Origin of the sequence: Pseudanabaena sp. PCC 6802, assembly GCF_000332175.1 — a bacterium.
In the GTDB taxonomy this organism is placed as follows: Bacteria; Cyanobacteriota; Cyanobacteriia; order Pseudanabaenales; family Pseudanabaenaceae; genus PCC-6802.
Genome location: NZ_KB235914.1, coordinates 3200136 through 3430821 on the forward strand (window position 1 = coordinate 3200136; position 230686 = coordinate 3430821).

The window sequence follows — 230686 nt, forward strand, 5'->3', positions numbered from 1 at the left end:
CAGTATCTTCTACAAAAAGTTAAAAATATGCGATCGGCGTTTGTTAACACAAGTGATTTAGATCTCTTAACCATATATTAACCTATTCTTAACCTAAGAACCCTTAATTCATTATTACAGTCCGGATCGTTTGTCAACGGTCAGAATTTCTCGCAGCAATAAAATAAGGGCAGCCTTGAAAATCTGCCCAAAAAACTTCCTGAAAGCCATCAGAGTCAGTTATGGGGGGGAAGGGGCATCCCAACCCCAACCTCCAACTCCCATCACAGCCAATCGCGAGTTTGCACGGCATTTTGCATTTTGGCGATCGCCTCGGTAGTAGAAATTGCGCCGAGATCGCCGTGCTTGCGGCTGCGAATGCTGAGGGTGTTTGACTCCATTTCTTTGGCACCGATAATTGCCATGACGGGAATCTTTTCTAGCTCGGCTTTGCGGATTTGTTTTGCCATGCGATCGCCGCTATTGTCAATTTGCACTCGCAGCCCTGCCTGACGCATCAGATGCTCTACCTCGCGGGCATAGTCAACCTGAGCGTCGGAGATGGGGATCAAGCGTGCTTGAATTGGTGCCAACCATAGGGGAAAATCCCCTGCATAGTTTTCCACGAGGATACCGAAGAAACGCTCCAGGGAGCCAAACAGAGCGCGGTGAATCATAATGGGGCGGTGACGATTGCCATCCTCTCCCACGTATTCCATATCAAAGCGTTCTGGCAAATTAAAATCTACCTGGATCGTAGAACACTGCCAGCGTCGTCCGATCGCATCTTCGATCTTAATATCGATTTTAGGCCCGTAGAACGCGCCACCGCCTTCGTCGATTACATAATTCCAACCCTTGCGATCGAGGGCATCGCGCAGGGCTTGGGTGGCCTTATCCCAGATCTGCTCCGAGCCGACATACTTCTCTGGGCGCGTAGAAAGATTGACCTCATAGTTGTTAAACCCAAACGTGGTGAGAATTAATTCAGCCAGATTCAAGACACCCAGAATTTCTTCAGCAATTTGTGACTCCATGCAGAAAATGTGAGCGTCATCCTGCGTGAAGCCGCGCACGCGCATCAAGCCGTGCATCGTCCCAGACCGCTCGTAGCGATACACCGTACCCAGTTCGCCCCAGCGAATCGGCAATTCTCGATAGGAATGGAGGGCATCTTTATAGATCAGGATATGGAAGGGGCAGTTCATCGGTTTGATTTGATATGCCTGCTCTTCCACTTCCATAGGCTGAAACATGCTTTCGCGGTAGAAGTCGTTATGTCCTGAAGTTTTCCAGAGTTCGAGATTAGCCATGTGAGGCGTGGTTACCAACTCGTAGCCATTGCTGAGATGAGTCTCTTTCCAAAAGCTTTCGATGATATTACGCATGGTGGCTCCGCGTGGGTGCCAGAATACCAGACCGCCACCCGCATCTTCCTGGATGCTGAATAGCTGTAAATCCTTACCTAGTTTGCGATGATCGCGGCGTTTGGCTTCCTCGATCTGCTCCTTATAGGCAGCTAGCTGCTCGGGGGTCTCCCATGCCGTACCGTAGATGCGCTGCAACATGGCATTTTTTTCATCGCCGCGCCAATAGGCTCCGGCGACACTTTCTAGCTCAAACGCATCGGGATTAATTTCGCCCGTTGTTTCCAGGTGCGGCCCCGCACATAAATCCCACCAGGGATTTTCAATCTTGGCAGGATCGCCAATCGTATAGCGCGTAATTATCTGTCCCTCGGGGATGGCATCTAATAGTTCCAGTTTGTAGGGTTCGTTCAGCTTGACGATCTCAGCTTTAATGGCCTCGCGCTCGAACTCCTGGCGCACCAATGGCAAGTTAGCCTTGATGATGCGCTTCATCTCCTTGGTAATAGCTTTGAGATCGGCGGGCGCGAATGGTGCTTTGCGGTCAAAGTCGTAGTAAAAGCCAGTTTCAGTTGATGGGCCAATCGTTACCTTGGTTTCTGGGAATAGTTTTTGTACTGCCATTGCCATCACGTGTGAGGCGGTGTGGCGAATGCGGTGCAGGCGATCCGGATCGGCCTGACGGAGGATATCTCCAGGTTTTGGGGCAACTGCGATCGTAGACATAAAACTCTGTTTGACTTTTTTGACTTGACTTAAACATTCATCTTACGCGGAAGAGCTTGAAACCCCGCGTAACATTTCAGTTAAACCTATATTATAGAAAACCTGGCACTTTGGTACTTGCAAAGCCATAACCTCGTGGCAAGCGAGTGGGTGGCGCGATCGCTCTTGCACCCTTGCCACCCCATCTCCATCTGCTAGGATCTGGACGATGTCTAGGTTAGCAATTGCATGGATCGGGAACTACTGGCGGGGATGTTAGCCAAGAATGCTCAGGGCAAGCAGTTAAATAGCGATCTGCTGTATGAATACGCCAAATACTGTCTGGACAGCACCAAAACTAGTGTAGAAGTACTGGGCACTAAGCTCGCCACCGTCATGGAGATCGGGGCTTTATTATTGTTGGGCTTGCGGATTACTTCTTCGTTCCAAAATTTTGTAGCACCCAAGCCCACCTACCTCTATTTTTCCTACCTGGGCTTAAAGCTCTCTGCTTGTATTGCGATCGCCAGCTAACCAGTCCGATTTCTTAGATCGAGACTTCAGTTCGATTATTCTATAGCGGCTTTCAGGTCGGATGTGAGTAGGGGTTTTGGGGGCGTTGCCCGCAAGAAGGGGAGGCATGGCGGTCTTGGGGGTTCCCCGCTAGAGTCACTGCCGTGTGGAACCCCTTCACCCCGTCAATCAAACCTGCTCTCAATTGAAAAGCGCTACAATTAGTCTACCTCAGCGATTGCTACCCTTTACACTATTCTCCATATTCTGAGCCCGATCGGTTCGCCACGCGATCGCCACTAAAGCAAGCACGACTATGCCAATTAGAAGCCATTGGTCGGGTTCCGGTACTCCAGACACATTGGCAGTTGGTATTCCCGTAGCACTAGAAGGTTGTGGTAGTTGATTGTCTTCAACTGTGCGCTTGAAGCGATCGCTCTCATTCTCAGCTTTCTTCAGCGCTTCTCTTTGCTCGTCGTTTACCAGTACGATCATCGATGAGTAGGGCGTGACGATATTGTAACGCTTCGCCAGAGCATGGATGCGATCGAGTTCCGACACTTGAGTAAGATCCGCGTCCTGGCTGATGTATCTCACCACTTGCCTCGCTGCTAACGGTAGGAAGTTATCTTTAGATGTATTCCGATCGGAATTATCAGATTTGATGTCTAACGCAGATGCATGAGGAGATGACTCCCACGACCAGGCATAGCCATCCGCGACATTCTGGACTGATGAGCCTAAAGCTGCCTGGGTAGCCGTGCGCTCTAGCACTCCTGCGACTGAGGAGGCAACGCCGCCACCACTTTTGGAGATCGCATCAAGAGTAGCATCATCATAGGCAGCAGGTAGACCGCCCAAATGCACCATCCACAAGGGCGCTGTTATCTTTGATACGGAGGCTTTCTCGTCGGTGAGCTCGTAGTTGCCCTGGTCAGTGAGAACGATCGCAGCATCGTAGGTGGTGTTACCTTGTAGTTTACTGAACTGTTGGAGAATCTCTTGGGGACGTAGCAGACCATAGAACATACCTTCAGGCAGCTTAAGGTCTTGGAGATTATCGATTCTTTGCGGTTTCGCCCCGTAAGTCGCAGAGATAAATACATCGAAATCGTTATCTTTCTCTACCTTTGCCTCTAACCACTTAAAATTTTTCCGGATTTCTTCTTGATAAGATGCCATACTGCGAGAACCATCCAGCACGATCGCAAAACGTTTGCCCTTAGGCAGGCGATAGTCCTGTGCGCGCAGTGGTTTGACGGCAACGCGATCGCCATTTGGTAAGATCGCCTGTCTTTGCTGAGGAGCAATCTGGCTGCTGGCAGGTAGTAGCGGCTCGAACCACTTATCCTCAGAGGCGATCGCTTGTCCGTTGAACGTGCGTTTGGTATTCTTATCCCAAAAGACATTGCGGCGCTCGGCAAGCTGCGGCAACGGCCAACCGTTAGCTGGCGATCCGACCTGACCCATCACTTTGTAGGTCATCCACATGTGCATTTCCGACTGTTTCCCCGTGGCATCTCTGTTGAAATTAGGCAAAATTGGGAACACTCTGAGGCGATAGCTTTGCGGGCCTACTTGTTCTAGTAAAGCTGGATCTACACGCCTCTGTACCTCAGTATTGTAGACTTTTTGAGCTGCTCCGCGCGTGGAGACCGTAAAAGGGAAACTGGCAGACTTGCGATCGCGATCGCCCAACCACACTCCTGTGAGTACGGCGCTTTCTGGTAATGAGAATGCATAGAATATCTCTTGCTGTTGGGAAGTTTTGTTGATATAGACTTCGTGCAATTCCACATCTGCCCAGTCGCCGTGTTCTTTAACCGACACTTCCTGCTTGGTTAGCAGTACCTTTTTCTGATTCACGCTCAGCAAGCCTGCCTTGGCCGAAGCTCGATCGAATGTCGCATTCACGGCAAGCTGTATGGCTTTCTGCTCCGCTCTTAAAATGGGGCGATCGAAGAACTGTGCGTAGAGCGCTTCCGCTTCTGCCGAATCCTTCACAGTACCGTTATATACAAATGGCGATATGACAAAATTATGAGCGCTTTGTAACCAATTAACGAACTCAGTCGGGAATCTCAAAAAGGTGTAAAACTCGCCAATAATACTATTTTCTTCGTTAATTATGGGATAGCGATAGCGGGCGAGATAGGCATTGAGCAAACCCTCACGGATAAAGTTGGATTTCTGTAATAGCTCCTGACGCTTGCTCACATCTCCAGTTGGCTGGCTCAGCATTGCAAATACTCGATCCTGCGGTTGCATCTGAACTACTGCCAGTAACCCCAACCAAGCTCCGATTGTTCCCAATGTCACGGCTCTTGCAATTAACTTTCCGCGCGATTCTGCAAATGTGTGGTGGAATCGTCGCCATGCTTGAACGTACGCGATCGCTAATCCCAATGGCATGATGAGAATGGCAATCAGAGCGATCGCTGCTGGCAGCAGTGGCGGGAAGAAAACACTCCAAATTAAGCCTATGCCACCAAGATAAAGCGCGGGTAGAGCATAAAACAGACAGATAACGAGCAGATAGCTACCTAAGAGTAACATGAGGCTGTGTGCGGCCATTTGCATCCAAGCTAGCAACTTATTCCCATTGTTCGTGCGATCTGTTGGTTGCGATAATTCGTAGGTAAACGATGCGACGCAGACAAGTACTGAAAGCAAGATGAACGTAGTAGCGGGTGTCAGTTCGTGCAGCCAGAATAGACGCAGAAGGCATAACAACACGATCGGGGCTTCCACGCCAAAATATAGTTTTGCGAGTGAGAAACTCCCCTCATTTCTATTTTTTAAGCCAGAAACACCTCTGGATATCGTACTAACAGTTGGCGCACCAACTAAACCAATAAATGGTAGAAGTAGATCGAATGGTAGGTTGCCTGACAGTAAATCTGCCCAAAAACTGGCACCGATAAAGGGTAAAACTCCTAAGTAGGCAATCAGTAGAAAACAAATATTCGATACCCAGAAGAAAATCTTAAATAACATCACTAATTACCATGTGCTATTAGTAAAAATCGATAACTGCTCGCCAAACTTGTCCCTACTCTAAAGCCTGCGCGATCGCACCGCGTACGGATGTCGCAAAGGCATTAATTTCAGGCTGCTCTGGACTTCGATTTCGATCGAATAAAATCGAAACCATCACCCAAGACCGACTCTGTCGGCTCATATCGCTCCATATACGAGCGAGGAACTCATCTGTTGTTTGCGATCTCGACTGCAACCAATAGGTTGCCGACATTTTGCCATCCTGCAATGAAAGCCAGCGCACTGGGAAGTCAGGAGCTATCTTCGCTTGGGTCATGCGATCGACTTTGAATCCATTTCCCACAAAACACAACTCCGGAGCGTGATAGCTGCGCCAGGACGAACTGCTGACCAATAACATCGAGCCGGAGAGATTACCAAATTGGAAGCGTTGTTTTTCTGCTTTAGTGGTGGGTTGACTATTAAAAAATCCCAGTTCGGTTTCTGTCAGCGGTAGTGGCTGTAACTGCATTTGGTCGGGCCAGTGGATATTGCCGAGCGCTAAGGGTGGGATATTACTGAAAACGGGACGGGGAAAAAGCGCTAGCCCGATCAGGCAAATAATTAGAACGATATTCTGAGTGCGAGTTTGCTTTTGCAATTTCACTCTTATTTGTCGTAAATCCTCATGCTGGAGGACGGAATCCGATCTAGCAGGATAGTGTGGAACGAGCCTGAGTAGCAGCCACGAGATTCCACATGCTCCCACAAAACCAATCAGACCAACTGGGATGTGTAGAATTTGAGCTAACTGTGGTTGTTGCAGGATGTTATTAGCTACTACCAAAAGCATAACGCGCCCGACATTTGCCGCAATCAGCAACGTCAAACAGGCTGCATAAACAAGCAACCATTTGAATCCAAATTTACGCTTCTCTAACCAGGTAGTCAGAAGTAAAAACAGCGTTCCCGCCCATAAACTTTTAAGTCCGCTACAGGGCAAGTCAACATGAGCAATGCCATTCTCTAAAACAATAATGTCGTGGGATGATGCTGCTGCGATATGCTGTGCTGAAAGCAAGTATTCCACAATATGAGATGTGAGTACCCTTACTGTGAAACCCAAGCCACTGGTAAATTGCAAGCTAAATGGAATTACGCAAGCGATCGCTGCGGCAACTGGTATACCTTGCTGCCAGCGTGCTGGCGAGATGAATAGTCCCAATAAGCCATAGGTACCCAATAGAAATAACAGCACTGAAATCTGCTCGATATCGATAAACCAACTCAAGGCGATCGCCGCGATCGCTGACCCCCACATCAAAGCCAACGGCGCAGCGCGCATCACTGGTAAAGTCGAAATTTCCAGCTTGGTACGCCGCACCACAGTTAAGATAACCAGGCCAATCGCGATGCTCCCAATTAGTAAAAGATTCAGGGCTGATGTACTGATGAGTGCATCAAATAACCATTGCAGAGACGCAGCGTTGGCATATAACCAGGTAGTTATGGTGAAGCCAGCAACTGCCGTATTAATCATATTGAGCGACCGAGCCGAAGTGCCTTCCAACTGTGCACCTAGTCGTGCAGTTGAAGATTTATTGCTCATGGCTTTTAATATTTATGTAAGCGTGACTTTAAGCGATCGCCTCAAATGCTAGCTGTCCTGGATCGTGTCAGTCAGCGATCGCGATCACAGCTATTGAAGGGGGTAAGGGGTTCCACCCCTTACCCCCTTCTCGTTTTCATCTGAAAACCGCTATAGCTCTCCTGGATCGTGTCAGTCAGCGATCGCGATCGCACATAAAAATCAAAAATTATGTGTAAATAAGCTGAACCTGCAACTTTTTTAAGCTAACAGTAGGATACGAACCATGAAGAATGACGATCCTGGTGCAATACATTTGCTAGGATCGTGTGGTTTATGACATCCATTGCATTCTAAACTAATATCAATACGACTTTCGTAAAAACTCTATAGTCAGTAGGTGAGGAATAGAGTTATGGCAGTTCTTGTAGGTACTTCCGCAGGCGATCTATTGGATGGCACTACAGAGGGAGATACTATTATAGGACAAGGAGGTAGCGATCCGCAATTAGCCAATGCTACTGGCTTTTCATTAGCGCTACGGGAACTCGATCCAGATGGAAATGGATTTTATCGAGGTATAGCGTTTTTCAATTGAGAACAGGTTTTATTGACGGGGTGAAGGGGTAGAACCCCTTCTTGGGGGCAACGCCCCCAAACCCCCTACTCTTTCCGATCTGCAAACCGCTATACCTTTATTGTGACCCCCGAAAACAGGATCCTAGGTTTTGTAGCCAACGCCTCTCCTGGCGACCTGCAAGGTCGCTTTATTGATGCTAGTGGATTGATATAGCGATTGCTCAATCCCACCAGAAAAATAGAGCATCGCTTTCTGCTAGACTTTCAGCCAATATCTCAACGGAACCGCAGCCCTGATCGACGATATCTGGGCAAAATTCATACATCTTCTCAGCTAAGCTTTCTGGATCGGCGATCGCTGTCAGAAATCTTCCTGCTAAAGTATCGTGAGCTATACAAGTCAAAATAAACGGTTGCTCGGCTTCGAGATCGCGCAGCCATTCCACCACATCGCTCGGCCCGATGTTATAATTGCACCCATTGGTTTGATGCACTGCAATTACATCATATTTGTCAGTAGTAGGTAGAATACAAAGCTTCTCTGGCCCGTCGCCGCGATAGCAATCTGGTTCGTAGACAAAACAACCGCGTGCGAGAAATTGATTTTGGATTTCTTCGGTTTTGATATTCTGGCGCTGCTTGCTATTGATGTGGATGGAAGACCAACCCGGTACCCCATCGATCGCCACTGGAGTACTGCCGCACATCTCAGCTAAATCTGCCACTGCCTGCTGATAGCCAGGGCTATTGGCAGCTTCTGAGAAGTCAGGTTGCGGCAAATCTGCTCCCCAATCTTCGTCATCATCGATATCTTCGTCATCATCGATGTCTTCTATTTCCTCTGACTTAAGCGAGCTTAAGTCAGTACCTGATGCGCGCAGAAACTCTAGAACCTGCTGGCGATTGTAAAGTTTAGCTATATATGTCGCTGTATCTCCATCTCGATTCCTGACATCTAACCGTGCCCCTCGGTCGAGCAGAGCCTGCAACAGTTGTAAATATCCGTTACGGGCTGCTGCGATTAGAGGCGTATCTTCGCAGTTGGGGAGATTAGGATCGGCACCTGCCTGGAGTAGAGCCTGGACGATTTCTATGATGCTATCTTCCGGCAGCGGCTGATATTCCCAACAGGTACCATCATCGCTATATTCCCTGGAATAATTGCCAGAACTGTAGTCGTTGCGATCGACTGCGACGTGATGGCTCGCTCCGGCTGCTAAGGAAATCGCGGTTTGTCTTCCCTTTGAGATCGCATTTACGTCAACTCCACGCGCGATTAGCATTTGCACTAGGGGTAAACTTCCCGCTGCGGCTGCTTTCATCAGGGTGGTTTCGCGATCGCGATTCATTTGCATGGGATCGGCACCTTGCGCCAGTAAAAACTCCCCAATTTCAACTGCCCCTTTTTGGCAAGCCAGGATCAGAGGGGTATTGCCATAGGTTATCGCGCGATTCACATCAGCCCCCCCGCTCACCAATACTTCAACTGCTTGCAGGTTGTTGTTTTCTACTGCTAAAGCCAGAGCCGTACAGTCTACTGCGTCCTTGTAGTTGGACTCGGCACCCGCTCGCAATAGCTGCCGTACAATCTCATGGTGCCCGGATGCAGCGGCTACCATCAGAGCCGTCCTGCCAAATCTGTAACCCATACTGAGAATAGTATCTGGATCGGAGTGTTCCAATAAGGATCTGAGTCCTTTGTGAGAATTTGCATCGCGATCGCTCAGATCGTTAAGATTAGGGTCGGCTCCGGCTGCCAGTAGGGCGTTCGCAATTTCTAAATGGCCGGCAGATGCTGCCAGCATCAGAACGGTTCGATCTCGGTTTTGACTGCGAGCATCGCGGGCATTGGCATTCGCCCCTTGCGCTAAGCACTCTCGGACGAGTACCAAATTGCCTTGCTCGCTAGCGAGGATGAGTTTCTCATTCACATCAAGTCTTGTTTCTGTAATCCCAAACTGACGCAACACCGCTAGCACTTGGGTATCTTCATTCCGAACTGCCCAATCGTAGGCTGTCATACCCTCTCCATCTTTGCGATGCGGGTCGGCTCCCGCTGCCAATAAACTTGCTACGGCTTCGGCACGACGGCAACGAGAGGCAATAATTAGGGGAAATGTATCTCTAGCATCTTCAGATTTTGTTCTTTCTGTGGTTTGTGGTGTCGATCTAGATTCAATTTGAGCTATTTCATTTTGGATCGCGGTCACGCGATCGCTAGATACTTCTTCATCGTCATCTATATCTTCTAACGATTCCATCAGCTTGCCTAAAGACTCTAAAGCACCAAATGCCGAGCTTAGATTAGATGCAGCCTCTTGCTGCATTTGCAAGCGATTGAGCGCAATATGCGGTACTTTAGTGTTGGGATCTGCACCAGATGCAATTAGAGCTTGAATTGTGGTTGGAGAACCCTGCGCCGCTGCCAATGCGATCGCGGCGGTACCGCCAAAATCTGGCAGCCGATTGGGGTCAGCTCCTGCGGCAATTAGATGAAGCGCAATATCTGAATGTCCGCGCTCGATGGCTTCTAGCAGAGGCGTACTAATACCACTTCCAGCATCCACATCTGCACCTACAGCAATTAGTAATTCGACAATCTCAGTATGGCCGCCCCGCGCCGCCACCTGAATTGGAGTCCCGCTAAATGTAGAGACATTCACATCTGCACCCTTAGCAATCAGCACTCGCACCGTATTGACGTTGCCTCGCTCGATTACCCAAACTAGCGAATGGCGCAATTCTGGATCTTCAGCGCCCGCTTCGATCAAGGCGCACTTGATATCATCAGCACCGCGAGGCACCAGTTGGTACGCACTCTTCTTGCCCCGACGAGCATTAGGATTAGCCCCCGCTGCCAGCAATTCTTTGACCAGGTGCAAATCTTTCTTAGCGATCGCATCGATCAATTGCTCGTCCATAGTATAAATTCCCCTCTACATCAATGGATTTTTTATAGCCATAGACAGATCTGTTAGGACAGGGGGTATGGCTGCGCCCCCACGCAGGGGTTTCACCCCTGCACCCCGTCCTAAGCCTGTTGACTATAGCTATACAGTAACTTTTAATTTGCATTTTAATCTGAGCGATCGCGTTGCTAACTACGAAACAGTCTGGTGTATTGGGTTTCATGTGCCATGCTAGCTAGAGACAGCCCCCAGGTACAGGCTTCCAGGACATCATCGCCAGGCTGGATAACTTGCTGGGCGGTATTGGCAATTTGGGGTTGTAAATCTCTCAGGATTTGCTGCCCCATAGTTTGCCCTAAAGGAATCAGTTTTACCCCAGCACCCACCAGATTGCTGGCCCAACTGTAGAGGTAAGCGATCGCCGCAGTATGACGATCGATCTGCCAGTTAGCAGCCGCGATCGCAAAGGCGATCGCGAAATTGCAGTTACGATTGTTTGCAAAAGAGAAGTCCGAGTCTGGCTGCAAGCTCGGCAGCAAGCGCATCAGGCTCTGTCCCATTTGCCAGCTCTGGTAACGCAATTCCTCTGTTTCGCGGGCAGCGGACAGCCAGTTATTCCAATACCAAAGTGCGTTGAGGTTTTGAGTCGCGATCGCCTCATAAGCCCTTACCAAAACCGCTGCTTCCACCCGAATCGCACCACACGACAGTTCTTGCGCGAGCCAGTGATGCAAGCGATCGGGGCTATTAATTGTGCCGCAATCCACCAGATACTCAAGCCCCTCGGAGTAACTGTAGGCTCCCACAGGTAAAGTTGAGCTTGCTAGTTGTAGCAGTCGCATCAAGGTAATTGCATCAGGCATGGGAATGATGATGGCTGTCTGCGTGCTGAGCTTGGCTGGCATAGGCTCCAGCTTCTGGTTGAAAGGGGGCAATCTCTTCGATGGCGTGCAATCCCATTTGTTGCAGCATATCGACTAGAACGGGATCTGGCTCTAATCTGAGACGATCTAACGCGATTTCGAGTGGGATGTGGCGGTTGCCGAGGTGGTAGGCAGCGCGGAGCAAATCCAGAGGTGTGCGGGCAGTCACGGCGATCGTGGGTTCGGGTTTGGCAATCACCCTCACCAGTTGTTTCGTAGTTTGACTCGTGCCGGCAGATACGTCTTCACCGGCCAAGATGTCACCATGCTGCAACACCGTGCCTCTGGCTAAATTTAGTTTCACGGTAACCCCCTCAGCCGTTGTGAATTGCTTGCGGCTGCGACGACGCTCCTCAGCAGTCAGAGGTAGGGTGAGATTGACCTGGACATGGCGATCGGCAATAAGGCGTTCGGTGAGGGTCAGCATGAGCTTATGCAATAGCGAGACTTGTGTGGTCTATTTAAGAGACTTTTCTCGTGTAATGCAAGATCTTAACTTGTTCCATACAGACAATTTGATTACCCGTGGGTTAACTATCACCTTCACAAATTGCCAAACATAGGCGACGGAAACGATCGCCGCGTTGCTCAAAATTAGCGAATTGATCGAAGCTGGCACAGGCGGGAGATAGTAAAACTGCCGTGGCATTTAGCTCTGCTGCTAGGGCGATCGCTTTGGGTACGGCGGCATCCATCGTCTGCACGTCTTCGTAGTGCGAATATCCAACGCGGTTGAATAGTTCCGCAAATTCCGACGCTGCTTGCCCGATTAATAGAGTAAATACGGCTTTGCGGGCGATCGCCTGGAGCCAGGCTTCGGCATTGCCCTTCTTAGACTCACCGCCCGCGATCAGAATTACCGGCCCTTCTACAGATTTCAGACCGACCTCGGCGGCATCGTAGTTCGTGGCCTTACTGTCGTTGATCAGGTTAATGCCCTGGTAATTGCATATATGTTCGAGGCGGTGGGGAACGCCTTTAAACTGGGCTACCGATCGCTCGATACTTTCCGAGTCAATCCCTGCTAGCTTGCTGGCGGCAACAGCTACCAGTAAGTTTTGCTTGTTATGCTCTCCCAATAACTTGAATTTCGATAATGGCAGGACGGGGGAGCCTGCAAAAATTACCCAATCATCTCGAACGATCGCGCCGCGCTCGACGGCTTCCGGCATGCTACCCGTACAGCTAGTCCAGATGGCATCAGGAAATAGCGATCGCCCATTTTCGGCCAGGAAAGGATCGTCTCCGTTCAAGACAGTTTGCTGCGATCGACGCAAAAGAGAAGCTTTAACATTACAGTACGCTTCGATCGTGTAGTGGCGGTTGAGGTGATCGGGCGTAAATGTCGTCCAAACCCCAATTTGAGGCTGGACGCTAGGAGCCGATTCAATCTGATAGCTGCTAAGCTCGGCAATAATCCAGTCCCATGGAGGACTGCCTGGCTCCGCTAGCTCGCAGATGGCCTTGCCAATATTGCCGCAGGCAGGGGCGTTGTAACCAGCGCCTTGAAAAATTGCCGCAGTGAGTGCAGTGGTTGTGGTCTTGCCATTTGTGCCAGTAATACCTACCCAGGGATATTGACTGAGATAGCGCCATGCTAGTTCGACTTCGCCAATCGTCTCAATTCCCAGATCTCTAGCTTGGAGCAGCATGGGATGATCCCATGGAATACCGGGGCTAACCACGATCGAATCCGTGCGATAACCGTTGCGATCGAAACTGAAATCTTGACCTAGCTCAACCTGAATGTCCTGATTGAGAAGTTGCGTGCGGCGTTGCATAAGTTCGGGGGTAGAACCGCGATCGCCTACTCTGACTTGCCATCCATTTGCCTTTAGTAAACGGGCGGCGGAAAACCCGGATTGTCCCAATCCCAAAACATACGCATCGGGCATGTTAGCTCAAACTTTTTTACTTTAACTGAAATACCTTGCTCGATCGGAGTTGATACTCAACCTGAACCATCAAGCCTTGAATTTGACAATCATTTTACCTTTTTTCGGGTGTTTCGCAATACGTCAGGTGCTTAGCGACGTTGAGCTAGCTTCTCATAGACGCTTTGCACGTTGACATGATGATAGGACATCGCTACTAAAGTGTGATATAGCAAATCTGCCACTTCTGAGGCGATCGCATCTGGATCGTCATCTTTGCAAGCCATTACCACTTCTGCCGCTTCTTCGCCTATTTTCTTCAATATGCGATTGTCCCCACCATCAAACAGCTTACAGGTGTAGGAATCGGGTTTGGGGTTGACCCGACGATCCTCGATTACCGCAAAAAGTTCGGAAAGTGGATCGCTCATAAAAATCTTTTCCTAATAAGAAAAACCTGTAGGGTGATACCAAATCCCGATCTGTTACCCCCTTTTCTCACAGTCTGCGCAGGCAGACTGTGTTTGTATAGCCACACCTTCTAGTCGCCAGGCTATATAGGGCTAATTCGTAAGGATTTGGCATGATTCCCCCGCGATCGCCTCGAAGTTTAGGGCAGGCACGGGGGCGCTGCCCCTACAATTATCGATAAATTTTGTTTGGGGATTAGAGTAATTCCCAAACCCGTCCATCTACTTGATGGAGACTTTACCGCCAGCTTCTTCGATCTGTTTCTTAGCAGCTTCCGCATCAGCTTTGGGCATACCTTCCTTAACGGTTTTCGGTGCAGCTTCGACTAGATCCTTCGCATCCTTCAGACCCAAACCGGTAATTTCGCGCACGATCTTCAGAACGGCAATCTTCTTATCGGCGGGCACTTCGTCTAATATGAGGTCGAAGGAGGTCTTTTCTTCAACTTCTTCAGCAGCAGCGCCGCCACCCGCAGCGGGGGCAGCCATGACAACACCACCCACAGGGGCAGCAGCAGAAACGCCGAAGGTTTCTTCAATTGCCTTAACTAACTCAGCAGCTTCGAGCAGGGTTAAGGTCTTCAGTTGTTCGATGATTTGGTCGGTAGTAGCAGACATATCTTTACTTTTACTCTTGTTTACGTATTGTTTTATTTGCAGTAGCTATACAAAATCCCGATTTATTACCCCCTTTTATTGGAGTCAGCGCAGGCAGACTTTGCTTGCGCAGCGGCGACTTGCAGTCGCCAGGCAATATAGAGGGATAAGTAGCGCGGATTTGGTATCAGGCAGCTTCTTTTTCGTGAATTGCCTTGATTGCTCTGCCCAGAGATTGCGGTACTTCTTTGATACCGACAGCCAGTTTGGTAGCAACGCCATTAATCGCACCCGCGATCTGTGCCAGCAGTACTTCGCGAGATGGCAGATCGGCGATCGCTTTTAGATCCGCTTGAGTTAAAGCGCGACCTTCGAGCACGCCACCGCGCAACTCCGTCTTTTTGGTTTCCTTTTGGAAACCTTGGTAGGCTTTGATCGCACCAGCGATATCTTCCTTAACCAGCAGGCAAGCCGACGATCCCTTCAGGAACTGCTCCATTGGCTGCCACTGCTCGTGAGATGCGATCGCTTTGCGCATCAACGTGTTCTTCGCCACCTTGCATACCGTACCTGTCGGGCGCAGTTGGCGGCGGAGCTTGGTAATTTCCGCCACGCTCAGGGTGGAGTAATCAATTACCATCACCATCTGCGTGTCAGATAGCTGTGCTTCTAACTCTGCTAGTGCGGCTTCTTTATCGGCCAGACTTCTTCCCATGTATTCTCACCTCCTTATATAGGGCAATTTGGTTAGTAAAAAATAAAACCTCGACTTCTCTGCAAGACGAGGCTCTTAATTATGAAGATTGGCATGAGATATTTGAATTTGCATTCAAAACTCAGCAGCCAGGACTCTTAATTTTAGATTTACCTCGGCAGGAAATTAAGTCTTGCTAAATTAGCTCTGACACCTGCTGTCTGCGGTTTTATTTAATTTTGGATTCTTACTTCTATGCAGCTTCTCCAAGCTTCATATCGCGCAAGGCATTAATGTCCACTTCGATCGACGGCCCCATTGTAGCCGAGACATAGAGCGATCGCCAGTACCTGCCCTTAGCGCCGGAAGGACGGTTGCGATCGATTGTCTCTTGCAATGCTTTAAGGTTAGCCAGCAGATCCTGCGCTTCAAAATTGGTCTTGCCAAATAGAATATGCACGATACCCGTGCGATCGGCGCGGAACTCGATTTTACCACCTTTGAACTCCGCGATCGCTGTGGCTAGATCGAACGTCACGGTGCCACCTTTAGGAGATGGCATTAAACCTCTCGGCCCGAGCAATTTACCCAACTTCGCTACCTGAGGCATCACATCTGGAGTCGCAATCAGCAGGTCAAAGTCCAGCATGCCCTTGCTAATTTCGTCGATTAGCTCTTCCGAACCCACAATATCTGCACCTGCTGCCGTTGCCTCGGCAACTTTTTCCCCACGGGCAATCACTGCCACCCGTATAGTTTGCCCCGTGCCTTTGGGCAAAGCCACAGTCGTGCGCAACTGCTGGTCGGCATATTTGGGATCGATCCCGAGCCGAACGTGTGCTTCGGCTGATTCTAGAAACTTGGCTGTTGCAGTTTCCTTCAACAGCTCCAGGGCATCCAATGGCTGATATGCCTCTGGTCTTACCTTGCTTTGCGCGGCTTTAAGGCGCTTTGATATCTTTTTGGTCATTGGTTTTCCTCCGGGGTCATAGCGAAGTGTTGCACCTCTCCCCCAATAAACTTTGAATTACTGAAAATCAGTGTCGATCTTGACGATTCAATCTTTCTACATCCCGGATTGTCATTATCCTGGATTGAGAATTACTCAAGCGGTAATTGTCACGCCCATGTTTTTGGCGGTGCCTTCAATAATGTTCATTGCTGCTTCCACATCATTAGCATTCAGATCGGGCAACTTAATTTGGGCAATTTCACGTAACTGATTGCGGGTGATCGATCCCACTTTCTTGCGATTTGGCTCGCTAGAACCGCGTTCAATTCCAGCAGCTTTCTGAATCAGTACTGACGCAGGAGGCGTTTTCAGTACAAAGGAAAAACTGCGATCTTCAAATACAGAAATTTCTACAGGGACGATCGTACCGACCTGATCGGCAGTGCGAGCGTTGTATTCCTTGCAGAACATCATGATATTCACGCCATGCTGACCGAGGGCAGGCCCAATTGGCGGCGCAGGGGTGGCTTTGCCAGCATTAATCGCTAGCTTAATTATTGCTACGACTTTTTTTGCCATTACATACCTAACTTATCTACGAAAATTAGCGCGATTAACTCAGCTTTTCGATCTGGTTGAATTCCAACTCAACGGGCGTATCCCTACCGAAGATAGAGAGCAAAGCCTTGAGCTTACTACGTTCTGGGCTAACTTCAATTACTTCACCTTCAAAGTCTTTGAATGGCCCGGACAAAACCTTAATCTTGTCTCCAGCCGCCATATCAAATTTGACCACGGGTTCTTGCTCTGCCGTGACGCGAAATATTCGCTCTGCCTCAGCATTGCCAATGGGACGAGGAGTAACGTGACCGCGACCGCGACCATAGTGACGCTTCTGCTCGGTGCCGACAAAGTTGATGACGTGCGGTGTATTTTTCACCACCTGCCATGCATCATCATCCATGTACATGCGGATGAGAACATACCCAGGGAAGACCTTTTCCTGGGCGGTTTGACGGGTGCCATCTTTTTTGAGCTTAATGGTAGGCGTTTGCGGTATTTCTATCTGCAAGAACTTTTCTTGCACGTCAAGCGTTTTGATGCGTTGCTCCAAATTAGCTTTTACGCGTTTTTCACAACCAGAAGCTACCTGCACGACATACCAATGCGCTCCGTCAGTTCCCTCAGACAGACTGAACTCATCTTCTGAGGTACGATCTTCTGCAAACATTATCGAAATACCTGTAACGCGACCCAACCAAATAGACCATCGACCAAGTAGATCAATGTCGCTGCCGCTACGACCATGAGTAAAACAGCCGCCGACTCGCTGATTAGTTGCTGGCGCGAAGGCCAAACAACCTTATCTAACTCAGCCTTAGTATCCTTGAAAAAGTCAGCAAAGCTAGCTTTTTGCTCGGTATCTGAGACTTCTTTAGACTTATCAGCTTTATCTTTTAGATCTTTGACTTCGTTCTTAGTCATGGCCGCAACTCTCGTGCGCTTAATTTGCTTAACTTCAAAGTGGGGAGCGCGCCCTGGAGGACTCGAACCCCCGACATCAGGTTTTGGAGACCTGCGTTCTACCAACTGAACTAAGGACGCACGTTTTCGGCGCGAAAACAGCCGGACTGATGCTAAATTGCGCGGTCAAACCGTTGTTTAACGCGAGTTGCCTTACCAACGCGATCGCGCAAGTAATATAGCTTAGCACGGCGCACGCTGCCACGACGCACAATCTTGATGCTTTCAATTTTAGGGGAATGCACGAGAAAAACTCGCTCTACACCAACTCCTTGAAACACCTTGCGCACGGTAATGGTGGAACTTATGCCACCATTGTGCATGGCAATAACTGTGCCCTCGTAGGGCTGAGTACGCTCTTTACCGCCTTCTTGAATTCGGACACCCACTTTGACAGTATCCCCAACATAAATCTTGGGAATGTCCGATTTGAGGTGCTTGGCTTCAACTGAACGAATAATCGCCTGGGCGTTCATGAGAGTTTCAAAAAATTCACAGTCTTTGATGATAATACAGTTTAACAATTAAGTCTATAGCAATTTGAAATGTTATAGCGCTTTTCAATTGAGAAAGGGTTTGTTTATGGGGTGAAGAGGTGGAATCCCTTCTTGGGGGCAACGCCCCCAAACCCCTTTCGCGTTTTCATCTGAAAACCTCTATAGCTAATAGCTTTTAGCGATCGCAAAGCACGAGTAGGGTGGGCATTGCCCACCCTACTCTAAACATAACTTTATAATTCTTCTAATTCTTCCCAAGCGCGAACCTACACGAAGCCAGCAGCCAGGATTGAATCAGCAGGAGAGCTTATGATATCCATCGTAAGCTGTGCCGAGCTGCTTGGCGAACTACTTGGATCTAACACCGCTAAGAAAGGTCCCCTAAAAAAGGCAACGTCATCCGCTGTGGCATTTGGTAGAGTAATGTCTATTATAAATGTGCCCTGAGAAAAGCCAATGGCACCTTGACTGCCAGGTGGGTTACCAGTGGCTACCACAACTTGCCCATCTTGAACGAGGCGATCGGTTCCAGTGGCTCCTTTAAAACGACCGGTTCCTCCAATGATGGTAGCAACGCCTTCCTCGTGGAAGATCCCGGTAAGGGGATCTGCATATGCGGTAAAGGCACCAGGAAAGCCTCTTTCTAAGAGTAAGTCTCCGGTTTTCTCGAAGCGCGTCGATGCAAAGTGTCCCACCAATGTCAACTCCGCTCCAGGGGTACCATCTGGAAGCGATCCTGTTCTGCCTGTCGGCGTAGTTTGGCTCACACCTTCGCCAGTGATCGGACCCAAGTTACTTTCCCCACGGAAGATCGCATAGTTTGCTGGCGAGATCCCATCGAAGCTAAAGCCACCAGCCGTGAAGAACGTGCTTGATGCGTTGAGCCTGAGTTGTAATTGTAGTTCCATATTTGGACTCTTTTAATTTTTGTAGGTGTACTTAGAGTGTTCTGAATTGCAATAGCTCATTTTGCTCCTAGATACTGATGTCAGCCAAAGTTTGCCAGCGCAGCGCAGGTAATTGTCAAAATGTACGAGAACCCTAGGCAAGTTGATAAAACGCCTGACATTACCCATATCAAACTCACCAATATCAAATCATCATGCTGGTGTTACGGTCTAAAGCCAGACCTCCAAACAAATGGCAAGGAAAAACCAGTTGACATCTGCAAATAAAATGATAAGAAGGCTATTGATTTTCGATATTTCCTAAGAATATCTGTTCGATTTCACAATTAAAGAATTACTTCCAGATTTCTTAATTAAAAATCTCATTCTTTTACGATCGAGAGAAAAATCTCATTAAAAAAAGTAAAAGCATGTGAATAAATTTATAGACACAGGCGAGCTAGTTTGAAATGTACTATTCCACTAGTAAAGGTTTACGTCTCTGAATCCCTTCTCAACAAGATTTTGCAACGCTATAGTTTTTAATAATTTTTGTTGCCGATCTAGGGGGAAAATTTAAGCAAAAATCCCATAGTATGCTACTTATTCGATCGGGATATTTCGTCCGGGTATCTTATTTTCATGCAAGCCTCTTAGTTCGATCTTGGGACTAGCATGATATTGCAATTTATCCCATAATAATTAATTTGATTCTGCATCAAATTTTTATACCCCTGGGTTCTGGCGTTGACTGAAATAAACTCTGCAATTACTTATCTCTATCTCCATGGCTTTGCGTCTGGCACTCAATCTACAAAGGCACAATTTTTACGATCGCGCTTCGCAGAATGTGGCATCACCCTACACGTACCCGATCTGAATCTGAGCGATTTTTCAAGCGTCACCCTGACAAAGCAACTAAATTATTTGCGCGATCGCTTCGCCGACAAACGACTAATTGTAATTGGCTCTAGCTTGGGTGGTTTGTTGGCTGGTCTAATGGCAAGTAAGATGCCTGAAGTCGAACGCTTAGTGTTATTAGCACCTGCTTTCGGCTTTCACGAACGTTTAGTCGCTAATTTAGGCGCGGAGGAGATCGAGCGCTGGCAAGCTAATGGTAGCGCGGATTTCTATCACTATGGACTCAAACAAGTCGTGCCGCTGCATTATGAATTCTTTGCAGACGCGCAAACTCACAGCGAAACACTTTTGCAGCGCGAATTACCAATTTCGATCTTGCATGGCGTTAACGATGAGGTCGTACCAGTTAGCGTCAGTCAGGATTTTGCGGCTTTGCATCCCCATGTCACCCTAGAACTGCTAGATAGCGACCACGGTTTGGTTAATGTCTTGGATACGATCTGGCAAAAGATCGAAGCATTTGCGGTTGAGATTGATTGAAAACCGCTATAACAGATTTCTGGAAGAGACAAAATGAAGTTCTTAGAGCTTAGTTCGGATTTACTCGTATAGCGGGTTTCAGATGAAAACGAGAAGGGGGTTTGGGGGCGTTGCCACCAAGAAGGGGAGGCAGGGCGGTCTTGGGGGTTCCCCGCTAGAGCCACTGCCGTGTGGAACCCCTTCACCCCGTCAATAAAACCTGTTCTCAATTGAAAACCGCTATACCTATGGATTAAAAAATATCTCGTTTAGATTTATTTGACCGATAAACGTGTCATACTCAATAGTGTAGGGGTTGCCTTTTGCACATGAGGTCTATATAACCCTAACAACCCTAAAGCGATCGAGCTTCCGCATTTCAACTCTCAGTGAATTTGAGGGAGGTTGTATGTTTAACAAAATTCTGGCTGCCATAGACGCTTCGGAATGCAGCAAGCAAGTCTTCGAGACGGCTTTATCTTTGGCAAAGCTCAACAATGCCGAGCTGATGCTCTTGCACGTTATATCTCCACTCGATGAGGGTTATCCCACACTGATCTTCCCTGGTGCCGCAGATGTTTACCCTTCTCTTTATGAAGAAGCGATCGAAAGTTACAAGCAGCAGTGGCAGGAATTCGAGCAACAAGGACTCGATATTTTGCGATCGCTAGCCAGTCAAGCCAGAGAGCTAGGTGTAACTGTAGAATTTAGACAGCCCACCGGCGATCCTGGCAAAAATATTTGCAATATCGCTCGCAGTTGGGAAGCAGGGCTGATTGTAGTGGGGCGACGAGGACATAAAGGACTAAGCGAACTTCTACTAGGCAGTGTTAGCAACTACGTGCTTCACCACGCTCCTTGCTCGGTTTTGACCTTGCAGGGGATTGCTGGCACCTCCACGGAATCAGATCGAGCGGATGCTCAGGTAGTAGGTGCCACGCGGTAAGTTCCTTGTTTCCTCAGTCTCTACCACACCTGAATTTTCTCGTTGAGGTGGTAAGGAGGGCGAGCAATCTAGTTGTCTAGCTAGCAAGGGATTCAAATGCCGCGATTAAAGCTTCCTACCACCATCAAGCACCGATACTTTTTTGTCGCGATCGCCAGCATATTGCTTGGACTGTTGTACTGGTCGATCGCTCCGGTATTCAGCAGTAATCAACCAGCTACTGCCCTATTCGAGCAAGTTTGGGAGACAGTAAACAGTCGCTTTTACGATTCCAACTTTAACGGCGTGGATTGGCAGGCTCTGCGGGGACAATATCGATCGCGAGTAGTTGAAGCGCGATCGAAGGAAGCACCCGCGATCGCGATTAACCAGATGCTTTCCGAGTTAAAGACATCGCACACGCGACTCTATACACCTGACGAACCAGCCTACTATCAGGTTTTAGGCATCTTTCAACCCCGCATTCCAGATTTGCGCAAGCAACTGCAACCTTTCTTTCCCAAAGGCAAGATCGAGTACAGCGACATTGGTATATTCACTCACAATTTGGATGGCAAAATCTTTGTCAGAGCCATCCTGGATGGCAGTCCGGCCATGCAAGCAAATCTATTAGTCGGAGATCGATTGCTCAGTGTGGACGGGCAACCTTTCCATCCCACTCAATCGTTCTCAGGCAAAGCGGGTCAGACTGTCAACCTACAGATTCAGCGTTCAGCAGCATCCAATAGTTTGCAAACAATTCAGGTTACACCTCGAATGTTCGATACGACTAAGATGTTCCTGGAGGCACAAAGAGCCAGCACTCAGATTATCAAGCGATCTGGGAAAGCAATTGGATACACTCATATCTGGTCCTATGCTGGAGAGCAATATCAGAGCCAACTAGAAGAAGACCTGATTTACGGTCAGATCAAGGATGCAGATGCCTTAGTATTAGATCTGCGCGAGGGTTGGGGTGGAGCGCCAATTACGGCATTGAATATCTATGGCAGCGATCGCTTAAACCTGACCAGCATTTTACGAGATGGCAAGCGATCGACGATTCACGCGCAATGGCATAAGCCTGTTGTCATGTTGGTCAATGAGAACAGTCGCAGCGCCAAGGAAATTCTGGCGTATGGACTTCAGCAGAATCGACTTGGCACTGTGGTTGGCACCAGAACAGCAGGCGCAGTTGTGGGAGGATTCCCCTTTTTGATGGCGAATGGAGATTTGCTGTATGTAGCAGTAACTGACGTACTGATAAACGGAAACGTGAGACTGGAAGGGAAGGGCGTGCAGCCAGATATTGAGGTTCCGTTTCCTTTACCCTACGCGCAGGGTATCGATCCGCAAAAAGAACGAGCGATCGAGACTGCACTGGCAGCCGCACAAAAGAAAAGCTAGGATATCGCTAGTACATGAAATCTCTGCTTGCGTAAGTCCTATAAATTAAAAGACAATATTCCAGTGATTCTGTCTATTAATTAGCGATCTCTGTGTTGACATTGAAGATCTCATTTTGGAATATAAAACAAGGTTGTTAATAAATTCCAGCTAAAACTAATTCTCTAGGAGACCTCATATGTCTAATATTTCAATTCCAAACCTAATCCCAACTGGCTCCGAATTATTTACTGATGACGAAAGCTTTATGACTGACTTGAACGAGCAAGAATTTAGCAATGTTAGCGGAGGCTTGTTAGAAAGCAACCAGGAACTTACTCCATTCTCCCCAGGTACTCCAGTAGTTTCTATTAGCCCGGTTGTCAAATTTCAAAGCATTGCTAAAGTAGCTTACAGAATTTAATCCGCACAAAAACTCTACAAACTAATCCCAAATATTTAATGCTTCCCTCAAGTGGAAGCATTTTTTAGCTTAGAGGCTGTTTTAAAAGTCAAAATCCTTGCGCTCGATCCCCCCTAGCCCCCCTTGATAAGGGAGATTTAAGGGGATCTCTAAGGTGACAAGGTAGTCATAAAAACTTTTCAAACATCCTCTTAGAACCCATTTAGGAAGTCGCAGTTGCCAGATTTCTTAGCATTTTGCGGATTAAAGCCAAGTAAATAAACGATTCAGACATTTGCTCATAAAATTCATAATCCTTGCTTAGTCTACGACAATTACCTAACCAAGCAAAGGTTCGCTCTACCACCCAACGCTTTGACTCCACTACAAAACCTTTCTGATTGTCTGCCCGTTTGCTAACTTCCCAAAGCCATCCGAAGTTGTCGTTGACCCATTGTGTGATTTCATCACCAGAGAATCCAGCATCAACCAGAATTTTCTCTAATCGTGGTAATGGAGATGTGAGATTCTGTAACAACTGCTTAGCTCCTGCTCTTTCACCGATGTTAGCTGCACACACCAACACCTTTACAACTAAGCCCAAGGTGTCAACCATAGCGAAGCGTTTTCTGCCCTTGATTTGCTTACCGCCATCAAAACCTCGACTGCCCGCACTTTCTGTTGTCTTCACACTCTGGCTATCGATACTCACCAAGCTTGGGGTCGCCTCTTTACTAACCTTTTCCCTAAATTGTTGGCTCAATTTGCGATTAATCTCCTCCAGTAGCCCAGTTCTTTCCCACCTTTGCCAGTAGAAATAGACCGTTGAGTAAGGCGGAAAGTCATGGGGTAGATTCTGCCATGTACAACCATTTTTGAGTATATAGAAAATGGCATTCAGTAACTCTCGCATATTTGTTTTGGGTGGCCTACCCCATTTTGATGGTTTGGGTAGCATGGGTGCGATAATTTCCCATTCTTGGTTGGATAAATCGGTATTATAGGATCGGCGCATCTCTTCAGGTTTATACTAGACTTCATCAGTATTTATACCTGCTTTTGGTGCGCCTTTTACTTCCTAAATGGCTTCTTAGATTTAAAGACAATATTCTAGTGATTCTGTCACATAAGTGGTTGCTGAGATATTGACTTTTAAAACCTCATTTCAGAATATAAGACATACACTAACTTGCGGTTAGGGAGGCGCGGTTAAATAATGTTCCCACCGTAGGACGGGATCTAAATCGGAACTTTGTGTATTGAGCCTCTGAAACAGCGTAAATACGTACTTCGGAACTTAATTTATACAAAAATAAGAGCACTCTCTAGGATGTGTTAGGCGATAGTCGTAGTGCATCGCGGGCATCTTATTTTCAAGCAAGTCCCTTAAATCAATTAAACTAGTTCCTCAAGGAGAAATTCAATGGCTAATCTTGCGATTTCCAATTTATGCTCAAACGGCTCTGACTTGTTTTCTGGTAGCGAGAACTTTATGTCTGAAATATCAGAGAGCGATCTTGCAATGGTATTTGGCGGAAAGTATACACCACCAGTCAAAACACCACCTGAGCCAGTTCCATTTCCAGAACCAATTCCAACGCCGCCAATTGTAATAACTACAAAAGCCTATTAGGGAGAATTCAAATGGCTAATATCTCGATCCCTAATCTATACTCAAATGGTTCTGAATTAAATCCTTTTGGCAGTGGAAACTACATTACTGATGAATGCAGCGCTAGTTTAGGGAAAATTAATGGTGGTCGCGTGCCTACCATACATCCTGCAAAGGTTACGATACCTGATATAAAGCTTGCATTTGAAAAGCTCTATGCCTAAAAAGGACTTACAGGAGTAGTAATACTTGTCTCTGAGAAAGTTACGACTCCTTTTTTATTTGCGAGCGCTATCCATTTCCTTGTTTAAAGATTAATCTCTCATATCCATTACCAATTCAAGGACAATAATCAGGCAAATCGGTCTGATAAATAAACTTAGAAGTATTGACGGCAATATTCTCATATTAGAACATATAAGTTAAAGAAGTAGCCCTTCTTTTTAGCTCAAACACATTAATTTAAGGAGACAGAAAATGTCTAATATCAATATTTCCGATCTCGACGTAAATCAAGATTTTAAGCTATTGGCAGAGTGTAGTCCAGACGAAGCATCTATTATTGAAGGCGGATTTTGGGCAGAGATCTTGGGTGCTGTTGGAGCTACGGCGGGCGCTATTGGTGGCGGAGTTCTTGGGGGAGCAGCGGGTGCCTATTTTGGTTACGATCTTGGTCGGTACCTCGACGAATTTTAAGGGTAACGCTCTTGATAATGATTAAGATACATCAGCTTTAGAGAGGCTGTATCCCTTGAAATAGCGACCTTGCCTTCCTAGCTCGATGAAATAATCTTCTAATGTAGCTGTATTCAACGCGTTTGTGATGAAGTGCAGGGGTGCCTCCCTTGTGTGGGGCCTGCGCCCCACTCACCCCTGTCTTAATAGATATGCATACAGCTATAAGTAGTAGAAGACCCCATCGCAGAAAGATTCAAAGACTATATTCTAGTGATTCAGTCATATATAAAGTCTAACAAGGATAATACAAATGGTTACTATCTCCATCCCTAATCTATATTCAAATAGCTTCAATTTAATACCTGTTGATACTGAAAGTTATATTACTGAGGTTGTCGGTAGCCACTTAGGAAAAATCAATAGTAGTAACATTGGACTCAGAGAAAGTTACAACTTCTTTTTTATTTGCGATCTCTATCTATTTTCTTATTTAAAGATTAATCTCTCATATCCTTTTAACAATTCGAGGACAATAATTTGACAAATTTGTCTGATAAATAAACTTAGAAGTATTGACGGTAATATTCTCATATTAGAACATGAAAGTTAAAGAAGTAAACCTTCTTTTTAGTTCAAACACATTAATTTTAAGGAGACAGAAAATGTCTAATATCAATATTTCCGATTTGGTCGCGAATCAAGATTCTACGCTATTCGTCGAATGCAGTCCGGATGAAGCATCTGCCATTAATGGCGGACTTTGGGAAGCGATTCTTAGGGCTCTTGCTGGTGGCTTTAACGACCCTGCGCCTTAATAGGATGACCTGAGCTTTGTCGAGGTATAAGGTTGTACTAGATAAGTGCAGAATGCACGATCGCTATTTGATGTTTGATGACGATCGTGGTGAGAAAAGACAACATCCTGGCGATTCTGTCACGTAATATTATTGCTGAAATGCTAACTTTTAGAATCTCATCACAAAGTTTTAAGGTAGTGGTATAGAAGTAATGACGAGAACGGGGTTGTAGGGGCTGCGCCCCTACTTGGGGGCAAGCCCCCAAACCCCCAATTTTCAAATATCCTTACTTCTTTAGGACTACCAGTTTTAAATGTAAGCAAATTCATGCTTAGTGCAAACATAATTTCCTTAAGGAGAAATTCGATGTCTAATCTTTTGATTCCTAACTTGTCTTCAAATGGTTCGGATTTGTTTTCTGGTAACGAGAACTTTATGTCTGAAATATCAGAGAGCGATCTCGCAATGGTATTTGGCGGGAAGTTTACTCCGCCAGTCAAAACACCACCTGAGCCAGGTCCATTTCCAGAACCGATTCCAACATCGCCAATTGTTATAACTACTAGAGCCTAATAAGGAAAATTTATATGGCAAATATATCAATTCCCAACCTATCGCCTGCTGGCAGCGATCTATTTGTAGATAGCGAAAGTTATATGAATGATGTCAGCGATCGCGATTTAGGGCACGTTGCTGGCGGTGGATCGGCAATTCCTCCCGATACAATTCCTCCTGTTACTCTTACCACTGGAGACTACAACTCCACAGCAATTATAGAGTGAATCTGACTGAAGCTTCACTGGCATCATACTGATTTTTCATTTGCTGGAGACAGTCCGCATGTGGATAGCGAAACTATACGACTGATGTCAGCGATCGCGATTTAGGACATGTTAGTAGTGGATTCTGGGCACCTTTTAATCTTGCCACTTCTGCTACTTTCTCTTCGGTTACCTGTGCTTATACAATTCTTAGTGACTAGGCTCATTAGATTTTTTATATTCCTGAATAGAGGTTCCAAATGTCAAATATTTTAATTTCCGATCTATCTCGCAACTCCGAGACTAGTTTAGTAGATTTATCTTGCAAAGAGCTTAGTCTGAAAGGAGGGTTTTTCGGAAGGCTATTCAGGGGTATTGGTAGGGGTATTGGGGGAGTTGCAAAGGTTGCTGCTCCTATGGTATAGCCCAGCTTCACTAATATAGTCTCACCTGGCAAACAATATTGTTTGCTCCGTCATTGACTTACATTTACAAAGAGGTTCACAATGGCTAGTATTTCAATTTCTAATCTGCAATCTAGCAGTAGCGCACTATTTGCCAATGAAGAGAATTTTATGTCCGAAATCCCTGAGGACAAGCTCTCTAGTGTTACTGGTGGTTTATCTTTGCAAGATGCAATAGATAATATAATTCGATCTATAGGTGAAGCTCTATCAAATTCTGCGCGCGGAGGCTAAGTTTATGCTTGATATAGCAGTTTTCAGATGAAAACGAGAAGGAGGTTTGGGGGCGTTGCCCCCAAGAAGGGGAAGCAGGGCGGTCTTGGGGGTTTCCCGCTAGAGCCACTGCCGTGTGGAACCCCTTCACCCCGTCAATAAAACCTGTTCTCAATTGAAAAACGCTATATCCTCGCAGCTTCGACAAATTTCAAGTTTAGGAAGATCGATCGGCTCGATTGCTAATATTTACTTTAAGATCTATTCAAGACATAACTACTTGAGTCATGTCCATCAAAAAACCTATTCGAGCTTGATCTACCTGATTAAATGGAATAGAAATGAATTATGTGAGCTACAGGTTCACAATTCAAACTCAAGTAAACTATGGAGATTAATTCTAATGGCTAACATCGCAATTTCCGATCTGAAACTTGCTGGTTTCGATCTATTTTCTGACTCTGAGAGCTATATGAGGGATTTATCTGATACAGAACTCAATGCTCAAGGAGGAATCACACCCGTTCTTGCTGCCTCTTCTGAACCATGTGGAATGGCAGTTGCTTTCGGAGCTGCAGCCTTATACGATTGGCTGTTTGGTTGAAAATTTTGTGGTTCTTTAATTAATTAACTCACCTTACGCGGAAGATTCTGAAACCCTCACCCCTAGCCCCTCTCCCTCAGGGAGAGGGGAATAAAACCAGAGCGGGGGCTACGCCCCTGCGACCCTTATGTATAATAAGGTGCGTACAGGTTAAAGGAGATAAGGATTCCGCGTAACATCAGTAATTAAAGCTTTTCAATCAACAAACAAGTGTCTGGAGTTACGATATCCTTAGTAAGGGAATATCGTAGCTCTTTTTTTGAGTGCCCAGACACTTATATGTAATTGATTGTGGGGTATTTCTCAACCTTGCGAGCAGAATTGGTGCTTTCTCGACATGCAATAGCACTTGTAAGCGATCTTTCAGACTTTATCATCTTGCTTATATCCAATAAATCAGCTCCAATATCTTTGCGAAGATATTCCAATTAAGTATTATACAATTACGGAGTTGAGCATTCTGTTTATTCCGAAGTAAACTTAATCCTAAATGGAGATTTCTCATGTCTAATATTTCTATTTCCGATCTATCAAGGAACTCAGAGTTACATCTAGCAGATTTATCTGATGCCGAACTTAACCTAAGTGGGGGATGGGTTCTTATTGTATTTGCAATTGCTTGTGCCCTGCTTTTAGAGCACGACTAGCTTATTGCACTCTTTGGCAATATTGATAGTTTTAAAACGCTGTTAAGGAGATAAACAATATTGCTTATCTCCTTAGTAATTTATTCTCAAAAGGAGATTTATCATGTCGAATATTGTAGTTGCAAATCTGAACCATGCTGGCTCCGATTTGTTCTCCGATCCAGAAAATTATATGGCTGATGTTACTGACAGCGAATTGGGTCATGTAAGTGGTGGACTCTGGACTCCTTTCATGGTGATTTCAAGTTTTTCTACAGTAACAATCGGACTTCTTCCTTTATAGCAATGGATAAATGGGAGTTGTCAAACTCCCATTTCCTTTTTTGTAATCGCTACTATACTCATCTCTATCTTGTTCCCAAACCTTGGGCGATCGCTGAGTTATTGACTGGACAGTCAATAACTCAGACTAATATTTTACAATTATGTCTTAAATAAGAATTCCAAGGGATTGAATCCGTTTATTCAACCGCTGAGAATAGTAGTAACACTCAAAACTAATAAAAGGAAATTTCTATGTCTAAAATTTCAATTTTAAACCTATCTCCAGTTGGTTCCGATCTATTCTTAGATTACATGACCGATCTTAGCGATCGCGATATAGAACTAATCGATGGTGGATTTTTGACTTCGACTACTATTACTCATACTCTAGTTACTCTTACATTTTCGTCAATAGTGACGCGATAAATCACCCCCACCTGCGATCAAATTGTAGTGGCGTTAGTTGTAGAAAATACTAGTTATGTGCATAGCATTTAAAAGAAAAACTCTCATAGTTAAAGTTTCAATTTCCAACCATTTTTGAATTACAAAGCCATAAGGCTAACGTCCTGAAATGTTGCTAAATGTCAGTGTGACATTATTGTCTTGATTATTTCTCATATAGATTTTGGAACTAATTTACACGAATAATGACATTTTTTAGAATGCAAGTATGGAGATAGCATCATTGCTTGTTTCCATGTCAACTATTACTTAAATGGAGAATTCAAATGGCTAACATAGACATTACTAGCTTGCACTCAACTGGTTTAGATCTATTTTCTGATGACGAGAACTTTATGTGTGAAATATCGGAAAGCTCTTCTGCTATTATCAATGGCGGTTTGGTGCCAGTGCCTATAACTCAGGAATTTCCAACAACAAAATTCTCACCGCTTTGCGTTCCTGTCACTCCTTTTACTCCTGGACTAATAACTCCTACTCCATTACCGACAACGAATGTAGTGCTATAGCTAACAATAGAGAGCAATTGCTATTCTGTAGCAACTTGATGATTAGTTAGTACGAGATGGATGTTCATAGGTTTTTGCGATCGCTATTCTACTTATGGCGATCGCATTCTTCATAGCTAACCGAATTCAGTTGACGGCTTTGCGATCGATAAATCTGACTTTATCTTATAGCGGTTTTCACTTGAGAACAGGTTTTATTTTTGGGGTGAAGGGGTAGAACCCCTTCTTGGGGGCAACGCCCCCAAACCCCCTACTCTTTCCGATCTGAAAAGCGCTATATCTTTATTAGACTAAATCGCAATAAATATGTCTTGAAAGCTTAAATTGAGAACTAGAAATTATTCAATCAATTGATTAGTATCTAATTGTAGACTTAAGCGTTTTTTTGGTTCTGCACAATCTACTTCTTACATGGAGATTACTCATGGCTAATATTTCAATTAGTACCTTGCAACCAACAGGTGACGAAAGTATTGACATGCTTTCAGTTGAGGAGATGGAAGATATTGCTGGTGGCAATATTCTTATCTATGGCGGCCCAATCGTTGTCGGTTTTGCCGTTGGAACTGCAATCCGCATGGGTATCGACAAACTCGTGAGTTGGCTTTTCTAAGCCTAGCTGCGTGCTAGTTCGAGCAGGCATGGAGGATGTTTAGCGTCCCCATGCTAAGCATAACCAGTGTGTATTATTCATAGTCAACAAGGAGATTCCCAATGGCTAATATTTCAATTTCAAATCTGTCTCCGGCTGGTTCCGATCTGTTCTTAGATTGTGAAAGTTATCTGACAGATATTGCAGATAGGGATTTAGATCGCGTCAACGGAGGACTTAATACTACGTGCGCCACTTTGATTTTAACTATTCTTGCCTTCACAACTATAGTTTAGTAGCTCGTTTGCGTCTTTGACCAATTTGCACAGACCGTAAGTCAGGTTCATTTTGGTGGGAGATGTATATAGCGGTTTTCAGATAAAAACGAGAAGGGGGTTTGGGGGCGTTGCCCCCAAGAAGGGGAGGCAGGGCGATCTTGGGGGTTCCCCGCTAGAGCCACTGCTGTGTAGAACCCCTTCACCCCGTCAATAAAACCTGTTCTCAATTGAAAAACGCTATAGCTCCCATTTTTTACGATCGCTATTCTGTATCGATCCCCACTGGTTCCTATCCACTCTTAGATACTGATTAAGCTTTGGACAAAATGTCCACAATTATGTCTTAAAAAGAGGCATTATGAGCTTGAATTTCTTAATTTAAGTGTGGATGATATAGATGAAACCAAATAAATCTCACAAGGAGAATCTCAATGGCTAATATTTCAATTTCAAATCTGTATCCTTCTGAAGCTGATTCCTTACTAGCAGGGATTGATGATAAAGAAGGCGACTTGATTAAGTCTGCTGTCAATCGCGCTCTTGATGCGCGTGGAGGTTTGGCAACTGTAAAATTGCCTATTAAAATAGATCCTTTCCCAATTGGCATTATTGCTCTGCCTCCTGTCGATCTGACTACTCTGGCTTAATTTCTCAAGCGATTGGAAAGCCACTGCTGAATGCTAGTGGCTTTCTGAGATTTATCTCAAAGTTATCCTGCCGATATCAATCATGGAAACTAATAATATTAATAAATCACCACTATGCCCAAGCGCTCGCCCTGAGATGGAAGACAGCGTCGTATTTGGTGTAATTGTAGGAACGAGCGAAGAACCTCGCCTGGCTCATCTGATTAAACCTCAACCAGTAACAGAGGAGCTATTAGCCTTAGCCGAACCCGTAGCACCTACTGAGATCTTTCGGTTTGCAGCTTCTTGTGCTGGTAAGGGTTGCCAGCACTTTGACGGCACTAATTGCCGCCTTGCCACTCGCATTGTCGAGAATATAACAACTGTTACTGAAACATTACCCCCTTGCAGTATTCGTCCCAGTTGTCGCTGGTGGCAGCAAGAAGGCAAAGCAGCCTGCATGCGCTGTCCCCAAATTGTCACCGATACCTACTTCCCATCCGAGCAGTTGCGCCAGGCAGCAGATCCTTCTGTTTACGCTTCCGTTAAAACAACCGGGAGCGATCGCTAGATTTGCCGGGATACAGATAATTTAATGCTTCGCCAAGAGTGTGGTTAACCTATGACATTTTCATTAAGCTCCCAAAATGTATTTGATTACTTAAGAGATCTGGGTCTGTGCGAAGAGTCCGATCGCGAGCAAACTCATATCGAACCCAAAATCGCAAAAAACTTCAATCTCCTGTTGAGTTTTCCCAATCGCCGCAAGCTTCTAGTGAAGCAAGAGCGGGTCAATCCAACAGGTAAAAGAGCGGGAGAATTTTTGCGCGAATGGCGATTTCACAAGTTGCTCGAACAGGTTCCAAGGTTATATCACCTGCGATCGCTGGTATCTGAGTTAGTTCACTTTAACGAACAAGACTCCGTAATTGCATTTAATTATCTGGACAGCTACCGCGACCTATCGGATTTTTATCTCAAGGGTAAATCTTACCCAACTGAGGTTGCAACGGTTACTGGCGTAGTCCTGGCATCGATCCATCGGGCTACTTTCAATTGCCAGGAATACCGAGATTTTATGACTGAATATTGCGGAGATCGCTTCCCGGATCTGCCGTCCTATGCCATGCGATCGCTCGATCGCCTCAGTCCTGAGATTTTCGGACAGGCTCCCGCCGATGCCATTAAATTTTTCGTGCTTTATCAGCGTTACGATAGTCTTAGTAAAGCAATCTCCGAAGCGATCGCTACGGCAAAGTCCTGCTGCGTTATCCACAGCGATCTCAAGCTCAGCAATATCCTGCTCGATCTAGATTGGGATCGGAATTACCATCTAGTTGATATCTCAGGCAATGGCAAACATAGTATAGTTCGAGCGATCGACTGGGAACGCTCTACCTGGGGAGATCCGGCCTGGGACTTGGGCGCTCTGATTGCCAGTTATTTGCAGCTCTGGTTGAGTAGCCTGGTAGTCAGTAAATCGATGTCAATTGAGGAGTCACTGCGGCTGGCTACGATCCCTCTAGAAAAACTTCAGCCTTCTATTGCTGCATTTACAGAAGCTTATCTCAAGCACTTCCCCGAGTTAATCGAGTACCGTCCCGATTTCCTCAAGCGCATCGTGCAATTCGCCGGTCTATCGCTCATCGAACAAATTCAAGCAGCTATTCAGTACCAGAAAACTTTTGGCAATGCGGGTATTTGTACGCTTCAGGTTGCTAAAAGCTTGCTATGTCGCCCCGAACAGTCAATTCCCACTATTTTTGGCGAGGCAGCCTTTAAACTTTCCCATCTCTTTTGCGTTCCTGCTTAGGAGATTCCCATGAGAAAAATATGCTTTTGGCGTAAGGGCAGGTTTAGCCTAAATCTAATCGTTCCAGCCGGAGATTAACCGCAAAACCTACACCTAAGAAAATTTTATCCATTAGAAATCTACTTAATTGCGTTTGTTTTCATACTAGTTAAATTTATGCAGCTTCTCAATCCCCCCCTAGAACGTTTATCCGATCTTTCTCAGGATCGCTTACTAGAGGCACTCAATGATATTGCCTCTAACATTGAGATCGGTGCTGACTTTCGCATTGCCCATCCAAACTATAAACCATTAGAAATTCCGGAAGATACCATACAGCGTTTCCAGTCAGTTCCATTAGAACTGCAACATAAGTACCTAAGCTTGCAACTGCAAAGATTTCTCTATGGAATTTACTATAATGCTTCTATGCGAGTTGCTTTCAGGAAAGATGTCGATAAGGATGACAATACAGTTAATTTATCGCTGCATCAGGATTTGGAGAACAATACCTTTTTAGGTATGGATCTCAAATTCTATCATCAATTGCATGAGAGTAACTGCGGCAAGGGCTATGATGACCCTGGCTGGCAAGTGTTGCGTCAAGAGAAAGATGGAAGCCTGGCTGTCGAAAAAGGAGGGCTGACCCTACATATTAATGACGATCGCTACTTATCCGAAATTAGCGCTCCTTTCAATCCATCTACTTCTGTAGGCGATCGCCTTTCTTTGCGCATGCCGCGTAATTTGGTACAAAATGGCTTCTATATGTCTGTGGGCAATGCAGGTCTAAGCAGTCGCACTGGCGATCGCTCAGGCAATCTTCAAGACACAGCAAGAATCTACTTTCACCTCAGCCCTGAAGGTGCAGTTGCCGTCATGGCAAGTCTCACGCAGAGACTTAATGCGATAAACTTACCTTTCTCATTTAAGGTTCTCTACAATCCCTCAAACTACGATCGCTACGACTCTGGCGTGCTGTACTTTGAGAAAAGCTTTTATCCGCAGGTACGCGAGGCTCTCCAGGCACTCTATGCTGAAACCCAGATATATTTCCGACCAGAAATACCCTTGTTTACCAAGCAACTCGCTCCCGGTCTTGCTGTAGCTGAAGAACCCGATCTCAAATTCACCGAGCAAGAAAGTTTCGGCACAAATCGCTGTCAAATCGTGGCAAACGGCTTGCTCAAGGCATGGCTGGCAGGCAAAAATCTCCCCGAAGATCGTCTGGAGGCAATCTTTGCCAGTTTCTTCACGTTAGGCATCGCGATCGAGCGCCCCTACTTAAATGCTAATTCTGAAGATATCTATAACTGGTAGTACAAATTCTTCAAAATCGAGGTTTGCAAGCCCCCTTTTTAAGGGGGTTGGGGGATCGAATCCAGCATCTTCAGTCTTCGATCCTCTACGTATAGCGGTTTTCAGATCGGAAAGAGTAGGGGGTTTGGGGCAACGCCCCCAAGAAGGGGTTTCACCCCTTCACCCCAAAAATAAAACCCGTTCTCAAATGAAAACCGCTATAAGTCAGTAAATGAGTAATGAATCCTAAGCATCGGAGCGAGCAATACCAAGGTTGATGAGAAGAGAAATCTGCGGTATTATTGTTTCTATAATTTATAGATATTTAAAAGGCAATTTACCCAGTTAATTAAAATGAAGAGGCGATCGCCCATGCAAGGGATTTTAAGAAAACAAGTCAATCGTAAATTCTTAGGAGCTTTTACTTCACTAGTTTTGGGAGCTTTTGCGGTTTCGGGATGTAGTTTTAATATATCAACGGCTGCGCTTGAGAATGCCAAAATGTGTACGGCTGTTGCAGAGGGTAAGCCATGCGAAAGCGATACGACAAAATTTGAGAAGAATACCCCCAAGCTGTTCGTGACCGCTGACCTCAAGTTTGCTCCTGCTGGAACCAAGGTGAAAGCTGCTTGGAAATATCTGGAAGGCGAAGCGGGTAAAGCAACTGATATTGATAGCGTTACCTTTGAAACGAAATCAGATACGACTTTTGTAATTTCTTCTCTGTCTGCCCCCAATAACGGGTGGCTGGCGGGCACCTACGAAGTCGTACTTTCGCTGGATACAAATAACTCGCAACCAATTCGCAAACAGTTTACCGTTGCTGGCGCTAACACAAACAGTTCCAGCAATCCCAACAACAATCCTACTAACTCCAATAACCCTAGCACCTCCAATACTTCTACCAGTTCTAATAGTCCTACTAACTCAAACCCAGCCTCAGTCAATGCTACCTTTGAGAACATCAAAATGTGCGATGCGCCAACAAATGACCAGTGCCCTGGCGATAATCCAAACTTTAAAACTGATACGCCCAAAATATTTGTTACTACTACATTTACTCCTTTAACAGTCGGTAGTAAGTTGAAATTTAGCTGGAGACTACTGGAAGGATCTGTTGGTAAGGAAATTGACATTGACACCGCCACCTTTGAGATTACAGATCCCAAAACCAATGTTGCATTTTCATCCCTGACTATCCCAAATAAAGGATGGCCGACTGGAACCTATGAGGTTGTACTTTCTGTAGACGATAATCCTAACATTCAGCCAGTGCGCAAGCAGTTTGCGATCGCACCCTAAGCTCCTCAAAATCTAAAATCTGGATTGGTACGACTTTCTCGAATTGAGCTGCGTATATCCCGAAGGACATTTAGCTTCGTTATTAGCAATTTCAGGGGCGGCTGGTCTTTCCCGAGTCTCGCGATCACTCTCGCAAACGATCGACCTTGTTTGCGATCCATCAGTCACATAAGCCAGCCCCGTATAGCTCTTTAGCCCATCGCGCTTGGCAACCACAATGGTTTGGACTGCTCTTTTCTCATCAACGATTGTGAGGCCAAAGTCATAGTTTTCGCTATTAGGCTTGCCCCCAATTTCTCTTAATAACCGATCGAGGTCGCCAGTAAAGCGCTCGTTTTGGATAAAATAGCGCTGAGATAATCGATTGAGACTGCCAGTAAAGTGTCTGGCTCGTGCTTGCCTCAGTCTAACCGATTCTTGCCTCGGAGACGTATTGGTATCCAATTCTCTCTGCGAGTCATCGCTGGTTGGTGATGGAGATGGAGATGGAGTCCCATTTGTAGGTGATGGAGATGGGGATGGGGATGGGGTCTCATTTGTAGGTGATGAAGATGGGGATGGGGATGGAGTTCCATTTGTAGGTGATGGAGATGCAGAAGCCACTGGGCTGGGGGATGGCGTGCCGATCGCAAATGGAATAGAGTTACAGCCAGCTAAGGCCAATAAGAACGTAGAGCTAATGCCAATCCCAGCATAGCGCCAACTGAGCAACCGCGAACGCTTGTGTTTACTATTCATGAAGATCGCCTTATCGTAACAACTGTAACTTATACTAAAGACTTTTATCGCAACAGCCAGCGATCGCCATCACAACATTCAGTAACTTCACGGAGTTGCGATCTCTCCAGCGATCTGTCAAACAACTACTGAGCAGGTTTTATAATACGAATTAACTTACCTTGCAAACCTTCCTCAGTAATAATTGCAGCATGAATTCGTTGGGCTAATCCTTCCCAATCGCGATCGTTTGTACAAGCAATGCTAATGAGCCTCATCCATAATTTTGTTATTGGCTAAGATCTCTGCTTCGATTTCATCTGCGAATGCCTTAGCATATGCCCAAGCATTAGCAATATCAGTAGCGGAAAGCGGTGGATAGCTCCTGAGTAAATCGGCTTCGCTATAACCAATACGATAAGCTTCCACCAATCCCCAAACAGTGATACGAGTTCCAGCAATGCAGGCACTACCTCCACATACACCCGGTGTTTTCTCAATTCCTCGACCTTGGAAGAATTTCCCTTGCGACAGAAGTTGAATGACTTGAGCTTTTTCATTGTCTGAGAGCGCCAGTAATTGAGGCTCTAGTTCTTTGAGTGTCATAGCAAAATGAGATGCAAGCTAATTCAGAGGAAAGCGATAGCAAACCAACCTAAAGCTTAAGATCCGCGATCCTTTCCTATACGTTGTATCTTAAGGTTAGCATGGAGTAATTAGCTGTTTATCTATTGACTATAATTACTGCCTTGCCTTTACTCCAAGATCCTGAAAAGCTACAAGCACGCCTGAAAGAAATTCCCCTAGAGCCAGGGGTATACATGATGCGCGATCGCCAGGATCAAATCCTGTATATCGGTAAGTCCAAGAGCCTGCGCGCGCGCGTGCGTTCCTATTTTCGCAGCAGTCAGGACTTGTCGCCGCGTATTGCCATGATGGTGCAGCTAGTCAGCGAAATTGAGTTTATCGTTACCGATACCGAAGCAGAAGCTTTAGCCCTAGAGGACAACCTGATCAAGCAACACCAACCCCACTACAACGTATTGCTCAAAGATGATAAAAAATACCCCTATGTTTGTATCACCTGGTCGGATGCCTATCCCCGCATATTTATTACCCGCCGCCGCGATCTTGGCAATGCCAGAGACAAATACTACGGCCCATATGTCGATACCCATAATCTGAAACAGACATTGGGCATCATCAAGCGCGTGTTTCCTCTGCGTCAGCGCCCCAAACCCCTCTTCAAGGATCGTCCCTGCCTCAACTACGATATTGGCCTGTGTCCTGGCGTATGCCAACAACTGATTAGCTCAGAAGACTATCACGACACTATGCGAAAGGTCGCCATGATCTTTCAGGGACGGACTCGGGAATTGATCGATAACCTCACTGCTAAGATGGAAGCAGCAGCGGCAGATCTGGAATTTGAGAAAGCTGCTCTTATTCGCGATCGGATTAATACACTAAAAAATCTGGGTGCCGACCAAAAAGTATCCCTCCCAGATGATACGATTTCTCGCGATGCGATCGCCCTCGCTAGCGATGACCAACATAGCTGCATTCAGCTATTCCAGATTCGCGCTGGTAGATTAGTGGGACGCTTGGCATTTGTAGCGGATAGCCAGAGCGAGCTGCCAGCCATGATTTTGCAACGCACCCTGGAAGCACATTATCGAAGTTGCGAACCCATTGAGATTCCCAATGAGATTCACACCCAATTAGAATTGCCAGAGGCAGATGTTCTGGGTGCTTGGCTCGGGGAAAGGAGAGGGAAGAAGGTAAGTATCTTTACGCCACAGCGGCAACTGAAGGCAGAATTAATTGAGATGGTGGAGCGTAACGCTCAATACGAATTGGCAAGGGTGCAAAAACAAAGCGATCGCAACATCCAAAGTTTAGAAGGCTTAATGGAGATTCTCGATTTGGACGATCTGCCCCATCGCATCGAAGGTTATGACATCTCGCACATCCAGGGTTCAGATGCCGTAGCGAGCCAGGTGGTATTCATCGATGGTCTGCCCGCCAAGCAACACTATCGCCATTACAAAATTAGGAATCCCGAAGTTACTGCCGGGCATTCGGATGATTTTGCCAGTCTGGCGGAAGTAGTTAGCAGGCGCTTTCGCAAATATGCCAATACCTCAGAGCCAGTGGGCGAACCGACCAATGAAATGCAAGAAAAAAGCGATCGCTTTGACGACGACTTCCCCGATCTAGTTACGATCGATGGTGGGAAAGGACAGCTTTCAGCCGTAATGGGCGCGATCGAGCAAATGGGTTTAGCAGAAGATCTGCGAGTGATTAGTTTAGCAAAAAAGAGGGAGGAGATTTACCTGCCTGGTGCAACCAGAGCGCTGGATGTCGATGCCGATCATCCCGGCGTGCAGTTGCTGCGGCGGCTGCGCGACGAGGCGCACCGCTTTGCCATTACTTTCCATCGCAAAAAGCGAAGTCAAAGGATGCAACGCTCCTATCTCGACCAGATTCCGGGCTTGGGACACCATCGCCAAAAACAACTACTAGCTAAATTCCACTCCGTTGAATATATCCGTCAAGCCAGTGTCGAGCAAATTGCCGACACGCCAGGTATCGGGCCAAAACTGGCACAGCAGATATACACCCATTTTCATCCAAATAAGAGTTAGATGGGCGACCCTAGAGAGTTGCTTGCAGGCGATCGAGCAATCCTTCCACATAATTCAGCGCATTAGCGATCGTAACAGGATTCTCCAAATCGACATCCACATATCGCCGCAATGCCTCTACCTGATTCATACTACCGCCAGCGGCAAGTAATTCCAAATAGCCAGAAACAAAGTCTTTCCCAACTTCACGATATTTTTGATAGCAAGCAAGACTGACGATATTTGAGGCGGTGTATTGATAGCAATAGAAGGGTTTGAAGAAAATATGACCCACTCTCGCCCAGTCGTACTGATGCTCTGGCAACACTTCCACTGCATCACCGCACAGTTCCTGATAAAGCTCCATCCACTTTTCGTTGACAAAGGTGCGATCGAAGCTACCCTCTGCCGATCGCTCGTGAATTGCTAACTCCAATCTGCTAATCGTGCTTTGTCTAAATAGCAAATTCAATTGATCTTCCAACTGCTGAGTAATCAACGCTTTTGCAAGTTGCCGATCGTGAGCAGATGACTTCAGCAAATAGTCGAGCAGAAGTAACTCGTTAAACGTGGAAGCAACCTCGGCACTTACCATCGGCGGGTTGCTGTTGAAATAGGACTGTGCCGATTCGATGCAGGCAAAATGCAAGCCATGTCCCATTTCATGTGCTAGCGTGAACAGCGAATTGTAGTTATTCGTATAAGAAAGTAGCAAATAACTATGCTTACCGTGACTGTAGGAGCAAAAAGCTCCGCCGCGCTTGCCGGGACGCACTTTAGCATCGACCCAACCTTTGATGAAAAATTCTTCCGCTCGTCTAGCGTAGTTGATATCAAACTGCTCCAACGCTGCCAGTAGAGTCTCTACACCTGTTTTGTAGTCAATCTCTAACGGTGCGGCATCGGCGTTAGTTTGCCAAGGTGCGTATAAATCGCAGGTGCGAATCGCTCGCCCCAGCGCGATCGCCTTGAGTTTGTAGTAGCGCTGAAATAGCGCCATGCGCTGATGCATCCCATCCATAATGGCACGAAATACTGGCTCGGACACCTCGTCTACCAGTAATTGCTTTTGGAGTGTGGTGGCATAGCCGCGCATCTGAGATTCGATGCGATGATCCTGGCTGACCGTATTGAGGATAAATCCATAAAGCAGATTATGCGTCTTTAAGACCTGCCGCACGGATAGATAAGCTTTGTGACGGATAGTCGGATCGGGGTGATAGAGCAAAGCCCCGAGGTCGGCTTCAGTGTTGGCAACCTTGCCATCGGGGGTTTCTACTGGCTCGTATTCCTGCGCTCCCATATGCAGCGATCGCAGTTGAATAAATGCCTGCCGTCCAGTCAGGCTATCTTGATTGCGGGTTTGTTCGATTTCTTCCGATAGCTTGTGGGGACGGAACTGAGCGATGCGATCGAGATAGTGCCGATAACCCACCAATTCCGGTGCGGACTGCAATACCTGGAAATCTTCTGCCTCCATGCTTTGCAATTCCAGATCGAAGAATAGCAGTTGATTCTCGATCGCCGTGAGAGCTTCCATAACTTTATCGAGAAATTGCTTTGCCTCCGTGTTGCGCATGTCGGCGGCAAATATTAGAGACGGGAACGAGTAGAGATAGCCGGATGTCTGAGCGATCGCTTCTAACGTCTGCAAGCATTGATGGATCTCAACAGGAGATAATTTATCGACCTTACCTCGGTACAGTTGCCTCATCTGCGCAGCACGATCTTGAAGCTGTTGCAAGTCCTGAGCCAGATTGGGATCGTCAAATCCCTTATATAGATCGCTAAGATCCCACTCTTGAGGCTGCTCGAGGGCGAGGAGTGAAATATCGTTAAGCTCTGGCGTAGCTGTTGAATCAGAAACTAAATTAACCAATGAAGTCTCCCTCAATATTTATATGCTCTTCAATATGCTCTTCAATATGCTAGCGCAGGTTCAAAGGTGTAGGCCGAGATCGTCTCTTTAGGCATAGTTCTTACTGCATAGACCTCAAGAGATGGACTTTTGACAAGACAAATCCCCCTCAAGTCAAATTGCCGCCATGTCAAGCAATTGTTACATTTATTTACATAAACCTTTGCACGCTTATCACACCAAACACGGAGCACGCTAATGAAAACTATGTTTAACTTTGAAGGCAAAAACCTCTATACCCCCATCGCCTTCAGATCGGATTTCAATCAGTTCGCACCTCTCAGCGCTACGCAAGCCTGGTCCATGTTCTTTACTGCCAGCCGCGAAGATACTGCCCTCGGGTTTGATGCCAGAGCCGGTCAATTCTGGAATAATCTTTTGCTAGCTGTTGTAGCATCAGGTATTCTCGGCGTTCTGATTTTTCAAAGCTTCTAGGGGTGCATCTCAAGATGTAATGGGGGGCATGAGCGATCGCGATCGCTCTCCCACAGATTTTTGTCCTGTCGGGCACAGATCTAAAAGATCGCAATTTATACAGTCGGGGTTGCGAGCCTTACAAACAGACCTACCGTGGTAGATGAGACGAATCGACCAGTTTTCCCAATCATTTTGGGGCAGCAAGTTCATCAAGTCTCGCTCTATTTTAACTGGTTCTTCATACTTAGTCATGCCTAGACGCTGAGATAAGCGTTTGACATGAGTATCGACCGTCACCCCTGCATTGATGCCGAAGGCATGAGCCAGAACCACGTTGGCAGTTTTTCTCGCCACACCAGGTAGCTTTAGTAACGACTCCATGGACTGCGGTACTGCACCACCAAAGTCGCTCTCAACTATGCTACAAGCTGCCTGAATGTTCTTTGCCTTGTTACGATAAAAACCAGTGGAACGAATTAACTCCATCAATTCGTCAAGATTGGCAGCAGCGATCGCCTTGGCATCAGGAAAGCGCCGAAATAGTTCCGGTGTAACCAGATTGACGCGATCGTCAGTACATTGTGCAGACAGGATGACAGCTACTAAAAGCTGTACGGGAGTGCTATATGTCAGCGTGCAGGTTGCATGAGGGTACAGTCGTTTTAGCCGTACCAATATTTCTAAAGCTCGGATTTTGTTAGCAGAATGCTTTCTTGCAATACCCACTTGGATTATCCATTACTTAAACTTAACGCGATGTGCAACTAACGTACTCCCTCATCCCCCAGCCCCTTCTCCTGCCTTGGGAGAAGGGGAGCCAGAATCGGCCAAAGTCTCTCTCCCGCTCTGGGAGAGGGATTTTGGGTGAGGGCGATGGGGAAAGTCGCACATCACGTTAAACTTATGTATAGCAATAGCAGAATTGTCTTGAGATCGTGGGTATCTTATTGTCATGCAGGTTCCTTAAAACCTTTATAAATTGTAAATTTTGAATACAGAGCATAAATTTATGAAAGCATGTACAGAATTATGTCTCTCAAATTTTGTAGAATTTCATAAATATCTTTATTACTGAAGCTAAGGTTAGGCAGTATTTGTGACTTCAACTCGATCGAAAAACGCCAGATTGATGATTGCTGTCCTGCCAGATGAAGTATCAGCATTTGAAGCCTATAGGTTGCTACAGAATCATGGCATATCTCCAGAAAATTTAGCATTGGTGGGGAGGGGATTTAGTAGTCCTGAAAGTGTGGGTTTGTTAGAACCTAGAAGAATGGCATGGCGATACGCCAAGCAAGGTATATTTCTATTTACTGGCTTGGGGGTTGCGGCTGGTATAGTCGTGCAATTGTTTCTCAATCTAAGGTTCCCATCGTTAAATTGGTATCAGACACTACTAGCATTATCAGTTGCAACAGGTGCGATGGGCTGCCTAATTGGCGGTACTTTGGGAAGCATGTACGGTCTGTTTTACAAAAGTAGCACCTCGATCGCCTGCCGCAACTGTTTGCGACAAGGCCAATATTTATTACTACTTGAGGGATCTGAGCTATTGACCCGACGCGGTCGAGAAATCTTGAATATGTATACGGTTAAACCCAACAGCTAGGAGCAATTCGTGTGGATTTGGCGTGAGAGTTTACCGAAGAAATGGCCACCCGTCATCCCTTCTCCCAAGACGGGAGAAAGGTTTGCGAGATCGGGGACTTGCATGAAAAAAAGGTAACCGCGATGCGTTACGGCTAACGCCTGACACAGGCTACGGTTGGGAATTAATTATTATTAACCGCAAGCCCCTAAGAGCAATGACTAAGGGTTTGTGTAGGTGAGTAACGTACCAGATTGTCCCAAGATGAAACCGCGATCGCTTCCTAAGAATAAAATCTTGTAAAAATTAGCCCCCACATCTTCTAAATACTTCTCTTTGTGCCAGGTTTCGCCCCTATCTTCGCTATGCAATAGCTTGGAACTACCTGCAGCAATCCAGATATTATCTCGATCCTGGTAGGCTAAATCGAGCAAGCCGTAGCCTTCCGCATCGCGAGGAAACTGGGGCTTTTCCCACTCATCTAGAGTGTCAGGCTTACTAAATTGCAACTGTCCGCCACGGTTGAGCATCCATGTCCGACCATCAGGACCGTAACCCATATTTTGGACGCGCCGAGAACTGTTGCGATTATGCTGCGTCCATGCCGCATCTCCAGGTTGCCAAGTTGAATAAAAGTTACCCTTGGCAGAGATAGCTATATATCGCCCATCTTCATTGCGGTTGAGATGGCGTACTGTTCCCACGGCTTGAGTAACCATGGCTGTCCAGTTTTGCCCCGCATCTTGGGTGCGATAGATTGCCCCAATATCAGTTGCCATCTCCGCTGAGTTAGGCCCCAGAGCTTTGACCAGCATTGGATCGCCTGGTAGCTTTGAGCTAAGACCAATGCGCGACCAGGATTGCCCACCATCAACGGTATGTAATAGCAATGCAGGTTTGCCAGCAATCCAACCTTCATTTTCTGAGAAGCTAACTGAAGTAAATCTATAGTTACCGTCTCCTAGATCGAGATGGCGGGCTTCCCAGTCATTACCCCCATTATTGGTTTCCAGAATAGTGTTCTCAGACCCTACGAGCCACCCATGCTGAAAATCGGAGCCAGTGAAAGCTAAATCTTGGGGCGTTGCTTTTGTGGGGAGTGCAACCTTATGCCATGCCACAGTTTCATCTGCAATTACTGCTTTTACATTCACAAACAAAAGGTTGACGAGTACCAGTAATACTGTCAATAAACACCAGAATTTCTTATTCACCAGACAATCCCTAACAATTTGTTCTTAATATTTACCAAACTATAGCTGCAGAAACATCTATCTGCTAGTACAGGAGGGTACAGGGGCTACGACCCCAAGCAGGGGTTCTACTCCTGCAACCGCCCTAAGCCTATTCGACAGGCTGCGATTAGGCTAATCAAGGGCATAAAAGCTCATAAAGAAAAGGAATCCAACGGCTAGCGCCCCGAAAATAAGCAAATTTTTCTGGCCTGGAGTGAGGACGTTGACACCAAACCCATAGCCCAGGTTTTCCTTAAACCCAGATGGTTTGTTAGCAACCCCAATATCCCTGAATTTATTTTTTTTAGAGTTACAAACAGGGCAGCGCCAATCTTCACGTACTAAATCGAATGCCGTGCCTGGAGCGATCCCGGCCTTCTCTTCTCCAGAGTTGGGATCGTAAACATAGCCACAGACAGCACATTCATGAAGATGCAGTTCTTCTCGATCTGAATCTACTACCTGGTTAGTTTGAGAATTGGTGATTTGTGGTTCCATGCATCTGCTCTCACAAGCGCTACTGTTACAAATTATTGCACTTCGTGAGGATTTCGATCGCTTCTGCGATCGCTAAATCTTAACCACTGCCGAACTGAGGAGCTATGCTGCTTTGGAAAAGGAATTAGACTTGGCAGAGATATCTTGTTTTTTCAGCAAGTCATTGTTGCTATTGGTTACGCTATTTGTAGGACAATGCAATTGCTCGCAGGGCAATGTGTCGGCATGCACTGAACTAGCCATCTTAGCTGTATGGATTTCCAATGCGCTGTGCGTGGGTGCCTTGAAGTAAACAATTTGGCCTGGCATTATTACACGCTCAAAATATGCAGAAATAGGCTCGGAAATACGTATAATCTGCACAGTATTTGTTTCATTGCGGTAACAGCAGGGGATCGAATTTACGTCAAAGGAATTTAACATTGTCATAACCAAGTTGGGTTTTACAGAAGCCCTGTGCAGACATGATCCCAGCCTATCATCTGCGATAAATTGCTTGGTTATTTAAAGCACAAATTTATATTCTTTTAAGCATTTTAATGACTTAATTGCGGTTGACTTCAATAATTGGTTTATTCCTTGAGAACATATACCTAGTTAAGCTAACAAAAGCATCGCGACTGAGGTAGGGATAATCACTAATCCATAGGTTGATTTGAGGTATGTACGCATCGCTGGTAATTTTGCTGATGCGATTGAAGTTGGGATCGTTGGACAGCAGCAGCATGCAGACTGTGTGCCTGGGCTGGATGCGTTTGTATTGTCTTTGCATTGGCACTCGCAAGGTGGTGGCGAATCCGGTGCGATCGCCCAGTTCTACGTTCAAAAAGCTTTCGGTGTTATGAATGACCTCTAGACGACCGCGATCGTCAATGCTCTCCTGCTTGGACAACACTTCTTCTGATAAGTAAACATCCGTTACCTTTGCCTCCCAGAAAGCAACGTAGGCAAATCTACGTAGCTTGCCATTACGCCTCATAGCAGAAGCTACCGGCCCCAGCAGCCAGTAAAGACCGCCCAACCCAGCACAAACAAACATCAGCAACCCGGCAAAACTATTAGGGCTATTTTCTTGGGTGCGGTTGTATAGCAATGAAAACACTACTAACAAAGCCACTGAGATCAATACGCGGCGGAATACATCCTGGCTTGTTCCCCAGTAATATTGATATTGATCGGCAGTGGGGACAGTAGGGATTAACAGATCGAATTTTTGGCGTTTAAGAGGAGTAAGCATAAACTATATCAAGCATATACATCATCCGATACATCGATTCGGACAGTAGGGCGGGCAATGCCCACCTACACATACTACTCTAGACGCTAGGTTCACTTTGAGCATTTTGCAGGGCTAGCAAGGCTGCGCCGTAAGCTGCTTCAGAATGTTGCGCTGTCATTAAAGGTACTTGCAGGTAGCGAGATCTAATCCGTTCCCACGTTCGATTTGATGCTCCTCCACCGATACTGCAAACTGAATATACGGGAGATGCTCCCAAAGATTGCAACAATCGGTAGCCTTCCGCCTCAATTCTGGCAATACTTTCCAGCAACCCATGCAGAAATTCTACGGGATTGTCTGGTCGAGGTTGGAGTCTGGGTAATTTTTGGGGATCGCTAACAGGAAACCTTTCCCCTGGCTTAGACAGAGGGTAGTAGTCCAATTGGCTGGGCCAGTCGGGATTAATCTGTTCGCTAAGCTGGACTAATTCCCGATCGCTGAAAAATTGACTCAAGGCATTACCCCCCGTGTTGGAGGCACCACCTACTAACCACCGATCGCCAAGGCGATGGCTGTAAATACCATAGCGAGCATCTTCGACGCGATCCTGACTGAGTACCTTCAAGACTAGTGTCGATCCTAGCGAGGTTACAGCTTGCCCAGGGCTGGCATCAGTACCGACACTTGCCAGAAATGCCGCAGTGCTATCGGTCGTTCCCGCACAGATCGAGCAACTGGGTGATAGACCAAATTTTGCTGCCAACTCTGGCTTGATGGGTGCGATCGGCACGCCTGGTGTTAGGACTCGCGGTAATTGAATGGAACTCTGCCAACTTGTCAGCCAGTCGGGATAGCGCAGTTCCAGGATGTCATAACCCAGCTTGAGTGCATTGTGGTAATCGCTCACGCCTAGTTTTCCATGCAGCAGAAACCCTATGCGATCGGCTTGATGTTGCAAATACAGGCTGACGTTGTTACCTAGGCGCTTGAGATGCTGTTCGTACCACCAAACTAGCTTTGCCAAACTAGATGTGGCACCAATTACAATATGCCCCTCTGGGACAAAACTACTTAGTTTTGCCAGTACGGCAGAACCGCGCCCATCATGATAGAGCAGTGGCTGGCTAACGGGTTGACCAAAAGAGTCGCAGATTAAAATAGTGGCTGATGTGGCAGCGATCGCGATCGCGTTGATGGAAAAGCGCAGTTCTGGGGGAATTCGATCGATCAAATCGAATAGGGTAGACTGCCAAGTCTCTACGCTTTCAATGTTGTAAGACCGTTTAGCCACAGCATGTACTTGCGCCCTGGAGTCAATGAGGATCGCCCTCGCACCTGAGGTGCCAAAATCTAGGCCGAGATACAAGTTCATTGACTTTGACTAAGAGGCAGATGTTTTTCTAGACAAGCCTGCAATGTTTTGGGATCGAATAAAATTGGCAGGAAGTGAATGCTTTTGACTTCCTTGAAATAAAACAATACAGGGAACGAAGGCGAAAAAATGCGCCAAGTTTGCCAATCTTGATAGGGAAATCGGCGAATTAGCGTGTCAGAACGATAAATGTCCAGAGCAGTAGCTGTAAAAAACAGACGCAACGTTACGGTCTGAAATAGGAGAAATAGACCAAATATAGCGATCGCGATACCCAACCATACTTGTACCAATAAAAGTGGTATTGCCAACAGCACGAGCGTTACTGGTATAGCAAAACTAGGCTCTAGTTTTGTTGCTTCAGGGTTTGATGTCTCCGAGAATGCAGGATTAGCAGTGTTCATATTATCAAGTCTAGTCGATATCTCCTATTAGTTATTATGTCTATCATCGATCGCGCTGCAATTCCAGCCAAAGTGCTACCATAGCTTTGAAGCCTCCTTGTTTGCGATCGACAAAAACATTGAGAAATCAGCGGAAAGTAAGTGTACACACAGCCTAGGTAACCTTATTATGAATATACCTCCAGGTAGTACTGAGTTAACTCCTCCGATGCAAGATACAAAAACTTGGCAACACCTGAAGCAAGTAATTGCAAATAGTTCTGGCTTCGAGCGGTGGCAGAAATCACGTAAACTGGTTAACGATCTCAAAGGTGATGAACCCCTTAATGACCTGATTTTGCGTTACCTGCGCGAGACTTTAGAGACGCTAGCTTATTAAGAATTAGCGACTCGGTTGTCAGGGATCGGCGGTTGGCTTGTCGTAGAAAGATCTTAACAATTACAACAGGCTTGCCGTATGGTCTTTTATTAAAGAAATATGTCAACAAATCATGACAGTTAACTTTGAATCTTTGCAAGAACTGCTCCAATCTGAAGATTTTGGCGATCGCCTGCGTGCTTTAAATGAAGGGCGCGGTCTGGATTTGGCAGAAAGGTTTGAGCTTGTCTGTATGGCAGTAAGCGATCCCAAGGCGCGGATTCGCTACGATGCTACTAGCCAGCTTGCTAGCGTGGGAAAGCACGATCCATCGGCGGCATTCGCGCTTTTATCCGACCGACTCCTCCACGATTCTGAAACAGATGTAAGGGCGGCGGCGGCGGACTCAATCGGCGCGCTAAAGCTGACAGAAGCATTCGATCTTCTGGTGGAGGTGTATCGCTCCACAAACGAATGGTTGTTGCAGTTCAGTATTATTGTGGCTTTAGGTGAATTGGGCGATCGACGCGGCTTCGAGATTTTGGCAGAAGCACTTAACCATGAAACAGAGCTGGTTAAAATCGCCGCACTTGGCGCTTTGGGCGATCTGGGCGATCCAAGAGGTTTAGGGCTAATTTTGCCCCTGGTTAACAACCCCGACTGGGAAATTAGATACCGCCTTGCGCAGGCGTTGCATCAAATCGGCGGACCAGAAGCCCGTGCAGCTTTGATCCAGCTCAGTCACGATCCGGTCGATCGAGTCGCAGAAACCGCCAGAACTTTATTGGCAGAAGCTGGCGACTAGAAGTCGCGGCTATACAAACAAAGCCTGCCTGCGCAGACTGCGAGAAAAGGGAGTAACAGATCGGGATTTGATATAGCCGTAGACAGATCTGTTAGGACAGGGGGTGTGGGGGCTGCGCCCCCACGCAGGGGTTCCCCCCCTGCACCCCGTCCTAAGCCTATTGGCTATGAGCTATATCAGACTAGCAGCTTGGGCAAGCGCAGGCACGAAGGAAAGTTACGGCTGTGGTGCACTTGTTGTACGGCTTCCACATAGTTGCTGACTAATGCTGAACGTGGCGGCTGTTGAGTATTGGGATGGCGTTCGACTAGAGGGAAAGCCGCACTCGCGATCGCGACACCCAAACGATGCCCTATCAAAAAGCAATGGCAGGTAGGACGTAGAGCGATCGCATAATCTAAAACCAGATCTGCTTCTATATTGATTGGTTCGTGCCAAGCATGACGATATTTGGCACGTAACACTCCCATCGATATTAGCATCTGTTGTCCATCGGGATAGATGTCCATTAGTTTAATTATCCAATCTGTATCAGGTGCTGTAGTGGCGGCATAGAGTAGAAATTCTGGCGTACCGCAAATGTCTAATTCCTCCACAAGGACATCGCTTTGATAAAGTAAAACATCCCAACGCTGGTGTACCAGGCGCTGATCGTACGGGCCGTAGGGAGTGCTGGGATTGGGAATGCGAGGATCGTAAACGTACAGATCGGGTGGGAAATCTGTAGGAGGTGCGCTATTTTTTAATTGATGATTTGGATGTAGATAGAAGTCTAATTGCTCGTTTGTAGTGTCTTCGATCTCCTTAGCGATGCGATCGCTCTGCGACCCAGGCCAATTGGGTAGATCGCTCCACTGGTTCTTACCCATTAAAAATACCCGCACGGGTGCCCGATCGACGATACCGTTATCAATACCTTTGAGCCAATAGTCAAACCAGTCTACCTGTAGAGCGTCAATTTGAGATACGGCAGTCTCGCCAAAATCAATTTCTCCTACCTGTCGCAACCAGGGCATATGCTGCCACGGCCCGACTACAAGCTTTTGCAGTTGCTTTGTATGCTGTTGCGCGTGGATGTAAGTATCGATCGTTCCTGCGATAAATAAATCTGCCCACCCCGCTATATGCAAAGCAGGTAAGTCGTAGCGCTCGAATCGACTGAGGGGGTTCAACTCCTGCCAGTAAGAGCTATCGGCGCGATCGCTGCGAATCCAATCAAAAAAGAATTGCCCCAAAGGTTCTTGTTTTAGTACGTCGATGCTTTCTAAGGGAGCTGTCTCTAGTAATTCCACCAGTCGTTTCTGGGCATTGAACAGATTCGTCGCCTGCGGCTCCAATTTCAAGAATTGCGCTCGGTTTTGCGTTAGCTGTAACGCCCAACCCAGGACAAAATCCAGACAGAGCGCGCCACCAAAATAGAACCAACCATGATAAAAATCTGCCGATGCCATAGCGGGGCAAATCGTAACCAGACCAGGTGGCTGCATTACTGCCGCCTGAAACTGCGTCACGCCCTGATAGGAGAATCCATACATGCCCACTTTGCCATTTGTGCCTGCGAGCTGCTGAGCGCACCAGCGTACCGTGTCATAGCCATCTTCGTATTCGTGGCGAAATGGATAGAATTCTCCCGCCGATGTCCCGCATCCCCTCACGTCCTGAATTACCACGATGTATCCCTGCATGGCATACCAACTGGGGTGCGCGTAGGTAACTGTCGATGCGATCGCTCGACCGTAGGGTAAGCGCATCAACAAAACGGGCAGAGGTGTATCTACACCCTTAGGACGATAGATATCTGCTGTCAAATTTATGCCATCTCGCATGGGAATGGGCACTTGACGTTCGATATTAACCTTGGCATGGAAAGCTCTAGGAACGTTAGGCATATGGGGTCATCGCGATCGCATTCTTACTCTTGGGCTAAGGCGATCAGGCGATCGCATAGCTCTGGGAATCCAATTCCTGTAGCCTCCCAGAGCTTGGGATACATGCTCGTAGCGGTAAAACCTGGAAAGGTATTGATTTCATTAATCAGAACCGTGGCCGTGGATTCGATATAAAAGAAGTCCACGCGAGCAAGCCCCGCACCCGCAATTGCTTGGAATGCCCTAACTGCCATATCCTGCACCGCTTGAGCGACTTCTGGGGGCAATACCGCTGGAATAATCAGATCCGCCATGCCTGGCGTGTATTTTGTTTCATAGTCGTAGAAGTCGCTCTTGAACGTAATTTCACCTATTACTGAAGCTTGCGGTCGATCGTTACCCAGCACCGCACACTCAATTTCTCTAGCATTCACCCCTTGCTCGATAATTACGCGAGCATCGTAGCTAATGGCAGAAGCGATCGCATTGATGAGCTGAGCGCGATCGCGTACCTTAGAAATACCCACTGACGATCCCAAATTTGACGGCTTCACAAAGCAAGGGTAGCCCAGTTCCAGTTCGATATGCTCGCACCAAATCTCCGGTTGCCGCTGCCAACTGGCGCGGCTGAGTGCCACGTACTTTACCTGCGCTAAGCCCGCTTGAGCAAATACGGACTTCATCATAATCTTGTCCATACCCACGGCTGATGCCAGAACTCCATTACCCACATAGGGCTTTTGCATCAGTTGTAGTAAACCCTGCACCGTGCCATCTTCACCATTCGGCCCGTGCAGCACGGGAAACCACAGATCGATCGCGTTGACTTCAACCGGCAACTGGAAATTAGCGCTCTCCGCAGATGCAGCGGGAGCCATTCCCGATTCTAAAACTACACTGGAATCCTGAGGCGATCGCCAGGTACCATCTTTTTGAATATAAAAAGGCCGTACGTCGTAGCTGGGGTTTTGTGCCAGAGCCGTAGCGATCGCTTTAGCTGAAACAATTGATACCTCGTGCTCTCCGGAGCGACCGCCAAACAGCAGCCCTACGTGCAATTTTGAATTATTCATGTTGAATGCTTGAGTTTTAGCCGTGATTTGAACCTTGAAGACTAACTCCTAGAGCGATTGTTTCGCTAGTCCCCATTAAGTGGTTCATTGTAGCGCTCAAACACTGCTGCACAAGCCACAATCAATCAAAAAATTTTTGCGTGAGGACTGTATCTACGTCTATGTCAAAAAAGCATGTTTCTGGAAATTCGGTCTTTGAATATTCATCCCGTACTTCAGCGATCGCGTCCTGCCAAGCTTCAGGAAATACTTCAACAAAATAATTACGCAGACTGGGTGAGTGTTTCAGTAGTAGCTTTAGCTCTTTCCTTTGCTCGCGGATCGTCCTGTCCCAGCCGTTGTAGTCATAGGGGCTATCCACATATTTACGTTTCAGGATATGAGCCAGGAGGGTTTGCAATCGGCTTTGCAGTTCTCTTCTCTGGCGATTAGACATGCTTTCAAGTTCCTCAACTAAATTAATAAAATCAATTTCGCTGAGTAGTCCGGCGCGCAAGTATGCAACTTGCGTTTGCAGCCACAGATCGTAGTCCTGCTCGTATAAAGTCGGTTTAAGTATGCTTTGCATATTTACTATTATGCTATCTCTGCAGACGTTATACCAATTCCCTAAAATAAATTTACAGATTGACGGAGGGGCGAACGGCCGTTCGCCCGTACATAGGTTCATGTGTAGTTCAATTTTGAAGAATTGGTATTACTTTTCTCGCTATAGCGGTTTTCAGATCAGAAAGAGTAGGGGGTTTGGGGGCGTTGCCCCCAAGAAGGGGTGGAACCCCTTCACCCCAAAAATAAAACCCGTTCTCAAGTGAAAACCGCTATAAGTTAAATATAAAAGCTTTCCTGGTTAACTATTTATTTATATAAGTGTAGTTTTCAAAAAAGGTCGGAGCAATGCAATTAGATTATTTACAAACCGCTAAGGATTATCTGACATCTGGTAATACTGAACTAGCGATCGCCAACTTGACTAAGGCTTTAGCAGTAGATCCTGACTTGGCAGAAGCGCATTATCAGTTGGGGGTTATCCAAGCGCAGCAAAACAAATTAGATAATGCTATTCTCTGTTTTCGCAGAGCGATCGCTCTGGAGCCGCAATATACAGATGCGCTTTACAACCTGGGGAATGCTTTAGCTCAAAGCGGACAGCATGCAGAGGCGATCGCTACTTACAAACAAGTAATTGAATTGCAGCCAGACCATATCAATGCTTATCTCAACTTGGGAGTGGTACACTTCCAAAATCAGAACTTTGCATCAGCGACATCGTGCTGTCAAAAGGCATTAGAAATCGATCCCAAGAATATTCGAGCTTACCACTCTCTGGCGACTATTTTTACCAACCAGGGAATGCTAGAGAAAAGTATCGAGTCCTATCAGCAAGCGATCGCTTTAATTGCCGCCACCAATTCCGAATCGGGAAAGAAAACGCAAAGCGATTTAGAATTAGAAACTAATCTATATGTGGGTTTGGGAAATAGTTGCTATTTGCAAAAACATCTAGAGCAATCCTTACAAGCATATCAACAGGCATTAGCTCTTTATTCTAATTTACCCGGTCTTACCGATAGAATTAGGGAAATAGAATGGACTCTAGAAATTAGATCTAAAATTTCGGAAGCAAAGAAAACCGTCCTGCACGTCGGCTGTGGCCCATATTCTACAACTGGCTTGCATCTAGCTTTTCAAAGCCCCGAATGGCAGGAGATCCGCTTCGATATAGACCCCGGCGTGCAACCCGATATAGTCGGCACTTTAACTGATATGACAGCAGTGGGTAGCAACGCAGTCAATGCCATCTGGTCATCCCACAATATCGAACATCTTTATCCCCACGAAGTCCCGATCGCCCTCAAAGAGTGCTATCGCGTCCTCAAACCAGGAGGACTAGCATTAATTACCTTACCCGATCTTCAGAAGGTAGCTGAATTTATAGCTGAAGGGAAACTAGAAACTCCTCTTTACAATAGTCCTTCAGGCGGAATCTCAGCGCTTGATATCATTTATGGCCTTGGAGTGGCGATCGCCAATGGAAATTATTACATGGCACACCGGACGGGATTTACTGCTGAAACCCTTAGGAATAAGCTAGTTGATGCCGGATTTATCGATGCGATCGTTTGTCGAGAAGGTCTTAATCTATGGGCTAAAGCCTATAAACCTAATACTGCTCGGCTAGGAGTTAGTGATGGACTGCGAGAGGAGCAATTCCACTGGTGAGTTGCTCTGATTGTGCAAAACTAAGGTCGTGCTTTGATTTGGCTCAAAGCCAATGTGCTCGTAAAATGCTTGCTGGTGCGTAGTCATCAGATATACGCGCTCTACGTTGCACACCTGTGGGTGTGCCAGCACCGTCTGCACTAGTTTGCGCCCCAAACCCGTACCGCGATAGTCGGGATGAATGACCACATCCCAAATCGTAGCGCGGTAAACAGTGTCGCTGGTGGCTCTGGCGTGACCGATCAGTTTTTCTCCATCCCATACCGTAACGACGGGATTGGAATTGGCGATCGCTGCTGCCAATCCCTCTAGCGATCGCTCCTGCGCCCAGAACGCCCCCAGCTTGAATAATTCCTGTAAATGAACTAGATCGACTCGGTCAGAGCGATCGCAAAACTGAATGTGGCGATTATCCATATATCTTAGCTACTAGAAGATAACTACGATCTGAAGATCTGAGGATCTGACTAATTACAGAACAAGCGAGAGAAGAGCTTACTTCTCTCGCTAGATACTAAGTATAAACACGGTTTATATTAACTAGCTATAGCCTCAAAGTATGAATTTATCGAAGCGATCGTCTAGTTTTTGTATCGAAAAGAACGAAAACCTAAAGTTGACAGGATTTTGGGGATTTCTCTTAAAGAAGGCACGGGGGTGCTACCTTATTTTTCAACCGCAGGTTGCCAGGGTGTAGGTAGATGTACTTTTTGAGCTAGGCCTAACGACTCTAGGGCACTGATGATACCCCAAGTTAGATCGATTTCCCACCACTTCAAGCCAGAACGTGCCGACTTGGGGAAAGCATGGTGGTTGTTGTGCCAGCCTTCACCATAGGTGAGCAGAGCTGCCCACCACAGGTTGGTAGAATGGTCTTCGCTTTCCGCAAAATTACGGTAGCCCCACTTATGGCAGGCAGAGTTAATCAGCCAGGTGCTGTGCCAGAGAAACACCGCACGCACAAACACGCCATAAATTAGAAAAGACATGCCCAGCCCCTGGGTAGAACCAATGGCATATAGCAAAATTGCTAGGGGAACTTGAAATGCGAGGAAGTTACGGTCTACAAATCTGTAATATGGATCGGCGGCGATGTCCGGCGCATAGCTTTTGTAATTTTCAAACTTAAAGTGTTCTGGTTTGGAATACATAATCCACATCATATGACTCCACCAAAAACCCTTTTCAGCGGAGTAGGGGTCTTTAGTCAAGTCTTCTGTAAAGCCATGATGCTGACGATGCCCACCTACCCAAAATATTGGTCCACCTTGCATAGCTAGCGAACCAATTGTTGTAATAATGTATTCTAGCCACCTTGGTACTTGAAAACTACGATGGCTGAGCATGCGGTGGTAACCAAGGCAAATGCCAACACTACCTAGCAGCCAGTGCAAAAATAACATTATGCCAAGAGCTTGCCAGGAAAAATACCAGGGAGCCGCCAAAGCGACTAGGTGAATAGCACCAAAAAAAAGGACATTTGTCCAGTTGAGTTGAGGAGCGTGTTGAGAGCTGATAGAGGTCATGTAATAACCGTGTTGGGTTGGATGTTTGTGCAAGTGTTACTTGCATAACAAATAGACTACCCCTAGTATGTGGAATAATGCAAGTATCACTTGCAAAATTTTTCTGCTCATGCCATTGTCACGCACACCATCTCGCACACCCACCCGGCAACGTATAGTCAGTACTGCCTTAGAGCTGTTTGCGCGGCATGGCATTACTGAAACTACAACTAGACAGATTGCCGATCGCGCGCAGATTAACGAAGTGACCCTATTTCGTCACTTTGGCAACAAGCACGGGCTGTTACTGGCGGTATTACAGGAATGTTTGCAGAAGTACTTATTACTAACTCAGGTTGGGGAGTCTCTGATGATACCTGAAGTTTCAAATCAAAGAGATTTAGCGAGGCTCTTGCACTATTACATGCAGAGTTCTTTGCAGGCGCTAGAGAGCGTACCAGAACTGATGCGATCGCTTGTGGGTGAAGCCGGACAATATCCGGTTGAGAGCCGACAAGCCTTAGCCCAGGGCATAGCGCAGGTGAATCAATCGATCTCTAATACCCTACGCGAAGCGATCGCCCACGCCCATGTCGATCTGCCCTTACCGCCCTTAAAATTGGCAACGCTAGTAAATACTTGCATTTTGGGCTATGCCGTCATTTGTCTGACCACTGACGCGCAGGCAGTTTGGCCGAGCCAGGAAGAGTTTATTTCTTCATTGATCGACACGATCGCTTGGCATAGCAACGATAGCGAGCATAGCGGGCATAGCAGCTTTAATGAGCCAACCGAGCGTACCGCGTATACAGAGCCTGTTGCCGATTTGCCGACGGACACGGTGCACGAGATCGTCCAGCAGGCAAAGCGCATTGGAGCGTTAGATTATGCGATCGCCTATACCCTATTTGGGGCTGGTCTGTTACCTGAAGAAATAATCAGTCTGCGCCGCGATGACTACTGGGTTGATGGCAAAGCGGGAATTTTGCGCGTCGGCACTAACAGCCCCCACCAGCGCACTGTCCCGATCAATCAGAAAATTCTGGGACAGCGCTATGGCTCGGCTAGCAATAACCCCCTCACGAATTACCTGAAAACGCGCAAAGACGATCGCATCAATATGTTTCTCAGTAGCGATCTGCAACCTCTGGATCTCAAGCAATTAGAGCGTTCCTGGCTCCAGTGGACGCAATGGCGACGCAAGCTCGATGGCAGTCCCGTGGACTTGTACCAGGCCAGGCAGACTTGGGGCGTGGAGATGCTGGTACGGGGCATGGATGTAGAGAACTTCAGCATTATCAGCGGCATGAAGCCTGCTGAAATTCAACACTATCAACGCCGCGTCAAGGAAAAAGCAGCAATCAGTCAGGCGATCGCGCTCGACAGCTAAATTTCAAGACTTAGGCGCGTTTCTTTTCATAATATTGCTGGTGATATTCCTCTGCTAGCCAGTAGTCGGAAGCTGGCGCGATCGCCGTTACAATATCCCTGTCATATTTCCCGGAAGCTTGTAGTCGATCCTTGGACTCTTGGGCAATTTTTGCCTGTAGCAGTTTCAGTCATGTAGATCTTTTTAACCCTAACTCTTCAGGCTTTCTAGTAACTTTCTTGCTTCAGCTAAACCCTGAGCATTGCTGGTGCGATTGTAAAGCTTTTCAGCTTGCTCGGCGTTTTTGACTGCTTCGTCTTTGCGTTGTTGCTTAGCAAGGGCTTTAGCCAATTCTAGATGGGCATCCGCATCGTTGGGATCTATATCTATAATCTTGCGGAACTCTACGATCGCCTCCACGATCGAATATTGCTGTGAATATAACCTGGCGATCGCCCAGAGGGGAGCAGTGGACTTGCGATTTGAGGAAGCAGCGCGGCGATAGGCAGACAGCGCGCCCGTGAGATCGCCCTGCTTTTGTAGTACTCGACCGATTTCCAGATTAGCTTCGGGATGGCGGGGGTTAATCTGAAGGACGCGCTTATACTTAGCAACTGCCTCCTCAGGCTGGTTTTGATCGGCAAGAACTGAGCCGAGTGCAAACCAAATGTCGGCATTAAGGGGCGCGACCTTATCTGCTTGCATGTAAAGTTCGGTAGCGGCTTTAAAGTTACCCTGACGCTTTAATACATAGCCCAGATTCAAGTACGCTTTGACATCTCGGGGCGACATTTGCAAGACTTGTTGATAGGTCTTAGTAGCTTCAGACAGATCGTTTTGTTGCGTCTGGACATAGCCAATACTTTGTAGCACTTCCGGGTTCTTAGGCTCTAAAGCCGCAGCGTAACGATAAGCGGTAAGTGCCGCTGGGAAATTACCTGATTGAGTATAGGCGTACCCCAATGCTACATATGCCCTAACATTGCGGTTGTCCAGTTGCGTGGCAGTTTGCAGAAAATTAATCGCATCAGCATAATTTTTCTGCTGTGTCAGTAAAAAGCCAATACTAGTTTGAATGCGCGAGTTTTTGGGATCGAGTGCTGCCGCTTGTCGATATGCTTCGATCGCACCAGGAATATCGTTTTTCTGCCAAAGATCTCGCCCCCGTTTCAGTAACTCCGAAATATTAGCCCTGGATGGGTTGGTTTGGGCGATCGCGCTGAAGTTGGGAGCGATCGGGCAAATAGCGATCGGAACTAAAACAAATGCAGAAACAGCAAGTAAACTCAGGTTACGCATATATTTCGGATAGAAGGGCAGCCCTCATTTAAAGAGTTAAAATTTATAGTCAAAGCAACTGACTTCTTTAATTATGTCTTAATTTTCGATCGTGACAGACTCTTCTATATCCTGGATGCTACGTTTCGATCGGATCCATTTGATTTATATTTGACCCAATACGACTCAGTCTCCAAAAACATGAATATTCGCATTGGTAATGGCTACGATATCCACCGTCTGGTAAGCGATCGCCAGTTAATTTTGGGCGGCATTCATATTCCCTCAGATAAAGGGCTGCTGGGGCATAGCGATGCGGATGTCCTCACTCACGCGATTATGGATGCCATGCTGGGAGCATTGTCATTGGGAGATATCGGTCATTACTTTCCACCGAGCGATCCGCAGTGGGCGGGTGCGGATAGTATCGTATTATTGCAGCAAGTCGATCGACTAATTCAGGATCGAGGGTGGCAGATCGGTAATATCGATAGCGTAGTAGTCGCTGAAGCTCCTAAACTAAAGCCTTACATCAAGCCAATGCGCGATCGCCTTGCAGAAGCACTGGGGTTGACACCCGAGCAAATAGGGGTGAAGGCGACAACGAATGAAGGGCTGGATGCCGTGGGTCAAAAAGAGGCGATCGCCGCCCATGCAGTCGTGTTACTAGTTGGAAACCAGGTAGGAATGTAGGGAGTTCAACATGAGGAAACAGGCAAGATTCAAATCTAACCCCTTTCAAAGTGCTAGGTTTAGATTTAAAGTATTATTTTTGCTGGTATTCTCAGCAATCTGCTCGATTTTGCTCATAGGATGCGATGTTGCTTCAAAGGCTCAGAGCGATCGCCTGGTAGACTTCATCATTTCCGATCCCAAAACCTTTAACCCCGTTCTGGTTAGCGATGCCACCAGCGCCGAAGTACTGGGGCCAGTGTTTAATGGCCTGCTAACTACCAATGGCATTACCGGCGAGCTGGAACCCGACCTAGCCGAAAAGTTGCCAGAGGTATCAGATGACGGTTTGCGGGTTGTCTTTACATTGCGCTCTGGCTTGAAATGGTCAGATGGGCATCCACAGACAGTGGACGATGTCATATTCACATTCAGAGATGTCATTTTTAATGAGAAAATCCCTACGGGTAGTCGCGATGTTTTACGGATTGGAGAAAAGCAATTACTGCCAAAGATTGAGAAGCTAGACGATCGACGGATTGCCTTCACATTACCAGATTCATTTGCTCCATTTCTACGCACGGCGGGCAGTGTTTCCATTTTACCGAAACATATTCTGGCAAAAAACATAAATGAGACTGATAATAAGGGCAACCCTGATTTCCTGACCACCTGGACTTTAGATACACCGCTCGATCGCATTATTGGTAGCGGCCCTTATTTACTCTCCGACTATCGTCCGGGGGAGAGATTTATCTATCGCCCCAATCCCAACTATTGGAAGCATCCCCAGCCATATATTGATAAATTCGTACTCCAGATCGTCGATTCTACAGATACGGCACTCCTGCGCTTTCGCTCTCGGGAGCTGGATATATTTTCTTTCGGCGCGCGGGTTAAGGACTTCCAACTTCTGAAGGCAGCAGAGTCTAGAGATAAGTTCAGAATCTATAATGGCGGGCCTTCTACGGGTCAGCTATTCATGACATTCAATTTAAACAAGGGGCGCGATCCGAAAAATAACGAGCCCTTTGTTAAGCCAGAAAAATCGCGTTGGTTTAATGATGTCAATTTTAGACGCGCCGTTGCCTATGCGATTAATCGCGATGCAATGGTTACTAATCTTTACATCGGCTTAGGCGAACTTCAGAATTCTCCCATTTCCGTACCCAGCCCCTATTGGCGCTCGACTAAAGATGGATTGAAGTCCTACGACTACAATCCGCAAAAGGCAAGAGAAATTCTGACAGCCGCAGGCTATCGCTACGATGCGAATAATCGCTTGCAGGATGCACAGGGCAATCCCGTGCGCTTTACTTTACTTACTAACGCTGGCAGTAACCCAGTCAGAGGTGCTGTGGGAGCGCAAATCAAAAACGATCTAGATAAGATTGGGATTACCGTTGATTTTGTCGGAATCGATTTTAATATTCTGGTTGACAAACTGGATAATTCACGACAATGGGATGCGATCGTCTTGGGCTTTACGGGCGGAATAGAACCTAATAGTTCGTTTAACTTATGGGCAACACAGGGAGACTCGCACTTATTTAACCAGGGGCCAAAGTCAGGTCAACCTGCTATTCCTGGTTGGGAAGTAGCGGACTGGGAGAAGAAAATCGAAAGTCTCATGATTCAAGGGGCAAAAACAGTAGACGATCGCAAGCGCAAAGAAATTTACGCAGAATACCAGCAGTTAGTGCAGGAGCAATTGCCGCTGATTCATCTGGTCATACCGCTTTCTCTGACAGCCGTGCGCGATCGCGTTCAGAACGTCAAATACTCCGCCTTGGGCGGCGCGTTGTGGAATTTAGACGAGCTAAAACTGTCAGCACAATAGCTAGGGGCGATCGCAGGGACTACACCTCTTTACTAAAGAGTTCGTTTACCAACTGCTCGATTGAGTAGATCGTAGCAGGATCGTTCGCAATTTCATCTTCATCTGCCAAGTCGGGAATACTAGTTTCTACTGCTTCTTCTACTGTTCCTGTCTCCTCCACATCAGGCATCTCACTGGACAAATCGCCCAGGGAGTAAGCAGAGATGTCGAGATCGCTACTACCTGCCTTAGAGCCACTTAATTCCACCCGGTCGAGTTGACTCAGGGCTTTTTCAACCGAATCGCCCACATCGGGTATCTCATCGGCCAGATCGTCTAGGGAGTAAGCAGAAATATCGTCGTTGCTATGAGCGGGTTTAGACCCATTTAATTCCATGCGATCGAGTCGATTCAGAGCTTTTTCGACCGAATCGCCTACATCAGGCATCTCATCGGCCAGATCGTCCAGGGAGTAAGCAGAAATATCGTCGTTGCTATAAATGGGATTAGATCCGTTTAATTCCATCCGATCGAGTTGACTCAGGGCTTTTTCAATTGGATCTCCTGGCTCTTCTTGAGGAGCGCGGCGATCGGGTAGTTCTATAATCGTAAAGAGCGAGTCATCTTCGCCGGGATTGATTTTAGGCACAACCCGATCTGATTCGACCTCAACTACTGAATCAGCGATCGTATCCTCTTCATCTTCTTCATCTTCTACGATGTCCCGTTTGTCGGGTACTGCGATCGCCATATCCTCTACTTCCACTTCGATCGCAGGATCGGTAACAGTATCCTCTTCTCTATCTCGTTCTTCAGATACTGCAATCCCAACACCCTCGTCTTCTATGGTCTCATCACCTATATCCTCAGAACCCTCTGATGCGCTAGCTATTGGCTGAGATTCTATAGCTTTATCTGGATTTGTAGTTTCTGATGCAGGTTCTGGAGTAATACCTATATCATCTGGCTCGGATATATCAGAACTCGATGTTTCAGCTTGCAAAGCATCAAGAGTTGGCTGCCATTGAGACTTTGGCGATTCGGTTTTGGCGATTAACTGCCCCTGGGCAATTACGTAAGAAACCGTGGCGCGGCGGCGAAGCGCATCAAAGCGATCGCTAGCATCCAGCACGATCAGATTGGCAGGCTTGCCTACTTCTATGCCATAGGCATCATGTACGTTCAGCGTTTTAGCACCATGCCAGGTAATCATGTCGTAACAGGCATTAATTTCTGTCATCCCCGTCATTTGGCTAACATGCACTACCATTGATGCTACATCCAGCATGTTGCCCGTACCCAGCGAATACCAGCAGTCTTGAATGCAATCGTGACCCAGGCTGACATTGATCCCCGCCTGCCATAGCTCCTTGACGCGCGTAAGACCTCGTCGTTTGGGATAGGTATCGGTGCGCCCTTGCAGCGTAATGTTAATCAGAGGATTGGCGACAAAATTAATCTGCGATCGCGCCACCAGTCCTAACAACTTCTGGGCATAGGCACTGTTATAAGAGCCAAATGCCGTGGTATGGCTGGCCGTCACCTTTGCTCCCATCCCACTACGCTGCGCGTAGGCAGCCACCACCTCTAAAAATCGCGATTGGTCGTCGTCGATTTCATCGCAATGAATATCGATGAGGCGATCGTACTGCTCGGCCAGCTCAAAAATGCGCTGCACGGATTTTAGTCCGTCTTCTCTGGTAAATTCGTAGTGGGGAATCCCGCCCACCACATCTGCACCTAACTTAAGTGCTTTTTCCAACAGCGCCTCATTGCCATCGCTCCCGTAGATGCCATCCTGAGGGAAAGCCACTACTTGCAATGTCATCCAGTCTTTGACTTCTTCCTTTACTTCTAATAGGGCTTGCAATGCCGTGAGGTTAGGTTCGCTCACATCAACGTGAGTGCGGGCAAATAATACTCCCTGCGTCGCCTGTTGCTGTAGCGTAGCGATTGCCCTGGTTTTGATATCCTCTCGGTCGAGGCTTTGTTTGCGATCGCGCCAGATATCAATGCCCTCAAATAACGTCCCGCTCTGGTTCCAGCGCGGCTGACCTGCAGTTAGAACGGAATCTAAGTGAATATGAGACTCTACAAAAGGAGGGCTGACCAACTTTTGTTTGAGATCTAACTCAAACTTAGCGGCTGTGGAAATATAGGGTGCAATCTCCACAATTTTGCCAGATGAAATGGCAATATCAACTACATCAGGCTCTGCCTGAGGATCGGGGCGTAGCAAGCGACAATTGAGCAACAAGATATCGTACACGGATTTCATCCTCAACTATGAGTACAATTATGAGTGCAATGCGAGTGCAAGCTAATGCAATCCAATACACAGTACCAAGGTCTTTATAGTAATAATGCCCATTTTAGGCTTGCCATAAAACATGTATCCCCCAAATATCCCGAAAAGATCGTGCAGCAGTTAGTAGCCTTTCGTTTGGGGGCAATGCCCCCACCCCCCCTTCTCGTTTTCATCTGAAAACCGCTATAAATTGGTATAAATTACTGAGACTATCCAAGAAAAAGAGATACCTATTTAGGTATCTCTTCTATGGTTATGAGGAGGAGTGGACTACACCAAGTGGTCTAAGTTTGATATAGCCAAGACTTAATGCTGAGATAATGATTAGACACCCACAGCCACGCGCTTCTTAGGATTGGAAAGCTCGCCCTTAGCATAGCGGGTTGCAAATGTGTCGAGATCCATGACCTTGATCTTGCTTGCATTGCCAGCCGTACCAAATTGGTTATAGCGATCGGCGCAAACTTTCTGCATGTACTTGATCGAGGGCTTGAGGAAGTGACGTGGGTCGAACTCAGCCGGAGCCTTGGACAATGCTTCGCGGACGGCAGCCGTGATTGCCAGACGGCAGTCGGTGTCGATGTTGACCTTACGCACGCCGCTCTTGATGCCCTTTTGAATTTCTTCTACGGGTACGCCATAGGTTTCAGGAATTTGACCGCCAAACTGGTTGATCAGTTCCAACAAATCTTCGGGTACAGAAGAGGAACCGTGCATGACCAGGTGGGTGTTGGGCAGACGACGATGGATTTCAGCAATGCGATCCATCGCTAGAATTTCGCCGGTGGGCTTGCGGGTAAACTTGTAAGCGCCGTGACTGGTACCGATCGCAACCGCTAGAGCGTCAACCCCAGTTTGTTCGACAAAGTCAACTGCTTCATCGGGATCGGTCAAAAGTTGATCGTGGGAAAGAGTGCCTTCAAAACCGTGGCCGTCTTCCTTGTCACCTTTACCGGTTTCGAGAGAGCCGAGGCAACCCAGTTCGCCTTCGACGCTAACGCCGACGGCGTGGGCTACTTCTACAACCTTACGAGTAACCTCAACGTTGTATTCGTAGCTAGAAGGGGTTTTGGCATCTTCTTCCAAGGAACCGTCCATCATGACGCTGGTAAAGCCATGACGAATTGCGGAGTAGCATGTTGAGGGGCCATTGCCATGATCCTGGTGCATGGCGATGGGGATATCAGGATAGGTTTCTACTGCGGCTAAGATCAGGTGCTTCAAGAACAATTCCCCAGCATATTTGCGGGCACCGCGAGAAGCTTGCAAAATTACAGGGCTATTTGTTTCCGCTGCTGCCTGCATAATCGCCTGGATTTGCTCCATGTTGTTGACGTTATATGCGGGAATACCATAATCATTCTCAGCGGCGTGATCTAACAATAACCGCATAGGTACGAGTGCCATACAAAACTTCTCCTGTCTTAAACGTGTAGTTCGCGTGATTTGGCTAAGAATAATCTTAAATCATTTTTAACAATTGTCGCATACTGCATGTTTATCTGGTAGGAATTTTTTCCTACCCCAACCCCTAACCCTCGGTAAGGGTTTAGCATTTGTCATGAATTCTTGTGTTTGATGCCAAGACTGTCGCACAAATGCTAAACCCCTGCGGTATCTCCAACCCCCACCCTCCATAACCTAACTCCCACCCCCCATGAAAAACACACAAGGCTTCTGGTACGGTTTACTGTCATTAGTAATTTGTAATTGGTTGGGATCTGGTTCCGTGCAGGCGCAGACTTCTTGCCGACTCAGTAACGAGGAAATTATTAACAAGGCTAATTTACTCCAGGCTGCGACAAGGGGCGATCGCGCCGCGCAGGTATATTACAGTCAACTGGTAAAGGCACACGCGCAGCGCCTGCAACAATGCCGCCAGCAAAATTGGCCGAGGACGCAGGCGGTGTGGCTGCGACTTTATCCCTGCGATCTCAAAGCGGGACAACTGGAACAGGTACTCGATAATATTGCCAATTTTGGTTACAACCGCATTTACCTGAGTACGTTCTACGATGGCCGCGTCCTGTTGCCTCCCAAAGATAACCCCACGGTTTGGCCGTCGGTAGTTAGTAAAGACAATCGCGATCTGCTGGCACAGGCGATCGCCAGGTCTCGCAGTCGAGGCATAGAAGTATACGCCTGGCTATTTTCCATGAATTTTGGCCCCGGCTACGCGAAGCATGCGGATCGCAGTAGCGAGATCGCCCGTAATGGCTACGGCGAGACAAATTTGCAAGATCCCACCATATTGCCAGATGAGGCAAAGGTGGCACATATATACGTCGATCCCTATAGCGAGCGAGCAAGAGCCGATCTGAGCTTGCTGGTGCGGCAGGTGGCGCAAAGGCGACCCAGCGGCATTGCGTTCGACTACATTCGCTATCCACACCGCAGCGAAGGGATCGTTAGCGATGTGCGGGATTTGATGATTTACGGACAGGCTTCGGCGCGCGCTCTACTGAACAGGGCAATTAGCCCGCGAGGGCAGGAACTAATCTATCAATACATGCAAAAAGGTCAGGTGAAGGCACAGAAAACCGACGGAGATATACTTCTGTGGTATTTGCCGCACGAGTCGCGATCGCAGCAGCAAGAAATAAAGCTGGACGGCAATCTCAACAATCTCAATCGCGAGCTTTGGCGGTTATCCATGACACATGCTCGTCGAGGTGTTGTGGAGTTTCTCGATCGCGTCACTATGCCCGCCAGACAGTTAGGTATCAGGACTGGGGCTGTATTTTTCCCTAGAGCGAATTTTGTCTCCGATCGTGGCGCAGATGCCAGATTGCAGCCCTGGTCTCAGTTTAAAAACGTATCGGAATGGGCACCTATGAACTATGCCATCTGCGGCAGAGCAGATTGCCTTGTCGATGAGTTGGGCTTAGTCATGCAGCAAGCTAATGGCAGTCAAACGATTTGTCCGGTAATTGCAGGTTATTGGGGGAGGGGAAATGGCGATCGCCTATCGTTAGAGGCACAGATGGATGCTTTGCGCAAAGCCTATCCGCAGATAAATTGTCTTAGTCATTTTGCCTACGCCTGGTTCGATCTGGATTCCGATCGACAGCGGCGATCGTGCCGACTGGAATAGATGTTCGGACAGTCCAAATTTTTTGACATGATATAGCTATAGCCAATAGGCTTAGGACGGGGTGCAGGGGTAGAACCCCTGCGTGGGGGCGCAGCCCCACACCCCCTGTCCTAACAGATCTGTCTACGGCTATAGCTGGCGTAATTTTAGGGCATTTGGGTATTTAGGCTGACAGTTGCGCCCATATGCTCTACAATGGGCAATCGGAGAGATGGCAGAGTGGTCGAATGCGCTCGACTTGAAATCGAGTGTTGTGAAAGCAACCGGGGGTTCGAATCCCCCTCTCTCCGTAGAGTTGCTATAGCAGTTTTCACTTGAGAACGGGTTTTATTGACGGGGTGAAGGGGTTCCACACGGCAGTGGCTCTAGCGGGGAACCCCCAAGACCGCCCTGCCTCCCCTTCTTGGGGGCAACGCCCCCAAACCCCCTGCTCTTCCCGATCTGAAAACCGCTATATCATTGCAATTCTTAGAGATGGTGCCAGGGTTTCACCTTGAGACCAGCTTCGCTCTGGTCGTAAGCCTCTAATTCAATTTTGACTGGCTTCACGTGCCAAATCTCATCGCAATACTCGCGAATCGTGCGATCGGATGAGAATTTACCCATGCGCGCTACGTTCAAAATCGATTTTTTTATCCAACCGTTGCGATCGCGATAAGCTTCGCTCACCTTATCCTGACAGTCAACGTAGGCTTGGTAATCAGCAAATAGCATGTAGTCATCTATGTGCATCAGAGAATCCACCAGGGGCTTAAACAAATCGGTATTGCCACCAGAGAAGTAGCCCATCGCAATGCGATCGATGACATGGCGCAACTCGGCATTGCTGTCATAGTATTTGCGAGGGTTGTAGCCCTTGGCTTTAATGTCGTAAACATCTCCTGCGGTCAAACCAAACAGGAAGAAATTCTCCTCACCAACTTCCTCGCGAATTTCGATATTGGCTCCATCCAGCGTACCAATTGTCAAAGCCCCATTCATCGCGAACTTCATATTGCCCGTGCCGGATGCTTCTTTACCCGCTGTGGAAATTTGTTCCGATAGATCGGCGGCAGGATAGATGCGCTGTCCGAGGGAGGCGTTGAAATTAGAAAGGAACACGACTTTCAAACGACCGTGCACGTCAGGATCTCTATTCACTACACTAGCAACTGAGTTGATCAGCTTGATAATGAGCTTCGCCATATAATAGCCCGGAGCGGCCTTGCCACCAAAAATGAACGTGCGCGGTTGAATATCTAATTGGGGATTCTTTTTGAGTCGATTGTACAGAGTAATTACATATAGAATTGCTAAATGCTGGCGCTTGTATTCGTGTATGCGCTTGACCTGAATATCAAAGAGAGAATCTGGATTTACCTCAACAAACTCGTGTTTCTCGATGTATTCTGCGAGTTTCTGCTTATTGTGTAACTTGATTTGCTGCCAGCGATCGCGAAATGATTCATCATCAACAAAGGCTTCTAATTGCCGCAGAGCTTCTAAATGGGTCAACCATCTCTTATTGCCAAGCGTCTCGTCAATTAAACCGGATAGTTTGGGATTGCACAATAACACCCAGCGGCGGGGGGTTACACCGTTGGTTTTGTTCTTAAACTTTTCCGGCCACAACTTATAAAAATCTTTCAGAACATCCTGTTTCAGTAAGTCCGTATGCAGTGCTGCAACGCCATTTACCACATGACTGCCAACACATGCAAGATGAGCCATACGTACTTGCTTGTTCTCGCCTTCTTCGATTAATGACAGGCGCGATAGTAACTCATCATCATCGGGATACCAGGTTTTGACATCGCTCAGGAAGCGATGGTTGATTTCATAGATGATTTCCATATTGCGAGGCAAGAGGCTGCCAAACAAGCTAACCGGCCACTTTTCTAGAGCTTCCGGCATCAGCGTATGGTTGGTGTAGGCAAATGTATTCTGCGTAATATGCCATGCTTTTTCCCAATCCAAGTGATGTTCGTCCATCAGGAGTCGCATCAGTTCGGAAATACTAACAGCAGGGTGAGTGTCGTTGAGTTGGATTGCGGCACTCTCATGCAGGTTATCCAAACTCTTATTCAGGTTTAAGTGCCTTCTGATAATGTCCTGGAGAGAGCAGGAAACGAAGAAGAACTGTTGTTCTAGTCTGAGCTGCCTGCCCTGCGGCGTGTTGTCATTGGGATAGAGTACCTTTGAGATAGTTTCAGAGCGCATTTTACTGGCAACTGCACCATCATAGTCGCCAGCATTGAAAGCTTGAAAGTTAAAGTCCTCGCCTGCTTCAGCTTTCCAAAGACGAAGCGTATTTACCGTATTGGTGTCGTAACCAGGGACAGGGGTATCGAAGGGAATGCCGATCACCGTCTGTTCTGGAATCCAACGTACGCGGTAATGTCCCTTATCGTCGGTAAATAGTTCTGTGTGGCCGCCAAACTTGACTTCCACCGTGCCATCGGGACGCTCGATTTCCCAAGGATTGCCATAGCGCAGCCACTTATCTGGAATTTCCACCTGCCAGCCATCCTGCACCCCCTGGTGGAAGATCCCGAATTCGTAGCGAATGCCATAACCCATAGCTGGCATTTCCAACGTGGCGAGCGAGTCCAAAAAGCAGGCTGCCAGTCTACCCAAGCCACCATTGCCCAATCCCGGATCTGGTTCTTGCTCTAACAGTTCGTCCAGGTCGAGACCCGACTGCTTGACGGCTTCGCGCACCTTCTCGTATATCTCCATGTTGATCAGGCTGTTGCCCAGATGCCTGCCCATCAGAAACTCGGCAGATAGGTAGTAAACCACCTTCACATTTTGTTCGAGATAGGTTTTGACTGTTTTAAGCCATCTTTGCAGGAGGCGATCGCGCAAGGTATAAGCCAGCGCCATGTAATAGTCATTGGATGTGGCGATCTCGTCATATTTGCCCTGGATGTAAAACAGGTTATCGGCGAAAGCGCGTCTCAACGTATCCACGCTCAAACCCGTGCGATCGTCCTCTACAACGTTACTACAAACTATGCCTTGCTCCAGTTGCTCCAGTTGCTCTAGTTGCTCAATTTGAGACATGTGTTTCTCCTTCTAAATTTTAGATCGTCGCTATGGATAGATCGTCTTGCAGGCGATAAACACCTCAGGTGATGACGGTTGGTTGCTCTCTGCCTGTTAGAGTGCGAATCTGGGCTATTTCGTCGGCGATCGCGATCAGAGGCGCAAGGGCAACCTGCGGATCGCTTTGCTGTTTGGCAGGATCGCTTTCATAACTTTCCAAGTAGACCCTCAATGTTGCCCCCTGCGTGCCCGTGCCAGAGAGTCGAAACACAATGCGCGACCCATCGCTAAAGCCAATGCGAATGCCTTGATTCTGGCTGATGCTACGATCGATTGGATCTTGGTAACTAAAGTCATCGGCATAATCTACCTGGTAATTATCAAACTGCTTACCTTTTAGATTGGGTAAAGCTGCCAATAGGTTAGACATCAACGTGTTGGCCTTATTAGTATCTACACCCTCATAGTCATGGCGGGAGTAATAATTGCGACCATATTGCTGCCAATGTTCGCGCGCGATCTGCTCGACGGACTGTTGCCGCACGGCCAGAATATTCAGCCAGAACAGCACCGCCCACAAACCATCCTTTTCGCGGACGTGGTTGGAGCCGGTTCCGAAACTTTCCTCCCCACAAAGAGTAACCTTACCCGCATCCAAAAGATTGCCGAAGAATTTCCAGCCAGTTGGTGTTTCGTAGCAGTCTATGCCAATTTTTGCCGCCACGCGATCTGCGGCCTGGCTGGTCGGCATCGATCGCGCCACTCCCGCAATGCCCTGGCTGTAGCCAGGTACGAGCTTGGCATTGGCAGCCAGGATGGCCAGACTGTCGCTAGGTGTAACGAAAAAGCGCTTGCCTAAAATCATGTTGCGATCGCCATCTCCATCCGATGCTGCGCCAAAGTCAGGCGCATTGTCGCCAAACGCGATCTCAACGAGATCGTGGGCATACACCAGGTTAGGGTCGGGATGCCCGCCACCAAAGTCTTCGAGTGGTTTGCCGTTAACAACCGTACCGATGGGCGCACCCAGGCGTTGCTCGAAAATGGCATGGGCGTAAGGCCCCGTGACAGCGTGCATGGAGTCAACGCACATGCGAAAATTGCCGCTCGTCAACAGTTGGCGAATGCGATCGAAGTCAAACAGCGACTCCATAAGTTCGGCGTAATCTGAGACGGAGTCAATGATTTCCACCTGCGTAGAGCCTATTTGCACTGTACCCAGGCGATCGAGGTCGAGGTCAGCCGACTCTAAAATCTTGTAGCTCTCAATAACCTTGGTACGGGCATAAATGGCATCTGTCACCTTTTCTGGGGCGGGGCCGCCATTGCCGATGTTGTACTTAATGCCAAAGTCCCCATCTGGCCCGCCTGGATTATGACTGGCGGACAAGACAATGCCACCGAATGCTTGGTATTTACGAATGACGCAGGAAACAGCCGGAGTGGATAAAATACCGTTTTGACCTACCAGTACTCTGCCAAACCCATTAGCAGCCGCCATTTTGAGGATGATTTGAATGGCCTGACGGTTATAGTAGCGACCGTCACCACCCACAACTAAGGTCTGACCTTGGTAGCCATCCAGGCTATCAAAGATTGACTGTACGAAGTTTTCCAGATAGTTACGCTTTTGAAAAACCGATACTTGCTTCCTTAAGCCAGAAGTCCCAGGCTTTTGATCGGTAAACGGTTGAGTAGAAACGGTATGTATATTCATGAACAAAGGGTAACTAAGTACTAATTAAGTATTGAGAACAGTGGAATAGTTCCTAGGTTATTTTATGTGCTTATGCGCAGCAGAAATATTTTCATTCTGCGCTTCAGTATGGGTAAAACCATTGCTTGGGGATGCAACCCCAAAAACACATACTTTTTCTGATTTTGAAAACCGCGATAGTACTTAATATACTTATAGATGAGTTCATGTAATTTAGCATTCATCAGAATCTAGTATGCCTGAGATATGTTAGTAATAAAGGTTTCTTTAGCTTTGTTAAATAATCTCCAAAATACTGTTTGACTAAATTGGGTAGGCTCCCAGCTTTGCCAGGGAGACGCTCAAAAGTTTGACTGGGTGCAATTGAGAACGGGTTTTATTGATGGGGTGAAGGGGTTCCACACGGCAGTGGCTCTAGCGGGGAACCCCAAGACCGCCCTGCCTCCCCTTCTTGGGGGCAACGCCCCCAAACCCCTTTCTCGTTTGCATCTGAAAACCGCTATATATAAATGATTGCGATGTGGATAAGCACGAATTTCCGGAATCAGTTTCTGTGTAAGAGAAAGACTATGGGAAGAAATCCTTATGAAAGCATCTGCTATTATGGTTGCACGAACCTAGCGATCGCTTCCGCTTTTGATAAATGGGGCGATTGACAATCGTCTTTGACAGATGGTGGGTTCGTCTTAATCTGTGCTTAGTGGTGCAGAAAACTTTTCCGAGAATCAGGAAGAGAAAACGGTAACACGAGAGAATTAGAACGAGTAATCGATAACCCCGCTACAGCAAAGAGGAGTAGCGAAAAGATTGTCCGCACTATCTATGCGGCAATCTTCGATCTCTCGGGCTTCCTTAGGGCATTTTCTACAATTTCAGCAACGTTTTGCCACGTAATATCCGATCGCTCTAAAATTTGTTGCAGCTCTACTAAAGCCACTTCTTGCTCTCGATCGAACTTGTTGAGAGTTAGCGGTAAGTTTGTCAGGGCAGGTGACAGTCCCACCTTGAGAATTGCTTCGCGTACTTGAGCTGTAATTTCTTGGGATAGCTCGGATTGAGCGCGTTGTGAGAGAAGTTGGTAACCGCGATCGCTGGTGGCATATAGTGGAGGGAGGCGGTTGAGTGCGTATGCAGCAACTTCTGCCATATCCAGTTGCTCTACTATAGATGGCGGTACGTTGCGCAGTAAGTGCCGAGCGACCAGGACGACCAGATTTTCCAGAACGTTACTATAGCCTAGTTGGGCTTTTAACGTGTAGGACTCCAATTCGCGATAATCCATAACCAGGCGATCTGAATATTGAGTGCGATCGACTGTATCCAATCTCAGCGCCTGACATCGGCGATCGCGCTGCCTGGAACGCTGTAAGTAGGATTTAACATCCAAGATGGTATGACGCTGCACCGGACTTAAGACAGGATTTCGATCGCCTTTTAACATAAGGTTTTCCAAGGAGGTATCTCCTGTCCTTTTGTAAAGAGCATCCACAACTGCATTAGGAACATCTCGCCATAACAGACATTCTTTACCCAGCATCTTACTCAGCTTAACTAAAACTCTTGCCCCACTATTCATCTCGGACTCCGGTAAGGGCGTATTGTCGTGTAGGGGATCGCCAAATTGCACGGCTCTAACGGCACGACATACAGTGTCAAAGATCTTGTCCCCAAATTTGCTGCGAGCGTAGTTACGTTGCAAAAACCACCCATATTGCGTTGTGACATATAAAGGGGGGAGTCGGTTCAGGGCAAAAGCTACAATCTCCGGCAATTTGACCCGTTGTTGCTCGTCAGCCCACAAATAACTTACCTGTTCTCGTGCTGATTTCACAACCAATTCTTCCATGACATTAATGAAAGCTGACATTGCCTCAACACCTCCATCGAAATCTGGTAATCTAAGCTTATGCCGTTGCTACTGGCTAATGCGGTGGAAAAAAGTGGGGGTCAGAGTGGGAAAAAGTGGGTAATTTGAAACCAGATTGCTGCTCTGCACGCAACGCGCACCAAGTATACTAGCTTGCTGGAGCACGGGTATTCACGAACATGACAATTGATGAGGCTCTGGTAATTCTAGACAGGTTGCTGCCACATAAACCGCTCGGGCAGGTTTATGAGTTAGTATTCCGCGAATCATGGGAGGGAAAAACTTACAGTCAGATTGCTGACGCAACAAGCTATGACTACGACTACATCAAAGAGATCGGAGCCTGGCTATGGCAGTCACTTTCAGAGGTTCTCAATGAGAGAGTTACTAAAAAAAACGTACGTTCAATGTTCAGGCGCTATCGAGATGCTGATCCTGGAGATGAAGATTACAGTCATAGCAAAGCTCTTCGCCATAATGATGCATGGATAGACTGGACTGAAGCACCAGACGTTTCGCTATTTTATGGTCGCGTCGATGAATTGGTTACCCTTGAAAAATGGATAGTCCAGGATCGCTGTCGCATAATATCGATTTTGGGTATGGGCGGTATAGGTAAGACATCTCTAGCTATAACACTAGCTGAGGAGATCCAATCGTATTTTGAGTGTGTCATCTACAGATCCCTGCGTAATGCTCCACCACTGGATGAGATGCTGCAAGATTTGGTACTCTTGTTGTCGCGATCGCCCAAAGAAATTTTGCCAGAAACCATGGAGGGAAAGATTTCACTCTTGCTGGAATGCCTGCAAAATAAACATTGCCTGATCGTGCTGGATGGTGTGGAAGCCATTTTGTGCAGCGGCAAATTTGCTGGTATTTATTCCCAAGGTCATGAAGCGTACGGTGAATTGCTAAAACAGATAGGTGAATATCAGCATCAGAGTTGTCTGATTTTGACCAGTCGGGAGCAATTAAGGGAAATCGTTATGCTAGAAGGTCAGCGCGTTAAATCTTTGTACCTGAAGGGACTGAGAGTAGAAGAATCAAAGGATATTTTTAAGGAGAAAGGCGAGTTTCGAGGTTCAGAGTCTGAATGGGAATTATTAGTTCAGCGCTATGGAGGCAATCCCCTGATTCTAAAAATCGCAGCTTCATCTGTCCAGGAGCTCTTTGCAAGTAATATCTCTCAGTTTATTGCGACCCTAGGGCAAAATCGATGGCTGTTTGGGGATATTCGAACGATGCTGGATCGGCTGTTCGAGCGCCTGTCTGCGGCAGAAAAACGTCTTATGTATTGGTTAGTAGTTGTGCGGGAGATTCCATCTCTATCAAATCTCTCGTCCGATATGTTACCGACTAAATCCTTACAAGAGTTTCTAACGATTGTGGATTCGTTGCAGCGTCGATCGCTGATTGAAAAGACAGCGACTGGCTTTGCCCAGCAACCCTTAATTAACGAATATGTGAAAGAGAAACTGATAGAGATGATTTATACAGGCTCTTGGTAGGCAAAACGTTCCATAAAGTAACACAGGCAGTCCTGCCGGATAATGTCGGTTCGCAGCGTTAGCATTGATGGCATCACTGGTACTTTCGTGCGGATCTCGCCGTTCTGGAAGTTAAAAAAGCGATTGGCTACATTGCGATCTTCTAAATCCCAGGCTTCGAGCCACAGGCGATCGCCAGGTTCAGGATTAGATTTAGTCCGCGCAAATTTTGTCCCGATCGCCAGTTCGCGAAAATTCAGCCGATCCAGATGCGGATCGAAACAAATATCGGTGTTCTCGCTGCCAAAGCTAAAGCTCGCATCTTTGGGAACCTTCACGATCGCCACGGTATGAAAAATATGCAAGCGATCGAGCGACAGTTCGCCAAAGTTTTGGAGGCGCAGGCACGTCTCTAAATAAGACATGACATGGTCAGTACCCGCCACTTGCCCTGGCTGTCCGCATTCCAAGGTGACCGACGGGCATAGATCGGCAAAAGCACTAGCCTGCACGGATTTGGGACTGGTGAAGTACACCACAATTGGAGCAAATAACTGTGCTAAATAGAGAAATCTTCGATCTAACCTGGTGACGCAACCGTAGTGGGGGTTGAAACCAGTGTTGTTATGGATGTCGATACTGGCAAATACTCCACGCGATCGCATCAGAGCGATTACCTGCTGCGCCATCTGTTGTTCTGGACTGCCTCCCCCCGACCAGATGCGATTGTAGTCGGGCTGCTCGTCAAGATGCCGTTTGCGATCGCGTGCTGCTGCTACGTTACCGATTAACAGCGATACAGAGCGCGGTAGAGAGCGATCGCGATACTGTCGCAACACAGTTTGCACGGCCAGCCATCCCGTATTTTCATTGCCATGCAGGAGTACCGATATAAATAAAGGTGGTTCCTGCTGCCCCTTCAGGTGAATTAAGGTTGGCCCATCCAGCACCTGATATAGTTCGGTGGCTTCTAGCTCCAGGAGTTTGGCAGGGAAAGCATCAAGTACAGTCAACATAAAGCGATCCTATCGCGATCGCGAAGCGATTTTATCCAGTCTATTGGGGATTTTATCCAGTTTATTGAGACTGTTTGATGGTAAAGGTACCCTTTGGCTCAAAAGTGACGCGAAATGTAGCTGTAGGTTGGGGCTTGGTGGAACTGCCGCCGGTGGTGGGGGCAGTGGGGACAACCAGCAGTTTTTTGAGCGGTAATTCTTTCTCTAGATCTTCCTCTGGTGCGGGTAAGAAGGGGTTTGTACGCTTGTAGCCCACTATTTCACCTTTAGCATTGACCGCCACCCGATAGGATACTGGCTTTGTAAACGATGGCGATGCAATCCAGGCGCGGTCGATCTGCTTTTTGAGATCGGCTTGCAACTCTTTAATTAGATCGGCATCCTTAATTTCAGGCGGCTTGGGACTTGCTTTGGGCTGAACCTGTGTAGTTTGAGATTGTGGCTGCGGCTGCGGTTGTGGTTTTGGAACCGGTACGAAGAACATGGCTGAAGCGGCGATCGCAAAGCCAGCTATTCCCATTGCCGCAGGCACAAGCCGCTCTTTTACTCTAGACTGGATGACAAGTTCACTTGTATCGGTTACCAGTTGCAGATCTGTTAGGGTCTGCGGATCTAGACACAACCGATCGATACCCTCCATCAGATCGAATAGCTGCACCACATTGAGCGAAATTTCCACGGGCTGCAAATCCAGATTGCGATCGGGATTATTACTCTCGTCGCGATTTGGATCGACGGACAGTCGATGTATGTGAGGGCCGATCGGCTCCAGGCGCACTGGCAATACTTCAGTAACCACGGGGTCGCCAATGGATAAATCCTGGACGTATTGACCCACGGATTTAACGAGAGCATCTAAAAGCTCGCGCCCCCCAGTAATAATTTTGGATGTGTGCTGAAATCTACATTCAAAGTTAGTCAAAATAGACAGGACACCGCTGCTGCCGAGACCGATACCCTCAATTAAGAGGGTGCAGTTAGGTAAGTTGTAAGTGCGTTGAATGGTCATGCGATCGCCCCGTCAAGTAAACCATGCCACAATCTAACCTTCCCCGCCTCACCACTACTAAATAGAAGCTGATTGAGCAATTGTAATGACAATTGTTTCAGTTCCTCATCGCTCAAGGCTATGGGTAATCTCATACGGCTTTTATAGAGCGATCGAAATTGCTCCAGATATACCTCAACAAAGAGTCGGTTTTGCTGCAATCCCAGGGCATCGATTTTATTTTCATCGATCTGTTCGCAGGTAGACACGAGCAAGCGTAAATGGGGGTTTATCTGACCTGCTATATGACAAATCAGGGTCACTAGCGCTTTTGCCTCTTCCCATTCTAAAGACGCACGTTGATAGTTTCGTCTTAAAGGGTTGGTGTTGCGCAGCCGCCAGAAACTAACGCGATTGGGAATGGTTTCCTCTAAATTTAATTCCGGAACCAGATAAAGCATGACATCTGTCACTTGCAAGTCGATCGCCTCTAGTGCTAGCACGAGATTATCTAAATCCATGCGAATGCTACGAGGACAACCCCTTGATGCCAAATTATCAGGGATAGGTAGCTCCAGGTTGGTTCGATCGCTTTGAGAAATATTCAACTGCATAACCAGCAGTATAACTTAGACAAAATTAGCTTACCCAGCATCTAGAAAAAACTAAGCTTGACGTGAATAGTACTCAATCACGAGTAGTTCGTTAATTTGTAAAGCAATCCACTCGCGCTCGATAATGCCATTGACTTTACCGGTCAGCTTAGCCTTATCAAATTCCAGGTGACTTGGGGTATTAGCCAACCCAGGAAACTCCAGATTAGTTTCTACCAATTTGCGCGATGCATCGCGATCCTTAACGCCAACTACATCGCCAGGGCGACAACCATAACTGGGGATAGAGACTACTTTGCCATTAATTGTAATATGTCCGTGATTGACCAACTGTCTGGCGGCTGGGATGGTAGGAGCCATACCCAAACGAAAAACAGTATTGTCAAGACGCATCTCTAACAATTGCAACAGTACTAAGCCAGTTGAGCCCTTCACTCGTCTTGCTCTGCGCACGTAGCGGAGTAGTTGGGTTTCAGTCAAACCATAGTTAAACCGCAGTTTTTGCTTTTCTTCTAAACGCACTGCGTATTCTGACTTTTTCTTGCGCTCCTGACCGTGCTGTCCGGGTGGATAGGCATGTTTAGGTTGCTTGCGACTAAGACCGGGCAATTCTCCTAATCGTCTAACTATTCTGAGGCGTGGCCCCCGATATCGAGACATGACTCCTTCCTTAAGGTGCTAAATTTCCAGACCTACTAGTATATTATTTATCTGCAAAACTTGCTATCAAAATTTGAGGAATAGGTGATATTGTTTTGCTATGTTAAATTTTCAACTTATTAGTAGATCGTAGTAGGGGCTTGCTTGACACAGTCAGTTAACTTACCAAAGATCGATGACTTCCTGCAAGAGCTAGCCACAATCCAGCAGCAGGGGTCTAAGCGAGTTGCCATTTTGGGCTCTCGTCACGTGCCAATTACACACCAGCATCTGATCGAGCTTATGAGCTACGCTCTGGTGCTATCCGGCAATCGGATTATTACATCCGGTGCGACAGGCACTAACTTCGCCATAATTCGCGGTGCGCTGCGTGCCGATCCTAACCTTTTGACCGTAATCTTGCCCCAGAGCTTGAGCAGACAACCGCCAGAGTCTCGCGATCAGTTGGAAAATGTGATGCACTTAGTCGAGCACGGTGAGTGGGATCAAATGACGCTAGCTGAGGCCAGCACTTTGTGCAATCAGGAAATTATAGCTAAGTGTCAGCAGCTCATTTGTTTTGCTTTTCACGATAGCCATACTTTACTGAGAACCTGCGAGCATGCAGAAGAGCAACGTAAAGTCGTGACGTTATTCTACTTTGATTAGAGCTCGTACTGTAAGGTGGGCATTGTCCACCCTAGCTAGAAATTTGACCAGACATCTAAACCGAATCATGAGCAAAACTGTTAGCGGCACCGTATTTGTGGTTGACGATAATATCGATACCGACCAGATTATTCCTGCCGAATACTTAACCCTGGTACCGTCGAAGCCAGATGAATACGAAAAGCTGGGCAGCTATGCCATGATCGGCTTGCCCGATCGCTACGGTAAGTTTGTTGCTGAAGGCGAGATGAAAACTAAGTATCCAATTATTATCGCTGGAGAAAATTTTGGTTGTGGTTCCTCCCGCGAACACGCCCCGATCTCTCTAGGTGCATCTGGGGTCAAAGCCGTAGTCGCCCAATCCTACGCCCGCATTTTCTTCCGCAACAGTACCGCCACTGGCGAGCTATATCCCTGGGAGTCGGAAGAGAGACTTTGCGATCGCTTCAAAACAGGCCACGAAGTCACAATTGACTTCGTGCAAAACCAAATTACCAATCACACTTTGGGCGAGACATTTACCCTAAAATCTTTAGGCGAGGTAGGCCCCGTAATCGATGCGGGCGGCCTATTCGCCTATGCCCGTTTAACAGGTATGATTCCAACCAGATAAATCTCGCATTTAAGGTTTCTTAGTCTGAGACTGTAGCTGCTGCAACTGCTTTATTTGCTGGGGGGTGAGAATGGCGATCATCTCCTGATTGGATTTTTTGACGATTTCCAGAATTTTGATTTGCTGTTCCTTGGTAAGCTTCAGTGCTTGCAGTGCAGGCTTCAGCTTCTGTTCGTCTTTGATCGCAGCCGTAAATTTGGCGCGTTGATCCGCAGGAATTACCGCAGCGATTTGCTCGTTGCGCTTGGTGCGAATAGCTTGCATTTTTGCCTGCTGCTCTTTTGTAAGCTGAATTTTTGGTGGTAAGGTTGCAGGCTCTTCGGTCGTTGGTTTAGCGGGGGCTGCAGTAGCTGGAGTCTTAGCAGGAGTTGTTGCTGCGGGGGTTGGCGATGGCGTGGGGGTTTTAGCCAAAGCCACGGGAGCGATCGCCCCAAGAGCTACGGTAGCAGCAAGAAGGCCGAGATATAAGGGTTTAGCAGTCATAGTTGTATCATCTCCATTTAGGTAACGATCTCGATCCTATGACGTGTCTTTAACTCGGCTTGTTTCTAATCGTATTTTCTTAAGCTTGGGTTAATCTTGCACCCAGGTTATGCCCATTGTCTATTCTACCGTTACGCTTTTTGCCAGATTGCGCGGTTGATCGACATCTAAGCCGCGATGGGCTGCGATATGGTAAGCCAGGAGTTGCAGGGGAATCACGGTCAGCAAGGGAGACAAAATTTCATCTACTACTGGGATAGGTAAAAGATGATCGAAAATCTCCACCGCCGCAGGATCGTCGAGGGGTGCTACGCCAATCAACTGTGCTTCCCTGGCTCTAGCTTCCTGGGCATTAGATAGAACCTTCTCATAGACGCTGCCAGGAGTAGCGATCGCCACTACAGGTACATCCGCATCCAATAGAGCGATCGGACCGTGTTTCATTTCACCTGCTGGATAACCTTCCGCGTGAATATAGCTGATTTCCTTTAGTTTCAAAGAACCTTCCAAGGCAATGGGGAAGTTAATCCCGCGTCCAAGATAGATAAAGTCCTGGGTATGAGTGAAACTATGGGCAAGCTGTTCGATATAACGTTCTTGACCTTCCAAAATTACTTCAATTTGAGAGGGAAGTTGGCGCAGACCATCGATAATGCGATCGGCTTGCTCCTGCGATAGAGTTTGACGGCGCAGACCTAAATCTAATGCCAGAAAATAGAACATCAATACCTGCGCCACGAAGGTTTTAGTGGCAGCCACACCGATCTCAATTCCAGCCTGAGTATCGAGAATGCGATCGGCAATGCGACTGATCGAGCTTTCCGGGCGATTGGTAATGCCAAGACAGCGATCGCCCCGCGATTTTGCCAGTTCCAGAGCAGCTAGGGTATCGGCAGTCTCGCCGGACTGCGTCACGCCGATCGTCAGAGTATTAGGCATTAAGGGTGGTGGGGCATAGCGGTATTCAGAGGCATATTGCACGGCAGTAGGTATGCCCACGAGTTGCTCCAGCAGGTATTTGCCCACTAGCGAGGCGTGCCAACTCGTGCCGCAAGCCAAAATCTGGATATTGGTAAGATTCTCTAATACAGCATCGTCAATGCCCAGGTTAACCTGGTTATCGTCGCTGACAAATTTAGCTAAACCCATGCGCACTACGCCAGGCTGTTCGTAGATTTCCTTGAGCATGAAGTGTCTGAATCCCTGCTTTTCAACCAGCACGGGGTTCCAGTTCAGGGTTTGGGGGCTGCGGCGCTGGCGATCGCCATGGAAGCTATAGATTTCTACGGCATCGCGGGTAAGGCGGGCAATTTCGCCATTTTCCAATAACAATACCTTGCGGGTGTAAGCTACCAAAGCAGGCGTATCGGAAGCACAGAAATTTTCACCTTCGCCCACACCAATTACTAATGGTGCTTGCTGGCGCACTACGATTAGCTCGTTGGGAAAGTCCACATGCATGATCGCGAGGGCAAAAGCGCCCTCTAATTTGTTCACTGCCCGTCGTACTGCTTCGAGGAAAAAAGTAGAGGGAGGAGCTGGAGCGTGAGGATTATCTACGCTGCCAGCAGTTGGTTTGTAGCCAAGGTCGCTCAGACACTGGGCAATCAAGTGCGGAATTACTTCTGTATCGGTTTCGCTGACAAATTTATGTCCTTGGAGCTTTAGCTCCTCGCGCAGGGCATGGAAATTTTCAACAATGCCATTTTGGACGACGGCCAGGGCTTCGATGGTATCAGTATGAGGATGGGCATTATGTTCTTCTGGCTTGCCGTGGGTGGCCCAACGCGTGTGCCCGATACCAATATGGGCGATCTCGCCTCGATCTCGCACCGCTGACAGTTTTTCCTCCAGGTTAACTAGCTTACCTTTGGCACGGACGCGCTCCAGTCGCCTGGCTCCCTTGGGAATAGTTGCCACGCCAGCAGAATCATAACCGCGATATTCGAGCTTGCGCAAACCATCCACCAGTACTTCACTGGAGTTGCGATCACCGATATAGCCAACAATGCCACACATAAAGTCCGTCCACCAAGTTTACGCCTTAGATTATAGCTACGATCTAAAAATATGCTGTGCTACTAATAGGTAATTAAAGATCTCAATTAGCATAATCTGCCTTGTCAGCAATGGTCAGCATGTTAAACCCACCGCCAATGAATATAACTTTCTTGCCGCTAACCAGCCCCTTACCTTGACCATTCTCAAACGTAAACGTTCGACCTACACGCACGATTTGATCGATGTAGGCTTTGAAATTTGAAGGCACGCTGAAGTTATACATCGGCACACTGAATAGACATCGATCGGCAGCTAAAAACTCATCCACTAATTCATCAGATAATTTGAGATGCGATCGCAGTTCTGGGCTAAGTGCTTCTGGTGGCGTAAAGTCAGCTTCAATTATTAAGTTCGTAATTTTACTGAAATCGCCAGTATTTCGGGCGAGCAAAATTAAATTGTTGGAAATGGCGATCGCCGCAATTCTCAAGTCCATTGTAGCCACACGAACCTTCTGACTTCGCATCTCATCAAACATTGCGATCGCTGTAGCATCAAATGGTAAAACTGGAGCTTTTTCAAAACCGTTAAGAGTTTCTAACAACAGTGTATATCCACGAGCCATATCAGTATTGTTCTGGGCGCGATTGATGAAGCTGTGAGCGCCAATTACTTGCTCATGAAAACTAATAACGGGTGCGATCGGAATTTTGTGTATCGAGCCTCTGAAACAGCTTAAATACGTACTTCAGGACTCAATTTACACAAAAATCAGAGCACTCTCCTAATAACCGATAAAGCAAAGTCTGCGATCGGATGTTGCGACATCCGCAAAGTTAATCGACTAAACTCTAAACTGGAACGGCGCTGTAGAAAACTGATATGGTCGGTATCAAGCAAATATTTCACGATTATTTGCCAACGTCATCAATCGGTTTGTCAGACTGTCGAAACTCGCGTCCATATTCTAGAGCTTCTAGAAAAGCTGAGTCATCAGAGATCGAACCTATGAGTTTTTCGAGCCAATTGTCGGAGCTAGGCTTACTGTCTAATTTATGCTGGAGGTCAAAAACCACTTGTTCAAGAGTTATCAAGCGTCGTTCAAGAGTTTCTATGTCTAGCATGGCTGCTCCTAGATTGAAAGTTATAATTTAGTTGCGTAGTGCAAGGGCTTACTCTAGTCTAACTAAAAAATTGTAACTGTGTTCAAATTAGTGTCAATACAAACAGAAACAAGGTGCATTACATTTCATTAATGCACCTGAAAGATTGGCTAATAGTGTTGGAGTAATATAGCTATCTGCATTCAATTACTGTGAAGCGATTAGCACCTTCATTGGAGAAGAAATTAGCTTGCAATTCCCCATCCGTATATCTCTCTATCCATTTCCAATTTATTGTTCGATTTCCCCACCCAAAATCCTGACTTTGCCACTGAGATGCACTTGAATAACGTCTCCAACGACAGAATTGATTAGCAACCTCATTTTGGGCAGGTTTATTACAGCCATCCTGAAACCTGAAGGAGTTAAGACAAGCATCAATGTACTTCCCTTCAATCTGTGGATTTAAAAAAGTCTCTTTTAGAGGTGCTGCGATAGTAGTGGATGAATTGAGAAAAATTAGAGATACAAAGACTGTAGAAGCTGCAAAAACCTTTGAAGATATTTTCATTGCCATGACGCATAACTATAATTTGCGGTCTAACGGCTTGGGCTTCAGCGGTGGCAAGGGTTTTTGAGTCATTACCAGAGTGTTGAGGCCATCCGCTGCAAGCCCTGGTGTACGCCCAGCATGGGCGTGAACTAATGGGGTGAAAGTCCCCTGTAGGAGAACCAGCGTCCAAATGATCAATTTACAGATCCGAGTGACGACCACTACTAGCTTAAGGCAAGAGTGCTTTCGCGAGGAAGTGTTTGAAGGAAGCCGGATAGCAAACCGACGAGCCGACGAACAGAAATGTCATAGAAGGCTGAGACCCCTGGGTGAGTTGGCACAACACAACAAAACCTCTGGTTCAAGGGGCACAGTAAATGACACGGTTGCGGCGGGACAGTTCACGTTCTTATCTGGGGAGGTCTGTAAGGTTGCGGTTCTAAGAGTAAAGGGAGTCTGAATGAGGTAAGAGCCGGAAACGGTTAGGAAGCCACAGAACCCTAAAGCAAAAAGGACAGCCCACTAAGAGGGAACTCTTGGTGTCAAGCCTTGCAGAAGTCAGCAGAAGTCATAGTAGTCCAATCCAGGACGAAGGACAGAACATAATTGCCATAAGGAGGAGCAATGAACAACTCAGACGCATCGATGAACCCGACCGGGGGAGATGACGGATGGCGTGCTGACATAAAGCCAGCCTTAGACAACCTGATGGCGCGAATATTAGAGCGCAACAATGTGCAACAGGCATGGGGAAGGGTGAAATCGAACCAAGGAGCAGCCGGAATCGACGGTATGACTATAGGAGATTTCCTCGACTATGCAAGGGAGCATTGGACAGAGATTCGCGCTTCCCTGAAGGATGGTACGTATCAACCGCAGCCAGTGCGACAGGTAGTAATACCAAAGCCAAGAGGCGGCGAGAGAAAGCTAGGAATACCTTGTGTCATAGACCGGGTAATCCAGCAAGCCATTCTACAAGTGTTATCGCCAATGTTTGAGCCAGGATTTTCGGACTCAAGCTATGGCAGTCGACCCAAGCGATCTGCCCACGGAGCAATTCGGCAGGTAAAGTCCGCCATCAAAGCAGGGTATCAAGTTGCGGTAGACATTGATTTGGAGAAATTCTTTGACAATGTAGACCACGACATGCTGATGTCCCGCATTGCTCGGAAAGTAACCGATAAGGTACTTCTGGGTTTAATCGGACGGTATCTGCGAGCGGGAGTTATGGTCGGTCACACTTTCGCGGCAACGGATTGGGGCACTCCACAAGGGTCGCCACTGTCACCGTTGCTCGCCAACATCTTGTTGGATGACCTCGACAAAGAGTTAGAGGCAAGAGGACATCGCTTTGCTCGCTATATGGATGACTTGGTAATTCTGGTCAAAAGTAGACGGGCAGGGCAGAGGGTGTTGGCTAATATCAGCCGATACCTGAGCCAAAAGCTGAAGCTCAAAGTAAATCGGCAGAAAAGTCGTGTGGTCAGGACTGACAAATTAGAATTTCTGGGATTTACGTTCCGAGGAATTCGGATTTGGTGGTCAGACCAAGCCTATCGGGATTTCATACATCGACTGCGGGGCTTAACGTCACGTAGTTGGGGTGTTTCAATGGAGTACCGCATGGAACGATTGAACCGATACTTACGGGGCTGGATGAACTACTACGGCATTTCCCAGCATTACAGTCCAATTGAGCAGTTGGATGGTTGGTTGCGGCGACGGATTCGCATGTGTTACGGTCAACAGTGGCGCAGACCTCGCACTCGTATTCGCCATTTGCTTGCTCTCGGAACCAGTAAGCGACAGGCGATTTTGACCGGCATTAGTCGCAAAGGCTATTGGCGGTTGTCAAAGACTCTGGCAACCCATACGGGAATGACGAATCAGTGGTTACAGCAACAGGGTTGGCTTTCAGTGCGAGAACTTTGGATGAAAGTCCAGGGTTATGCCTGATTTTCTTGAGGTTTGTTTGCGCGGCGATTATGAACCGCCCGGTGCGGACCCGCATGCCGGGTGGTGTGGGAGGGAAGGGCTAAACACCCTTCTCGACCCGATTATACGGGTGTCTCACCCAGCCCCTCCCTTCTCATTCAACCACCCTTGGTCGGACTTCAAATTCAGACTGTGAGCGAGAAAAACAAGCATCAAACTCAAAAAGGAAATTAGCCTGTCTTAATATTAAAGGTGCATTGGGGGCTTGAGTCCAGGCAAATGCCAGATTAACCCTCGGAAATGGGGTGATTTGAGCCTCAACAACGACTGCACGAGCTTCAAAACGCGCTAAATTCCCAGCCAAGATAACCGAAAGATTTTCACTCTCCCAGAGGAAGCCCAGTTGTAGACCCAATTCGTAGGGCAAAACATTAACACTTGCGCCCGTATCTAGTAAACCTTCGGCGTTTAAGGATCGCCCGTTGAGACTCAGCGTTATAGGCACATATGGCATTCGGTCAACCATGCCAGGACTGGTGTCAATAATTTTGTAGGGAAATTTTTGGCCGTTAAGCATTCTGTTCTTTTTGCTTTGTCGCCAGAAGACTCATCAAAGTGTTAGCAGCTTCTGAGCACCCATATGGAGACCATATGGGGTATTCTTGACCCTCGACAAAAAAGTTTACATCTTCTTCTTTCACAAGCTCTGTTGCCAGAAATTGCATCAACCGCAGCTTATCAATTTTTGAAAGCTCCTGGATTTGAGACTTGAGTTCAGTCAAAGGCATTGATAAAGCTCCATTGCTGAGACTAGAAAGGGTGAAGATGCAGGGCTGTCGCCTAAAGACAAAGATTAGCACCCACTTATTCTACCAAAAAGCTCTAGCTCACGCTAACCTCAGGATGGTGAAAAACTGATTTTGTCTCAAAAAAAGAATTTAACCTTTGTATTTTACCTTCAATTTCATATTGCCTGAACTACCAGCTATCAGTTCAATGGGAAAACCCTCGACATTCGCTCCTAAGCTCAGCCCTGCTTTTTCAGACATAGTAATCTCAAGTTCATCCACGTCATTTTCTTTGGCGACTCGGATAATTTCAGTAGCTGCTTTTGTCTGCAACTCAATCTCCTTGGTCACTGCACCAGAAGTCAGAGACTGCACTGCATCTACTAAAAAATTACCAGCTTTCCAATAGAACCATAAAGGAGCTAAAACCCATCCATACTCCCACCCATACTTATCAATCAAATCAAATGCTTGTTTTCGACCTTCTGGTGTAGTAACGGCAAATTTTGCAATATTGCTCACTTTGTCCTATCCCCTTACTTTGACCATTCTTGTGAAGCCTTCAGTCAAACTAAATCGGTACTTTTAAGTGTTTTTCTTTCATAGGTCTAACTATATATTAAGCCGCACCTAGCGGTATAGTACTCATACATCTTAGGCTTTTTACCGCAAAATTGCAGTTTAGTACGCATATTTTAATGTTTTGTTGCATATCTACAACTTAGCGTACGCATTCTGTATCTTTTAGCGCAGATGTGAAGTTTAGCACGCAGAAATTACATGCTTTACCGCGCTTTTGCGGTTTAGTACGCTCATTTTGTATCTTTTACTTCAGATGTGAAGTTTAGTACGCAGAAATTACATGCTTTACCGCGCTTTTGCGGTTTAGTACGCTCATTTTGTATCTTTATACTGCAGATGTGCGGTTTAACATTCTGAATCTGGGCACAATAAGTCATATCCTATGCAAGAAAATTCTTCTACTGTATTTGCCATGACAGAAGTGCAGCCGCCTCGCTTACTTGACCAGGTGCGTCAAGTTATTCGCCTCAAACATATGAGCATAAAAACCGAAGATTCCTACGTCTACTACATTCGAGACTTTATCCTCTATCACAACAAGAAGCATCCTAGAGACATGGGAGCACCTGAAATCCGGGCATACCTTTCGCATTTGGCGATCGCAAAAAATGCGGCAGCTTCAACCCAAAATGTCGCACGCAATGCACTAGACCTCTTGCAGATTAGGTTGAGGTTGAGTTGCCAAAGAACCCCAAGATAGGAAAATATCAGGACATAGCAATAACGAAAAAGCGTCCTGATGATGAACTATATAATAGCGCAAACCCTACCTGCTGCACACTTTAAGCGTCGATTTGGTATCGAGACTAATACGTTCAAAGCAATTGTGAAAGTGCTTAAACCAGAGTGGCGAGCAACGCCAACACCTGGAGCCAAGCCTAAACTCGGACTAGAAGACCGCATATTGGTTGCCTTCGAGTATTGGCGGGAATATCGCACCTACTTTCACATCGCCACTAGTTGGGGCATCAGCGAGTCTACAGTTTGTCGAATAGTGCATTGGGTAGAGGAGACTTTAATCCGCTCACGTCGCTTTCGACTACCTGGGAAGCGCCAGTTGGTGCGGGGCTTTGGGATACCTACAGTCGCGACGTTGATGTGACTGAAACTCGCATTGAGCGTCCTAAGCGGCACCAACGTGCCTTTTATAGCGGCAAACAGAAAGGGCACACGCTCAAATGTCAACTCATAATTGACGCTCTTACTGGGCAGATTATCTGTACGTTTTTCGGCAAGGGGCGACGGCATGATTTCAAGCTGTTCAAAGCTTCTGGCATCCATTTCCATCCTCAAACCGAGAGTTTGCAGGACAAGGGTTATCAAGGCATCCAGAAACTGCATCTCTACTGCCGCTTACCCCACAAGAAACCGAAAGGTGGTCAGCTTACGCCTGAGCAGAAAGCGTTCAACCGCCAACTTGCGCGCCAACGGGTTGGCATTGAGCATGTTAATCGCCGCTTGAAGATCTTCCGCATCTTATCTGGACGCTATCGCAATCGTCGTCACCGCTTTGGTTTGCGTTGCAATCTAATTGCTGGTCTCTACAATTTTGAACGCTCTCAAGGCTCCTCAGTTGGCTAATTTGCAAGAGGTCTACTGTTTGCATTATCTCAATGGGATTTGTCAAGCGTCCGCCAAACCTTCCAGTTGTTTTCGCCTGCACGATTGCATCAACATCAAAATTAGATTTCACGATCGTCCTCGAAAAGCTTGAATAAAATTATGCCTGCGACAAAGCCGCTGATGTGGGCGAGGTAGGCTACCCCCGGTTGACCTGGGTTGGACATCGCCGCATAAACTGTTTGCCCCACTAACCAGATGCCCAGGAAAAATAACGCTGGTATCCTGATCGTGGTCAGGATGATGAAGATCGGCACCAGGGTCACAATCTCGGCGCGGGGAAAGCGGACGATATAGGCACCCATCACACCTGCGATCGCACCGCTAGCCCCAATTAACGGGATGCCAGAGCTAGGTGAAAACATGGATTGGGTGATGGCAGCGATCGCGCCGCAAATCAGGTAAAAAATTAAAAATTTCACGCTACCCAAACGATCCTCAACGTTATTGCCAAAAATCCACAAAAACCACATATTGCCAATCAAGTGCAACCAACTACCGTGTAGAAACTGCGAGCTTAGTAAAGTAATGACCTCGCGGTTTGTAAAGGCAAAAAATTCGCGGGGAATAACTGCCCAAGCGCGCAAAAATTGAACGAGTTGGGGGTTGCTCAAACTAATTTGATGCAGAAAAACCAGAACGTTAACGGCAATCAGCGCATAGACAACCAGAGCCTGCCGCCGCGTAGGGTTGTCATCATAAAGAGGGATCATAAAGGGGGATCGTTAGTGCATTAGTTACTGTAGTTACTGTGGATTAGGTACTATGGGAGTAGAGCAAATTTTTGTTTAATATTTGTTTGATAACTTATTATTTAATACTCCCTGATTTCTACGGTAGCCATGTTAAACCTTCAGTCTTTGATCGGCGATCCCAATAAGCGCAAGCTGGATAAGTTTCGTCCCGATTTAGCTTTGATCAATTCCCTAGAAGCAGACATTAAAGCTTTAAGCGATGAAGAACTACGTGGTAAAACTAATGAATTTAAGCAGCGTCTGGTGCAAGGTGAAAGCCTGGACGATATTTTACCCGAAGCATTTGCCGTAGTCAGAGAGGCGGCTACGCGGGTATTGGGGCTGCGCCACTACGACGTGCAAATGTTGGGCGGCATGACCCTGCATAAGGGCGAAATCGCGGAAATGAAAACTGGGGAAGGTAAGACCCTGGTTGCCACGCTACCCAGTTATCTTAACGCGCTGACAGGCAAAGGCGTGCACATCGTCACAGTTAACGACTACCTGGCGCGGCGCGACGCGGAATGGATGGGGCAGGTACACCGCTTTCTCGGCTTAAGCGTCGGGCTAATTCAGCAAGCCATGGAACCCATGGAACGGCAGCGCAACTATGCCTGCGATATTACCTACGCCACTAACAGCGAATTGGGCTTCGACTACCTGCGCGATAACATGGCAACCACAATGGAAGATGTGGTGCAGCGCCCGTTTAACTTTTGCGTCATTGACGAGGTTGACTCCGTCCTGATCGACGAAGCGCGAACGCCTTTAATTATTTCCGGTCAGGTCGAGCGCCCCACGGAAAAATATATGGGTGCGGCGGAGATCGCCAAACAGCTAGAGAAAGAAACGCACTACGAAGTTGACGAAAAACAACGCAACGTCATTCTCAACGATGATGGCTTTGAAGCAGCCGAAAAGCTGCTCGGCGTTCAAGATTTATTCGATCGCGACAATCCCTGGGCGCACTATGTCTTTAATGCAATTAAGGCAAAAGAACTCTTCCTCAAAGACGTGAACTATATCGTGCGCGGCGATGAAGTAATCATCGTCGATGAGTTTACGGGGCGGGTGATGCCCGGTCGTCGTTGGAGCGACGGTTTGCACCAGGCGATCGAGGCAAAAGAGGGAGTTCCAATTGAGAATGAGACCCAAACCCTGGCTTCGATTACTTACCAAAACTTCTTCCTGCTCTATCCTAAACTTGGCGGCATGACCGGAACGGCCAAGACCGAAGAAGCGGAATTCGGCAAGATTTACAATCTGGAAGTCACGACCATGCCCACCAACCGCAAGAGCGGTCGGGTTGACCTGTCAGACGTAGTTTACAAAACCGAGGATGGTAAATGGCGTTCGGTGGCGCTGGAATGCCAGGAAATGCACGAACTCGGTCGCCCCGTTCTGGTGGGCACGACCAGCGTGGAAAAGTCCGAGCTGCTGTCGCGGTTATTGACCGAACTGAAGATTCCCCACAACCTGCTCAACGCTAAGCCAGAGAACGTGGAACGCGAATCGGAGATCGTGGCGCAAGCCGGACGGAAGGGGGCAGTGACGATCGCCACGAATATGGCAGGTCGGGGTACGGATATTATCCTGGGTGGTAATGCTGACTATATGGCACGCCTGAAGGTGCGGGAATTCTTTATGCCGCAAATCGTGCGACCGGATGACGATGAGGACATGGGGGCAGGACAACTGCTATTCCCCAATCGTCCCACTGCCGGTCAGGGGTTTGACCCTAACGGGGCGGGCGGCAAGAAGCGCAAGACATGGAAAGCCTCCGATAGCCTTTTCCCCTGTCAAATTTCCAATGATGCCAAGGCATTGCTCAAAGAGGCGGTTGACTATGCCGTCAAGACCTTAGGCGCGCAGAGCCTCACCGAACTGGAAGCCGATGATATGCTGGCAGTTGCAGTGGAAAAAGCACCCACCGACGATGTGGTAATTCAAAAGCTCCGTGCGGCAGCTACGCAAATCAAGCACGAGTATGAAAGCCTCACCAGCAAAGAACACGAAGAAGTTGTCTCCCTGGGTGGATTGCATGTCATCGGCACCGAGCGTCACGAGTCCCGCCGCATCGATAACCAGTTGCGCGGTCGCTGCGGTCGTCAGGGCGACCCCGGTTCCACCCGTTTCTTCCTCAGTCTGGAGGACAACCTGATGCGCATTTTCGCTGGCGATCGCGTTGCCGCCCTAATGGATGCCTTTAAGGTGGAAGAGGATATGCCCATTAGCTCCGGCTTGTTAACCAGAAGCCTGGAGGGGGCGCAGAAAAAAGTAGAAACCTATTACTACGACATCCGCAAGCAGGTATTTGAATACGATGAGGTGATGAACAATCAGCGGCGCGCCATCTATGCCGAGCGGTTTAGGGTGCTGGAGGGGCAGGATCTGCGTGATCGCGTGATCGAATACGCGGAGCGCACGATGGACGATATCGTCAATGCCTACGTCAATCCAGATTTGCCACCGGAAGAGTGGGATTTGACCAGCATGGTGAATAAGGTAAAAGAGTTCGTAAATCTTCTTCAGGATTTAGAGCCAGCACACCTGGACGACATGTTTATGCCAGAGATGCAGGCATTCCTGCGCGAAGAAGTGCGCCGTGCCTACGAAATCAAGGAAGCTCAAGTCGATAGCCTCTCACCTGGATTGATGCGTCAGGCCGAGCGCTTTTTCATCCTCCAACAAATAGATACTCTCTGGCGCGAACACCTGCAAGCCATGGAGAGCTTGCGCGAATCGGTAGGCTTGCGCGGCTACGGCCAGAAAGATCCGTTGATCGAATACAAGAGCGAAGGCTACGAGTTATTCCTGGGCATGATGACCGATATTCGTCGCAATGTCGTCTATTCTCTGTTCGAGTTCAATCCGCAACCACAACCGCAAACTACGCAGATAGAAGCTGAGTTTGTTTAGTTAGCAGGTGCAGGGATTTGGGGGTTGGATGGTTGTAAATCTTCATCTCAATTCCCAATTCCTATATGCAGGTAAACACATGAGATAAACACATCAGATAAACACGTCAGGTAAAATCATTCAGGAGGTGAGATTGTGGCTATTGCTCAGACTGTTCCACCTGGTTCGATCCTGGATCGGGCAAAATTTTTCCTTACTTTAGATGAGTATCGATCGCTTGAGGAAACCTCTGAGGAGCGACACGAGTACCGTAATGGGGAGATATTTGCAATGTCTGGAGGTTCGGAAGCGCATAGCGCGATCGCTAGCAATCTATTAATTTATCTGGGGTTCCTGTTGAGGGAAACGGATTTTCGTTTGTATAACAGCGATCTGCGGATCTGGATTCCTGAATTTCAGTGCGGGACGTATGCGGATTTGACGATCTGTAATGGGAAACCAGAATTTAACGGCGATCGCACCGACGAAATTCTCAATCCTATATTGATTGCTGAAGTTCTCTCCCCGTCTACAGAAGCCTACGATCGCGGTAAAAAATTTAGGAAATACCGTTCGTTACCTAGCTTTTGTGAATACCTGCTCATTAGTCAAACTGAACCCTACGTCGAGCAATATTACAATCGCGATCGCGATAAAGATCGGCATTGGCAGTTACAAATCTACGAACACCTGGAGCAGTCAATCTCTTTACACAGCCTCAACATAGAAATTTCCACAACTGAAATTTACCGTCGTATTAGTTTTCAGGAATAATTATGTCGGCATGGATAAAGGAGTTCCTGCATCAGATATTGTCTTAGGTTTTCATTCTCCGTTCAAACGTCAATTTAGTGGATGTGCGATCGCATAACTGGTTAAAAATCTGGAGTTATCAAGCGAGGGACGATAGTGCCTGAAACGGGAAGTGACGATCGCCAAACATATAAGCAAGTCTGCTTGCAGGCAACGGCGTATTTTTCTAGCGGTCGGTTAGCGGAAGCAACGACTGCCTGTCGCCTCGCAATCGATATCGATCCCAATTCACCGGAGGCATATGCGATTCAGGGTGATATTTGCCAAGCTCAGCAGCAGTTTGACGAGGCGATCGCGGCATACTCGCAAGCATTACAATTCCAGCCGAATGACGATTTAGTTGCTAAAGTTTCTAGCAATCTAGGCGATGCTCTCTATAACGTTAATCGTCGCTTAGAAGCTCTGTCTCAATATGAGAAAGCGATCGTCCTGCAACCCGATGCGGTGAGAGCTAATTGGATGTTGGGATGTATTGCCGAGGAGCAAGGCTGGATCGAGATTGCACTCCAGTATTACCGCAAGGCAATGACGCTCGATCCGGCATTTTTTACACCGCAGTCCCACGTCAGCGTGGGGAAGCTTCTGCAAGAGCGAAATTTCTATACTGAGGCAGCTAATTTCTTTAACACCGCATTGCGGCTGCAACCGGACTATGCCGACGCTTACCATGCTATGGGCAATTTGCTGTTAGCGCAGGGTGATGTGGAAGCAGCATCTCAACTCTACGATCGAGCGGAGATGGTGGAAATTGACCTGATTACAGCGAAGCAATATAACGATTTGGGCGTGGCTTGCATTAATCAAAATAAACTCGATCTGGCGATCGCGCATTTTCAAAAAGCGATTCAAATTAAACCCGACTACGCCGATGCCCACTGCAATCTCGGTAACACTTTCCTACAGCAGCACAACCTGCGCGATGCAATTATCTGCTACCAAGAAGCCCTCAACATCGATCCCAATTTCGAGGAGGTTTACTATAACCTGGGCACCAGTCTGGCGGAACTGAATCGATTGGATGAGGCGATCGCGTTTCTCCATGCTGCGATTACCGTCAATCCCAACTTTGCCGATGCCCATTACAACCTTGCCAGCGCCCTGGTTAAAATGAATGAGAGGGATTTAGCACTGATGGCTTATCAGCGTGCGATCGACCTACGCCCTGACTTAGTTCAAACCCATTCCAATTTAGGTTTCGATTTATGATTTGTGACAGCAATCTCTCCATAATTGCCAGGGGGTAGGGGCAGGCACGGGGGCACTGCCCCTACAAGACTGTACGTTCTCTTGCGAAAATCTCATACCAATTTAAACAGTAAGCAAGACAGATCGAACGGGGGCAAGGGGTTTCACCCCTTCGTAGGGGCAACGCCCCTACACCCCCATCTGTAACCCAAACAATTTAAATTGGTATCATTATGCGCGAATTACTGTAATCGATCGCCCGGTTGGGGTTGCGTGCGTTTCTGTTTTCAAACGACGCGATGGAGAAATGCCATCAATACCAAATGAGGAGCGATTTCGGGGTAGGAGGCGCTCTTGAGCAACGCTTCGCCGTGCTGGAGCCAAAAGGACAGAAACGCATCGAGTAACGCATCGGTATTCAGTTCGCCCCGCTCGTTCAGCCAGGTGGGACTGATGATGGGCAAGCTGTCGGGAGCATCTCAGTTTTGCAAGGCAAGGTTAAGAGAGCCATTAAGGTAAGCAGAACGGTGTTTGAGGACTTGTGGCACATTATCACGGTTCCATTGAGCGCCAGAGATTTTGATGCGTCTAGCGATTTGCTTAACAGCAGATTCCACTGCGCCAGAACCAATAGAGCAAATCTGCTCGGTTTGGAAATACCAATAATCAGGAATACGATGGCGATGCTTGTGCAGATAAGCAATAAAATTGATGCTCTGAGGACTAGCTAAGTGATTGAGCTCAGCAATAGCTGCAGTCACATTACCCCGCCACAAAAAAGCTTCGACCCCAGTCAAAAGTTGAGCTGTAGCCTCAATTTTATGCAGGTTTTCCACCAAATGGAACCAGTCCAAGATTTCATAGCGACTATCAGGTATAGAGATCTGGGCAATAATATTCCAAATCCCATCATGTCCATCCCCAATACAGGTAACCATATCTGCTAAAGGCTGTCGATTTACCCAGTCTGTTAAGGCAATGTTATCTTGAAATGTGGCAAATATGGCTTGTCCATGCAAGTTCACAGCTTTATAGTCCTTCCACTCACTTGGCTGTCCAAGTGGCGTGCGCAGTCTGATTCTGCCTCCATCGACACTTAATTCCTCGACCGACTCTTCTACCTCTAGGGGGCTAAATTCATGGCGATGCACCAGGCGCTGTTGTGTACTGCGCGATATTTGCACTCCCATCAACATGGCTAAGTCTTTGGCGGCTTGTTCGTAGGATACATTCGCACTCAAGATCAGGCTACATCTTTCCACATACGGGCTCACCTGGCTATAGGGGGCTACTTTGAGCTTCTGCGCTTGCTTTTGCGTGAGGTGGAGCTGTCCGATGCTGCTTTGCACTCGCCTGCGGCGTCCTGCTTCTGTGCCCGTAACTGTGCGGATAAAAACTCCCTATTTCTGGGCTGACATGTTCGAGGATTTGCTGCCGCACAGCGATTTCGATCCCTTCCAAGCTGGTTAGTTGTTCCGATGGTGTATTCTGATAAAGGATGGCGGCAATAGCTTGAACGTGCGCTTGCATTTCTTTTTCCTGCTCTGGAGTCATGGTTGCTCTCCTTGGGGTTGGTTTCTCGTATTCCTATCTTCTGATTTCTTCCCCCTTTTGGCTACCCATCTATATTAAGCATTATTACTCAGCGCAAAGTTGAGATGCTCCCAAGCTGTCTTGCGATCCCAGCGCCAGGACGCGAGGTAAGACTTCCCGATAAATCGGATTGGCGATCGCTAAGCCTCCGGCTGGATCGCGTACGAGCAATCCCAGATCGACCAGATACTGGCGATCGTCGTTGGGAGTATTGGGTAACTCTTGTCCCGCTAAAATCGGCTCCATAATCGCTTTGACGCGATTTTCGCGCAGTCGTTCCGCCAGACTATCGAGGTGTGTATCCTGACGTTGAATGAGAATCTCTTTTGCCTGGAGAATGTGCTCCGTTGTAATTGGGATGGATACGTCGGTTACTAACTCTTCCACTGCCTCTTTTGCCAGGGCATTTACCAACCAGGGTTGTCCCTGCGTCAGTTCAAATGCTAGAGCCATTGCTTCCGGTGTAAAGTTCTGTCCCGTATCCAGCGTGTGTTGTGCGTAGAGTTCGATGACTTCCTCCGCGTTGAAGTTGCGCATGGTGAGCGATCGCACTTTGATATTAAACGGACTGGAAGTGTTGAGGCGGCGGGACGCATCCTGCAAGGAATCGCTGCCACCGGAGGCGACTTTATAATCGCGCACGTCTCGCAAGCCGATGAGACCGACCGATTGCGGAAAAGCGCGAGGACGATTGGGATAGCCATCGCGCAGTTGACGGAGGATAGAAATGAGAGCTTCATCAAATTGCCTGTTCGGCACCTCCGATATCGTGGCTGAAGGGAGCGCCCACCTCAACTGAAAGCATAACAGCCGTATATTGACCGCTATCTGTAAGTTGCTTCGCTAAAGACAGCATAGCTGTGGTTTTGCCAACCTGTCGCGGGGCATGAATGATAAAGTAGGTTTCCTGGGCAATCAGTCGCTCCAGGTCAGGGACGCGACGGGTTGCAGATAACATGTAGTGGATATCCTCGCGGCAAGAGCCAGCGGTATTGAACCAGCGGGGCATAAGTTAAACTTTAGCAATGGCTAACCTTAGTTTACCTTCTCGTCACTAAAAACCTGGGTGAAGTAGTATCTGCCATAATTGGGAAATATAGGTCATAAGTCAACCAGTAGAAGCTAACACTAACCCTTCCAATCTCGCAGCTAAAATATGCTAGAGGCAAATCAAGTATTACACGATCGCTATCAGGTTCAGAAACAACTGGGCCGGAATGCTGGCAGGCAAACCTGGTTAGCCTTAGATCTAGAAAGCCAGGAAACGGTAATACTTAAACTGCTAGCGTTTGGGGAGGAAGTGCAATGGCAGGATCTGAAGCTATTCGAGCGCGAAGCTCAGGTCTTGCAGCAACTCAAGCACCCGCGCATTCCCAAGTACCGCGATTATTTTTCGATTGACGATCGCACCCTCTGGTTTGGCCTGGTGCAGGAATATATTCCTGGCTCGTCGCTTAAGGAATTGCTAGATCGGGGCAAAAAATTTAGCGACAGCGAGATTGTCGCGATCGCCACGCAAGTTTTGCAAATTCTCACTTATCTCCACGAGCTAAGCCCTCCCGTTCTGCATCGAGATATTAAACCCAGTAATTTGATTTTGGATCGTAACCAGCAAACCTATTTGGTGGACTTTGGCGCGGTACAGGATAAAGCAGCAGTGGAGGGCAAAACCATGACCATAGTTGGCACCTACGGTTATGCCCCCATCGAGCAGTTTGGTGGCAAATCCGTTGCAGCGTCGGATCTCTACGCGCTCGGCGCGACGCTTATCCATTTACTCGTGGGAGTTTCGCCAGCGGAATTACCACAAGACAACATCCGTATAGAATTCGAGCATCTCACCAGCGCTCCGCCAAGATTGGTGAAATGGATAGCGAAAATGACAGAGCCATCTGCAAAACAGAGGTTTAGCTCGGCGAGGGAAGCGATTGCTGCCTTCGAGTCCGGCGATATCCTGCAACGCAAAGCGGACAAAACACAAGAGAATACATCTCAGTCACGTCGTCAAGACCTAAAAGCACTCTTGCCAAACATAACCTCTATCAAGTTGGAAAAGTCAAAAGCCAAACTTGCTATCACTATACCAGGACGATTTGCCAAAATCGAACCCACTAAATGGCGAAAGTTCCCATTGACTTTAGCAATCCAACTTTCCAGTTCGAGGATTTCGTGGCTGGGCTTGGGCGTACTCATCTGTGTATTACTGATAGCTTCCCCTGTTTTATTCCACATCACCTTTATATTGCTCAGTACTGGGATTTTTGGACTTATCCCTTTAGTAATTGTATCTCTCATTCTAGTTAACTTGTTTCAGCCTTATGGATGTACTCATGTCGAGTTTAATCGGCGACAATTCGTGATTCAAAAAATTTTATTTAATTTTATCTTTTTTGAAATTCAAGGTAAAACCTCTGATATTGATTATGCGATCTGCTATGCTATCGCAGATGATACAGATAGCATCTCTTCCAATGCTACGATCGCCATTCAGACTCAGGATAAGAAATACTTGATTAAGAACCATTCTCATTCCTCTAGGGATTGGCAAATCAGCGAACGAGAGACAGTATGGCTCGCTCAAGAAATACAAGACTGGTTAAGAATGGAAGAGGAATAATTCATTCGGGAGGGACAGTTGTTGAGGAATAGGATAACACGAAGATGGGTTTCTATAGGTATAGGGGAGGTGGTTTTGTGTTTGATTTTACTGGCGATCGCGCCGATATTTCTTAATTCCAATTTACCAATAATTGGCTTTGCGATCTGGTTTGCGATTCCGCTGATGTTCGGCAGCTCAATTATCTATATCATCCGTAAAATAGTTGATACAATAAAAACACGGGATAAGTTTATCGGGGTGTTTCCAGAGTATTCTTACCTGAAAATTACAGATTTTTTGGGCATTTCATCTCGGGAGATGAGTCAACGACTAGAAGCATACATGGCAATTCAGGACGAAAGCGATCGCGATATTCTCAACATTACACCTCTAGATTTATTGCATCAACCTCAAAGAAAATGAAATCAAGATTTGGACAGTTTATTCTTTTGGCAGCGATCGTAGGTACGAGTACTGCCTGTGGCGTAGTGCCTGGTACCAGCGTCAAAACCGTAGAGCCTGGTTACGCTGGACTAAAAATTCAATTATACGGCGGAGAAAAAGGAATTGAGAACGCGCAACTCGTTTCCGGTCGAGTTTGGTATAACGGCTACACCGAAGAAGTAGTGATCTTCCCCACTTTCGTCAATACCTACCAATTCACCAAAGATCCAACCGAGGGTTCCCCCAATGATGAAGCCATAGTGTTTTCCGTAGGCGGCAGCCCCGTCTCGGCAGATGTGGGAATCTCCTTTGGATTTACCTCCGAGCAATTGCCTGGAACTACAAAAACCAAGTTACACCAATTCTACGAGACCTATCGTAAGACTCCAGAGCAATTCCGCGCCAACGAACTGAGGAACGGATTGAGAAAATGTTTTGGAGAAGTATCTGAAAATCTGAAGCTAACGCCTGCCATGCTGCCAGTTAGCCAACAAAAACTAGTTACGAGCGTAGTTGATTGCACGCAGAAGCGATTTCCCATTATTGCAGTTCAAGATATCTCGTTGCTATCTCCCCTCCGCCTGCCACCAGACATCCAAAAGAGTATCGACGAACAATTTGCCGCTCAACAAGCCGCTCAAACTGCAGAGTCGAATCGCCGTAAGGTAGAGGCTGAAGCAGCAGCAAACGTAGCAAAGGCGAAAGGGGAAGCGCAGGTCACAATCGAACAGGCAAAAGCAGAAGCAGAAGCGAATCGCCTGCGGGCAGGTTCGATTACGCCTCAACTATTGGAATTAGAACGATTGCGAGTCGATCGCGCCCGAGTCGAAAAGTGGAACGGTCAGCAAGCCCCCACCATCCAGTCTCCTAACGTGCAGATTAGCGGTAGCAGCGTCCAAACCCCTGGCAGATAGTTTCAATCATAATCTTTGCGAAAAAAAACTCAGCTTTGCAAGGCTAAGTTTAGGTGAGGCCGATCGAGCTAAAGGCATTAGTAAGCAACTATTTGTCAGTAGAAATGATATGCAGATCGATGTGTTTGCGGCGGATTAGCTCCATCAAACGTTGGGTGAAAGAGCCTTTGATTAACTTTTGCCAGAAAGATTGCTGAGTTTCACCAATCACAATTTGGGTAATGCGATATTGCTCGGCGACCGCAGCGATCGCTTCTGCAACATTGGTGTTACTCACGCGTAGAAATTTCCCTGCAAATTCATGGCAGAGTTTCTCGCATGTTTCAACATGCAGCGATTCTGCTTTACTGAGGAAGCGATTGGGATTATCGACAAAGATGACGTAAAAAGGAGCGTTCATATAGCTTGCAATGCGAGCGCCTCTGCGCAGCAATTGGATGGCATTGGGGTAGGTAGAGACGCAGACTAACACTCGTTCGTGCACGCTACAGGCTTGCTCTCTTAAGGTAAGTTCATTGGCTTCTTCTTCGACCGTATCGGCAACTTCGCGTAACGCTAGTTCTCGTAGGGCGATGAGATTGCGACGTTTAAAGAAATTTTCTAAGGATTGCTGGATTTTGGTAGGGGCGTAAATCTTACCGTCGAGCAGGCGCTGCTCCAGGGTTTCTGGCGTGACATCAACAACTACCACCTGATCGGCATCTTCCAAGATACGATCGGGAATGCGCTCTCGCACTACCACGCCAGTAATGCGAGCGACGAGATCGTTCAAGCTTTCAATGTGCTGAATATTAATAGTCGAGTAGACATCGAGACCAGTCTCTAAGAGAACCTCTACATCCTGATAGCGTTTCTCGCGTACGGAGCCAGGAACGTTGGTATGCGCCAGTTCATCAACCAACACTAGTTGCGGCGATCGCGCCAGAACTGCGTCGGTGTCCATTTCTGTTAAGGTTAATCCAGCTTGGGCGATCGTCTTCCGGGGAATGACTTCTATCCCAGTGGCTTTGTCTGCAGTTTCCTTGCGTCCGTGGGTTTCCAGCAGTCCTACAACTACATCAATACCCTCTGCTTTAAGCTGATGGGCTTCTTCCAGCATCTTATATGTCTTACCGACACCAGGAGCCATGCCGATAAAGATTTTGTGCTTACCTCGCCGAGCTGAGCGGATATAGGTACTATCTGGAGAACAATCTGATGAGTGATGCATATGGAGTAAGGCTTCGTGATAATCGGCAGCACAAACATGTCTGAGAAATTTGAGGTTATTTCTTCAATCCATCTAACGCTAAATTGAGCTTCAACACGTTCGTGCCCGGTTCGCCAAAGATACCTAGGAAACGACCGTCGGTGTTTTGTGCGATGAGAGTTTCAAGCTGACCTGGTTGTAGTCCCCGTGCCTTCGCTACGCGATCGATTTGCGCTCTCGCCGCTTCTGGGGAGATGTGAGGATCGAGACTGGAGCCGGATGTATAGATTAGATCGGCTGTTGGCTTTACACCTGCTTTTTGCAATCTGGGGATATCGCCTTCGATCGCTTTCTGCGGATTGGGATCGGACTTTCCTTTGATGCGATCTATTAGATCTGGATTGCTTGGAGCCAAATTGCTTGCACCCGAAACTCCTGTTTTGAGAATCCCAGCATCATCTTTTTGGGGATCGGCTGTGCTGTAGTTCGTCGTGCTGGGACGGCTGTTAAAATATCTATCGCTAGTAAAAGGTTGCCCGATTAACGCCGAGCCGACGGTTTTCCCTTGGGCATCGGTTAGGATGCTACCATTTGCCTGAAATGGGAAGGCAATTTGCCCAAACGCAAGCATTGCCAGGGGATAGATTAAGGCAGTTATTATCCAAAGTACCAGGGTAGTACGTACGGCTCTCCCGATCTCGCGTGTAAAACTCATTAGAATTTCTCCGGTACGAACATGACAAAGAATAAATAGATAGACAACGCCAGCGTTGCTAATCCCAGCACCCCGATCGCCCAGGCTTGGGTGCGAGATAGTTCGTTGTTGTTAGCTGAATAGACGACAGGTGCGACAACAAGATTAAAACAGAGAGTCATAAATAAATACAATGGCAGCTTTCGTCTGCGCCATACCGACCGGATCTGAGTTGCACCTTCAAAAATTCGGATCGAATTTCGGGACGATGAATTTAATTGGTTTGAATGATGGCTTTTCATATAACTTAGAATCGTGGATTAAATAGAACCGATAATTGGGGTGCAGGGGCAGTGCCCCTGCTTGGGGGTGTAGCCCCCAAACCCACTTAATTTAATTCGTAATCCTTAGGACAATGGCAAAATCAAATCGATCGCTTTAATTGCAATAAACGGTGCGATAATCCCGCCTAATCCATAGATCGACATGTTTCGCTGTAACAGTCGATCGGCGGCGAGGGGACGGAATTGTACGCCTTTGAGCGCCAACGGAATCAACGCAGGAATGATTAGAGCGTTGTAGATTAGTGCCGCAACGATTGCCGATTCAGCACTCTTCAATCCCATAATGTTGAGCGCCCCAATCCCTGCTGTTGCAAAGATGGTGGGAATAATGGCGAAATATTTGGCGATGTCATTGGCGATCGAGAAAGTCGTCAGCGCGCCGCGAGTGATTAGAAGTTGTTTGCCGATCGTGACTAGATCGATCAGCTTTGTGGGATCGGAATCGAGATCGACCATGTTGGCTGCTTCTTTCGCCGCCTGGGTGCCAGAGTTCATCGCTAAACCCACGTTGGCTTGCGCCAGGGCAGGTGCATCATTGGTGCCATCTCCAGTCATCGCAACCAGCTTCCCTTCCGACTGTTCCTGTCGAATTACATCGATCTTGTCTTCGGGAGTTGCTTCCGCAATGAACTCATCTACGCCTGCTTCTTTGGCAATCACGGAGGCGGTAATGCGATTGTCTCCAGTAAGCATAATGGTTTTTACCCCCATACGGCGCAATTGATCGAAGCGTTCTCGCAGTCCCGGTTTCACGATGTCTTTGAGATAGATCGCGCCATACATATCGCTGCCCTGGCAAACTGCCAGGGGCGTTCCACCCATGTGAGATATGCGCTCGTAGGCTTCATCAAGGGCTTCTGGTACATAACCACCACGAGAGCGGACAAAGCCTTTGATGGCATCGACAGCACCTTTGCGATATTCTCGTCCATCTAGATCGGTACCGCTCATGCGCGTGCGGGCGGAGAACTCAATCCCTTCTGCAACTTTGCCATCGATATCGACAGTTGCCCCCAACTCCTGAGCTAACTTGACGATCGACCGACCTTCCGGCGTTTCATCAAATACGCTAGCAGCGAGGCAAATATTGGCGATTTCCTGCAACGAATGTCCGTTCACTGGAATAAATTCACTCGCCAGGCGATTCCCTAATGTAATCGTTCCAGTTTTATCTAGCACCAGGGTATTTACGTCCCCGCAGGCTTCCACAGCGCGGCCAGAGGTGGCGATGACGTTGAATTGCGCTACTCGATCCATACCGGCAATCCCGATCGCGCTTAACAATCCCCCGATCGTCGTTGGAATCAACGCCACGAGCAGCGAAATTAAGATTGCCACGCTCGCACCAGAGCGAAAAGTATTGGCAGTAGTCGTACCTACCGTTATTTCGAGGAAATTTGCGACATAATTCGCGATCGGCGGTACGGTTGCCACCACAATCAGAAACACTTGGGTCAAAACTGCCAGCAAAACTGTCAAAGCAATTTCGTTGGGTGTTTTCTTGCGGGAAGCTCCTTCAACGAGGGCAATCATGCGATCGATAAAACCCTGCCCCGGATCTTGAGTAATTCTCAGCAGCAACTGGTCGGAAATGATGCGGGTGCCGCCCGTCACCGAACTCATGATGTCCGTCCCTGGTTGTTTGAGCACCGGAGCCGATTCACCCGTAATCGCGGACTCGTCCACTGATGCAATCCCTTCAATCACTTCGCCATCCGCCGGAATCATGTCGCCTGCAACCACGCGAACGATATCCCCGCGACGCAGAGCAGTCGAACTGACTGATTCGGTTTTGCCATCGGGTAAAACCTTTTGCGCAGTGGTATCGGAGCGCGTCGATCGCAGCGAGTCAGCCTGTGCTTTACCGCGTCCTTCCGCTACGGCTTCCGCAAAATTGGCGAAAACCACCGTGAAAAACAAGATGAAGGTAATGATGCCGTTCAGCAACCGCTGCTGGTTCATGTCAGCTCGAACAGTACCGAACAGATTGGGATCGAAGGTAACTAGTAGAGTCACGATCGTGCTCGCCCAAACCACGAACATCACCGGGTTTCTCACAGCAATGCGAGGATCGAGCTTAACGAACGCCTCTTTTATCGCTCTTTGATATAGCCCGCTCAGCTTTACTTTAGGCGTGTGCTTGCGACTATCGCGAGGGCCGTGGGGTCGCCGAATCGAACGAGTCGAAGTAGAATCGGATTGCATAACGTTTGGAATGATGAACTGAAGTATAAGTGTGAGTTTTTTCAATCAGTTGTTTTTTCGATCTAGTGTTGCAAATCATAAATTTTGCAAGATGGGGGAATGGGGGCAAAGCCCCCAGAAGGGGTTCCACCCCTCCACCCCCTCCAAAACTTTTGTTTTGGTGTACTAGTAAATAAAATCCCCGTAGGGGGCAGGTTTTGCAGTTTATCTTCGGTTAAAACCATTAGGCTTGGGCTAAACCTGCCCCTACACCTGGGTATATTGTTTCGTAGAAATCTCCTTATAGCGTTTTTCACTTGAGAACGGGTTTTATTGACGGGGTGAAGGGGTTCCACCCCTTCTTGGGGGCAGCGCCCCCAAACCCCCTTCTCGTTTTTATCTGAAAACCGCTATAAGTATCCTTACTTTTTTAGGACTACCGATGTTGTTAGCCACCTCTAGCAATTTGGAAAGCTTCGGCGATCGGTCCAAGTGCTAGTACTGGGAAGAAGGTGAGCGCCCCGAGGATGAGAATGATGCCTGCCGTCACGCCTGTAAACAATCCCGTATCGGTTCTGAGAGTCCCAACTGTCAAAGGCACGGGCTGCTTGCGCGACATGCTATCGGCGAGGAGCAGCAATGCCACGATCGGGATATAACGACCCGCTAGCAGACTAAATGACGTACTTAAGTTCCACCACAGGGCAGCAGGCGCAGGTTGACTGTCTGATAATCCTTCAAACCCAGAACCATTGTTGGCAGCGGCAGAAGCATATTCGTACAGCACTTGCGTCAGGCCGTGAAAGCCGGGATTGGTGATGCCGTTAAAAAGACCCTGGGCGGCATCTGCCCCCGCACTCGGGAAAGATAGCGCGATCGCTCCCGGCAGCAAAATCGCGATCGGATGCACCATCAAAATCAGAAAACTTGCCAGTACTACTTCCCGCTTCTCGATCTTGCGTCCTAAAAACTCCGGCGTGCGTCCCACCATTAATCCCGTAACAAACACCGCCAGAATCAGATAAGCAAACAGGTAAGCCGTGCCTGTGCCCTGCCCACCCCAGACGATTTGCAGCAGCATGTTTGAGAGGGTGACAAAGCCACCACCGGGCATAAAGGAATCGTGCATGCTATTGACGGCTCCAGTCATAGTGCCCGTTGTCATGACCGAAAATAGTGCCGACTGCGCCCAACCAAAGCGAACTTCCTTACCTTCTAGATTGGGAGCCAGACTGCCTAACAGGGCATTGACAGCGGGATTCCCGTTGTACTCGCCGATCGCACCAACGGCAACAAACACCACAAAAATTACCATCACCAACCCGTACACCAACCAGGCTTGCTTTTTGTGATTGGCAATTACCCCATAGGTGTAGATGAATGACGCAGGAATTGCCACCATACCGACAATTTGTAGCAGGTTGGTAAAGCCATTGGGGTTCTCAAACGGGTGAGCGGAGTTAATCGCAAAGAATCCACCGCCATTTTCCCCCAGTTCCTTCATCACCTCGAAGTGAGCCACAGGGCCGCGAGCGATCGCCTGACTAATAGCTGGATTTTCTAACGTGGGAACGATCGCTGGGCCTGCTAGGGTTTCTGGCACCCCAGCAGCGATGAAAACAATCGTACCAACGATCGCGATCGGTAAATGAATCCGCGTAATCGTCCGAATCAGATCTACGTAAAAGTTGCCCAGCGGTCTGCCGGTCAGTCCCCGAATAAAGGCAACCCCAACTGCCATTCCGGTGGCAGCCGAGACAAAAAACATGTAGCCCAATCCAGCAAACTGAGCAAAATAACCGTAGGTCGTTTCGCCGGAGTAGTGTTGTTGATTGGTGTTGGTAATAAACGAAATAATCGTATGCAGGTTTGTGTCCCAGGTGGGCGAACTCAGCCCCGTGGGATTAAAGGGCAACCACCCCTGCCCAAACAGAATCGAGGCCAGCAGCAGCGCCATTGCCGCATTACTAAACAGCACGGCTCTAGCATATTGCCAACCCGTCATATTCTCTTGGGCTTGGCATCCGCTCAGGCGATAAATCTGCGACTCGATCAGATTCAAAATTGGATCGAGCAGCGATCGCTGCCCCAGATAGATGCGCGCCATGTATCCACCCAGAAAGGGAGTAATCGCTACTACAATCAGCAGCATCAAGGCAATCTGAAACCATCCTTGCAACATAAGTCTTTGTTCTTCTCCAACAGAATAATTGATGATTCAACCAGAGATTTTCCCGCTGAAACCGGATGGGCAATGAAGCAAATTCCTCATCAACTATCATGAACGATTTTGTAGAATTGACAAGGTATAACTTTGCCTCGTTCTTAGCATATACCTGTGATATAAAAGCGTTTAGATCGGCGTTTATCTGAAAACTGCTATACCCACGATGAAACCTGGTTCTTTATATCGAAACGCTCGCGCTCAATCCAGTCGATTGAAATGGTTTTGGATCGTTGTGGGATTATTTTCTATCGTTTTCATTCTGGAGTTCTCCACACCACCTGCATTTATTTTTGGTTATCTTTATATTGCGCCTATTTTGCTAGCAAGTACTCAGTTGGGCCAAAATTCAACCATCATAGCAACTATAATCTCGATCGCCCTCACCTTACTGAACCTCTGGATACCCGATAGTACTGATATCCATCCATCAACTATTGCCAATCGCATTATCGTTGTCATAGCATTACTGGTCACCGCTTTTTTGAGCGATCGCAATCGCTATTACCAGGAAGCAATTACGCAACAGCAATCGCAAATCCAGGCGAAGGAAAACCTAATGTGGTTGCGAGAAGACTTCACTTCTACACTTACTCACGATCTAAAAACTCCACTTTTAGGTGCAATTGAAACTCTCAAAGCGCTCCAGCAAGAAAGTTTCGGTGCGGTTTCCTCCGCTCAGCGATCGGTATTTGCCACGATGATCCGCAGCCATCAAACCAGTCTACGCCTACTTGAAACGCTACTGGATGTCTATCGCAATGATACCGAGGGCTTAACCTTACACCTCAGCTCGCTGGATCTCACTGCTCTGGCAGAGGAAACCGCAAGTACATTGCTCGATCTAGCTACGAGCCGTCGGGTGTATCTATCGTTTTGTTATGGAGAATCTGACTTTCGGCGATCGCTCTGGGTCAACGGCGATGCCTTACAACTGCAACGGGTGTTAACAAACTTACTGGTGAATGCAATTAATCACTCCCGTCGCGGCGATCGCGTGGAAATCGTACTGGAATCGCAAGCCTCTTATCAAGTCGTAAAAATCCTGGATACTGGTTCCGGCATTCAACCAGATGAATTTGCGCATCTATTTGAGCGATTTTATCAGGGGCACAGCGATCGGCAAGCCAAAGGCACTGGCTTAGGACTTTACCTGTCTCGACAGATCGTTGCCGCCCACGGCGGTATAATTTGGGCAGAGAACCGTTCGCCCATCGGTGCTTTATTCGGATTTAAACTTCCAGCCATCTCACCTCATCCCACCCCCCATGACTCCACAACCCCTGCGAATTCTTCTGGTTGAAGACGACGAACTATTCCGTCTGGGATTGCGGGTGCGCTTGCAGCAGCAGCCAGAGCTGGAAATTGTAGCAGAAGCCGAGGACGGCGAAACCGCGATCGAACTGGCGGGAACCCACGCTTTCGACGTTATTTTGTTAGATGTGGGGTTGCCAGGTATGGGTGGCATTGAAACCTGCTATCAGATCAAGCAACGCTATCCCAATCTTCCCATTCTCATTTTGACTTCCCATTCCCAAACCGCTCTCATTACTCGTTTGGTTGCGGCTGGTGCCCAAGGTTATTGCCTTAAGGGAATTGCAGCCGAAACCTTGATTCTAGCATTGCGATCGGTTGCATCTGGGGCATCCTGGTGGGATGCTACGGCAACTGAAACCATTCGCACTGGCCTAGAGCGCTCTACTTTACCCACCACTACAGACATACCTTCCAACGAGACTCATGGACTAACCCAACGGGAACAGGAAGTGCTAGCGTTGATTGCCGTTGGCAAAAGCAATCCAGAAATTGCTAAAGTTCTATACATTACACCTGGCACGGTACGGGTGCACGTGCATTCGATTTTGCATAAACTAGGGGTACGCGATCGCTCCCAAGCAGCGATCGTGGCACAACAGAATCAATTAATTTTCGAGTCAACTTCTGAAGATAGAACAAATAGAGAGATCTAAGGATTGGTTAATTCTTCGCGCACAGGTACGTGCCGAGTACACCATCGTCTATATGCTTACTTCTAACGGTAAAACCCGATCGCGCCAGCAGACCATCCATTACCCAATCATAGGTGGAATACTCCTCCCTGAAGTGTCCTTCGGCATCCTCGCGCAGAAAGTCTCCACCTGCTGCTGCTTGCTTCTGTACGAACGCACTGATGTTCGCTAGCGCATCATTCGCATCCATAATTACGTCGTGGATGTAAAGCTGTCCGCCAGGCTGCAACATATAATTCATTCGCTGTAGCGCGATCCCCTTCCAAAAATCCGGTAGGTGATGGAACGCAAAGGTTGTCACGATCGCATCCACGGGGCGATCGCCATGCTCGTAGGTGAGAAATCCTGCGTGGTGGAATTCGATGTTCGATACACCTGCCTGCCCTGCCCTGGTGCTGGCGAGCGCCAGCATAGCCTGCGAAACATCAACGGCATACACCTTGCTACAGCGCCGAGCGGCTTGAATGGCAAATACACCAGTACCAGATCCAAAATCTATCAGCGTGTCAGTAGAGCCGATTTTGAGTACGTCCAGGACGCGATCGCTTTCAGCTTCAATATCGCGAAAATCCGCGTGACTCGAATCGTAGACATCAACTTCAGCTTTGCTGCCGTAGTCCCTCCCAACTTGCTTAAATTCATCGTATTGCCAAGAAATGTGATTCCGCATCTTCAGTAAAATTTGTTTGCAAACCTGGTTTACGACCATAGGGATATGGTGTTACTTCCACGTCCCTTGCCTAAATTGAGGCATCTACGGCTATATTATATGGAAGCTATCTAGGAAAAACCATCTATTAAACTCATACTCTGCATAGAGTAAGGAACTTCACTATGGTCAACCTCTGGTCGTCTGCCGAACATGCACTGCGCTATCTGAGCATGGCCGATGCCATTCCCCATCGCACTGAGGGCGAAGGTGTACTGTTGGAGCACGTTCCTAAAACGGTGGAGCGGATTCTGGACTTAGGCACTGGTAGCGGTCGATTGCTGTCATTGCTGAAAATCGATCGCCCTCACGCTCAAAGTATTGCGCTGGATTTTTCCCCCACGATGTTAGAAGCAGCAAGAACCCAGTTTGCTGGTGATGATTCCGTGCGCGTAGCTGCTCATAACCTGGACGATCCTCTACCTAGCATGGGCAGATTCGATGCTGTGGTCTCTAGTTTTGCCATTCACCATCTCACCCACGCACGCAAGCGATCGCTCTACAGTGAAATTTTTGACGTGCTCGAACCCGGTGGCATCTTTTGCAATCTAGAACATGTGGCTTCACCCAATGCCAAAGTACACGCGCGGTTTCGAGCAGCGATCGGCATCAGCGAACAGCCTGAAGATCCATCCAACCAGTTGCTGGATGTGGAAACACAGTTGCAATGGTTGCGAGAAATTGGCTTTGAGGATGTGGATTGTTACTGGAAATGGCTGGAATTAGCTTTGCTAATCGGGGTCAAGTAGGAATCTTTAGATGATGCGGATTGTTACTGGAAATGGCTAGAATTAGCCTTACCGATCGGATTTAAGCAGAAATATGCCAACATTTAGCAAAATTGTAGAATTAGAAACCACTGCAGGAATAAGCATCCATAATCTTACTTCCCAAATTGAGGAGTTTGTGGCATCGACCCAAATTAGCAACGGTCAAGCGATCGTGTTTTCGCGTCACACCACGACCGCATTGGCGATCAACGAGTACGAATCGCGACTGTTAGACGATATCAAGGTGTATCTCAACAAACTGGCTCCACCTGGCGATCGCTACTTGCATAACGATTTACACCTGCGGATAGTGCCACCCGACGAACCAATGAACGCCCATTCCCATCTAATGGCAATGACGCTCAGTACGAGCGAGGTAATTCCGATTGTTGGCGCGAAACTTGCCTTGGGAACGTGGCAGTCCGTTTTATTTTTCGATCTAGACGGCCCCCGACGGAGAACCGTTTTGCTACAAATATCGGGCGATTAAAACCGATTAGGGATCCGCAATTAAATAACCTACCACGATCGGGAATGCGCCTCTGTAGGGGCGAACGGCCGTTCGCCCCTACGATTGGTATCCTATCAAACTGCAACTCCCTTATAGCTGTGTTGGCATTAGAACAGGTCGCAGGCGATGCGGAAGCTGATGTTGAAATACCTCAGATCCGCTGCATATCTGGCACGTTGAGACGAGCGGCAGTAGCCAGGGTTAAAGTCCCAGGAACCACCGCGCAACAAGCGCAGGCGGGCATCGCCACCAAAGTCCCAAGCTCTCCCATCAATGGGAGCACCTTGATAATTGTCGTGCCAACAATCCGCGCACCACTCCCAAACATTGCCATGCATGTCATATAGCCCAAAGTTGTTAGCAACCTCAAAACTACCAACAGGCGTTGTGCCCTCTCGATATATACCTTGCGGGCCGTTAGCGTAGATGTGGTTGGCATCGTAATTGGCTAAATCAGCTCTGATCGTTTCCCCGAAATGAAATGGTGTTTGCGTACCCGCTCGGCAGGCATATTCCCATTCCGCCTCTGTCGGCAAACGATACGGCCTACCCGTGCTTTTTGCCAGTCTGGCGCAAAACTCCACCGCATCATACCAGGACACGCACTCAATCGGATGGTTGTTGGTTTTAGGGGTAGCTGGTTGGGGGTTTAGCGATCGCTCTACCTGGGGAAGCTCTGCTACCGCCCGCCATTGCATTTGGGTAACCGTCACCCTTGACAGATAAAATGCCTTGAGCGTGACCTGATGTAAAGGCGATTCTGCTTCTTCCCGTTTTTCTTCCTTGGGATGAGATCCCATCATAAAAGTACCAGCAGGGATGGCAATCATATCCAGCTTAATACCATCACCAAGGTCTTCCTGGTAATAATTTGCTGTTTTTGTCTGATTGTCGATTTGCTGCCCCTGGGCATCAATGACGATCGCTTGAAAGCTCAACTCTTTTGTCTCAAATTTTGGTGTAGAGAAACTGGAGACGGTAGCAAAAGATTGCAGTTCCTGGCTTGACGTACTGCCCGATTCGGATCTTGCTTGCACTCGCTTCAGATCGAAATATGCCCGATCTAACTCTGACTGCAAGAGGGCATGATCTTGTTGCAATATGTAAAGCTGATTCTGGGTTTCAGCTAGCTGGGCCTTCAACTTAGCAATCTCAGCTTGAAACTGCACTCCCTCCTGTACCTGAGCGAGCAGTTGTGCGATCTGAGCTTGAGCATCGGCATGAGATTGGGTCAGTTGTAAAAGCTGCTCCCTTAGCTGCGATTGCTCCTGATGCGATCGCTCTAGCTGTGTTTTTAAATCTGGATTTTCTTGATTTAGGCGTTCCATGAACTCTTAGGGCATATCAACTTTAGATTGCATGGAGATCTCTCCTGGGTAGTCTACTTTACGAACGATACACGTCCATATGCTCAATACAGCATGAAGACACCACATTTTAGCACGGGCACTATCCATTAGACATCAGCATAGGCATCGCGGTTACATTGACACGTACAACAGTTATACCTCAACCCAAACTGAGACGGAGCCACCCTTACAATCAAACTCTCCCCAACCCCATTCATTTGTATACACGGGTTCTTGGATATGTTCGGTCAGGTCTACAAACTTAGCATCCGGTTTTCCAACCTCCATCCATTTGATCCCGTCCGAGCTATTACTCATCAGTACTGCCATAGCTTTAGGATGTTCTGCATCTCCTAGTCTAGTCCAACCAATTGTATTGGCACGATCGAAATAGTCGTACTGGGCACCGTAGCCATAGTGACGGCGGGCGTAAAGAAACTTATCAATTAGCCAGCGATGCGATGGCATCATGATTTTGTAACGGTTTCCATCTCTCCCGCTGTCTTCATATTCTGCCCCATAGTAGTCAGCATAGAACACGCAGGGATAGCCCTCGCGGCGAAGCAAAATGATGGCATAGGCAAGGGGTTTGAACCACGGCTCGACCACAGACTCTAGTGCTTGTAAAGGCTGCGAGTCGTGGTTTTCCACAAATGTCACGGCATAATAGGGGTTCTGCTGCATTAGCGTGCCATCAAAGATGCGTCGCATATCGTAGTTAGGGCCAGACTTACTGGCGTAATGGAAGTTGTAGTGTAACGGTACGTCAAACACTGCCATTCTGCCACCGACAGCACCGATGTACCATTGCAGGGTATTAATGTCGGGCATCCAGTACTCTCCCACCACAAACAAGTCCTTCCCAGCGTGGCGTTCCATTTCATCTAACCATTGTGGAAAAAACCAGGCAGAAATATGCTTAACCGCATCAAGCCGAAATCCATCAATGCTGATAGTGTCGAGATACCACTTACCCCAACGGATAATCTCATCGCGTACTTCTTGGCTTTGGAAATCGAGATCGCAACCCATGAGATACGAGAAATTGCCTTTCTCCAGTGCCACGTAGTCATCAAACTGTTTGCCTTCGAGGAGATAGATCGTGCCGCGATCGCTGCTGTTATACTCGCTATAGTCCACGGCATCAAAGTGCCACCAGTGCCATTCAAAATTAGAGTACTTTCCCTGCCGACCGGGAAATTTGAAGTGCGTATAGGTTTTGATTTCTTGCAGCCCACCTTTAGGAGTGAGGCGGTTGTCCTGGCTGTAGGGAGTTGCTTTGGGGGTTTCGGGCAAATCGCCACCCATTTTATGATTGAGTACCGCATCGGCATAGACCTGGAGACCAGCCGCATGGAGTGCTTTAGTGGCATCAATTAACTGAGCGCGCGTCCCGTATTTAGTACGGATCGTGCCGTGTTGGTTAAATTCACCTAGATCGTAGAGGTCGTAGACTCCGTAGCCCACATCAAATTTACCGCTTATACCCTTATAAGCGGGCGGCAACCACATGGCAGTGAACCCAGTATTAGCCAATTCGCTGGCTCTATTTCCCACCTCATTCCACAGGCTGCCATCATCGGGGATATACCAGTGAAAATACTGCATCATCGTACCATTAAGGTCTGCCATGCTCGCTCCTGTTCGATCTTGCGATTGCAAATAGCAAATATTCTACAATCTTATCGGCACTTGGGCAAAAGCTTCACGATCGTCATTCAAACCGTAAGGTGGGCAATGCCCACCCTACTACTACGGCAGCTACTGGTAATTATTTATCATCCATTGGCTTCAAAAATGGTGAGTTGATCCTTATCGCGGCGAGATTTTGATTTAGAAGAATTACGATCGCCTGCATTTCTAAGACCCGTAGCAATATGGCTGTTGCGATCGATCTGGACTAATAATTCCTTGGCTCGTTGAATTACAATCGGTGGTAGTCCGGCCAAACGCCCCACTTCAATCCCATAGGAGCGATCCGCGCCACCGGGCTGGACTTGATGTAAGAAAATAATCTCATCTTCTAGTTCCTTAACCGTAACTTGATAGTTAGCGACATTGGGAAGCAGGCTCGCAAGCTCGTTTAACTCGTGATAGTGGGTGGCAAATATACTGCGGGCTTTAATCGCAGTTGCGATATACTCCGCTACCGACCACGCGATCGCCATACCGTCAAATGTGGAAGTACCGCGCCCGATCTCATCCAACAACACTAGCGATGTCTCTTTGGCATGGTTGAGAATATTCGCCGTCTCGTTCATCTCTACCATAAATGTCGATTGTCCCGTAGCTAGATCGTCAACCGCACCAACGCGGGTAAAGATGCGATCGCACAAACCCAGAGCAGCCGATTGAGCAGGCACGAAACTACCCACCTGCGCCATCAATTGAATTAATCCCACCTGACGTAGAAAAATACTCTTGCCACTCATGTTCGGCCCCGTGAGAATTATCAGGTCGGGATGCAGCGATCGCTCAGACGCGCGATCGCCTGATTTATCCCCCGCTTTACTGCCTAAATGCGTGGAATTCGGCACAAAAAATCCGGCTGGTAGGGATTGCTCGACTACGGGATGGCGACCGTTGACAATTTCGATGGCGCGATCGTTTTGAATCGTAGGTTTGCAGTAGTTATACTTGACCGCAACTTCGGCGAAGCTAGCCAGGACATCCGCCGCCGCTAATGCTTGGGCGATGGCGCGCATGCTGGTGATGTGTTTGGCCGCCGCCGCGCGCAGTTCCACAAATAGCTCGTATTCCAATTGATTTAGCTCTGCCTTGGCGTTGAGAATGCGAGCTTCGCGTTCCTTTAACTCTGGCGTGATGTAGCGTTCTTCATTCGTGAGCGTCTGCTTGCGAATGTAGTTGTCAGGTGCTTGCTCGCTCTTACCTCGAGAGATACTGATATAATAACCGAAAGCTTTGTTAAACCCAACTTTCAGCGTGTTAATACCCGTGCGCTCTCGTTCGGTTTTCTCCAGGGCTGAAAGCCATTCCACATCGTCGATTGCCTGTTGTTTTAGTTCGTCTAGTTGGGGATTGATGCCGGAGCGAATTAGATTACCATCGGTGAGATAGATGGGCGGTTCCTCTACCAATGTGGAACAAAGTAAATCGGCGATTTGCTCTAGTTCTGGGGATACGGTTTGGAGTGCTGTCAAGTGAGGGGTTCGAGCTTCTGCGACCACATCTGCGACTGTCGAGAGTTTGCCGAGCGATGCCGCCAGCGCCACTAAATCCCTGGCATTAGCCGTACCCGCTCCCACACGACTGCACAATCTTTCGATGTCATAGATTTGGCTCAAACTGCTCCGTAAATTCTTGCGCAGGCTGTGATTTCTGGTCAGTTCCTCTACGGTATCGGCGCGATCGGCGATCGCCTGGATATCCTTGAGCGGCTGTAGCAACCAGCGGCGCAAAGCCCGACTGCCCATAGATGTGGCGGTTTGGTCTAATGCCCAGATTAACGATCCGGTAAGGGTGCCATCGCGTACGGTTTGCACGATCTCTAAATTGCGGCGCGTTTGATAATCGAGCAAAAGATAATCGCTAACCGTGTAGGTTGAGAGATTTTGCAAAGGAGCCTGAGTGTTCTTTTGCGTAGCGGAGAGATATTCCAATAAACCGCCTGCTGCTCTTACTGCTAGAGGTAAGCGATCGCAGCCAAAGCCTTCTAGCGATCGCACTCGAAACGTTTCTAAGAGACGCTGTTTGGCTTCGGTGAGAATAAATGGGGTCTGCGATCGCATCGTATAGCAAAAATGTTCCGGCAACTCCGGTGGAAGCGCTGGCACTCCACCACCTAAGGGATTGGGTGTATCGATAGGGATGAGAACTTCAGCGGGTTGCAATCGCAATAGTTCCTGTACTAGCTGCTCCGTACTATTTAGTTGCGTTGCCAAAAATTCACCTGTGGAAATGTCGGCATAGGCGATGCCCCAATTCTCTGAAGCCGAGACGATCGCTACTAGGAAGTTATTTTTCTTGGCCGTCAGCATCCCTTCTTCGATCGCGGTGCCGGGCGTAATCACTCGCGTCACTTCGCGTCGAACTAATCCCTGCGCTTCGGCAACGGTTTCCACCTGGTCGCAGATAGCAATGGAAAAGCCTTTTTCCACTAACTGGCTGGCATAACGCTCCAGGGCGTGATAGGGAATGCCTGCCATCGGAATGCGTCCCGCCTCTTTGCCGCCATCTCTGCCCGTCAGCACCAGTTCCAACACGCGCGACACAGTATGGGCATCTTCAAAAAATGTTTCGTAAAAGTCGCCCAAGCGGTACAGCAGTAAAGCCTGTGGGTACTGCTCCTTGACATCCAGGTAATGCTGCATCATGGGCGTTAAGGTCGAGCGATCGACCTGGGCTGAAAGTGGTATGGCGGATTCAGTCATTACTGGAGAATACTTAGGAGGTAAGAGTTTGATAAAGCTCCAGTTTACCAGGTCATTTCTTAATTAAAGAAACGAGAAGCAAGCTAGCTCAACATCAGAATTCAGTTATGTTAGGATCGAGCGCACGAGAAAAACTTTATGCGTCAACTCAAATACTTGGTTGCTTGTACCGTCGATCGCTTTATTGCTGGTCGTGATGATTCTTTCGACTTCTTTTTGATGGAAGGCGAACATATGACTGACATAATTCAGGAATTTCCTGAGACCATGCCAGCGCACCTACACGATCTCCTGGGAATTGCTGCCAATAATGAAAATAAGCATTTTGATACGGTCTTGATGGGGCGCAGAACCTATGAAATCGGTCAAAAGATAGGAATTACCAACCCCTATCCCCAGATGCAACAATACTTAATCTCTCGCAGTCTACAGGCAAGCCCAGATCCCAATATTAATTTAGTTTCTACCGATCCTGTCACCCTAGTCCGAGAATTGAAGCAGCAGCCTGGTAAGGATATCTGGCTGTGTGGCGGTGGCAATTTAGCAACAACACTTTTCCCAGCGATCGATGCGATGATTCTAAAAGTACATCCAGTCCTGCTGGGTACGGGTATCCCACTGTTGTCTGGTGCGATTAAACCAACCCCACTGGAAATCACCAGCAGCAAAATCTACAATAATGGTTGCATGTTATTGCATTACCGCTTGAAACATTGAAACAATGCAATGAACTTTTTAGGGCGTATTTTTGGTGTTTTTTGCACCCATCGATCGAATTCTTGGTAGAACGGCAGCAACTTCAGGGATGGAAATCTATGCGTTATCGTAGACTCAGCTACTCCTATACCGGCATTTTTACTGGAATGGGTTCCCCCTCGCCCACCGCTCCTTGGGGGAGCCGCATGCATGCAAGTTTTGCTCACCCGCAGTGGCACCCCCCTGCCGACCTGCACGAAACCCCCACAGCGTTAATTGTCAAAGTAGAAATTGCTGGTTTAGCAGATGAAGATTTTGAGATTTGTCTCTATGAAAATGCCCTGACGATCGAAGGGGAGAGAGCGTGGGAAATGCCCGAGGGAGATCGGCAATATCATGCGGTGAACATTCAATACGGATCGTTTCGTCTAGACGTACCCCTCAAACATAAGATCGATTGCGATCGCGTTCAGGCTCGCTACGATCGCGGTTTTCTCTACGTCATGCTACCGAAAATGGAGGTGGAGTCGTGACTCACGCAGGTTCGAGCAATGCTGGAAATAATAACGAGTATATTCCCGAGATTCCCGACGCGCTTCCGGTTTTACCGCTAATCGATACCGTGGTCGTACCCATGGCAGTAGCTCCCATTGTGGTGGGACACCAGCGCTCGATCGATCTAGTAGATGAGGTAATGCGTACCAATCGCCTGTTGGCATTAGTGGCTCAGCGCGATCCGGAAGCACATCCAGCGGGGCCAGACGATATCTACCGCGTCGGTACCGCCGCCATTATCCACCGACTCCTGCGGTTGCCAGATGGAACCTTACAACTGGTCGTGCAGGGATTAGAACGAATTCGGATTCTAGATTTTTTGCAGATAGAACCGTTTCTGGTGGCGAGAATTGACAGAGCGCCCGAACGCACGGTGGTAAATATGGAAATAGAAGCCCTGCGCCGTACCCTGGGCGACCTGTTTCGCAAACTCGTGCCTTTAACAAACGATATTCCCGACGAACTGGCATCTGCTGGCGACAATATCAGCGACCCGCGCATGTTTGCCTATCTGGTGACAGCGATGATGCCGATGGAAACTACAGTGCGGCAGGAAGTGTTGGAATTGGATGACACCGCAGATAAACTAAAACGGTTGATTAACTTGATGCAGCAGGAGCTAGCTGTCCGGGAGTTGCAACAGCAAATTGCTTCTGATGCCCGGGAAAAAATTTCCAAAACTCAACGGGAATATATTTTAAGAGAACAATTAAAGTCGATTCAGCAAGAACTGGGCGAGGAGGATACCGAGCAAGCCGAAATTCAAGAGTTGCGCCAACAGATGGAAGCAGCCAATCTACCTGCAGAAGCGCACAAAGAAGCCTTCCGAGAATTATCGCGACTGGAGCGCTTGCCCGCAATATCGCCGGAGTATGGTACGATCCGCACCTATCTCGACTGGATGGTGAGCCTACCCTGGAATGCCACGACTGGCAGCGCGATCGACCTCGTTTGTGCGGGTCAAATCCTCGATGAAGATCATTATGACTTGGAACGGATCAAAGACCGGATTTTAGAATACTTAGCGGTCAAAAAACTGAAAGCAGATCGTCAGGCTCAGTCAGGTTTACAGTCTCAATCTCAGCGGGAGACTGAGAATACCGATCGCAAAGAAACTGATAGCATGACTGAGAGCATTTTTGATGACAGCCGTCGAGAACCAATCCTGTGTTTTGTGGGACCGCCCGGTGTCGGCAAAACCTCTCTCGGACAGTCCATTGCCCGCGCCATGGGGCGCAAGTTCGTGCGTATCAGTCTGGGTGGCATTCACGACGAAGCCGAAATTCGCGGCCATCGCCGTACCTATATTGGAGCTTTACCCGGTCGCCTGATTCACGCCTTGCGACGAGCAGAAACTGCCGATCCCGTGTTTATGTTTGATGAGGTAGATAAGCTAGGCAGAGGCTTTCAAGGCGATCCGGCGGCTGCACTCTTAGAAGTTCTCGATCCAGCTCAGAATCATGCCTTTGTGGATACTTATCTCAGCGTTCCCTTTGACTTGTCCAGGGTGCTGTTTATCTGCACGGCAAACACAATTGAAACTATTCCATCACCGTTACTCGATCGCATGGAGATTTTGAGCCTTTCTGGTTACACGGAAATGGAAAAGCTGCACATTGCCCGTCGCTATCTGCTGCCCAAACAATTGCGCGCTAACGGTTTGCAGCTGCACGAACTCAAGATTCCCGATGCCGACTTGCAACGTATTATTCGCGAGTATACCCGTGAAGCGGGAGTACGCAATTTGGAACGGGAAATCGGTACTGTGATTCGCAAAGTGGCTCGCAAAATAGTCGAAGGTGCGACAACCCCAATTACGATTGAGGCGGAACAGATTCCAGATTACTTGCGACGACCCCGGTTTGAGAATGAAGTGGTGGAACGGATCGATCGCCCTGGCATTGCCACCGGCCTGGCATGGACTCCCGCAGGTGGAGACGTATTGTTTGTCGAAGCTGCAATGATGGGCGGACAGGAGGAACGGTTAGTACTGACAGGGATGTTGGGGGATGTGATGCGCGAATCGGCGCAGGCGGCTCTATCCTACGTGCATTCCAATGCGGAGAAACTCGGTATCGACCCCAAAACCTTTGTGGGTAAAGTGGTACACGTCCACGTACCTGCAGGGGCAACTCCTAAAGATGGGCCTTCGGCGGGGGTGACGATGGTAGCAGCGATCGCCTCCCTTGCCTCTGGCCGCTTGGTAAGGAACGATGTGGCTATGACTGGCGAAATTACGCTGCGCGGGAAAGTGCTACCTGTAGGCGGTATTCGTGAAAAAATGCTGGCTGCCTATCGAGCAGGAGTAAAAACGGTGATTTTGCCGCAGCGCAACCAACCAGATCTGGAGGACGTGCCCGATGAAGTGCAACGCGACCTGAAGTTTGTGTTTGCAACTGCTGCTGAGGAGGTGTTGGCGGCTGCCCTGGCACCTGTATGAGGTGGCGGCATCCTGCAAGAGTGGCGCGCAACTCTCGTGGCACGGCAGTAGCGCGATATCCTCACCCCAATTCTCCAGCTATAGCGGTTTTCAATTGAGAACGGGTTTTATTTTTGGGGTGAAGGGGTTCCACACGGCAGTGGCTCTAGCGGGAAACCCCCAAGACCGCCCTGCCTCCCCTTCTTGGGGGCAACGCCCCCAACCCCCCTACTCCTTCCGATCTGAAAACCGCTATATAACTATTTATTTTTGTTGCACCCTGATTTAGTGCAGGCGAGTTTTGGGTAAAGATAGTGTAAGGATATAGCCGTAGACAGATCGGTTATTACAGGGGGTGTGGGCGCAGCGCCCACACGCAGGGGTGGAAACCCTGCACCCCGTCCTAAGCCTATTGGCTATAGCTATAAAGTAAAAAATAAGGAAAAGGCGGGAGCATCCCGGTTTTGCAATTACCCCTCCACCTCCGGTACCTCCCCTTGCCAAGGGGAGGATGGGTGGGGTTATGAACCTGCAAACTTGAGATGCACCCGAAAAGGCGGTTGTTTGACTGCATAAATTAGTTGCGTCAGGGGGATAGTAAAGGATGAGGATATTAGGAATGGAAGCACCAAACAGGAGCAACCCTAAAGTTCAAGATCGAGATTTTCTACAGATTGTCCTGGCTGAGTCTAACTCAACCATTAGCGAGCCAATTGTAGCTGAATTAGGCAAAGACCAACATCGGATCGTCAGATGCGCCAACCTTCAAGAGACAAATCGGGCAATGGACAGTCACGTGCCCGATCTGTTAATTATTGGCAATTTAGAAGATTCGAGTTGTTTAGAGGTATTTCGCGAGTGCGCGCAAAAATTTCAAAATTTGCCGATAATCTTGCTGTGTCATACGCTTGAGGTCAACCAATTTTTCAAGGATTGGGTAGTTGCCAAAGGCGGCTGCGATGTCATGAGCGGTTCCCCTACAAAACTGCATCTACTCAGGCAAGGGTTGCAAAATTTGATGGGTCGAGACCAGTCTGTCGAACCAGCTCAAGCTGCTCCTGCGCCTGCAAAAATTCAAGAACCTGCTCCACCACCTGCACCTGCATCTAAGCCTGCATCGAATCTGCCCAGCCCGCCGCCGCCACTACCAAAACCACCACAAGCGATCGCGCAAAATGCCAAACCTGCACCAAAAGAGCCGGTAAAAGCTGCCCCAATTCCCACCTCAAGCCCTGGTAAGAGTTCGCGCTTCCAACAAACCTTAACTTATCAACAAACTCTTGCCGCCCTGAATGAAATTTCGGAAATAAGTCTCAAGTACTTCGGAGGTCTGGTGATTGGTAATTATTGGAAAAAAGCCCATAAAAGCTTAACAGCAGAACATCTCTGGCTGGAATGCTGGTCGGTCGATCATACTGGGGTAATTTCCTTTGTCAGCCAGGATATCCCGCAAGAAAACCTGACTGAGAGGCAATTCGAGAGTTTACTGCTTTGGGTCAAAGGCTTTCTTAAGGAATGCGATCGCATCATTGCCGATTACATAGAGCTTTTGCGGCAGAGCAACCCATCCGAACAGGTCAAACAGATTATTACCAATCTCTAAACACTCATAAGCATAAATTATCATGTAAATGCTACTGCCTTGTAAATATTTGGGTAGTATTACATTCAAGAGTTGTATTTGATTTTTAATATTAACTTTTGTAATTACCTTACAAGTGCTTGCTGCGATCGGCAATTTCAAATTAATTTAAACCATCAAACAGGGGAGATATTAATAAATTATGACCAAATCTAATCGTACGGAAGAAAAGTCACACACTGTTTCCTCTGCTGATGCCCGACATAATGCTGCCACATTGAGAATAGTCCTGGCCGAATCCAACCCTGCAATCCATCAGAGACTACTAAAAACTATTGAAGGGATTGGCAAGTGGATTGTCTATCCTTGTTCGGAATATACAGAGCTAGTCCAGACCCTCTCATCCGGTGCTGCCGATCTGCTGATTTTAGGTAATGTCGATAATGGTAGTTGCTTTGAAATCTTCCAACTCTGTAATAAGGAATGGGATAAGTTACCCGTAATTTTAGTATCCCATGAAGTCGTTATCCCTGAGTTCTACCGTCACGCGCTAGCAGAGAGCAAGGGCTTGGGTGGTGTTGTTAGTAGCGATCCCATCAATCATAACGAACTGGTGCGCGTAATTCAGAATGTCACCGGAGTGATTCGCGCCCAGAAACAGGCACAGTCTTTGAATTTCCCCTCGGTTAAAGATGTGGATACTTTTGTCCCGTTACAAATTGACAGCCAATTAACAACAGCAGCCACAGGCGAACAATTACTGAACGTATTACTCAGCAATAAAGTTAACGTTCTCAAAGCCTGCGGTGGCAACGGGCGTTGTGCCACCTGTCATGTCTTTGTGAAAGAGGGGATGGATGCTTTATCGCCTCCTACACAGCAAGAACGTTTGACATTGAGTTTAATGCGGATCGAGCAATCTAATGCCCGTCTAGCTTGTCAATGTAAAGTTTTGGATCGCGGCGTTGTTCTAGAAGTTCCCAAGGGGAAATATGTAAATTCAGAAGCAGAATTAGAGTCACTGGTTGGCAAGAAAGCACAGCAATCTCTCGTGCACCCATTCACAGGGGAAGTGTTGGTGCAGGAAGGAAAACTCATTCTGCGCACTGCTTTGGAAAAAATGCAAGAACTAAACCGCGAGTTCGAGAAAGAAATGGGAGTTCTATTATCCTTGCACGAAGGTATTTAAAATTATGAAAACCACGAAAGAGATCGTAACTTTTCAGACTCCTCCAGTTCCCATGCCCTCTGTCTGGAGAGTCTGTCACTACAGCCGATACACCTTCTTCAACTTCGATATGCAGCAAGGTGAGATCTGGGACTATCATCAGCAACGCAATATTCTAGCAGGAGAAGAATTCATCGTTTCTCTGCTCAAAGGCTTAGAGCATGAAGTTGGTGAGTCCGCTGGCTGGCTGCTATACACGATCGGTCTGAACTGGGGCAAGCAAGATGCGATCGCATTTGAAGAATGGTTGGAGGGGTACTATAAACTCACTCTGCAAACTGCTAATCTCGCCTTTGCCATGGAGACATGGTGGTGGCCCCTAACCGCCCAAGGTTGGGGAACGTGGAAGTTAGACCTGCAATCACTCAAAGATGGCTTCATTTTTGTCGATCTGTTTGACTCAGCCGTGGCTAAAACGTTAGGTAATATCGGTAAGCCTGTATGTCACCTTTATGCTGGCCTGTTAGCAGGATTCTTTAGCGTAGTCTTTAATAAGAACCTGAGCAGCACTGAAGTGCAATGTTACTCTATGGGTAATGATTTCTGTCGTTTTCTCATTGGTTCAGAAAAACGCATTCGAGCCACCGAGTTTTGGATTTCTTCCGGCGCAACAGCAGCGGATATTGAGAACCGCTTCCTCGCAGAAGAAATTCCCGCTGAAGTCGAACTACTAGTCAAAGAAGGTTAGACATGAAAAGCGATCGCGGCTCGACCAAAAAAATAAAAACCGATTTCCTCAGCCTGTTTCTGAGTTGGCTAAGAGGAATTGGGAGCAAACTGAGGCGCATGGTGAGGCGCTTGCTTTACCCAAATCGGGGTAGACGCGCCCAGATGGTGGCACATACGCCTGACATTAAAATTGCTCCATTAATGGGAGCAGAGAAGATTCATCAAATGGAATCTTTAACTGTTGGGAGTTTGATGACAAAAGTAGAGTGGCAGGCTCCCCAAAAGATTAGCGCTGAAATACCTCTAGAAACTCTAGAAGCAACACCTACCCGTAAAAGTATCCCTGGATTTGACGAGTCGGAATCTCTAACGGTGGGTAATGCACGCGCAAGCTTGCAGCTAACTACACCTCGCCCTGTTACGGAGGAAATGCCTGAGCCTGACTCAAAAGTGGCAGTTTCTTCAATCCAGGCGGTATATCCTTCCGATCGCATGCCTCCAATTATGGGAACAGAACAATTCCCTCGCCGACGCTCTTTAACAGTTGGCAATCTACTGGAGACCGTCCAGTGGAAGACTCTCCAGTCACCTTCTCAAACCTCTACTATCGAAGACAAGATTAATTGGGATTAGAAGTCTAGATTGTAGCGCCAGCTTAGACCAACTGGAGATACAAGTTTTACAGATATCGCAAATTTAAGGAGAATAATTCATGATTACTTTATTAGAAAATGTCCTCGAGCGAGCGGATGGTAATTACGTAAGTCCTGAGGATCTTCAGCTTTTGGATAAGGCACTTTCTTCTTGGAAGGCTCGTAAAGCGGCATATAATGCCTTGCAAGAGAAGGAACCTGACATTATTAGCGCTGCTGTGACAATGATGAAAAATGGCGATCGCTTCGAATCGAAACCAATGGATAGTCTGGGGGTAGATCGCTGCCAAAGAGATATGACTTTGGGATTGCGTTGCTGCGCTCTTGCCATGCTGTTACAAGATGAAGAAATGCTGAAAGATAGAGTACTGTACTGGCAACAAAATATTTTCCGTGCCATGCAACTGAACTATCAGGGCTACAAGTTTCTTTGGCAAGCAGTCAAATCTCAACTCCCCGGCGAGCAGGCGGCATTCTTTAGCCCCTACATGAAGCTTGCCCATGAAATGATGGCCGCCGAGTAAATATTAACTGACAAGGAGAAAATCGATGGAATTATCCTCCCCACAGAAGGAGTCAATTCCTTCTAGTTACTTTAACCCAAGAGCTTATGTCAAGTCCAACCCCGCCACAGGCTTGTTAGCTAGCCGCCAGGGCAAGCGCTTGATCGCTTTACCGGAATTACTAATTAGTAGCATTCACGACACCTTGCACGAAGAAGCTGGAGAAGCAGCTCCCATCGCTTTCTATACATTTGGCTTCAGTTGGGGCAAGTCTTTCTACGAGAGAATGCGCAAAGAATTGGAAGTCTATAACGGCTGCTCCATTGACGAGATGAATGCTCCTGAATTTTTTGCGACTTTGCAACAGCTCTGGGGCGTGCATGGCTTAGGTCAAATTACCGTGGATTTCTCTTTTGCTAAACAGGGGCTTTTGCTGGTGACAATTGAGAACTCAGGTATATCCAAAGCGGAGGCGCGCTCTGTATCTAAATCCTTCAGCATAGAAGCGGGATTTCTTGGAGGTTGGTTTTCAGCCCAAACTCAGCGCGGTTTGGGTGCTTGCGCCACCGACTGGGATGTAGAGCTTCGCCGAACGCAGTATTTAGTTGGAGCAAAATCGCAAATCGAACAAATTGAGTCGAAGTTTATTAGTCAAGGCAAGAGAACGCAAGCGATTATGGAAAATATTTAAGTCCTAGGATCGATCCCAGTAACCGTAAAGGGGTCAGGCACGGGGGCACTGCCCCTACGGTTATCGGTATCGATCGATCCGTTTGTGCGTGGGAATTATAGCTGTAGACAGATCTGTTAGGACAGGGGGTGTGGGGGCTGCGCCCCACGCAGGGGTCCACCCCTGCACCCCGTCCTAAGCCTATTGGCTATAGCTATAGCTAGTACACCAAAACCAAAGTTTTGGAGGGGGTGGAGGGGGTGAAACCCCCTTCTGGGGGCAAAGCCCCCCATTCCCCCATGTTGCAAAATTTATGATTTGCGACACTAGGCATCGTTTAATGCCGCAATGCCGGGGAGGACTTTGCCTTCCAGCAGTTCAAGGCTAGCGCCACCACCAGTAGAGATATGGCTCATCTGTTCGGCCACGCCTACTTTTTCTACTGCTGCTACGGAATCGCCGCCACCGATGATCGTGATCGCACCTTTGCCAGTTAGACCGGCTAGGGTATGGGCGATCGCTTCGGTACCGACAGCAAACTTATCAAACTCAAATACACCCATCGGGCCGTTCCAAATGACGGTTTGGCAGTCCGCTAAAGCATCTTGAAATACTTTGACGGAGTCAGGGCCGATATCCAGACCCATCCAGCCATCGGGAATACCGTTGATGCTGACGGTTTGCGAGTTAGCATCGGGCTTGAAGTCATCGGCGACAACCACATCTGTGGGCAAGAGGAACTGCACGCCGCGCTCTTTTGCCATTGCTTCTAGCGATCGCGCTAGATCTAACTTATCTTCCTCAACCAAAGATTTACCTACTGCTAAGCCACGGGCTTTGTAGAAGGTGAAGATCATGCCACCGCCGAGGAGCAACTTATCGACCTTGCCGAGCAATGCTTCGATCACACCAATTTTGCTCGATACTTTAGAACCACCCACGATCGCTGCTAAGGGGCGCTTTGGCGAGTCAATCGCACCGCTGAGGTACTGCAATTCTTTGTCCAGCAGGAATCCAGCTACAGAAGGACTGAGGTACTTCGTCACGCCTTCGGTAGAGGCATGGGCGCGGTGAGCAGTCCCAAAAGCATCATTGACATACATATCTGCCACCAAAGCAAGCTTCCGTGCAAATTCTGGGTCGTTTTTCTCTTCTTCAGGGTAGAAGCGGACGTTTTCCAGCAATGCTACGCCGCCATTACCCAAGTTGCTAACTTTAGCTGCTACATCATCGCCAATGCAGTCATCGCACTTGACCACAGGTTGCCCTAATAACTCGGCCAAGCGAGTAGCGATCGGGTCAAGTCGGAGGCTCTCGGTAACACCTTTTGGTCTACCCAAGTGACTAGTTAGAATTACTTTAGCACCAGCATTAGTCAAATGCTGAATGGTTGGTAGTGCTGCCCGAATACGGGTATCATCCGTAATTGCACCCGTTGCATCTTGAGGGACATTAAAGTCAACCCTAACCAAAACTTTCTTGCCCGCGAGGTCAGAAGAAGTTAAATTTGCTAAAGTTTGCTTAGGCACTGGAAAAATCCTCCAATTTTTACTTGTGTTTGTTAATGTCGTTCTAGATCTTACCTAAGAGTAGATGTTTAATACGATCTTGTTTCCTGTCAATCGAAGTCGCGAAGCCCGTCAAGCCGCTGACGTGGCGATCGAGATGGTAAAAAAATATCAGGCGCGATTGGTTGTCCTGTCTGTAGTTGAACCTGCTGAGGGTGAAGATGCGAACGCAGCATCCGCTGAAGCTACAGAACTATTGAATAAAGTCAAAGCTACCCTGCAAGAAGTAGGGATTGCCGCAGAACTGAAACTTGCGCAGGGTAAGCCTGCGTTTGCCATCTGCGATGTTGCCGATGAAGTTGGAGCAGACCTCATCATCATTGGTTCTCGGGGCATGAGCCTGACAGACGAACACCCCGAGGGCAGCGTTAGCCAGAAGGTAATTAACCTTTCCCCTTGCCCAGTTCTGGTCGTACCCTGATTATGCGGATGAAAGGACTCGAACCTTCACGTCAAAGACACTAGAACCTAAATCTAGCGCGTCTACCAATTCCGCCACATCCGCGAACCGAATATCCATCATACTGCAAACTGGGAATGGCAGTGATGGCAATCTATAAAAAATTTAGGTTGTTGTAAAAAATTCACTGACGTAAGGGCAGGTTTTGTACAAGCACTATTGGTAAAAGTCAATAACTTCTATCCAAACCTGCCCCTGCCCGTACATAGAGCATATAAGTGAAAATTTACAGGTAGAAATTTCTTCGCTGACCGCTGCTAGCTAACTTTCACACATTATTTCAGATTGCTATATGACAATTTGCCAGTGTTAAAATTTCATCAGAGACTGTCTGGAACCTAATTGCAAGCGGTCTACCATCCCCTTTGTGCAACTACCAAAAGCTCCAAAATCAAAGGCGCAAAAAATCGACCGATCGCAGGTCTATCCTTGCCCGTGCCCAAAACGCGCTAAACTCAAACCAATTACGCTGACTGATGCCTTTGGCTGCGATCGCTGCTCTTTAATTTTTGCGATCGAAGATGATAGCTACAGCTTAGTACGCCTAGGAGGTATAGATCCCTATCGCCGTGCTTGGTATTGGAATGGCATGCGCTGGCAGCCCGTACGCCATGTCAACTTCAATTACGCCAGAGAACTTTTACCGATACAGCTAGTTATGGTGCTATCGGTTGTATTAATGTTTTTATTATTAGTAGCTATTAGCCAAACTCAAGATAGAAGAATTCTGCTTGCGATCGTAGTTACTATTCCAATTATTCTAGTAGTCTACTGGTTATTACTGTTGCGCCGTCGGGAACCTTAGTTGAAGATCGAGTTATGAATACAGTAAGCCCAGTACCTGAAGATTTAACGGGTTTTGTCTATCAATCCCATGCAGCTTCCATGTACCTTGCCTCCGTCAAATTCGAGCAGAGGAATCAAATCCTGCAAGAAATCGCAGAAGTTTTCAAGCAGCAGCGCAATCAGGTATTAGAGGCGAATACGCTCGATCTTGAGGCCAGTCGAGAAATGGCCGTACCTGATATTCTGCTGGAGTGGCTGAAACTAACACCGGAACGCCTCCAAAACGCAATTGACTGTATTAAGCAACTAGCATTATTGCCCGATCCTCTATCTGCAGGTATTTCCAACCCCGATGGCTTCAGGCGCGTGCCGCTAGGCGCAATGGCATTTGTTTATGAGGCATTTCCCCAACTGGGACTGGTGGCAGCCGGTATGTGTTTAAAGGCGGGGAACAGCCTGATCCTCAAGGGGGGAAACGAAAGTATTAACACCAATACCGCGATCGCAAATATCATCCAGGATGTACTGCATAGTTTCGACCTACACGATGCCACGCTGGCGATCGCTCCTAAGGGCAGTGCCATCAAAGATTTACTGACCCAGGAAAAGTATTTACGATTGGCAATTCCCTACGGTCGTCCTAGCTTTGTCCAGCAGGTGTGCAAACAATCAACTGTGGCAGTAATGCCTTCGGTAATGGGTAACTGTTATGCCTATATCTCCCCCACCAGCAGCCTGGATTATGCTTACCAGATCGTCAAATCCAGTCGCAGTAGCGAGCCTGACCCTGTCAATGCCATTGAAAAAGTCATAGTACATCGCGACTGGCTCGATCGCGGTCTGGTGGACTGGATTATTCGCCTGCAAGAACAGGGACTGGCAGTGCGGGGCTGCGACACCATTGTGGCGCACTGTCGCCCGCATATAGATCGCCTGCACAGCGAAGTGGCCGCAGAGACCCAGTGGGGACAAGCTTATCTTGACGACATTATTGCAATTCGGGTAGTGGATCGCCTCGCTGAGGCGATCGCCTGGATAAACCAGTACAGTAGCGGTCATGCCGATGCCATCCTCACGGACTCGCTCCAGGAAAGCCACCAATTTGCCAACGAAGCCAATAGCAGTACCATATACATCAATACCCCAAATCAATTTAAGCGTCTTGGTAGCCTGGATGCCAATGGCAATAAACGAGTACTGCTGGGGATGTCTAGTCTGAAGACGCGCGGTTCATCTCGCCATCCGGGCGCGATCGATTTGTACGCTCTTACTACTACTAAACGAGTTATAACGGGTTAACTATGAAACTTCTCCACACAATGCTCCGGGTTGGCGATTTAGAGCGCTCGATCGCTTTTTACTGCGATATTTTGGGAATGAAGTTGTTGCGCCGCAAGGACTATCCCGATGGCAAATTTACCCTGGCATTTGTCGGCTACGGCGATGAAGCCAGCAATGCTGTCATCGAACTAACCCATAACTGGGATACGCCATCCTACGATTTGGGTAATGGCTTTGGTCACGTGGCTTTGGGAGTTGAAAATATCTATACTGCCTGCGATGCGATCAGATCGTTGGGTGGTAAGGTGACGCGCGAACCGGGGCCGATGAAACATGGTTCTACCGAAATTGCTTTTGTTGAAGATCCCGATGGCTACAAGATCGAACTGATCCAACTCAAAGGCAGGGCTGATTAGTTGCTTGTTAATTGCACTGGTTTTGTTGCAAGATTGTGGGGTTGGCAAAAACAGGTACTTGCAAGCTTTTAATGAAAGTATTAATCGATCTCGACACAACGCAGGCGCACCAGCGCCTCACTATTGATACTACTGGATCGGCAAAATCGGGGTTAAGGGGTAGCATATCGATACCAGGGGATAAGTCTATTTCCCATCGGGCTTTAATGCTGGGTTCCCTGGCGGAAGGTGAAACGCGAATTCGGGGCTTGTTGTTGGGGGAAGATCCGCGCAGCACTGCCGCCTGTTTTCGGGCGATGGGAGCAACCATATCCGATCTCAACTCCGATCTGGTTTGCGTGCAGGGGATTGGCTTAGGCAACTTAATGGAGCCACAGGATATTCTCGATGCTGGGAACTCCGGTACGACCATGCGGCTGATGCTGGGCGTTCTGGCCAGCCATGCCGGACGTTTTTTTGTCGTGACTGGCGATCGCTCGTTGCGATCGCGCCCCATGTCCCGCGTAGTCAACCCACTGCGTCAAATGGGTGCCAGTATTTGGGGGAGGGAAAGCGGAGCCAAAGCACCGCTCGCCATCTCAGGGCAAAACCTGTTACCAATGCGCTACAACTCACCTGTTGCTTCCGCACAGGTGAAGTCTTGTCTGCTGCTAGCAGGCTTAATGACTAATGGCGAGACAATCGTGACGGAGCCGGAGCGATCGCGCGATCACAGCGAACGGATGCTGGCAGCCTTTGGTGCCGATCTGACCGTTGATGTCAGTACGAATACAGTGTCGCTAAAAGGACCTGCCCGCTTGATCGCTCAAGAGATTACCGTACCGGGTGATATCAGTTCCGCCGCATTTTGGTTAGTAGCTGGTTCGATCGTGCCGGACTCAGATTTGCTAATTCAGAATGTTGGCGTTAACCCCACGCGTACGGGCATTCTGGAGGCACTGGCAGCAATGGGAGCCGATATCACGCTGGAAAATGCCCGTGAAGTAACTGGCGAACCCGTAGCCGATCTGCGGGTTCGATCGACCAAACTCAAGGCTTGCAAAATTGGCGGTGGGGTCATCCCGCGCCTGATTGACGAAATTCCCATCCTGGCAGTTGCGGCTGCCTTTGCCGAAGGCACTACCATCATCGAAGATGCCGCCGAACTACGCATTAAAGAAAGCGATCGCATTGCAGCGATGGCAAAAGAACTCTCTAAGTTAGGCGTAAATATCAGCGAGCTACCCGACGGTCTAGAAATTAAAGGAGGCAACCCGTTAGTGGGAGATGCCGTGGACAGTTACGACGATCACCGCGTTGCCATGAGCTTAGCGATCGCGGCGCTGATGGCAGATGGCAAAACCGTCATCGATCGTGCCGAATCTGCGGCGATCTCCTATCCATCATTCGTTCCTACTCTGCGACAGGTTTGCGTTTAGTCAAAATCCCGCTGCGACTCCTTTTTCTTTTTGAGGATGCGAGTGACGATAAAAGCGATCGCCGCCACGATTAGAATTACTAAAACGATCTTGGAAACAGGCCCGAGATAGTCATCCACCAAGGTATAGTTTTTGCCCAGCAAAAAGCCAGCTCCCGTTAAGAAAGTCGTCCAAATGGCAGTGCCAATTGTGGAATAAATGACAAATGGTGTCAGTGGCATCCGCGCAATACCTGCGGGAATGGAAATTAGGGTGCGCACTACTGGCACGAGGCGACCAAACAGTACGCCACGAGTACCGTACTTCTCAAACCAATGTTTAGAACTGTTAACATCTTTACCCGAAATGCCGATCCACTTACCGTAACGATCCATCAACCGTCCTAAACGCTCCGCCCCTAACAGCGATCCTGCAAAATACCAAGGAAAAGCACCCAGTACCGTACCAATTACACCTACGATGATCGACGGTACTAGCTGGAGTTGCGTATTAGGTAAGGAAGCCGTGTAGCCTGCCAAGGGCATGATCAGTTCGGAAGGAATAGGGGGGAATAGATTTTCTAGAAACATGAGCAGTCCAATTCCCAAATACCCCAGGGAATTCATGGTGTTAACGATCCATTCATTCATCCGCCTAAATTCCTAATAGTTAAGAACAAAGTACTAGCTACTAAATCATGGTATCGCTATTCGGCAAGAACGCAAATTGAGATCTCTAGAAAGAAGGCAGCGATAAGTCCCTAAGTTCAACGCCGACAGTAGAGTACTACGACTGTGAGGTCGTCGGGAAGGGAAATGCAATCGGGAGCAAGGCCAATCAGGCGGTTGAGAATATCTGCAGCACCATCGACTCCTTTTAAAGGCTCTACCAATGCATTCACATCTTTTGCCAAGGGTGGAAAAACCTCAAGCAAGCCGTCGCTGTAGAGGAGCAGGGCATCGCCGCGATGCAATTGCGTACTGCCACCTTGATAGTTTTGATCGGGAAGGATGCCGATGGGCATGCCTCCCTTATCTAAGTGTTCGAGCCTACCATCGGCACGCCGGATCAGGACGTGACCGTGCCCGGCATCTACATAGTTAAGCTGGCGTTCTGCCAGATCTAGCTGCCCCTGAAAGAGGGTCACAAAGCTCTCTGCCCGCACCAAGTCTGGTTCCAATGTACTATCTATTTTGCGGATTTTCTGCGGTGGTAAACTTTGGGAATCGATCGCATGTAAAGTTGCTCTCACGGTTGTCATTAAAAGTGCCGCAGGCATACCTTTACCCATCACATCTCCCAATGTGAAGTTAAATAGATCGGGTGAGGATAACTGCCAATCGTAGAAATCCCCGCCCACTTCTTTAGCAGGAATGCAGCGAGCAGCTAACTCAAATCCTGGTAAGGGGGGAATCGTCTTAGGCAACAGATCCGCCTGCACCTGACCGGCACGAGCCAGTTCTGCTTGCAAGGCTTTGTTGGTTTTTTGGAGTTCGTTTGTGCGTTCCTCAACTTTCTGTTCTAGCGATCGCGAATAATCTTCCAACTGGGCGCGGGACTGTTGAATCTCCGCACTCATCCGATCGAATGCCTTTGCCAGTACGGATATTTCCTTAATATTGCTGGCTGGGATCTCTTGCCCAAATTCCCCTTCTGCCATCTTATGGCTCGCCCGTTCCAATTGCTGCAGGGGGCGAGCGATCCAGCGGGCAATGAGAAAGCCACACAATATAGCGATCGCCAACGCCAGCAAACAAAGGCCAAGTGTAGTGAGATTATTAGCATAAATTTGCCCTAAGAAGTCTGACTCCGGCACCACTACAATAATCAGCCAGTTCAAACCATACTCATCTTTCCAATTCCTAATCTGAACGAACTGTCGCTCGCCTGAAAGTAGAAATTCCAGCTCCTGCTCCCTCCCTAAATTGTCAAACGAGCCAAATTTCTCAAGCAGATGTTGTGCGGTTGCCTGGAGCAGCGGATCGTTACTCTCAGTAGCGTGCAAGCGTTTCACCTCAGATCCCGTCACAATAAACGGTTGCGCGTCGGTTGAACTAGCTACAATTTTCCCGGAACGCTCGACGATCATCGTTTTACCTGATTGTCCCACTTTGAGACTTTGGAGGAATTGACCAACTTGACTGAGAATATAGTCCACGCCAATCACGCCAATTAGCTGTCGCTGTCGATCGTAAAGAGGGTAGCTATGGGAAACAGATAATACTTGTCGGTTTTGCCATTGATAGATGGGAGTCCAGGTTGGCTTACCTGCCTTAACAGCGCTGATATACCAGCCTTCCTGCCTGACATCCTGTTCGTCTCGCTCTACACTATGCAAGCCCTGACGATTCCCTTTCCCATCAGTTGTATAGGTGTAGATGCGATCTATCCCCTGGCTCTCCAAAATCTCCGAGATTCGCAATTCCCCATTGTCAAGTCTCTCCACACCAATAAATTCGCGTTTTTCATTAGCGAAGTTAATATATCCCACATCAAACAAACGCATCTGCTGCCAAAAGTATTTACCCAACTTGGTAAAATCTTTAAGGTCGAATATGCCTATATCGATCGCGTTGGCATTGGCACGATTGATCTTGGGTGGCAGAGCCAGGTAGCGATCGAGCTGGGTATCGATGCGCTCCACAATTTCATGACGCAATTGATTGGCAACATTGTTAACGGCTTCTTGCCCGTTACGCCATGACAACCACCCGGTCAGACCGACTGCAGCACATATTTGCACCACAAAAGGCACCATCAAGACTGACTTGAGCGATATCTGGTGAACTCGATCTGACTTTATTTGCTGCTTTTGTGCCATTGCCAAAGAGCGATCTATAAGCCTATCTATAAATACGGTGACATGTTTATATACGTTGACTATACAGTAGCTAAGACGGAGGACATTGCCCACTCTGCGTACTAGACGGATACAAGCATAGCAGCCATGAAAACATCAAACTAAATTTGACGCAATTTAGTTAATTTTGCTATGATGATGTGCTGTTGATTTAATCATGTAAGACTGCAACCACACTAACTATTTATGCCCACTATCCAGCAGCTCATTCGTAGTGAGCGACAAAAGGCAACTCAGAAAACAAAGTCCCCAGCCCTCAAAAGCTGCCCGCAACGTCGGGGCGTATGTACGCGCGTGTACACCACAACGCCAAAGAAGCCAAACTCTGCACTGCGCAAGGTCGCACGCGTACGCTTGACTTCTGGATTTGAAGTTACAGCCTACATTCCTGGTATTGGGCATAACCTCCAAGAACATTCAGTAGTAATGATTCGGGGCGGTCGGGTAAAAGACTTGCCCGGTGTTAGGTATCACATCATTCGCGGTACGCTTGACACTGCTGGGGTAAAAGACCGCAAGCAAGGTCGCTCTAAGTACGGAGCCAAGCGTCCCAAGCCCGGACAAGCTGCTGCACCTGCTGGCAAGAAAAAGTAATTCTCTGCTTATTGTTTGTTATTAGCTTGCTAATAGGATTGCTACTGAATTCACCTACTTTTAGTAGCGTATTATGAACAAATCTTTCTCACAGCGAATACGTACACACAAGTAACCTCAATCTCTTAAATTTTAAGTATCCTAAAATGTCACGTCGTACCAAAGCCGCTAAGCGCGTTACTCCACCTGACGCTGTATATAACAACCGCTTAGTTAATATGTTGATTAAGCGTCTGATGAAATGCGGCAAGCTCTCCCTTGCCTCTCGGATTGTATATGAAGCCATGGAAACAGTCGCCGAGCGTACTGGCAGTCCCGCAATTGAGATTTTCGATCGGGCGATCCGCAATGCTACTCCCCTGGTGGAAGTGAAAGCCAGACGGGTGGGTGGTGCTACCTATCAAGTACCGATGGAAGTGCGCAGCGATCGCGGCGTTGCTTTGGCGTTACGCTGGCTAGTGCAGTATTCCCGTTCTCGTCCCGGACGTAGTATGGCAAGCAAACTGGCTAACGAGTTGATGGATGCCGCTAACGAAACAGGCGGTACCGTACGCAAGCGCGAGGAGACTCACAGAATGGCGGAAGCTAACAAGGCATTCGCACATTACCGTTACTAACAGATCTAGTCTTAAGAACGGGACGCACTATTACATGAGATCTATGGATTCTTGGTAAGTTCTTAAGACTGTGGTTTATGAGTGTGTCTGAGAAAAGCTATAATTCTTAATACAAATTTCAAGTTCCTGGCATTTACGAGGAAAAACAGTCGTGGCACGAACCATAGCCTTAGATAAAGTACGCAATATTGGGATTGCAGCGCACATTGACGCTGGCAAAACCACAGCGACCGAGCGTATCTTGTTTTATTCTGGTGTAGTGCACAAAATTGGTGAGGTGCACGAGGGTACAGCAGTAACAGACTGGATGGAGCAAGAGCGCGAGCGCGGTATTACCATCACTGCGGCTGCCATCAGTACCAGTTGGAAAGATCATAAGATTAATATTATCGATACTCCCGGACACGTAGATTTCACCATTGAGGTGGAACGTTCTATGAGAGTATTGGACGGAGTTGTGGCGGTATTCTGCTCTGTCGGTGGCGTGCAACCTCAATCAGAAACGGTTTGGCGGCAGGCCGACCGTTACAAAGTGCCTCGCATCGTCTTCGTGAATAAGATGGATCGCACCGGTGCTAACTTCTTTAAGGTGTACGGTCAAATCCGCGATCGCCTGCGTGCCAATGCCGTGCCGATCCAAATTCCCATCGGCAGCGAAGATAAACTCAGAGGCATTGTGGATCTCGTTAAAATGCGGGCCTTCATTTATACGAACGATCTGGGCACGGATATTCAGGAAACTGATATCCCTGAAGATGTCTTGGAAGAGGCAAACGAGTACCGTGCCAAGTTGGTCGAATCAGTCGCCGAAACTGACGATGTCTTAACTGAAAAGTATTTAGAAGGTGAAGACCTCACCGAAGAAGAGATCAGGAATGGACTGCGGACTGGTACCATCAACGGCACCATCGTTCCCATAACCTGTGGCTCTGCCTTTAAGAATAAGGGCGTGCAGCTCTTATTAGATGCCGTAATTGATTATTTGCCATCCCCAATTGATGTACCGTCAATTCAGGGTCTACTTCCCGATGGCAGTACGGATGCAAGACCAGCCAATGATGAAGCACCCATGTCGGCGCTTGCTTTTAAAATCATGGCCGATCCCTATGGTCGTCTCACTTTTATTCGCGTCTACTCCGGCGTACTCAAGAAAGGCTCCTACGTGCTTAACTCTACTAAAGATAAGAAGGAACGCATTTCCCGCCTGATTATCCTCAAAGCCGACGATCGCATTGAGGTAGACGAGATGAGGGCGGGCGACTTAGGTGCCGTGCTGGGCATGAAGGATACCTTTACTGGTGACACCCTTTGTGATGATGCCGCACCAATCGTGCTGGAGTCGCTGTTTATTCCAGAACCCGTAATCTCGGTAGCGGTAGAACCCAAGACCAAACAAGACATGGAGAAGCTCTCTAAAGCCTTGCAGTCTTTGTCGGAAGAAGATCCCACATTCCGCGTCATGGTCGATCCAGAGACCAACCAGACCGTGATTTCCGGCATGGGCGAACTGCACCTAGAGATTCTGGTCGATCGGATGTTACGCGAATTTAAAGTGGAAGCTAATGTGGGTGCGCCTCAAGTCGCATACCGCGAGACTATCCGCAAACCGGTTCGCGCCGAAGGGAAATTTGTGCGCCAGAGCGGCGGTAAAGGTCAATACGGTCACGTCGTGATCGAGTTGGAACCTGCCGAACCCGGTACCGGTTTTGAGTTTGCTTCTAAGATTGTGGGTGGTTCCGTACCCAAGGAATACATCAATCCTGCCGAGCAGGGTATGAAAGAAGCTTGCGAGTCTGGGATCGTAGCGGGATATCCCGTGATCGACCTGCGCGCAACCTTGGTTGACGGTTCGTACCATGATGTTGACTCTTCAGAAATGGCTTTCAAAATTGCTGGCTCCATGGCAATTAAGGAAGCTGTAATGAAAGCCAGCCCGGTTCTGCTTGAACCTATGATGAAGGTTGAAGTAGAGGTACCGGAAGACTTCCTCGGTTCTGTAATTGGGGATCTCAATTCTCGACGCGGTCAGATCGAGGGCCAGAGCACTGAACAGGGCATTGCCAAAATTGCATCGAAGGTTCCTTTAGCTCAGATGTTTGGTTATGCTACTGACATTCGCTCCAAGACCCAGGGTAGAGGCATATTCTCCATGGAGTTTAGCCACTACGAAGAGGTGCCACGTAATGTGGCTGAAACCATCATTGCCAAAAGCAAGAGTAAAGATTGAAGGAATTAATCAGGATAAGGAATATAAGTTAAATGGCACGCGCAAAGTTTGAACGGAATAAACCCCACGTCAATATTGGTACTATCGGTCACGTCGATCATGGTAAGACCACTCTGACTGCTGCAATTACAATGACCCTGGCTGCGATCGGGCAAGCTGCGGCCAAAAAATATGCTGACATCGATGCAGCACCTGAAGAGAAAGCACGTGGTATTACGATCAACACGGCACACGTGGAGTACCAAACAGATAACCGCCACTACGCACACGTTGACTGCCCCGGGCACGCTGACTACGTGAAAAACATGATCACTGGTGCGGCACAAATGGATGGTGCTATCCTGTTGGTTTCTGCTGCTGATGGTCCCGAGCCACAAACGCGCGAGCACATTCTCTTAGCTCGTCAGGTGGGCGTTCCTAACCTTGTTGTATTCCTCAACAAAGAGGATCAAATGGAAGGCGAAGAAGAACTGGTCGAACTAGTGGAATTAGAAGTTCGCGAGCTACTATCTTCCTATGATTTTGATGGCGACAATATCCCCATCGTCAGAGGTTCGGCTCTCAAGGCTGTAGAAGCCCTGACCGCGAATCCCAAAATTCAAAAAGGCGACAATCCCTGGGTAGATAAGGTCTATGCGCTGATGGAAGCAGTGGATAGCTATATCCCCACTCCCGAACGTGCGGTTGACAAGCCATTCTTGATGGCAGTGGAAGACGTATTCTCGATCACGGGTCGCGGTACTGTTGCCACTGGGCGGATCGAACGCGGTAAGGTCAAAATCGGCGATTCGATCGAAATGGTCGGTATTCGCGATACTCGCACTACCACCGTTACCGGTTTAGAAATGTTCCAGAAGTCTCTGGAAGAGGGGTTGGCTGGCGATAACGTAGGCGTACTGATGCGCGGTGTCCAAAAGAACGATGTCGAGCGCGGCATGGTGCTGGCAAAGCCCGGTTCGATCACGCCTCACACTCAGTTCGAGTCACAGGTCTACATTTTGACCGAGAAAGAAGGCGGTCGTAAGACTCCATTCTTTGCTGGTTATCGCCCTCAGTTCTACGTGCGTACTACGGACGTGACTGGCACGATCGTCGCATTCACAGCTGATGACGGTAGCAATGCTGAAATGGTTATGCCTGGCGATCGCGTCAAGATGACCGTAGAACTAATCCACCCGATCGCGATCGAGCAGGAAATGCGTTTTGCTATTCGCGAAGGCGGTCGCACGGTCGGTTCTGGTGTTGTCACCAAAATCGTCAAATAGACTAACATTCTCGAAACAGAGCTGGTGGCTAGGGGCTAGGATCGAACAGATCTATGCTCCTGGCCAATTCTAGTCCCTAGCCCATTAGCCCATTAAATTTATTTCTCAGAAATGGCAACTTTACAACAACAAAAGATTCGGATTCGCCTCAAAGCTTTCGATCACAAGCTTTTAGATACCTCCTGCGAGAAGATTGTGGAAACGGCAAATCGCACTAATGCTGCGGCGATCGGCCCCATCCCATTGCCTACTCGTCGTCGCGTTTATTGCCTGTTGCGCTCGCCACACGTCGATAAAGACTCCCGCGAGCATTTTGAAACCCGCACGCACAGTCGCATTATCGACATCTATCAACCATCTGCCAAGACTATCGATGCGCTGATGAAGCTCGATCTAGCCGCAGGCGTAGATATTGAAGTTAAGCTATAGTAATCGCGCGATCGCACTTAATTCAAAACAATCTCAAGCATAGCTATTTGCTATGCTTTTTGCTAGGGCAATAAACCAACTCGATAATCTCCTGGGCGAATGCAATAGTATTCTTGTTATAGCCATAGACAGATCTGTCTATGGCTATATATTTCCACAGAATCTCAAATTTCATACAGGCGATCTTTCAGAAGAGCAGCAAGCAGAAGATCGCAAGCAGTTAGAATTTATTGATTTCCTGCGATCGCGCTGTAAGACTGTAGAAGTTTATTTTGCAGAAAAATATGATGCCCCTAGAGAATTGAATGAAAAATTTGAGTCATTTCCACTAATTTTAGCAGAAACAGAAGACGGTGAATGGATTGGCATTACCCCAGAAGTCGATAACGAAGTCTGCCTGTACAGACTCCAAGAAAAGGGGGTTAACAAACCAGGATTTGGCATTACAAATATACCAGTTCCATAACTGTCACAGGAGTGCAATGCCCTTACTCCTGAGCTGATTATAATCGCTATATAGATCGAGATGTATAGCTATAGCCAACAGGCTTAGGACGGGGTGCAGGGGTGGAACCCCTGCGTGGGGGCTGCGCCCCCACCTGTCCTAACAGATCTGTCTATGGCTATAAAAAGGTCAGTAATAAAGCTACTCAAGGAGAAATCATTATGCTCTTCGGTAAAAGCAAACAATTAAATATCGATTTCCTCAGCACTCTCAAAGGAGCGGTTACACTGCTGCGCGATCCCAGTCAGACCGAATCTGTTTATGATGTCGAAGATGGATTGCGTTACTCGAAAGCAACGCAATTAGCAGTCGATTACGTGAAATCCAAACCTGGAGTTGCTGAGCTAATCGCAGAGCGATACACACCACCTAAAGTAGATATTGAAGCTCTATCAAAGCTCCCACAAGATTCCCTCGGTTATGCCTATGCTGCGTATATTAAAGAATCTGGCTTCGATCCAAATTTCTATCGTCAGATTGAAGTGGAAGATGATATTAGCTACGTGCTGCTGAGAATGCGTCAAACCCACGATCTTTGGCATATTGTGGCAGGATTTACCACTGATGTTCCTGGCGAATTGGGCTTGAAATCATTTGAGCTGGCTCAAACGCGACGCACGATGGCAGTAGTACTGCTGGCAGGCGGCATTCTAAGCACGTTGTTTAAAGCGCCAGAAAGCCTGGAGTATTTACTAGATCGTATTGCTGCTGGATATCGCATGGGTGCTAAGGCAAAGCCATTCCTCGCTCAAAAATGGGAAGATGATTGGGAAAAACCTCTAGAGGCATGGCGAACTGAGCTAGGTGTCGAGGCGATGCCAGCTTATGTTGCTTAAACCGATTGCTGGAGTTGCTTCCGAGTTGCGTGGCAAGTCATCTGTAATGGTTGCGATACCACATTGGTCGTCGTTCTATCCAGGTTTTAAAGCTCGTACAGTTGATAATCGCTTGTATGGTGTTGCGATCGCGGTAAACTTAAGTTGTACGATCCTGGGTTCATGCGGATCTATTGCAGTGCTTTAGAAACAATTGTGTTTTAAGGAAGAGGCAAAAAGTTTATGGCAAGAGTCTTTACTGGTAGGGTTGTAATTCCAGGTAACAAAATCGACGAATACTTTGCTGCGCTCCAGACAGCTGAAGCGGCAAGAGCACCTTTCAAACAATCACTAGAACAGCTCAATCAAGAGTTTGCAGATTTTCTAGGTGCTAAGTACGTGGCAAAAACGGTGAGAAAGCATACTGGTATTGTGGATATGTTTATTGAATTTATCTGCCGCTATACCGATGTCGAAAAAATTGACGATATTACAAAGGGAATGGTCAACAGCCAGTTTAGAAGCTGGTATAAGCGCAAGGTATGGGACTCAGCGACAGAGAGCGATCTGCGGGTTGCACTCAAAAAGTTCTTTCAGTTTCTGGCTGCGGAGAAGGGTATTGTCAATCAGAAGGCGTTGGATGCCCTGAAATAGATTATTCTATGCGTATTATTTCTCTGTTTGAGAATCGCACTGCCGTATTGGCAACGATGCATCAAAAAGAAAAAGCGATCGCGCCGCTGTTGGCAAGCGAATTTGGCATGAAAGTAGTTGTTCCCCCTGATTTCAACACGGATCGCTTTGGTACCTTTACCAGAGAGATCGAAAGACCGGGGACTCAAATAGAAGCTGCCAGACTTAAGGCTCGGGAAGCTTTAAATCTAACGGGTGAAACGATCGCGATCGCCAGCGAAGGCAGTTTTTATCCCCATCCCGCCATGCCCCTCATTGCTTGCAATCGCGAAATAGTTTTACTGCGCGATCGCGCTAACGACCTGGAAATTATTGGAGAGGAAATTTCTACGGACACTAACTACCACCACCACCAGGTTGGTACCATTGCCGAAGCGATCGACTTCGCGCAAAAGATTGGTTTTCCCGAACATGGCCTGGTTGTGATGAGCGGCCAAAATGCCACTGCAAAAGATGAGATCGTTAAAGGGATTACAAGCGAGGAAAAGCTAACTCAAGCGATAGAATCCGCTCTCCAGACATCGACGACCAAAACAATTCACCTGGAAACCGATATGAGGGCGATGTACAATCCCACCCGCATGAAAGCGATTGCTCGGGCAACTCTCAATCTCATTGCTAAACTCCATAGCCTTTGTCCGCAATGTTCGACTCCTGGCTTCGATATTGTCAAACGGTTGCCGGGATTGCCTTGCAGTTGGTGCTCCCTGCCCACTTCTCTAATTCGATGTGAAATTTATCAATGCCAAAAATGCCAATACACACAAGAAACTCGATTCCCTAACGGTATAAAAACCGCCGATCCTTCTCATTGTTCCTATTGCAATCCCTAGGATAAAGTACACCTGTAGCGATGCTAATCATTATACGAACGGGGTGCAGGGGTAGAACTCCTGCGTGGGGCGCAGCCCCACAACCCCTTTTTCACAAATCATTTGTGATTGCTATAGCACACCTAATCAATACACCCACAGGAAACATTGCTATGTCAGGCACTAGATCGAAATTTAACACCAACCTTTTAGACCACTCTGCCGCCGTTAGCCTGTGGCAAGTGTGGCAAAAAACTGCCCAAGCCTGTCCCGATACCCTGGCGCTCCACGATCCCCATGCCAAACCCGAAGTGAAGCTGAGCTATCGCGAAGTTGTAGACCAAATAGCAATGTTTGGGGCAGGGCTGCGCTCGATTGGAATTCAATTCGGCGATAAGGTATCGTTAATTGCCGATAACTCGCCGCGCTGGCTGATTGCCGACCAGGGCATCCTGGCGATCGGTGCTGCCAATGCGACGCGCAGCTCGCAGGCAGAGCGTACCGAATTGCTCTACATCATCGAGCATAGCGATAGTATCGCGTTGGTGGTTGAAGATATCGTCACGCTCAAAAAGCTCCAGCCTGACGTGCAGAGTTTGCCTTTGAAAACAATTATTTTGCTCTCGGATGAAACTCCGCCAGAGGGAGCTTACAATTTCAAACAAATTCTGGAGCGAGGTAGCGATTCCCATGGGGATGCGTACCGCCGCGATCTCGGCAACCCTCCCATCGACCGCAATACCTTAGCAACTTTGATCTACACCTCTGGCACCACTGGCAAGCCCAAAGGCGTGATGCTGACGCACGGCAATCTCCTCACGCAAGTCGAAGGCGGCAAGGACATGGTGCAACCGTTCCCAGGCGAAGTTGCCCTATCAATTTTGCCAACCTGGCACTCCTACGAACGGGCTGGCGAGTACTACCTTCTGTCGCAAGGCATGACGCAGATCTACACCAACCTGCGATCGATCAAAGCCGACTTAGTGAAATACAAGCCCCATTTCATGCTGGCAGTTCCTCGCCTATGGGAGAGCGTCTACGAAGGCATTTCCAAGAAATTTGCGGCTGAGTCGCCGTTCAAGCAGGCACTAATTAAATTTTTGCTGGCTGGGAGCCAGAACTACATCAAAGCTCGTCGCATCAAGAACGATCTCAGCCTTGAGGCGGGATCGAAACTGGTAGCGACCTTAAGGGCGGCGGTTCTATCACCTGTATATTGGCTTGCCCAAAAAATTCTGTTCGAGAAAATTCGAGAGGCGGTCGGTGGCAGGGTAAAGTACCTCACCAGTGGTGGTGGTTCTCTCCAGCCTCATATCGATCTGTTCTACGAAATGGCAGGTATAGAAATCATCAACGGCTACGGTCTGACGGAAACATCGCCCATGTTGACGGCGCGCCGACCCCATAGGAATCTACGCGGCACGGCGGGCGTGCCTTTGCGAAATACAGAGATCCAGATCGTCGATCTCGATAGTCGCATTCCTCTAGAGCAGGGCAAAATTGGTCTGGTGATGGCGCGGGGACCGCAAATTATGCAGGGGTACTACAAAAATCCCGAAGCTACTGCTAAGGCGATCGATCCGGACGGCTGGTTCGACACTGGCGATCTGGGCTGGCTGACCGCTAATAACGATCTGATCCTGACCGGACGCGCCAAGGACACCATTGTTTTAACTAATGGTGAAAATATCGAACCCCAAGCGATCGAAGATGCCTGTACGCGCAGCCCGTACATCGATCAAATTGTACTTGTCGGTCAGGATCGCAAGCAGTTAGGAGCCTTAATCGTGGCAAACCTTACCCCCCTCGAAGCTGCAAACATCATTCCACCTGGCGCTCAACTACGGGACGTGCTGGAAATTCTCGCAAGCGACAAGGTGCAGGCAATCTATCGCGAGGAGCTAAATCGGGAAGTCAAAAGCCGCCCCGGCTACACGATTAACGATCGCATCGGCCCCTTTGCCTTTTTACCAGAGCCAATTACGATCGAAAATGGTTTAATGACACAAACCTTTAAAATTCGTCGTAATGTGGTAACCGATCGGAGAGTGTTCAGATTTTTGTGTAAATTGAGTCCTGAAGTACGTATTTACGCTGTTTCAGAGGCTCGATACACAAAATTCCGATCGCACCCACCGATCGCTACCGAGATATTATTGACAAGATGTTTATCTAAAAGTTACCTAGACAATATGGGTTCTATAGATTTTGCTAATCAGCTTCTCGTTAAGCGAGCAGTGAATGTCAAAGTAATCGTGACACCTCGCTGGAAAGACGAAATGCAACAGCAACTTCAGTTCCAGATTTCTCAGGCTGATGGGCAAGTTCAGCAACTAGATATGCAGGGTCAGCGTGCAATCTCGGAAATCGAACGGCAAAGTATTAAGCCACCTGGGCCTGATGTTGCGCGCGAAATTGAGTCAATTCGCTTGGAAGTCAACAGACGCAAGTCAGAAGTGTTAGAGCAGAAAAACCAATTATTGCAGCAACTCAATCAGGTGCAGGTATTGGAACTGGAGCAAGAGGTTAACCAGGGGCAGTTAGACAGCTTCTTTCCTGTTGGTAAAGGTGACAACTTGATCGCCCTGATGCAAGTTGAAGTAGTACTGCGCGATGGTGTCATCGAAGACATCCGGGCGGGGTTCCCAGCAGAAGCAAATTAGACGTTGGGGCTAAAGCGATTTCCAGCAAAAAAATAGCGATCGCCTGTAGGGTGGACATTGTCCACCCTACAAAGTTTTAGCACTGTTGCTACAGCAAACTAATATAGTTATAGCGGTTTTCAGATTGGAGGTGAGCAGGGGGTTTGGGGGCGTTACCACCAAGAAGGGGTTCCACCCCTTCATCTCGTCATTGAAAAACGCTATAACAGATCTGTCTACAGCTATAAATACAATGCGTACAATGCGTAATTTGAGCATTCTGAACTGGAATCATGAAAACAATAATCCCTCATCAAATTGAATGCGCTAGATTACCCATTTCATCTAGCCGCGATCGAGGTTGGGAGACTATCCTGGTTCAGCAATTTCAAAATCCGGCGGGTGAGGGCAACTTTTTACATCACGACGAACACACGCTTTCTTTTTCTCTCTCTCCCCGTCCGGTTCGCATGCAACAAACGCAGGCAGGTAAAACTTTCTCTGGACTGTTCGGGAAAGGTCACATTTCAATTACGCCTGCCCAGGTACCGTTTTTTGCTCGGTGGGATAGCGACGATCGCTATTTGCAGATTCGGATTGCATCTCAATTTATCCAGAATGTTGCCAGAGAAACTATTGACAGTAGCCCCGATCGCTTAGAGCTATTGACAGAATTTCGGGTTCGCGACCCCCAGATCGAAGCGATCGCTATGATGCTCCTCTCTGAACTCCAACAGGAAAATCCAGGCAGCAGACTCTACATCGAATCCTTGGCAAATGTATTGGCCGTACACCTGATCAGACAATATACGGCTGTCAAACCGCATATACCACTCTACGAGGGGGGGCTACCGCAGCGCGAACTCATGCAGGTTTTAGACTACATCCACGCTCATCTAGATCGAGATATTAAACTATCAGATTTAGCAGCACTGCTCGAAATGAGTCAATTTCATTTCAGTCGTTCATTTAAGCAGGCGATCGGCACCACTCCCTACCAATACCTGCTCCAGCAGCGTATAGAACGAGCTAAACAGTTATTAAAGCAATCCGATCGCTCGATCGTGGATATTGCCCTTTCGTGTGGCTTTAACAGTCACAGCCACCTGAGCCAACAGTTTCGCCAGGTTACAGGCATGACTCCCAAGACCTATAGAGCGGAGTAGCGATCGCTAAGTCCTCAATCGTTACACTGCTCCGGCGCTAAAAATATTCGCGATCGCCAGTAAGGGCAGCACTACGATGCCTGCCCTAAACCAACAGGAGCGATTCCTTTTAGGTGGCGTAATAGAAACGCTCGTGGACTACCTTGCCATCTCTCCAGCGTTGCACGGATACCTGATCGTGGGTTACCTTACCCCATTCCGCATGGGTGTAATCGACAAACCATTCTGAAATAATCACATCTTCACCATAAGCTACCGCTTTCACTTCCGCTGTCCGAAATTCAACTAGCTTAGAAAAGAAATCCAGTTCTCTTTGACGATTGGCATCCTTTCCTACCGTCGCGGGCGTTTCATTTTCTTGCATCACCACATCATCCGCATAGTATTTCTCAAAAGCTTCCATCGCTTTTCCTTGTAGCACTAAGTTTTTGATGTCTTCAAAATTAGCTCTTAGATCTGTTGCCGTAATCATAGTTATTACCTTTTTGTCTTTGATTTTGCTTACAAGATTTATGATGTTATATTCTCCTAGTTTTGAGAAGATGGCAAAATGGAATATGACTTATTCTTGCTAGGAATTAATCCCGATGCTAGATCTGATTGCGTGCATGAAAAGTTTTGTGCGGACTGTGGAGCTTGGCAGTTTCTCGGCTGTTGCCAAGGAGATAAATACAACTCAGCCCACAATTAGCAAACAGATTGCTGCACTAGAAGAGCATTTGGACGTGCAGTTACTGGTGCGATCGACGCGCAAAGTAAATTTGACTGACGAAGGGATGCGCTTTTACGAACATTGCCAGCATGTGCTGGAAGTGCTATCTGAGGCAGAGTCGAGCGTGGGAAAACGCCAGAATCCATCTGGGCTGTTACGGGTCAATTGTTCGGTGGCGTTGGGACGGCAGGAGCTATTTCCCAGGCTAAAGCGATTTCTCGATCGCTATCCCGATATTACACTCGACCTGACGATGTCCGATCGCTTTGTCGATTTAGTTGAAGAGAGTATAGATGTGGCGATCAGAATGGGTAAATTTCAGGATCGCAATTTGATTTCGCAACTAATTGGAACATCCCGCTTTGTTACCGTCGCCTCCGTAGAATATTTGGAGAAATTTGGGGAGCCACAAGTGCCAGCCGATTTACTGCATCACAACTGCATTATTTATACTCATCAGTCTACGGGCAATGAGTGGCAGTTTCGCGGCACGACGGTAACCGTGAGTGGAAATCTACGCGTGAATAATACGATGGCACATTGCGAAGCTGTTTTGGCAGGAATTGGGATCGGGACATCACCCATGTGGGCGTATAGTAAGGAAATTCAAAATCGCTCTGTCAAAGTCATTTTGGTAGATTACGAACCGGAACCTCTTGCGATTCAAGCTGTCTACCGTCGAGGGCGTTTTCAATCTGCGAAGGTGAAATGTTTTATTGACTTTCTCATGGATGAGCTTAAATCAGGTCTATTGCAATAATTAATCGCGCCTCCCTAGACTTGTACGATACTTAAGATACAAAGCAAACAATGACATTATAGCGGTTTTCACTTGAGAACGGGTTTTATTGACGGGGTGAAGGGGTTCCACACGGCAGTGGCTCTAGCGGGGAACCCCCAAGACCGCCCTGCCTCCCCTTCTTGGGGGCAACGCCACCAAACCCCCTTCTCGTTTTTATCTGAAAACCACTATATAGTAATATATACTCATGAACAGATCGATGATAATGTGAGAAGTAACGGCTTCAAGCATTTCTTTAGAACCTAAGCAGTTATCAATAAAGGGTAAATACTCATGACTGCGACGTTAATTCAAAGTCCCGATCGCATCTTACTCCATGATATAAGCTGGCAAACGTATCAGCTCCTGCTTCATGACTTTGCCCAGCAACCTGCCATGCGCCTGACCTACGATCGCGGCGAACTAGAAATTAAAATGCCATTAGATCCCCATGAAACCTACAAAAAACTATTAGGGCGTTTAGTCGAAGCACTCACCGAAGAGTTGGGCATTGAAATTCGTAGTTTGGGTTCGAGAACCTGCGATCGCGAAGATCTTGCCAGAGGTTTAGAACCGGATCAGTGCTACTACATTCAAAATGAATCGGCTGTTTGGGATAAAGAACAAATTGACTTAACGATAGATCCACCACCGGATTTAGCAATTGAAATTGATATTAGCAGTAGTTCGATCGATCGCATGGATATTTATGCGAACCTGGGCATCCCTGAAATTTGGCGTTATGACGGGCGATCGCTGGTTATCTATAATCTGAGGGATAAGCAATATCAAGTTTGCGATCGCAGTGTCGCCTTGCCTTTATTAACAGTGTCCGGACTTGAGAGATTTCTGGAGTTAAAGAAAACGACCAAAGAAAATGCCCTAATTCGGCTGTTTCGTAGTTGGATTCGAGAAAACATGACAAATTTGTAGTTTGCAGCTAGAAATCCTACATGAAACCATGAAGATAGTCGTTGTTTTTTGATTTTATTTGTCGGGTTTGGCATCCTGAAGCGCCTGTTTCCCTTGCGGCGACAAAAGCTCATGCGCAAAAACTGGCTGACCGACTTAGCGCACTTTTTCACCAACCACTTGCTCGTAAATATCGGTTCATGAATAATGCAGGTTAAGGTGTGACGAAGATCTCCTTGACGATCCGTTTGCGATCGCAATCATAACTACTACCAGCATTTACATTGGTCTCATGCAGTAAAAGGTAATTCAATCAATTAACAATTTATCCGTTCGACATCGGTCACGGGAATTGGTTCAATGCGATCGCGATTCAGATATCGCGACACTAAATATTTAATCGATCACAGAGCGATCGATTCTGAATCTCGCTCTCAAATTTATAGCCGTAGACAGATCTGTTAGGACAGGGGGTGTGGGGGCTGCACCCCCACGCAGGGGTGGAACCCCTGCACCCCGTCCTAAGCCCTATTGGCTATAGCTATAGCAATGCTCTTCATGTATCGCGGCGCGCTCTATAGCCAGATACAGATCGCTGGGCACGCGATCTCCCTGCGACAAAAAATTGAATTTCATGGCTCCAAACCTATGAGAGCCAAAAATCGCAACTTACTGAAACTAAGGAGAAAATGCAATGGCAGTTATCAATGGCACCTCAGGCAACGATAATTTATTCGGTACTACGGGAACAGATTCCATCTTTGGCAACAACGGCAACGACGTAATCAATCCTCTGACTGGTGTGGGGGATTATATTGATGGCGGAGCAGGAAACGATACGCTCGTAATCGACTACTCCAACCTGATTACAGATTCCAGTTTTTCCTTCGATCGCGTAGAGAATGTAGTCTTATCAAGCGGTGGTGGAAACGATAGTTATACCTTCAACAATACAGTGGACAACCTGTTTGGTGGCGATGGTAACGATACTTTGGACTCAGGCACTTTGGACGATCGACTCTTTGGCGGCAATGGTGACGATCGACTCTTTGGTGGCGCTGGCAATGATGTCCTCGACGGCGGCAATAACAACGATTACATGATCGGCGGCACGGGGAACAACACTCTCTTTGGCGGTGCTGGCAATGATGTCCTCGCTACTGACAATGGCAACGATTATATGGATGGTGGCGACGGCGATGACACCTTAAATGGCTACGATGGAAACGATTTTCTGGTGGGTGGGTTTGGCAACGACGACCTCATGGGGCGTGGAGGCAGCGACACCCGATTTGGTGGTGCGGGAGCCGATCGGTTCTTGTTTTTCGCGGATGAAATTGGGACAAGTACCCAATTTTCATTTGAGTTTGACTTCATTAGAGATGCTAACTTTGTTGGAGAGGGCGATAAGATTGTTGTTAACTTTGGCGGACTAGCTTCCATCAATCAATTTTCCTATACGGAGGATGTCAATGGAATCGGGACACTTGGATTTGATGCTAATCTCTTTGATAATGTAGGTCCCGTCGGCTTTGCATCGATAAACGCTGGGAGTGGCTTTAATCTTAATCGAGACCTCATCCTCGTCTAAAGGTGCAGTTGCTGGGTACATCTCAAGTTTGCAGGTTCATAATCCCACCCATCGTCCCCTTGGCAAGGGGAAGTGCCGGAGGCGGAGGGGTAATTGCAAAACTGGGATGCTTCCCAGTTGCCGCGTTTGTGGGGTGCACAGACGTTTGCCCCTATATCATGCAAATTCGCATCAATTATCTCTAACACCAAATTCCCTAAAGTAATACCAATTTAAATTGTTGTGGTTACAGATGGGGAGTGGGGGCAACGCCCCCATGAAGGGGTTCCACATTGCTTCGATCGCTTCTGCTTCCAGAACATCCCGAAATGGTAGTCCTGTACTCTGCTCAAATTTTTGTTTGAGCATTTCCATGCGCTTGAAATTATAATTAGTCATAGATTTTGGGGTCTTCAAGCTTTCGATTCATCTATAGCCGTAGACAGATCTGTTAAGACAGGGGGTGTGGGGGCTGCGCCCCCACGCAGGGGTTCCACCCCTGCACCCCGTCCTAAGCCTATTGGCTATAGCTATATATCAAGCCTTGAAGACTTTTTTCATCTATGTCCTCTGCTTATTTCAGCGCCATTCCACCATAAGTGCATCTACTGTTGAGTTAGAGCCATCAGATGCACTGAATTATATAGGACTTCTTAGTGCTGCTGGCATTTCTGACAAAGGTAATCGATTGAGATTTAGCTCCCCAGTTGCCGGATTGATAATTCCAGCTTGTTTCAAGCGATATTCGACATGTTGCAAAACACCTTTAGTGACGATGCACCGAATAACACCTCTTTCATCTAACTCATTATATTCTTTACTGCCTTCGGCCACTGGATAACCAGTGCAACTGCCAAAAAACGGGCAGGTCGAACAAGTAGCTGCCATTCGTTCTTCTGCGGCAGCGATAACTTCATGATGAGATGCTCCTTTAATTAAACTTTCCAAGGAAGTAGTAAATATATTGCCGTGACTCAGCCCAGAATAAGCATCTGTATAGCTGTAAACTTCGCCATTAGTATTTACTAGAAAAACTGATTCCCACTCGTGTTTGTCGTAGAAAAATGGTTTAGAATTGGGACTATAGTAATGAAGAATTTGCTCTATGTGCTCGACGATTGGTATCATCATTACTGTTCTCTCGCTTTCTAGCCACAAGTCAACTAGCGTACAGAAAGCATTGAGAATCTCATGATGGCTAATTTCAAACCCATCATGTTGCCCATCAAACGAGCCTTTAAACAGGGGTAATATCCGACAAGATAGGTTCATTTTTTCATAAAACTTATAAATCTCCCGCAGATGAGGAAGATTTAATTTTGTAAGAACGGTGATGCAGCCAAAGCGAATATTTTCTTCGTGCAAGCGATCCATATTTGCTAATACCGTAGGTAGGGAATCAACACCTGTTTGATTGACGCGCAAGCCGCCAAACAAATCTACAGAAACACCCACACTATCGAAGCCATCTCGCAATAGTCTCACTCGTTCTTTATTTAATACTGTCAGATTGGTCTGTACCGCATTAGAAATTGAATCTGAAAGTTCGCCGAAGATCTTTTTCTGTAGATCGAATGTTTTCCAATAAAAGTCTGGGGAGTTTAATAAAGGTTCCCCACCGTGCCAAACAAAATCAATTTGAGTGGGGCAGTCAAGTCGACGATAATAATCGTAAATATGACGATACATTTGCTCTAATTGTTCTAGATCGATCGCTGCTTTATTTCCTAACTCTGAATATTCATAACAATAGCGGCAGCGTAAGTTACAGAATTTAGAGGTTTTAACGACAAATTGCACCAACCTTTTCTGGGATTTCACGGTTTTCTCCTAGTGAGTTCGCTTAATAATTATTTGAATGGATTGGCAAAAGATGGGGATATTCTGAAGAGAAACTGGGAAACAGCAGTCTCTCTTCAGAAAGGTAGTGTATATCTACACCTCTCTAGGTTCAAAAATTGATTAAACCAGAGTATCTCCACTCAGTAAAGAGTTAAAGGTATCTACTGCTGAAGGGTGTGAGGCTTCGATTCCATTAGTTTCTGTCGTGGGAATCATCTTGGGTGGAACCTCTTTGAAGGTATCCCTATGAATATTCCTCTTCGCTACCAAGAGATCCTCACGAACAAGCAGATTCAATTTCTCAACTGTATTAGAGGCAAAGTTCACAGAAGATTTAACTTCATGAAAGCTAGGGCTGGCAGATGGAACTGCTCCTGCATGACCTGGAATTAGCACAGTTGGAACTGCACTAGCTAACAGTAGAAAAAGATGAGATAGTTTAGGTTTCATGGTTGTATTCCTTTGATTACTAATTGTGTAAGCGTTTGTTTGCTTTTATCCTAGATAGGAATGGAAGCCAGTGATTGACTGCTTCCATTCTTATCTGTTGTAATTAGTACGCAACTGTGGGATGAATGGATCGAGACATTGAGAAAAATACTTCAAAAATTTGTCCGAATCATCAAGGTGAAATTAAGGAACTATTGCTAAGGCAACAATAAAGCGTACATTTTTTAGGTAGCGATCCTCAAAACAGCCATATCCCCTGTAATATAGCGGTTTTCATATGAAAACGAGAAGGGGGTTTGGGGGCGTTGCCCCCAAGAAGGGGAGGCAGGGCGGTCTTGGGGGTTCCCCGCTAGAGCCACTGCCGTGTGAAACCCCTTCACCCCGTCAATAAAACCTGTTCTCAATTGAAAAACGCTATATCTCAGTTTGCCAGGGCAATAATTGGATCGCTAGTTTCAAAAAGTAGATACAAAAAACTCTAACTAAGCGATTTAAGGTAGAATTCGAGCAGGTGCAGGACTATCCATGGAAAAACGTGCTCATTTAGAGCACGAGAGATATGAAAACTAGAACTGAGGTAATAGGACTATTTGATTTTTTGAAGATTGCCTACACAAAAAGTGCGTCAGCAGATAGAAGAGTTGTGGGATCTAATGATGTATCGACAAAAACTGCCACCAGATCGTTAGTAGAGCTATCGAACAATGCTGTATCTGAAGCTGACCCACCAAAGTTATTACCAAATGCCACTGTATAGTTAGTGGAATTGCCAAACAACCGAATTTTATCTCCATCAGCCTCAGAGAAGTTTTCAATTAAGGCAAAGCTACCAGCAGCACTATAGAAGATACCGGTGCGATCGCCCAAGACGAAATGATCTATAGCACCATTACCGCCTGTTAGCGTATCGTTTTCGGCACCTCCTCCAAACCCGTTATAGATAACACCGCCAACAGAAATAGTAGGGCGCTGTAGTAGGTCGTCTCCCGTTCCACCTAAGAGGGTATCAATCGCACCAGGATCGATAGAAGAACCGCCGGTTAAAGTGTCGTTACCCACACCACCGTTGAGATTGTTGCTGCCCTCAACATCTATTAGTAAATCTCTGCCGCTTTCGCCCTGGAGAAAATCATTGCCAAATCCGCCTGTTAGAGTATCCCTATTATCTCCGCCGCTTAGAGTATCATTATCCACTCCACCATCAATCAAATCATTGCCATCACCTCCTAGAAGCGAATCGTTGCCACTGCCACCTTCAATGGTGTCGCGACCTTCGCCTCCCTCCATAATGTCGTCCCCCGAATTATCTAGACCACCTGGGAGGTTATCGTTGCCATTAGTACCGAGTAAATGAGCCATTTTATTTCTCCTTATGATGTTACATTGAGTAAAAGTCGATTTGTTCTCCCAGATGAATGGAAGCCACTAATTAGTTCGCATCCATTCCCATCTGTTATCATTAGTACGTAACTGTAGGATGGATGGATCGAGGCTTGGATGCAAAATTCAAAATTCTATTAGAATCTCGGAAATATTGAGTCCCAAAATCTACCCAGATATTCGGGTAGATTTTGGGTTTAAGTCGATCCTATGCAGGTGGTAAAACTATCAGGCGTTCGCGATTTTGTAGTGAAGGGTTACTTCAATCCTGCCATCTTTACAATTCACGTCGTGGGTGCCAACACCCCAGCCGTCTGACGCTGTATGCTGCTTAGAACCTAATTTCATCCCTGTTGACTGCGATGTTTTTACGTGTTAGGAGAGCATTTCTGGAAATTGCTAATGAGTTCTTATAGATAGAACCCCACTGAGGATATCTCAAGTGGAGTTAAAGATGTATTGGGTGCTCAAACATGCCAACTTTCCTTCGCGATCGCGAAACAATACTAAAGGTTCGTCTTTATATTGCTTTATGTTGCAATTAGTGCGCGATCGCAGGCTAGTTGGATCGAGTTTCAAGAGATAGATGCAAAAAACTCTACCTAAGAGATGTTAGGTAGAGTTAAAGCAGGTGCAGTACTATCGATATCTACTAGCGCCAGTAGTACACTAGCCTGTATTCGTAGAGGCCAGTGTATGGGTTATAGATATACCTGTAGGTATAGAGCCTTTGCGGTACGTAGTACCTGTAGTAGGGACGATAGTAGGGGCGATAGTATCTATGCGCAACGTACTGTTGCGGGTTGGTTAAGGACTGATTAGCCTTGATGCTCGTGTTGTCAATAGCGATCGCAGAATTAACGGTGCTGTCTGGGGTGTTGACTTTAGCTGAGGCGTTCGTTGGACTGATGATGATACTGGTCAGGAGTGCCAAGGGTAATGCGGCAAGCCAACCAATTTTGTGAGGAACATTTCTTCTAGTAGACATTGACTTTTCTCCTTGCAATTTTCTGGATTAACAATTGCGAGATTCGGAGGCATTCAAGAGATAGCTAGGTAACGAGGAACTGAAGCGATCGCTCCTTCCGTATTACCTGATGTTACTAGTACGTAAAATATACCCAAATGGATCTAGAGCGCCCCAATAAAAACTATTCAGTAATTTTTGCGAACCAGAAAGCAGTTACGCCCGTCATCCATGCGATCGTAGCCGAAATAGTCAGACACCGATTTGGTAATAATTAGCCCCCTTCCCCCCGTCGGGATATTGTCAATATCCCAAGGATCGTACTTTTGTTGAGCCAGCTTTTCTAACTCGGCCTTGAGATCGAAAGGTTGGCCAAAATCCCAGATCCGCAATTCTAACGCGCCTTCTAACAGCGTAACTTCAATATCGATTGGGGTGTCCTCTGGCAGCTTTTCATGGGCATGGCAGATGACGTTGGTAAATCCCTCAGTCAGGATCAAGTTGCACTGCAACCATGCCTTATGTGGTATGCAGTCAAATTGAGTAAACCACTTCTGGACATCGTTTAATTGGTATATGCTCGACTTTACTCTGAGGCTGTACGTTTTCGGTAGTGAGGGTCTTTCCGTCATATCGCCCTTAGATATCCGTTATTGTTGTCGATTGTACCAGCGCATCAAAACACCTGCCAACCGATCTGGATCGTGGCGCACTTTCCCATCGGGCATCTCTTGCATGACATTTGCCAATAAAATCGGACAGTTAAGCTCTACCAAACCATCGCGATCTAACTCTGTAAAGGTTGCCCCCGATTTTGCATAATTTTGGAGCGCACGATCGGATGGTTTATACTTCTGGACTAAAACAACATCAAATAACCGCCCTCCAGCTACCCGATCTAAAGTCCGCACGTAATCGGCAACCGTGTACCCATCAGTTTCACCTGGTTGACTCATGATATTACAGACATAGATGCATGGAGCCTGACTGTCAGCGATCGCCTCTAAAATCCCCGGTACCAATAGATTAGGGCAGATGCTGGTATACAAACTACCAGGCCCGATAATGATACAGTCAGCTTCGGCAATATCTGCAACCGCCTGCGGTAGAGCAATGGGGTTATCGGGAGTGCAACCAATACGTGCAATCTTACCGTTTGCCTCAGGAATATTAGATTCTCCTTCTATACGACGTCCATCCTGTAGCTCTGCCCACAGCGATACATGATCTAGGGTGGCAGGCAAGACTCGACCGCGTACGGCTAAAACCTTAGAACTGGCGGCGATCGCCCGATCTAGATCGCCAGTGATGTCGTTCATAGCGGTAATAAATAAATTACCAAAGCTGTGACCGCTCAGTCCCTCCCCCGTAGTAAAGCGATATTGAAATAACTCAGTCAGTAGTTTTTCCTCATCAGCCAGTGCGGCTAGACAGTTACGAATATCCCCCGGCGGTAAAACACCATATTCTCGGCGCAATCGCCCCGAGGAACCACCATCATCCGCAACCGTAACGATCGCTGTGATATTAGAGCTATAGTTCTTGAGGCCGCGTAGGAGATTTGATAAGCCAGTTCCACCGCCTAAAGTTACTAATTTGGGACCTCGCTTGAGTTTGCGGTGGTCGATCAGGACGTCAACCAGTTCCTTATCGTTGTCTGGCATGAGGACTTGCGTAATCGAGCCTAAAGCCCGTTTATGTCCCAGCCAGAGCAGTACAAAGCCGAGCAAGATTGCAATTGGCCCGCTGATATGTCGCGGTACTCGCGACGCAAACAAATCGATTAACGAACCCACCAGTCTTGTAAAGTAAAAAACAGGGGTTAACCGCACTGAAATCGCCAATCCCAAAACAATTAAAGTTATTCCTAAAACGCTAATAAATAACCAGCGCTTCACAACTAGTCCGGGTAGCAGCCACTTGACCCAGCTAGCTGTTTTAATCCTTCTTATGCGCGTACGTGGTTTCGTCCGAGATGCCATTAGTTCCCCGAAATATGCACCATAATCTCACGGGTACGACCGCGATCGCGATGTTCCCACACGTAGATACCTTGCCATATTCCTAAGACTAATCTGCCTCTTGCAATGGGGATATTTTCAGATGTCTTAGTTAAAGCGGCACGGATATGTGCGGGCATGTCATCCGATCCTTCGGCGGTATGGCGATAGTTTAGCCCATATTCTGGAACGAGTTTAGTAAAAAAAGTTTCCAGGTCTGTCAAAACATCTGGATCGGCGTTCTCTTGAATAATTAAGCTAGCTGAGGAATGCATCACAAACACCGTGCATAACCCCGTTTGTACGCGGGATCGCGCTACGATCGCTTCCACCTCATTTGTAATATTATGCAGAGATTTTCCCCTGGTACCGATTCGCAGTAATTCTTGATTGTGTAAGAGCATAAGCCTAGAAACCGATACACTCCTCGGCACTAAATGGTGCTAATTACGGCACTGATTATTGATAATGCTACCACTGGTGCTGTGGTTGCTGCCAGAATGCGATCGCCCAGCGCCACTGGCTTGAAATCATGGTCTATGGCTAACTCTTCCTCGTCTTTTGTCCAACCTCCTTCTGGCCCTGTCACCACCCAAATCACATCGCTTAATTGTTTTTGATGGCAAATTTCTAACATAGAATTCAGTAAATGCGATCTATCTCCGTGGGTAACACAGATAAATTTACGCACCCGATCGCCAGGATGAGGCTGGATTGACCAATCAGCAAAAGCTTGCGGCTCGACGATCTCTGGTACGTAGGTGCGCAGGGATTGTTCTGAGGCTTCCTGGGCGATGCGCTGCCATCGTTCTAGTTTTTGTACGCCCATGCTGGTGCCTGACTTGACGACGGTGCGATCGCTCCATAGCGGCACGATGCGGCTTATACCTAACTCGGTGCAGGTACGAATGACTGCTTCCATCCCGTTACCCTTGGGCATAGCGATCGCCAGCGTTACTGGTATGGGCAATTCGGTATGGGCAATGATTTCTTCAGCGATCGCTGCTGTTTTTAGATCCGCCAGCAATTCTGCCCGCCACCATTGTCCTTTGCCGTTAAGGGCAATAAACTCCGCGCCGGGTTTGAGGCGTAAAACATGTGCCAGATAGTGCTGTTGGGCGGGAGTAAGCTCAATTTGGGCAGATGGCACTAAGAGCCGCGTACTTTGCTGGGGCTGGAGTACCAGGCGTTGTAAATGGGAATGCTGTGGTTTCATACCAATATATAGCGTCCTATCTGGATACCGCATATAACTCTATAATTTAGGGGTCGCAAGGGTATAGCCCCCACTTTGGTGTTTCCCTTTGGGTAAGGGGTAAGGGGGGCAAAACTTATGCATAAGGCGAGTTGTGAAGATTTGGTAGTAGAACCGCTAAATTTTTGTAGCAACAAATGCTTGCGATCTGATAAGATACTATTCCCAGGCATGGAGAGGTGGCTGAGTGGTTGAAAGCGGCAGATTGCTAATCTGTTGTACGGCAGGTAACTCCGTACCGAGGGTTCAAATCCCTCCCTCTCCGTTGAAACAGGTCGCGATCGACTCGAAACAAGCTATTCTACCCAGCCTACACCGTAGTTTTGACTCAGATGGGACGCAACCATGAGTACCAAGCAAGCTAAAGATGAAGCTCAAAATATTGATGTGTCAAAGCTAACTGCTGAAGACGTGGCTAAGTTAGCAGCGCGTTTAGAAAATGACGACTACGCGAATGCGTTTGCCAGCCTCCAGGATTGGCATCTGCTCCGCACCCTTGCTTTTACCAACCCCGACCTAGTCGAACCTTATCGCCACCTGCTGGATATTGAAGCCTACGATGAGTGCTAGTCCCGATCTCCTATTGCCTGGCGACTGGAAGTCGCGGCTGTACAAACAAAGTCTGCACAGGCAGACTTAGAGAAAAGGGGTTAACAGATCGGGATTTGGCATCAGGCGATCGACATCGCAGATCGGTTTGATTAGGAGGGGGGGTACCGTATCCACCCCCCTCAAAGCTTTTGTTTTGGTCTACTAGGCAAAGAGAAACTGTGCCTTGTTAGTCGCTGCCACGTTGAGATCGATATTGGCTGCTGTCAAGCCTGTAGTTCTTACCATCGTGACCAGTAGATCGCCCGCGCCAAACCCTGTATTGTTAGCAATACCATCACCCATGTGCAGTTCGGTATTGCCTCCATTCACAACAAGATCGATGAATGGAATCCCTTCAAAGGACATGAAATCTCCATTCGCACCTATGGAAAAGTTGTTGATAATATCTATACCATCGCCATTGGTATAGAGGAAGGTGTCGCTACCGAGATCGAGGTTGATGGTATCGTTGCCAACTCCACCGATCAGAGTGTCTCTGCCAGCTCCACCGATGATGGTATCGCTACCAATTCCGCCGACGAGAGTTTCATTACCCACTCCACCGACAAGAGTGACGCTGCCCCCACCAATGATGGTGTCGGTGCCGCCACCGATGATGGTATCGTTGCCGCCACCGATGATGGTATCGTTGCCGCCACCGATGATGGTGTCGTTGCCGCCACCGCCCGGGAGAGTGGGACTGGGAGGTTTGGGAGGGCTAGGAGGGTTGGGAGCGTCTGACGCGTCAGCCCACCAGGCTAACCCATAATTTTGAGCGCCGACGGGAGCGTCTTTTTGATGCACTACGATCTTGTATTTCTTGTTTTCTTCTGGGATTTTGAAGAAAATATGCTCGACACTTTCCGCTGAGCTAATGGAAGAATCAATAGCCTTATCAAGATCGTTTTCCTTTTCAGGAAGCAAGTATAAATCTAGATTGGTCAGACCGTCTTGTTTGAACTCATCACCTGCATCGTAGGCACCATTTTTATTGAGATCGGTCTTTAAGCTCACTTTCCGATCCCAAGCAAGCGTTATGGAAACGTAGCCGTCTTTCTTCAGTGGTTTGTCGAAGATATAGGTTCTAGTGCTGTCTTTTGCCTGCGTGGTTCCGTAGTCCCATCCAATAGCAGAAACTGTAGCCTCCCCTTTAGCCTCCGGCCCATTATAGCCAGATTCGCCAGGCTCAAATTGGGTTAGCGCGCGTTTGGCATTAAGTTGTCCGGTTCCTGTGACGCTGTCTAGGGGAACCGCTTTTTTGACAAAAGCGATAGAATCAAGCCAGTTTGAACCACCCGGTCGAATAATGGTCTTTTCCATTCCGAGAATGCCTTCCACCTTATCGGCTGAATTCATCAGAACGCTTTTCATCACTTCATGATGTCGTGCATTAGCATTCCAAAGAGGTTTCTTGGCAGCAATTTGTTTATCACCGAACTCCTGAAGCAAGGCAACGGTTCCAGTGACATGGGGAGTTGCAATACTAGTGCCTGAAGCACCTACAAACTGACCGTCCAGAGAAGGTACTACAATTTTCTCACCAGGTGCAACGAGATCGATTACGTCACGAAGTCCTGCTGAAGAGAAGACGTTATCGGTGCTTACTTGACTGAATTTCCCATCTTTGACATGGGTGAACCCAACGGTGACTCCGTTAAACTCGTCAACTGGAAGTTTATTGCTGAAATTACCTTTTTCGTCTTTTTCGTCAGCCGCTACCACATAGAGAATGTCGTACTTGCTTGCTGACCAATCAAAGAATTGAGTATAAGTGGAACTGCCGTCAAATTTATCTGTAGGAGAGAGTTGGGAACCATAACTGAGGTTGATCGCACGAATGTCATTTTGCTGAGCAATATTTTGCACTGTAATGAGATCCTTAGAGAAATTGCCTCCTACGATGCCTCCGGAGTAGAGTTCGGCATCTGGTGCCACCCCTGCGCCATTCATTCTCATTCTATTCTCTTTTGCAATCATAACTCCAGCTACCAGGATGGCATGACCAGTACCAACCTCTAAAGCTCTATCTGCTGTGGCTGCATTATCTTGAAAAAAGACTTTTTTAGGTTGAACGTCGGGATGAACCAAGTCAGGTATGCCATTCATATTCCCATCATTCTTGTCGAAACCTGGCAGCCCAGGCCGTCTTACCTCAATTTGCCCGATCGCTATCCCTTTACCAGTCAAACCCAACCCTCGTGAATTTATCCCATATACTCCATTGGAATCGTTGAGGGTGTAAAAAGCAGCACCATCAACAAGTTTGGGAGGAGCAGGGAGTGGAGGAGCAGGGGCAGCAGTAGGTGAAGGAGCAGGTGCGGACGCAGGAAAGAGAGTCAGATTACTTGTAGGTGGCGAGGGGAGATTGTTGTTGGAGTTAAGCAGTAGCTCCTCTTCAGGCGGATCTATTATCGTAGCTGCATCGCCTGCTCTAGTGAGAGGATCGAGACCATCAACTGTATCGCCCATGTCATTTACCTCTTCGATTGTGTTTGAGGAGGCTCTCGCCCCAGTGGGAGTAGTGGGAATAGGTAGGTACCACTGTAACTAAAGCCTCGGTGGAAAATCTTCAAACACATCATCCCCCGATCGCCGATCGCTTTCCAGTCCAAAACATGCTCGCTTTTTGCTCATTTTGGGCCAAAACATGCTCACTTTTTATTCATTTTTTGCTCGCTTTTTCTAGAGTAGGTGCTCTCAACCTCGATCTTCAGATCGTTTAATCGCTTTTCTGTTCTCGATCCGCAAATGCCCGTTTGCTTTGTTGGGATGCTATCGGCCTTACCTCCAGTTTCTTGCGCAATTACGAAAGCATCTCGCTCGTCAGGCTTTGAAGATATAGCGTGAAGCGAACGAGCGAGATATCTGATTCAGTTGCTCTTCTTAGCGATTGAGCAAACTCATGCTCGCAGTTGGATAGCGATCGCCGCTGGTAAATCCCTTTGGCGCAACCGCTTCGATCTGCTGTAGTTCATCATCTGTGAGCGCGATATCAGTTGCTGCGACGTTCTCTTCCAGATTTTTCTGCCGGCGAGTACCGGGGATAGGAACGATGTCGTCTCCTTGAGCCAGTACCCACGCTAGAGCGAGTTGACTGGGAGTGACGTTTTTCGCAGTGGCGATCGCTTTTACTTTTTCCACTACTTGCAGGTTTTTAGCGAAATTTTCGCCTTGAAAGCGGGGAGAATGACGGCGAAAATCATTTTCGGCCAGATCGTCAGGGTTGGTAATCGTTCCAGATAAGAAGCCACGTCCGAGCGGGCTGTAGGCCACAAATCCAATTCCCAATTCCCTTACCGTTGCTAAAATCTCATCTTCAGGGTCGCGACTCCACAGAGAATATTCCGTTTGCAGTGCCGTAATTGGATGTACGGTATGAGCGCGTCGAATCGTGGCAGGGCCAGCTTCCGACATGCCTAAATATCGCACCTTGCCCTGCTTGACCAACTCTGCCATCGCGCCAATCGTATCTTCAATGGGAACGGTGGGATCGACGCGATGCTGGTAGTAGAGATCGATTACATCTACACCTAGACGTTGGAGCGAGGCATCGCAAGCTTGTCTGACGTATTCCGGTTTACCATTTACGCCGATAAAGCTACCATCTTCTCCTCGCATATTGGCAAACTTGGTGGCGATAATGACTCGATCGCGGCGATCGCGGATTGCCTGACCTACTAACTGTTCGTTTGTGAATGGCCCGTACATATCGGCGGTATCGAGCATTGTCACGCCCAAGTCCAGGGCGCGGTGAATTGTCGCGATGGACTCGCGATCGTTGCTGGCTCCGTAAAACTCAGACATGCCCATGCAACCTAAACCTATTTCTGAAACCGTCAGTCCTTGATTTCCTAGCTTACGCATCTTCATGCTGTTCCTCCTGTGGCATTTTTTGTACCGTAGATTGCCTGACAATCTGGTTGTAATCTAACTTGTTCGTGCTCGACTGCATTCACCCAAATGCCCGATCTTATAGCTATAGCCAACAGGCTTAGGACGGGGTGCAGGGGTGGAACCCCTGCGTGGGGGCGCAGACCCCACACCCCCCTGTCCTAACAGATCTGTTTATGGCTATAAATATTTCCGGTTAATCGTATCGGTAGTGATATTGAAATAAAGATCGAAGTGGGGCTGCAACTGCCCAGCCAGGAATTGCAGGCAAAAAACGTAGAACTGGTCAATAGTTACAAATACATGGCGATCGCTTCGCGAAATTCGCTCTTTTGTTTCACGCCACGGATTTCGCCTAGCATGTCTTTATTTTTGAAAAATTGAACGGTCGGCGTGCCGATAACACCAGCCGATTCCGCAATTTCGGGGTCGGCTTCGATATCTATATCGACTACATACATTTGTCCGACAAACTCGTCGGTGACCTTTTTGAGGATGGGTTTGAGCGCGTGACAGGGGCCGCAGTGAGGTGACGTATATTTCACCATGATGAGTTTGTCGGTTTCGTGGTAAAGCTGACGCAGAGCGATACTGCCCTCATGATAGGTATCGGTCATAGAAGTCTCAGGCGCGAGTTCAAATTCAGCAACATTACTCTCAGTGCTTGTGGTGTTATCTGCCACGTCCGATTTAGGTACTGGTACCTGGTGAAACTCCTGACTCAAGCCCTTGGCAGATAGCCATCTTTCTGCTTCTAGAGCCGACATGCAACCCGTTCCCGCTGCTGTAACCGCTTGACGATACTCGTGGTCTTGCACGTCGCCACAGGCATATACGCCCTCAATATTGGTAGCGGTGGATTTGCCGCGCGTGATGATGTAGCCTGTATCGTCCAACTCCAGTTGCCCTTTAAATAAATCCGTGTTGGGCTTGTGACCGATCGCGTAAAACAACCCGCCGACGGGCAGATCGCGTTCGCTACCATCGGTTGTATTTTGCAGCTTGATGCCCTGCACGACCCCATTGCCATAAACATCGACCGGAATGGTGTTCCAATGCACTTCAATATCGGGGTGATTTAATATCCGATCCTGCATGACTTTACTGGCTCTCATGCGATCGCGGCGCACGAGCAGATGTACCTTAGAACCATATTTAGTCAAAAAGATGGCCTCCTCAGCCGCCGTATCGCCGCCGCCGACAACTGCTAATTCCACGCCGCGAAACATGGGAATTGCCCCATCGCAGATCGCACAGGCCGAAATGCCTTTATTCCAAAATTGCGGCTCGCTGGGTAAGTGCAAGCGCTGGGCAGTGGCTCCAGTGGCAACGATAATGCTGTGGGTTTCCACTTCGCGGTGCGCGGAGCGAACTTTAAACGGTCGCGAACTCAAATCCACAAAGGTGACATCTTCGGTCACCAACTCTGCTCCGCATCGCTCGGCTTGCTGTTTCATGGCACTCATCAAGGCTGGGCCGACAATGCCAACGGGAAAACCTGGGAAATTTTCTACATCGGTTGTAGTCATGAGTTGCCCGCCAGGAACACCACCAGCTTGCAAGCCTTCAAATACTAGAGGTTTGAGATTGGCACGCCCAGCATAAATCGCCGCCGTATATCCCGCCGGACCAGAGCCGATAATTACAACGTTTTCTACCATGATTTACACCTAAACCGTACTCGTTATGACTTTATTTAATACTTTAGCGCAAACAGCCTTTATTAGTTTGCATCCATGCTAATTTTCCGTCTTTGGGCAGAGTCTTTCAATCAGCGTTATATAACCTATCCCCAACTATAAAATTGATTAGCTATAATAAATGACAAAATCCAGAGAAAAATCAAGTTAGTCACACATCTTTAAGCTCAAATCACTCATAACCTATGGATATCAAGCTCATCAATATTGGTTTCGGGAACATTGTCGCTGCCAGCCGGGTTGTAGCGATCGTCAGCCCTGAGTCTGCACCAATTAAGCGTATCATTAGTGATGCCCGCGAGCGCGCTCAGTTGGTTGATGCCACCTACGGTCGGCGTACTCGGGCTGTAATTATCATGGACTCAAGCCATGTGATCCTGTCGGCAATTCAACCCGAAACCGTAGCCAATCGCTTTGTAATTACTAAAGATGGAGCCACTGATTAGCGCAACTAACAGGGTTAATACCCCGGAGCGAGACTCATCGAGCCACAAGCAAAATGGTAAGTTAGTTGTAGTCACGGGGCCAAGTGGAGTTGGGAAAGGCACTCTGCTCAAAATTCTGGCAGAGCGTCGCCCCAATCGATTTGTTTTCTCCATATCGGCTACTACTCGTCAGCCTCGGACAGGGGAAGTCCACGGCAAGGATTATTTCTTCTTAAGTCGTCAAGAGTTCGAGCAAAAGCGTCTTGAGGATGCCTTTTTAGAATGGGCGGAGTATGCTGGCAACCTCTACGGCACGCCCCGGCAAGCGGTTGAAGAATGGGTCAAAGCTGGCGAGGTAGTATTGCTGGAAATTGAGCTAGTAGGGGCAAGAAAGGTAGCACGAGCATTTCCAGATGCCCAGAAAATCTTTATTGCTCCTCCTTCGATCGCAGTTTTAGAGCAAAGAATTCGCGATCGCGGTACCGATGATGCAGCGGCGATCGCCAAACGTCTCGAACGCGCTCAAACAGAGATCGCTGCCGCGCCGGAATTCGATTTGACAATTGTCAACGACGATCTGGAGACCGCGATCGCGCAGCTAGAACAAGCTATTTGGCAATGAGAGATGTCTCGATCGAGGATTGGGTATTACTCTAAGGTCGCGATCGCGCCTCGATCGACCAGGATCTTCTGGGTTTGCAGATCTCTAACTGTAGCCAGCAAAGCTCTCTGCTCGTTTACTTCAAATGCCACTTCAATGCGATCCATACCAATTTTGCCGGGAGGATCGAGGTGGGCGATGCATACCTGTGCGTTTTGCTTAGCAATCACATGACGCGGATCGATCAACGATCTGAAATCCGATCTCTGCTGCAATCGACTGCTAGTCATGCGGCCTTTCGAGTCATAACTAACTTCGGCTTGCGATATTTCTGCCACTTCACCGATATCAAGCCCGATCTCTTTTTGTCCGTCCAGTGCCACCTGTAATATTAGTAAGTCTTCTCTGTGACAAGGATAGCGCGTACCTTTGTCGAATAATGGGAAGTAGGAATAGGAGCGAGTATGCGGTTCCCATAGACGGATGGCATAGCCATGCCTGAGATAATCATCGACTGTAACTTCCTGGCCTAATACTAAAGCTCCATGCGCTACAGCTTCAAAGGGTTTATCCAGCCTCACTCGCTGTCGCCCGAAATAGGAAACGATCGCCTGCTGCACGGCAGGGATCTGACAGCTACCGCCTACTAGCAATACCTGCTCGATCTCGCTTTTACTTACACCTTTAGAAATTGCGATCGCCAGAACTTCATCCAATGTAGAGCGTAATTGTTCGAGCAATTGCCTTGCTTCTAATATCTCTGATAGCTCTGCGCGATCGAGTTTTATTTCGTGGGATATAAAGTTCTCATCATCAAACCAGGATTCTTTGGCCTCTTGAGCGCTGGATAGTTTTATCTTCAGTTTCTCTGCCACTTCCAAAAGATTGAGCCATCCGATCTCTCCCACCTCAGTTCTTGACGAACTAATCTGTTCCAAGTAATGCTCTACAATCCAGGTGTCGATGTCCACTCCGCCGACATAGGCATCGGACTTAGCAATTACCTGAGCTTTGACAACTTTCTGCACGTTATGGGTGGGAGTTGTACGCACGAGACTCAGATCTAGCGTACCGCCGCCAAAATCGATGACCAACACAATCGAGCCTGGAATCTGTACGGCATAGCCTAAAGCTGCTGCCGTTGATTCATCAACCAACTGTACTTTGGGGACTCCCAATTCCTCGGCAAAATCCCTCAACCAATCTAAGTAGGAATCAAATGCACCAACGGGTACGGTGATGATGGCGCATTCAGGTTGCGATTCGCCTAAGTGCTGGCAGACATTCTGCCAAATTGACTTGAGAAAGATTTCTGATACCAACCTGGCATCATAGCCTTTGCGATCGATTACGCGCGACGGCGGTCTGTATTCAGCCATCAAATCTCGTTTAAAGGCTTGGAACAGACGTTGCGGCTGCGAGACCCCCAGGCGCTGCGATCGCACTTGTTCGCCCAATACAAACCCATCATCGCGAATGTATACCAAACTGGGTACGACATAGACTGACCCGGACTCCCCTGCAAACGCGCGCGATAAATTGCCGAACCGCAGCGTTCTAGGTGCTTTGGTTACTGGATCTTGGGTGCAAACTACAGTATTGCTAGTGCCAAAGTCGATCGCCACAACAGTCATAGCTAAGCACCCGTAACTTTAGGCAATGTCCGGCTCACTTTTGCAGGTACGAGAATGAGATCGCCCTGAGTCTTATACCCCACAAACCGCACGTATACCATTTCACCAGGAGCTATATCGTCGCGATCGCTCTGATGTAGCTGCGGATCGAAGGCTACTTGCTGCCATGCCTCGCCAATCGATCCGTATTCCCAGTTCTGCATCAAATTATCCAACGGTGTAAATAAAGCAACCAGATTCTTCGCTGGTAAATCCGGTTTGGCTTGAGCCATTTGTCGCACACTTGGGTACTGAGTCAACAAAGATTGCAACGCTTGAAAAGTTGTTTCGCGGTGTTCTGCCAGCAAGCGATCGCTTTGTTGTTGCATTTGCTCGCGCAGGTTTAAGCATTCCTGTTTGAGCGCGGCGACTTCCTGAGATCGATCCTGCAAATCATTCGAGCGATCGCTTCTAGGGGATTCCTGGCTAGATTCCCAACCTGTGGGCTGAGAATAGCGCAGAGCGATCGCAATGCCAGCTACTACTAGCAAATTGACAAGCACCAGCACTAAGAAATTAGGATTATCAAACATAAGCGTTCGTTGAGGCATTGTTTGTCGCATTTGTGGGGTATGTGTTGAAATGCTCTGGATTGGTTGCCATAGGCTTACCATCTTCGCTCGGATACAGCAAATCCTCGGCGATCGCTTGAATGGGGTTGTACATAACTTGCCTGGTTAGCTTGTTTGACTAGATCGCATTGCATATAGCAATCACAAATGTTTGCGAAAAAGGAGGTGTGCGGGCTGCGCCCCCACACAGGGGTTTTCCCCCTGCACCCCGTTCGTAAATGATTTAGGGTCGCTATATAAACCTGCATAAGCTATCTTAACCTTGATGCTATCTTCAAGGCTTAGACCAGCTTTGCAACAATTGCTTGCAGGGAGCAAAAAAGCTTTTAACGGAGAGGGAGGGATTCGAACCCTCGTTAAAGTTACCCCTAAACAGCATTTCCAGTGCTGCGCCTTCAACCACTCGGCCACCTCTCCAGAATCGTGATGATTCTTGGGCAACTAATCATAGCAGAGCATGGGTGGCATGTCCAAGCATTTCTCGTGCTAATTTGACTTCATCGAGAAATTTTGCTTTGGCGTTATGACAGTTGACTAACCTGGGTAACATGAACAGCATCGGAATTAAGTTGTTTTACTGACCAACTTATAGCCATATACAGAATCTGTTAGCACAGGGGGTATGGGGGCTGCGCCCCCATCAGGGGTTCTACCCCTGCACCCCGTCCTCAGCCTATTGGCTATCGCTATAACTTAAGGCCAGCAAAACCTTCTCTAGTTTTTCACAATCTCGATCTAGCATGGCAAATAAGTTTAAAGAACATACCTGATGCCTTAGCCAGGCGATCGGGCATTTGCTGAAACAGGTTTAGCCTATTGGGGTGAGGAAACTCGTTTCAGGTTTAGTCCATTGGGGTGAAGCAACTTGCTTCTGTAGTGAGGTAACTTGCTTCAGCATCTCAGTATATTTGGATGCATTTATTTGGAACCGAGGCGGACATAATACTTAACACAACTTTAAGATCTGCTATGACTACACTCACTTTAATTGACCAACAAGCCGCTCTCAATGTGTTTAAGAGTGGGTCGGTGCTGGTAATTAGACCTGACAGTACCAAACTAGATCGAGATCTATCAGAAGAGTTGCTACGCAGAGTGGAAGGCTATTTTGCCGCTAACCAGCTAATGAATCAAGCGCAAGATGTTCCTGTCCTGCTAGATCTGCAAAATGTGGAGTTTTTAGATAGTCAAGGTCTCAGTACTTTACTATCTGTACTTAAGACTGCCTCAGCTCATCAAAGTAAGCTGTTTCTGTGCTCGTTGCAGGAATCCGTTAGCCTTTTATTTGAAATTACTAAGATGGATCGAGTATTCACGATCTTTGAGGATCTAGCGGCTTGTCGTAAATCCACGGACAACGAGTTGGATATTAGTCCGAGCGATCGCCAGCTTATACCAGCAGCTTGATATTTGTGCCAATTAATCCCCAATCCGCATCGCTTGCCCCTATGTTGCCTGGCGACAAAAGTTGCAGCCACCCGAGACGATACTGTTAGATAATTTCAAATGCTAGACCGTGAATGCTCATGAGGTCGTAAGTAACGCGATCGCTGATATTTGTATCGCTCAGTTCCAGGTTATAGAAATCGACGAATTCGTGCTCAAAATATGGCCCCGCGTGCCATGTACCGCAGTTCAGTTTGATGAAACAATTGCCAGGAATCCTAAAGGCATTAATAGTTTTTGGATCGACTTGCAGGACTCCTCCTGCGGAAGGAGGAGCCACAGCAATTAACCAATCTTTGCCATCCAGAGCGCCCAGGCATTGCGTGCATTTAGCATGACGAGCAAGGCGATGAAACTTTCTCCCCTTCTCGAGCAGGCGCATGATATAAAACCTGGGAATGCCATCCTGTAGATGTAATTGCGCATCGCGATCGCTGTAGGGCACGTCATCTTCGCAGGCATAGATCACCTGCCCAAAGGGGTAAAAGTTCTCTTCGTTAATTGCTTGTGCTTTCAGTTGTCGCAATGCGAACTCAGGCATGGCTTGCAAGTTTTAACTAAGTAATCACAAGGTGATTGGCAACTTCACTCGGAGTTTGTCCTACGACTACACCCAAAAAGTTGCCAGAATCTAGTGCAATCACTGTATCATTCGCTGATACTAACCTGCCTGTGCCATCGATCGCAAAATTAAACTCTGCCCCTGAAAATAGGTTAACCAGCTCGCCCGGTAAAGTATTAGAAATGTTGACCGTGTCTCCAGTATTGCTGCCGTCAAAACGAGTATCGTTCACATCCAGCAAAACATGAGCCTGGCTGGGGTCGAATGTAGCTGTAGCGGCGCTGATTACGAATATGTCTCTACCAGAATCACCTTGCATGAAAGTCTTGCCAAAGCCAGCATAGAGGATATCATCACCACTGCCACCACTAAGGAAACCACCATCGGAGCTAGCGATTAGCGTGTCATTACCCGCCTCGCCCGTAATGATATCAAAGCCGCGATCGCCGTAAATCACGTCGTTCCCAGCCGTGCCAATAAGGCGATCGTTGCTCCCGGAGCCAACTAGAGCGCCATCATTGTAGACATCGAAAGGTACTAAGCCATCATAGCCATAGATATCGTAGGGATATAAGCGATCGTAGCCAAACACGCTGAACAAACCTATGCCAGCATAACCCAGGATATCTAAGGGATTTGGGTCATAGCTCGGGACATCAAAGGGATATAAGGGATCGTTGCCGAAGATATCAAAGGGAATTGAACTATCAAACGCGTTCGAGTCACCAGGTAAAAAGCTATCAAATAGATCGAAGACAAATCCCATGTTGTCAGAGCTAAAATCGTTATTGTTGCCAGACGTATTACCAGGGCCGTCAGGTTCGCTAAACGGATCGAAAAATATGTCATCCATAGTTAGACTCCCCTTTGCAGGAAATAAGAACCGGGACTTACGCGCCTATTACTCACCCTATGCAGAAGTCCCTTGTTAAGCACTGCAATTACTCAACCTCTCACCTCCCCTATTTCCCTACCCTAACTCTGGGCAGGTAAAGCCTAGCAAAAGGGGAGAACCTTTGCAGCCATCTTTGAAGCCATCTTGAAAAGTGGTTTTGAGAACTCTGTTGCGTAAGTGCCGCGTACATTTTGAGGTCAAGCCTCTTACCTTAATTATAACTAGAGCTAGAAAGTACCGTTTGCGATCGCGCCGCTTCGACAAATCCCTTAACAATGGTCGGAAGATCGCCCCAATGTAAATGCACGTAGGAAGCCCAAAAGTTATGCCCGCGCCACCCCTCTGTACCCAAATCGCGATCGGCATAGTCTCTTAACCGATGCAGTGGGCAATCGGAAGCAACGGTCTGATGAGAGCGATGGAACTCGTGCCCCCAAATCGGTCGATCGGGGGGTTGGGGGTTGGGGGTTGGCGATGGACGCAGGGGTTTAGCATTTGTCATGAATTCTTGCGTTTGATGTGAAGACGATCGGGCAAATGCTAAACCCTCACCGGGGGGTAGGGGTAGGCAGCGACGATAGCCAAGCGTGAGTTTGTCAGTCATGACAGTCCGCGTTGGCAGCGCGCCTACCATAGCAAATTCATTACCGTTAAAATCGGCGATCGCCTGACTGAGATACATCAACCCGCCGCATTCAGCGTATATGGGCATGTGATGGTTATAGGAATGGGCGATTGCCGCGATCGCGCGTTTATTCTCTGCTAACTGCGCGGCGAACATCTCTGGAAAACCACCACCAAAATACAAGCCCTGAATGCGATCGGGTAACTTTTCATCCTCCAATGGACTCCAATATACCAACTCCGCCCCCGCGCGTTCTAGAAGCTCCAAATTATCGGCATAGTAAAAGTTGAAAGCGCGATCGCGTGCTACGGCAATTCTAACTGGCGTATCTAAGCATAATGGCGTAGATGTCTGTTTCAAGTTTGTCGAACTCACTTTAATTAAAGGCATGAGTCGCTCCCAGTCAAAGCAGCGCTGCCCCAATTCGGTTAGTCGATCGACTATGTCGCGAAAGTTTGCCACTTCTTCGGTAGGAACTAGACCCAAGTGGCGATCGCTCAGCTTAATGCCATCCTCGCGAGTTAAAATTCCTAAAACCGGTATACCCAAAGGCGCGATCGCTTCCAGTAAAATCTCGCGGTGGCGATCGCTACCCACGCGATTGAGAATTACTCCAGCTAATTTTACGTCTGCATCGAAATGATGGTAGCCATAGACGATCGCGGCTAGCGATCGCGACATCCGGCTGCAATCAACTACCAGGATTGCAGAAACAGATTTGCCTAATAGTCTGACTATATGAGCAGTGCTGCCAAACCCATCGCTACCAGCACCGTCAAATAAACCCATCACGCCCTCAATGACAGCACCTTCTGCTTTCGCACTATGCCTAGCAAAGCACGATCGGACATATTCAGCCGAAGTCAAAACCGGATCGAGATTGTGGCAAGGGCGACCCGTTACCGCAGCGTGAAACATGGGGTCAATATAATCTGGCCCCACCTTAAAAGACTGCACGGACACGCCCCAGCGCCGCAATCCTGCCAGGATCGCCAGCGTTACTGTAGTTTTACCAGCACCACTATGGGTACCGGCAATAGCGATCGGCATGGTGTGGGGAGATTGGGATTTTTATCTTGCTGCTACGTCAAATACGATATAGCGGTTGGGTAGAAAAGCCATGGGATTGGTGGCATGTTTACCATCGGGCTGCACTTCAAAATGCAGGTGCGGCCCCGTACTGCGCCCCGTACTGCCAACTTCTGCAATCAGTTGCCCTTGTCTGACCCTCTGTCCCTTCCTGACTAGAATTCGGTTGGTATGAGCGTAAAGCGTACGCCCACCATCATTGTGAGTGATCTCAACCAGGTTGCCATAGCCGCCATCATCCCATTCCGCATAACTTACAATACCGTCGTCAGCAGCTAGGATGGGTGCACCAGTAGGAGCCCCAATATCAATACCTTTATGCATGCGTCTTTGCCCCGTGATCGGGTGAATGCGCCAACCAAAGGCAGCGGTAATGATGCCATTTGTCGGCCATACCATTGGTGCGGGCGTATTTAGTGACGATTTCGACACGGATTGCGGCAACTGTACCGACCAGTGACTGGTCGAACTCATGGCTTTCAGTTGCAGTTGCTCGCTGTCGTCTATAGTCAAGCTTGGTGCAAATTCAACCACTAAGCGCGTTGTGTTTTCATCCACCTTCCCCACTCTGACTGCCTGAACGGCCTTCCCAATCGTGCGACGCACTGTGGCCCCCTTATATTCAGCCCCTGGTAAATCGATCACTAAACGGGTGGGGTTTTCGATCAACTTACCCCTAGGGTAAATATTTTTTGTAGTAGCAAACTCAATACGGTTGCGGGTGGTGTCAAAGACAAAGGTTTCTAACCGATTTGCTAAAGCTGCTGGTGTCAGCACCATAGAACCTACAAAGCAGGATAGCAGCCACCATTTCTTAGGTTTGGGACTTTGTACCGAGCTATTAAACATTGGCTTGTGCGTGTGAAGGAAACAATAAACAATAGAGAGCAGAAGTACCTCGACCAGCGCTAAACTGTTTTTGGCAACCTAAAAAGAGAACTGGCAAAGTTTACATTAATTCGCATCACAAATCTATGTTGTATAAAAAATTTATATAAGTAGCGGTTGATGCAATCTGGTAGTCAACGAAACACATTCCATGAAATTGATTCTATACATTAAACCAGACTGTCACCTTTGCGAGGGTTTGCTAGAAAAATTGCAACAGGTTCAAGCCGTGCAATTCGATCTAGAGATTCGCGATATAACTAGTAACCTCAACTGGTTTGAACAGTACCAATATGAAATACCCGTTTTGTGTCTGTGGGATGAAAAACTCGATCGCACCTATGAACTACCCCGTCTGTCACCGCGATCGCCAGTCGCCAAACTGGAAGAACTACTAAAGCAATATGAGTAACATGATCAAAAGTTTGGCAAGGCAGAGCAAAGCGTTTTGGATAATAGCGGGACTCATTCAAATTGCCTTGTTGGGTATCATCGATTACCTTACGGGTTATGAAATATCGCTATCCCTGTTTTATTTAGTCCCCCTAGCAGCGATCGCCTGGTTTATCGGCAGTCGCAGTGGCATATGGGCGGCGGCTGTTAGTACGCTGGTATGGCTAATCGGAGACATTAGCGCGGGGCAAGTCTATTCCCACCCCCTCATTTATGCCTGGAATGCTGTAATGAGGCTGGGGTTATTTGTCTGTCCGATTTTGCTCCTATCCGCTCTCAAAAAATCGCTTTTACACAGGCAAGCACTCACCCGTATTGACCAGAGTACGGGTGCGGTCAATTCCCATGCTTTCTGGGAAGTAGCCCAGATCGAAATCGAGCGTTCTTCTAGATACAAACGACCTTTAACCTTTGCTTATCTTGAGTTAGACAATCTCAAACTTGGCCTGCGCCGCGATCGCGACGAAGCTGATGCCATGCTGCGATCGATTGTCAGTATCTGTAAGAAATCTTTGAGGAAAACTGATACAGTGGCAAGACTTGGCAGCGAAGGTTTCGCCTTATTGTTACCAGAGACACCCCAAGAGGGTGCTGAAGTTGCTATATCAACCCTACAAATGGCAATTTTTGCGGAAATGAACCAAAATAACTGGCCGATCGCATTAAACATCGGCGTATTAAATTGCAAATCCGTACCGCAAACAGTTGATGAAGCGATCGAGATTACCGATAGCCTGATTGATTCAGCCAAACAGGGCGGCAAGAATGTCATCTGCTACGCCACCTATATTGGTTAACATACTTCCCGACGCTGACTACCATCGCATGGACGGGTTAAGCATTTGCCAGACAATCTTTGCCTCAAAAGTAAGCATTCCGCACAAATGCTTAACCCCTTCGATATCCCCTATATCAAACCACAAACATGAATCTAGGCACACTTCTCCAAACAGCAAACTGTCAGTATCAAAACCACGATCGCGATTTACAAACGGTGCAGGGCATCACCACCGACTCGCGGGCTTGCAAGCCAGGCGATCTATTTATTGGAATGCCGGGCAGCCAGGTGGACGGCAGTCAGTTTGCTTCTGATGCTCTGGATAAGGGCGCGATCGCCGCGATCGTTGCGGATACGGTTACCCTGGATAAAGATGGGCTAATTCGCGTTAGCGATGTGGTAACTACCTGTGCTGAGGTAGCGGCGGCTTTCTATGGCTTCCCTGCTCGGCAAATGAAACTGGTGGGGGTAACGGGGACCAACGGCAAAACCACCACTACGCATCTGATCGAGTTTTTATTACAACCACATTACCCCACCGCCTTATTTGGTACGCTCTACTCCCGTTGGCAGGGATATACCCAAACGGCTGCATATACAACGCCTTTTGCTCCTTTTTTGCAAGCGCAACTCAAGCAAGCTTTAGATGACGGCTGCCAAGCGAGCATCATGGAGGTAAGTTCCCACGCCTTGGATCAGAAAAGGGTATGGGGGTGCCCATTTGAAGTAGCTGTATTTACTAACCTGACCCAGGATCACCTGGACTATCATCGCAATCTGGATGACTACTTCCAAGCTAAGGCCCTCTTGTTTAACCGCGACTATCTTCAAGGTCGGGCTGTAATTAATCTGGATGACCCATACGGTCAAAAGCTAGCTGCCTTAACTAAGAGATCGGAGGTTTGGACGTATAGCCTGGAAAATCAACAGGCAGATTTTTATACCGAAAACCTGACCTACAGCCCCAATGGTGTCCAGGGGACATTACATACTCCTGCTGGTGCAATGGCGTTTAATTTATCCTTAGTCGGTAGCTTTAATGTTTACAACGCGATCGCAGCGATCGCTGCCTGCCTGCATCTGGGTATTAGTTTGGAAGACATCGGTGCCAGATTGCCCGCATTTACCAACGTACCGGGCAGGGTAGAACGGGTACAGGTCAGCCCCGCACAGGACATTACCGTAGTAGTAGACTATGCCCATACGCCCGATAGCTTGGAGAATATTCTCAAAGCAATGCGACCGTTTACGCAGCGCGAATTGGTATGTGTCTTTGGCTGCGGTGGAGATCGAGATCGCACCAAGCGCCCTCTGATGGGCGAAATTGCGACGCGACTGGCCGACCGCATTTACGTCACATCAGACAACCCGCGTACCGAGGAGCCAAACCAGATTTTGCAGGATATTCTGGCGGGTATACCTACCAGCACGAATGGTGCTTTGCCGGTCACGGTGGAAGTAGATCGACGGCTTAGCATTCAAATGGCGATCGCCAACGCCCAACCGGGCGACACGATCGCGATCGCGGGCAAAGGACATGAGGACTATCAAATCTTGGGCAAGGAAAAAATTCACTTTGACGATCGCGAAGAAGCACAGGTTGCACTCAAGCAAAGATTAGGGATTTAGCGATCGGCGATCGGCTAGCCCCCCTACAACAAGCTGACTGCTGACTGCTGACCGCTGACTGCCATAAGTAGCTGCATCGTTTTTGCAAATATGGCTTAAAATGTCCCCGTTTTAACGTTAAATAAACTAAGGAATAATTATGGGCTTTGCGGATTATTCTATTGCGGAGATTGCTGAAGACTATAAAATCTCAGTTGAAATGGTCTGTCAACTTTGCGATCGACTTGGCATTCGCTACCAAGATATTCAAACAAAGCTTGCTCTAGAAGATGCTAAAGCCGTTATCCTAGCAGCCCAAACCACAGAAAAGAAGTCATCATAAGTTTATTTTCAAAATACTTTGCCTACTATGAGAAAACCTTACAAATTACTTTTGTTAGCGATCGCCACGATCTTCCTGGCTTGGCAGTTTATAACAACAAGTGTCCTGGCTGCGGAGTCAACTGCTGAGATGCGCACAGTGCAACTCAATGACAAGGAAAAAATCATTTTGTCAACTAAAGATATTGCAGCCGGTAAGAAGCTATTTCAAAATGCTTGTGCCACCTGCCATGTTGGTGGAGCCACGTTCACCAACCCCAACGTCGGGCTCGATCCAGAAAGCCTAGCTTTGGCAACTCCCCCCCGTAATACCGTAGAAGGGTTAGTAGATTTCATGAAGAACCCCACCACCTTTGATGGAGTGGAGGAAATCTACGAGACTCACCCCAGTTTGAGAAGCAATGACATTTTCCCCACTATGCGCGGTTTGACCGATAAAGAACTCAAGCAAATTGCTGGTTATATTCTTTACCAACCTAAAGTCAGAGGCATTGGCTGGGGTGGTGGTAAGATCTACTATTAAGAGAAAATTAAGAGACTATTGAGAGATCGAGCAATCTCAGATCGGATCGCATCGCTCAAGCAAAATTCTAAACTCAAACAGCAGAACATGAAAAAGCAATCAATTTTTGGGCGTTTAAGCCTCCTGTTTATTAGTTTCACGATCGCATTGAGCAGCCTTGTTTTTCATGCTGCTCCTGCATTAGCAGAAACCCACACCGTCCTGATGGGATCTAAAAGCGGACAGCTTGTATTTGAGCCGTCTACGCTCACAATCAAAGCAGGTGACACAGTTAAATGGGTGAATAATAAAGGTTTCCCCCATAACGTAGTGATTGATGGGCAAGACGCTCTATCCCACAAGAAACTGATTCAAAAACCAAAGGAATCGGTAGAAACTACTTTCAGCGAAGCAGGTGAGTACAGCTACTATTGCGCTCCTCACCGTGGTGCTGGCATGGTTGGCAAGATTACCGTTCAGTAAAGTTAACCGACATTTACGTGGATAGACTGTGGGGTGGGCAATGCCCACCCCACAGTTGTTTGAAAGCTTTTTACCTGGATTCGATCGCTACAAGGCTCCTGCTGCTGTCGTATCTAGAACGCAACCAGAGAGATGGGTAGTAATATTCATCGTTTGCAGGCAGGGAGGGAGATCGCCACCGTTGTGATAGTCGATTACACTCACGCCGCCATTGCCTTGCTTAAATGACCAAAAACTATCCGGTTCCAGGTTGAAAATCTGACAGAGAATTGCTTTGTTAACCGCGTCATGGGCAACTACAAGCGCGGTTTCGCCGGGTGGCGTGGCCTCGACAATATATTGCCATACCTGTGCTACCCTCTGCCAAACCTGCTGCAGATTTTCACCCTCAGGCATTTGCACGGAGCCGGGCGTTTTCTGCCACCTGAGTAATTCACCAGGAAACTCCGTCTCGATTTCATGCTCGAACTTGCCCTCCCATAAACCATGGGATATTTCCTTTAAGTCGTCAAGCAGATCGAGCGCTACTTCAGGATGGTAGCTCAAGATCTTTTCAGCGGTCTCCTTAGGACGCAGCATGGGGCTGCTAAATGCTCGATGAATGGGTACGGATTGTAAAAACTCCGCCGCACATCTGGCTTGATCCTGCCCCTGCGAGTTGAGGGGAACGTCGATTTGTCCTTGAAAGCGCGTTTGACGATTCCACTCTGTTTCTCCGTGACGCACTAACAGGATGCGGGGGCCGACATGTCCTTTACGGCTGCTGGGTAAAGCACTACCTGTTAAGGTCGATAGGTGACTGATAAGGTTAAGAGACTCTAGTTGAACGTTAAAACCTAATTCGCGATCGCTGCTCTGCGTAAAGTTTAGAACGCTAATCCCACAGTTAGATTTTTGTAAATGATGGTAGTGTGATGGGTGTAAGCCCATCGCGGTGGCAATTAAGGCTCGATTAATACCGCTATGACCCACTAGCAGGATGGTTTCACCCTGATGTCGTGGTAAGATTTCACGCCATAGGGTTTGTGCCTGTGCAAACAGATCGCGAACCGGGTAGAGATCGCCCATGCTCAATTCATGAGGAGCATCGCGCCACTTATAATAGGCATCGGGAAATTGCGCCTTCACCTGTTCAAAAGTAAGACCTTCCCACTCAGGCAGGTTAATTTCGTATAAACCCTCGTGTAACTGCAGTGGAGGTGGATTCGTAGAGGCGGCTAAGATAATTTCTGCCGTTTGTCGGGCACGGATTAAGGGGCTGCCATAGGCTGCCGCGAATGAGAGATCGGCTAGGGCTGAACCAGCGGCTGCTGCCTGCGCTTGACCTTTGGTAGTCAGGATTGACTGCTGTTCGGGTTGGTCGAGGTTGCCACGCCCCTGAACCAAGCCAGCCGTATTAAAGTTACTTTCGCCGTGGCGCACTAAGACTATGCGAGTAATCAGGACTATACCCTCTCTTTATGCTAGACACCTTAAAGAAATTTAACATTTTTGTATTGCGCTATAATACTGTGTTAGGCTACCAATAGCCAAGTAAAAGCTAAAGATGTTGCTTGCTTGCGCCTCTTGCAGCGTTAATATTTCAGTCTAAGAATTTAGATTAATTATCTGAATCTTGATTTCATTGCCTGTATTTAGTGACTAGAGAACATCCCAGATTTGTCATTATCCCCACACCTTCAGTGCTTCCCCCTAGCAAGGGGAGGATGAGTGGGTTTAGTGTAGTACAAATGTAGGATGCAGCCCGTAGCTATATTCATAGATGTACTATCCAAATATAGTTATCCTCTTTTAAACTCTTTTGCCAAGCTATCAGGTCATTTTATCAAGCCCGATCTAGGCTCGTCAGACACAAATATGCGTGCTGTTAGTAAATTACTCATCTTACGCGGAAGATCCTGAAACTCTCACACCTAAACCCTATACCTCAGGTAGACGGGAACAGAACCGAAGCGGTGGCTGTACCCCTGCAACCCTTGAATATGAGGGGTTATATACAGGTTAGGCGAGACAAGGATCTCCCGTAGCATCAGTAAATTAAATATTCAGCCTTAGGTATGAAACCTCTCATAAGAGATACCGGGCTCGATCGTATACAGCACGGCATTCTTAGACTTAACCGACTGACCCAAAAATTTTTGAGGAAATTGAATGCCCAAGCAAATTATTATTGCTGAGCAGCATAGAATTGCTGCTGTATTTAGCGAAGATCAAATAGAAGAAATCATTGTTGCCACTGGCACCCATCAGGTTGGGGATATCTATATGGGTGTAGTGGAAAATATCTTAACCAGTATTGATGCTGCATTCGTCAATATTGGGGAAGGCGAACGTAATGGGTTTATTCACATCACCGATTTAGGGCCTTTGCGGCTCCGGCGCTCTGGTGGCACGATTAACGATCTCCTGGTACCGCAACAAAGGGTGCTGGTGCAGGTGATGAAAGAGCCAACGGGCAATAAAGGCCCTCGGCTGACGGGTAATATTTCTATGCCCGGTCGCTATGTCGTCCTCATGCCATTTGGACGGGGTGTCAACCTTTCGCGGCGGATCCGCAGCGAGAGCGAACGCAGTCGCTTGCGGGCATTGGCAATCTTGATCAAGCCCTCTGGCATGGGCTTGCTAGTGCGTACCGAAGCTGAGGATATGTCCGAAGATTCGATCGTCGAGGATTTAGATAATCTGCTCAAACAATGGGAATTTGTGCAGCAGGAATCTAGCAATACACGTTACCCAACTTTGCTAGATCGCGATCGCGACTTTATTCAGCGCGTACTGCGCGACGTTTACACCAGCGATGTGAACCGTATCGTTACGGACACCAGTGATGGGATGCGGCGGGTCAAGCAACATCTACTCAACTGGGGCGAAGGCAAAATTCCCACGGGTGTATTTATCGACCACCACCGCGAACGCTCCAATATTCTGGAATACTTCCGAGTTAGTGCTGCGATCCGCGAGGCTCTAAGACCGCGCGTAGATCTGCCCAGTGGCGGCTACATTATCATCCAGCCCACCGAAGCCCTCACCGTAATTGATGTTAATTCAGGCTCGTTTACGCGATCGCAGACTTCGCGCGAAACCGTACTGTGGACGAACTGCGAGGCCGCCACGGAAGTAGCGCGGCAAATGCGCCTGCGCAATATTGCTGGCGTGATCGTAGTTGACTTTATCGATATGGATTCGCGGCGCGATCAGCTACAACTCCTCGATCACTTTGATAAGGCACTGCGCGCCGATAAGTCGAGACCGCAAATCGCCCAGCTTACCGAATTAGGCCTAGTGGAGTTAACTCGTAAGCGTCAAGGACAAAGCATCTATGAATTATTTGGTCGTCCTTGTCCCACCTGTGGAGGGCTGGGACATTTGGTACATCTGCCCGGAGAGAGCGATCTGCAACCAGCAGAAGTAAGCGCTCGACAATGGGAAAGTCGATTTGCGTTTAAACCTGAAATCGACATTGACGATCGCAACTACAGTCTTAGTGGTGGCACGGAACCAAACTTAGCCAATCATCCCAGCTATCAGGAGCGCAGCAATAGCTCTCGCAAACGCAGACGCAACCTGCCACCTGGCAGAGAACCCAGCAGAGAGGCTGGGAGGGAGTCCATTCGAGAGGCCGGTAGAGACTCAGGTAGAGAACGAGAGAGTAGGGAAAGAGATAGAGACGATCGCGATCGGGAAAGATCGGTTGGTACATCGCTGGAGGGGCGAGGTTCTCGCCACGAGCTACGGGATGCCAGTGCCCGTGTCATGCCATCTCCTAAGCTAGCTAGTGGAACTGCCACAGCTACAGCCGCAGATGTAGACGTGCCGACCGAACCTGCGCCAGCGATCGAACGTAGCGGTAAGCGGGAAGTGCCTCGGCCTAAGTTGGAACCACCCGAGATCGTAACTGTGGAGATGACTTTAGAAGAGCAAGAAGTTTACGCGCAAATGGGTATTTCTCCTTTAGTCTTTATAGGCAAAGAAGTTAAAGACCCGCGCAACACGATTGTCTCTGTGGTACTGCCCGGAGAATCTCCCAAAACTTTACCTACTTTGCCTGTAGCAATTCCAGCTAATAGCACGGAACCCGCCATTGAGGAAGTTGACTCAGAAATAATTTCAGGTAGGTTTGACTCACAGCCCGATTTTCCCGATCTATCCGAAGCCCAAGTAGTGGAAGTACCTGCGATCTCGACAGAATCAATTCCTGATGCCAATGAATCTAAACTAGAACTAATCGAAGAACCCGTTCACAAATCACCGGAAGCTTCCCGCCGCCGCCGCCGGACTTCTTCTGTTTCTTAGGGTAGATGACTTGCAAAAATCGGGTTGTAGTAGTTGGCTGCGGCGTTATAGGGGCGACGATCGCCTACGAATTAAGCCGTTTATCTCTGCCGGTACAGGTAATTGAGGCGCGATCGCAGCCTGGCATGGGTGCGACAGGTGCAGCTTTAGGCGTGCTAATGGCAGCTTGCGCCCAGAAACCGGATGGCGATCTGGTCGCGTTGCGACTGGCAAGTTTGAGGCGTTACGATCGCCTGATCGCCGCTCTAATTACAGAGACTGGCTGGGATATCCCCTACAATCGGGCTGGGATCCTGTCCATCTATGCTGACCCCGATGCCCAGGCAAAATGGTCGCCGACCATTCTGGCTCGACAGGCACAGGGTTTTAGTTTAAAGTGGCTCGATCGCTCGGCACTGCGATCTCAGTATCCTCTGCTCGCTGCCGAGGGCGGCACGTATAGCGAGAGCGATCGCGCCCTTAATCCCGCTAAATTAGTGCAGGCGCTGGTACAAGCCGCGCAGCAAAATGGCGCAAAGTTTATTTTTAGTTCCCCGGTAGAAAGGTTGAGCGATCTGCCGGATGCCGATTGGATCGTAATTACAGCGGGCTTAGGCTCCGATCGGTTGCTGGATAGTCTGAATCTGGGCAACGATGAGCCTTTATTAATGCCCGTGGGCGGTCAAGCGATCGAGATCTATTTACCTGGCCTGGATGTAGCTCAAGTAATCCATGCCGTCGATCTCAACGGCAGCGACATTAATATTGTCCCGCTTGGGCAAGACCGCTATTGGGTAGGGGCAACGGTGGAATTCGACCCTCAAGATCTCCCAAGAGAGGCAAACGTGGCAAAATTACTGGCAACCGCCAGCCAGTTTTGCCCGCTGATGCAACAGGCAAAGGTTTTGCAAACTTGGGCTGGCGATCGCCCTCGCCCCAGAAAGGCGCGATCGCCGATTCTTGGCTTTGTCCCAGGTCATCCAAATGTGCTGGTTGCGATCGGACACTATCGTAATGGCATTCTCATGGCTCCGATTTCAGCGCAGATTATTTGCGATCTAATCGTGGGTGGGGATAGCGATCTACCCTGGCGTGGTTGCGCGGTTGTTTAACGCAGCAATGGTATAGACGGCTATTACTACCGATAAAATCCGCATACAAGCAAAATCCCTGTGATAATCTAGCAGTAACCAGGTTCACCAATTGTTAATCTATGAATCAAACATACAGATCTGGGCATCAGGCCGTACAAGCAGGCTATTACGGCGATATGGGCTATCGTACCTATCCACCCGACTTGCAGTCCTTGTTGCTTAAGGAACGCATCGTCTATATTGGTATGCCCCTAGTCGCAGCCGTAACGGAGCTAATTGTCGCCGAGCTGCTGTATCTCCAGTACGACGATCCCGAAAAGCCTATATACATATACATCAACTCTACAGGTACGTCGCGAGAAGATGGTGAGCCGGTAGGTTATGAAACTGAAGCCTTCGCAATTTGCGACACCATGCGCTACATCAAACCGCCGATCCACACGATCTGCATCGGTAACGCGGTAGGTGCCGCAGCGGTATTGCTTTCATCTGGGACAAAAGGGTGTCGCGCCAGCCTGCCCAATGCCACGATCGTGTTGCGGCAGCCCAAGAGCTACGCGCGCGGACAGGCAACGGATATCCAGATTCAGGCGAAGGAAGTAGTTGCCAACCGCGATACCATGCTACAGATCCTCTCGCGCAACACGGGGCAACCGACTGAAAAACTGGTAAAGGATATGGATCGGCTCTTCTACATGACCCCCCAGGATGCCAAGGAATATGGATTAATCGACAGAGTCCTGGAAAGCCGCAAGGATTTGCCCAAAGCCATTCCAGCAGGAGTTGGGGGTTAGGGGTTAGGGAACGCCCCCATCACCCACTCCCCCATCACTCACCCCCCATCACCCAACACAAAGGAGAAAACTATGCCAATTGGAGTACCAAGAGTTCCCTACAGAATGCCAGGATCGCAGTTCACCGACTGGATCAGCATCTACGATCGCCTCTATCGCGAGCGCATTATCTTTTTAGGCAGAGAAGTTGACGATGAAATTGCCAATCAAATTGTGGCGGTGATGCTCTATCTCGACTCCGAAGATCCAGACAAAGATATTCGCCTTTATATCAACTCACCTGGTGGCTCTGTCACGGCGGGGATGGCTATCTTCGATACAATGCAACATATCAAATCGGATGTCGCCACGATTTGCGTCGGTCTTGCCGCCTCAATGGGTTCGTTTCTGTTGATGGCGGGCACGAAAGGCAAGCGCTTTGCCCTACCGCACTCGCGCATTATGATCCACCAGCCTATGGGCGGTACCAGAGGACAGGCGACGGACATCGCGATCGAGGCGAAGGAGATTGCACGGGTGAAGCACATGCTCAACCAGGAGTATGCCAACCGCACGGGGCAGCCTCTAGAGAAGATCGAGCGCGATATGGATCGCGACTATTTCATGTCGGCGGAAGAAGCGATGCAATACGGTTTAATCGATCGCGTCATCGAAGAGCGCCCGGATTAAATTTTCTGGGGCGTAGGTTGGTAGGGACAGACATATAACTTTTATGTTTGTCCCTTTGCTTTTATAATGCCCACCCTATTAGGTTTGATATATAGCCGTAGACAGATCTGTTAGGACAGGGGGTGTGGGGGCTACGCCCCCAACCCCGTCCTAAGCCTATTTTTCCAACCTGACAGCCCGACCGCTGCTATCCGTGCGATACGTCCAGGTTTGATTACCATGACTCATCACAACTTGCCAACCCGGCACCAGTGCCATCGTGCAAAACTCATCCGGTTTTGCCAAACCCAAACACCCATCTTGCCAAGTCTGGGGACTCGAATCCTTTACCTTAAACAAACCAGGCGCGATCTTCGTCTTCTTCGCCAGATCCTGACGCACTGCGTTCGCCACTTGGGCGGGCAAGACTTTCTTAGGTGGTGGTGGCTGCGCGATCGCCGTACCGATTTGCGCTGGCATAACCAACCCCAACCACAACAAACTCGTACATAACAATCCAGGCAAAAGCTTAGAGATTTGATGTGACATAAGAGATTTCTCGTGGGGCTGATTGATGCAGGCATGGGGCTTAGGGCAGACATGGAAACACTGACCCTAACTCTACATTAGGGCAGACACGAAGGCACTGCCCCTACTAACTACTTTGAATCAAATAACCGCAACGGTGTTCCCCGTCCACCATCCAATGTGTGCGCTCTACCTTGCAACCCTCCAACGCCGCTGCAAACATCTCCAGCTCGTGCCCGCAGACACTCGGGAAAGTCTCGGCAATCTGCGCAATCGCGCAGTGATATTCCGTCAAAATATAACCGGATATATTGCCGCGATCGTCCTCCACTGGATACCACTCGGCAACGTAGCCCTCAGATTTGCGGATCTCTGCTAGATTTGCCACCCGCTCCTGCAAAGAACCCTTCCCAATGCGATCGCGATATTCCAGTGCCTTCCGCTGCCACTGCAACTGCAACACCTGTGCCACCTGCTCGCGCCCCATCGCCTCGCTCATCGTACTCAGCAGCGTCACCGCAAACTCGTTATAGTTAGCCGGAAAGCGATCGCGACCCTCAGAACTAAGTTTGTAAATATGCTGCGGTCGCCCCATGCTGGAGCTGCTAATTCCCTCGCCAGCCTTATGCTCGAGTTCGTGCTCGATCAGCCCCTCCGCTTCTAGATCCTTGAGATGGCGGCGGATGGCTTGCGGACTAATGCTAAAGCGATCGGCTAAATCCTGCGCCGTTGCATACTCGTGCTTGAGCAGGTATTGCAGAATGTCTTGCTTGGTGGAAGCCTGCTCGGTACTCTTCATGGGATCTAAATTAATGGGATCGACGGGAGCGACAAAACTAGTTGCAAATTAACTGCAAATTAGTCCAAAATTTATTTCGATCGCTTTGACAACTTACATGTTGTTAATGTAACCTAAAATGGTATTAAGAAACAAGTAGGTTGTTTTAGTAGGAACCGTTGAATTACTTCAATGGTACAGCATAAAAACGATCGAAATAGTAGGTCGAGATACCAAGCTTTAATTTATTAGAGAGAACATTAGGAGCCTAGTAACACATGACTGCAACCGTTCAGGCGCTAGTCAACCAGCCATACAAGTATGGGTTTGTAACTCAAATCGAGTCGGAAACCATACCCAAGGGGCTAAACGAAGATGTCATCAGGACGATCTCCGCCAAGAAGAACGAGCCTGCATTCATGCTGGAGTTTCGGCTTAAGGCATACCGTCAGTGGTTGAAAATGACCGAGCCAGAATGGGCGCATGTCTCCTACCCAAAAATTAACTACCAGGACATCACCTACTATTCCGCACCCAAGCAAGCCAAGCAAAAGCTGGAAAGCATTGACGATGTCGATCCAGAACTGCTGGCTACATTCGAGAAACTCGGCATTCCCCTATCAGAGCAAAAGCGCCTGTCTAACGTCGCAGTCGATGCAGTATTCGATAGCGTTTCCATTGCCACTACGTTTAAAAAAGATTTGGCTAAGGTCGGCGTAATTTTCTGCTCGATTTCGGAAGCCGTACACGAATATCCCGAATTGATCGAAAAATACCTCGGTAGCGTAGTACCGATCGCCGATAACTACTTTGCCGCCCTCAACTCAGCCGTATTCAGCGACGGCTCTTTCTGCTACATTCCCAAGGGCGTGCGCTGCCCTATGGATTTATCTACTTATTTTCGGATTAATAATGGCGATTCCGGCCAGTTCGAGCGCACGCTGATTATTGCCGAAGAAGGCAGTTATGTCAGCTATTTAGAAGGTTGCACGGCTCCCATGTTCGATACCAACCAACTACACGCCGCTGTAGTGGAACTAGTGGCTCTGGACAATGCCGAAATTAAGTACTCGACCGTACAAAATTGGTACGCTGGCGACAAAGATGGTAAAGGTGGCATTTATAACTTCGTTACCAAGCGCGGTTTATGTCAGGGTGTCAACTCCAAAATCTCCTGGACGCAAGTGGAAACTGGCTCCGCGATTACATGGAAATATCCGAGCTGCGTACTGGTTGGCGATAATTCCGTGGGCGAGTTTTATTCCGTAGCGCTTACTAATAACAAGCAACAGGCTGATACTGGCACCAAAATGGTACATATTGGCAAAAACACGCGCAGCAAAATCGTATCCAAGGGTATTTCCGCTGGGAATTCCCAAAACAGCTATCGCGGCTTAGTCAAAGTTGGGCCCAATGCTACGGGAGCGCGCAACTATTCCCAATGCGACTCCATGCTGATTGGCAGTAACTCGCAGGCGAATACATTCCCCTATATCCAGGTTCAAAATAACACCGCCAAAGTGGAGCACGAAGCCTCTACTTCAAAAATTGGCGAGGAACAGCTATTCTATTTCCAGCAACGCGGCATCTCCGTCGAAGACGCGATCTCGATGATGATTAGTGGTTTCTGTCGCGATGTATTTAATGCCTTGCCAATGGAATTTGCGGTAGAAGCCGATAAGCTCCTGGCACTGAAACTAGAAGGCAGTGTAGGCTAGCCTGGATTATTCACCAACCTGCGATCCCAAATCCTGTTTACTGACCTTACGTGTGAAGATCTTGGAACCCTCGTTCCAAACTTCTCTTCCTGAGGTCTGCGGTGTGCGTACAAGTCCGCCTGGAATGGGTTTGAGGATATTAGGCTAGTGAAAACGCTATAGCGATTGGCGGTCGGCGATCGGCGAAGAAATTTTGCAATTCAGATAGGAGTGTTATATAAACCGCAATCTACTGCGGCCATTGTTTTTATCTATCGATCTATTTGCGATCGATGGTTTGCTGTTGTGAGATCCTAGAAATCAATTAAAAATATTATTAATGGAGTCTTTAATAAAATGCCACAGAATCAGAAGCCAACAGTTGTAATTACAGGTGCTTCATCAGGGGTTGGCTTACAAGCTGCAAGAGCGCTAGCGCAGAGAGGATGGTATGTGGTAATGGCATGTCGGGATATGACAAAGGCAGAAAACGCCGCGCAGTCTGTCGGAATGTCATTAGGTACCTATGCAGTCATGCATCTCGATCTGGCTAGCCTGGACAGCGTGCGCGACTTTGTCAGTAAGTTTAGAGCTAACGGGAGATCGCTCGATGCTTTAGTCTGTAACGCTGCTGTCTATTTTCCCTTACTCAAAGAACCGCAGCGCAGCGTAGATGGTTACGAGCTGAGCGTTGCCACCAATCACCTCGGACATTTCCTACTGTGCAATCTGATGTTAGAGGATATGAAGAAGTCATCCCTTAAAGAGCCGCGCATGGTGATCCTGGGAACGGTAACGGCTAATCCGAAGGAATTGGGAGGAAAGATTCCCATCCCCGCACCACCCGATCTAGGCGATCTGAGCGGTATGGAGGCAGGGTTTAAAGAGCCAGTTACGATGATTGATGGCAAGCAGTTCAAATCGGGCAAAGCCTATAAGGATAGCAAGCTATGCAACGTGTTAACCATGCTCGAACTGCATCGGCGTTACCATGATTCGACTGGCATTACCTTCAGTTCTCTATATCCCGGCTGTGTTGCCACCACCGCCCTCTTCCGCAATCACTTTCCCTTATTCCGAACCATCTTCCCAATTTTCCAAAAGAACATTACCGGAGGATTTGTTTCTGAGGAAGTGGCAGGCGATCGCGTTGCCGACCTGGTAACCGAGCCGGAATTCAGCAAATCCGGTGCTTATTGGAGTTGGGGTAATCGTCAGAAGGAAGGTCGTCAGGCTTTCGAGCAAGAACTTTCTGACGAAGCCACTGATGTCAGCAAAGCGAAAAAGTTATGGGATCTAAGCGCTAGCCTGGTTGGGTTAGCCTAAGCTTCTCAAAACATAGGCGATCTGTAGGGGCAGGTTTAGCAAGAAATCTTCAATCTTTACTTACAGCGATCGAACAAAACCTGCCCCTAAGGCGATTTTTACCCGCAGGGATCGAACAAAACCTGTCTCTACGCCAATGGATTTTTGCCAAAAGAATGAATTTTGTGCAAGAATTAAGACTTTAAAGCCAGTTGTTTGGTAAGAGGGCTATGCTGGATTTGCTGAAAGTGGCGGGACAAATGCAAGGAATGTCAGCGCAACTGGCACGCGAGGCAAAAGCGATCGCTCTTAAGCTAGATTTAGCTCAGTCTCTATTTGAAGATGCCACTAGCAATCTAGAATTGCGACAACAGCAACTACAGGCATGGCGCGATCGCCTCGCGTTTAACTGTGCCGAACCGATGGAGTCCCTCGATACGAGGCACTCCATTACACCGTTCTCAGCACCGCATACGATTGTGGCAACCGATGGCTCCCAAATAGCACCAAGTCGCCACGAGATTGCCTACTGTTACCTGATTAACGTGGGTAGAGTGGCGCTCCACTATGGTTCCAGTATCTATCCGGTGCTCGACAACTTACCGGAGGTGTATTACAAACCCGAAGATCTCTATGGGGCAAGGCAATGGGGTATCCAAACTGAAGAGTGGATGACGCTCAAGCGCACTGTTGCTGAAGCGATCGCCCTCGCCGAGCTAGCCTGCGGACAAAAAGAGCGTTCGCCCATCTTCGGCCCCGTACTCGCACTCAGTGATGGTTCGCTCATCCATTGGTCCCTAGAGATGCTGCCACCGGAAGCCAGGGCAAAGATTCTGCCAGATATCCTGGCAGCGTGGGAGCGCTTGCGTCGCGATCGCATCCCTTTAGCTGGCTATATCAGCGCTCCGCGCAGCACTGAAGCGACCAACTTTTTGCGACTCCAGGCCTGTCCTTTCCCTCAGCCCGACTGCCATACCCACTGTAAGAGCGATGCCGAGCGAAACCTCGATCGCGCTCCCTGTAGCGTATTGCAGCCTCTCCGCGATGCTACGCTCTGGCAGCGTTTTCTCCAACCAGGTGAAGCCAGTCCGTTGTGGCGCAGCAGCGCTCGCATCCTGCAAGAATATGGCGACCATACTGTCTATTTCTGCTATCTCCATGTGGGAACGGAAATTGCCAGGGTAGAGATGCCGGAATGGACGGCTTTGGATGCCGAATTGAGATTGCAGGTACTCAGTCTGGTACTGGCCCAGATTCAAAAGGGATACGGCTATCCTGTCGCTCTCTCTGAAGCACACAATCAAGCGGTCGTGACGGGTAGCGATCGCCATCGCTTTTTTGCGATTCTGGAACGATCTCTGATCGATTCAGGTCTCAAAAACATCACGACTTCCTTCAAAGAAACCCGCAAGCGCAACAGCATTGCTTAAGCAACATTATCAACAGAAATTGGGGCAGGCACGGAGGCACCGCCCCGACAAAATTGGGATGCCCCAACCTCCAATCCCCACCTACCCAGCCATGCTCATAACCAGGTTAACAAGCGTACGCACGGGGTAGCCAGTACCGCCAGCGTTGATGTAGCCATTTTCTTTCTCCGTCCACACGGGGCCAGCAATATCGAGGTGCGCCCAGGCAGGGGTTTTATCCACAAATTTCTTGAGGAAGAGTGCCGCTGTAATCGAGCCGCCAGCGCGGGAGCCAGTGTTTTTGAAGTCAGCCACTACCGACTTCATTTGCTCGAAGTAGGGTTCTTCCAGTGGCATGCGCCAGAATTTCTCTCCAGCTTTCTGAGAAGCAGATTCGATTTGAGCGGCTAGTTCGTCACTATTAGACCAGAGTCCGGCAATGCTATCGCCCAATGCTACGACGCAGGCTCCAGTCAAAGTGGCAAGATCCACGATCGCGTCCACTCCGAGCTTATCGGCATAGACCAGTGCATCGGCGAGCGTCAGCCGTCCTTCTGCGTCGGTATTGTTGACTTCGATGGTTTTGCCATTGGAAGCGGTGAGAATGTCGCCGGGGTGGATTGCCTTGCCGCTGATCATATTTTCGCAGGCAGCGATGATGAAGTGAACTTCAATATCGTGGGGGCGAAGTTGGGCGATCGCCTGCGCTGCCCCAAGTGTAGCAGCAGCGCCACCCATATCCGTCTTCATCATTTCGATGCTGCTGCCAACGCCAGCTTTGATATTGAGGCCGCCAGAATCAAAGGTGATGCCTTTTCCAATAATTGCCAACTTGCGCTTGGGCGAGCCGTTGCCCTCTGTAGCCGATTTAGTTGGTGAGGAATAGGTGAGATGGATAAATTTAGGAGGCAGATCGGAGGCTTGAGATACACCCAAAAATGCACCCATACCCAGCGCGTCGCATTCCTCTTTTTCCAGAATTTTGACGCTCATGCAATCTTTGTATTCTGCCGCGATCGCGCTTGCAATTTCCGCCAGGGTAATTGGAGTGACGACGTTAGCTGGAGCTGAAACTAGCTCGCGTGCTGCGATCGCGCCACTGCATATTTTTTGGGCTGTCTCTAGGCCAGTTTGAGCGGCAGGCAAACTAAAACCAAGTAGATCGACTTGCTCTAATTTAGTTTCAGGTTTAGGTTCTTTACCTTCAGCTTTATCCTCCGATTTAGATTTAAAGCGCTTATCTTGATGAGCAGCCAGGAGAATTCCTTCCGCCAGGGCTTGAGCCGTCAGCGCTTCGTCCTGGTTGTATAAAGGTACGGATATGGCTAAACTCTGGCACTTAGACTGGGTTGCCCATTTGGCCGCTTGGGCGGCGGCTTTGCGCCAGGTATCTTCTGTTGCCTTGGCTGGCTCGCCTAAGCCCATCAAAAGTACCTTGCGAATTGTGGCGTTAGCCCCTACCCTACCACCGATCGTCGATCCGGCTTCTGCTTTAAATGCGGCCTCAGACACGAGTTCCTGTAGAGTTCCTGCTAGCTTATTGGCATCTAGTTCGAGCAAAGCGGTACTCAGTACGCTTGAAGTTTCTGTACTTTCCCCATCGGTTCGATCTTTTTGAAACAGGGCGATCGCTAAACCATCACCCGACCAGTCACCGACACTACTAGCTAACAAGTTGATATTCACAATTACGCAGCTTTGAGAATTTACCAAACCAGTATATATCACTACGAAGTCGTCTGAGGACGGGAGGTAGCATGCCGCACGTTGCATTAATGGTATAAAATTGGGGTAGAGGTAGCTCAGATGCTCGAGTAATACGAGCAGTTCTCCGATCCCAATGTTGGGGAGGAAGAGTAGGTTTATGGTAAAAAAAGTTGACAAGCAACCTGATGAATGGCAGGTTATCTCTGAAGAAAGTCTAGAAGCGATGGAATCAGCCAGATCTTCTTTGTGGCAAGGCTTGACAGATCGCGATACGGGATTGGGAAGAACGCCGCATAAGTTGCAAGATTTGGCGGATCGCGAGCGATCTCCTACAGCAGGTGATATCGATGCGGATCGCTACCTGTCCAAGGTGGTGGGTGAAGAAGCTGTTGGCGGCACGACACCTACACCCGACCAGAATGTGGTGGAAGAGTTAGCCGCTTCGGTTGGTATTGAAATCCCTGATAAATACACTTTGCATACTACTGCCATGCTGGAAGAGCGCGACTGCCATCGCTGGGAGCTGGAAGTCGAGTCTTCTGAGGATTACGACGAGCGCCTGGATTGATGTTTTCCTCTCGTTAAACAAGACCGAATCGAACTGATTTAAAGTTTGACGGTTTTGTTGACTACCAACTTCAAAGGCGTACCTTGGGGAATGTAATAAAACTGGGAACGGCGCATAACATTCTCGATCGCTTCTTTATTGCGATCTTTTACCTGTTCCGGCGAAGGTTGCGAAGCCGATGGGGTGGTCTCAGTATTATTGGGATTGTCGCTGTCTAAGGGATTGACGTTATTCGATTCCTTCGCAGAATTGGTAGTTTCCTTGCTGGAATTTGTTGGCTCCTCATCTCCATACTTTTGTCCTATCAGAGATGAGCCGTTGGTATCTAGGAATTTGATAGCTCCGGCGGGCAGATCGTACTCTTTGCCATCAATGAGAACGTTAACTGCCTCCAACTCCGCCTCACCCTTGGATGATAAAGTACGTACAATGGTTACCAACGTTGTATTGGCTGGTAACACTAACTTCCCACTTGGATTTTTGAGCGGTTCGTCGAGCCTAACAACGAATCTAGGACTGCTACTAGCGTTGCGATCGCCAGAGAAAACAGCAGCATTGACAAGAGTTGCTCTAGTACTCGCACCCGAGGTTAGAGTTTTGCCTAAGGTGTCTTTGGGTAGGTCTATGACAGTTTCCTGGCTAGATCGGGTGGAAGGTGCGGGTTTTTTGCCTTTGGCGATCGCGGGTCGATTTGGGGTATTTGTGGCATCGGTGGAGTCGGGAGGAGGTACTAAGGCATCTGGAATAGCGTCCGGCGGAATCGAAAAAGATATCGGCGGCAGTTGGGAAGGGGAAATTGTTTGTAATGGCTGCCCAGCTAAAGGAGGGGGGGCAGAGAGGCTGGTGGCTGGAGAAAATGCCGTATCGCTAGTCCAGGATTTCCCTAGCGTCATGCCGGGGAGGCTATTTTTAGAAATCTTCACGTCCTGTGCTTCTGGCACCCCAGACACATAGCCAAAGCTGACTAGTGAAATAATTTGATTTACTAGCGAACGAGGTCTGTTTGGATTTGACTGGTTGGGAGTAACCGTGGGGGCAACTAAATTTGTGGATGTTGGTCGGTTAGTTTGGGGCTGAGCTAGACGCAAAATTGCGAGGGCAATAAAAAATGTGCCTGCAAAGGAAACACCAAACAATAAAATTGCCGTAGCGATCGCGTTCGAGAAAATTCGAGCAGGCAGAAGCGTAAATTTAGATTTTGGAGATCTGGTCGCGCTATTTGCAGAGCTATTTGCAGATTTGGCGATCTCGTTCGCAGACGCAGTTCTTTCCGATGTTAACGTCCGATCTGCATTCTTTTCATTTACACCCTTATCCGTGGAAGAACTCAGTAAAGCCCCATTTTTATCAGTTAAAGTCTGGTCTTTCATCGCTCCACATCCCTATCTCAATAAGCCCTATCGGGCAAAAACCTTGCTAGTTTTCGAGTCTAACACAGATCGGATTTGAGCAAAATTACTTACTCGCTTGTCAAGACCTATAGCAATCCGCCATTATTTCTGTAATATAGCCATAGATAGATCTGTTAGGACAGGGGGTGTGGGGGCTGCGCCCCCACGCAGGGGTGAAACCCCTGCCCCCCGTCCTAAGCCTGTTGGCTATAGCTATACTTGAAGTCCGACTGCGCGGACTTTGTTTGTGTAGCCGCGACTTCCAGTTGCCAGGCAATATTAGGGGTAATCAATGCGGATTTGGTATAAGTTAGCGATCTCCGATCGCAATAAGTGCCCCTAGGATTTGGGGTGGGGGCAGGCCGAAATTCTACAGATCGAACCCGATCGCTCTATGTAGGTCGAAAGAGACTACCGTTTTGCGTACAAACTAGTAAATGTAAAGCAGAATACTGGGAACAACAGAAGACGTACCTTCCGGCAAAGCGATCCCCGTTCCCAGATTGGCGATCGCAATGCCAGCAAAATCCGTCCCAGCACCATCGCGATCGTAGATTAGCTGACCGGAAGAACTGCTGTAGTAAAACAATGGTTGCACGTCGTCCGGCTGCGGGCCGTCAAAGTCCACTGCCGCCGAGTTGCCTACTTTGAGTTGGCCGTTTTTAGCTTCGTTAGGGGCGATCGCATCGCCAGCAACGATCGTCCCTGGTTGCAAGAACCCCATCCGCGCTGCCGCATTTGGGTTAGTGAGGGGATCGATACCCAGGTTAAATGCTTGGGAATTAATCAGGATTACGTCTGGCCCCGTGCGTGCTGTGAGGGGATCGGTAAGGGGAGCGCCATAGGGTGGCTCCAGACGAACGTAATTAATGCGGGCAGGCGTACCAGAAAGATCTAGTAGCGATTCAAAGGCATAATAATCGACTCCCTCGCCACCATCAATTACATCTTCACCGGGGCCAACTACAATTACATCTGTCCCCAGGCCACCCAATACAGTGTCGTTGCCAGGACCGCCAACCAGCAAGTCATTACCAGCCCCGCCCACAATCGAGTCATCATTCACCGTAGCCGGGGCATTCGCTGGCTGTAAAAGATTTAGTGCTGCCTTGGGTAGCAGAGAGTCTGGGATGCTACCCGTCGCATTCAAGTTAACGCTAGACGCATCGCTCCGTGCCGCCCCAGGCACGATAATTGGAGCGATCGCAGCGAGACGATCGGTTAAAACGTTAACCTGTGCCGGGGAAATAAAGCCGCCAGTAACCAGGTTATTACCATTACCAATAACCGCGTTACCGGCCACTCGCTCTACCGTATAGCTAAAATTGCTCAGATCGCTTTGAACGATGCCCCTGGTCGTCTCGTTAATTAGTTGCCCGTTAACCTCTACTTGACCTTGCGTTAAGAGTTGGTAGGCCGTGGCATTTGGCAGGGTAATGGTTTGAATAGGGGTCGTAGCATTAGGGGCAAAGATTTCTACAATCGAACCGTTGCCGAGATCCCGAATTACTACACGGGTACCATTACTGATATTCCTCAGCTTCAGCGTGTCGCCCGAGCCGCCAAATGCCTCAAAGTCCGTAATTAGATCGCTGCCACCATAGCCACCATTGGGACCGTTAGGAGCTTGGAACACAAAACTGTCATCGCCGCGATCGCCTGAGAGCGTGTCATTACCGACACCAGCAATAAAAATCTCGTCAATGTCAGCAGCGATCGCGCCAAATAAAGCACTACCCTCAGGAGTTGCGTAAAAAACAATAGCCATAAAAACCTCCAAACAGTCGCAAGATTGAAATTCATCTGCCAGAAGTGACTGAAATCCCGCGAATATGGAGCCAATATTTCACCTATTCGTGCAATAAAGGATTATTTCGGAAATTTAAGCCGTCTTTTTCTGAAAGTAAAATTTCATAAAACTGAACGACTATATCGAATACCCGCTGCGATCGCAACAATAACAATTTCTTGCTTAAGTAACCGCTAGCCTGGTTGAGGTTAAACCTTGAGATTTGCTTAAAAACGGTTAAGGCTAAAATATCTGCCAAAAGGCGATCGCAGAAGTAACGCAAGCCATCGATCTCAGTTTTGTGCTGTACGAGCTACTTCTACAATAAGTAGCAGTATCGATGTCCCGAGTGAGCAAAACCACTCATCAAGCAAAATACCAATTTGAAGACGCGGCAGATGGTGCAGGGCGATGGGGCTATGCCTCTAAGTGGTCTGTATTCCCACAACCGCATCTGCAATCTCGACTATAGGACTTGCACGTTGAATGCTGAAATTCAAGATCCCCCCTAGCCCCCCCTTTTTAAGGGGGGAATCCCAAAGCCCTCTTAAAAAGGGGGGTGGGGGATCTGTATTTGCGCAAGTTCTAGACTAGTGTTGCAAATCATAAATTTTGCAACATGGGGGAATGGGGGCAGAGCCCCCAGAAGGGGATTTCACCCCCTCCACCCCCTCCAAAACTTTTGTTTTGGTGTACTAGTTTAAATTGGCATAAAAATCACTGAAATCAATAGAGGCTGACTAAGCGTGAGGGATAATGAATAACATCGACTTTACATTTTCAGACACAATTGCTGGCTACGTTACTACCTTTGATTCGGATAAGGGCATCTTTGGTCTGAAGACCTCAGATGGGAGGGAATACCAAATCAAGCTGACAGTAACCACCTATGCCGAGCTAACGCGCAACCTGGGGGAACCATATCAAGACTGTACCGGACAAATACCATCTATGTTGGTGCCTGGGCGCTATATGTATGCCTACGGTACCTACTATCCAGAGCAATCTATCTACAAGTTTGAAGCCAAGCGCATCATTTTTAACGGGCGTACCGAAAAAGAATATCGCTTTGAAAAACAAAACTGGTGGATCAATCAAATTCGCGAGTTAGGTGAGTTTTACCTGCGCGCCCAATTTGAAGATAAGCCGATTGATTACCGCAACTATCGCACTACGCTCGCAATTACAGGTGAGAAAAAAGGCGATCACCGCCAGGAAACCGATACCATCTCTCGTTTGGTGTACGGTTTTGCCACCGCATACATGATGACTGGAGAGGAGAGATTCCTAGAAGCAGCAGAGAAGGGTACGGAGTATCTTCGCGATCACATGCGATTTTACGATCCCGACGAGAATTTGATCTATTGGTATCACGGTATCGATGTCTCGGGCAATCGCGAGACTAAAGTATTCGCCTCGGAATTTGGTGACGATTACATGGGCATCCCCGCCTACGAGCAGATTTACGCACTGGCTGGTCCCACGCAAACCTATCGCGTCACTGGCGATCCCCGCATTCTCGATGATGCGCAGAAAACAATCGATCTATTTGATAAATATTTCCTGGATAAAGAAAAAGGTGGATATTTCTCCCACCTCGATCCCATCACCCTCGATCCTCGCAGTTCCTCCTTGCCAGAACGCAATAGAGGCAAAAAGAACTGGAACTCCGTTGGCGATCACGCACCTGCCTATTTAATTAATCTTTATCTGGCAACGGGTGAGCCTAAATACGCCGATTTCCTGGAATATACGTTCGACACGATCGCTAAGTATTTCCCCGACTACGAAAACAGCCCGTTTGTCCAGGAGAAGTTTTTTGAAGACTGGAGCAAGGATCAAACCTGGGGTTGGCAGCAAAACCGCGCCGTAGTCGGACATAACCTCAAGATCTCCTGGAACTTGATGCGGATGCAGAGCCTCAAGCCCAAGGATACCTACGTGAATCTGGCGGAAAGAATTGCAGAGGTCATGCCTGCGGCTGGGAGCGATCTGCAACGGGGCGGTTGGTACGATGTGGTCGAGCGCACTCTCGGCGAAGGCGAAGAACACTATCGCTTTGTCTGGCACGATCGCAAAGCCTGGTGGCAGCAGGAACAAGCAATTCTCGCCTATCTCATCCTCACGGGTTGCCTGCAAAAAGAAGAATATCACCGTCTAGCTAGAGAATCGGCTGCTTTCTACAATGCCTTCTTCCTCGATCACGATGACGGTGCTGTCTATTTCAACGTGCTTGCCAACGGCATTCCCTATCTGATGGGCACGGAGCGGCTCAAGGGCAGCCACTCCATGAGCGGCTATCACTCCTTCGAGTTGTGCTACTTGGCTGCGGTTTACACCAACCTGCTGATTACCAAGCAGCCCATGGACTTCTACTTCAATCCCATACCAGGTGGGTTCAAAGACAATATCCTGAGAGTATCGCCAGATATTCTGCCACCGGGTAGCATTCGCATTGCTTCCTGCACGATTAATGGCGAGCACTACTCTGATTTTGATGCCGCTGGTCTGACCGTGAAGCTGCCCGAATCAAAAGAACGCTTGAAGGTCAAGGTACATATCGTACCTGCTTAGGGATTCTGCGCATTAGCAGTAGGGGCAGGTTTTGCAAAGGAGTTATTGATGTAAATCAACACCTGCTCGCAAAACCTGCCCCTACAACGACAGATTGTTACTGGTAGCTTTACAAAGCCTACCTCGACACAATGAACCTTTGCAGGAACAATAATTGCCACAACAGCCAACTTTTAAGGAGCAGCCATGGAAATAGAAATTAAAACAACCGACCAGGTTACGGTTATAGAACTAGCTGGCGATATCGATGCGAGTACCGCTCCCACAGTCCAGGAGAAAGTTCTCCCGATCGCGGATTCTAGTCGCAAGATTTTGCTGGATATGTTTAAGGTGCCTTACATGTCCAGCGCCGGGTTAAGAATGCTACTGTCCCTGTATCGACAGGTATCGGCCAAAGATGGAAAGCTGGTACTGGTGGGGCTTTCCGAAGAAATTAGAGATACGATGTCGATCACTGGTTTTCTCGATTTCTTTGTCACGCGAGATTCAGTCGATGCCGGTTTAGAAGCCCTCAATCAGTAGGGAGGAGAATAAGACAGTAATGACATTATCTCGGATTGACATTCATCCCACCCACACTTCGCCAGATGGCAAGTTTAAACTGAGGCGGGGGCGACCGTTTCCCTTTGGTGCCACGCTAGAACCTGGTGGAGTGAACTTCTCCATTTTCTCTAGTTATGCCACATCCTGCACTCTAGTCCTGTTTCAAAAACACGCGATCGCGCCACTGGTAGAGATTCCCTTCCCTGACGAATTCAGAATCGGGAACGTCTACACTATGGTTGTATTCGATTTAGATTATGAGAACATCGAATACGGTTTTCGCATGGATGGGCCGAATAACTTCCATGAAGGACAATGGTTCGATAAGAATAAAATTCTCATGGATCCCTATGCCAAAATTATCGGCGGACGGGATGTCTGGGGCGAAACGCCCAACTGGAACAATCCCTATCAACATCGCGCCCGCATTGCGTTTGATGACTTCGACTGGGAGCACGATCGCCCCCTCGAAATCCCACCGGAGGATCAAATCATCTATGAGATGCACGTCCGCAGCTTTACGCGCCACCCCTCTTCTGGGGTTAAGCATAAGGGTACGTTTGCTGGCATTCGCGAGAAAATCCCCTATCTCAAAGAACTGGGCGTTACCTCCGTCGAGCTAATGCCAATTTATGAGTTCGATGAATTTGAGAACAGCCGCCCCAGTCCCGTAAACGGGGAGTTGCTAGTCAACTATTGGGGCTACAGCACGGTGGGATTCTTTGCTCCTAAAGCAGGCTACGCTGCCACGGGCAAATTGGGGATGCAGGTCGATGAATTAAAAGCTCTGATTAAAGATCTGCATAAAAACGGACTGGAAGTGATTTTAGATGTGGTATTCAACCACACTGCCGAAGGTAATGAGAATGGTCCCACCATTTCTTTTCGCGGCATTGATAACAAAACCTATTACATGCTGACTCCAGAGGGCTACTACTACAACTTTAGCGGTTGCGGTAATACGCTCAATTGTAACAATCCGATCGTGCGCAATATCGTACTCGATTGCCTGCGCTACTGGGCGGCGGAATATCACATCGATGGCTTCCGGTTCGACCTTGCCTCCATCCTCGGTCGCGATCCCTGGGGAGCGCCCCTAGCAAACCCCCCCTTGCTAGAAACGCTTGCCTTCGATCCGATCTTGGCGAAATGCAAGCTGATTGCAGAAGCATGGGATGCGGGCGGTCTGTATCAGGTTGGCTCTTTCCCTGCCTTTGGTCGTTGGGCGGAATGGAATGGCAAATACCGCGATGGCGTGCGCAAGTTTCTCAAGGGCGACTCCGGGCGCGTAGGAGACATGGCGCAGCGCATTCAAGGTTCGCCAGATCTATATGCTTGGGAAGGTCGCGCTCCTGCTACTTCGATTAATTTCATCACGGCTCATGATGGCTTTACGTTGATGGATATGGTTTCCTACAACTCCAAGCACAATGAGGCGAATGGCGAAAATAACAACGATGGCAGTAACGATAACGACAGTTGGAACTGCGGCTGGGAGGGCATTACCGACGACTGGAATATCAACGCGCTGCGCCATCGCCAGATCAAAAATGCCGTGGCAATTTTGATGGTGAGCCAGGGGGTTCCCATGATTCTCATGGGCGACGAAATGGGACGGACGCAATTGGGTAATAACAACACCTATTGCCACGACAACGACCTCAACTGGTTGGATTGGGAACTGTTAGAAGCCAATCTGGATATCTTCCGTTTCTTTAAAAACTGTATCGCTTTCCGCAAAGCTCATCCCATTTTGAGAAACCAATCCCATTTCCGCAACCAGGACTATGTTGGTAGCGGCTATGCTGACATTACCTGGCACGGCACTGAGGCATGGAATGCGGACTGGTCTGACTCCAGCCGCACTCTGGCGTTTATGCTTTGCGGCAAACATGCTAGGGGAGGCACCGTCACGGATAATTACATCTACGTTGCCATGAACATGCATTGGGAAGCTAATTGGTTCGAGCTTCCTGGCTTGCCGTCCGGCATGAAGTGGCACGTATTTGCCAATACGGGCGTGCCATCACCGGATGATTGTTGGCCCCCAGGATCGGAGCCAGTGCTATCCAATCAGTACGGCCTTCTACTTGGCGATCGCTCGGTAGTAATTCTAGTTGGTAAGTAGGGTATTTTTAGAATAAACTCCCGACTAAACTTAAGACAAACAAACTTCTAGCTAACACATTCAAAAAGGAAAACTATGGCTTTTAGCGCAGACCTGGAAATGACTGATGGCATTGCCAAGATTACCTTAGCAGGCGAACTCGATGCCAGCACTGCAAACACGTTCAAAGAACAAATTGACAAGGCGCATACCCCAGATTTGAAGCACCTCGTTCTATTTATGTCGGATCTGGAATACATGGCTAGCGCTGGTTTAAGGGTTTTGATCTATGCCAAGCAGCAAATGGATCGGGGTGTGGATATCTACGTGATCAGTCCTCAGGAAACCGTCCTGGATACCCTGCAAAAGACGGGCTACGATCAGAGCGTGATTATTCAGGATCGTTATCCCTAAGTGAAGGTTGGGGGTTGGGGGCTGGCGGTTAGCTAGTATTTCTAACCCAATATAGCGGTTTTCAGATCGGAGGTGAGTAGGGGGGGAGCAATGCCCCCAAGAAGGGAAGGTAGGGCGGTCTTGGGGGTTCCCCGCTAGAGCCACTGCCGCGTTCCACCCCTTCACCCCGTTCGATCTGGCGTGTTTACTGTTCAAATTGGTATTAGAGTTTGCGCAGTCAGACTTTGTTTGTGCCGTCGCAACTTCTGGTCGCCAGACAATTGATAGGAATAGTTTGGTGTGGTTTTGGTGTTAGAGGGCATACGTTGCTGTTGGAGCGACTAACCGATTCGATCGCAGGTCTTAGGGGCGCAGACCCCGCTCTGATTCTATTCTCCTCTGCCTCAGGGAGAGGGGTGATGGGTGGGGGTTTATAAAATCGATCGCGCTGGGTAAATTAATAAAATAGATTTAGTACTTGAGATGGAACCGATGGAACCATTAGTTGTCGAGGGGAAGCTAGACTCGTTGGGGGCGATCGCGCAGTATGTAATGAAATCAGCCACCGATGCTGGTTTAGATAAAAAGGCTGCCTACCGCCTGCGTTTAGCTGTAGATGAAATTGCCACCAACATTATCGTTCACGGTTATGACGAAGCAGGTCTAGAAGGAAATGTTTGCGTTCGGGCTACAATTGATAAGCATAGTTTAACTATTCGCTTGGAAGATAATGCTATTCCTTACAATCCCCATGTTAAAAAAGGCCCCGAAGACCTAGATCAGCCCATTGAAAACCGTCAAATTGGGGGGTTAGGAATCTACCTAGCCTTAGAAGGCGTAGATGAATTTTCCTATGAATATGCGGGCGATCGCAACTGCAATACCTTTGTCATGCATCGACCTGATTCCAATCCCGTAGCTTAAACTAAATCTTCCGCAATATTTCTGGGGCAGTCATAGCTAATGATTTCATTTAACCTGAGCAAGCTGGTTGGCAAAAAAGAGACGGCAAGGATTATTAATGACATAATCCAGTCTATGGGGGTTTCTGTTGGCATCTACAACACTGAAGGGAAGCTCTTACTCGGCGATCCTGAAGAAAATGATGGGGATGAGTCGCAACGATTGCCGATTAAGCTTAGTGATGAGATTGTGGGTTGGGTCAGTGGAGGAGAGCAAGCAAGAGGTGTCGCTACTCTTCTCACATTTATGTCTGCTAAAGAAATCGAGCGCAAACAACTTGCCGAAGAGATCCTGAGCAAATACAAAGAAATTAATCTCTTTTATCAGCTTTCCGAAAAGATTACCGCTTCCTTAGAACTGCCAGTAGTGTGCAATTTGATTATCGAAGAAGCTCGCAAGCTAATTTCCACCACCAGCGGTTCTGTCATGCTGCTCAATAAAGAGACGGGCATGTTGGAGATTGTCTCGGCCTTCGGACAAGCCACGCACACGAATGTATCGCTCAAACCAGGGGAAGGCATTGCTGGTAATGTCTTTGCATCTGGGCGCGGTGAAATTATCAATAACGTGGCTGCCGACCCTCGCTTTGTCGCCGGAGCCAATCCGGTCAGCTCGCTAATTTGCGCGCCGCTCAAAACTAGAAATAACGCGATCGGCGTGGTTAACTTCAGCCAGAGCGAGCCAATCGACTATACGGCTGAAGATTTGCAGTTGCTGGCAACCCTGGCATCACAAGCCGCCCAAGCGATTGAAAATGCCGTCCTGCATGAAAGTCAGTTAAAAGATGCGGTGGCGCGCAATGAAATTGAGAAGGGACAGAAAATGCAAAAAGATTTTCTCCCCAGTCAAATTCTGCAGCCATCGGGATGGGAGTTAGCGGCACTATTTAAACCAGCACGGCAGGTGGCAGGCGACTTTTACGATACGTTCATGCTGCCCAGCGGAGGTGTGGGTCTGGTAATTGCTGACGTTTGCGATAAAGGTGTAGGCTCGGCGCTTTTTATGGCGCTGTTTCGCAGTCTGATTCGGGTTTTTTCAGCGGAGACCGATCTCGTGGGCAGCGTGGCGATCGCGCCAGCCCAAACCGATAAATTTGGTATCGAGTCGTTAACCATTAACCTCGATCACGTCAACGCCCTGAGAGCCGTGCGCTTGACCAATGACTACGTAGCAGAAAACCATAGCAACCTGAACATGTTTGCCACGCTCTTTTTCGGCGTGTTAGATCCCATAACGGGTATTCTCACTTATGTTAACGGCGGACACGAGCCGTTGGCTATTTTGAATGCCTCGGGCATCAGAGCCAGACTCAAACCCACGGGGCCAGCGGTAGGGATGCTACCTAACATGAAATTTCGCGTCCAACAGATTTGCTTGCAGCCTGGAGATATCTTAATGGGTTATACAGATGGCGTAACAGAAGCCAAAAGTCCTGAGAGCAAGTTCTTTACAGAACACAAATTAATTGAATTACTAGCCGATCCGCCGGACTCAGCTCAAGCTTTACTTGAGCGCATCGAGCTCCACCTGGTAAAACATATAGATACTGCCGATCAGTTTGACGACATTACCATGCTAGCCGTGCGACGCGCTCCCAAGTGAATGTGAATCGGAATTTGGGAGCGTTGCCTTGGGGGGAATACTCCTGAAGCAATACGATTTTGAGTGTCAGAACCCTGGTTGACCGACAAATCTCTGTAAGGGCGGGTTTAGTAAGCAATCAAACGCTTTCAATACAAAGCTTTTCAACAAAACCCGCCCCGACGATAATCTGGGCTTTTCAGGACTTTTGTCAGTCAATGAGGTCAGAACCTGAGGTTTAAAATTTCTGCTAACTTTGGGCGTAGAGCCTCTAATGACTTCGACCAACCGACCAGAATGATTTGGTGGTGGGTTAGCGTCTCAGCATCGATCGCTTCGGGTTCAAATGAGATGGGATTGCCTGCTAGATCGCAACACACAAGCCCTGCTGCTCTGGCGATCGCCAACGGCCCCACCGTATCCCAGAGCTTTACGCGCCGATTGAGATAGATATAAACAGCAGCATTACCGCATACCACTTCCATCACTTTGAGGCCAAAGCTGCCCAGAGAGTAGAATTCTGCTTCTGGTATTACATCTAAAATGGCATCGCCGTAGCGCTCCTCATCTTTCTCGCTCAAAATTACCTTAAATTCGCCTAGAGCAGGAGGCTTGATCTCGATCTGGATGGGCATACTACCGCGATCGCTGGCAAAGATACTGGCGATCGCCGTGCCGCCGTAAAAGAGCAAATCGCTCTCTGGTGCGTAAATCCAGCCCATAGTCGGTCGTCCATTTTCCAATAGACCCAGCATCACGGCATAATGCTCGCGATTGCTGACAAAGTCACTAGTACCATCAATCGGATCGATAAACCAATAACGGGGTAATGCCTGGAGCCATAATCCCACAGAGTTAGGATTCTCTTCACTGATGACACCATCATGGGGAAACCAGGTTTGCAATTGCTCCACCATCATGGCATCTAAAGCGCGATCGACATTAGTAACATAATCGCCGGGGCCTTTTTCAACGACTTGAAAGCCTTTTTGGCGGAGCTGTTTGCCTTTTTGCCCCGTTTGACGGATAAATTGCGAAATCTCGGTAACATTCATGCAGGATTGCCTTTGAGGTCGCTTTTAGATTTACGTTTGGAAAGTAATCGAAAGTACAAAGACTGCAAAAATTCGTGAATTGGGAAAAAGACATAGGTGAAAGGATTCACAGTGACGATAATATCGCGAAAATCTCTTTGTGCCAATGCCACAATCGCTGATGCCACCCAATCTGCAGACATGACCCCAATGGGATTCAGATTGCTCTTGAACGGCCCCAAAATCAGTTTGCGAATTATGCAGGGAGAGTCCAGGCGACGCAAAGTAATCAGGTCTCCTAGGGTGCGCTTCGACAACTCGTAGAGAGGGCTGAACGCTGGATTAACTTCAGCTTCTGACGTATTAATCCATAACTCTTTAATCTCCTTATGGCTTGATTCCGTCACCGTATCGAGGAAGAGATTCATCAAACGCCAAGCAGAAAAGGTATTCACTTCAAACGATCGCTCGACCGATGACGGATCGCGATCGCCATAGACATTCACGCCATGATTGATAATCAAAATATTAACCTTTTGCAAGCGATCGCGTAATTCTTCCTCTGCGCCTAATTGCCATTGGATCGCTTCTATCTTTGCACCTGAACTGGGATCGGATGCATCGGCAAGAAACTGAGGCGAGGTGGTCAGCGCCACCACATGCGCTCCTTTAGCAGCTAGAAGTGTCAGTAAAGAGCGTCCGAGCGAGCCGGATGCCCCTGTTACTGCTACTACTTTATCTTTGAGCGATAAACTCGCACCCATGATTTTGTTCGCTAGCGTAAATGTTCTGCAATCGTACGATTCTCCGCGATCGAAGTAATGCCTACGATGCACGATCCATTCGGTAATGTATTTGACCCGTCAAATACAGTTGCATTACTAAGTATTGCAGATATATCGGGCACTACCATAGTTTGCTATTAACTGCTCGTCTAGCATTTTACCCGAACCCCGACCGAGTATAGCGTTTTTCAATTGAGAACAGGTTTTATTGATGGGGTGAAGGGGTGGAACACGGCAGTGGCTCTAGCGGGGAACCCCCAAGACCGCCCTGCCTCCCCTTCTTGGGGGCAACGCCCCCAAACCCCCTTCTCGTTTTCATCTGCAAACCGCTATATCTGTATAAATTAGCTTAAACAACTCGCTCGTTACCGCCATCTACGGGCACTTGTGCTGCTGTAGTGCAGGCAAATAGAGAGCCACACATTTCCGCTGCCAATTCGGCAACGCGATCGCTGGTCACCTCCACTTTTAGCAAGTTATTTGTTTTGTATGCCTCTACAGATAGTCCGTAGTGGCTGGCTCGGTTCCTTAGAACCTCATCAGTCCAGATGCCGGTGTCGAAAACTGCGTTGGGATGGAGCGAGTTGATCCGAATGCGATCGCTACCCCATTCCAGGGCTGCCACCCGCATCAGTTGAGTTAATGCCGCTTTAGAGGCAGAATAGGCAGCCGCCCCAGGCCCCGGAGCAGGAACGTTCTTAGAGCCGATAATGACAACCCGCCCACCATTGGGAGCGAGTTTGAGAAATGGATGGCACTCGCGCAGCAAAATCAAATTGGCATCGAGGTTCACGCGCATGACCTTTTGCCAGGTGGATGTATTCAGACTATCGATGCGACAGCCAGATGGGAAAATCCCAGCATTCAAAACCAGCATATCCAGGCCACCAAAAGCTTGCACGGCTTGTTCTAAAGTTGCCACGATCGCATCTTCATCTGCAATATCGCAAGCAATGCCACGGAAATCGGGGCGATCGTGCAGGGTTTGAATCGCGGGGTTGATATCCAATCCCACCACTGCCGCACCGCGCTGGAGGAACGATGCCACGCAGGCTTTACCAATCCCCGATGCTGCTCCTGTAATCAGCACTACCTCCCCCGTAAATTCAGGATGACTCCCACCTTTCTTTAGTTTCGCTTGTTCTAATTCCCAATACTCCACTGCAAAGATATCGCTAGCAGGAAGTGCCTGATAGCCACCCAATTCAGTCGAGCGTTGGATAATCTCCATCGTATGTTGATAGATATCCGCTACGATCTTCGCATCTTTGGCCGTGCGAGAGATCGCGCACATGCCCAACTCGCGATCGAGCAGGACGCGCGGTGCGGGATCGAGCATGGTGACTGATGCCTTGCCAGTCGCTGCATGTTCGGCAAAATACTCTTTGTAGGCGGCAGCGTAGGCATTGACATCGCGGCCTATTAGAGGTAGGCGTTTGGTACGAATAACGTGGTCGGGCGTGGCAGGGCCTTGCTGAGAGATCTGCTCCAGGTCATCGCGCTGCACGAAATCTAAGCTGGCTCGATCGCCGTGACGAGTCAAAATTACGGGAAATCCAGCCACCTGGGATACGTCATAGCGCAACTGGGCAAGGGTATGGCGTAAATTTGTTTGGGTGGGCACGTCTGGCGATCGCTCGATCTGCCAGGCTCTCCGTTCCTGCAAATATTGCTCGGCGCGATCTACGAGAGAAATCATCCGTTCGTAGGATTCTCGTGCGGTTTGTCCAAAAGAGAAGATGCCATGATTCATGAGTACCATGCCGATCGTGCGATCGCTCTTCTCCGAGGCAAATTTCTGAGCGCAGAGGCGGGCTAGATCGAAGCCAGGCATCACGTAGGGAATAACTACCACGTCATCGCCATAGATGTCGCGAATGCGCTGCAAACCCTCGGCAGTGTTAGTTACGGCAATTACAGCGTCGGCGTGGGTATGGTCTACATATTTATAGGGCAGGATAGCATGTAGAATTGCTTCCACCGAGGGAACGGGCGCGTTGGCACGGGTCACTTGCGTTTTGAGTTCGTTTACCATCTGCGCATCGGAGAGAGCAGATAGCTGCGCTAGCTTAAGTAAATGCGGCATGCGAACAGGAGCAAAGCCAGGCTCGGCAATGGTTTCCAAATCCCATCCACTTCCCTTGACATAGAGAATGTCTTCTGTTTCACCAACTAAATTTTGCTCGCGCATCTTGACGGAGGTGTTGCCACCGCCATGTAAAACCAAAGATGGATCGCGACCTAGCAACTGAGATGTATAAATCCGCAGTCCTAAATCTCCTGGAAATTTCTCTGCATCGCGATCGCTCCACAAACTCTTCACGGTTATACCTACCCACCAGATCCTATATACCATCTCGCATTCTACACGATTCCTCCCAGCTATAAAGCCCACTCCAACACGAAGCCGATGCGGGTGTCGCTACGTGCAGGCGATCGCCGCCACTGAATGTTACTGCCCAAGCGCCAGTGACGAGAGATAGCATAACTGGCAAAAACTGAAGTAGTGCTGGTTTCGTTCTTACCCCCGGGATCTGTAAAGGTATGTGAGAGCTTCAGATCGGCACTGCGCGGCGATAATACTACGATACCCTGTAGTCCCAGATCGAGACCGGATGTAGTTGGTTGTCCGAATAGATTGAGCTGTCGGTATCCCACCTGCGGCGCAAAATTGTAATACGATCCGAGCGGCATCATGTAATAACGGATATTGGCATCCCAACTGCTTTCCCTGCCGCTGAACTCCTGCTGGTAGCTCCCACTAATAGCAAGGGGCGTTGTACCGATAAAAGCATCTTCAAGCCCGACCTCTATGCCGAGGTCATGGTTCCGAGCTGTGATGCCCAGTCGTAGTTTAGTATTAAAGCTAGGCGTGTTGTAAATGTCATATAACACATCCGGTGGGTCAGCCAGCCAACGCCGCAATACCGGACTGCTTTCAATTAATTCGCGATCCAGATTAAGATCTTGGGATGCTAGTGGCACTGAAATTGGTTCGGCTCCGGCAGCACCGGAAAAGCTCAAGTATATTAAAAAATAGGCTGAGCAGACTTGGGCTAACTGCCTGGCATATCTATATGCGGACGGATAGGAAAAATTAACCATTTATAGGAACTGCCAGGTACAAGGGTTATTCTAAGGGATTACAAGTAAAAATGAGGCATCGGATTTTCGCGATCGCAAGTGGCATATCAATAATTGGGGTGACTGCTGTCGATCTTTTAGTAGTACCAATAGTGCCGATTGCCTCGGCACTGGAGCAATCGGGTGGCGAGCAGGGCATACAAGCTCGTAGACTACAAGCCCCGCCCTATAACCTGACGGGCAAAAATATCTTTATCGGCCAAGTCGAACTCAGTCGCCCCAGTAAGTTTGGTGTTGATAAGTCAGTAAATCGTCTCGTACGGCTCGATCGCGTCTTTGTCAAGCCATTTAGCGTATTTTTTCGCGACAATCGGGCTACTCCTAACCGCAATACAGACAATCACTCGCACCAGGTGGCAGCGGTGATGATCGGCACTAATAAGCGCCATCGCGGGATTGCCCCCAACGCCAACCTGTTATCTACTGCCTATTCGATGCGACGACGGGACGGTCAGCCGGAGGCGGCGATCGCAGCCCAGCATATCGCCAGGCAAAACAATGGTGATGTCCGAGCCATCAACTTCAGCTTTGGAGAACCCCTGGACGAAGATCCCCGCCCTCAGGCAAAGCTAGATGGCAACGCCCTCTTGACGCTCTGTATCGATTGGTTGGCGACACAGTACAATACCCTACCTGTAATTGCCGGCAACCAGGGTAAAGGCGGCATTCCCATCCCCACGGATCAGTACAACGGCATCACCGTGGGATTCACCCGCAGCGTACAGGGCGAGTATCGGCAATTAGATCGAGGTAACTTTATCGACGAACCGTATATCGATCGCAATGGGAATGGCAGATACGATCTGGGCGAATATTTTACCGATTTAAATAAGGACAAACGCTGGACTGAGGGTGTTGAAAGTCCGGTCAATGGCAGGCGATCGCTATCCCTGCTAGCACCCGGCAACGACATCATGCTTCCCGATCTCAGAAGTAAATTTACGTCTGTCAGCGGCAGTAGTTTTGCTGCTCCTCATGTGGTGGGGACGATCGCCCTTTTGCAAGAGTATGCCGATCGACAAATTGCCAGGGGTAAATGGCAGCTAGACGCTCGCCGCCACGAGGTCACCAAAGCCGTATTGCTTAACTCAGCCGACAAAATCGCCGATCGCGGTGACGGTAAGGCTCTGGGGATGAGTAAAACCATCTTAGATGCCCAGGGAAATACATGGCTGGATTCTGAAGCTTATAAAGACAGACAGATCCCGCTCAGTTTGCGCCTCGGTACCGGACAACTTAATGCATTTCGGGCTTTACAACAACTTCAGGCCGGACAACAATCACCTGGCAATGTCAATGCTTTGGGATGGGATTTCAATTTTGTCAATCAGGGGCAATATCGGGAATACGTTTTGACAGAATCACTACAGGCGGATAGCTTTGTCGCATTAACTCTAACCTGGGATCGCCTCGTCGTGCTGAACGATAAAAATAACAATCGCAAATTCGATCTAGGTGAGAGTTTCCGCGATCGCGGCGTTAATAATCTCGATCTCTATCTCATGCGATCGCAAGATAACGATATTGCTAATAGTGTATGGTCTTCGGTCAGTAAAATCGACAATACCGAGCATATTTTTATCAAAGTCCCTACGGCTGGAAAATACAAGCTGCGCGTCGTCTTCAATTCTCCCACCGCCAATGAATCTCTTCAGCGCTACGCGATCGCCTGGTGGACTGCCCCAGCAAAGTGAGTGAGACTTCTCCCACCCATGCAGATTGGCAACAAACATTTTTCCTGAAATAATCTAAGGTACAGCAACGCTGCATCACTCACAAAGTCCGAGGCATTGAACGCTATTTAAGCTATGCTCAGTTACCTCAAGTAAATCCCAATGGACAAATCGCTCCAACTCGATGAAGCCAAGCGGCTACGTCGCTTTCAAATCGTAGCTGAGGCGTACCAGATTTACGAAGCTGACAGTTATGAAGGCAGCCCAGCAACGGTTACAGCAGTTCATCGTCAATTGGGAACTGCTCGAACCCAAAGCAGTACAAGTCTTTCAACGCGATTTAGCACTGACGTTTACCTTCTATCAATTCGATCGCACTTTGCATCGTCATATTCGCACAACTAATCATCTGGAGCGCTTATTCCGCGAGTTTCGCACCAAATCTGATGAAATTGGCGCTTTCCCTCGCGAAACCAGTTGCTTGACTGTCTTCTTCTTGGTGATTCAGCGCGATCGTGCTAAACATGACCGTAAATCTGTGGCGAAAAATTCATGCCACTAACCATAACGCTACATAGTATTATGAGGTGGGCATTGCCCACCTTACAAATTATAGTTGCAGTTAGTTGGGGAGGATTTCTATGACGACTACACCTCAGGCTTCATCTGTCAGTACAGCTCCCGCTACATCTATCCCACCGCAGTTTCCTCTATCCATCCTGTCGGTTAGTCGCGAGGAATTCTACGGTCAGGACGACGAACACCAACCCTTACAATTGCAGATTGATGGGACGCTGCCAAACGATCTCCAGGGTCACGTGTTTATTATCAGTCCCGTCGGTTCGATCGACTCGAAAGGGATTCCTGATACGCCAATAGTTCTACCCGCCGCCGACGGTTGGACTCCTCTCTACAATGGCGATGGCATGATCTACCGTCTCGACTTCGATCGCTCAGCGCAGGGGAAGGTATCGTTATGCTCGCGGCTAGCAAAACCACCGTGCTACTATGCCGATGTTGCCACCAATAACGATCCCAGATTTGCCCCGCTCAAGTTTAGTAATATGGGTATTGCTCGGCAATCTAGCAAGCTTGGTTCTCGCAATCAACTCAATACAGCTTTTTTGCCCATGCAGTTTGGTGCGGAGGAGCACGGGCGGATGCTGGTTACCTGGGATCCCGGTCGTCCCTACGAGATCGATCCCAAAACGCTAGCAACAGTTACGCCTATGGGAAGTAATGCAGAATGGAAGCCAGTCAATCCTTTTTTAACGGAGGCTGTTCCAGGCCCATTCCCACTAGTGGTTACCTCGGCTCATCCCTGCTTTGACTCCCATGCCGATCGGGTATTTACGGTTAATGTAGGGAAGTCATTATCTACACTCCTATCCGTCGAGGAATTTATCGCCCAGAGTGAAGAGTGGGTCAAACGCATCGATGGCTGGTTGAAGCAAATTCCTTTTTTAAGAGAGATTGCTCGACTAATCTTTGCTTTCTTGAGAGTATTCATAGGATTTCTCAGGGATATATGGCACTTCCTCCAGAAATTTTTCCCAAGCATCAAAAATAATAACTTTGTCGATCTGCTGCGTTGGGATGGTGCGGGGGCTATGGAAAGATGGAAAGTCGTCCTGCCCGACGGCAGGCCAGTCAAAATTGCAGAAACCGCACATCAAATAGGAGTAACCCGTAACTATGTAGTGTTGATGGATACTGCTTTTAAACTGTCACCAGAGCAACTTCTTCCGCCTCCTGCATACAAAAAGGGAAAAGAGGCAGAAATTCTATTGCGTGACTTATTCGATTATCCCCAGACTGCAGAAACGAAGCTATACATCGTCTCTCGCAGCGACCTGCAACCTGGCAAACTTACCGTCACAGCTAGGCAGTTAGTCATCCCTCGCGAGACAGCTCACTTTCTCGTCGATTATGAAGATGCTGATGGTATAGTCGTGCATCTGATGCATGTATGTGCCTGCGATGCTTCGGAATGGCTGAATCATAGCGATCGCACTGTAAGCCAACCCAATACCTCAGGCGATAACCCGCGCGCTGGGATAGTTGTCAGCCCTATGGATATTAACTGGGTGGGGCGCTATACGATCGACGGTGCCACTGGTAGCCTGACCGGCCAAATGCTCAGACGGCAGGATGCCTATACGTGGGGACCATCGATCTATGCCTACCGTAATATGCCATCGGGGCAGATCGATAATCTCTATTGGAACTGTTGGGGTTCTTGGAATCAATTGCTGACACAGCATGTTTTCTCTTTATATAAAGACTATAAATACCGCACGATTCCAGCTAGCGATATTCCCGCGATCGCATTGCAAGGTAAAGCATCTAACCTGTTCAGAGTAGAAACCAGCACCTTGAATATTGTCGATACCTACACTTTCCCAACAAACTACTTTGGTAGTTCGCCGCAATTTGTGCCGCGCCCAGGGAATGAGAACGATTCTACACATGGATATATTACCTGTACCGTGCTTTACGACGAGCCGCACAGCGATCCGCCAGTGAAGAGCGAGATTTGGATTTTTGATGCGGCTAATCTCAAGCAGGGTGCTATCTGTAAATTAAGCCACCCTCAGCTTAAGTTGGGCTTTACCGTGCATACTACATGGGTGGCAAAGGTGGAGGAGCGCAATGCTGCCTATAATATCCCCGTCCGTCACGACTATGAGGAGATTCTGAAGAAGCAGCCAGAGGCAGATAGGGAGCTAATTCAGGAATTGTTCGAGCAATATATTTACCCAAATTTTTCGTAGGGGATGGCGCAGATGGGTCGAATGCACGCGGAATCGCTCGGGATCGTATTGGCGATCGCGCTACTACCATCTCCAGCGGTAGCTCAGATAATTCCAGATCGAACTCTAAGGCAAAATTCAGTTGTGACTCCGAATGGAAATCTGATTACTGTAACCGGAGGTAGTGAAGTAGGGAAGAATCTATTTCATAGCTTTCAACAGTTCTCGCTCAATGCTGGCAATACTGCCTTTTTTAATAATTCCACGAATGTAGAAAATATTATTACGCGCATCACGGGTAGTTCGATCTCCAATATTGATGGACTAATTCGAGCAAATGGTAGTGCTAATCTATTTCTGATCAATCCCAATGGGATTGTATTCGGCCCTAATGCCAGCCTGAATATTGGCGGTTCGTTTTTTGCTAGTACGGCTGAGGCGATCGCTTTCAATAATGGCGATCGCTTCAGTGCGGTGAATCCTCAACCTGCGCCTTTACTAACAGTAAGCGCGCCTGTGGGTCTGGTGTTTGGCAGCAATCCAGGTAATATTGTCAACCGCTCTCAAACCACTATTCCGACGACTAACCCAGATCCTACCGCTCCTCCTTTTGTCAAGGTGGGATTGCAAGTACAGCCGCAGAAAACCATTGGTTTAATCGGTGGAGATATCCTTATCGATAATGGCAGCATCACGGCACCGCAAGGTAGAATCGAGTTGGGCAGCGTTAAGGGTAAAGGTACGGCGAGCATTTTGCCCGATGATTCCGGCTTTAGTTTGGGATATACTAACATTCCCAACTTTGGCAATATCGAGTTATCCAATCTAGCCAAACTCAATACCAGCGGCCTGACTGGTGGTGCGATTAGTTTGCAGAGTCATAATTTGAATATCACCAGTGGCTCGCGAATTGAATCTACTACCTTTGGTGAAGGTACGGGCAAGCCGATATTCGTGAATGCTGCTAATTCCGTTAATATCTCTCAAGGCGATCTATTTGTTGTCGAAGGAGAATCCGTCTTATCGCCACCAACTCGCCTCAGCGGTATCATCACTAACACGGTAGGAACCGGCAAAGGCGGCGATATTCGCGTTCTAACTTCCAAATTACTCTTAAAAGATGGGGGTAGATTGGGGATTGCAACAGCCGGAAGCGGTCAGAGCGGCAACCTATTCGTCAAAGCATCGGACTCCATAGAAATTACGGGAGTGGCAAATCTCACGGGTGGGACTCCGGTGGTTCCACCTTTCTTAAGCTTAGGTGCCGCTGCCAGATTGCCGGCTAATTTCTTTGCCGAGATTTTTACGCTCAGCGGCATCTTGCTACAGGGTCTTAGTACTGGCTCCTCTGGCCAGATTGTAGTAGAGACAAACAATCTCACAATTAAAGATGGGGGGCTTGTCTCAGCATCGGTTTTCATTGGCTCGGGCAGAGGAGGTAACGTAGATGTTCGCGTAGCAGAATCGACCAATATAAGCGGAATCTCACCGCGTTTGGCATCACCCAGCGGCATATTCACGACATCGTTTGGAGTTGGTAGTGCTGGCGATCTGAGCTTGCAAACTAAGCAATTGCGAGTTAGAGATGGGGGAGCAGTAGCAGCATCTTCAGCAACTGTGGGCGATGCTGGGAATCTTCGAGTTACTGCTACCGACATCATCGAATTGAGCGGTCGAGTTGGTAATTTCCCCAGTGGTATTTTTGCGCAGTCGGTAGGGGTAGGGAATGCTGGCAATCTGCGCATATCGGCAGATCGCTTGATTGTCAAAGATCGTGCGGTTATTACGGTAGCGGCTGAGGCAACTGGGTCAGCAGGCAACCTGGAGATTTTAGCTCGTACGCTTAGGGTGGAAAATGGTGGAGAAATCACGGCTGCCAGTAGAACTACGACTGGTGGTAACATTCGCTTTGAAGTTGGGGATTTGGTACTTCGCAATAGCAGTGTCGTTTCTGCCACTGCTGCCAATTTGGGCAATGGTGGAAACCTGGACATTAATGCCGATACGATCGCGCTTTTAGATCGCAGTCGCATCACTGCTAGCGCGTTTCAAGGTCAGGGTGGCAATATTCAGATCGACACTCAAGGTCTTTTCCGCACCGCGAATAGTTCGATTTCAGCCACTTCACAGCTAGGCATTAATGGTGTAGTGGAGATTAGAACGCCCGAAATTGACCTGCAAAATTCCCTCGCGCCGATCGCAATTTCCTTTACCGATCCCAATAGCTTAATTACAAATAGTTGCTTGGCACGCCGCAACGCCGAGCGTGGGAGCTTTGTAATTACGGGTCAGGGGGGCTTGCCGCGATCGCCCTACGATGACAAAGTCGCGAGTCAATATCAAGTGAGCGAGCTACAAGGTCAGGACGCAACCTCGAATTCTGCTAACTCGAATATAGATCGAGATCGGGTTGAATCGGAACGCGATCGCTCTGCATCGCCAACTACAACTAAACCTGCATATCCCATTCAAGAAGCACAGGGTTTAGTCGTCGCAAATGGGAGAGTATTATTGGCAACTTCAATGCCACAAAACAGTCCTAATATTGAGGGCTTAATATGCTATTAAACTAAAATTTAGACAATGCGAGCGTGAGGGCGAGGTGAACTTGCAAAATCAATTTCTGAAAAAGATCGTGCCGACTTACCTTTTAGCGTTATTTATAGGTATTCCCTCTACGCTGGAAACTAATGCTGCCATTTCTAAGCCTCGCCCTAAGGTAAACCGTCCACCTGTTAAGGTAATCCCAATTCAACGCGCCAGGAAAATTAGCCGTGCTACTAGCGATCGGGTATTGGTTAAGCTGGATCCTAAAAACACTGCTGCTCTGGAGGCTTTGCCCAACGACGACCTGCTGGCCAGCGATCGCCCTAAACTCCTGGCCGCGATCGATCGCAGCCTCGCATATATCAACACGCCTGCGGCGGCAAAGAGCTATCCCGTGGCTGGAATTAGTCGCGAACGGGTCGAACGCAGCCTGATCCGGTTCCGACAGTTGGTAAAAACTGTTCCTGATGCCAAAGCTCTCAAAGCTGCCGTCATCCGCGAATTTGACTTTTATAAATCCGTAGGAGTAGATCGCCAGGGTACCGTTCACTTTACCGGCTATTACGAAGCAGTTTACGAAGCGAGTCGCACTCGCACCGAGAAATTCAAATATCCCCTCTACGCTTTGCCTAATGAATTTTATGCATGGCCGAAGCCACATCCTACTAGAAAACAATTTGAAACGGGGAATAGATTAAAGGGGCTGGAAATTGCCTGGTTGAGCGATCGCTTCCAAGCATTTCTGGTGCACGTACAGGGTTCAGCGCGCCTGATTCTACCGGATAAATCCATCATGACTGTAGGCTTTGCCGCTAAAACCGATCGCCCTTACTCATCTGTGGGAAGGCACCTGGTGAACGATGGCAAGATGAAGTTGGAGGAAGTGACGCTGCAATCTCTGATGGCATACTTCGACAAATATCCCAATCAACTGGAAGGATATCTCCAACGCAATGAGAGCTTCGTTTTCTTTCGGGAAACCCAAGGATCGCCTGCTACAGGTAGTATTGGCGTACCCGTCACGGCTGAGCGCTCGATCGCCACTGATAAATCGATCATGCCGCCAGGGGCGATCGCATTGATTCACACATCCATTCCCATGCCTAAGGGAAAATCAGGCAAACTTGAGTTTCAGCCCATCGGTCGCTTTGTACTGGATCAGGACACTGGCGGGGCGATTAGGGGTGCGGGTAGAGTTGATGTGTTTATGGGTACGGGCAATGTTGCCAAAAATCGAGCAGGTTTGATGAATAACGATGGAGCGCTATATTACCTGGTGATTAAGTAATACCAAATCCGCATTAATTACCCCTTAAAATTTGCTGGCGACTGGAAGTCGCGGCTATACAGACAAAGTCCGCCTGCGCGGACTCCAAGAAAAGGGGGGTAACAAACCAGAATTTGTTGTATAGCCGTAGACAGATCTGTCTACGGCTATATTTGCTATATCGCAGTATAAATCATCCAGGAGAAGTTTAGTATTTTTGTAAATTGTTTGAATAGGGTGATTTCAAGGTTCATACCTTTGGTGACGATATCGATCGCCCGAATAGCAGTCTCTTAGAAGTATTCAAACACAAAGCAGCTTCTTGTTGCTGTTGTGCGGCGAGTAATTGCTTTGATAGTCTGCTACTGGCTTCTTGGGTCCATGCATTGCGGATTAACTGCGCATTGGATGTTTTGCAATCAAGCGGATAAGGAGAATTTGGCACAAACGAGGCAGAACTCTTATCTTTAGACTTAACCAGGTTGACGAGCCAGGGGAGGAAGTCTAAGATTTCCTCCGGCAATAGAGTTAGCTCAAAGTACCAACTCCGATTGAGTCCCTGACAGCCTTTTCCCCGCTTGGTCATCCCAACATAAGCACCTTTGTTAATAGCAATGCGCAGAATTAAGGGACGTTTAGGCACTAATTCATCTGGTGCTGTATACGCAAAAACGTGAACGTAATTCAGTTTCTGTTGGTTATCTAACCAAGAGGCTACTGGAGGATTGCTCGAATATGAGTTCGTAATCGAAATATTCACTGGAACCTTCATGGCATCAGCAAAGAGAGAGTAGAACTCAGTCCTTAGTTGAGAAAGTATGCGTATTGCATCTGGAGTCATGCGATCGCTCCATTAAAGTAGACATGACTTAGGGTTGCATTTGTCAGGCTTAGCCTGTTTGAGTTTATTTTTACGAGGAACACGGCACGTCTCCAAAATTAAAGAGTGTAGAGAGTTAGTTTCGGAGAAACGCCTGTAAAACGAATTACACAACCAAAATAATTCCTATTGTGGATTCTACCACAGTTTCCAAGCCTGTAGGGGAATTGAGCCAAAATGAACCCAGCAGCATCAAGCAATTATGCCCGATCTCCGCTCTCCTTAACTGACCAGGGGCGATTGGTATTCATAACTACAGAGCAGAATTCTGTAATTTAGGGTTGCCTAAAGACTCACACTAATGCGAATAGTGCCATTAGTGGATGCGGTCGGGAGCCAGTTAAGTAGCGATCGATAGATTTCTATCATAGTCCAATGAAACGCAACGCACCAATTCTTTGAGGATTTCGATCGATCTGAAAATAAAAAGCAGGAGGACTATGGTTGTTAAATCCGCATCTTAACTATACGTGATGTATAAAGTGAAGCACGACTTACGATCGCTCTTGATATTTCCTTTTCAGACAAAAGTAAAGATTATTTTTAGAGACTTTTTAAGCACCCAACCGATAAGCTTAAACAGAGTTATATAGCGGTTTTCAGATCGCAAAGAGTAGGGGATTTGGGGGCGTTGCCCCCAAGAAGGGGTGGAACCCCTTCACCCCAAAAATAAAACCCGTTCTCAAATGAAAACCGCTATAGCATAAACCCTTATCTGCCAAGCTTAATCATGAGTCAGAGCATTCAGCAATTAATCGAACCGCACGTTCAAGATCTTGGTGGCTTCTATGCCCGTCGCTTGCTGCCCTCGGATGTGCGAACCCTGGTGGGGCCGTTTATCTTTTTCGACCATCTCGGCCCCGCTGTATTTCCCCCAGGTAAAGGCGTTGACGTGCGACCGCATCCCCATATCAATCTGGCAACCGTTACTTACTTGTTTGAAGGCGTGCTCCTGCACCGCGATAGTTTGGGCTACGTGCAGGAAATTCATCCTGGGGCAGTAAACTGGATGACCGCAGGGCGCGGTATCGTGCATTCCGAACGTACCCCTCCTGCCGTTCGCGATCGCGAAGCAACCCTGCATGGCATTCAAACCTGGGTGGCACTGCCGGACGAACATGCAGAAACCGAACCCTGGTTCCGCCACTACCCCGCTGCCGATCTGCCCAGATGGGAGCAGGACGGCGTTTTGTTTACGTTAATTGCTGGGCAAGCCTACGATCGCTCATCTCCCGTACAGACGTTTTCACCCATTATTTACCTTGATATCCAGATGAAGTCCGGATCGCGCTTCACATTGCCCGATGATTACAGCGAGCAATCCGTCTACAGCGTCACCGAAGGGCTAAAAATCGATGGCGAGCCGCTGGCACAACATCGGTTAGCAGTATTGAAGACAGGGGCAGCAGTTGAAATTGAGTGCGATCGCGACGCTCGTTGCATTATTGCTGGCGGCGAACCAGTTGGGGAGCGGCATAAATGGTGGAATTTTATTTACAATAAGCCAGAGCGACTCGAACAAGCCAAGCAGGATTGGCGCGACGGGAAATTAGGGCAGGTACCTGGAGAAACCGAGTTTATTCCTCTGCCAGAAAGTTGAGATTTGAGCAAATAAGACGATATTCGCGAAAAATACCAATATTTGCAGTTAATGTAGGGGTATTGCCTTCGTGCCTGCCCCCAATCGGGCATTCGGGTATTTTTGCAGAAGATGTAGAGGCAGCGCCTTCGTGCCTGCCCTCGATCGAGTGGGCGATTGCGGAGGGATGGCTGGCTGTAAGAATTATTTGCAGGTGGCAAGCCAAAGAATTAAGATGGTAACCTGCCTGGAAGTTTTGGGCATTATCCGCGCACGGTTCTCCGGTTTTAAAGATCGTAATGGCTGCCAAAAAGACTAATCATTCTAAGAATTCACTGACTTTTCTACTAGAAGTTGGGACGGAAGAGTTACCAGCTAGCTTTGTTTCTAGTGCCATAGAACAGTGGCGATCGCGCATTCCCCTCAGTCTCGGAGATCGTCACCTCACGCCCACACAGGTGAAAATTTACGGTACGCCGCGCCGCCTTGCTGTTGTCATCGAAGGCTTGCCTGCCCAGCAAAGCGATCGCGAAGTTGAGAGCAAAGGCCCCGCCGTTGCCGCCGCGTTTGTCAATGGTGATGTCAAAGGAGAATTAACTAAAGCAGCACTCGGATTTGCTAAATCTAAGGGTGTAGAACCCAGCGCTCTGTTCGTGCAGGAAACGGATAAAGGTGCTTTTGTGTTTGCCAAGCAGCAAATTACGGGACAGCCCACCGCCGAAATTTTGGCAGAGATTGCACCGGAGTGGATAACCGGACTCGAAGGCAAAAGATTGATGCGCTGGGGTACGGGCGACCTGAAATTCCCGCGTCCGATTCGCTGGTTAGTAGCTTTGCTGGATGACAAAATCCTGCCGCTGAGTTTAGAGAATCTGCACAGCGATCGCATTACTCAAGGGCATCGCGTACTGCATCCCCAACCCGTCATTATCGATACTGCTGCCAATTACGTTTCAGCCCTGCAAGCCGCACATGTGATGGTGGATACTGAGGCGCGCCAGGCAACGATCTGCAATCAAATTAATGGCGTAGCGGAATTGATGCGATCGCAGCCGGAAATCCCTTCAGACCTATTGGCAGAAGTAACGCAACTCGTGGAGTGGCCGACCGCATTAGTAGGTGAATTCGAGCGGGAATTTTTAGAATTACCCGTAGAAGTAATCAAAACGGAAATGGTCAGCCACCAGCGCTACTTCCCCATGCATGCATCGGTTAATTCTGAGTCTGAAGACAGCGCGGGAAATGTGCCTGGGCAATTGCTCCCCTACTTTATTACTATTTCCAACGGCGATCCCGATAAGTCAAAATTGATTGCGGCTGGGAATGGGCGCGTGATCCGCGCCCGCTTGGCTGACGGTAAGTTTTTCTACGAAGCCGATCGCGCTCGATCGCTAGAGAGTTATCTACCTGAATTGGAGAAGGTCACATTCCAAGCACAACTTGGCTCGGTAAGCGCTAAGGTAGATAGGATTCGACAGGCGGCTCGGGCTGTAGTTGAGGCCATCCCAAATCTCAAAATTACCAAGGCAGATAGCAAGCATATAGATCGCGCCGCGCAATTGTGCAAAGCCGATCTGGTAACGCAGATGGTGAAAGAATTTCCCGAATTGCAGGGAGTAATGGGGCGATACTATGCCCAATCCAGTGGAGAAGATGCCGAAGTTGCCACAGCAATCCTGGAGCATTACTTACCCAAGGGAGCAGGTGATGCTTTACCGCAGACGCTCGCGGGTCAGATTGTGGCGATCGCCGATCGCATCGACACTCTATTTGGCATTTTCGGCCTGGGTATTATTCCCACTGGCTCCTCCGATCCCTTCGCGCTCAGACGGGCAGCGACAGGCATCGTGCAGATTGCTTGGAATGGGAACTACGCGCTGGATATCCCACAATTACTCGCATCAATGGCATCCATCTATCAAGCGCAAATAGAGCTGCCCCAACCGGGCGAGCAAATTCTATCCAATCTCTACAAGTGGTTCGAGCAGCGCGCGCGCACTCTATTACAAGAGCGCGATGGTATCGACTACGACCTGGTTGATGCGGTATTTGGGATGGAAGATGATGACTATGCCGTCGATGCTCTCCACAATCTCAGCCGCACTCGCGATCGCGCCCTATTCCTCCAACAAGCTCGTCAAGGTGGCAGTATGGCAGATGTATATGAAGTCGTCAATCGTGCTTCTCGCCTTGCCACGCAGGGAAGCTTAGGTAAAGATGTGACTGAGATTCAGAGTGTAGTGGATGCCTCCACGCTAGCAGCACCTGCGGAACGAGATTTATATCAAGCGATCGCGGCTTTGCCGGACGATCCTAGTTTTGAGCAGCTATGGCAATCGTTAGAAGCGATCGCCCCAGTGCTGGCGAAGTTTTTCGATGATGTGCTGGTGATGGATGAAGACCTCCAGGTCAGGCAAAATCGCCTGCATATGTTAGGCATAATTCGCAACTACAGTCGCATTCTGGCTGACTTCAGCGCCATTCGGCCTGCTTGATACCGCTATATTAAAGTTTAGCAATCTTAGATATCGCTTGAGGTAATGTAACTGTGAAGATTGTACCTGTACCAGGAGAACTCTCAACTTTTATTTGACCGCGATGATTGTCGGCGATCGCTTTGGCAATTGCTAATCCCAAGCCGGAGCCGCCCGTAGATTGCGGTTGATGGCGGTAGAAGCGATCGAAGATATGGGGGAGAGCCGATTCTGGTATGCCCACACCCGTGTCGCGTACCTGTACTTGAATTTGATTTTGTGGAGTTACGATCTGATAGGAAATACTGACTTTGCCCCCATTTGGCGTGTAGGCGATCGCATTCCCGATCAGATTGGTAAACAGACGCATAAGCCGATCGCTGTTGCCTAAGACTGAGAGATTGATATCGCGATAGGATAACTCCAACTCGATCTGCTTTGCCTGGGCAATTATCTGCTGCTCCTCGACCACCTGGTGCAAAACCCGATAGAGATTGCATGGTTCCATTGGTGAGTTGACGATACCGCTGTCCTGGCGCGCTAGAAATAAGAGATCGTCCAGTAGTTTGCCCAATCTTCGTGTCAGACGCTCGATAATCTCTAATTGTTGATATTGCACCGCCGGATCGAGATCGGCTAAAGCCACTTGGGCATTGGTCTGAATCACTGCGATCGGATTTCGCAACTCATGCGAAGCATCCGCCGTAAATTGCTTTAACCGCTGATAGGAATCGCGTACGGGTTCCATGGCAATGCCAGACAACCACCAACCGCACAACGCCACCACCACCACCATAATCGTCGTGCCAACCGTCAAGTCGAGAAATAACTGCTGAATTGGCTTCGTTACCTCAAACCAGGGGTGACTGATGCGGAGAAACCCCAACAACTCCTTGCTGGAGGCGATCGGCTCCGTAATCTGGCGTAGCGGATCGGTGGGCGTGAGATACACCGTGCGATAGGTGGGCTGCATCGTCTCTAAACTTTGCTTTGGCAGCGGCACGATAGGGAGATTGGGCATGGTCGTCCAGAGCAAATCTCCCCTAGGGCTGAACCATTCAATTTCGATGCGATCGTCTTCCAGATCGGCGGCGCTGTCGCTAAAACTATCTTTAAAGTTAGGCGAACTATCTTTCAGCAGCGATCGCTCCAGTACCTCAGCCACATGGGTAATCGTGTCGTCAATCCGGTCAATTAAAGTTAAGCGCACGTAACCGTAGAAACCACTGGCAAATAATAGGAGTAAAACAGCAGTCACCATGGTGTACCACAGGGCGAGGCGACGGCGAGTTGTTTGGAACATGCCAGAACTTGCAAGAGGATTTGCCAAAGAATTTGCTAATTTATATAAAAAGGTGTATTATCAGTCGCTGTTAAAAGTTCTATTATCAGTTTAGCTATTCTGTAGTGATATTGAAGTAAGGATCGAAGTGGGGTTGTAGGGGCTGCGCCCCTGCTTGGGGACAAGCCCCCAAACCCTTAGCCTTTAAATATCCTTATTTCTTCAGGACTACCAGCTATTCTATATAAATAGTTACAGATAAGTTACAGTCAGAGATGGCTCAATTTCGGATCGATTATAGATAAGCAACACCGAATCTCTATCAAAGTAAAACTGCAAATACGCATACTCAGCTTAGCGGCAGAGATAATTACCGCGCAGGCTGCTACTAAATAAACTAATCTTACAACTTAGGTAAAATATGATTACGACACAGGTTGCTCACCCTATGGTGAAGTTTCAAAATCAAGTGCGATCGCTGGTGGAATCAAAACTGGTTAAGCCCACCGATAGCCTCTGGCAAATTGCACTAATCTTTGGGGATGATTGGAAGCATTGGAAACAGGAACTTCTGGAGTTCGACTTTACCATGCAAGACCCGATTTCCTATCTACTAGCAGTAGAAAATTGGGAAGAAGACTAATTCAAAGTATACCAATAATTGTAGGGGCTGTGCCCCCGTGCCTGCCCGAAAATCTGGGGCGATCGCGGAGAGATTACGAGAGTTTTCTTTAAATAATCCCTAGAGCGACAAGCTGCGCTTGCGCTTTGTGGAGAGATTCCTGCCATTCTCTCTCAGGCAAGCTATCTGCTACAATACCCGCGCCTACCTGCCCCCAGATGAGATCGCCGCACTTTAATAAGGTGCGAATCAGAATATTCAGATCCATTCCGCGCCTATCGATATAGCCGCAGGAGCCGTAGAACAAACTGCGGCGATGCGGTTCTAAGGCTTCAATAATCTCCATACAGCGTACCTTGGGACAGCCGGTAATCGTTCCCCCAGGGAATACAGCTTGGATTAGATCGATCGCATCGCGATCGCTTCGCAGTTGGCCGATGACATTACTGACAATATGCATGACATGGCTGTAGCGTTCGATCTCCAATAGCTCGTCTACCTGCACGCTACCCCAGGTACACACTCGCCCTAGATCGTTGCGCTCCAGATCTACCAGCATGATGTGCTCTGCCCGTTCCTTGGGACAGGCCAGCAACTCCTCTGCCTGCAACCGATCGCTGCGGGCATCTTTGCCTCGCGATCGCGTGCCAGCGATCGGGCGAGTCTGCACGCGATCGCCCTGTAGTTGCACGAGTCTCTCCGGCGAGGCGCTAATTACTTCGCCCCAAGGCGTGCGCCAATAACTGGCGAAGGGCGATGGATTGATGCGTTGCAAGCGTTTGTAAATCTCCCAACCATCACTAGAGCATTTCGCCCCAAATCGCAGTGATAGGTTTGCTTGAAAGATATCACCCGCATAAATATGTTTCTGAGCTTGGCGGACGATGTTGGTGTAGATGTCAACATCCGGCGTGAAAGTTAAATCTTGATGATTATGACTGGTGAGATCGAGAATGCACTCTCGGTCGGAGTTTTGCTGCTTATTTCTCGATTCCAGATCTAATTCTCGCGATAGCCGATCGCTGAGATTCTGCAACTGCAGGCGATCGCTCGCTGCTAGCCAGGCTAAATTTTCCTGACTGTCGATGACGACAAAGCATTCCGGTTCGTACCAAAAAGCAACCGGAAAGGGCAAAACATCAGATTTGAGATAGGGCAGTTTTTCGATTTCCCATGCCAGATCGTAGCCTAACCAACCTAAATAGCCGCCTGTAAATGGTAAGTCTTGCCATTCTGCCTCAGATGCTGAAGCTTTGTCGGTGGGATCGCAAGAGGATGTCAAACTCGACTGCAATGCTCGCAAACAAGGCAATATTTCACCAACCGGCGGCAACCACATTTGACGAGGACTACCTGCGGCAATCGCATAGCGAGAAAGCCTTGATAAAGCATGGGCGGGACTTTCCAGTAGAACCGCGAGCGGCAAATCGGCAAAAAGGGCTTCCCACACCTGCGCTCCCGTAGTTCCCTCTGGGAGCGATCGCGACTGCCAGTGGTACGAATTAATAATCACGCCGATTACAAAAATTCACCTGCCCGATTCGGGCACTTTAGCTAATTTCGCGAATAATAGGGTTGCCATCTTTGAACTCGCCGACCAGGATTAGATCGGCTACGCCCACAAATAGACCATTTTCCAGTACGCCAGGAATATTATTCAGGGTTTTCTCCAACTCAGCCGCATTGGGAATATCGCTAAAAGTCACGTCCAGTACCATGTTGCCCTGATCGGTAATTACGGGACCGTCCTTTTTGACTCCCATGCGTAACTCGGGTTTCCCACCTAACTGCTCGATCGCTTTACTTACAGGCGCGATCGCCATCGGTAACACTTCTACTGGCACTGCGAACGTGGAACCAAGTTTATCGACTAATTTCGACTCATCTACGACAACAATAAAAAGCTCGGCGAGGGAATCCACTACTTTCTCGCGGGTATGGGCAGCCCCCCCACCCTTGATCAAGTTCTTAGCAGGATCGACCTCATCCGCTCCATCAATTGCCACATCAATCCGATCCACGTCGTCAAGGGAGCGGATCGGCACGCCATACTTTTTCCCCAATACCGATGCTTGAAATGAGGTAGGGATGCCCACAATATCCTTCAGATCTCCCGATGCAATTCTGGCTCCTAGCTCGGCGATCGCAAATGCTGTTGTCGAACCCGTACCTAAGCCGACAACCATGCCTGACTTCACTCGTTTAGCAGCGGCAATTCCTACTTCTTGCTTGAGTTGTTTAATGGCATCGGGGGATGTAGTCATGAATATTCCTAGGGTTTCTTAAAAATGCACCATCGATCCTAGCGCAGGTTGGGACGCTTTCTTAATTTATCTTCACAATTTAGAATATTTCTGTAACATGCAGGGAATTTAACACTATGTCTAACGCAACGTCTAACTTAGCTGAGTTTCTACAGCCAATTGCTGATGGTTTTAGTAAATTGGGCGTACCAGCGCCAGTCGTGCATTGGGGGCACCCATTTTTCATGGCGATCGTGATTTTTGTGATGGGTAGTTTTGTTGGTCTGGCTGGTTGGCGCGGTCGCACGGCTACCGATCCCGAGGTAGCAAATAAAAATAAAGCCGAACACCGCAAAATAGCCTCTTTGATGACAGTATTTTTGGCAACAGGATATACAGGCGGCTTACTATCTCTAGTCATGCAAAAGGAACCACTGCTGGAAAGCCCCCACTTTCTGACTGGCTCCGCAGTACTGACTTTATTAGCAATCAACGGTGCGATTTCACTAACAGGATTTGGCGGCAACAAGCCCGCCCTTCGCACAGCCCATGCTTATCTTGGCAGTGCCATTTTAGTGTTATTAGTCGTCCATGCTGCCCTGGGTCTTAAATTAGGCTTGTCAATTTAATTCGGGCCAAGACTTGCAGAACTGTATTGACAAAAACATATTTAGTCTGCAAAATGAAGATCGCTCAAAAAATGAGCGATTGGGACTGTAGTTCAATTGGTTAGAGCACCGCCCTGTCACGGCGGAAGTTGCGGGTTCGAGCCCCGTCAGTCCCGTTAAACATCAAACAAGTATCGTCCAGACAAAGAGCTACTATCGCGGCAAAAATACCTGTCAGTGGTAGAAATTTTCGACCAGTACCTAGCTAAAAAGACGAAACATATCGATCGGCGTACCTTGGAGAAATACCAGACCGTGCGATCGCACTTGCTTAACTTCTTTGTATCTAGGAATGTCTAAAAGTAATGGGTTCAATGAAATTTAGATGGCAAAATCTGTTAGCCCAAATAGGAATTGCTCAGGGAAAAATCGTGTCCCCTTGCAGCGAGGCAGAGATTTTAGAAGTTGAAACATCTCTAGAAATTTTGCTGCCTTCTGAATTCAAGGCTTTTAGTTAAGTCTTTGGAGGAGGAACCCTCGGGGATGTTTATTTTGAACGTCTCGACTCTTCTTGTTTAGCAAATGTAGATTGGAATGGAGCAAAATCCTTTCGACTCAGTACTGTCAGTACAAGTGTTTTTCACCGCTTGTGAGTCTACGATTATCAGGGTCGTCCATTTCGGCTTTTTTCTACCTGTGCTCTGACCTGGCTATGCAAGGCCGCCATGATTTGGTCTAACACCTAGATTTTTTACAGCCACAAATCCTTCACCCGAGTAGGGTGAATTTACTACTTTAGGCTGTACTCGTTTCTGTTAATATTTGTAAAAGTTAATAATGTTTGTTTAATATAATATAAAGTCCTATGAGCTTACTGATCGTTGGTGCGACAGGTACACTTGGTCGCCAAATTACTCGTCACGCGCTAGATCGGGAGCTTAAGGTCAAATGCTTAGTACGCAACTCTCAAAAAGCGGGCTTTCTGAAGGAGTGGGGCGCAGATCTAATTGTCGGAAACCTTACCAAACCGGACACCATTGAGAAAGCTATGGAAGGTGTCACGCAGGTAATCGATGCTGCGACCACCAGAGCAACCGACGCACTCAGAATTAAGGAAGTGGACTGGACTGGTAAAGTGTCTCTGATTCAGGCGGCAGAAAAAGCTAACGTGGAAAAATTTGTCTTTTTCTCGATTCTGAATGCAGAGAAATATCCCAACGTCCCTTTAATGGATATTAAACACTGTACGGAGAAGTTCCTAGCCCAAACCAAACTCAATTACACTATCCTCAGACCCTGTGGGTTTATGCAAGGTCTGATCGGTCAATATGCTATCCCCATTCTGGAAAACCAAACTGTTTGGATCACGGGCGAAACATCCCCGATCGCTTACATGAATACCCAGGATATTGCCAAATTTGCGATCGCAGCGCTAGCGCTCGAACCAGCCAAACGCCAAACCTATGCGATCGCCGGGCCTAAGACCTGGTCGCCCAGCGAGATCGTACGTCTGTGCGAGCGCCTATCAGGACGTACTGCTCGTACGGCCAATATGCCAATTGGCCTGCTCAGGTTTGTCCGCAATGTCACAAGCGCCTTTGAATGGGGTTGGAGCATATCAGAGCGCATGGCATTTAGCGAAGTTCTGGCTAGCGGCATACCTTTAGCGGCAGATATGGATGAGACCTGTCAAATTTTTGGTATCGACACAGCCGAGCTAACTACGCTTGAGTCATACCTACAAGAATACTTCGCCCGCATTCTGCGCAAGCTCAAAGAACTTGACTACAAAGAAACAAAAGTGAAAGCGCCCTTCTAAAGGTATGGGGGTTGGGAAAGAGAGTTTATAGCGACCCAAAACAAGATAGTATTGATCCTGGCATTTTGTGCCCATAACCCTTATATGTCTGACGTATAACTATGATTCACGAGATATTCATGCCTGCCCTAAGCTCTACAATGACGGAGGGCAAGATTACATCCTGGCTGAAGTCGCCTGGCGACAAGCTGGAGAAAGGCGACATTGTCGTGGTTGTAGAATCCGACAAGGCGGATATGGATGTGGAAACCTTCTATGAGGGTTATTTAGCTAAAATTGTCGTCCCCGCTGGCGAAGTGGCGGCGGTTGGTAGCGCGATCGCCTACGTGGCTGAAACTGAGGCGGAAATTGCTGAAGCGGAGCAGAAAGCTTCCAGCACTAATGGTTCTAGTGCCGCTACCGTCTCTACACCAGCGGTAGCACCCGTGGCGGCGGCTGTAGGAGCAATACCCGATGTAATTACCACCCCCCCCGCACCTATTAGAACTAGCGATCGCATAATTGCTTCGCCCCGCGCTAAGCGTCTAGCTAAAGATCGTCGCATCGATCTCGGCACCATTAGAGGTACGGGGCCCAATGGTCGCATTACAGCAGCGGATATTGAGAGCTTGCTCAAGCCATCTGCTCCCTCTATTACCCAACCTGCAATCGCGGCTCAACCTGCTGGCAGCTATACCCCCCCTGCGGCGATCGCGTCACCTGGTTATGCACCCGTTCAACCTGGTACGGTACAGCCTTTGACCACGCTCCAAAGTGCCGTGGTACGCAATATGAATGCGAGTTTGAGCGTCCCCACTTACCATGTGGGCTATACGATTACTACAACAGAACTCGATCGGCTCTACAAGCAAATTAAGTCCAAGGGTGTTACCATGACTGCTTTGCTGGCAAAAGCTGTAGCAGTAACGCTGAAAAAGCATCCACTCCTCAATTCAGCTTTTACAGAACAGGGGATTGCCCACAAGGGCGATATTAATGTAGCTGTAGCTGTGGCAATGGATGATGGTGGTTTAATTACACCAGTCTTGCCTCGCGCCGACCAGATGGATATCTATAGCTTGTCGCGCCATTGGAAGAACCTCGTAGAACGGGCGCGAGCCAAGCAACTGCAACCGGAGGAATATTCGACTGGCACGTTTACGATTTCTAATCTAGGCATGTTTGGTGTCGATCGCTTTGATGCGATTCTCCCACCCGGTACGGGCGCGATTCTGGCGATCGGAGCATCGATTCCGACTGTAGTAGCGACATCTGACGGTGCGATCGCCGTACGCAATCAAATGCAAGTAAATATCACCTGCGATCATCGCGTCATCTATGGCGCTCATGCAGCACAATTCCTCCAGGATCTAGCCAAACTGATCGAAACTAACGCTCAGTCCTTAGCGCTTTAGTGAAAGTCAGTTTATGAGAGGTATAAGGGAAATTTTCAGAAGTGGCAAGTGATAGAACCTAAGTAGCAATTAAACTAATCACTTGCCAAAAACTTCGTCTTCTTTGCCAATCCACCATTCTCCTAGGTTGACTGAATCTTGATGGAGTTCTCGAACAGATTGGAAGTATTCTTCAGGAGAAAGATAATCCCGATTCTCTTTAAGCATTTGGAGGCGCAACAGCACCAAAAGCCAAGGCTTGGAAATGCCATCAGTTGCTTCAATATATCTCGCTAAATCCCGACTATTCATAGGTAATGACTCAATATTAACCTTCTTACCAATTTTGGGATCTCCTATACTAGACCCTCCAAGGTGGCTCCAACAACTCGATAATCGGAATCATACCGCAAGTCCAGTAAAGCAGCTTTCGCCCGAGGCTCGTCAAAGGAGCTCAAGACTCTGGCTACTTGTGCCCGGATTTCTCCATCGTCGGCATTAGCAAGGGATAGCAAAACAGCTAGAGCCTCTGACTCTTGAGGTGTTCCCTGGAGTTGTCCTAAATTAGCGATCGCAGCTAACTTGACCTCCCGGTTATTTCCCTCGACACCCCAACGACAGAGCTTTAGAAGCCCGTCGGGGTACTCATTCCCCTCCACAGAAGCCAGAATGCTCTGTCGCACCAGCCAGTTAGAATCTCGTTCAAATAATTTCAGCAAATGAGGGATAGCTGACTCCCCGTATTTGGCAAGAGAATTAGCAGCCTCAGCTCGGACATTAGAATCAGTGTCGTATTCGAGCAAGTCCAGTAACGCCTCAAAAGCTTCCTCCGTCTGCTTCCGCCCCAGACCTATTGCTACAAAGGAGCGAATGATAAATTCTTTGTCACTCATCCGCCGCCTGAGTAAAGGGACGACCACTTCAGGGGCGTAGTGCCTCAATTCGGTAATTGCCCTCATGCGCTCTTGAGGATTTGGGCTGTCGAGGTAGGCTTCAATTTGGCGTAGTTCCATAGTCTCCTCAGGAATATTCAACAAAATTTACATTTATTTTACATTTCTTTACATTAAAGAGCAAGGGGACAACTGAGTTCGATCGGGAATACCAGCCGCTAAAATCATTATTTTACAGGGTTTTGCTGAAGACGGACTTTATTTATTGCCAGAAGCCGAGTGCTAGCCTTGACTGTGGGCTGTTAAAATCTTCGCTCATATGGGGTAATAGGTGGAGCTATTTAACGGGCTTGCCTGGAATCTTTGCAGTGGCAAGATAAAAATTTTTCATGTATACGATTTTCACCTGCTTGCCGATATGAGCGTTTACTTTAAAGGAACTTAGATACGGAAAGTGCGCTCCATACATTTCTCTCAATTGCAAAAGTCAAGCTTTTCAAGATTTTTAACGTTTTCTAAAGTTTCTGTCAAATAGGCTACAAAATGTTAGAAATTAGAAGTGGAGCTGGAAATAGGAGATGTAGTCTTATGAGTACCGCCGACGAAACCAGAGAATTGTTAACTCAAGAACGCTTGGGAGCAGAACGATCGCAGCAAAACATGCTGGAACGAACTGCCGAAGCACTGGCACACGGCTCTGGCAAGCTTACGGAAGCAGCGAGAGAGGAAATCGCCCAAGCGCGTCTAGAAGCAGAGCGATCGCAAGAAATCATCCTCGAACGGGTAACTGAAGCTCTAGAACAGTCAGAAGGCCCAGTAAACGAAGCAGGAAGGGAGTTACTGACTCAAGAAAGGTTAAAAGCCGAGCAGAGGCAGCAAACTGTTCTCCAGCGCGCTACTGAAACCTGAATATCGAATGCAGGAGGGTAAGGGAACTTGCTGAGAGGCATCCTCACCCTCCCGATTTTACGGATTTATTCCCTTGCTGAAATTTCAACGAGAAATTTCTCGGCTGTGGGATTTGCAAAATTAAGCAAAATTTTATCTCGATCTTATATCCTCGATCTATGCTAGGAACAGGAGTGAAGAATCGAGAGCATCTTGAGTTTGCACTGCCATAACCTTACCGATACTACCATTGTTAAAGGGAGGCGCGTAGGTCTGACTGTTATAAAAAATCAGCATAAAATACATAAAACTTATGTCTTCCAAAAAAATAAATCGCACTAACTGGTTTGAGATATTCGGCTACGGCCTGGCGATCGCGATCGGTATAGGCTGGGGCTTGAGTGGAATTATCAATTTACCAAAGCCTCAAGAACAAGTAGCCCCACAGAATACCAAGTCTGATTATTAATGCGATCGCCCTTTAATCAGATCGATCTAAGCGAACCAACTAGAAAAGTTGCGA

General features: G+C 48.0%; 218 protein-coding genes, 6 tRNA genes, 6 pseudogenes and 1 other annotated feature (1 of these 231 running past the window's edge). Of the genes and pseudogenes, 122 read left to right on the forward strand and 108 right to left on the reverse strand.

What is annotated here, in order from left to right; translation table 11 throughout:
• Window positions 1-263: 263 nt before the first annotated feature.
• Window positions 264-2072, reverse strand: a complete 1809-nt coding sequence (gene thrS / locus PSE6802_RS0120530; protein WP_019501919.1) for a threonine--tRNA ligase — start codon at window positions 2070-2072, stop codon at window positions 264-266.
• A gap of 228 nt (window positions 2073-2300) precedes the next feature.
• On the opposite strand from thrS, the gene PSE6802_RS0120535 reads away from it, so the two are divergent.
• The gene (locus PSE6802_RS0120535) at window positions 2301-2585 is read left to right on the forward strand and encodes a hypothetical protein (protein ID WP_019501920.1); all 285 of its coding nucleotides are present in this window, start codon (window positions 2301-2303) and stop codon (window positions 2583-2585) included.
• 210 nt (window positions 2586-2795) lie between these two features.
• Here PSE6802_RS0120535 and PSE6802_RS0120540 read toward each other — a convergent pair whose 3' ends face one another.
• Together PSE6802_RS0120540 and xrtO are read right to left on the reverse strand one after the other, a co-directional pair.
• Entirely contained in the window at window positions 2796-5561 is a 2766-nt protein-coding gene (locus PSE6802_RS0120540; RefSeq protein ID WP_019501921.1) for a TIGR02921 family PEP-CTERM protein, read from the reverse strand.
• A gap of 55 nt (window positions 5562-5616) precedes the next feature.
• Window positions 5617-7152: an exosortase O gene (gene xrtO, locus PSE6802_RS29835; RefSeq protein ID WP_019501922.1), complete on the reverse strand. Its 1536-nt coding sequence runs from the start codon at window positions 7150-7152 to the stop codon at window positions 5617-5619.
• Between the two features lie 394 nt (window positions 7153-7546).
• Here xrtO and PSE6802_RS0120550 point away from each other — a divergent pair, with 394 nt between their 5' ends.
• A complete protein-coding gene (locus PSE6802_RS0120550; protein WP_019501923.1) occupies window positions 7547-7729 on the forward strand; it encodes a hypothetical protein in 183 nt (60 codons plus the stop codon).
• 202 nt (window positions 7730-7931) lie between these two features.
• Here PSE6802_RS0120550 and PSE6802_RS0120555 read toward each other — a convergent pair whose 3' ends face one another.
• The 14 genes from PSE6802_RS0120555 to PSE6802_RS0120620 form a co-directional block, all read right to left on the reverse strand.
• A complete protein-coding gene (locus PSE6802_RS0120555; protein ID WP_019501924.1) occupies window positions 7932-10631 on the reverse strand; it encodes an ankyrin repeat domain-containing protein in 2700 nt (899 codons plus the stop codon).
• Between the two features lie 176 nt (window positions 10632-10807).
• Window positions 10808-11482 carry an urease accessory protein UreF gene (locus tag PSE6802_RS0120560; RefSeq protein WP_019501925.1) on the reverse strand — a complete coding sequence of 225 codons (675 nt, stop codon included), beginning with the start codon at window positions 11480-11482 and terminating at the stop codon, window positions 10808-10810.
• Window positions 11475-11969 (reverse strand): urease accessory protein UreE, encoded by a 495-nt coding sequence (gene ureE / locus PSE6802_RS0120565; protein ID WP_019501926.1) that lies wholly within the window; start codon window positions 11967-11969, stop codon window positions 11475-11477. The genes PSE6802_RS0120560 and ureE overlap by 8 nt, the downstream gene beginning before the upstream one ends.
• 103 nt (window positions 11970-12072) lie before the next feature.
• Window positions 12073-13437 (reverse strand): UDP-N-acetylmuramoyl-L-alanine--D-glutamate ligase, encoded by a 1365-nt coding sequence (murD, locus tag PSE6802_RS0120570; protein WP_019501927.1) that lies wholly within the window; start codon window positions 13435-13437, stop codon window positions 12073-12075.
• A gap of 131 nt (window positions 13438-13568) precedes the next feature.
• The gene (hisE, locus tag PSE6802_RS0120575) at window positions 13569-13847 is read right to left on the reverse strand and encodes a phosphoribosyl-ATP diphosphatase (protein ID WP_019501928.1); all 279 of its coding nucleotides are present in this window, start codon (window positions 13845-13847) and stop codon (window positions 13569-13571) included.
• 261 nt (window positions 13848-14108) lie between these two features.
• Window positions 14109-14504: a 50S ribosomal protein L7/L12 gene (gene rplL / locus PSE6802_RS0120580; protein ID WP_019501929.1), complete on the reverse strand. Its 396-nt coding sequence runs from the start codon at window positions 14502-14504 to the stop codon at window positions 14109-14111.
• A gap of 166 nt (window positions 14505-14670) precedes the next feature.
• The gene (rplJ, locus tag PSE6802_RS0120585) at window positions 14671-15198 is read right to left on the reverse strand and encodes a 50S ribosomal protein L10 (protein ID WP_019501930.1); all 528 of its coding nucleotides are present in this window, start codon (window positions 15196-15198) and stop codon (window positions 14671-14673) included.
• 32 nt (window positions 15199-15230) lie between these two features.
• Window positions 15231-15422, reverse strand: a sequence feature (ribosomal protein L10 leader region).
• 8 nt (window positions 15423-15430) lie between these two features.
• Window positions 15431-16147 (reverse strand): 50S ribosomal protein L1, encoded by a 717-nt coding sequence (rplA, locus tag PSE6802_RS0120590; RefSeq protein WP_019501931.1) that lies wholly within the window; start codon window positions 16145-16147, stop codon window positions 15431-15433.
• A gap of 135 nt (window positions 16148-16282) precedes the next feature.
• Window positions 16283-16708 carry a 50S ribosomal protein L11 gene (gene rplK / locus PSE6802_RS0120595; protein ID WP_019501932.1) on the reverse strand — a complete coding sequence of 142 codons (426 nt, stop codon included), beginning with the start codon at window positions 16706-16708 and terminating at the stop codon, window positions 16283-16285.
• A gap of 34 nt (window positions 16709-16742) precedes the next feature.
• On the reverse strand, window positions 16743-17360 hold the full coding sequence (nusG, locus tag PSE6802_RS0120600; protein WP_019501933.1) for a transcription termination/antitermination protein NusG: 618 nt from the start codon (window positions 17358-17360) through the stop codon (window positions 16743-16745).
• A complete protein-coding gene (gene secE / locus PSE6802_RS0120605) occupies window positions 17360-17614 on the reverse strand; it encodes a preprotein translocase subunit SecE (RefSeq protein ID WP_026103443.1) in 255 nt (84 codons plus the stop codon). Before secE ends, nusG begins: the two co-directional genes overlap by 1 nt.
• Window positions 17615-17661: 47 nt before the next feature.
• Window positions 17662-17734 (reverse strand) — tRNA-Trp (locus PSE6802_RS0120610).
• A gap of 32 nt (window positions 17735-17766) precedes the next feature.
• Window positions 17767-18129, reverse strand: coding sequence for a 50S ribosomal protein L19 (gene rplS / locus PSE6802_RS0120615; protein ID WP_026103444.1), 363 nt, complete (start codon window positions 18127-18129; stop codon window positions 17767-17769).
• Window positions 18130-18416: 287 nt separating this feature from the next.
• The gene (locus PSE6802_RS0120620) at window positions 18417-19058 is read right to left on the reverse strand and encodes a hypothetical protein (RefSeq protein WP_019501935.1); all 642 of its coding nucleotides are present in this window, start codon (window positions 19056-19058) and stop codon (window positions 18417-18419) included.
• Between the two features lie 726 nt (window positions 19059-19784).
• On the opposite strand from PSE6802_RS0120620, the gene PSE6802_RS0120625 reads away from it, so the two are divergent.
• The 4 genes from PSE6802_RS0120625 to PSE6802_RS29840 all read left to right on the forward strand — a co-directional run bounded on the left by PSE6802_RS0120625 (window position 19785) and on the right by PSE6802_RS29840 (window position 23152).
• Window positions 19785-20438, forward strand: coding sequence for a YqiA/YcfP family alpha/beta fold hydrolase (locus PSE6802_RS0120625; RefSeq protein ID WP_019501936.1), 654 nt, complete (start codon window positions 19785-19787; stop codon window positions 20436-20438).
• A gap of 388 nt (window positions 20439-20826) precedes the next feature.
• A complete protein-coding gene (locus tag PSE6802_RS0120630) occupies window positions 20827-21363 on the forward strand; it encodes a universal stress protein (protein ID WP_019501937.1) in 537 nt (178 codons plus the stop codon).
• Window positions 21364-21459: 96 nt separating this feature from the next.
• On the forward strand, window positions 21460-22749 hold the full coding sequence (locus PSE6802_RS0120635) for a S41 family peptidase (protein ID WP_019501938.1): 1290 nt from the start codon (window positions 21460-21462) through the stop codon (window positions 22747-22749).
• A 178-nt stretch (window positions 22750-22927) separates the two neighbouring features.
• Window positions 22928-23152, forward strand: coding sequence for a hypothetical protein (locus PSE6802_RS29840; protein ID WP_019501939.1), 225 nt, complete (start codon window positions 22928-22930; stop codon window positions 23150-23152).
• 202 nt (window positions 23153-23354) lie between these two features.
• Here PSE6802_RS29840 and PSE6802_RS0120645 read toward each other — a convergent pair whose 3' ends face one another.
• Window positions 23355-24146: an IS5 family transposase gene (locus PSE6802_RS0120645; protein ID WP_019498649.1), complete on the reverse strand. Its 792-nt coding sequence runs from the start codon at window positions 24144-24146 to the stop codon at window positions 23355-23357.
• A gap of 408 nt (window positions 24147-24554) precedes the next feature.
• Between PSE6802_RS0120645 and PSE6802_RS29845 the strand changes: the two genes are divergently transcribed.
• The 18 genes from PSE6802_RS29845 to PSE6802_RS0120730 all read left to right on the forward strand — a co-directional run bounded on the left by PSE6802_RS29845 (window position 24555) and on the right by PSE6802_RS0120730 (window position 36034).
• Window positions 24555-24764, forward strand: a complete 210-nt coding sequence (locus tag PSE6802_RS29845; RefSeq protein ID WP_019501940.1) for a hypothetical protein — start codon at window positions 24555-24557, stop codon at window positions 24762-24764.
• Window positions 24765-24775: 11 nt separating this feature from the next.
• Complete coding sequence (locus PSE6802_RS0120655) at window positions 24776-24967, forward strand: hypothetical protein (RefSeq protein ID WP_019501941.1); 192 nt, start codon at window positions 24776-24778, stop codon at window positions 24965-24967.
• 253 nt (window positions 24968-25220) lie between these two features.
• Window positions 25221-25439, forward strand: coding sequence for a hypothetical protein (locus PSE6802_RS0120660; RefSeq protein WP_019501942.1), 219 nt, complete (start codon window positions 25221-25223; stop codon window positions 25437-25439).
• Between the two features lie 644 nt (window positions 25440-26083).
• A complete protein-coding gene (locus PSE6802_RS33740; protein ID WP_019501943.1) occupies window positions 26084-26236 on the forward strand; it encodes a hypothetical protein in 153 nt (50 codons plus the stop codon).
• A gap of 348 nt (window positions 26237-26584) precedes the next feature.
• Entirely contained in the window at window positions 26585-26791 is a 207-nt protein-coding gene (locus PSE6802_RS0120670; protein ID WP_019501944.1) for a hypothetical protein, read from the forward strand.
• A 14-nt stretch (window positions 26792-26805) separates the two neighbouring features.
• Window positions 26806-27000 (forward strand): hypothetical protein, encoded by a 195-nt coding sequence (locus PSE6802_RS29850; protein WP_019501945.1) that lies wholly within the window; start codon window positions 26806-26808, stop codon window positions 26998-27000.
• Between the two features lie 485 nt (window positions 27001-27485).
• Entirely contained in the window at window positions 27486-27677 is a 192-nt protein-coding gene (locus PSE6802_RS0120680) for a hypothetical protein (protein ID WP_019501946.1), read from the forward strand.
• Between the two features lie 382 nt (window positions 27678-28059).
• Window positions 28060-28260 (forward strand): hypothetical protein, encoded by a 201-nt coding sequence (locus PSE6802_RS29855; RefSeq protein WP_019501947.1) that lies wholly within the window; start codon window positions 28060-28062, stop codon window positions 28258-28260.
• Between the two features lie 750 nt (window positions 28261-29010).
• Window positions 29011-29190 (forward strand): hypothetical protein, encoded by a 180-nt coding sequence (locus PSE6802_RS29860; protein WP_019501948.1) that lies wholly within the window; start codon window positions 29011-29013, stop codon window positions 29188-29190.
• A gap of 233 nt (window positions 29191-29423) precedes the next feature.
• Window positions 29424-29597 carry a hypothetical protein gene (locus PSE6802_RS34305; RefSeq protein WP_019501949.1) on the forward strand — a complete coding sequence of 58 codons (174 nt, stop codon included), beginning with the start codon at window positions 29424-29426 and terminating at the stop codon, window positions 29595-29597.
• A gap of 305 nt (window positions 29598-29902) precedes the next feature.
• Window positions 29903-30145, forward strand: coding sequence for a hypothetical protein (locus PSE6802_RS33745; RefSeq protein WP_156815608.1), 243 nt, complete (start codon window positions 29903-29905; stop codon window positions 30143-30145).
• A 424-nt stretch (window positions 30146-30569) separates the two neighbouring features.
• Window positions 30570-30758, forward strand: a complete 189-nt coding sequence (locus tag PSE6802_RS0120700; protein WP_019501950.1) for a hypothetical protein — start codon at window positions 30570-30572, stop codon at window positions 30756-30758.
• 101 nt (window positions 30759-30859) lie between these two features.
• Complete coding sequence (locus PSE6802_RS34310) at window positions 30860-31033, forward strand: hypothetical protein (protein ID WP_019501951.1); 174 nt, start codon at window positions 30860-30862, stop codon at window positions 31031-31033.
• A 413-nt stretch (window positions 31034-31446) separates the two neighbouring features.
• Complete coding sequence (locus tag PSE6802_RS0120710; RefSeq protein WP_019501952.1) at window positions 31447-31662, forward strand: hypothetical protein; 216 nt, start codon at window positions 31447-31449, stop codon at window positions 31660-31662.
• A gap of 82 nt (window positions 31663-31744) precedes the next feature.
• Window positions 31745-32212 (forward strand): hypothetical protein, encoded by a 468-nt coding sequence (locus tag PSE6802_RS0120715; RefSeq protein ID WP_019501953.1) that lies wholly within the window; start codon window positions 31745-31747, stop codon window positions 32210-32212.
• A 51-nt stretch (window positions 32213-32263) separates the two neighbouring features.
• Window positions 32264-33454: a phosphotransferase family protein gene (locus PSE6802_RS0120720; protein ID WP_019501954.1), complete on the forward strand. Its 1191-nt coding sequence runs from the start codon at window positions 32264-32266 to the stop codon at window positions 33452-33454.
• 156 nt (window positions 33455-33610) lie between these two features.
• Window positions 33611-34753, forward strand: a complete 1143-nt coding sequence (locus PSE6802_RS0120725) for a T3SS effector HopA1 family protein (protein WP_019501955.1) — start codon at window positions 33611-33613, stop codon at window positions 34751-34753.
• A gap of 333 nt (window positions 34754-35086) precedes the next feature.
• On the forward strand, window positions 35087-36034 hold the full coding sequence (locus PSE6802_RS0120730) for a hypothetical protein (protein ID WP_036945691.1): 948 nt from the start codon (window positions 35087-35089) through the stop codon (window positions 36032-36034).
• A 12-nt stretch (window positions 36035-36046) separates the two neighbouring features.
• Here the strand turns inward: PSE6802_RS0120730 and PSE6802_RS0120735 are convergent, their stop codons facing one another.
• Window positions 36047-36772, reverse strand: a complete 726-nt coding sequence (locus tag PSE6802_RS0120735; RefSeq protein WP_019501957.1) for a type IV pilin-like G/H family protein — start codon at window positions 36770-36772, stop codon at window positions 36047-36049.
• Between the two features lie 243 nt (window positions 36773-37015).
• Entirely contained in the window at window positions 37016-37357 is a 342-nt protein-coding gene (locus PSE6802_RS0120745; RefSeq protein WP_019501959.1) for a DUF433 domain-containing protein, read from the reverse strand.
• 125 nt (window positions 37358-37482) lie between these two features.
• Here PSE6802_RS0120745 and uvrC point away from each other — a divergent pair, with 125 nt between their 5' ends.
• Window positions 37483-39399 (forward strand): excinuclease ABC subunit UvrC, encoded by a 1917-nt coding sequence (gene uvrC / locus PSE6802_RS0120750; protein WP_019501960.1) that lies wholly within the window; start codon window positions 37483-37485, stop codon window positions 39397-39399.
• Between the two features lie 10 nt (window positions 39400-39409).
• Here uvrC and PSE6802_RS0120755 read toward each other — a convergent pair whose 3' ends face one another.
• Window positions 39410-41257 carry a M3 family oligoendopeptidase gene (locus PSE6802_RS0120755; protein WP_019501961.1) on the reverse strand — a complete coding sequence of 616 codons (1848 nt, stop codon included), beginning with the start codon at window positions 41255-41257 and terminating at the stop codon, window positions 39410-39412.
• 237 nt (window positions 41258-41494) lie between these two features.
• Between PSE6802_RS0120755 and PSE6802_RS0120760 the strand changes: the two genes are divergently transcribed.
• Window positions 41495-41731: a hypothetical protein gene (locus tag PSE6802_RS0120760; RefSeq protein WP_026103445.1), complete on the forward strand. Its 237-nt coding sequence runs from the start codon at window positions 41495-41497 to the stop codon at window positions 41729-41731.
• A gap of 9 nt (window positions 41732-41740) precedes the next feature.
• Here the strand turns inward: PSE6802_RS0120760 and nth are convergent, their stop codons facing one another.
• Window positions 41741-42439, reverse strand: a complete 699-nt coding sequence (nth, locus tag PSE6802_RS0120765) for an endonuclease III (RefSeq protein ID WP_019501963.1) — start codon at window positions 42437-42439, stop codon at window positions 41741-41743.
• 370 nt (window positions 42440-42809) lie between these two features.
• On the opposite strand from nth, the gene PSE6802_RS0120770 reads away from it, so the two are divergent.
• Window positions 42810-43322 carry a hypothetical protein gene (locus PSE6802_RS0120770; RefSeq protein ID WP_019501964.1) on the forward strand — a complete coding sequence of 171 codons (513 nt, stop codon included), beginning with the start codon at window positions 42810-42812 and terminating at the stop codon, window positions 43320-43322.
• Window positions 43323-43522: 200 nt separating this feature from the next.
• On the opposite strand, the gene PSE6802_RS0120775 is transcribed toward PSE6802_RS0120770, so the two are convergent.
• From PSE6802_RS0120775 to PSE6802_RS0120800, 6 genes are all read right to left on the reverse strand, one after another.
• Window positions 43523-44515: a photosynthesis system II assembly factor Ycf48 gene (locus tag PSE6802_RS0120775; RefSeq protein WP_019501965.1), complete on the reverse strand. Its 993-nt coding sequence runs from the start codon at window positions 44513-44515 to the stop codon at window positions 43523-43525.
• 153 nt (window positions 44516-44668) lie between these two features.
• Entirely contained in the window at window positions 44669-45034 is a 366-nt protein-coding gene (locus tag PSE6802_RS0120780) for a rubredoxin (protein WP_019501966.1), read from the reverse strand.
• A 102-nt stretch (window positions 45035-45136) separates the two neighbouring features.
• Window positions 45137-45463, reverse strand: coding sequence for a DUF1830 domain-containing protein (locus tag PSE6802_RS0120785; protein WP_036945693.1), 327 nt, complete (start codon window positions 45461-45463; stop codon window positions 45137-45139).
• A gap of 115 nt (window positions 45464-45578) precedes the next feature.
• Window positions 45579-46271 (reverse strand): hypothetical protein, encoded by a 693-nt coding sequence (locus tag PSE6802_RS0120790; protein WP_019501968.1) that lies wholly within the window; start codon window positions 46269-46271, stop codon window positions 45579-45581.
• Window positions 46272-46350: 79 nt separating this feature from the next.
• On the reverse strand, window positions 46351-47625 hold the full coding sequence (locus PSE6802_RS0120795; protein WP_019501969.1) for an FGGY-family carbohydrate kinase: 1275 nt from the start codon (window positions 47623-47625) through the stop codon (window positions 46351-46353).
• Window positions 47622-48029 (reverse strand): DUF3119 family protein, encoded by a 408-nt coding sequence (locus tag PSE6802_RS0120800; RefSeq protein WP_019501970.1) that lies wholly within the window; start codon window positions 48027-48029, stop codon window positions 47622-47624. The genes PSE6802_RS0120795 and PSE6802_RS0120800 overlap by 4 nt, the downstream gene beginning before the upstream one ends.
• A 169-nt stretch (window positions 48030-48198) precedes the next feature.
• Between PSE6802_RS0120800 and PSE6802_RS0120805 the strand changes: the two genes are divergently transcribed.
• Together PSE6802_RS0120805 and PSE6802_RS0120810 are read left to right on the forward strand one after the other, a co-directional pair.
• Window positions 48199-48408, forward strand: a complete 210-nt coding sequence (locus tag PSE6802_RS0120805) for a hypothetical protein (RefSeq protein ID WP_019501971.1) — start codon at window positions 48199-48201, stop codon at window positions 48406-48408.
• Window positions 48409-48520: 112 nt separating this feature from the next.
• Window positions 48521-49192 (forward strand): HEAT repeat domain-containing protein, encoded by a 672-nt coding sequence (locus PSE6802_RS0120810; protein ID WP_019501972.1) that lies wholly within the window; start codon window positions 48521-48523, stop codon window positions 49190-49192.
• Between the two features lie 176 nt (window positions 49193-49368).
• Here the strand turns inward: PSE6802_RS0120810 and PSE6802_RS0120815 are convergent, their stop codons facing one another.
• The 3 genes from PSE6802_RS0120815 to PSE6802_RS0120825 all read right to left on the reverse strand — a co-directional run bounded on the left by PSE6802_RS0120815 (window position 49369) and on the right by PSE6802_RS0120825 (window position 52701).
• Window positions 49369-51081: a CocE/NonD family hydrolase gene (locus tag PSE6802_RS0120815; protein WP_019501973.1), complete on the reverse strand. Its 1713-nt coding sequence runs from the start codon at window positions 51079-51081 to the stop codon at window positions 49369-49371.
• A 23-nt stretch (window positions 51082-51104) separates the two neighbouring features.
• Window positions 51105-52133, reverse strand: a complete 1029-nt coding sequence (locus PSE6802_RS0120820; RefSeq protein WP_019501974.1) for a D-alanine--D-alanine ligase family protein — start codon at window positions 52131-52133, stop codon at window positions 51105-51107.
• Between the two features lie 121 nt (window positions 52134-52254).
• Window positions 52255-52701, reverse strand: a complete 447-nt coding sequence (locus PSE6802_RS0120825; RefSeq protein WP_019501975.1) for a DUF29 domain-containing protein — start codon at window positions 52699-52701, stop codon at window positions 52255-52257.
• 326 nt (window positions 52702-53027) lie between these two features.
• On the opposite strand from PSE6802_RS0120825, the gene PSE6802_RS32825 reads away from it, so the two are divergent.
• A complete protein-coding gene (locus PSE6802_RS32825) occupies window positions 53028-54353 on the forward strand; it encodes a tetratricopeptide repeat protein (RefSeq protein ID WP_019501976.1) in 1326 nt (441 codons plus the stop codon).
• Here PSE6802_RS32825 and PSE6802_RS0120835 read toward each other — a convergent pair.
• A complete protein-coding gene (locus PSE6802_RS0120835) occupies window positions 54309-54770 on the reverse strand; it encodes a GNAT family N-acetyltransferase (RefSeq protein ID WP_019501977.1) in 462 nt (153 codons plus the stop codon). The two genes, PSE6802_RS32825 and PSE6802_RS0120835, sit on opposite strands and share 45 nt — an antisense overlap.
• A 248-nt stretch (window positions 54771-55018) precedes the next feature.
• Window positions 55019-55879, reverse strand: coding sequence for an acyl-CoA desaturase (locus PSE6802_RS0120840; RefSeq protein ID WP_019501978.1), 861 nt, complete (start codon window positions 55877-55879; stop codon window positions 55019-55021).
• Between the two features lie 109 nt (window positions 55880-55988).
• Here PSE6802_RS0120840 and PSE6802_RS0120845 point away from each other — a divergent pair, with 109 nt between their 5' ends.
• Window positions 55989-57248, forward strand: coding sequence for a TetR family transcriptional regulator (locus tag PSE6802_RS0120845; RefSeq protein ID WP_036946735.1), 1260 nt, complete (start codon window positions 55989-55991; stop codon window positions 57246-57248).
• A 10-nt stretch (window positions 57249-57258) separates the two neighbouring features.
• Here PSE6802_RS0120845 and PSE6802_RS35945 read toward each other — a convergent pair.
• Window positions 57259-57405, reverse strand: a pseudogene (locus tag PSE6802_RS35945) (peptide-methionine (S)-S-oxide reductase); the annotation flags it as partial.
• Window positions 57406-57437: 32 nt separating this feature from the next.
• Window positions 57438-58526, reverse strand: coding sequence for a tetratricopeptide repeat protein (locus tag PSE6802_RS0120850; protein WP_019501980.1), 1089 nt, complete (start codon window positions 58524-58526; stop codon window positions 57438-57440).
• A gap of 180 nt (window positions 58527-58706) precedes the next feature.
• Between PSE6802_RS0120850 and ispF the strand changes: the two genes are divergently transcribed.
• Window positions 58707-59198 carry a 2-C-methyl-D-erythritol 2,4-cyclodiphosphate synthase gene (ispF, locus tag PSE6802_RS0120855; protein WP_019501981.1) on the forward strand — a complete coding sequence of 164 codons (492 nt, stop codon included), beginning with the start codon at window positions 58707-58709 and terminating at the stop codon, window positions 59196-59198.
• A gap of 10 nt (window positions 59199-59208) precedes the next feature.
• Window positions 59209-61017 carry an ABC transporter substrate-binding protein gene (locus PSE6802_RS0120860; RefSeq protein ID WP_019501982.1) on the forward strand — a complete coding sequence of 603 codons (1809 nt, stop codon included), beginning with the start codon at window positions 59209-59211 and terminating at the stop codon, window positions 61015-61017.
• Between the two features lie 997 nt (window positions 61018-62014).
• Here PSE6802_RS0120860 and codA read toward each other — a convergent pair.
• Both codA and fba read right to left on the reverse strand, forming a co-directional pair.
• Window positions 62015-63274 (reverse strand): annotated as a pseudogene (gene codA / locus PSE6802_RS35950) (cytosine deaminase); the annotation flags it as partial.
• Window positions 63275-63628: 354 nt separating this feature from the next.
• A complete protein-coding gene (fba, locus tag PSE6802_RS0120870; protein WP_019501984.1) occupies window positions 63629-64711 on the reverse strand; it encodes a class II fructose-bisphosphate aldolase in 1083 nt (360 codons plus the stop codon).
• A 250-nt stretch (window positions 64712-64961) separates the two neighbouring features.
• Here fba and PSE6802_RS0120875 point away from each other — a divergent pair, with 250 nt between their 5' ends.
• The gene (locus tag PSE6802_RS0120875) at window positions 64962-66398 is read left to right on the forward strand and encodes a glycoside hydrolase family protein (RefSeq protein WP_071592311.1); all 1437 of its coding nucleotides are present in this window, start codon (window positions 64962-64964) and stop codon (window positions 66396-66398) included.
• A gap of 205 nt (window positions 66399-66603) precedes the next feature.
• A tRNA-Ser gene (locus PSE6802_RS0120880) sits at window positions 66604-66688 on the forward strand.
• Window positions 66689-66866: 178 nt separating this feature from the next.
• On the opposite strand, the gene PSE6802_RS0120885 is transcribed toward PSE6802_RS0120880, so the two are convergent.
• The 3 genes from PSE6802_RS0120885 to PSE6802_RS29875 all read right to left on the reverse strand — a co-directional run bounded on the left by PSE6802_RS0120885 (window position 66867) and on the right by PSE6802_RS29875 (window position 73009).
• Complete coding sequence (locus PSE6802_RS0120885) at window positions 66867-69443, reverse strand: glycogen/starch/alpha-glucan phosphorylase (protein WP_019501986.1); 2577 nt, start codon at window positions 69441-69443, stop codon at window positions 66867-66869.
• Between the two features lie 64 nt (window positions 69444-69507).
• Window positions 69508-71142 (reverse strand): alpha-D-glucose phosphate-specific phosphoglucomutase, encoded by a 1635-nt coding sequence (locus PSE6802_RS0120890; protein ID WP_019501987.1) that lies wholly within the window; start codon window positions 71140-71142, stop codon window positions 69508-69510.
• Window positions 71143-71962: 820 nt separating this feature from the next.
• On the reverse strand, window positions 71963-73009 hold the full coding sequence (locus tag PSE6802_RS29875) for a late competence development ComFB family protein (protein WP_019501989.1): 1047 nt from the start codon (window positions 73007-73009) through the stop codon (window positions 71963-71965).
• Between the two features lie 179 nt (window positions 73010-73188).
• On the opposite strand from PSE6802_RS29875, the gene PSE6802_RS0120910 reads away from it, so the two are divergent.
• A complete protein-coding gene (locus PSE6802_RS0120910) occupies window positions 73189-74520 on the forward strand; it encodes an NB-ARC domain-containing protein (RefSeq protein ID WP_019501990.1) in 1332 nt (443 codons plus the stop codon).
• Here the strand turns inward: PSE6802_RS0120910 and PSE6802_RS0120915 are convergent.
• The 4 genes from PSE6802_RS0120915 to rpsD all read right to left on the reverse strand — a co-directional run bounded on the left by PSE6802_RS0120915 (window position 74502) and on the right by rpsD (window position 77777).
• Window positions 74502-75515, reverse strand: coding sequence for a M14 family metallopeptidase (locus PSE6802_RS0120915; protein ID WP_019501991.1), 1014 nt, complete (start codon window positions 75513-75515; stop codon window positions 74502-74504). The genes PSE6802_RS0120910 and PSE6802_RS0120915 overlap by 19 nt on opposite strands.
• 61 nt (window positions 75516-75576) lie before the next feature.
• Entirely contained in the window at window positions 75577-76524 is a 948-nt protein-coding gene (locus PSE6802_RS0120920; protein WP_019501992.1) for a DUF4335 domain-containing protein, read from the reverse strand.
• Window positions 76521-77117 carry a DUF3038 domain-containing protein gene (locus PSE6802_RS0120925; RefSeq protein ID WP_019501993.1) on the reverse strand — a complete coding sequence of 199 codons (597 nt, stop codon included), beginning with the start codon at window positions 77115-77117 and terminating at the stop codon, window positions 76521-76523. The genes PSE6802_RS0120920 and PSE6802_RS0120925 overlap by 4 nt, the downstream gene beginning before the upstream one ends.
• A 51-nt stretch (window positions 77118-77168) precedes the next feature.
• A complete protein-coding gene (gene rpsD / locus PSE6802_RS0120930) occupies window positions 77169-77777 on the reverse strand; it encodes a 30S ribosomal protein S4 (RefSeq protein ID WP_019501994.1) in 609 nt (202 codons plus the stop codon).
• Between the two features lie 144 nt (window positions 77778-77921).
• Here rpsD and PSE6802_RS0120935 point away from each other — a divergent pair, with 144 nt between their 5' ends.
• Entirely contained in the window at window positions 77922-78425 is a 504-nt protein-coding gene (locus tag PSE6802_RS0120935) for a hypothetical protein (protein ID WP_019501995.1), read from the forward strand.
• Between the two features lie 67 nt (window positions 78426-78492).
• Window positions 78493-79038: a LeuD/DmdB family oxidoreductase small subunit gene (locus PSE6802_RS0120940; RefSeq protein WP_019501996.1), complete on the forward strand. Its 546-nt coding sequence runs from the start codon at window positions 78493-78495 to the stop codon at window positions 79036-79038.
• Window positions 79039-79047: 9 nt separating this feature from the next.
• On the opposite strand, the gene PSE6802_RS0120945 is transcribed toward PSE6802_RS0120940, so the two are convergent.
• The 5 genes and pseudogenes from PSE6802_RS0120945 to PSE6802_RS34980 all read right to left on the reverse strand — a co-directional run bounded on the left by PSE6802_RS0120945 (window position 79048) and on the right by PSE6802_RS34980 (window position 83196).
• Window positions 79048-79521, reverse strand: a complete 474-nt coding sequence (locus PSE6802_RS0120945) for a Spy/CpxP family protein refolding chaperone (RefSeq protein WP_019501997.1) — start codon at window positions 79519-79521, stop codon at window positions 79048-79050.
• A 120-nt stretch (window positions 79522-79641) separates the two neighbouring features.
• Window positions 79642-81540, reverse strand: a complete 1899-nt coding sequence (gene glmS, locus PSE6802_RS0120950) for a glutamine--fructose-6-phosphate transaminase (isomerizing) (protein ID WP_019501998.1) — start codon at window positions 81538-81540, stop codon at window positions 79642-79644.
• A gap of 124 nt (window positions 81541-81664) precedes the next feature.
• Window positions 81665-81925: pseudogene (locus PSE6802_RS35955) on the reverse strand (FMN-dependent NADH-azoreductase); the annotation flags it as partial.
• A gap of 508 nt (window positions 81926-82433) precedes the next feature.
• Window positions 82434-82646, reverse strand: coding sequence for a hypothetical protein (locus PSE6802_RS0120960; RefSeq protein WP_019502000.1), 213 nt, complete (start codon window positions 82644-82646; stop codon window positions 82434-82436).
• A gap of 172 nt (window positions 82647-82818) precedes the next feature.
• Window positions 82819-83196 (reverse strand): hypothetical protein, encoded by a 378-nt coding sequence (locus tag PSE6802_RS34980; RefSeq protein WP_156815610.1) that lies wholly within the window; start codon window positions 83194-83196, stop codon window positions 82819-82821.
• A 172-nt stretch (window positions 83197-83368) separates the two neighbouring features.
• Here PSE6802_RS34980 and PSE6802_RS0120975 point away from each other — a divergent pair, with 172 nt between their 5' ends.
• A complete protein-coding gene (locus tag PSE6802_RS0120975; protein ID WP_019498561.1) occupies window positions 83369-83638 on the forward strand; it encodes a hypothetical protein in 270 nt (89 codons plus the stop codon).
• A 185-nt stretch (window positions 83639-83823) separates the two neighbouring features.
• Window positions 83824-85134, forward strand: a complete 1311-nt coding sequence (ltrA, locus tag PSE6802_RS0120980) for a group II intron reverse transcriptase/maturase (RefSeq protein WP_019502003.1) — start codon at window positions 83824-83826, stop codon at window positions 85132-85134.
• Between the two features lie 133 nt (window positions 85135-85267).
• On the opposite strand, the gene PSE6802_RS0120985 is transcribed toward ltrA, so the two are convergent.
• The 3 genes from PSE6802_RS0120985 to PSE6802_RS34530 form a co-directional block, all read right to left on the reverse strand.
• Window positions 85268-85690, reverse strand: a complete 423-nt coding sequence (locus PSE6802_RS0120985) for a pepsin/retropepsin-like aspartic protease family protein (protein WP_019502004.1) — start codon at window positions 85688-85690, stop codon at window positions 85268-85270.
• Complete coding sequence (locus PSE6802_RS0120990; protein ID WP_019502005.1) at window positions 85683-85901, reverse strand: hypothetical protein; 219 nt, start codon at window positions 85899-85901, stop codon at window positions 85683-85685. Before PSE6802_RS0120990 ends, PSE6802_RS0120985 begins: the two co-directional genes overlap by 8 nt.
• Before the next feature lie 150 nt (window positions 85902-86051).
• Window positions 86052-86423 (reverse strand): hypothetical protein, encoded by a 372-nt coding sequence (locus PSE6802_RS34530; RefSeq protein ID WP_019502006.1) that lies wholly within the window; start codon window positions 86421-86423, stop codon window positions 86052-86054.
• A gap of 442 nt (window positions 86424-86865) precedes the next feature.
• Here PSE6802_RS34530 and PSE6802_RS29890 point away from each other — a divergent pair, with 442 nt between their 5' ends.
• Complete coding sequence (locus tag PSE6802_RS29890; RefSeq protein ID WP_225902691.1) at window positions 86866-87183, forward strand: site-specific integrase; 318 nt, start codon at window positions 86866-86868, stop codon at window positions 87181-87183.
• A 42-nt stretch (window positions 87184-87225) separates the two neighbouring features.
• Window positions 87226-88064, forward strand: a protein-coding gene (locus tag PSE6802_RS29895; protein ID WP_156815411.1) for an IS5 family transposase whose coding sequence is annotated in 2 segments (ribosomal slippage) — window positions 87226-87574 and window positions 87574-88064 — 840 coding nt in all. Because the reading frame shifts where the segments join, the coding sequence is not laid out codon by codon here.
• Window positions 88065-88165: 101 nt separating this feature from the next.
• Here the strand turns inward: PSE6802_RS29895 and PSE6802_RS0121010 are convergent.
• A complete protein-coding gene (locus tag PSE6802_RS0121010; RefSeq protein ID WP_019502008.1) occupies window positions 88166-88816 on the reverse strand; it encodes a rhomboid family intramembrane serine protease in 651 nt (216 codons plus the stop codon).
• Between the two features lie 129 nt (window positions 88817-88945).
• Between PSE6802_RS0121010 and secA the strand changes: the two genes are divergently transcribed.
• From secA to PSE6802_RS0121025, 4 genes are all read left to right on the forward strand, one after another.
• Entirely contained in the window at window positions 88946-91756 is a 2811-nt protein-coding gene (gene secA / locus PSE6802_RS0121015) for a preprotein translocase subunit SecA (protein ID WP_019502009.1), read from the forward strand.
• 135 nt (window positions 91757-91891) lie between these two features.
• Complete coding sequence (locus PSE6802_RS0121020; protein ID WP_019502010.1) at window positions 91892-92509, forward strand: Uma2 family endonuclease; 618 nt, start codon at window positions 91892-91894, stop codon at window positions 92507-92509.
• 10 nt (window positions 92510-92519) lie between these two features.
• The gene (locus PSE6802_RS32190; RefSeq protein ID WP_225902740.1) at window positions 92520-92606 is read left to right on the forward strand and encodes an element excision factor XisI family protein; all 87 of its coding nucleotides are present in this window, start codon (window positions 92520-92522) and stop codon (window positions 92604-92606) included.
• Window positions 92607-92644: 38 nt separating this feature from the next.
• On the forward strand, window positions 92645-93754 hold the full coding sequence (locus tag PSE6802_RS0121025) for a tetratricopeptide repeat protein (RefSeq protein WP_019502011.1): 1110 nt from the start codon (window positions 92645-92647) through the stop codon (window positions 93752-93754).
• 269 nt (window positions 93755-94023) lie between these two features.
• Here the strand turns inward: PSE6802_RS0121025 and PSE6802_RS32195 are convergent.
• From PSE6802_RS32195 to PSE6802_RS0121045, 3 genes and pseudogenes are all read right to left on the reverse strand, one after another.
• A pseudogene (locus tag PSE6802_RS32195) lies at window positions 94024-94203 on the reverse strand (ATP-binding protein); the annotation flags it as partial.
• 9 nt (window positions 94204-94212) lie between these two features.
• Window positions 94213-95287, reverse strand: a protein-coding gene (locus PSE6802_RS0121035; protein WP_412973435.1) for an ISKra4 family transposase whose coding sequence is annotated in 2 segments (ribosomal slippage) — window positions 94213-95128 and window positions 95127-95287 — 1077 coding nt in all. Because the reading frame shifts where the segments join, the coding sequence is not laid out codon by codon here.
• 111 nt (window positions 95288-95398) lie between these two features.
• Window positions 95399-96335, reverse strand: a pseudogene (locus PSE6802_RS0121045) (ATP-binding protein); the annotation flags it as partial.
• A gap of 147 nt (window positions 96336-96482) precedes the next feature.
• Between PSE6802_RS0121045 and PSE6802_RS0121055 the strand changes: the two are divergent.
• From PSE6802_RS0121055 to PSE6802_RS0121065, 3 genes are all read left to right on the forward strand, one after another.
• On the forward strand, window positions 96483-97943 hold the full coding sequence (locus PSE6802_RS0121055) for a serine/threonine protein kinase (RefSeq protein WP_019502015.1): 1461 nt from the start codon (window positions 96483-96485) through the stop codon (window positions 97941-97943).
• A gap of 75 nt (window positions 97944-98018) precedes the next feature.
• Window positions 98019-98348: a hypothetical protein gene (locus PSE6802_RS0121060; protein WP_156815612.1), complete on the forward strand. Its 330-nt coding sequence runs from the start codon at window positions 98019-98021 to the stop codon at window positions 98346-98348.
• A complete protein-coding gene (locus PSE6802_RS0121065) occupies window positions 98345-99283 on the forward strand; it encodes an SPFH domain-containing protein (RefSeq protein ID WP_019502017.1) in 939 nt (312 codons plus the stop codon). Before PSE6802_RS0121060 ends, PSE6802_RS0121065 begins: the two co-directional genes overlap by 4 nt.
• Before the next feature lie 88 nt (window positions 99284-99371).
• On the opposite strand, the gene PSE6802_RS0121070 is transcribed toward PSE6802_RS0121065, so the two are convergent.
• The 5 genes from PSE6802_RS0121070 to kdpA form a co-directional block, all read right to left on the reverse strand.
• Window positions 99372-100493: a histidine kinase gene (locus PSE6802_RS0121070; RefSeq protein ID WP_036945698.1), complete on the reverse strand. Its 1122-nt coding sequence runs from the start codon at window positions 100491-100493 to the stop codon at window positions 99372-99374.
• A 55-nt stretch (window positions 100494-100548) separates the two neighbouring features.
• On the reverse strand, window positions 100549-101187 hold the full coding sequence (gene kdpC / locus PSE6802_RS0121075; RefSeq protein WP_019502019.1) for a K(+)-transporting ATPase subunit C: 639 nt from the start codon (window positions 101185-101187) through the stop codon (window positions 100549-100551).
• Window positions 101187-101468, reverse strand: a complete 282-nt coding sequence (locus PSE6802_RS35960; RefSeq protein ID WP_083901726.1) for a potassium-transporting ATPase subunit F — start codon at window positions 101466-101468, stop codon at window positions 101187-101189. Before PSE6802_RS35960 ends, kdpC begins: the two co-directional genes overlap by 1 nt.
• A 105-nt stretch (window positions 101469-101573) precedes the next feature.
• On the reverse strand, window positions 101574-103715 hold the full coding sequence (kdpB, locus tag PSE6802_RS0121085) for a potassium-transporting ATPase subunit KdpB (protein WP_019502021.1): 2142 nt from the start codon (window positions 103713-103715) through the stop codon (window positions 101574-101576).
• A gap of 427 nt (window positions 103716-104142) precedes the next feature.
• Window positions 104143-105876, reverse strand: coding sequence for a potassium-transporting ATPase subunit KdpA (gene kdpA / locus PSE6802_RS0121095; RefSeq protein ID WP_019502023.1), 1734 nt, complete (start codon window positions 105874-105876; stop codon window positions 104143-104145).
• Between the two features lie 208 nt (window positions 105877-106084).
• On the opposite strand from kdpA, the gene PSE6802_RS0121100 reads away from it, so the two are divergent.
• Window positions 106085-107221, forward strand: a complete 1137-nt coding sequence (locus PSE6802_RS0121100) for a sensor histidine kinase (protein WP_019502024.1) — start codon at window positions 106085-106087, stop codon at window positions 107219-107221.
• Entirely contained in the window at window positions 107187-107888 is a 702-nt protein-coding gene (locus tag PSE6802_RS0121105; protein ID WP_019502025.1) for a response regulator, read from the forward strand. The genes PSE6802_RS0121100 and PSE6802_RS0121105 overlap by 35 nt, the downstream gene beginning before the upstream one ends.
• A gap of 7 nt (window positions 107889-107895) precedes the next feature.
• Here the strand turns inward: PSE6802_RS0121105 and PSE6802_RS0121110 are convergent, their stop codons facing one another.
• The gene (locus PSE6802_RS0121110) at window positions 107896-108636 is read right to left on the reverse strand and encodes a class I SAM-dependent methyltransferase (RefSeq protein WP_019502026.1); all 741 of its coding nucleotides are present in this window, start codon (window positions 108634-108636) and stop codon (window positions 107896-107898) included.
• A 125-nt stretch (window positions 108637-108761) separates the two neighbouring features.
• Here PSE6802_RS0121110 and PSE6802_RS0121115 point away from each other — a divergent pair, with 125 nt between their 5' ends.
• Both PSE6802_RS0121115 and PSE6802_RS0121120 read left to right on the forward strand, forming a co-directional pair.
• Window positions 108762-109385, forward strand: a complete 624-nt coding sequence (locus tag PSE6802_RS0121115; RefSeq protein WP_019502027.1) for a class I SAM-dependent methyltransferase — start codon at window positions 108762-108764, stop codon at window positions 109383-109385.
• Window positions 109386-109458: 73 nt separating this feature from the next.
• Entirely contained in the window at window positions 109459-109896 is a 438-nt protein-coding gene (locus PSE6802_RS0121120; RefSeq protein ID WP_019502028.1) for a secondary thiamine-phosphate synthase enzyme YjbQ, read from the forward strand.
• A 128-nt stretch (window positions 109897-110024) separates the two neighbouring features.
• Here PSE6802_RS0121120 and PSE6802_RS29905 read toward each other — a convergent pair whose 3' ends face one another.
• The 3 genes from PSE6802_RS29905 to mutS all read right to left on the reverse strand — a co-directional run bounded on the left by PSE6802_RS29905 (window position 110025) and on the right by mutS (window position 115657).
• The gene (locus PSE6802_RS29905) at window positions 110025-111245 is read right to left on the reverse strand and encodes an SUMF1/EgtB/PvdO family nonheme iron enzyme (RefSeq protein ID WP_019502029.1); all 1221 of its coding nucleotides are present in this window, start codon (window positions 111243-111245) and stop codon (window positions 110025-110027) included.
• Between the two features lie 174 nt (window positions 111246-111419).
• Window positions 111420-112898: an alpha-amylase gene (locus tag PSE6802_RS0121130; protein WP_019502030.1), complete on the reverse strand. Its 1479-nt coding sequence runs from the start codon at window positions 112896-112898 to the stop codon at window positions 111420-111422.
• A 146-nt stretch (window positions 112899-113044) separates the two neighbouring features.
• The gene (mutS, locus tag PSE6802_RS0121135) at window positions 113045-115657 is read right to left on the reverse strand and encodes a DNA mismatch repair protein MutS (RefSeq protein WP_019502031.1); all 2613 of its coding nucleotides are present in this window, start codon (window positions 115655-115657) and stop codon (window positions 113045-113047) included.
• Window positions 115658-115795: 138 nt separating this feature from the next.
• On the opposite strand from mutS, the gene PSE6802_RS0121140 reads away from it, so the two are divergent.
• From PSE6802_RS0121140 to PSE6802_RS0121180, 9 genes are all read left to right on the forward strand, one after another.
• On the forward strand, window positions 115796-116374 hold the full coding sequence (locus PSE6802_RS0121140; RefSeq protein WP_019502032.1) for a dihydrofolate reductase family protein: 579 nt from the start codon (window positions 115796-115798) through the stop codon (window positions 116372-116374).
• A gap of 185 nt (window positions 116375-116559) precedes the next feature.
• Window positions 116560-116886, forward strand: coding sequence for an Hsp20/alpha crystallin family protein (locus PSE6802_RS0121145; RefSeq protein ID WP_202950720.1), 327 nt, complete (start codon window positions 116560-116562; stop codon window positions 116884-116886).
• Window positions 116883-119348, forward strand: a complete 2466-nt coding sequence (gene lon, locus PSE6802_RS0121150) for an endopeptidase La (RefSeq protein ID WP_019502034.1) — start codon at window positions 116883-116885, stop codon at window positions 119346-119348. The genes PSE6802_RS0121145 and lon overlap by 4 nt, the downstream gene beginning before the upstream one ends.
• A gap of 598 nt (window positions 119349-119946) precedes the next feature.
• Window positions 119947-120930 carry a response regulator transcription factor gene (locus PSE6802_RS0121155; protein WP_019502035.1) on the forward strand — a complete coding sequence of 328 codons (984 nt, stop codon included), beginning with the start codon at window positions 119947-119949 and terminating at the stop codon, window positions 120928-120930.
• A 181-nt stretch (window positions 120931-121111) separates the two neighbouring features.
• On the forward strand, window positions 121112-122098 hold the full coding sequence (locus PSE6802_RS31380; RefSeq protein ID WP_019502036.1) for a 2Fe-2S iron-sulfur cluster-binding protein: 987 nt from the start codon (window positions 121112-121114) through the stop codon (window positions 122096-122098).
• 4 nt (window positions 122099-122102) lie between these two features.
• On the forward strand, window positions 122103-122825 hold the full coding sequence (locus PSE6802_RS0121165; protein WP_019502037.1) for a V4R domain-containing protein: 723 nt from the start codon (window positions 122103-122105) through the stop codon (window positions 122823-122825).
• Window positions 122826-122827: 2 nt separating this feature from the next.
• Entirely contained in the window at window positions 122828-123439 is a 612-nt protein-coding gene (locus tag PSE6802_RS0121170) for a hypothetical protein (RefSeq protein WP_019502038.1), read from the forward strand.
• A gap of 79 nt (window positions 123440-123518) precedes the next feature.
• Window positions 123519-123983 (forward strand): globin family protein, encoded by a 465-nt coding sequence (locus PSE6802_RS0121175; protein WP_019502039.1) that lies wholly within the window; start codon window positions 123519-123521, stop codon window positions 123981-123983.
• Window positions 123984-124008: 25 nt separating this feature from the next.
• Window positions 124009-124653 (forward strand): hypothetical protein, encoded by a 645-nt coding sequence (locus PSE6802_RS0121180; protein ID WP_019502040.1) that lies wholly within the window; start codon window positions 124009-124011, stop codon window positions 124651-124653.
• Between the two features lie 305 nt (window positions 124654-124958).
• Here the strand turns inward: PSE6802_RS0121180 and PSE6802_RS0121185 are convergent, their stop codons facing one another.
• Window positions 124959-126161, reverse strand: coding sequence for a phosphoglycerate kinase (locus tag PSE6802_RS0121185; RefSeq protein ID WP_019502041.1), 1203 nt, complete (start codon window positions 126159-126161; stop codon window positions 124959-124961).
• A 64-nt stretch (window positions 126162-126225) separates the two neighbouring features.
• Here PSE6802_RS0121185 and PSE6802_RS0121190 point away from each other — a divergent pair, with 64 nt between their 5' ends.
• Window positions 126226-126621, forward strand: a complete 396-nt coding sequence (locus tag PSE6802_RS0121190) for a universal stress protein (RefSeq protein WP_019502042.1) — start codon at window positions 126226-126228, stop codon at window positions 126619-126621.
• Between the two features lie 3 nt (window positions 126622-126624).
• Here the strand turns inward: PSE6802_RS0121190 and PSE6802_RS0121195 are convergent.
• Window positions 126625-126705 (reverse strand) — tRNA-Leu (locus tag PSE6802_RS0121195).
• A 322-nt stretch (window positions 126706-127027) separates the two neighbouring features.
• On the opposite strand from PSE6802_RS0121195, the gene PSE6802_RS0121200 reads away from it, so the two are divergent.
• The 4 genes from PSE6802_RS0121200 to aroA all read left to right on the forward strand — a co-directional run bounded on the left by PSE6802_RS0121200 (window position 127028) and on the right by aroA (window position 130561).
• Window positions 127028-127465 carry a hypothetical protein gene (locus PSE6802_RS0121200; protein ID WP_019502043.1) on the forward strand — a complete coding sequence of 146 codons (438 nt, stop codon included), beginning with the start codon at window positions 127028-127030 and terminating at the stop codon, window positions 127463-127465.
• A 14-nt stretch (window positions 127466-127479) separates the two neighbouring features.
• Window positions 127480-128745 (forward strand): aldehyde dehydrogenase family protein, encoded by a 1266-nt coding sequence (locus tag PSE6802_RS0121205; RefSeq protein ID WP_019502044.1) that lies wholly within the window; start codon window positions 127480-127482, stop codon window positions 128743-128745.
• A 2-nt stretch (window positions 128746-128747) separates the two neighbouring features.
• The gene (gloA, locus tag PSE6802_RS0121210; RefSeq protein ID WP_026103451.1) at window positions 128748-129143 is read left to right on the forward strand and encodes a lactoylglutathione lyase; all 396 of its coding nucleotides are present in this window, start codon (window positions 128748-128750) and stop codon (window positions 129141-129143) included.
• Window positions 129144-129214: 71 nt separating this feature from the next.
• Window positions 129215-130561 carry a 3-phosphoshikimate 1-carboxyvinyltransferase gene (aroA, locus tag PSE6802_RS0121215; RefSeq protein WP_019502046.1) on the forward strand — a complete coding sequence of 449 codons (1347 nt, stop codon included), beginning with the start codon at window positions 129215-129217 and terminating at the stop codon, window positions 130559-130561.
• On the opposite strand, the gene PSE6802_RS0121220 is transcribed toward aroA, so the two are convergent.
• Both PSE6802_RS0121220 and PSE6802_RS31385 read right to left on the reverse strand, forming a co-directional pair.
• A complete protein-coding gene (locus tag PSE6802_RS0121220; protein ID WP_019502047.1) occupies window positions 130558-131190 on the reverse strand; it encodes a DedA family protein in 633 nt (210 codons plus the stop codon). The two genes, aroA and PSE6802_RS0121220, sit on opposite strands and share 4 nt — an antisense overlap.
• Window positions 131191-131306: 116 nt before the next feature.
• On the reverse strand, window positions 131307-133361 hold the full coding sequence (locus tag PSE6802_RS31385; protein WP_019502048.1) for a SpoIIE family protein phosphatase: 2055 nt from the start codon (window positions 133359-133361) through the stop codon (window positions 131307-131309).
• Between the two features lie 225 nt (window positions 133362-133586).
• Between PSE6802_RS31385 and rpsL the strand changes: the two genes are divergently transcribed.
• The 11 genes from rpsL (at window position 133587) to PSE6802_RS0121285 (ending at window position 145165) form a co-directional block, all read left to right on the forward strand.
• Entirely contained in the window at window positions 133587-133994 is a 408-nt protein-coding gene (gene rpsL / locus PSE6802_RS0121230) for a 30S ribosomal protein S12 (RefSeq protein WP_019502049.1), read from the forward strand.
• A 146-nt stretch (window positions 133995-134140) separates the two neighbouring features.
• A complete protein-coding gene (gene rpsG, locus PSE6802_RS0121235; protein WP_019502050.1) occupies window positions 134141-134611 on the forward strand; it encodes a 30S ribosomal protein S7 in 471 nt (156 codons plus the stop codon).
• A gap of 151 nt (window positions 134612-134762) precedes the next feature.
• Window positions 134763-136838, forward strand: a complete 2076-nt coding sequence (gene fusA / locus PSE6802_RS0121240) for an elongation factor G (protein WP_019502051.1) — start codon at window positions 134763-134765, stop codon at window positions 136836-136838.
• A 32-nt stretch (window positions 136839-136870) separates the two neighbouring features.
• Window positions 136871-138103, forward strand: a complete 1233-nt coding sequence (tuf, locus tag PSE6802_RS0121245) for an elongation factor Tu (protein ID WP_019502052.1) — start codon at window positions 136871-136873, stop codon at window positions 138101-138103.
• 111 nt (window positions 138104-138214) lie between these two features.
• Window positions 138215-138532 (forward strand): 30S ribosomal protein S10, encoded by a 318-nt coding sequence (gene rpsJ, locus PSE6802_RS0121250; RefSeq protein ID WP_019502053.1) that lies wholly within the window; start codon window positions 138215-138217, stop codon window positions 138530-138532.
• Between the two features lie 52 nt (window positions 138533-138584).
• Window positions 138585-138998, forward strand: a complete 414-nt coding sequence (locus PSE6802_RS0121255) for a hypothetical protein (protein WP_019502054.1) — start codon at window positions 138585-138587, stop codon at window positions 138996-138998.
• Between the two features lie 200 nt (window positions 138999-139198).
• A complete protein-coding gene (locus tag PSE6802_RS0121260; RefSeq protein WP_051050649.1) occupies window positions 139199-139873 on the forward strand; it encodes a Coq4 family protein in 675 nt (224 codons plus the stop codon).
• 222 nt (window positions 139874-140095) lie between these two features.
• Complete coding sequence (locus PSE6802_RS0121270; protein ID WP_019502057.1) at window positions 140096-140506, forward strand: site-specific integrase; 411 nt, start codon at window positions 140096-140098, stop codon at window positions 140504-140506.
• Between the two features lie 8 nt (window positions 140507-140514).
• Window positions 140515-141378: a DUF6671 family protein gene (locus PSE6802_RS0121275; RefSeq protein ID WP_019502058.1), complete on the forward strand. Its 864-nt coding sequence runs from the start codon at window positions 140515-140517 to the stop codon at window positions 141376-141378.
• Between the two features lie 152 nt (window positions 141379-141530).
• A complete protein-coding gene (locus PSE6802_RS35965) occupies window positions 141531-144020 on the forward strand; it encodes a YlqD family protein (RefSeq protein WP_019502059.1) in 2490 nt (829 codons plus the stop codon).
• Between the two features lie 272 nt (window positions 144021-144292).
• The gene (locus PSE6802_RS0121285) at window positions 144293-145165 is read left to right on the forward strand and encodes a helix-turn-helix domain-containing protein (RefSeq protein ID WP_019502060.1); all 873 of its coding nucleotides are present in this window, start codon (window positions 144293-144295) and stop codon (window positions 145163-145165) included.
• A 109-nt stretch (window positions 145166-145274) separates the two neighbouring features.
• Here PSE6802_RS0121285 and PSE6802_RS0121290 read toward each other — a convergent pair whose 3' ends face one another.
• Window positions 145275-145637 (reverse strand): nuclear transport factor 2 family protein, encoded by a 363-nt coding sequence (locus tag PSE6802_RS0121290; protein ID WP_019502061.1) that lies wholly within the window; start codon window positions 145635-145637, stop codon window positions 145275-145277.
• Window positions 145638-145752: 115 nt separating this feature from the next.
• Between PSE6802_RS0121290 and PSE6802_RS0121295 the strand changes: the two genes are divergently transcribed.
• The 3 genes from PSE6802_RS0121295 to PSE6802_RS29925 all read left to right on the forward strand — a co-directional run bounded on the left by PSE6802_RS0121295 (window position 145753) and on the right by PSE6802_RS29925 (window position 149161).
• Window positions 145753-146637: a LysR family transcriptional regulator gene (locus tag PSE6802_RS0121295; RefSeq protein WP_019502062.1), complete on the forward strand. Its 885-nt coding sequence runs from the start codon at window positions 145753-145755 to the stop codon at window positions 146635-146637.
• 315 nt (window positions 146638-146952) lie between these two features.
• Window positions 146953-147591 carry a Uma2 family endonuclease gene (locus tag PSE6802_RS0121300; RefSeq protein ID WP_019502063.1) on the forward strand — a complete coding sequence of 213 codons (639 nt, stop codon included), beginning with the start codon at window positions 146953-146955 and terminating at the stop codon, window positions 147589-147591.
• Between the two features lie 673 nt (window positions 147592-148264).
• The gene (locus PSE6802_RS29925) at window positions 148265-149161 is read left to right on the forward strand and encodes a calcium-binding protein (RefSeq protein WP_019502065.1); all 897 of its coding nucleotides are present in this window, start codon (window positions 148265-148267) and stop codon (window positions 149159-149161) included.
• Between the two features lie 171 nt (window positions 149162-149332).
• Here the strand turns inward: PSE6802_RS29925 and PSE6802_RS0121315 are convergent, their stop codons facing one another.
• The 10 genes from PSE6802_RS0121315 to PSE6802_RS0121355 form a co-directional block, all read right to left on the reverse strand.
• The gene (locus PSE6802_RS0121315) at window positions 149333-149539 is read right to left on the reverse strand and encodes a hypothetical protein (protein WP_019502066.1); all 207 of its coding nucleotides are present in this window, start codon (window positions 149537-149539) and stop codon (window positions 149333-149335) included.
• 240 nt (window positions 149540-149779) lie between these two features.
• Window positions 149780-150961, reverse strand: coding sequence for a radical SAM protein (locus PSE6802_RS0121320; protein ID WP_019502067.1), 1182 nt, complete (start codon window positions 150959-150961; stop codon window positions 149780-149782).
• A 141-nt stretch (window positions 150962-151102) separates the two neighbouring features.
• Window positions 151103-151432: a hypothetical protein gene (locus tag PSE6802_RS0121325; protein WP_019502068.1), complete on the reverse strand. Its 330-nt coding sequence runs from the start codon at window positions 151430-151432 to the stop codon at window positions 151103-151105.
• 609 nt (window positions 151433-152041) lie between these two features.
• Complete coding sequence (locus PSE6802_RS33755; protein ID WP_019502069.1) at window positions 152042-152791, reverse strand: calcium-binding protein; 750 nt, start codon at window positions 152789-152791, stop codon at window positions 152042-152044.
• A gap of 459 nt (window positions 152792-153250) precedes the next feature.
• On the reverse strand, window positions 153251-153391 hold the full coding sequence (locus tag PSE6802_RS33760) for a hypothetical protein (protein WP_156815613.1): 141 nt from the start codon (window positions 153389-153391) through the stop codon (window positions 153251-153253).
• Window positions 153392-153464: 73 nt separating this feature from the next.
• Window positions 153465-153800: a hypothetical protein gene (locus tag PSE6802_RS0121335; RefSeq protein WP_019502070.1), complete on the reverse strand. Its 336-nt coding sequence runs from the start codon at window positions 153798-153800 to the stop codon at window positions 153465-153467.
• A 167-nt stretch (window positions 153801-153967) separates the two neighbouring features.
• Window positions 153968-154411, reverse strand: a complete 444-nt coding sequence (locus tag PSE6802_RS0121340) for an ATP-binding protein (protein ID WP_026103453.1) — start codon at window positions 154409-154411, stop codon at window positions 153968-153970.
• 18 nt (window positions 154412-154429) lie between these two features.
• The gene (locus tag PSE6802_RS0121345; RefSeq protein WP_019502072.1) at window positions 154430-155761 is read right to left on the reverse strand and encodes a gluconeogenesis factor YvcK family protein; all 1332 of its coding nucleotides are present in this window, start codon (window positions 155759-155761) and stop codon (window positions 154430-154432) included.
• A complete protein-coding gene (locus PSE6802_RS0121350; RefSeq protein WP_019502073.1) occupies window positions 155761-156183 on the reverse strand; it encodes a secondary thiamine-phosphate synthase enzyme YjbQ in 423 nt (140 codons plus the stop codon). The genes PSE6802_RS0121345 and PSE6802_RS0121350 overlap by 1 nt, the downstream gene beginning before the upstream one ends.
• 29 nt (window positions 156184-156212) lie before the next feature.
• Window positions 156213-156995, reverse strand: a complete 783-nt coding sequence (locus tag PSE6802_RS0121355; protein WP_019502074.1) for a 16S rRNA (uracil(1498)-N(3))-methyltransferase — start codon at window positions 156993-156995, stop codon at window positions 156213-156215.
• Window positions 156996-157207: 212 nt separating this feature from the next.
• Here PSE6802_RS0121355 and PSE6802_RS0121360 point away from each other — a divergent pair.
• Window positions 157208-157299: transfer RNA gene (locus PSE6802_RS0121360), tRNA-Ser, on the forward strand.
• Between the two features lie 80 nt (window positions 157300-157379).
• The gene (gene isiD, locus PSE6802_RS0121365; RefSeq protein ID WP_019502075.1) at window positions 157380-157604 is read left to right on the forward strand and encodes a protein IsiD; all 225 of its coding nucleotides are present in this window, start codon (window positions 157380-157382) and stop codon (window positions 157602-157604) included.
• 183 nt (window positions 157605-157787) lie between these two features.
• Here isiD and PSE6802_RS31395 read toward each other — a convergent pair whose 3' ends face one another.
• The 3 genes from PSE6802_RS31395 to trxB all read right to left on the reverse strand — a co-directional run bounded on the left by PSE6802_RS31395 (window position 157788) and on the right by trxB (window position 163177).
• On the reverse strand, window positions 157788-160094 hold the full coding sequence (locus PSE6802_RS31395) for a S8 family serine peptidase (protein WP_019502076.1): 2307 nt from the start codon (window positions 160092-160094) through the stop codon (window positions 157788-157790).
• A 414-nt stretch (window positions 160095-160508) separates the two neighbouring features.
• Window positions 160509-161495, reverse strand: coding sequence for an aldo/keto reductase (locus PSE6802_RS0121375; protein ID WP_019502077.1), 987 nt, complete (start codon window positions 161493-161495; stop codon window positions 160509-160511).
• 314 nt (window positions 161496-161809) lie between these two features.
• Complete coding sequence (gene trxB / locus PSE6802_RS0121385) at window positions 161810-163177, reverse strand: thioredoxin-disulfide reductase (RefSeq protein WP_019502079.1); 1368 nt, start codon at window positions 163175-163177, stop codon at window positions 161810-161812.
• A gap of 224 nt (window positions 163178-163401) precedes the next feature.
• On the opposite strand from trxB, the gene remA reads away from it, so the two are divergent.
• Window positions 163402-163662, forward strand: coding sequence for an extracellular matrix/biofilm regulator RemA (gene remA / locus PSE6802_RS0121390; RefSeq protein WP_019502080.1), 261 nt, complete (start codon window positions 163402-163404; stop codon window positions 163660-163662).
• The gene (gene gmk / locus PSE6802_RS0121395) at window positions 163646-164263 is read left to right on the forward strand and encodes a guanylate kinase (RefSeq protein WP_019502081.1); all 618 of its coding nucleotides are present in this window, start codon (window positions 163646-163648) and stop codon (window positions 164261-164263) included. Before remA ends, gmk begins: the two co-directional genes overlap by 17 nt.
• A 26-nt stretch (window positions 164264-164289) precedes the next feature.
• On the opposite strand, the gene PSE6802_RS0121400 is transcribed toward gmk, so the two are convergent.
• The 4 genes from PSE6802_RS0121400 to PSE6802_RS0121415 all read right to left on the reverse strand — a co-directional run bounded on the left by PSE6802_RS0121400 (window position 164290) and on the right by PSE6802_RS0121415 (window position 166904).
• Window positions 164290-165876, reverse strand: a complete 1587-nt coding sequence (locus PSE6802_RS0121400) for an Hsp70 family protein (RefSeq protein ID WP_019502082.1) — start codon at window positions 165874-165876, stop codon at window positions 164290-164292.
• 2 nt (window positions 165877-165878) lie between these two features.
• On the reverse strand, window positions 165879-166448 hold the full coding sequence (locus PSE6802_RS0121405; RefSeq protein WP_019502083.1) for a nucleotide exchange factor GrpE: 570 nt from the start codon (window positions 166446-166448) through the stop codon (window positions 165879-165881).
• The gene (locus tag PSE6802_RS34320; RefSeq protein WP_019502084.1) at window positions 166441-166581 is read right to left on the reverse strand and encodes a hypothetical protein; all 141 of its coding nucleotides are present in this window, start codon (window positions 166579-166581) and stop codon (window positions 166441-166443) included. The genes PSE6802_RS0121405 and PSE6802_RS34320 overlap by 8 nt, the downstream gene beginning before the upstream one ends.
• Window positions 166582-166817: 236 nt before the next feature.
• A tRNA-Ser gene (locus tag PSE6802_RS0121415) sits at window positions 166818-166904 on the reverse strand.
• Between the two features lie 552 nt (window positions 166905-167456).
• Here PSE6802_RS0121415 and PSE6802_RS31400 point away from each other — a divergent pair.
• Window positions 167457-167894 carry an STAS domain-containing protein gene (locus PSE6802_RS31400; RefSeq protein ID WP_019502085.1) on the forward strand — a complete coding sequence of 146 codons (438 nt, stop codon included), beginning with the start codon at window positions 167457-167459 and terminating at the stop codon, window positions 167892-167894.
• A gap of 85 nt (window positions 167895-167979) precedes the next feature.
• On the opposite strand, the gene PSE6802_RS0121425 is transcribed toward PSE6802_RS31400, so the two are convergent.
• The 4 genes from PSE6802_RS0121425 to PSE6802_RS35505 all read right to left on the reverse strand — a co-directional run bounded on the left by PSE6802_RS0121425 (window position 167980) and on the right by PSE6802_RS35505 (window position 171884).
• Window positions 167980-168474: an ureidoglycolate lyase gene (locus tag PSE6802_RS0121425; protein ID WP_019502086.1), complete on the reverse strand. Its 495-nt coding sequence runs from the start codon at window positions 168472-168474 to the stop codon at window positions 167980-167982.
• Window positions 168475-168490: 16 nt separating this feature from the next.
• Window positions 168491-169348, reverse strand: coding sequence for a calcium-binding protein (locus PSE6802_RS31405; RefSeq protein WP_019502087.1), 858 nt, complete (start codon window positions 169346-169348; stop codon window positions 168491-168493).
• 253 nt (window positions 169349-169601) lie between these two features.
• Entirely contained in the window at window positions 169602-171065 is a 1464-nt protein-coding gene (locus tag PSE6802_RS0121435; RefSeq protein ID WP_019502088.1) for a cobyrinate a,c-diamide synthase, read from the reverse strand.
• Window positions 171066-171086: 21 nt separating this feature from the next.
• Window positions 171087-171884, reverse strand: a complete 798-nt coding sequence (locus PSE6802_RS35505; protein ID WP_019502089.1) for a M23 family metallopeptidase — start codon at window positions 171882-171884, stop codon at window positions 171087-171089.
• 259 nt (window positions 171885-172143) lie between these two features.
• Here PSE6802_RS35505 and PSE6802_RS0121445 point away from each other — a divergent pair, with 259 nt between their 5' ends.
• The 6 genes from PSE6802_RS0121445 (at window position 172144) to petE (ending at window position 176158) form a co-directional block, all read left to right on the forward strand.
• Window positions 172144-172404, forward strand: coding sequence for a glutaredoxin family protein (locus PSE6802_RS0121445; RefSeq protein WP_019502090.1), 261 nt, complete (start codon window positions 172144-172146; stop codon window positions 172402-172404).
• The gene (locus PSE6802_RS0121450; RefSeq protein WP_083901728.1) at window positions 172397-173242 is read left to right on the forward strand and encodes a GGDEF domain-containing protein; all 846 of its coding nucleotides are present in this window, start codon (window positions 172397-172399) and stop codon (window positions 173240-173242) included. Before PSE6802_RS0121445 ends, PSE6802_RS0121450 begins: the two co-directional genes overlap by 8 nt.
• A gap of 128 nt (window positions 173243-173370) precedes the next feature.
• A complete protein-coding gene (locus tag PSE6802_RS0121455) occupies window positions 173371-174852 on the forward strand; it encodes a UDP-N-acetylmuramoyl-L-alanyl-D-glutamate--2,6-diaminopimelate ligase (RefSeq protein ID WP_019502092.1) in 1482 nt (493 codons plus the stop codon).
• A gap of 139 nt (window positions 174853-174991) precedes the next feature.
• The gene (locus PSE6802_RS0121460; protein ID WP_019502093.1) at window positions 174992-175174 is read left to right on the forward strand and encodes a hypothetical protein; all 183 of its coding nucleotides are present in this window, start codon (window positions 174992-174994) and stop codon (window positions 175172-175174) included.
• A gap of 27 nt (window positions 175175-175201) precedes the next feature.
• Window positions 175202-175696, forward strand: a complete 495-nt coding sequence (gene psbV, locus PSE6802_RS0121465; RefSeq protein ID WP_019502094.1) for a photosystem II cytochrome c-550 — start codon at window positions 175202-175204, stop codon at window positions 175694-175696.
• A gap of 87 nt (window positions 175697-175783) precedes the next feature.
• Window positions 175784-176158 (forward strand): plastocyanin, encoded by a 375-nt coding sequence (petE, locus tag PSE6802_RS0121470; protein WP_036946790.1) that lies wholly within the window; start codon window positions 175784-175786, stop codon window positions 176156-176158.
• A gap of 87 nt (window positions 176159-176245) precedes the next feature.
• Here petE and PSE6802_RS0121475 read toward each other — a convergent pair whose 3' ends face one another.
• On the reverse strand, window positions 176246-177580 hold the full coding sequence (locus tag PSE6802_RS0121475) for a histidine phosphatase family protein (protein ID WP_019502096.1): 1335 nt from the start codon (window positions 177578-177580) through the stop codon (window positions 176246-176248).
• Window positions 177581-178309: 729 nt separating this feature from the next.
• On the opposite strand from PSE6802_RS0121475, the gene rne reads away from it, so the two are divergent.
• From rne to PSE6802_RS0121495, 4 genes are all read left to right on the forward strand, one after another.
• Window positions 178310-180451, forward strand: coding sequence for a ribonuclease E (gene rne, locus PSE6802_RS0121480; protein WP_019502097.1), 2142 nt, complete (start codon window positions 178310-178312; stop codon window positions 180449-180451).
• A gap of 5 nt (window positions 180452-180456) precedes the next feature.
• Window positions 180457-181542 carry an NAD(P)/FAD-dependent oxidoreductase gene (locus PSE6802_RS0121485; RefSeq protein ID WP_019502098.1) on the forward strand — a complete coding sequence of 362 codons (1086 nt, stop codon included), beginning with the start codon at window positions 180457-180459 and terminating at the stop codon, window positions 181540-181542.
• Window positions 181543-181643: 101 nt separating this feature from the next.
• Window positions 181644-182318: an ATP-dependent Clp protease proteolytic subunit gene (locus PSE6802_RS0121490; RefSeq protein ID WP_019502099.1), complete on the forward strand. Its 675-nt coding sequence runs from the start codon at window positions 181644-181646 to the stop codon at window positions 182316-182318.
• Between the two features lie 72 nt (window positions 182319-182390).
• Entirely contained in the window at window positions 182391-182987 is a 597-nt protein-coding gene (locus PSE6802_RS0121495; RefSeq protein ID WP_019502100.1) for an ATP-dependent Clp protease proteolytic subunit, read from the forward strand.
• Window positions 182988-183143: 156 nt separating this feature from the next.
• Here the strand turns inward: PSE6802_RS0121495 and PSE6802_RS29950 are convergent, their stop codons facing one another.
• The gene (locus PSE6802_RS29950) at window positions 183144-183515 is read right to left on the reverse strand and encodes a hypothetical protein (protein ID WP_071592312.1); all 372 of its coding nucleotides are present in this window, start codon (window positions 183513-183515) and stop codon (window positions 183144-183146) included.
• A gap of 106 nt (window positions 183516-183621) precedes the next feature.
• Window positions 183622-184293 (reverse strand): iron-sulfur cluster biosynthesis transcriptional regulator SufR, encoded by a 672-nt coding sequence (gene sufR / locus PSE6802_RS0121505; protein ID WP_019502102.1) that lies wholly within the window; start codon window positions 184291-184293, stop codon window positions 183622-183624.
• A 257-nt stretch (window positions 184294-184550) separates the two neighbouring features.
• On the opposite strand from sufR, the gene sufB reads away from it, so the two are divergent.
• The 3 genes from sufB to PSE6802_RS0121520 all read left to right on the forward strand — a co-directional run bounded on the left by sufB (window position 184551) and on the right by PSE6802_RS0121520 (window position 188704).
• Complete coding sequence (gene sufB / locus PSE6802_RS0121510) at window positions 184551-185990, forward strand: Fe-S cluster assembly protein SufB (RefSeq protein WP_019502103.1); 1440 nt, start codon at window positions 184551-184553, stop codon at window positions 185988-185990.
• Window positions 185991-186326: 336 nt separating this feature from the next.
• Window positions 186327-187295, forward strand: coding sequence for a protochlorophyllide reductase (locus tag PSE6802_RS0121515; RefSeq protein ID WP_026103459.1), 969 nt, complete (start codon window positions 186327-186329; stop codon window positions 187293-187295).
• Window positions 187296-187504: 209 nt separating this feature from the next.
• On the forward strand, window positions 187505-188704 hold the full coding sequence (locus PSE6802_RS0121520; protein ID WP_019502105.1) for a DNA double-strand break repair nuclease NurA: 1200 nt from the start codon (window positions 187505-187507) through the stop codon (window positions 188702-188704).
• Between the two features lie 81 nt (window positions 188705-188785).
• Here the strand turns inward: PSE6802_RS0121520 and PSE6802_RS0121525 are convergent, their stop codons facing one another.
• On the reverse strand, window positions 188786-190369 hold the full coding sequence (locus PSE6802_RS0121525; RefSeq protein WP_019502106.1) for a leucyl aminopeptidase: 1584 nt from the start codon (window positions 190367-190369) through the stop codon (window positions 188786-188788).
• Between the two features lie 178 nt (window positions 190370-190547).
• Here PSE6802_RS0121525 and PSE6802_RS0121530 point away from each other — a divergent pair, with 178 nt between their 5' ends.
• A complete protein-coding gene (locus tag PSE6802_RS0121530) occupies window positions 190548-190958 on the forward strand; it encodes a DUF6335 family protein (RefSeq protein ID WP_019502107.1) in 411 nt (136 codons plus the stop codon).
• A gap of 38 nt (window positions 190959-190996) precedes the next feature.
• Here the strand turns inward: PSE6802_RS0121530 and PSE6802_RS0121535 are convergent, their stop codons facing one another.
• The 3 genes from PSE6802_RS0121535 to PSE6802_RS33770 all read right to left on the reverse strand — a co-directional run bounded on the left by PSE6802_RS0121535 (window position 190997) and on the right by PSE6802_RS33770 (window position 194421).
• A complete protein-coding gene (locus PSE6802_RS0121535; protein WP_019502108.1) occupies window positions 190997-192328 on the reverse strand; it encodes a hypothetical protein in 1332 nt (443 codons plus the stop codon).
• A gap of 451 nt (window positions 192329-192779) precedes the next feature.
• Window positions 192780-194117: a calcium-binding protein gene (locus PSE6802_RS0121545; protein WP_019502109.1), complete on the reverse strand. Its 1338-nt coding sequence runs from the start codon at window positions 194115-194117 to the stop codon at window positions 192780-192782.
• Between the two features lie 82 nt (window positions 194118-194199).
• Window positions 194200-194421: a hypothetical protein gene (locus tag PSE6802_RS33770; RefSeq protein WP_162139230.1), complete on the reverse strand. Its 222-nt coding sequence runs from the start codon at window positions 194419-194421 to the stop codon at window positions 194200-194202.
• A 473-nt stretch (window positions 194422-194894) separates the two neighbouring features.
• Here PSE6802_RS33770 and PSE6802_RS0121555 point away from each other — a divergent pair, with 473 nt between their 5' ends.
• The 6 genes from PSE6802_RS0121555 (at window position 194895) to PSE6802_RS0121580 (ending at window position 202320) form a co-directional block, all read left to right on the forward strand.
• Window positions 194895-196712 (forward strand): AGE family epimerase/isomerase, encoded by a 1818-nt coding sequence (locus PSE6802_RS0121555; RefSeq protein ID WP_019502112.1) that lies wholly within the window; start codon window positions 194895-194897, stop codon window positions 196710-196712.
• 186 nt (window positions 196713-196898) lie between these two features.
• Window positions 196899-197234, forward strand: a complete 336-nt coding sequence (locus PSE6802_RS0121560) for an anti-sigma factor antagonist (protein ID WP_019502113.1) — start codon at window positions 196899-196901, stop codon at window positions 197232-197234.
• Window positions 197235-197253: 19 nt separating this feature from the next.
• Window positions 197254-199383 (forward strand): glycogen debranching protein GlgX, encoded by a 2130-nt coding sequence (gene glgX / locus PSE6802_RS0121565; protein WP_019502114.1) that lies wholly within the window; start codon window positions 197254-197256, stop codon window positions 199381-199383.
• Window positions 199384-199458: 75 nt separating this feature from the next.
• Window positions 199459-199776, forward strand: a complete 318-nt coding sequence (locus tag PSE6802_RS0121570; RefSeq protein WP_019502115.1) for an anti-sigma factor antagonist — start codon at window positions 199459-199461, stop codon at window positions 199774-199776.
• Between the two features lie 471 nt (window positions 199777-200247).
• On the forward strand, window positions 200248-200679 hold the full coding sequence (locus PSE6802_RS0121575; protein WP_036946792.1) for an ATP-binding protein: 432 nt from the start codon (window positions 200248-200250) through the stop codon (window positions 200677-200679).
• Window positions 200680-200718: 39 nt separating this feature from the next.
• Window positions 200719-202320: a SpoIIE family protein phosphatase gene (locus PSE6802_RS0121580; RefSeq protein ID WP_019502117.1), complete on the forward strand. Its 1602-nt coding sequence runs from the start codon at window positions 200719-200721 to the stop codon at window positions 202318-202320.
• Window positions 202321-202523: 203 nt separating this feature from the next.
• Here the strand turns inward: PSE6802_RS0121580 and PSE6802_RS0121585 are convergent, their stop codons facing one another.
• From PSE6802_RS0121585 to PSE6802_RS0121600, 4 genes are all read right to left on the reverse strand, one after another.
• Window positions 202524-203354: a 3'(2'),5'-bisphosphate nucleotidase CysQ family protein gene (locus PSE6802_RS0121585; RefSeq protein ID WP_019502118.1), complete on the reverse strand. Its 831-nt coding sequence runs from the start codon at window positions 203352-203354 to the stop codon at window positions 202524-202526.
• A complete protein-coding gene (locus tag PSE6802_RS0121590; protein WP_263970388.1) occupies window positions 203351-204169 on the reverse strand; it encodes a bifunctional sterol desaturase/short chain dehydrogenase in 819 nt (272 codons plus the stop codon). Before PSE6802_RS0121590 ends, PSE6802_RS0121585 begins: the two co-directional genes overlap by 4 nt.
• Before the next feature lie 298 nt (window positions 204170-204467).
• Window positions 204468-206441: a bifunctional aldolase/short-chain dehydrogenase gene (locus PSE6802_RS0121595; protein WP_026103462.1), complete on the reverse strand. Its 1974-nt coding sequence runs from the start codon at window positions 206439-206441 to the stop codon at window positions 204468-204470.
• A 59-nt stretch (window positions 206442-206500) separates the two neighbouring features.
• A complete protein-coding gene (locus PSE6802_RS0121600; RefSeq protein ID WP_019502121.1) occupies window positions 206501-207223 on the reverse strand; it encodes a hypothetical protein in 723 nt (240 codons plus the stop codon).
• 50 nt (window positions 207224-207273) lie between these two features.
• On the opposite strand from PSE6802_RS0121600, the gene PSE6802_RS0121605 reads away from it, so the two are divergent.
• The 5 genes and pseudogenes from PSE6802_RS0121605 (at window position 207274) to mltA (ending at window position 215523) form a co-directional block, all read left to right on the forward strand.
• Window positions 207274-208956, forward strand: a complete 1683-nt coding sequence (locus PSE6802_RS0121605) for a S8 family serine peptidase (RefSeq protein WP_019502122.1) — start codon at window positions 207274-207276, stop codon at window positions 208954-208956.
• Between the two features lie 62 nt (window positions 208957-209018).
• A pseudogene (locus tag PSE6802_RS36100) lies at window positions 209019-209497 on the forward strand (transposase); the annotation flags it as partial.
• A 79-nt stretch (window positions 209498-209576) separates the two neighbouring features.
• Complete coding sequence (locus PSE6802_RS0121615) at window positions 209577-211709, forward strand: carotenoid oxygenase family protein (RefSeq protein WP_019502124.1); 2133 nt, start codon at window positions 209577-209579, stop codon at window positions 211707-211709.
• A gap of 12 nt (window positions 211710-211721) precedes the next feature.
• Window positions 211722-214256 carry a two-partner secretion domain-containing protein gene (locus tag PSE6802_RS29955; protein WP_162139232.1) on the forward strand — a complete coding sequence of 845 codons (2535 nt, stop codon included), beginning with the start codon at window positions 211722-211724 and terminating at the stop codon, window positions 214254-214256.
• A 34-nt stretch (window positions 214257-214290) separates the two neighbouring features.
• A complete protein-coding gene (gene mltA / locus PSE6802_RS0121625) occupies window positions 214291-215523 on the forward strand; it encodes a murein transglycosylase A (RefSeq protein WP_019502126.1) in 1233 nt (410 codons plus the stop codon).
• A 229-nt stretch (window positions 215524-215752) separates the two neighbouring features.
• On the opposite strand, the gene PSE6802_RS29960 is transcribed toward mltA, so the two are convergent.
• Window positions 215753-216343 (reverse strand): hypothetical protein, encoded by a 591-nt coding sequence (locus PSE6802_RS29960; RefSeq protein ID WP_193372421.1) that lies wholly within the window; start codon window positions 216341-216343, stop codon window positions 215753-215755.
• A 769-nt stretch (window positions 216344-217112) separates the two neighbouring features.
• Here PSE6802_RS29960 and PSE6802_RS0121635 point away from each other — a divergent pair.
• The 3 genes from PSE6802_RS0121635 (at window position 217113) to glyS (ending at window position 220456) form a co-directional block, all read left to right on the forward strand.
• The gene (locus PSE6802_RS0121635) at window positions 217113-217982 is read left to right on the forward strand and encodes a pirin family protein (RefSeq protein WP_019502128.1); all 870 of its coding nucleotides are present in this window, start codon (window positions 217113-217115) and stop codon (window positions 217980-217982) included.
• A 130-nt stretch (window positions 217983-218112) separates the two neighbouring features.
• Window positions 218113-218280 carry a hypothetical protein gene (locus PSE6802_RS33775; protein WP_156815616.1) on the forward strand — a complete coding sequence of 56 codons (168 nt, stop codon included), beginning with the start codon at window positions 218113-218115 and terminating at the stop codon, window positions 218278-218280.
• Window positions 218261-220456, forward strand: coding sequence for a glycine--tRNA ligase subunit beta (gene glyS, locus PSE6802_RS0121640; RefSeq protein WP_019502129.1), 2196 nt, complete (start codon window positions 218261-218263; stop codon window positions 220454-220456). Before PSE6802_RS33775 ends, glyS begins: the two co-directional genes overlap by 20 nt.
• Before the next feature lie 10 nt (window positions 220457-220466).
• Here the strand turns inward: glyS and PSE6802_RS0121645 are convergent, their stop codons facing one another.
• Entirely contained in the window at window positions 220467-221738 is a 1272-nt protein-coding gene (locus PSE6802_RS0121645; protein ID WP_019502130.1) for a sensor histidine kinase, read from the reverse strand.
• A gap of 403 nt (window positions 221739-222141) precedes the next feature.
• On the opposite strand from PSE6802_RS0121645, the gene PSE6802_RS0121650 reads away from it, so the two are divergent.
• On the forward strand, window positions 222142-222360 hold the full coding sequence (locus tag PSE6802_RS0121650; RefSeq protein WP_026103464.1) for a DUF4327 family protein: 219 nt from the start codon (window positions 222142-222144) through the stop codon (window positions 222358-222360).
• Between the two features lie 88 nt (window positions 222361-222448).
• Here the strand turns inward: PSE6802_RS0121650 and PSE6802_RS0121655 are convergent, their stop codons facing one another.
• Together PSE6802_RS0121655 and rpiA are read right to left on the reverse strand one after the other, a co-directional pair.
• Window positions 222449-223852, reverse strand: a complete 1404-nt coding sequence (locus PSE6802_RS0121655) for an anthranilate synthase component I (protein WP_019502132.1) — start codon at window positions 223850-223852, stop codon at window positions 222449-222451.
• 37 nt (window positions 223853-223889) lie between these two features.
• Window positions 223890-224603 carry a ribose-5-phosphate isomerase RpiA gene (gene rpiA / locus PSE6802_RS0121660; protein ID WP_019502133.1) on the reverse strand — a complete coding sequence of 238 codons (714 nt, stop codon included), beginning with the start codon at window positions 224601-224603 and terminating at the stop codon, window positions 223890-223892.
• Window positions 224604-224719: 116 nt separating this feature from the next.
• Here rpiA and PSE6802_RS0121665 point away from each other — a divergent pair, with 116 nt between their 5' ends.
• From PSE6802_RS0121665 to PSE6802_RS0121685, 4 genes are all read left to right on the forward strand, one after another.
• A complete protein-coding gene (locus tag PSE6802_RS0121665) occupies window positions 224720-225211 on the forward strand; it encodes a DUF4079 domain-containing protein (protein ID WP_019502134.1) in 492 nt (163 codons plus the stop codon).
• An 81-nt stretch (window positions 225212-225292) separates the two neighbouring features.
• A tRNA-Asp gene (locus tag PSE6802_RS0121670) sits at window positions 225293-225366 on the forward strand.
• Between the two features lie 689 nt (window positions 225367-226055).
• Window positions 226056-227009, forward strand: coding sequence for an NmrA family NAD(P)-binding protein (locus PSE6802_RS0121680; protein WP_019502136.1), 954 nt, complete (start codon window positions 226056-226058; stop codon window positions 227007-227009).
• A 101-nt stretch (window positions 227010-227110) separates the two neighbouring features.
• Entirely contained in the window at window positions 227111-228403 is a 1293-nt protein-coding gene (locus tag PSE6802_RS0121685; RefSeq protein WP_026103465.1) for a dihydrolipoamide acetyltransferase family protein, read from the forward strand.
• A 78-nt stretch (window positions 228404-228481) separates the two neighbouring features.
• Here PSE6802_RS0121685 and PSE6802_RS0121690 read toward each other — a convergent pair whose 3' ends face one another.
• The gene (locus PSE6802_RS0121690) at window positions 228482-228694 is read right to left on the reverse strand and encodes a hypothetical protein (RefSeq protein ID WP_019502138.1); all 213 of its coding nucleotides are present in this window, start codon (window positions 228692-228694) and stop codon (window positions 228482-228484) included.
• Between the two features lie 44 nt (window positions 228695-228738).
• Window positions 228739-229395 (reverse strand): HEAT repeat domain-containing protein, encoded by a 657-nt coding sequence (locus tag PSE6802_RS0121695; protein ID WP_019502139.1) that lies wholly within the window; start codon window positions 229393-229395, stop codon window positions 228739-228741.
• Window positions 229396-229863: 468 nt separating this feature from the next.
• On the opposite strand from PSE6802_RS0121695, the gene PSE6802_RS0121705 reads away from it, so the two are divergent.
• The 3 genes from PSE6802_RS0121705 to PSE6802_RS0121720 all read left to right on the forward strand — a co-directional run.
• A complete protein-coding gene (locus PSE6802_RS0121705; RefSeq protein ID WP_019502141.1) occupies window positions 229864-230184 on the forward strand; it encodes a hypothetical protein in 321 nt (106 codons plus the stop codon).
• A gap of 292 nt (window positions 230185-230476) precedes the next feature.
• Window positions 230477-230632, forward strand: a complete 156-nt coding sequence (locus PSE6802_RS33780) for a hypothetical protein (protein ID WP_019502143.1) — start codon at window positions 230477-230479, stop codon at window positions 230630-230632.
• On the forward strand, window positions 230632-230686 hold the start of the coding sequence (locus PSE6802_RS0121720; protein ID WP_019502144.1) for an ATP-binding cassette domain-containing protein. Its footprint extends 749 nt past the window's final position; 55 of the gene's 804 nt are visible here — the first part of the coding sequence; the start codon lies at window positions 230632-230634; the stop codon falls past the right edge of the window. Before PSE6802_RS33780 ends, PSE6802_RS0121720 begins: the two co-directional genes overlap by 1 nt.

Bases quoted from the DNA above. Each gene is read 5' to 3' on its own strand.
- thrS (WP_019501919.1), bottom strand. From the start codon at position 2,072: ATGTCTACGATCGCAGTTGCCCCAAAACCTGGAGATATCCTCCGTCAG.
- PSE6802_RS0120535 (WP_019501920.1), top strand. From the start codon at position 2,301: ATGGATCGGGAACTACTGGCGGGGATGTTAGCCAAGAATGCTCAGGGC.
- PSE6802_RS0120540 (WP_019501921.1), bottom strand. From the start codon at position 5,561: ATGTTATTTAAGATTTTCTTCTGGGTATCGAATATTTGTTTTCTACTG.
- xrtO (WP_019501922.1), bottom strand. From the start codon at position 7,152: ATGAGCAATAAATCTTCAACTGCACGACTAGGTGCACAGTTGGAAGGC.
- PSE6802_RS0120550 (WP_019501923.1), top strand. From the start codon at position 7,547: ATGGCAGTTCTTGTAGGTACTTCCGCAGGCGATCTATTGGATGGCACT.
- PSE6802_RS0120555 (WP_019501924.1), bottom strand. From the start codon at position 10,631: ATGGACGAGCAATTGATCGATGCGATCGCTAAGAAAGATTTGCACCTG.
- PSE6802_RS0120560 (WP_019501925.1), bottom strand. From the start codon at position 11,482: ATGCCTGATGCAATTACCTTGATGCGACTGCTACAACTAGCAAGCTCA.
- ureE (WP_019501926.1), bottom strand. From the start codon at position 11,969: ATGCTGACCCTCACCGAACGCCTTATTGCCGATCGCCATGTCCAGGTC.
- murD (WP_019501927.1), bottom strand. From the start codon at position 13,437: ATGCCCGATGCGTATGTTTTGGGATTGGGACAATCCGGGTTTTCCGCC.
- hisE (WP_019501928.1), bottom strand. From the start codon at position 13,847: ATGAGCGATCCACTTTCCGAACTTTTTGCGGTAATCGAGGATCGTCGG.
- rplL (WP_019501929.1), bottom strand. From the start codon at position 14,504: ATGTCTGCTACTACCGACCAAATCATCGAACAACTGAAGACCTTAACC.
- rplJ (WP_019501930.1), bottom strand. From the start codon at position 15,198: ATGGGAAGAAGTCTGGCCGATAAAGAAGCCGCACTAGCAGAGTTAGAA.
- rplA (WP_019501931.1), bottom strand. From the start codon at position 16,147: ATGACCAAAAAGATATCAAAGCGCCTTAAAGCCGCGCAAAGCAAGGTA.
- rplK (WP_019501932.1), bottom strand. From the start codon at position 16,708: ATGGCAAAAAAAGTCGTAGCAATAATTAAGCTAGCGATTAATGCTGGC.
- nusG (WP_019501933.1), bottom strand. From the start codon at position 17,360: ATGTTTGCAGAAGATCGTACCTCAGAAGATGAGTTCAGTCTGTCTGAG.
- secE (WP_026103443.1), bottom strand. From the start codon at position 17,614: ATGACTAAGAACGAAGTCAAAGATCTAAAAGATAAAGCTGATAAGTCT.
- rplS (WP_026103444.1), bottom strand. From the start codon at position 18,129: ATGAACGCCCAGGCGATTATTCGTTCAGTTGAAGCCAAGCACCTCAAA.
- PSE6802_RS0120620 (WP_019501935.1), bottom strand. From the start codon at position 19,058: ATGGAACTACAATTACAACTCAGGCTCAACGCATCAAGCACGTTCTTC.
- PSE6802_RS0120630 (WP_019501937.1), top strand. From the start codon at position 20,827: ATGTTTAACAAAATTCTGGCTGCCATAGACGCTTCGGAATGCAGCAAG.
- PSE6802_RS0120635 (WP_019501938.1), top strand. From the start codon at position 21,460: ATGCCGCGATTAAAGCTTCCTACCACCATCAAGCACCGATACTTTTTT.
- PSE6802_RS29840 (WP_019501939.1), top strand. From the start codon at position 22,928: ATGTCTAATATTTCAATTCCAAACCTAATCCCAACTGGCTCCGAATTA.
- PSE6802_RS0120645 (WP_019498649.1), bottom strand. From the start codon at position 24,146: ATGCGCCGATCCTATAATACCGATTTATCCAACCAAGAATGGGAAATT.
- PSE6802_RS29845 (WP_019501940.1), top strand. From the start codon at position 24,555: ATGGCTAATCTTGCGATTTCCAATTTATGCTCAAACGGCTCTGACTTG.
- PSE6802_RS0120655 (WP_019501941.1), top strand. From the start codon at position 24,776: ATGGCTAATATCTCGATCCCTAATCTATACTCAAATGGTTCTGAATTA.
- PSE6802_RS0120660 (WP_019501942.1), top strand. From the start codon at position 25,221: ATGTCTAATATCAATATTTCCGATCTCGACGTAAATCAAGATTTTAAG.
- PSE6802_RS33740 (WP_019501943.1), top strand. From the start codon at position 26,084: ATGTCTAATATCAATATTTCCGATTTGGTCGCGAATCAAGATTCTACG.
- PSE6802_RS0120670 (WP_019501944.1), top strand. From the start codon at position 26,585: ATGTCTAATCTTTTGATTCCTAACTTGTCTTCAAATGGTTCGGATTTG.
- PSE6802_RS29850 (WP_019501945.1), top strand. From the start codon at position 26,806: ATGGCAAATATATCAATTCCCAACCTATCGCCTGCTGGCAGCGATCTA.
- PSE6802_RS0120680 (WP_019501946.1), top strand. From the start codon at position 27,486: ATGGCTAGTATTTCAATTTCTAATCTGCAATCTAGCAGTAGCGCACTA.
- PSE6802_RS29855 (WP_019501947.1), top strand. From the start codon at position 28,060: ATGGCTAACATCGCAATTTCCGATCTGAAACTTGCTGGTTTCGATCTA.
- PSE6802_RS29860 (WP_019501948.1), top strand. From the start codon at position 29,011: ATGTCGAATATTGTAGTTGCAAATCTGAACCATGCTGGCTCCGATTTG.
- PSE6802_RS34305 (WP_019501949.1), top strand. From the start codon at position 29,424: ATGTCTAAAATTTCAATTTTAAACCTATCTCCAGTTGGTTCCGATCTA.
- PSE6802_RS33745 (WP_156815608.1), top strand. From the start codon at position 29,903: ATGGCTAACATAGACATTACTAGCTTGCACTCAACTGGTTTAGATCTA.
- PSE6802_RS0120700 (WP_019501950.1), top strand. From the start codon at position 30,570: ATGGCTAATATTTCAATTAGTACCTTGCAACCAACAGGTGACGAAAGT.
- PSE6802_RS34310 (WP_019501951.1), top strand. From the start codon at position 30,860: ATGGCTAATATTTCAATTTCAAATCTGTCTCCGGCTGGTTCCGATCTG.
- PSE6802_RS0120710 (WP_019501952.1), top strand. From the start codon at position 31,447: ATGGCTAATATTTCAATTTCAAATCTGTATCCTTCTGAAGCTGATTCC.
- PSE6802_RS0120715 (WP_019501953.1), top strand. From the start codon at position 31,745: ATGGAAACTAATAATATTAATAAATCACCACTATGCCCAAGCGCTCGC.
- PSE6802_RS0120720 (WP_019501954.1), top strand. From the start codon at position 32,264: ATGACATTTTCATTAAGCTCCCAAAATGTATTTGATTACTTAAGAGAT.
- PSE6802_RS0120725 (WP_019501955.1), top strand. From the start codon at position 33,611: ATGCAGCTTCTCAATCCCCCCCTAGAACGTTTATCCGATCTTTCTCAG.
- PSE6802_RS0120730 (WP_036945691.1), top strand. From the start codon at position 35,087: ATGAAGAGGCGATCGCCCATGCAAGGGATTTTAAGAAAACAAGTCAAT.
- PSE6802_RS0120735 (WP_019501957.1), bottom strand. From the start codon at position 36,772: ATGAATAGTAAACACAAGCGTTCGCGGTTGCTCAGTTGGCGCTATGCT.
- PSE6802_RS0120745 (WP_019501959.1), bottom strand. From the start codon at position 37,357: ATGACACTCAAAGAACTAGAGCCTCAATTACTGGCGCTCTCAGACAAT.
- PSE6802_RS0120760 (WP_026103445.1), top strand. From the start codon at position 41,495: ATGAAAACTATGTTTAACTTTGAAGGCAAAAACCTCTATACCCCCATC.
- PSE6802_RS0120780 (WP_019501966.1), bottom strand. From the start codon at position 45,034: ATGGAACCACAAATCACCAATTCTCAAACTAACCAGGTAGTAGATTCA.
- PSE6802_RS0120785 (WP_036945693.1), bottom strand. From the start codon at position 45,463: ATGACAATGTTAAATTCCTTTGACGTAAATTCGATCCCCTGCTGTTAC.
- PSE6802_RS0120790 (WP_019501968.1), bottom strand. From the start codon at position 46,271: ATGCTTACTCCTCTTAAACGCCAAAAATTCGATCTGTTAATCCCTACT.
- PSE6802_RS0120795 (WP_019501969.1), bottom strand. From the start codon at position 47,625: ATGAACTTGTATCTCGGCCTAGATTTTGGCACCTCAGGTGCGAGGGCG.
- PSE6802_RS0120800 (WP_019501970.1), bottom strand. From the start codon at position 48,029: ATGAACACTGCTAATCCTGCATTCTCGGAGACATCAAACCCTGAAGCA.
- PSE6802_RS0120805 (WP_019501971.1), top strand. From the start codon at position 48,199: ATGAATATACCTCCAGGTAGTACTGAGTTAACTCCTCCGATGCAAGAT.
- PSE6802_RS0120810 (WP_019501972.1), top strand. From the start codon at position 48,521: ATGACAGTTAACTTTGAATCTTTGCAAGAACTGCTCCAATCTGAAGAT.
- PSE6802_RS0120815 (WP_019501973.1), bottom strand. From the start codon at position 51,081: ATGCCTAACGTTCCTAGAGCTTTCCATGCCAAGGTTAATATCGAACGT.
- PSE6802_RS0120820 (WP_019501974.1), bottom strand. From the start codon at position 52,133: ATGAATAATTCAAAATTGCACGTAGGGCTGCTGTTTGGCGGTCGCTCC.
- PSE6802_RS0120825 (WP_019501975.1), bottom strand. From the start codon at position 52,701: ATGCAAAGCATACTTAAACCGACTTTATACGAGCAGGACTACGATCTG.
- PSE6802_RS32825 (WP_019501976.1), top strand. From the start codon at position 53,028: ATGCAATTAGATTATTTACAAACCGCTAAGGATTATCTGACATCTGGT.
- PSE6802_RS0120835 (WP_019501977.1), bottom strand. From the start codon at position 54,770: ATGGATAATCGCCACATTCAGTTTTGCGATCGCTCTGACCGAGTCGAT.
- PSE6802_RS0120840 (WP_019501978.1), bottom strand. From the start codon at position 55,879: ATGACCTCTATCAGCTCTCAACACGCTCCTCAACTCAACTGGACAAAT.
- PSE6802_RS0120845 (WP_036946735.1), top strand. From the start codon at position 55,989: ATGCCATTGTCACGCACACCATCTCGCACACCCACCCGGCAACGTATA.
- PSE6802_RS0120850 (WP_019501980.1), bottom strand. From the start codon at position 58,526: ATGCGTAACCTGAGTTTACTTGCTGTTTCTGCATTTGTTTTAGTTCCG.
- ispF (WP_019501981.1), top strand. From the start codon at position 58,707: ATGAATATTCGCATTGGTAATGGCTACGATATCCACCGTCTGGTAAGC.
- PSE6802_RS0120860 (WP_019501982.1), top strand. From the start codon at position 59,209: ATGAGGAAACAGGCAAGATTCAAATCTAACCCCTTTCAAAGTGCTAGG.
- fba (WP_019501984.1), bottom strand. From the start codon at position 64,711: ATGGCACTCGTACCTATGCGGTTATTGTTAGATCACGCCGCTGAGAAT.
- PSE6802_RS0120875 (WP_071592311.1), top strand. From the start codon at position 64,962: ATGAAAAACACACAAGGCTTCTGGTACGGTTTACTGTCATTAGTAATT.
- PSE6802_RS0120885 (WP_019501986.1), bottom strand. From the start codon at position 69,443: ATGTCTCAAATTGAGCAACTAGAGCAACTGGAGCAACTGGAGCAAGGC.
- PSE6802_RS0120890 (WP_019501987.1), bottom strand. From the start codon at position 71,142: ATGAATATACATACCGTTTCTACTCAACCGTTTACCGATCAAAAGCCT.
- PSE6802_RS29875 (WP_019501989.1), bottom strand. From the start codon at position 73,009: ATGTCAGCTTTCATTAATGTCATGGAAGAATTGGTTGTGAAATCAGCA.
- PSE6802_RS0120910 (WP_019501990.1), top strand. From the start codon at position 73,189: ATGACAATTGATGAGGCTCTGGTAATTCTAGACAGGTTGCTGCCACAT.
- PSE6802_RS0120915 (WP_019501991.1), bottom strand. From the start codon at position 75,515: ATGTTGACTGTACTTGATGCTTTCCCTGCCAAACTCCTGGAGCTAGAA.
- PSE6802_RS0120920 (WP_019501992.1), bottom strand. From the start codon at position 76,524: ATGACCATTCAACGCACTTACAACTTACCTAACTGCACCCTCTTAATT.
- PSE6802_RS0120925 (WP_019501993.1), bottom strand. From the start codon at position 77,117: ATGCAGTTGAATATTTCTCAAAGCGATCGAACCAACCTGGAGCTACCT.
- rpsD (WP_019501994.1), bottom strand. From the start codon at position 77,777: ATGTCTCGATATCGGGGGCCACGCCTCAGAATAGTTAGACGATTAGGA.
- PSE6802_RS0120940 (WP_019501996.1), top strand. From the start codon at position 78,493: ATGAGCAAAACTGTTAGCGGCACCGTATTTGTGGTTGACGATAATATC.
- PSE6802_RS0120945 (WP_019501997.1), bottom strand. From the start codon at position 79,521: ATGACTGCTAAACCCTTATATCTCGGCCTTCTTGCTGCTACCGTAGCT.
- glmS (WP_019501998.1), bottom strand. From the start codon at position 81,540: ATGTGTGGCATTGTTGGCTATATCGGTGATCGCAACTCCAGTGAAGTA.
- PSE6802_RS0120960 (WP_019502000.1), bottom strand. From the start codon at position 82,646: ATGCTAGACATAGAAACTCTTGAACGACGCTTGATAACTCTTGAACAA.
- PSE6802_RS34980 (WP_156815610.1), bottom strand. From the start codon at position 83,196: ATGAAAATATCTTCAAAGGTTTTTGCAGCTTCTACAGTCTTTGTATCT.
- PSE6802_RS0120975 (WP_019498561.1), top strand. From the start codon at position 83,369: ATGATCAATTTACAGATCCGAGTGACGACCACTACTAGCTTAAGGCAA.
- ltrA (WP_019502003.1), top strand. From the start codon at position 83,824: ATGAACCCGACCGGGGGAGATGACGGATGGCGTGCTGACATAAAGCCA.
- PSE6802_RS0120985 (WP_019502004.1), bottom strand. From the start codon at position 85,690: ATGCTTAACGGCCAAAAATTTCCCTACAAAATTATTGACACCAGTCCT.
- PSE6802_RS0120990 (WP_019502005.1), bottom strand. From the start codon at position 85,901: ATGCCTTTGACTGAACTCAAGTCTCAAATCCAGGAGCTTTCAAAAATT.
- PSE6802_RS29890 (WP_225902691.1), top strand. From the start codon at position 86,866: ATGCAAGAAAATTCTTCTACTGTATTTGCCATGACAGAAGTGCAGCCG.
- PSE6802_RS0121010 (WP_019502008.1), bottom strand. From the start codon at position 88,816: ATGATCCCTCTTTATGATGACAACCCTACGCGGCGGCAGGCTCTGGTT.
- secA (WP_019502009.1), top strand. From the start codon at position 88,946: ATGTTAAACCTTCAGTCTTTGATCGGCGATCCCAATAAGCGCAAGCTG.
- PSE6802_RS32190 (WP_225902740.1), top strand. From the start codon at position 92,520: ATGGATAAAGGAGTTCCTGCATCAGATATTGTCTTAGGTTTTCATTCT.
- PSE6802_RS0121055 (WP_019502015.1), top strand. From the start codon at position 96,483: ATGCTAGAGGCAAATCAAGTATTACACGATCGCTATCAGGTTCAGAAA.
- PSE6802_RS0121065 (WP_019502017.1), top strand. From the start codon at position 98,345: ATGAAATCAAGATTTGGACAGTTTATTCTTTTGGCAGCGATCGTAGGT.
- PSE6802_RS0121070 (WP_036945698.1), bottom strand. From the start codon at position 100,493: ATGCATCACTCATCAGATTGTTCTCCAGATAGTACCTATATCCGCTCA.
- kdpC (WP_019502019.1), bottom strand. From the start codon at position 101,187: ATGAGTTTTACACGCGAGATCGGGAGAGCCGTACGTACTACCCTGGTA.
- PSE6802_RS35960 (WP_083901726.1), bottom strand. From the start codon at position 101,468: ATGAAAAGCCATCATTCAAACCAATTAAATTCATCGTCCCGAAATTCG.
- kdpB (WP_019502021.1), bottom strand. From the start codon at position 103,715: ATGCAATCCGATTCTACTTCGACTCGTTCGATTCGGCGACCCCACGGC.
- kdpA (WP_019502023.1), bottom strand. From the start codon at position 105,876: ATGTTGCAAGGATGGTTTCAGATTGCCTTGATGCTGCTGATTGTAGTA.
- PSE6802_RS0121100 (WP_019502024.1), top strand. From the start codon at position 106,085: ATGAAACCTGGTTCTTTATATCGAAACGCTCGCGCTCAATCCAGTCGA.
- PSE6802_RS0121105 (WP_019502025.1), top strand. From the start codon at position 107,187: ATGACTCCACAACCCCTGCGAATTCTTCTGGTTGAAGACGACGAACTA.
- PSE6802_RS0121110 (WP_019502026.1), bottom strand. From the start codon at position 108,636: ATGGTCGTAAACCAGGTTTGCAAACAAATTTTACTGAAGATGCGGAAT.
- PSE6802_RS0121115 (WP_019502027.1), top strand. From the start codon at position 108,762: ATGGTCAACCTCTGGTCGTCTGCCGAACATGCACTGCGCTATCTGAGC.
- PSE6802_RS0121120 (WP_019502028.1), top strand. From the start codon at position 109,459: ATGCCAACATTTAGCAAAATTGTAGAATTAGAAACCACTGCAGGAATA.
- PSE6802_RS29905 (WP_019502029.1), bottom strand. From the start codon at position 111,245: ATGGAACGCCTAAATCAAGAAAATCCAGATTTAAAAACACAGCTAGAG.
- PSE6802_RS0121130 (WP_019502030.1), bottom strand. From the start codon at position 112,898: ATGGCAGACCTTAATGGTACGATGATGCAGTATTTTCACTGGTATATC.
- mutS (WP_019502031.1), bottom strand. From the start codon at position 115,657: ATGACTGAATCCGCCATACCACTTTCAGCCCAGGTCGATCGCTCGACC.
- PSE6802_RS0121140 (WP_019502032.1), top strand. From the start codon at position 115,796: ATGCGTCAACTCAAATACTTGGTTGCTTGTACCGTCGATCGCTTTATT.
- PSE6802_RS0121145 (WP_202950720.1), top strand. From the start codon at position 116,560: ATGCATGCAAGTTTTGCTCACCCGCAGTGGCACCCCCCTGCCGACCTG.
- PSE6802_RS0121155 (WP_019502035.1), top strand. From the start codon at position 119,947: ATGGAAGCACCAAACAGGAGCAACCCTAAAGTTCAAGATCGAGATTTT.
- PSE6802_RS31380 (WP_019502036.1), top strand. From the start codon at position 121,112: ATGACCAAATCTAATCGTACGGAAGAAAAGTCACACACTGTTTCCTCT.
- PSE6802_RS0121165 (WP_019502037.1), top strand. From the start codon at position 122,103: ATGAAAACCACGAAAGAGATCGTAACTTTTCAGACTCCTCCAGTTCCC.
- PSE6802_RS0121170 (WP_019502038.1), top strand. From the start codon at position 122,828: ATGAAAAGCGATCGCGGCTCGACCAAAAAAATAAAAACCGATTTCCTC.
- PSE6802_RS0121175 (WP_019502039.1), top strand. From the start codon at position 123,519: ATGATTACTTTATTAGAAAATGTCCTCGAGCGAGCGGATGGTAATTAC.
- PSE6802_RS0121180 (WP_019502040.1), top strand. From the start codon at position 124,009: ATGGAATTATCCTCCCCACAGAAGGAGTCAATTCCTTCTAGTTACTTT.
- PSE6802_RS0121190 (WP_019502042.1), top strand. From the start codon at position 126,226: ATGTTTAATACGATCTTGTTTCCTGTCAATCGAAGTCGCGAAGCCCGT.
- PSE6802_RS0121205 (WP_019502044.1), top strand. From the start codon at position 127,480: ATGAATACAGTAAGCCCAGTACCTGAAGATTTAACGGGTTTTGTCTAT.
- gloA (WP_026103451.1), top strand. From the start codon at position 128,748: ATGAAACTTCTCCACACAATGCTCCGGGTTGGCGATTTAGAGCGCTCG.
- aroA (WP_019502046.1), top strand. From the start codon at position 129,215: ATGAAAGTATTAATCGATCTCGACACAACGCAGGCGCACCAGCGCCTC.
- PSE6802_RS0121220 (WP_019502047.1), bottom strand. From the start codon at position 131,190: ATGAATGAATGGATCGTTAACACCATGAATTCCCTGGGGTATTTGGGA.
- PSE6802_RS31385 (WP_019502048.1), bottom strand. From the start codon at position 133,361: ATGGCACAAAAGCAGCAAATAAAGTCAGATCGAGTTCACCAGATATCG.
- rpsL (WP_019502049.1), top strand. From the start codon at position 133,587: ATGCCCACTATCCAGCAGCTCATTCGTAGTGAGCGACAAAAGGCAACT.
- rpsG (WP_019502050.1), top strand. From the start codon at position 134,141: ATGTCACGTCGTACCAAAGCCGCTAAGCGCGTTACTCCACCTGACGCT.
- tuf (WP_019502052.1), top strand. From the start codon at position 136,871: ATGGCACGCGCAAAGTTTGAACGGAATAAACCCCACGTCAATATTGGT.
- rpsJ (WP_019502053.1), top strand. From the start codon at position 138,215: ATGGCAACTTTACAACAACAAAAGATTCGGATTCGCCTCAAAGCTTTC.
- PSE6802_RS0121255 (WP_019502054.1), top strand. From the start codon at position 138,585: ATGCTTTTTGCTAGGGCAATAAACCAACTCGATAATCTCCTGGGCGAA.
- PSE6802_RS0121260 (WP_051050649.1), top strand. From the start codon at position 139,199: ATGCTCTTCGGTAAAAGCAAACAATTAAATATCGATTTCCTCAGCACT.
- PSE6802_RS0121270 (WP_019502057.1), top strand. From the start codon at position 140,096: ATGGCAAGAGTCTTTACTGGTAGGGTTGTAATTCCAGGTAACAAAATC.
- PSE6802_RS0121275 (WP_019502058.1), top strand. From the start codon at position 140,515: ATGCGTATTATTTCTCTGTTTGAGAATCGCACTGCCGTATTGGCAACG.
- PSE6802_RS35965 (WP_019502059.1), top strand. From the start codon at position 141,531: ATGTCAGGCACTAGATCGAAATTTAACACCAACCTTTTAGACCACTCT.
- PSE6802_RS0121285 (WP_019502060.1), top strand. From the start codon at position 144,293: ATGAAAACAATAATCCCTCATCAAATTGAATGCGCTAGATTACCCATT.
- PSE6802_RS0121290 (WP_019502061.1), bottom strand. From the start codon at position 145,637: ATGATTACGGCAACAGATCTAAGAGCTAATTTTGAAGACATCAAAAAC.
- PSE6802_RS0121295 (WP_019502062.1), top strand. From the start codon at position 145,753: ATGCTAGATCTGATTGCGTGCATGAAAAGTTTTGTGCGGACTGTGGAG.
- PSE6802_RS0121300 (WP_019502063.1), top strand. From the start codon at position 146,953: ATGACTGCGACGTTAATTCAAAGTCCCGATCGCATCTTACTCCATGAT.
- PSE6802_RS29925 (WP_019502065.1), top strand. From the start codon at position 148,265: ATGGCAGTTATCAATGGCACCTCAGGCAACGATAATTTATTCGGTACT.
- PSE6802_RS0121315 (WP_019502066.1), bottom strand. From the start codon at position 149,539: ATGACTAATTATAATTTCAAGCGCATGGAAATGCTCAAACAAAAATTT.
- PSE6802_RS0121325 (WP_019502068.1), bottom strand. From the start codon at position 151,432: ATGAAACCTAAACTATCTCATCTTTTTCTACTGTTAGCTAGTGCAGTT.
- PSE6802_RS33755 (WP_019502069.1), bottom strand. From the start codon at position 152,791: ATGGCTCATTTACTCGGTACTAATGGCAACGATAACCTCCCAGGTGGT.
- PSE6802_RS0121335 (WP_019502070.1), bottom strand. From the start codon at position 153,800: ATGTCTACTAGAAGAAATGTTCCTCACAAAATTGGTTGGCTTGCCGCA.
- PSE6802_RS0121340 (WP_026103453.1), bottom strand. From the start codon at position 154,411: ATGACGGAAAGACCCTCACTACCGAAAACGTACAGCCTCAGAGTAAAG.
- PSE6802_RS0121345 (WP_019502072.1), bottom strand. From the start codon at position 155,761: ATGGCATCTCGGACGAAACCACGTACGCGCATAAGAAGGATTAAAACA.
- PSE6802_RS0121350 (WP_019502073.1), bottom strand. From the start codon at position 156,183: ATGCTCTTACACAATCAAGAATTACTGCGAATCGGTACCAGGGGAAAA.
- PSE6802_RS0121355 (WP_019502074.1), bottom strand. From the start codon at position 156,995: ATGAAACCACAGCATTCCCATTTACAACGCCTGGTACTCCAGCCCCAG.
- isiD (WP_019502075.1), top strand. From the start codon at position 157,380: ATGAGTACCAAGCAAGCTAAAGATGAAGCTCAAAATATTGATGTGTCA.
- PSE6802_RS31395 (WP_019502076.1), bottom strand. From the start codon at position 160,094: ATGGGCGATACAGTTGATGGTCTCGATCCTCTCACTAGAGCAGGCGAT.
- PSE6802_RS0121375 (WP_019502077.1), bottom strand. From the start codon at position 161,495: ATGAAGATGCGTAAGCTAGGAAATCAAGGACTGACGGTTTCAGAAATA.
- trxB (WP_019502079.1), bottom strand. From the start codon at position 163,177: ATGGTAGAAAACGTTGTAATTATCGGCTCTGGTCCGGCGGGATATACG.
- remA (WP_019502080.1), top strand. From the start codon at position 163,402: ATGGATATCAAGCTCATCAATATTGGTTTCGGGAACATTGTCGCTGCC.
- gmk (WP_019502081.1), top strand. From the start codon at position 163,646: ATGGAGCCACTGATTAGCGCAACTAACAGGGTTAATACCCCGGAGCGA.
- PSE6802_RS0121400 (WP_019502082.1), bottom strand. From the start codon at position 165,876: ATGACTGTTGTGGCGATCGACTTTGGCACTAGCAATACTGTAGTTTGC.
- PSE6802_RS0121405 (WP_019502083.1), bottom strand. From the start codon at position 166,448: ATGTTTGATAATCCTAATTTCTTAGTGCTGGTGCTTGTCAATTTGCTA.
- PSE6802_RS34320 (WP_019502084.1), bottom strand. From the start codon at position 166,581: ATGTACAACCCCATTCAAGCGATCGCCGAGGATTTGCTGTATCCGAGC.
- PSE6802_RS31400 (WP_019502085.1), top strand. From the start codon at position 167,457: ATGACTACACTCACTTTAATTGACCAACAAGCCGCTCTCAATGTGTTT.
- PSE6802_RS0121425 (WP_019502086.1), bottom strand. From the start codon at position 168,474: ATGCCTGAGTTCGCATTGCGACAACTGAAAGCACAAGCAATTAACGAA.
- PSE6802_RS31405 (WP_019502087.1), bottom strand. From the start codon at position 169,348: ATGGATGACATATTTTTCGATCCGTTTAGCGAACCTGACGGCCCTGGT.
- PSE6802_RS0121435 (WP_019502088.1), bottom strand. From the start codon at position 171,065: ATGCCGATCGCTATTGCCGGTACCCATAGTGGTGCTGGTAAAACTACA.
- PSE6802_RS35505 (WP_019502089.1), bottom strand. From the start codon at position 171,884: ATGGTGCTGACACCAGCAGCTTTAGCAAATCGGTTAGAAACCTTTGTC.
- PSE6802_RS0121445 (WP_019502090.1), top strand. From the start codon at position 172,144: ATGAAATTGATTCTATACATTAAACCAGACTGTCACCTTTGCGAGGGT.
- PSE6802_RS0121450 (WP_083901728.1), top strand. From the start codon at position 172,397: ATGAGTAACATGATCAAAAGTTTGGCAAGGCAGAGCAAAGCGTTTTGG.
- PSE6802_RS0121455 (WP_019502092.1), top strand. From the start codon at position 173,371: ATGAATCTAGGCACACTTCTCCAAACAGCAAACTGTCAGTATCAAAAC.
- PSE6802_RS0121460 (WP_019502093.1), top strand. From the start codon at position 174,992: ATGGGCTTTGCGGATTATTCTATTGCGGAGATTGCTGAAGACTATAAA.
- psbV (WP_019502094.1), top strand. From the start codon at position 175,202: ATGAGAAAACCTTACAAATTACTTTTGTTAGCGATCGCCACGATCTTC.
- petE (WP_036946790.1), top strand. From the start codon at position 175,784: ATGAAAAAGCAATCAATTTTTGGGCGTTTAAGCCTCCTGTTTATTAGT.
- rne (WP_019502097.1), top strand. From the start codon at position 178,310: ATGCCCAAGCAAATTATTATTGCTGAGCAGCATAGAATTGCTGCTGTA.
- PSE6802_RS0121485 (WP_019502098.1), top strand. From the start codon at position 180,457: ATGACTTGCAAAAATCGGGTTGTAGTAGTTGGCTGCGGCGTTATAGGG.
- PSE6802_RS0121490 (WP_019502099.1), top strand. From the start codon at position 181,644: ATGAATCAAACATACAGATCTGGGCATCAGGCCGTACAAGCAGGCTAT.
- PSE6802_RS0121495 (WP_019502100.1), top strand. From the start codon at position 182,391: ATGCCAATTGGAGTACCAAGAGTTCCCTACAGAATGCCAGGATCGCAG.
- PSE6802_RS29950 (WP_071592312.1), bottom strand. From the start codon at position 183,515: ATGTCACATCAAATCTCTAAGCTTTTGCCTGGATTGTTATGTACGAGT.
- sufR (WP_019502102.1), bottom strand. From the start codon at position 184,293: ATGAAGAGTACCGAGCAGGCTTCCACCAAGCAAGACATTCTGCAATAC.
- sufB (WP_019502103.1), top strand. From the start codon at position 184,551: ATGACTGCAACCGTTCAGGCGCTAGTCAACCAGCCATACAAGTATGGG.
- PSE6802_RS0121515 (WP_026103459.1), top strand. From the start codon at position 186,327: ATGCCACAGAATCAGAAGCCAACAGTTGTAATTACAGGTGCTTCATCA.
- PSE6802_RS0121520 (WP_019502105.1), top strand. From the start codon at position 187,505: ATGCTGGATTTGCTGAAAGTGGCGGGACAAATGCAAGGAATGTCAGCG.
- PSE6802_RS0121530 (WP_019502107.1), top strand. From the start codon at position 190,548: ATGGTAAAAAAAGTTGACAAGCAACCTGATGAATGGCAGGTTATCTCT.
- PSE6802_RS0121535 (WP_019502108.1), bottom strand. From the start codon at position 192,328: ATGAAAGACCAGACTTTAACTGATAAAAATGGGGCTTTACTGAGTTCT.
- PSE6802_RS0121545 (WP_019502109.1), bottom strand. From the start codon at position 194,117: ATGGCTATTGTTTTTTACGCAACTCCTGAGGGTAGTGCTTTATTTGGC.
- PSE6802_RS0121555 (WP_019502112.1), top strand. From the start codon at position 194,895: ATGAATAACATCGACTTTACATTTTCAGACACAATTGCTGGCTACGTT.
- PSE6802_RS0121560 (WP_019502113.1), top strand. From the start codon at position 196,899: ATGGAAATAGAAATTAAAACAACCGACCAGGTTACGGTTATAGAACTA.
- glgX (WP_019502114.1), top strand. From the start codon at position 197,254: ATGACATTATCTCGGATTGACATTCATCCCACCCACACTTCGCCAGAT.
- PSE6802_RS0121570 (WP_019502115.1), top strand. From the start codon at position 199,459: ATGGCTTTTAGCGCAGACCTGGAAATGACTGATGGCATTGCCAAGATT.
- PSE6802_RS0121575 (WP_036946792.1), top strand. From the start codon at position 200,248: ATGGAACCATTAGTTGTCGAGGGGAAGCTAGACTCGTTGGGGGCGATC.
- PSE6802_RS0121580 (WP_019502117.1), top strand. From the start codon at position 200,719: ATGATTTCATTTAACCTGAGCAAGCTGGTTGGCAAAAAAGAGACGGCA.
- PSE6802_RS0121585 (WP_019502118.1), bottom strand. From the start codon at position 203,354: ATGAATGTTACCGAGATTTCGCAATTTATCCGTCAAACGGGGCAAAAA.
- PSE6802_RS0121600 (WP_019502121.1), bottom strand. From the start codon at position 207,223: ATGGTTAATTTTTCCTATCCGTCCGCATATAGATATGCCAGGCAGTTA.
- PSE6802_RS0121605 (WP_019502122.1), top strand. From the start codon at position 207,274: ATGAGGCATCGGATTTTCGCGATCGCAAGTGGCATATCAATAATTGGG.
- PSE6802_RS0121615 (WP_019502124.1), top strand. From the start codon at position 209,577: ATGACGACTACACCTCAGGCTTCATCTGTCAGTACAGCTCCCGCTACA.
- PSE6802_RS29955 (WP_162139232.1), top strand. From the start codon at position 211,722: ATGGGTCGAATGCACGCGGAATCGCTCGGGATCGTATTGGCGATCGCG.
- PSE6802_RS29960 (WP_193372421.1), bottom strand. From the start codon at position 216,343: ATGACTCCAGATGCAATACGCATACTTTCTCAACTAAGGACTGAGTTC.
- PSE6802_RS0121635 (WP_019502128.1), top strand. From the start codon at position 217,113: ATGAGTCAGAGCATTCAGCAATTAATCGAACCGCACGTTCAAGATCTT.
- glyS (WP_019502129.1), top strand. From the start codon at position 218,261: ATGGCTGCCAAAAAGACTAATCATTCTAAGAATTCACTGACTTTTCTA.
- PSE6802_RS0121645 (WP_019502130.1), bottom strand. From the start codon at position 221,738: ATGTTCCAAACAACTCGCCGTCGCCTCGCCCTGTGGTACACCATGGTG.
- rpiA (WP_019502133.1), bottom strand. From the start codon at position 224,603: ATGACTACATCCCCCGATGCCATTAAACAACTCAAGCAAGAAGTAGGA.
- PSE6802_RS0121665 (WP_019502134.1), top strand. From the start codon at position 224,720: ATGTCTAACGCAACGTCTAACTTAGCTGAGTTTCTACAGCCAATTGCT.
- PSE6802_RS0121680 (WP_019502136.1), top strand. From the start codon at position 226,056: ATGAGCTTACTGATCGTTGGTGCGACAGGTACACTTGGTCGCCAAATT.
- PSE6802_RS0121685 (WP_026103465.1), top strand. From the start codon at position 227,111: ATGATTCACGAGATATTCATGCCTGCCCTAAGCTCTACAATGACGGAG.
- PSE6802_RS0121690 (WP_019502138.1), bottom strand. From the start codon at position 228,694: ATGAATAGTCGGGATTTAGCGAGATATATTGAAGCAACTGATGGCATT.
- PSE6802_RS0121695 (WP_019502139.1), bottom strand. From the start codon at position 229,395: ATGGAACTACGCCAAATTGAAGCCTACCTCGACAGCCCAAATCCTCAA.
- PSE6802_RS0121705 (WP_019502141.1), top strand. From the start codon at position 229,864: ATGAGTACCGCCGACGAAACCAGAGAATTGTTAACTCAAGAACGCTTG.
- PSE6802_RS33780 (WP_019502143.1), top strand. From the start codon at position 230,477: ATGTCTTCCAAAAAAATAAATCGCACTAACTGGTTTGAGATATTCGGC.